The organism is Actinopolymorpha cephalotaxi, assembly GCF_013408535.1.
GTDB classification, from domain to species: domain Bacteria; phylum Actinomycetota; class Actinomycetes; order Propionibacteriales; family Actinopolymorphaceae; genus Actinopolymorpha; species Actinopolymorpha cephalotaxi.
This window is the reverse complement of the sequence record NZ_JACBZA010000001.1, coordinates 5674205-5904890: the sequence shown is the minus strand read 5'-3', so window position 1 is coordinate 5904890 and position 230686 is coordinate 5674205. Positions and strand designations below refer to the sequence as shown.

The window sequence follows — 230686 nt, the reverse complement described above, 5'->3', positions numbered from 1 at the left end:
GGTCGTCGGGGTTCTCCCCGGCGTACCGCAGCAGGGTCGGCAACAGGTCGGCCAGCGGGGTGTCGGTGGGCAGGGCGAGGTCCATCCGGGTGCGCGGGGCGACGACGGTGACGCGGCAGAGCTCCACGCCGCTGTTCGCGTCCACTGTTGATCTCCTCATCGCGCTGGGGCAGCCTGGAGCGGAGGGCCTGGCCGACGCCCGAGTGGGCTGTCCGTGCCGGGTCGTATTGTCTGCCATTGTCCGACACCCACCGACCGCACATCCACCGCACCCGACGGTCCGGCTGAGAGGGGTTGCGCAGTGAGCACGGTGCTCTACCGTCGCCCCGGCCGTCGGCAGCCGCCGGCGATGCCCAAGGGGGAGGTGCTGTTCGAGGCGCCGCCGGAGCTGCCCGAGGCGACGCCCGGCGGGGCGATGCAGAAGATGTTCGGCATCCTGCCCATGCTCGGCGGCGGCGCGGTGATGGCGTTCATGCTGTCCAGCGGCTCCACCGGCAACAACTCCATGCGGCTGCTGATGAGCGGCACGATGGCCGTGTCCATGGTGGGGATGTACGTCAGCCAGCTCGGCAGCGGTGGCAAGAACGGCGAGCGCAAGCACCAGGTCGACGGCAGCCGGCGCGACTATCTCCGCTACCTCGGCCAGCTCCGCAGACGGGTCCGCACCGCCGCCAACCGGCAGCGCGAGGCGCTGGAGTGGCGCTATCCCGAGCCCGACAGCCTGTGGGTGCTGCCGCTGAGCCGGCGGCTGTGGGAACGCCGGCCGGCCGACCGCGACTTCGGGCACGTACGCGTCGCCAAGGGCGTCCAGCGGTTCGTCCTGCAGCTGATCGCGCCGGAGACCAAGCCGGTGGAGGATCTCGAGCCCGTCGCCGCGGGCGCCCTGCGCCGGTTCATCGCCACCTACCGCACCGTTCCCGACGTGCCGGTCGCCGTGTCCCTGCGCGGTTTCGCGCACGTACGCCTGGACGGCGACCCGCAGGCGGTCCGCGGCCTGGCCCGGGCGATGGTCGCGCACCTCGCCGCCTTCCACGCGCCGCACGAGTTCGTCGTCGCGTCCTGCCTGGCGCCGGACCGGCGGGCCGACTGGGACTGGCTCAAGTGGCTGCCGCACGCGTTGCACCCCACCGCCACCGACGGCGCCGGCCAGGTGCGGCTGGTCACCTCGTCGCTGGTCGAGCTCGAACGCCTGCTGGCGCCCGAGCTGGCCAACCGCCCGTTCTTCTCCGCCAACGGCAAGCCGCTCACCGACCAGCCGCACGTGGTCGTCCTGGTCGACGGCGGGCACGCCAGCACCGACTCGCGGTTCCTCAGCGCGCCGGCGCAGGGCGTGACGGTGATCGACCTCACCGGCAACGCCGTCCGCCGGTCCGGCGACGGCGTGATGCGGCTGCGGCTCACCGCCGACCAGGTGTTCCACGTCGCCGCGAGTTCCGACGACGACCTGGACACGGGCGGCAAGGAGAGCCTGCTCGGCCGGCCCGACGAGCTGACCGTGGCCCAGGCCGAGTCGTTCGCCCGCCAGCTCGCCCCGCTGCGGTCGGCGCTGGTCGGGCCGACCGGCGTGGTCGAGGAGCAGGCGGAGGTGGAGGAGGAGAAGCCGCAGTACGAGTTGGAGCTGATGAGCCTGCTCGGCATCCCCGACGCCAACCACCTCGACCCCGACGTCATCTGGCAACCGCGGCCGCGCCACGACCGGTTGCGCATCCCGTTCGGGCTCACCCCCGACGGCCAGCCGGTGGAGCTGGACATCAAGGAGTCCGCCCAGGGCGGTATGGGCCCGCACGGCCTGGTCATCGGCGCCACCGGCTCGGGCAAGAGCGAGGTGCTGCGCACGTTCGTGCTCGGCCTGGCCGTCACGCACTCCCCCGACGCGCTCAACCTCGTCCTCGTCGACTTCAAGGGCGGCGCGACGTTCCTCGGCCTGGACAGCCTGCCGCACGTCTCCGCGGTCATCACCAACCTCGAGGAGGAGCTGATCCTGGTCGACCGGATGCAGGACGCCCTGGCCGGTGAGCTGAACCGCCGCCAGGAGCTGCTCCGGCAGGCCGGCAACTACGGCTCGCTGCGCGACTACGAGGACGACCGCGCCAAGGGCAAGCCGCTGGAGCCGATGCCGTCGCTGTGGATCGTGGTCGACGAGTTCAGCGAGCTGCTGTCGGCGAAGCCGGAGTTCATCGAGCTGTTCGTGATGATCGGCCGGCTCGGCCGCAGCCTCGGTGTCCACCTGCTGCTGGCCTCCCAGCGGCTGGAGGAGGGCAAGCTGCGCGGGCTCGACACCCACCTGTCCTACCGCGTCGGCCTGCGGACCTTCTCCGCCGGTGAGAGCCGGGTCGTGCTCGGCGTCCCCGACGCCTACGAGCTGCCGCGCGAGCCCGGCGGCGGTTACCTCAAGGTCGGTACGGAAGGGCTGGTCCGCTTCAAGGCCGCCTACGTCGGTGGGACGTACGAGCCGTCGGCGCTGGCCGCCGGACCGGGACGCAAGCCGCCGCCGAAGCCGGGCGAGCGGCGCTGGGTGCCGCGGATCACCGCCTACACCACCGACTACGTCGAGCCCGAGATCGTGCAGGTGCCGGTGGATCCGGAGCCGGAGGAGGTGCCGGCCTACCCCCAGCAGGAGCGGCCCGAGGCTCGGGTGCTGATCGACCTGGTGGTCGACCAGTTGAGGTCCATGGGCCGGGCCGCGCACCAGGTGTGGCTGCCTCCGCTGGACACGCCTCCGACGCTCGACTCGCTCCTGCCCGGCCCGCTCACGGTCAGCCCCGACAACGGCCTGACCGTCGACTGGGAGGGCCGTGGGTTGCTGCGCGCCCCGGTCGCGCTGGTGGACAAGCCGTACTACCAGCGCCGGGACCCGATGTGGCTCGACCTGGCCGGGGCGGGCGGGCACGTCGGCATCGTCGGCGGCCCGCAGTCCGGCAAGAGCACGCTGCTGCGCAGCCTGATCGCGTCGTACTCCCTCACCCACCGGCTCGACGAGGTGGCGTTCTACTGCCTGGACTTCGGCGGCGGCACACTGTCGGCCCTGCTCGGGCTGCCGCACGTGGGTGGGGTCGCGACCCGGCTCGACGCGGACGCGATCCGGCGCACCGTCGGCGAGCTGACCACCCTGCTGGAGCAGCGCGAGCGCGCCTTCACCGACGCCGGCATCGACTCGATCGCCACCTACCGCCGGATGCGCCGGTCGGGCCGGATCCAGCCGGACCGGTTCGCCGCCGACGTGTTCCTCGTCGTCGACGGGTGGGGGACGGTCCGGGCCGACCACGAGGCCGTCGAGTCCGCGGTCACCACGCTGGCCGCCCGCGGGCTCGGGTTCGGCATCCACGTGGTCGCCACGGCCAACAAGTGGTCGGAGTTCCGGATGGCGATCAAGGACCTCATCCAGACCCGGCTGGAGCTGAAGGTCGGCGACCCGTACGACTCCGAGATCGACCGCAGGGCCGCTGCCAACGTCCCCGCCAACCGGCCGGGCCGCGGGCTCTCGCCGGAGCAACTGCACTTCCTCGGCGCGCTGCCCCGCATCGACGGGGCGGAGGACGCCGAGGACGTCGCCGAAGGTGTGCACGCGATGGTCGCCGCGATTGCTGACGCCTGGCAGGGGCCGGCGGCGCCGCCGGTGCGGCTGCTGCCGGAGGAGCTTCCGCTGCAGCGCCTGCCGCAGGTGGGTGCCGACCCGCGGCCGGGTGTCCCCATCGGCATCGACGAGGACGAGCTGGCGCCGGTCTACCTCAACCTCGACGAGGAGCCGCACCTGGTGGTGTTCGGGTCCAACGAGTGCGGCAAGTCCAACCTGCTGGAGGTCATCGCCCGCGGCGTCGTCGACCGGCACCCGCCCAACGAGGCGCGGCTGATCATGATCGACTACCGCCGTGCGCTGCTGGACGCGGTGAGCGGTGACCACCTGATCGGGTACGCCGCGTCCTCCGACGCCGCGACATCGCTGCTCAAGGACGTCGGCGCGGCCCTGCGTAAGCGGCTGCCCGGTCCGGACGTCACCCCCGAGCAGCTGCGCAACCGGTCCTGGTGGCAGGGCTCGGACCTCTACCTCATCGTGGACGACTACGAGCTGGTCGCCACCTCCTCCGGCAACCCGCTCGCTCCGATCACCGACCTGGTGAGCCAGGCCCGCGACATCGGCCTGCACGTGATCATCGCCCGTGGCTTCGGCGGCGCCGGCCGGGTGATGTACGACCCGATCGTCCAGCGCATCCGGGACATGGGCAACCCGGGCCTGATCATGTCCGGCAGCAAGGAGGAGGGCCAGCTGTGGGGTGGAGTCCGGGGTGCGCCGCTGCCGCCCGGCCGCGGCACGCTGGTGAGCCGCCGTCTCGGCACCCGGCTGATCCAGACCGCGTACGTCAAGAGCACCACCGACGAGCCGCTCCCCTGACCGGCCCTGCTGGGGGCACGCCCTAGCGGCCGGCGCCGGCGTCCGCGTCCGGGCCGGGGCGCCAGCCGCGAGCCCGCCCCCGCCGGGCCACCGTGACCCCGGCGAGCACGAGCAGCGTGAGGGCGACCGCGCCACCGCCGACGCCGAGCGCGACCGTGCGCGGCGTGGAGTCGGTCGCGGCGAGCGAGGGAAGCGGCGCGATCGCCGGACCGGTCTCCGGCCGCCGGGTGGTTTCAGGCTCGGGGAGCAGCTGCGTCAGCGCCTCGTACGGATTGACCATCCCGTAGCCGTAGCTTCGGTCCGGAAGGTCCAGGCCCGGATGGTCGGCGGTGTCCTCGATCAGCCGCTTGACCTGCACCGGCGTCAGCTTGTGGTGGTACTTCTCCACCAGCAGCGCGGCGAGACCGGTGACGAACGGCGCCGCGAAGCTCGTCCCCTGCTGTCCTCGCTGGTAGTTGCTCACCGGAGCGGTGCTGGTGAGGTTGGTGCCGGGTGCGACGACGGACACCGGGACCGACGTGGTGCTGAAGTCGGCGACCTTGCCCTGCTCGTCGACCGCGCCGACCACGATCAGGCCCTCGTACCCCTTCTCCGCCGCGAACTCCGCCGGCCACTGTTCGGCGTTGCCCTGGTTGCCCCCGGTGTTCCCGGCGGCGGTGACCACCACCACACCCTTGTCCAGGGCGTGGCGGACGGCTCGCCCGAGCGGGTCGTACTCGTTGCCGGTGACGACGGACACGTTGATGACGTCGGCGCCGTTGTCGGCGGCGTACCGGATGCCGTCGGCGAGCGCGGCGGCCGAACCCTGCTCCGGTCCGGGCGCGACCCGTACGGACAGGATGGAGGCGAGTGGTGCCACGCCGCGCAGTCCGGCCCCCGGCATCTCCCGGGCGGCGATGATGCCCGCGACGAGGGTGCCGTGGCCGGTCGGTGCGCAGTCGCGCCACGGCGGGATCGGGGTGTCCTCGTCCTGCACGAAGCTGGCCGCGTGCGGCGCGCGGGAGGACGTGAGCTGGCGGCTGCGGAAGTCGACGCCGGTGTCGACCACGGCGACGGTGACGCCGCGCCCGGTGGCGAAGGGGGTCAGCCGGTCCAGTTGGAGGCGGCTCTGTGCCCAGGGCTGCCCGGCGTCGGCCGCGGGACCGGCGAACTGGTTTCGGCAGTCGTTGTTCTGGTAGCGGCTGGGGTTGACCGGCGCGTTCCCCTCACCGGCGCCGTCTCCGGTGTCCCCCGTATCTCCGGTGTCCCCGGGGTCCTCGCCGGTCCGCGACGTGGCCGGCGGGGTGGGAGACTTCGGCGGCGTCCGGCTCGCGGTGGGGGTGGGCGTGGGGTTCGGCGCGGCGGCCACCGGCGTCGGCGCGGCCGCCGCCGGAACCAGGATGGCGAGGCCCAGTGCCAGCGCGGGTAGGATTCCCGCTGCTCGCATGGTCCGGCCGTTCGCCCACGTCACACTGGGCGAGATTACCGGGCGTCGCCGGGTGTCTCGTTGGAGCCGTCCACAGCCAAACCCGGGTGGTGCCGGGTGGTCCGGCGTGCTGATCTGAGCGCCCGTCCTCCCTGGCCACATCCGGAAAACCACCGCCTGTGACCCCGTGTGCGCTCCCCGGACAACTCCTTGCCATGGCCGGTGAGGGTTTCCGCCCCTGTCGGTGCGGGAAGCAAAGCGTCATGCCTACGCGGGATGGCACGGCACAAAGGTGTGGCGAGCGGAGGTCTAAGGAGAAGGCGTGACAGTGGTATCCGTCGAGAGTTCGACGACCTCCACCGCCTTGGTGCTGCCGTTCGAGGTCGCCAGCGCCCGGACGGCACGGCGGCGACTGGCCGCCGACCTCCGCGGCGCCGGCATCGCGTCCGACGAGGTACACGACGCGGTCCTCGTACTCAGCGAACTCGTCGGCAACGCCCTCCGGCACGCGCGGCCCCTTGCCACCGGAGCGTTGCGGGTGACGTGGAGGCGGCATCCGCACCAGCTCGAGGTGAGTGTCACCGACGGCGGCGGGCCGACCGAGCCCCGCCCGCTGGAGTTGCCGGCGTCCGCCCTGGGCGGCCGCGGTCTCGCGATCGTCGACGACCTTTCCGCGCGGTGGGGTGTACGCCGCGGCGACCGCACCACCACCGTGTACGCCGTGCTCGACATGACGCCCAGCCTCGACATGACGCCCAGCACCGGCCGGGGCTGACCCACAGGTGCGGGTCCGAGGTCGACTCGGCCCAGGTGTCCCACTTCGAATCACGACCCGGAACACCTAGGCTCGTGCCGTGTCCGGTCCCATGTCCACGCAGCCGGCCCGGGTGGCGGTCGTCATCCCCGCACGGGACGAGGCCGCGCGGGTGGCCGCGACCGTCCGCGCCGCCGGGAAGGTTCCCGCTGTCGACCTGGTGGTCGTGGTCGACGACGGCTCCAGGGACGCCACCGCCGTGTGTGCGCAGGAGGCCGGCGCCGTCGTCGTCGGCCATCACCGTCCACGCGGCAAGGCCGCGGCACTGGCCACCGGTGCGCAGGCGGTCTCGGCGATCGAGGCGCGGGAGAACCCTTCCGAACCACGGCACCTGCTCTTCCTGGACGCGGACCTGGCCGAGACTGCCGCCCGGGCGGAGCCGCTGGTCCGCCCGGTGCTGGACGGCACCGCCGACCTCACCATCGCGGTGATGCCGCCGCAGACCGCCGGACCCGGCGGCGGGCACGGCTTCGTCGTCCGGCTCGCGCGGGCCGGCATCGACCGGGCCACCGGATGGCAGGCCAGCCAGCCGTTGTGCGGCCAACGCTGCCTGAGCCGGCCCGCGCTGGACGCCGCCGGCCCGCTGGCCCGCGGGTTCGGGGTCGAGGTGGGGATGACGATCGACCTGCTGCGCAGGGGGTTCCGGGTCGCGGAGGTGCCGGTCGACTTCCAGCACCGGGTGACCGGCGCCGACCTGCGGGGGCAGCTTCACCGCGGCCGGCAGTGGCTGCACGTCGCCGAGGCGCTGGCCCGGCGGGGAGTCGTACCCCTCTCGGCCGTTCCCACGCTTCCGGCGTTCGCGACGACCACCGCCCGCCGCGCCTCGGACGCGCCACCCAGCGGCCCGGAGGCCGATGCCGATGCCGGCCCGGACGCCGGCGCCGATCCTCCCCGTCGTGACCGACGTACGAACTGACGGGGCCGACCGGGCCGACAGTGCCGACCTGGCCGGCGGTGCCGGCCGGGCGGGCCGGCTCGCGGTGCTCGGTCTGGGCGCGAGCGTGGCGCTGTTCACCGTCACCGGACTTCTCGGCCCGTCCGTCGTCGCGCTCACCCTGCCCCAGCGCGCGGCATGGCGGCCGCCGTACTGGTTCGACACGCATCCGCCGCCCTGGCTGGTGGTCACGCTCGCGCTGACCGGCCTGGCCGTGGGCGCCCTCGGGCTGTGCGCCGGTCTGCGGGCGGTCTCCGCCGGATGGAAGCCGAGCCCGCGGCGGCTGGCGGCGCTCGGGATCGCCGGGGTGACCGCGTTGACCCTGGTGCCGCCGATGGCCTCCGGGGACGTCCTGATGTACGCCGCGTACGGCCGGATCGCGGCCCGCGGCGGGGACCCGTACCTCACCGCGCCGGCCGAGTATCTGCTGAGCGCACCCGACCCGGTGGTCGCGGCGACCGAACGGCCGTGGCAGACCGCGACCTCCGTCTACGGCCCGGTGGGCACCTGGCTGCAGCAGGCGGCGGCCTGGCTGGGCGGCGGTTCCACCCAGGCCACGGTCCTCGGCCTGCAGGTCACGAACTCGCTGGCGTTCGTCGCCGTCGGGCTGCTGGCGGTACGGCTGGCCGGGCGGGCGCCGCGGGCCCGCACCCGCGCCGTGCTGTGCGTCCTCGCCAACCCGGTGCTGGCCTGGCTGGTGATCGCGGGCGCGCACAACGACGCCCAGGCGGTGGTGTTCGCGGTGGCCGCGCTGGTGGTGGTCCGCCGCTCGCCGTTCGCGGCCGGGATGCTGGTCGGACTCGGCGGCGCGGTGAAGCTCACCGTCGGGCTGTACGGGCTGGCGCTGCTGTGGGCGCTGCGCCGGTCGCCACGAGCGGCGGCGGCCCTGTGCGCCGGGTCGCTGCTCACGCTCGCCGGGACGTACGTCTTCGCCGGGCCGCACGTGTTCGACCGGGTGCTGGCGGCGCCGAGTTTCGTGTCGTCGGGTACGCCGTGGCGGTTGCTGTTCGGGCCGCTGTACCTGTTCGTGATGCCGATGCCCGCCGCCCGTGCGGTCATCGCCGTCGCCTCCGCGGTGACGACGGTGCTGCTCGCGGCGTTGTTGTGGCGGGCGGTTCCGCCCGCGGTGCGCGGGCCGGTGACGGGAGCGATACGGGGACGGCCGGCGGACTCGGCGGGCGACCCGGCGGCCGATCCGACACCGGAGGCGGTCCGGGTGGCTGCCGTACTCTGCCTGGCCTGGGTGTTCACCACGCAGTACAGCCTGCCGTGGTACGACCTGCTCGCCTGGGCGCCGCTGGCCGGGCTGGCCGCCGGCCGGCTGGACTCGATGGTGCTCGCCCGCACGGCGATGATGGCCGCGGCGTACGTGCCGGGCCGGGTGGTCGACCTGCCGGCCGCGGTCGGCTTCGTGACCGACCGGATCCGCGACACGGTGACGCCGCTGGTGCAGATCGCGATCCTGGTGTGGCTGGTTCGCTGGTGCCTGTCCCACCGCGACCGGCCGCCGGCCGTTGAGGGCGTACTGCCGACCGGTGAGGACGTACGAACGCGGCCCGAGCGCCTGCCTACCTCGGGAGGTGCCGGGTCAGGAACTCCCTGAACGTCAGCATCCCCGGGTGCCGCTCCCGGAGGGCCGCGATGTCGGCCTGGTAGCCCGCCTCGGCGAACCACTCGTACATCCGCGACTCGACCGGCTCCGCCCGCCAGCGCGTGCGGACGCCGGTGACCTCCTCGAACGCCGCCGCGATCTCGGGCAGGGTGAGCGCGTCCCCGGCGAGCTCGAGCTGCCGGCCGAGGTAGACGTCGGGGTGGTCGAACGCGTCGGCGGCGAACCACCCGATGTCGTCGGCCGCGACCAGCTGCAGCGGCCGGTCGGGGCGCAACGGCAGGTTGACGACGCGTTCGCCGTCGGCCACGTCGAAATAGAGCAGGTTGTTCATGAAGTACACCGGGCGGAGGATCGTCGCGGGCAGACCCAGCCGCGCGATGTGGCGTTCGACCTCGGCCTTGGTCTCGAAGTGGTCGACTCCGGTGTGGCGTTCGGCGCCCCCGACCGAGCTGTAGACCAGCTGCGAGACCCCGGTCTGCGCGGCCAGGTCGGCGACCGCCGTGCCCTGGCGTACTTCCGCGGCCAGTTGTTCGGCGCCGATCGCCAGCGGCTGCACGCTGAACACCCCGTGCGCGCCGGTCATCGCCGCCCGCAGGGCGTCGGTGTCGTCGAGGTCGCCGGTCGCCAGCTCGGCGCCCAGGTCGGCGAGGGCGCGGGCCGCGGGCTTGGCCGGGTCGCGGACGTACGCCCGCACCGGCCAGCCGCGGTCGAGCAGGGCCCGTGCGGCGGCTCCGCCCTGGTTGCCGGTCGCTCCGGTGACCAGGATGCTGCGGCTCTCGGGCACGGCGAACTCCTCGGGTGGACGGGGGATCGGCGGACGAAACCAGCCGCGGAAAATTGTCGCACGAATCGCCACCGGCGTTCGGCCTCGGCGCGTCGGTGGAAGTGGGTCTGCCATGACGGCACTCCTGGACACGCCGCCCCTGGCGAGGTGGCACGACCTCGCCCACGACCACGGCGTGGCCTGGACCGAGCTGGTTCTGGTCGCGGTCAACCTGTACGGCATCCGCACCCCGCTCGGCTCCCGGATCCGGTTACTGGTGCGGGTGGCCGGCGAGCGCGAGTCCCGCGTGGTCGTCGTACCCGCCGGCCGCCCGGACTCGCCGTTCGAACTCGTCGAGGACCGGCTGTGCGTCGACGGCCGGACGCTCGCCCGGGTCGAACGCCGCGCCGTGGACGACGCGGTGCCGGGCTACCTGCGCTGCTGGGACGGCCGCCGCTGGCGGGCCGCCACGCTCAACCCGAACGCCCGCAGCCGCTGCACCGGGTGCGCGTTCTGCCCCACGACGCTGGAGGACGCGGTCGATCCCCGGCTGCGGCTGGAGGACGAGATCGCTGCCCTGCTTGCGGGTCTGGCCGCGCAGTTGCCGCCCGGCGGATCTCTGCGCGACCTCGACGAGGTGACCATCTCCACCGGTTGTTTCCACACCGAAGAGGCCGCGCTCACCCACCTGCGGACGGTGCGCCGGGTGCTCACCGAGCACGGTCTGTCGCCCCGGATCGGCCTGCTGACCTCGGTCCTGCGCAGCTCGGAGGCGTTCGCCGAGATCACCGCCGAGATCGGGCCGTTCCTGCTGTTCCTCACCGCCGAGTGCGCGTCGCGCCGGGACGTGCTGCTGAAGGCGAGCAAGGCGAGCTTGACACCGGAGGAGATGCCCGGCCTGCTGGCCCGGGCGCGGGCGGCCGGCCTGCAGACGTCGTTCACCTACGTCGTGGGCCTGGATCCGTACCCGGTGATGCGCGACTTCCTGCGCACGCTGCTCCCGCACTGCACGGTGTTCCCGTCCGTGCAGGTCTACCAGTCGCACACGCCGCTGATGGACCTGCTGCGCGCCGGGGACGCCGGCGACCTGGCGTACTACCTCGACATCCGGCGCGAGATCGAACGCACCGCCGCACCGCGCGGCCTGGTCCCCGAGCGATGGCGGTGCTACCGGCCGCTGTGGTACTCGACGTACGCGGGCCGTGCGCTGACCGGACCGTGCCGATGAGCGGCTCCACCCGGACGGCCGGGACAGCCGGGACGGCCGGGCCCACGCGGATCGCGGTGCGCGGGCAGCGTCACGACCACGCGGGAGCGACGGCGTACGTGCTGGACCGCCGGCTCACCGGGTACGACAGCTACCGCCCGGCGGTGTTGTTGCTCACCGAGTCGCGGCCCGCGGAACCCCCGGCGGGCTCGACGCGGGTGACGTGCCGGGCGGTGCGGGTGCGGGTGCTGACGCTGGACGACGTGACCCTGGTCAGCCCGCTGGGAGCGAGCGGCGCGGCTGCCGGGCCGGGGACACACCCGCGCCCGGACCCGGACTCGTTGCCGGAGTCGTGGGAGGGGACGCTCGTCCTGCCGGAGGGCCGGCGTCAGGTGAACGTCCCGGCCGACCTGGCCGCCGCCCTCGCCGGCGCGGGCATCGACGCCGACGAGGTGGGCGAGGCGCACCTTCGGCACTTGGTGGGGTACGTCAACGAGGCCGGCCCCGGACGGACGCGCGCGGCCCGGGTGAGCGCCGCCGTGACCGCCGTACGCCGTGAGGTCGGCGGCTGACTGCCGACGGCTTACCGACCGGAGCTCCTCAGCGGCAGAACAGCTCGAACGACACCGCCGGCCGACCGCCGAACCGCTCCGCCGCGCTCTGCACGTGGGTGGTGAGGTGCTCCCGGGCGTACTCCACCGGGTCCCGGCCGTCCAGCGCCGAGATGTAGGCGCGGTGTTCGGCGAGCGAGGCCACCGCGCGGTCGAGGGTGGCGGTGACGTCGACGGCGTGCGAGACGTACGGGGAGGAGGCCACCGCGACGTAGCGGACGCCGTCCCACGGCTCGAGTCCCTCGTCGAGGAGTTCGGGGAAGATCCACCGGTTGCCGGCATCGCCCGCGGCGTCCAGCACGGCCCGGCCGACCGCACGGTGGTCGGGGGTGTTCCAGCTGCCCGGCATCCCCCAGCTGTCGTGGTGGTTCAGGGTCACCAGGAGTTCGGGCCGGTGCCGGCGGATCGCCCGGGCGAGGTCGCGGCGCAGCCGCGGACCCTCCTCGATGACGCCGTCGGCGTGGTCGAGGAACTGCACACTGTCGACCCCGACGACCCTGGCGCTGGCGCGCTGCTCGCGTTCGCGGACCTTCTCGGCCTCCGCGGGCGAGAGGTTGTCGATGCCCGCCTCGCCGCGGGTCACCAGCAGGTAGCTGACCTCGTGGCCGGCGGCGGTCCAGCCGGCGATCGCACCGGCCGCGCCGTACTCCAGGTCGTCCGGATGCGCGACGATCGCCAGGCAGCGCTCCCAGTCGGTTGGCATCGGCTCGAAGTCCGGCTGCTCGGTCATGGAGACCCTTTCCTGGTCGGCTGGTGTGGTTCGGCGTCCCAACGTACCCACCCGACCGTGCGCTTCGCCGTCGCACGGATACTGGCCCGGTGACCGAACCCGACCTTCCCGGCGAGGAGTCCGGCCTGCCCGCGCAAGGCGAGGTTGACGAGGCTCCCGATCCGATGGCGGCGGTGCGCTGGTGGCGTACGCACTGGCGCAACCTCGCGTGGATCGGTCAGGCGGAGCGCGACGACGACGAGCCGTGGGCGCTGCCGCTGGTGGTCCGGGTGGAGAAGAAGAGCCTGCCGACCCATGAGGACGCGCTTGCGGCGTCGGCGCTGGCCGTCGTACGGCTGCTGGCCGACCGCGACAGCGCGCCGGGCGGGCCGTGGCACGCCGACCTCGAACGCTGGATGGACGGCCGGATCCGCAAGGTCGTACGCCGGGCACGGGGAATTCGATGGGTCGAGGTGGACCGGATGGCAGGGGTCACCGCGCGGTCCGGCGGCGCGGAGGTGCGCGCGCTGACCCCGCACCCGGTGGCCCGGCCGCCGGTGGAGGTGTCGAAGCTGCAGGTGGAGGGGCTGGACCTGGCGCCCGCCGAGGACGCCGAGGACGCCGAGGCCGGTGAGGCCGAGCAGGGTGGCGAGCAGGCCGGTGGGCCGATGCTGTCGATCGTGCTCGCGCCGGGCGTACGGATGTCGACCGGAAAGGCCTGCGCCCAGGTCGGGCACGCCGCGCACCTCGCGCTCCTCGAACTCGACGAGCAGACCGTCTCCGCCTGGGCTGCCGCGGACTTCCCACTGCGGGTCGTGACGGCGACCCCGGCGCGCTGGCGCCGCATCGTCGACGGCGAGGTGGCCGCAGCGACGGTCCGCGACGCCGGTTACACCGAGGTCGAGCCGGGCACCTGCACCTGCGCCGCCACCTTCGACCGGCCCGACCCAGTTTCCTGACCGAACTACACCAGAAGACGGCGACGTCATACGCCGTCGCTTGGACAGTTGGATGTCTTGACGGCGACTTGGAGTACCGAAACGGACACAGCGGGTTAAAATGGGTGATACTGTCCCCGTCCATGGAAACTCTCGACCCGGATCGGGTAGTGGAACAGTTCGCACCTGTGGTCGAGCCGCTTCATCGAAGTGTGGTGGCCGGAGTCCGCGAAGCGTCGCGAACTCTCGGACGGCTGCGGCTTCTGGGCGCCCAATATGCCTACCTGCACTCTCACCTCGCCAGAGCGATCGCGCACGAGGCTTTCGCGCACGAACCCGAGCACGGCAGGTGGCGACTGGTGGGTTACCACGGCCAGAATGGCGCGTTCTGGCTGTCCGACGACCGGTGGACTGCTCGGGTTCTGCATTCCACCAGCGAGAAAGACGTCCCCAGTGCTGGACCCAACGGTGCGCGCCAAGCCTTCTATACCAATCAGCACCTGTTCCGCATGGAAGCCGATGCTCTGGTGGAGCGCCATGATTTCCTGGTGCTGTGGCGCCGGCATCTCCGAACCGAAGAGGTGCTTCTTCGGCTGGTGCACACGCTGGAGCCGTGGCCGCACGGCACAAAGCCCCGGATCGACCTGAGCATGCCGCTCCTTCCGGATGTGGACGAGTTCAGGGGACTAGTCTTCGTACCCAGGGAAGATCCGGACGCCGGGTCGATCACCCTGCCAGAAGAGGAGCTCCAAGAGGAGACGGATCATGGGGATGACCTTCTTCGCTGAGAGGCTCCGGTCGGCAAGGCTTCTCCTCGGCCTTGACAACTCCGAGCTGTCGGTGGCAGCGAGACTCGATCACTCCGTGGTCACTGCGATCGAACGCGGGCAGTGTCCACTCACGGTTGACAGTGCCGAAGCGGTAGCCCGGGTCACTCAACTTCCGTTGTCGTTCTTTGCCGTACGTTCCGCAGAGGTGCCGCGTGATTCCCTTCGGCTCCCGGAGGACGGAGATCTGTCGGCGAGGATGCGTGACCGGATTCGTCAGTTGTTCGCAGAAGCGCTGAGAGTCACTGAGGTCCTCTTCGAGGAAACGCGTTATTCACTACCTCGCCTGCCGGTTGAAGCCACGTCCGCAGATCGCCTTTCCGGAGACCGGATCGAGAGTGTCGCGGAGCATGTGCGCGCCGCGTTGGGGCTGGGGCCTGACGGGCACGTGCCGTACGTGATGCGGGCGCTCGAACGTCACGGCGTCGCCGTGGCGCCGTTGATCCTGCCCGGATCGACTGACGCGCAGTGCCTTGCGCCCGGTCACTTCGGTGTGTCTTTCTGGTCCGGCTTCGACGGCCCGGCGCTCGTTGGCTTCTTTCCCGGCGCCAGGCCGGACAGGGACAGGTTCACGCTGGCGCACGAACTCGGCCACCTGGTGTTGCACTCACGACGGCACAGCGTCGACGCCGAGTGGGAGGCGAACAGGTTCGCATCGGCATTTCTGATACCCGCTCATCGTGCCGCGGAGATCTTCGGCCCCGATGCAACGCTGATCGACTTCGCGCGAGCAAAGGCGGAGTGGGGTCTGTCCATTCAGGCGCTGATCGTCCGAGCGGCGGAGCTGGGGTTGATCGGCGCGGACCGCGCGGCTTCCTTGTGCGAGGAGCTTCGTGTACGCGGGTGGCGGCATTCCGAGCCCGTCGAGGTTGTCGCGGAGGAACCGGTCCTGTTGTGGCGGATGCTGGTCAACCGGTTTGGGCCATCTCCGTACCGCTCCTCGATGGCAGCAGAAAGACTGGGACTTCCACCGTTCGTCCTGCGTGCACTGGCACCGGAACCTACCCACGCGGCGGCGGTGCCGCCCCCGTCAGGTCAGGTTCACCAGCTGCGTCATCGCTGAGCACGTGGGCCGCGTGGCCGAGCGCCGCGCGCAGGCTGTCCGGGCCGGTGTAGGTGAGTCCCTGCATGCCGAGTGCCTGGGCCGCCTCGACGTTGCCGGGCTGGTCGTCGACGAACAGGCAGCGGGCAGGGTCCTCGCCGACGACCGTGGCGGCGTACTGGAACACCCGCGGGTCGGGTTTCACCACCCCGATCCGGGAGGTGTTGACCACCGCGTCCAGGTGCGGGGCGATCCCGAGCGCGTCGAGGTCGCGTTCCAGCCGGGTGGTCGCGTTGGACACCAGGACGACGGGCACGTGCGTACGCACCGCGACGAGCAGGTCGAGCACCTCCTGGTCGACTCTGCCGACGTGCGCGGACCACCCGTCGACCGCCGCCTGGGCGCGGGTGCGCGACCCGAGGCGTTCGGCGAGGTCGCCGACCACGGCCGCTCGCCACTGTTCGTCGCTGACCTGGCCGGTGATCGCGGGGAGCAGCCGGTCGGGAGCGAACGCGGCCGCCGCCAGCGCGCCGGCGGGCAGGCCGTTGGCGGCTTCGGCGTCGGTGAGCTCGGCGTCCCAGATCCGGAGTACGCCGTCCAGGTCGCACAGGAGCGCGTCGAAGGTCAGGTCCAAGGTCGACTGGTGCACGGCCGCGATGATCCCACGAGGGCGGGTTTCGAAGCACGCCAGCGGACGGCGGGGGAGGTCAGCGGACGGCGGGGGAGGTCAGCGGAAGTCGCGGGACATGGTGGCGATGGTGAGCGGCAGCCGGCTGAACTTCTCCGCCACCACGTTGGTCACGCCCTCCACGCGTTCGAGCCGGCCGCGGATCAGCAGGGCGGGGGAGTCGCGGGCGACCCGGCGGTGGCGGTTCCACACCGCCTGCGGGCAGATGACGTTGACCATGCCGGTCTCGTCCTCGAGGTTGAGGAACGTGACCCCGCCCGCGGTCGCCGGCCGCTGGCGGTGGATGACGACGCCGCCGACCAGCACGCGGCGGCCGTGTTCGGTGGTGCGCAGCCGGGCGGCCGGGATCACGCCGAGTTCGTCGAGCTTGTCGCGTACGTGCCGGGTGGGGTAGTCGTCGGGGGAGATGCCGGTGGCCCACAGGTCGGCCATCACGCGTTCTGCGGGGTTCAGGTCGGGCAGCAGCGGAACCTGTTCGTGCCGCTCCTCCCGTGCCGGCCGTGCGGGCTCGGGGACACCGCCTGCGGGCCGGGGGACCCCGCCACGCGCGGGCTCGGAAACCCTGCCCTGCCTGGGCTTTCCGGCCGAACGGCCGCCGGGCCCGGACGCCGAACCGCTGTCCTGCCTGGCGTACGTGCCACTGGACGGCAGCTGGTCGGGGCGTTCCTGGGCGGCGCTGCCGGCGACCCACAGCGCCTCCCGCCGGGACATCCGGAAACAGCCGAACGCACCCGCCGTCGCCATCGCCTCCATCTGCACCGAGGTCAGCCCGACCCGGCGTACCAGGTCGGCCTGGTCGGCGAACGGCCCGTGCGCGGTGCGCTCGGCGACGATCCGCTCGGCGAGATCGGCGCCGATCGAGCGGATGCCGGCCAGCCCGAGGCGGACGGCATGCCTCCCGTCGCGCCGGTGCCGGGCGTCGTCGAAGGGCGCGTCCGGATCGAACTCCCCGACCGGCGGGTGGAAGGTGTCCACGCACGCGGGATCCCCGGTCGGCCCCGCACCCGGCCCCGCACCTGGTCCCGCGCCCGGCGACTCGGCGGACAGGTTCGGGTCGAGGAGTTCCAGGTCGGCGTGCACCCCGGACAGGTGCAGGTCGGCGCCGCGTACCTCCACCCCGTGCCGGCGCGCGTCGGCCACCAGGCTCTGCGGGGAGTAGAACCCCATCGGCTGGGCCCGCAGCAACGCGGCCAGGAACATCGCGGGGTAGTGCAGCTTGAACCACGAGGACGCGTAGACCAGCAACGCGAAGCTGATCGAGTGGCTCTCGGCGAACCCGAAGTTGGCGAACGCCTCGATCTTCTCGTAGATCATGTCGGCGGTGTCGCCGGTGATCCCGCGCGCGGCCATCCCGGCGTACAACTTCTGGCGTAGTGAGGAGATCTTCTCCAGCCCGCGCTTGGAGCCCATCGCCCGGCGCAGCAGGTCGGCGTCGTCGCCGGTGCAGCCGCCGACCTCCATCGCGATCTGCATCAGCTGTTCCTGGAACAGCGGGACGCCGAGGGTGCGTTCGAGCGCGGGGGCGAGCGTGGGATGCGGTGGCGTCGGCGGCTCCTGGCCGAGCTTGCGCCGGATGTACGGGTGGACGGCGCCGCCCTGGATCGGGCCCGGGCGGATCAGGGCGATCTCGATCACCAGGTCGTAGAAGCGGCGCGGCCGAAGCCTGGGCAGCGTCGCCATCTGCGCCCGGCTCTCCACCTGGAACACCCCTACCGAGTCGGCCCGGCAGAGCATGTCGTAGACGCCCGGCTCCTCCTTGGGAATGGTGGCGAGGGCCCAGTCCTCGCCGAGGTGTTCGCGAACACCCTCCATCGTGTAGTGCAGGACGGCGAGCATGCCGAGGCCGAGCAGGTCGAACTTCACCAGGCCCATCCACGCGCAGTCGTCCTTGTCCCACTGCAGCACGGTGCGGCCGTCCATCCGGCCGTGCTCGATCGGGCAGACCTCGCCCACCGGCCGGTCGGTGAGCACCATGCCGCCGGAGTGGATGCCGAGGTGGCGCGGGAACGTCAGCAGCTGCTCGGCCATCGACACCACCGGGGTGGGGATGTCGCTGTCGACGGTGGCGGTGGTGCCCCACGAGTCGACCTGCTTGGACCAGGCGTCCTGCTGTCCGGTGCTGTGCCCGAGGGCCTTCGCCATGTCGCGGATCGCCATCTTGGGCCGGTAGGTGATGACGTTGGCGACCTGGGCGGCGTTGCGGCGGCCGTACTTCTCGTAGACGTACTGGATGACCTCCTCGCGCCGGTCGGAGTCGAAGTCGACGTCGATGTCGGGCTCCTCCTCCCGGGTCGCGGACAGGAAGCGCTCGAACGGAAGGTCGTAGAAGATGGCGTCCACCGAGGTGATGCCGAGGACGTAACAGACCGCGGAGTTGGCCGCGGATCCCCTTCCCTGGCAGAGGATTCGCCTGCTCCGGGCGAACTCCACGATGTCGTGCACGATGAGGAAGTAGCCGGGGAAGTCCTTCTCCTCGATGACCCGCAGCTCCTTGTCCAGCCGGCGCCGCGTCTCCTCGGCGAACCGTCCGGTGTAGGTGCCGTAGGCGCGTTCGGCCCCCTGACGGACCAGCTCCCGCAGCCAGCTCATCGGCGTGTGCCCTTCAGGCACGTCCTGGCGGGGCAGCCGCGGCTTGGCCCGGCGCAGCGGGAACGCCAGCGTCCGGGCGTACTCCACGGTGCGGGCGACGGCACCGGGATAGCGCGCGAACCGCGCGGCCATCTCCGCACCCGTGCGCAGGTGGGCGCTGCCGGCCGCGGGCAGCCAGCCGTCGATCTCGTCCAGGCTGCGCCGGGAGCGTACGGCGGCCAGCGCGGTGGCCAGCGGCCGGCGTTCGGGCGTGGCGAAGTGGACGTTGTTGGTGGCGACCACCGGAAGCCGGCGGGACCGGGCGAGCTCTGTCAACGCGTCGTTGCGGTCGGAGTCGAGGGGGTAGCCGTGGTCGATCAGCTCGACCGCCACCTGGTCGCGGCCGAACAGCCCGACCAGCCGGTCGAGCTCGCGGCCCGCCTCGGACGTGCCGCCGCGGTCGAGCGCCTGCCGCACGGTGCCCTTGCGGCAGCCGGTGAGGACCAGCCAGTGGTCGCCGGCGCGGGCGGCGAGGTCGTCCAGGTCGTAGACGGGCCGGCCCTTCTCCCCGCCGCGAAGCTGCGCCTCGGTGAGCGCGCCGGCCAGCCGGTGGTAGCCCTCCTCGCCGCGGGCGAGGACGAGGAGGTGGCTGCCCTCGGGGTCGGCGGCGCCGTTCTGCGGCTCGGTGAGGTCGAGGGACAGCTCCGCCCCGAAGATCGTCCCCAGCCGGTAGTCGGCCGCCTCCGCCGCCTCGGCCATCCGGACCACGCCGTACAGGCCGTCGTGGTCGGTGAGCGCGAGCGCCTGCAGGCCGAGCCGCACCGCCTCCTCGACCAGCTCCTCCGGGTGGCTGGCGCCGTCGAGGAAGCTGAAGTTGGAGTGGCAGTGCAGCTCGGCGTACGGGACGACCGGGCCTTCGGGCCGCTTCGGGCGTTCGTCGGGAGGCGGGTCGTAGGGCGGGCGGACGGAGGTCCAGGCCGGGCTGTCGCCGCCGTCCACCTCGGCCGGTGGGCCGCCCGGGCGGCGTCCGGACAGCTTGCGTTCCAGCTCAGACCATGGCATCCGGGGGTTCTTCCACCCCATCAGGAGCCCCCTCCGGGTAGCTCGCCGGGCAGCTCAGTCATAGCTGGCCTCGATCCACCACCGGCCGGCCTCGTGCAGCAGCACGAACGCGCTCCCGTCGGCGCACGCCACCTGGAACCGGGCGTAGCGCCGGGCCGCCTCGGGATCCCACCAGCGCTCGTCGACCGGCCAGGGCCCGGCCCAGCCGACGATGGGCAGCGCGGTCACCGAACCGCCGGGCCGCGCGAGCGTCCGGCACTCGCCCGACATCTCTCCGCGTTCGCCGACGGCGACGCCCCGGCCGGCGGGGTCGAGCACGTCGACCGGCTCGGGGGAGGGGAACACCGTGGACGGGGCCGGAGGCGGTAAGTGCCCCGTCCACGGTGGCACTGTGGGCCGGGCGGGCGTGGGCTCGTCGCCCCACGCCACCCAGGTCACGCGTTCGGTGGCGGCCCGGCCTCCGGACAGGACGGCCGTCACCACCGCGTCGTGGCCGAGCATGCTCTGCACCCGGGTGAAGGTCCGGTGGATGCGTTCGTCGGGCGCCTGGTCGCCCCACAGGCCGTCCTGGTAGGCGCCGGTGGCGGCCACCTCGTCGGGCACCAGCCGGATCCGGACCACTCCGGAGGTCAGCTCCTGGGCGGGTCCACCGGAGTCGGTGCGGGTGCCCTGGAGTTGCCAGCGGACCCGGTCGACCACGTCGGTCGCGCTGAACCAGCGGGGGTGCCGCCACTGCCGGCCGGCGGGTTCGTCGCGTTCGCTCTCGGTCTCCACCCGCAGACAGGTGCACACCAGGTCGCGTTCGGCGAGGCCCGCGACCAGCTGGTCGGCGGCGCCGCGGATCGCGAACGCCACGTGGTCGACCCGGTCGACGGGCGGCTCGAACGCCACCTCGGTGGCCAGCTCGGGCGGCGGCCTGCGGGTGGCGAGACTGCGGGAGTCGCGGCCACCGGCCAGCCGGTGCGCGGCCACGCCGTCGGAGCCGAACCGCCCGAGCACGCTCCGGGCCGGCAGCGCGGCGAACTCGCCGAGCGTGCGGATGCCCAGCCGGTGCAGCAGGTCGACCAGGTCGGGGCGGTCGAGGGTGCTGATCGGCAGGGACGCCAGACAGCGGGCGGACTCACCCGGCGGGAACGTCAGCTCCGGGTCTCCGGCCCGCTCGGCGAGCCGGGCCGCCTGCTCGGCCGCGAACGGTCCGTCGGCGATGCCGATCACGCACTGGAAACCGGCCTGTCGCAGGTGCTCGCGCAACGCCTGGGCGAACGCCTGCTCGCCGCCGAAGTAGCGGCTCGGGCCGCGGGCGGCGAGCGCGCACATGCCCGGGCGGATGATCTCCACGCCGGGAGCGAGCGCCTCCACCGCGGCCACCACCGGCTCGAACGCCCGGGCGTCCACCGCCGGGTCGTACGCCAGCACGGTCAGCTCGGGGCACCGGGACTGGGCCTCGCGGATCCGCAGGCCCCGGCGTACGCCCTGACGGCGAGCAGCCTGGGAGCACGCGAGGACCCGGCCCCGGTCGAGCACGGCCAGCGCGGCGTCGGGTGGACACCCGGCGTCGCGTCCGGCCGCGGTCACCGGCCAGTCGGGGCACCACACCACGAGGGTGCGTACGGCACTCATCCCCCCACCACCCCCAGCTGCCCCGGGTGGGGAGTGAGGCCGCGCGGAGCGCCCGACCGGACCGGAACCATGGGCCTTATTATCGAACACGCGTTCGATCCGTGTCAACCGGATCGAGGTGGCTCGAAGAGCGGGATCTCCCGAAGGCTCGGGCTCCTACTCCTGCCCGGTCGCGCCTTCGTTCGCCGCCCGCATCGCGGCCGCGGTCCTCGCGGGCTCGTACCCCTCCGGGACGCCCTCGACGAAGATCACGTCACCGGGAATGTGGTCGGTGCGCAGGTGGAGGATCTCCCGGTATGCCGGGGAGTCGTACCACCCGTGCGCGTCCGCGAGGCTCGGAAACTCGATCATGACCACGCCGCCGGTCCACGAGCCCTCGATCACCTCGTGCTGGGTCGCGTGCACCAGGAACCGGCCGTTGAACGGGTCGAGAGTGCCCTGGATCCGTTCGATGTACTCCGCGATGTCCGGGTGGTATCCCGCGACCCGCAGGTTGGCGATGGCGTACGTCGTCATGCGTTCTCCCGTGAATGTCTCGGTGGCGCTGTCGAGTCATCCGTGATCATGCCAGCGCCCGCCGACAAGGTCGCCCGCGAGTTTCAGGGTCGGCCGGATCGGCTCGGGTCGGCACGGCGTCACGCCGACAACCGCCGCCCGGTGAGGGAGATCACCTCGCCGGACTGGTCACCGGGCTGGTCGGCCGTGGCGGTGGCGGGCTCGGTCGCCACCGCCACGGCGCCGGCGTGGTCGGGCAACCACAGCCGGGAGGTACGGCGCCGGCCGGCCGTTCCGCGTCCGGTCGCCTGGATGGTGACCTCGCGTGCCGACAGGTGCCCGTGGCCGGCGCCGAGACCGTGCCAGGTGCTCGAGGTGATCGACAGTCCCAGCTCGCTGCCCGGCCAGTCGGAGTCCTGGACGACGAGTACGGCGCCGCGCTCGCGGACCCGGGCGGCCAGTCGGCGGGTCTCCCCGTCGGGCGCCGAGGCGGGCGGGTGGACGACCACCACGTCGAGGACGTCGATCAGCGCCGCGACCACGGCCGGCCACTTCCGGCCGGGGGCGGGCACGAGGACGAGGCGGCCCAGGTCGACGCCCATCCCGATGGCCGCCTCGGCGCCGAACCGGGAGAACCCGACCAGGCCGCACCACGACCCCGCCCTGGAGGCGCCGGCGATCAGGGCCAGGGTGAGCGCGGTGGACCCCGCCACGGTGTAGCTCGCGCCGCGCCGCAGCCCGCCGTCGGGCAGCAGCTCGGCGAACGCCGGCAGGGCGGGCACGGTGGGAACCGCGCGCCCGGCCACCCCCGCGGTCGTCGGCCGGGCGGCAAGCTCGGCCCGAAGCTCGGCGAGCACGGCTGCCCGGTCGGCCGCGGACCGCCTCGGCGCCCGGCTCGCGTCCAGAGCGGATGCCTGTGAAGTCCCGACCACCTCAGCATCATCGAACGCGTGTTCGAGGATGTCAACCTCGCCGCGGGGAGGGGCAGGGGAGGTTCCTCCGATCTCGGCGGGGTGTGGACGGCAGGCTCCCGGCCGGGTCCGCCACGCTCGGACTTAGGGTCGGGTCCATGACTTCGCCCGCCCCCGACGCCGCCGGCCGGACCCCCCGCCCCGATCACGCCACCGAGGCCACCCCGCTCACCGAGGCCGACCCCGGCTACGTCGACCTCGGCTACGCCCGGCTGGACACCGACCGGCTCACCCGTACCGGCGACCCGGAGGTCGTCTACGGCGCCGGGAAGACCCCCGACCAGGTGGTCGACCTGCTGCGCCACCTGCACACCGCGCACCCGGACCGGGCCGCGCTCGCCACCCGGCTGGACGCCACGGCGCTGGACCGGGTGCGCGCCGCGTTCCCCGAGGCCCGGCTGGACGAGGTGGCCGGCACGGCGACCCTCGGCCCACCGCCCACGCCGGTGGGCCTGGTGTGCGTCGTCGCCGCCGGCACGTCCGACGCACGGGTGGCCCGCGAGGCGGTGCACACCGTCGAGGCGTACGGCGCGGGCGTCCGCACCATCACCGACGTCGGGGTCGCGGGAGTGCACCGGTTGCTCGCCGCGAAGGAGGAGTTCGACGACGCCGACTGCCTGATCGTCGTCGCCGGGATGGAGGGCGCGCTGCCGTCCGTCGTCGGCGGGCTGACCGGGGTGCCGTTGGTGGCGGTGCCGACGAGCGTGGGGTACGGCGCGTCGTTCGGCGGCCTCGCGGCGCTGCTCGGGATGCTCAACTCCTGCGCGCCCGGGGTGGTGGTCTGCAACATCGACAACGGCTTCGGCGCGGGCGTGTTCGCGGCCCGGGTGGCCCGGCGGGCGCACGCCGGCCGCACTCCCTCGGAAACACCGAACGGTGAGGCTCCGAACGGCGAGGCTCCGAACGGCGAGGCGACAACGAACGGGGCCGCCCGGTGAGCCGGATCGGCTGGCTGGACTGCGCGTCCGGCGCCAGCGGCGACATGCTGCTCGGCGCGCTGGTCGCCGCGGGCGTACCCCTCGACGTCCTCACCGCCGCCGTCGACGCGGTCGCGCCGGAGACGATCCGGCTCCGCCCGGAGAAGGTCGTCCGCAACGGCCTGGCCGCGACGCTGGTCCATGTCGAGGGCACCGACTCCACCCATCACCGGACCTGGGCCGATGTTCGTACGCTGCTGGACGCCGCCGACCTGCCCGAGCCGGTACGCCGGTCCGCGCACGCGACGTTCGAGCGGCTCGCGCACGCCGAGGCGCGGGTGCACGACACGACACCGGAGGCGATCCACTTCCACGAGGTGGGCGCGCTGGACGCGATCGCCGACGTGGTGGGGGTCTGCGCGGGCCTGGCTCACCTGGGCCTGGACCGGCTGGTCGTGTCACCGGTCGCGGTCGGGTCCGGGTTCGTCCGGGCCGCGCACGGCCGGCTGCCGGTGCCCGTACCCGCCGTGGTGGAGTTGCTGGCCGCGGCGGACGCACCGTCGTACGCCGGGGAGATCGACGGCACTCCCGTCGGCGAACTGTGCACCCCGACCGGCGCGGCGCTGCTGGTCACCCACGCCGAGACGTACGGACCGCAGCCGCCGATGCGGGTGGCCGCGCAGGGCTTCGGCGCCGGCACCCGGGAGACGCCCGGCCGGGCGAACGCCGTCCGGCTCCTGGTCGGCGAGCCCGCCCCCGAGGTGTGGACCGCCGCCGGCGGGTCGGGTGGCAGCACGACCGGCCCCGGCGAGTCGACCCAGCTCGTGGTGGAGTCCAACGTCGACGACCTGGACCCGCGGGTGTGGCCGGCGGTGCTGGCGCGGCTGCTGGACGCCGGTGCGGCCGACGCCTGGCTGACGCCGATCCTGATGAAGAAGGGCCGCCCGGCACACACCCTCGCCGTGCTGGTCGACCCCGACCGGTACGACGCCGTGTGCGAGGTGGTCTTCACCCAGACCTCCGCGATCGGCGTGCGCAGCCACACCGTGCGCAAGCGGCCGCTGGAACGCGAGTTCCGTACCCTCGAACTCCCCGGTGGCACGGTGCGCCTGAAGGTCGCGACGTACGCCGGGAAGGTGGTCAACGCCCAGCCGGAGTACGACGACGTGCTCGCGCTGGCCGAACTCACCGGCCGCCCCGTCAAGACCGTGCTGGCGCAGGCCACCGCCGCCGCGCAGGAACACCTCTGACCGCACCAGCCAAGGAGTACGCGTGACGGACGTCGCGATCCCGGGGTCGAAGTCGCTCACCGCCCGGGCGTTGTTCCTCGCGGCCTGCGCGGACGGCACGTCGGTGCTGCACCGGCCGCTGTGGTCGGACGACACCGAGGCGTTCGCCGCCGGCCTGGCCGCGCTGGGATACGCCGTCGACGTACGCCCGGACCGGTGCACGGTGCGGGGCAGCACGTCCGGCCCGCCCGCCCCCGGCGCGGACGTGTTCTGCCGGGACGCCGGTACGGCCGCACGCTTCCTGCCCACGCTGGGAGCCCTCGGGCACGGCGTGTTCGCGTTCGACGGTTCGGAGCAGTTGCGCCGCCGCCCGCTCGGCCCGCTCGTCGGCGCGCTCGCCGCGCTGGGAGTCGACGTCCGCGCCGAGGAGCGCGAGGGGCACCTCCCGGTCACCGTCCGCGGCGCCGGGCTGAAGGGCGGCGCGCTCACCCTGGACGCCGGGCTGTCGTCGCAGTTCCTGACCGGGCTGCTGCTCGCGGCGCCGCTGATGACCGAGGGCCTCGAGGTCACCGTGACCGACCTGGTGTCGGTGCCGTACGTCGAGATGACGCTGGCGATGATGCGGCGGTTCGGGGTGCAGGCGACCCGCACCGGCGACACGTTCACGGTGCCGCCGGGCCGCTACCGCGCCGGTGACTACCTCGTGGAGCCGGACGCGTCCACGGCGAGCTACTTCCTCGCTGCGGCCGCCCTGACCGGCCGTTCGGTCACCGTTCCAGGGCTCGGCGCGGACGCGCTGCAGGGTGACGTCCGGTTCGCCGAGGTGCTGGGACGGATGGGCGCGGACGTGACGCTGGCCGCGGACTCGGTCACCGTCACCGGACCCGAGCGGCTGTCCGGCGTCACGGTCAACATGCGCGACATCTCCGACACGATGCCGACGCTGGCCGCGATCGCGCCGTTCGCCGACGGGCCGGTGCGGATCGAGGACGTCTACAACACCCGGGTCAAGGAGTGCGACCGGCTGGACGCCTGCGCGACCAACCTGGCCCGGCTCGGTGTCCGGGTGGAGACCGGCCGCGACTGGATCCAGGTGTGGCCGGGCACGCCGCGGGCGGCCGAGATCGACTGCCGCGGCGACCACCGGATCGCGATGAGCTTCTCCGTCACCGGCCTGCGGACGCCGGGGCTGACGCTGGACGATCCGGGGTGTGTGAAGAAGACGTTCCCGGAGTTCCACGAGGTGCTCGCCGATCTGGTCCGCGAGTGGTCTCACGACTCCTGAGCCGATCTGCGGAGTCTGTCGGCACCTGCGCCTAGCCTTGGTCGCGATGTCGCGCCGGGTGTCTCTCGCTGCCGCCGTCGTGTGGGTGCTCGCCGCGTTGTCGGTGGCCGCGACGGCGCTGGTCGGCGCGCCGGATCGGGCGTACGCCGGCCAGGGTGAGCGCGCGGGTCCCGTGCGGCCGGTGGTGCTGGTCGGGATCGGCGGGCTGACCGCCGGTGACGTCTCGCCCGCCCGCACCCCCACGCTGGCCGCGCTGGTCGCCCGGGGCGCACCCGGCGTACTCGTCCCGCGTTCGGTGCGCACCCACACCTGCCCGCTGGACGGCTGGCTCACCGTCTCCGCCGGCGAACGCGCGGCCGGGCCGGCGACCTGCGGTCCGCTGCCGCGGGTGGCGCCGATCCCCGGCGGTGCCGGCACGTACGCCGTGCCCGGCTGGCGGCGGCTGGTCGCGGCACAGGCGGGCACCGGCTACGGCGCCGAGCCCGGCCGGCTGGCCGAACACCTCGCCCGGGCGGGCACCTGCACCACCGCCGTCGGGCCGGGCGCCGCCGTCGCCCTCGCCGACCGGAGCGGCACGGTGGCGCGTTACCTTCCGGCGTTCGACCGTACGGCCGCACCCACCGGCGACTGCCCGCTGACCGTCGTCGACGGGGGCGCTCTTCCCCGCGACGCCGGACGTGCCGCCGCCGTCGCGGCGGCGGACGCGCTGGTCGCGAAGGTGGTCGCGGCCGCCGGCCCGGGCGCGACCGTGCTGGTCGCCGGGCTGTCCGACGAGTCCTCGGGCGGTGGTACGTCGCTGCGGCTGGCCGCCGCTGCCGGGCCGGGGTTCGAGGGGAGCTGGCTCACCAGCGGCGGCACCCGGCGCGAGGCGCTGGTGCAGCTCACCGACCTGACCCCGACCCTCACCGAACTCCTCGGCACCGACACCGACGAGGCCTTCGACGGCGGCCGCTGGCGCACCACCGGCGACCGACCGGCCGGCCGAGTCGCCACTCTGGACCGGCTGCGGGCGTTCGACACGACCGACCGCGTGGTCGGCACCTACGGCTTCTGGTTCTTCACCGTGCTGGTCCTCGCTCAACTGGCGGCGTACGGGCTCGCGCTGCTGGTCGCCGCCCGCACCCGGCGCACGGCGTGGCGCCGGCGCACGGGCCGGCTGGCGTCGGCGGCCGGGCTGGTCTGCGGCGCCGCCCCGATCGCGGCCGTGCTCGCCGGGCTGGTGCCCTGGGCCACCTCGCCGGTCCCGGTGTGGTCGCTCGTCCTCTCCGTCGCCGCGTTCACCGCGGTGCTGGCCACGCTCGCCGGCCGCACACCGTACGACCCGCCCTGGGCGGCGCCGACCACGCTCGCCCTGATCACCGCCGTCGTGCTGGGCGCCGACGTGTTGACCGGCTCCCACCTGCAGGGCGGCAACCTCGTGACGCCCGGCGACCTGCCCTTGGTCGGCGGACGGTACTTCGGCTTCGGCAACGTCGCGTTCGCGATCTTCGCGACCGCGGCCCTGCTCGCCGCCGGCGGCCTGGCCGCCCGTTCGGTGGAACGCCACCATCGCCGCCGCGCCGCGTTCGTCGTGCTGGCGATCGGGTTCGCCGCGGTGGTGCTGGACGGCTGGCCGAGCTGGGGTGCGGACTTCGGCGGGGTGCTCGCGCTGGTGCCGGGGGTGCTGGTGCTCGCCGCGAACGTCGCCGGGATCCGGCTGACCGTACGCCGGGTGGTCCTCGTCGCGGTCGCGACCGTCGCGGCGGTGGGCGCGGTCTCGGTCGCGGACTGGCTGCGGCCGCCGGAGAGCAGGTCGCATCTCGGCACCTTCGTGCAGCGGGTGGCCGAGGGGCAGGGCGGCCCGGTGGTCGCCCGCAAGGCCGAGGCCGCGTTGGCCAGCCTGACCTACGGCGGCCCGCTCGGCTGGCTGACGCTGCTCGTGTACGTCGGCGTCGGCGTGTTCCTCCTGCGCCCGCGCGGGCCCGGCGCTCGGGCGCTCGCCGGCACCTACCTCCGCTGGCCCACGGCGCGGCCGACCCTGCGTGCGGTCTGGCTCACCGGGCTGCTCGGTTTCGCGCTGAACGACTCCGGGGTGGCGGTGCTCGCCGCCGTCCTGATGACCGGCGGACCCCTCGTCGTCGTCGCCCTCGTCCGGTCCTCACCGGACATGTCGCGTGGCCCGTCGCCGCGGCTCCGAGCGCCGGCCGACACCGGAGTCAGCGCGGTCCGGGCGGGCCAGGCTCGGTGAACTCCAACTCGATCATCGGCGAGGTCCGGACGAGCTCGTCGAGGCCGGCCTGCTCGCGGTACCACCCGGTCCGCGGGTCGGTGAACACCCGGCGTCGCGCCTGGTGATCGGTGACCGGCCGGGCGAGCGCCGGCAGGTCCAGGCCGTCGACGTGCACGATGACGTGCGGGTCGGCGAGCACGTTGGCGTACCAGTGCCGAGGCCCCGGCGTCCCGGTGATGACGAACCTTCCGTCCACGTGGAACCACCAGATCTCCACCCGCAGCGGCCGCCCGCTGCGGCGTCCCCTGGTGGTGAGGTCGACGGTCAACCGGTCGGCCAGTTCGGCGTGGTCGGCGTGGTCGGCGTGGTCGGCGTGGTCGGCGTGGTCGGGCATGGCCTGGACCGTACGACCTCAACCCCGGACGAGGTCAACAAGCCGAGCTCAACAAGCCAGAGTCGACAGGTGGGCCCGCGTCTTGGTTCCGGTCACAACGACGAGGTGTCGCTCGTTGGGACGCGTCACTGGGTCGGCTCACCAGGGAGGCGGTCAGGCCTCGGTCTCCGCGCCCCGGGTGGCGAGGGCCGCGGTGAGTGACCGGGCGGCCTGTCCGGCGCGGGCGCCGTACCCCCCACCGAACGCGGCCGCGTGGGTGAGCAGCGGATGGAGCTGGTGCAGGGCAACGCGGTCGCGCCAGCCGTCGGCCAGCGGGAACACCTCGTCGTACGCGGCCACCAGCCGGTCCAGGTGCGGCGTACCGAACAACGCCAGCATCGCCAGGTCGGTCTCCCGGTGCCCGCCGTGCGCGGCCGGGTCGACCAGCCGGGGCACGCCGTCCAGCGCCCAGACGATGTTGCCCGACCACAGGTCGCCGTGGATCCGGGCCGGCGGCTCGGGCGGACCGGCGTGGTCGTCGAGGTGGTCCAGAACCGCGCAGATCGCGTTCGCGTCGTCGGCCTGCAGCCGGCCCCGGTTGAACGCGGTACGGAGGTACGGCTCGACGCGGTTGCGGGCGTAGAACGCGGACCAGGTGCCGGCCGGTTCGTTCGGCTGCGGCAGCGCGCCGATGTAGCCGTCCGCCTGTCCGCCGAACGACGCGGCGCCGCTGCGGTGGGTGCGGGCGAGCGCCTGGCCGAGTTGTTCGGCTGCCTCCGGCGTGGGCCGGCCGGCCTCCAGCCACTCCAGGACGAGGCACTCCTGGCCGACGCCGAGCACGGCCGGGATCGCTGCCGCGTCCTCCCCGGCGGAGGCCAGCCAGTCCAGATGGGCTGCCTCGGTGGGGAAGAAGTCGTCGGGGGCGCCCGGCCGAGCCTTCACGAAGACGCTGCGGCCGTCGCCGAGCCGGGCGCGGGTGGCGACACAGACGTCGCCGCCGGCCACGGGGTTGGTCGCGACGACCGAGGTGCCGAGGAGTTCCTCGACGTGCTGAGCGATGCTTGCCTGCCGAGCCATTGCCCGATAGTAAGACCTGTTGTCTTACTTTGCGTAGGCGGGCGAGTCGGGATCGTGACGATCAGCCGGTGGGCCGCAGGAGCGGGCCGAGTTCCTCGACCAGCCCGGCGGCCGCCTCCTCGACCAGTTCGAGCACCTCGTCGAACGCCTCGCCGCCGGCGGTGTAGGGGTCGGGGATCTCACCCACGTTCGTTCCGAACCAGCCGAACAGCCCCACCCGGTGCCGGTCGGCCGGCCCGGCGAGCCGGCGCAGGCCATCGAGGTTGGCGTCGTCCATGCCGAGCACCAGGTCGCGGCCTTCGAACCAGCCGCGGTCGAACTGCTGGGCCCGGTGGGCGGACACCTCGTCCCGGTCGTACCCCGAGGCGACCAGTACGCGCGCCGAGCGCGGGTCCATCTCCTCGCCGACGTGCCAGCCGCCGAGGCCGGCGCTGTCCACCCGGACCGCGGCGAGCCCGGCTTCGACGAGTTGCCGGCGTACGACCACCGCCGCGATCGGTGACCGGCAGATGTTGCCCAGGCAGACCAGGCTCAGGTGATACGCGGACGGGTCGCGAGGCGGAGGAAGCTGCACGGTCCCAGGATGCCGACCGGCCCGGTCGCCCGTGGGTACGGGGTCGGCCGGGCCGGTCGTGGGATCGGTCGGCGGAGGATCAGCTGTCCTCGTCCTCGTCCCCGTCGCCTTCCTCCGTCGCGTCCGCATCTCCGCGGGGCGGGTCCTCGCCGAGGATCCGGTAGATCTTCGACCGGGCCTCGTGCAGGGTGTCGACGATCCTCGCGAGCTGGTCCTCGTCGGCGACCTGGGCGCCCTGCATCGCGGCGGCGGCCAGGCCCATCCCGGCGTTCCGCAGGTCGTGCCACGGCGAGTCGGCGGGGTCGGCGAACTCCTCCCACGGCGCCTGTCCCCCATGGGTGGCGACGTGCTCGCGGCCGGCGTCGGTCAGGGCGTAGGACCGCTTGCCGGCCGCCTCGGTGGAGCTGACCAGGCCCTCGTCCTCGAGCAACTGCAGGGTGGGGTAGATCGAGCCCGCGCTGGGGCGCCAGGCGCCGCCGCTGCGTTCGGCGAGCTCCCGGATCATCTCGTAGCCGTGCATCGGCCGGCCGGTGTCGGCGAGCAGATGGAGGATTCCGGACCGGACGTCACCGCGACGCGCTCGCGGGCCGCGACCGGGCCCGAACGGTGGACCCCAGCCGCCGCGTCCCCAGCCGCCAGGGCCGCCGGGCCCGCCGGGACCGCCGAACCCGAAGCCCCCGAACCCGCCGGGACCGAACCCTCCCGGGCCGAAGCCGCCGGGGCGTCCTCGTCCGCCGCCACGTCCCCGTCCGCCGCGGCCGCGGCCGCCGCCGCGTCCCTCGTCTGCGTGCGCGCCGAAGAAGTGGCCGCGGAAATGTCCCTCCGGGTCGCCGGGGACGTCGTACTCACCGGCGTCGGCGAACTCGTCGCCCTGGTGTGGGCCGGGCGGCTCGAAGCCGGTGGACCCGAACGGGCCGAACCGTGCATGCCCGAACGGCCCGGGCCGTCCGGATTTTCCGGGCCGTCCAGGTCGCCCGGGCCGCTCCGGGCGTTCGGGCGCGAACTCGCCGGCGCCGAACTTCTCGAAAGGTGGTGTGTGCCGAGTCATGTGATCTCTCCTCAGGTGTGGCGACGTGTCGCCGAACTGTCGTTCCGATGGTTCACGATATATCGCCGATACGACGGCGACAAGTCGTGAGGACAAAGATTCGGGCCGTCAGTTCGTGCGGGGGTGCGCCGAGAACGAGGTACGCCGAGTGGGGTACGCCGAGTGGGGTGCGCCGAGTGGGGTGCGCCGAGTGGGGTGCGCCGAGTGGGGTGCGCCGAGTGGGGTGCGCCGAGTGGGGTACGCCGGGAACGGGGTACGCCGAGTGAGGTGCGCGGGGTTCGGGCCGGAGTCAGGAAGCCTCGACGCGCGGTCGCCGGAAGCCGGGATGTCCGGCCGGCAGCGAACGCCGCAGCACCCACGCGCTCACCGCGACGCACGCCGCGACCAGTGGCCAGGTGAGCGCGGCCCGGGCGGCGGCGAGCGCCAGCACCTCGTCGGCGGCGTACAGCGCGCCGAAGACGCTCACCCGTACGGCGTACTGACCGACCCAGACCCAGGAGGCCAGGCCGTACGCCCGGAGCAGGTCGGCGTCATGGCGCCAGCGTCCGCGCTGCCGGAGTGCGGCGCCCACGACGATGCCGAGCAGCGGCCGGCGAACCACGATGCTGACGATCCAGGCCAGCCCGCTGGCGGCGTTGGTGGCGAGCTGGACCAGGAAGAAGTCGGCGGCCCGGCCGGTGCGGAGGACGACCACGGCGGCGACCGCGACCCCGAGCATCCCGAGCAGGACGGCGCGCGGCCGGGCGCCTCGCGACCACCGGAACGCCGCGACCAGGACCCCGACGGCCAGCGCGGCCGCGACGCCCCATCCCACCGAGTTGCCGGTGAGCAGCCAGCCGGCCACGAACGCGACCGGCGGCAGCGCGGCGTCGACGGAGGCGTCCCAGCCGCCGAGCACCTGGGCCAGCGAGTCCCGTTCGCCCGAATGGTCGCCCGAATGGTCGTCGGAATGGTGTGAGTCGCGCTCGCCGACCTTGTCTGCCCGCACGTCACCAAGCCTGCCTGATCGCGGCAACGACGGAGCCCGCCGGTGGCCCGGTTCGCACCGATCTGATCAGCGAGAACGCCACGACGTCCCGGTCGAGGATCCGGGCGCCGTGTCCCGCCCGGCAGACCCTATGGTGAGGAGCATGACCGACCCGTCGACCGGACCTCGCCTGCGCAAAGCCCTCCGGGGCATCCCGTCGTACAAGCCGGGCCGTCCGGCCGCGGCGGCCACCGACCGGCCGACGTACAAGCTGTCCAGCAACGAGAACCCGTTCCCGCCGCTGCCCGCCCTCACCGAGGCGGCGCACGAGGCCAGCCGGGTGATGAACCGCTACCCCGACCTCACCTGCGGCCGGCTGGTCGGCGCGCTGTCGGACCGGCTCGACGTCCCGCCCGGCCACTTCGCCACGGGTACCGGCTCGGTGGCGCTGCTCTACCACCTGCTCCAGGCGACCTGCGAGCCGGGCGACGAGGTGATGTACGCCTGGCGCTCGTTCGAGGCGTACCCGATCGCGGCGCAGGTCGCCGGCGCCACCCGGATCGAGGTGCCGCTGACCACCGGCGCACGGCACGACCTCACCGCGATGGCCGCCGCGATCACCGACCGGACCCGGGTCGTGATCGTCTGTACGCCGAACAACCCGACCGGCCCGGTGGTCACGCACCAGGAGCTGGCCGAGTTCTGCGCCCGGGTCCCGAGCGACGTGCTGATCGTGGTCGACGAGGCCTACCTGCAGTTCGTCCGCGACCCGGAGGCCGCCGACGGGCTGGCGCTGTACCGCGAGTACCCCAACGTCTGCGTGCTGCGGACGTTCTCCAAGGCGTACTGCCTGGCCAACTTCCGGGTCGGGTACGCGATCGCGCACGACCCGGTCGCCGAGGCGCTGCGGGTGTGTACCCCGCCGTTCGCAGTGTCCAGCGTCGCGGAGGAGGCGGCGCTGGCGGCGCTGGCCTGCGAGAACGAGCTGCTGGAACAGGTCGAGGTGCTGGTCAAGGAGCGCACCCGGGTGGCCGAGGGGCTGCGCGCGCTCGGCTACGACGTACCGGTGACCGAGGCCAACTTCAGCTGGGTCCCGCTCGGGGCCGACACGCAGGCGTTCGCCCGGGCGTGTGAGGAGGGCGGCGTCGTGGTCCGGCCGTTCGGTGACGAGGGGTGCCGGGTGAGCGTCGGCGAACCCGCCGCCAACGACCTCTTCCTGGAGCTCGCCGGACGCTGGGCCGCCAGAGCCCGCTGACCGAGCCGCCCGTCCCGCCCGTTCGTCCTTCCCGTCTGTCCCGCCCGCCGGGTCGCGAGTGTGGGCGCCGCAGGTGGGTAGGCGGAGTTCATGGGTGTCGCGGCGGACCTGTGCGGGCTGATCCGCGACCATGACGGGCCCGCGCTGCGGGTGACCGCACTCGTCCGCGACCGGCGGCACCGGATCCTGCTGCTGCGCCGGCCCGACGGGGCGCCGCGGCCCGGCACGTGGGAGCCCGTCGTCGCCGACGTCCCGGTCGGTACGACCGCCGGGGAAGCCCTCCGCCACGCCGTCACCCGGTCGACCGGCTGGACCGTCCGTGCGGTCGAGCCGATCATCGAGCCCGCCGCGCCGGTCCCGAACGGGTCAGGTCGTACGGGCCGGCCGGTCCGTCGCGAGCTCCGTTTCCTGGTCACCGCGGCCCAGGCTGCGGCTGCCGAGCCCGCGGCGGCGCCCGACCTCACCGGCACCGGCCACGACGCGTTCACCTGGGCCGGACTCGGCGACACCGGATGGCTGCGGTCGCCGGGAACCGTGGCCGACCCCGGCCTGACCGAGACGGTGGTGAAGGCCGCGCGTACCCGGCTGACCCGGAGGCTGCGGCTGGAGCCGATCGGGCCCGAACACGGGACGGACCTGTGGCGCCTGCACGCCAGGCCGGAGGTGGCGGACTGGCTCGGCGGTGCGTGGACGCGGGAGTCCGGCCGCCGGAGCGTACTGCGCCTGCGGGCCGGCTGGGACGCGGCGGGGTTCGGCACGTGGGCCGCCTACGACCGTGACGACGGCGAGCTGGTCGGCCGGGGCGGCATCGCTCCGTACGTCCTCGACGGCCGTTCCACGCACGAGATCGGGTGGACGGTACGCCCGGAGCGGTGGGGCCGCGGCTACGCCACCGAGATGGGTGCGGCCGGCCTGGTGCTCGCGTTCACCGAGCTCGGTGCGCGGGAGGTGGTCGCCTTCACGTTGCCGCACAACGCGCGTTCACGTGCGGTGATGGACCGGTTGGGAATGCGCTTCGCCCGCGAGGTCCCGCACGCCGGGATGCGTCACGTGCTGTATGTCGTACGTCCGGCTGCGGTGAACCTGCCTGGCCAGATGCGGCCAGAAGCCCAACAGGGCTTGGCGGTCTCCCCCGGGCATCTCGGTTTCTCCGGTGCGAGTAGTTGTCCGGACCGATTATCCTGAGGAGGTCTCAGCTTCAGTTCTTGCCGGATCGCCCGTGGAGGGGCGGCGTTCAGGATCCGGCGTCCTTCTTCCGAAACGCACTCGGTGAGGAGTGGCCTGCCCGACAATGCCATCAGATACCTCGGCGACGGCTGTCGCCAACCAGCCCAACCAGCCCGGCACCACCGACAACTCCAGATCCCGGCTCCGTAGCCTCGACTCGCTGTGGCGGTTGCGGACCTACCTCCGGCCCTACGTCGGCCGGCTGATCGTGATGTTCGCCGCGGCACTTCTCGGTGTCGGCGCGAGCCTGGCGATCCCTCTGGTCACCAAGCACATCATCGACGGACCGATCGCAGAACGTGACACCCGCGGTCTGGTCCTCCTGGGCCTGCTGGCGGTCGTACTCGGACTCGTCGAGGCCTTCCTCATCTTCCTTCGTCGCTGGATCCAGTCCGTGGCCGTGCTCGGCCTGGAGACCGAGATCCGCGACGACATCTACGCTCACCTGCAGCGACTGCCGATGAGCTTCCACGGCGGCTGGCAGAGCGGCCAGCTGCTGTCCCGGATCACCACCGACCTGTCGATCATCCGGCGGTTCCTCGGATTCGGCATCATCTTCCTCGTCACCAACGTCGTCCAGCTGGCCGTCGTCACGGTGCTACTGCTGCAGATGTACTGGCCGCTGGGGCTGCTGGTGGCGGCGACCGCGGCGCCGGTCATCGTGCTGTCGGCGCGGTTCCAGAAGCGCTACATCCGGATCTCCCGCGCGGTGCAGGACCAGCAGGGTGACCTCGCCACCGTCGTCGAGGAGGGCGCGGTCGGGATCCGGGTCATCAAGGCGTTCGGCCGCCGGCACCACATGTACGACACCTTCGACGAGCAGGCCCGCCTGGTCTACGACACGTCGATGGACAAGGTGCGGCTGTCGTCGAGGTTCTGGACGTTCCTCGGCTTCGTCCCCAACCTCACTCTCACCTTCGTCCTGCTGTTCGGCGCTCTGGCCGTCGGCAAGGGCGCGTTGACGCTCGGCGACCTGGTGGCGTTCAGCACCCTGGTGCTGCAGCTGGTGTGGCCGATCGCCTCGCTGGGGCAGATCCTCGCCATGGCGCAGGAGGCGATGACCGGCTCCGACCGGGTGATGGAGGTGCTCGACACCGAGCCGGCCATCGAGGGCGGTTCGGAGGAGGCGCCCCGCGCGGCCGGTCACCTGCGGTTCGAGGGCGTGGGCTTCCACTTCCCCGACGAGGACACCCCGGTGCTGCACGACGTGTGGCTCGACGTCGCGCCCGGTGAGACGGTGGCGGTCGTGGGCGCGACCGGTTCCGGCAAGACCACGTTGACGGCGCTGGTGCCCCGCTTGCACGACGTCACCGCGGGCCGGGTGACCATCGACGGGCGCGACGTCCGCGATCTCACCCTCCCGGCACTGCGCTCGATCGTGGCCACCGCGTTCGAGGAGCCCACGCTGTTCTCCATGAGCGTGCGGGAGAATCTCACTCTCGGTCGCACCGACGCGACCGAGGAGGAGGTCCACCAGGCGCTCGAGGTCGCCCAGGCGAGGTTCGTGCACGACCTGCCGTGGGGCCTGGACACCCGGATCGGCGAGCAGGGCCTGTCGCTGTCCGGTGGCCAGCGGCAGCGACTGGCGCTGGCCCGGGCTGTGCTCACCAGGCCGAAGATCCTGGTGCTCGACGACACGCTCTCCGCGCTGGACGTGGAGACCGAGGCGCTGGTGGAGAAGGCGCTGCGGCACGTGCTCGCCGAGGCCACCGGCATCGTGGTCGCCCACCGGGCGTCGACGGTGCTGCTGGCGGACAAGGTTGCCCTGCTGCAGGGCGGCACGGTGACCCACGTCGGCACCCACCAGGAGCTGCTCGCGGACGTGCCCGCCTACCGCGAGCTGCTCGGCCAGGACGCGGATCTCGACGCTGAGGAGGTGTACTCGTGACGACCCAGACCCAGGACACGACGAAGACCTCCGGTGACGAGGCCGACGAGAACGCACAGAACGCACGGAACGCCGCCGACGCCCAGCCGGCGGAGGACTGGCGGGGTGTCGCGGCCGAAGGGCAGGACGACATCGGCGACAAGGCGTCGGTGTTCCTCCGGGAGCGTTCCCGGAAGCTGCTCGGCGACCTGCTGCGCCCTTACCGCAAGCTGATCGCGCTGCTGATCGTGGCGGTGGTCGTCGAGAACGCCGCCCGGCTGGCCATTCCGTACCTCGTGAAGGTCGGTATCGACCGCGGCATCCCGCCGCTGGTCCACAACGAGGGTGCCACCACGCTGGTCACCGTCGTGGTGGCGCTGGTGGTGGCGGCGGTCACCCAGGCCATCACCCGGCAGCTGTTCCTGCAGCTGTCCGGGCGGATCGGCCAGGAGGTGCTGCTGCACCTGCGGCGGCGGATCTTCAACCACTTCCAGAAGCTGTCGCTGTCGTTCCACGAGAAGTACACCTCCGGTCGGGTGATCTCCCGCCTGACCTCCGACATCGAGGCGATCTACGAGCTGCTGCAGTCCGGCTTCGACAGCATGGTGAGCGCGGTGCTCACCCTCGTCGGTACGGCCGTGCTGTTGCTGATCCTCGACGTCAACCTCGGTCTGGTGGCGCTGGTCCCGATCCCGATCCTGCTGTTCTTCACGCAGTGGTTCCGGAAGAAGTCCAGCCTCGCCTACCGCAGGACGCGGGAGACGGTGGCGGTCGTCATCGTGCACTTCGTGGAGTCGATGGGCGGCATCCGCGCGGTGCAGGCGTTCCGTCGTGAGCCGCGCAACCAGCAGATCTTCGAGAAGGTCAACGCCGACTACCGCGACGCCAACATGCAGGGCATGCGACTGATCGCGGTCTTCATGCCGGGCGTGAAGGCGATCGGCAACGTCACGGTGGCGGCGGTGCTGTTGTACGGCGGCTGGCTCGCGTTCCACGACGCGGTGACCGTCGGTGTGCTGGCGGCGTTCCTGCTGTACCTCCGGCAGTTCTACGAGCCGATGCAGGAGATCAGCCAGTTCTACAACACGTTCCAGTCGGCCAGCGCCGCACTGGAGAAGCTGTCCGGTGTGCTGGAGGAGAAGCCGGAGGTGGCCGAGCCCGCCGAGCCGGTCAAGCTCGACAACGCCCGCGGCGAGGTGCACTTCGACCACGTGGAGTTCGGGTACGTCGAGGGCCGGCCGGTGCTGCCGGAGCTGGACCTGCGGATGCCCGCGGGCCAGACGGTCGCGTTGGTGGGTGCGACCGGCGCCGGCAAGACGACGCTGGCGAAGCTGCTGTCCCGCTTCTACGACCCGATCAAGGGAAGCGTACGTCTGGACGGGGTCGACCTGCGCGACCTCGACGAGGCCACGCTCCGCAAGGCCGTGGTCATGGTGACCCAGGAGAACTTCCTGTTCACCGGCTCGGTGGCCGACAACATCAGGTTCGGCCGGCCGAACGCCACGATGAAGGAGGTCGTGGCGGCGGCCCGGGCCATCGGCGCGGACGAGTTCATCGAGGCGCTGCCGGACGCGTACGACACCCAGGTGGGCAAGCGGGGTGGCCGGCTGTCGGCCGGGCAGCGGCAGCTGATCGCGTTCGCCCGGGCGTTCCTCGCCGACCCCGCGGTGCTGATCCTCGACGAGGCGACGTCCAGCCTGGACGTCCCGAGCGAGCGGCTGGTGCAGCGGGCACTGCGGACGATCCTCGCGGACCGTACGGCGCTGATCATCGCCCACCGGCTGTCCACGGTGGAGATCGCCGACCGGGTACTGGTCATGGAGCAGGGCCGGGTGGTCGAGGACGGGTCGCCCAGCCAGCTGATCGAGCAGACCGGGCGGTTCGCCGACCTGCACAACGCGTGGTTGGAGAGCCTGGCCTGAGCAGCTGATCACTCGTGGCCGGCCCCGCTCGGGCCGGCCACGGCGAACGACGAAGGAGCCGTCTCCCTGCGCGGGGAGGCGGCTCTTTCGTCGTCCAGGTCGTCGTCACCTTCGGTGCCCGCGTACGAACCGTGCGCGCTTCCTTGTGGCGCAGGCGTTCCCCCCATGCACGCGACGTGACATCGGGTAGGAGATAGGCAACATTCCGGTTACCGGATTGGCGATCTGACCGCGGGTCCCGGTAGCGTCCACACCCGAACTACTCCGTCAGGGGTGGACCGGCCCGCACAGGTGTCCGACGAGAGGACGCCGCTGGGCGCACTCGCGCCCGTGCTGTCGATCGTCGTGATCGATTCAGGGGGTGCCGGTCGACTGTGACCGTACGAGCGCACGCGACCCGCGTGTGCCAACCAGCGGTTGACGTGGCCCCGAGTGCTTCGCCGTGCCCGGCTGTACAGCCGTGTGTCACGAGGTGCGATCAAAGAGATTGGGAGCTCGTGCACGCAGTACGTGCCGAAAAGATCTACAAGGTCTTCGGGCGTCGTGCAGACGATGCCGTTCCCCTGCTGGAGCAGGGCAAGGAAGCCAAGGACGTGCGCCGTATGGGCGTTACGCCGGCCGTGATCGACGCGTCCTTCGCCGTCGAAGAGGGCGAGATCTTCGTCGTCATGGGGTTGTCCGGCTCGGGCAAGTCCACGTTGATCCGGACGCTCAACGGCCTCCTCACTCCCACCTCCGGCAAGGTCTATCTCGGGGACACCGAGCTGAGCGGCCTTTCTCCCAAGCGGTTGCGCGCGGTCCGGCAGGAGAAGATCAGCATGGTCTTCCAGCACTTCGCGCTCCTGCCGCACCGCACCGTCCTGGAGAACGCCGCCTACGCGCTGGAGATCCGCAAGCTCGGCAAGGCCGAGCGTGTCGACCGAGCCCGCGAGGCGCTTTCCATGGTGGGGCTGGAGGGCTGGGAAGACCACCTGCCGACCCAGTTGTCCGGCGGGATGCGGCAGCGGGTCGGCCTGGCCCGTGCGCTCGCCGCCGGTACCGACATTCTGTTGATGGACGAGGCGTTCAGCGCACTCGACCCGCTGATCCGGCGGGAGATGCAGGAACAGCTGCTGGAACTCCAAGCCCGCTTGGGCAAAACCATCGTCTTCATCACCCACGACCTGAACGAGGCGATGCGTCTCGGCGACCGGATCGCGATGATGCGGGACGGCCGGATCGTGCAGATCGGTACGTCCGAAGAGATCCTGCAGGACCCGGCGAACGACTACGTCGCACAGTTCGTGCAGGACGTCGACCGCTCGCGGGTGCTCACCGCCAGTGCGGTCATGGAGCCGCCGGTGGCGTTGGTGCGGGCCAAGTCCGGTCCCCGCCAGGCGCTGCGGGTGATGCGGGAGAACCAGGTCGGAGCGGCGTTCGTCGTCGACCGTGACCGGCGCCTGATCGGCGCTGTGCGCGACAGTGTTGCGGCGGAGGCGACCCGGACCGGCAAGGAGTCCCTGGAGGGGCTGACCAACGACGAGGACGTGGTGTCGGTCGGGCCGGACGTGATGCTCGCCGACCTGCTGACCCCCTCGTCGGAGGCGCCGGTGCCGCTTGCCGTCGTGGACGACGAACGGCGACTGCTGGGCGTGATCCCCAGGGTGACCCTGCTGGCCGCGCTCGGCAGCGGAACCCACGCGGCCGACGTCGACGGTGTGCAGGTGCATTCGAACGGGACGCAGGCCGTGCCTGACAGCACGCAAGCCCTGGTTGACGGCACGCCGGCCGAATCCGACGGCACGCCGGCCGACTCCGACGGGGCGCAGGCCGTCCCTGACGGCACGCAAGCCGGGATTGACGACAAGCCCGCCGGCAGCACCGGCACGGACACCGAGGAGGTCAGGCCGTGAGTCTGCTCGCCACGTTCTCGATTCCTCGCCTGCCCATCGGCGAGGTCTTCGCCGCCGTCGTCGACTGGCTGGTGAACAACCTCAGTGGGCTGTTCGACGCCATCGGCAGTGCTGTCGGCTTCGTCGTCGACGGGCTCGCGGGGTTCTTCAACGCACCCGTGATCGTCGGCCTGGCCGTCGTCTTCGGCCTGCTCGCCCTTTCCCTGAAGGGCTGGAAGTGGGGCGCGGGCGCCTTCGTGGTCGCGATGGCGCTCGGCTACGCGGCGGCGTTCGGCGGCCTGCCGCCGGCCATCGTGCTCGCGGTCGCGTTCGGCGTACTCGGACTGGCCCTGCGGGGCTGGAAGTTCGGCGTGTTCTCGGTTGTCGCGTTCCTCCTCATCGACAGCATGGGGCTGTGGAAGCCGACCATGGACACGCTGGCGCTGGTCCTGGTCGCGAGCCTGGTCGCGGTGGTGGTCTCCATCCCGGTAGGAATCGCCGCCGGGCAGAACGAGACGGTGAGCCGGATCGTCAAGCCGGTGCTGGACTTCATGCAGACCATGCCGGGGTTCGTCTACCTCATCCCGGCGATCTTCCTGTTCGGCGTCGGGGTTGTACCCGGCGTCGTCGCCACCGTCATCTTCGCGATGGCACCCGGCGTACGCCTGACCGAGTTGGGGATCCGCCAGGTCGACCGTGAGGTCGTCGAGGCCGGTGAGTCGTTCGGCGCACCGCCTGGACGCATCCTCGGCCGGATCCAGATCCCGCTCGCCCTGCCGACGATCATGGCCGGCGTCAACCAGGTCATCATGCTGGCCCTGTCCATGGTCGTGATCTCCGGGCTGGTCGGCGCCGGTGGCCTCGGCGGCAAGGTCTACACCTCAATCTCCACCATCGATCTGGCCGGCGGCTTCGAAGCCGGCTTGGCGGTTGTGGTGCTCGCGGTCTACCTCGACCGGCTGACGGCCTCTTTGACGAGTCGTTCGGCAGTGGTCCGTGCGCAGTCGGCCGCCGGAAACCGATGACGTTCCGGCAGCGCTGACACCGACCATGCGGGGCACTCACGTGCCGTTTGGGCGCGTGACGTGAACTACCTGACGACGAAAGGACTGTAGAACCGTGCGAACTGGAGGACTGTGGCGCCGCCTGGCGGTTGCGCTCGCGGCACTGGTGGCCACCACGCTGGTGGCCGCGGGCTGCGGCACCATCGGCGGTGCGAACAACGCCGCCGGTGGCGACAAGAAGAAGGAGACCACCCAGGAAGGTGGCTCCGGCTCCGGGAACGGCAAGACGATCAAGATCGGCTGGATCCCCTGGGACGAGGACGTCGTCACCACCCACCTTTGGAAGCAGGCCCTGGAGAAGAAGGGCTACAAGGTCGAGATGGTCCAGCTGGACCCGGGACCGCTCTTCGCCGGCCTTGCCAAGGGTGACGTCGACCTGTTCCTGGACACCTGGCTGCCGACGACCCACAAGACGTACTGGGACCGTTACGGGAAGCAGTTGGAGGACGTGGGCGTCTGGTACGACAACGCCACCCTCGGCATCACCGTCCCCAACTACGTCAAGGACGTCAAGACGATCGGGGACCTGAAGGCGAAGTCCGGCGAGTTCGGCGGCAAGATCACCGGCATCGAGGCGGGCGCCGGGCTGACCAGCACGACCGAGAAGAAGGTCATGCCGGCGTACGGCCTGGACAACTTCCAGCTGGCCAAGTCCTCCACGCCGGCGATGTTGGCCGAGCTGCAGAAGGCGATCAAGGCCAAGAAGCCGATCGTGGTGACTCTGTGGAAGCCGCACTGGGCCTACGCCAAGCTGCCCATCCACGACCTCAAGGACCCCAAGGGGACCCTGGGCAAGGGCGAGCAGCTGCACGTGGTCGGGCGTAAGGACTTCGGCAAGGACTTCCCCGAGGTCAAGAAGTGGATGGCCGACTTCAAGATGACCGACAAGCAGCTCGGCACCCTCGAGGACGAGGCCCTGAACAAGAACAAGGGCAACGAGGCCAAGGGTGTGTCCGACTGGTCGAAGAAGAACGCGGACTTCGTGGACGGACTGACGAAGTAGTCGTACCCGCGACGAAGTAGGCGTACCGGGCTTCCGGTAGCTCTCAGCGCCCGGCCCCACCGACGAGGTGGGGCCGGGCGCTGTCATTTGTCAGTCGGTTGCCTGTCGGTTGCCTGTCGGTTATCTGTCAACGACTCGTTGCCCCGGTGCCCGCGGACCAATTCGGGAGCTGTTTGGACAGTTCTGCCCGGGAAAGCTAGAGTTGCCCCGATAAAGGCACCACGAAGTGCTGATAATCTTTCGTGGGCCCGCAGGGTGTGCGCATATTCTTTCGGTTCCATCCGGTCTGCGCTGTCACCAGGTTACTCGCCGCATTTGATGTGGTGAAGGTCACTTTCCTGCGGTGCGCACCGACTTGGAATGATCTCGCCGTACATGCAAATCTGGGTGGCGTCGTGGCGAACCCTGCGCGGTTTCGCCAGCTACATTCCGGTGCTGCGCCGAGCAGTCGTGTCCCATCGCGCCGACTGCCCGCGGTTGTCCGTACATAAGTATCGAGACCTCACACAAAAGCGACACAACGTCAGGTTTCGTGACGCCGGCGGCCCGCGTATTCGGGTCGCGCGCGGTCGGGGGAGATCATTCCGCAGCGGTGCAGAACGATTTGTCCCGATCGAAAGGTTTTGCTCTTGTCTGGGCTGCAGAAATTCTCGCAGAGTGCCCGTCGAAAGATCGTCGTAGGAATTGTGGCCGCGGCTCTCGTGGTGGCCGGAGTCGCCGCGGGTGGACTGGTCCTGGCCAACCGGTCCGAGCCCGCCCCGGCCACCGCGTCCGTGGACAAGCCGATCAAGGCCGCCAAGTCGCCCAAGGCCGCCGCCCGAGGTGCTGACCGGAAGCCGGTACCGACCGCCACTCCGAAGGCCACGCCGACGAAGACCGCGAAGCCGAAGCCGAAGCCGAAGCCCAAGGCGACCAAGAAGGCCGAGAAGAAGGTCGTCAAGAAGGCCGAGAAGAAGGTGGTGAAGAAGACCACCAAGCCGAAGCCGAAGGTGACCAAGAAGGCGAAGACCGTCAAGAAGGCCTCCGGGCCCGTCTGGAAGGTGCTGGAGACGAAGAGCGGACCGGGGACCTTCTTCGGTGACTCCACGGAGTACCAGCCCCTCGCCTGCGGCGGCAACAGCCAGAACATCACCAAGGGTGTGGCGCTGTGGAAGATTCCCTGCGGCACCATGGTGCGGATCACCAGCAAGCAGACCGGCAAGAGCGTGATCGCCCCGGTCGCGGACCGCGGCCCGGCCGGCTGGACCGGCGCGGTGATCGACCTGCTGCCCGACACGTGGGACGCGCTCGGCGTCTCCCGCGGCCAGGGTCGCCAGGAAGTCACCTACGAGGTGCTCAGCAAGAACTAGCCCGTACCGCCCCTGCTTCTGATCCGCTTCGGCGGACTCCGGCAGGTTCACAGCGGTTGGACGCGCTGGTCGCGTCGACGGTCACGTTTCGACGGGCCCTTCCCCGTGCGGGGAAGGGCCCGTCGGCGTCTGAGGTCCGTGTGCGTGCGGCGTGGCCCTCGGTCTCCGCTCAAGCCATCGCGTGGCTTCGCGACGGGAAGTACGAGACCAGCAACGGGCTCACGTGTGCTGAACAACTTCCCGCGTGCGGGTGTCGGCCTGGACTGTACGTATGGGCCTGACAGGCTGGTGAGTCGTCATGCAAGGCGAGATTGACGTCGATTCTTCTTGTAGGTAAGGGGTTTCCCGCGAGCGGGAGCTGATCTTGTGCGGTAGACTCGAACGCATGACCCTCTCCTCAGGTTTGTGTGGGGAGGTTGAGGGTGATTCCGCCGAGGCAGAGGTAGATCATGGCGGTGAGGGAGTCTGGTCCTGGGTGTCCGTAGCCGCGGCGTTGGATGACGCGGATTTTGCTGTTGATGCCTTCTGCTCGTGAGTTGGACAGGCCGAGTTCGACGGCTGCGATGGTTTGTTGGAAGTACTTCTTCAGGCGGGTGGCCAGTTGGCGCATCGCGGGGATGGTGGATCGGAACGCGCGGGTGATCCACCTTCGGAGGTAGCGGCGGGCCTGTTCGGGTGGGATGCGGTAGAGGTCTCGTAGTTGTTCTTTGAGGGTCCAGGCGCGGAAGAGCTGGTAGTTGTGGCGGCGCAGGGCGTTGATGAGGGCGCGGCGGTCGTCGGTGAGGTTTTCAGCGCCTGAGCGCAGCGCTGTCTTCAGCCGTCGCCACGCCCTGGCCGGGGCGTTGACCTGTGCGACGGTGTGCTGCTTGGCCGGGCTGGCCGGGGCGGCTGGCAGTGGTGGGGCGGCGGGGTTGGCCTGGCGGGCTCTGTCGAGGGCTTCGTTGGCCCACTTGATGACGTGGAAGGGGTCCAGGCACACCGCGGCCTGTGGCGCCTTCTGTGCGGCGACGGGCATGTAGATCGGGGAGCCGTCCATGGTGATCGCGGTCAGCTGTTTGCTGCGGTCAGGGCCCAGGGCGGTGAAGAAGCCCTCGAACGCCTTGCGGGTGCGGTCCTTGGTCACCCAGACCACCCGGCCGGTGTCGTGGTCGCAGACGATGGTCAGGTAGTGGTGGCCGCGTTTGTAGGAGATCTCGTCCACCCCGATCCGATACAGCCCGTCCAGCCGGTCGGTGGGCAGATGGTCGGCCACCAGCATTCTCACCGCCCGGTCCACCGCCTCCCACGAGCACCGCAGCAGCCGGGCCACGCTCGTCTTGTCCATGCGCTGGGCCAGCCAGCCGATCACGTCCTGGAAGTCGCGGGTGTGCCGGGCGTTGCGCCGCGCCCAGGGCACGGTCTCGGTGCGGATTCCACACGCCGGGCAGGCGATCCGGGCGATGTCGGCGGCCAGCCACACCTTGGTGGCCCCGAAGTCCAGGTGGCGCCAGCGGCGGCGGGATATGTCATAGCGGGCCCGGGTGGAGAACCCGCACTCACACCGGTAGCGGCGGCCACGCCGGCGGCGAAGGCCAAGAACGAGGCCGTCGGTGGTGAAGTCCACCGAGCACACCGATGCCCCGGGCAAACCCAGAATGCGGTTGAATACCGTGGTGACGCGCACGTGCGTTGCTCCAGACGGTTAAGGATTCGACACCCAGAACCTAAGGGCAACCACGTGCGCGTCTTCTCATGCCCCGCCCCGCGCCACACACCCCAACCCAGCCACACCAACCCCCTCCCGGCCCTGGTTACGAACCCACACCAAGCCGAGGAGAGGGACACATGAGCGACGGCGGTGAGTGCTTCGGCGGCGACCTGGGTGAGGGCCCGGGTCGTCGCCGGGTGCTGCCGGATGGGTTCGCTGATGTGCGGGGTGGTCCGCGGCTTGCGGTGCTGCTCGCGTCGGTGGATCGCGGGGTGTGTAACGGGTTCGAGGTGGAGGAGCGGGCCAGGGCGTGGCGGCGGTTGATCGGCTGGGCGGAGGCCGAGTGCCTGTCGGAGGTGAACGAACTCGCCTACGCCGAACCCGGTATGCCCGACGAGCCGGCGCAGCGCAGTCCCGAGATGGACCCGATGACCCAGGCCGTCCTCGAACCGCTGCTGCGATGGTCGGGCTACCACACCAGCTGGTACCTCGCGCTGGCCCTCACCCTGCCCCGCCTGCCCCGTGTGCGTGTGGCGCTGGCGTCCGGTGGGCTGGAGCTGCCCGACGTGCGGGCGATCGTGGACCGGATCACCGACGCGAAACCCGACCTGTGGGATGCGATCGAGGACGCCATCTTCCCCAAGGTGCTCGAACTGCGGGGCGGGCTGTTGCGGGCCAAGGTCGAAGCCGAGGTCATCAAAGCCGACCCCGAAGCTGCCGGCAAACGGCACCGGGAAGCACGTACGGGGCGGAACGTGGCGATCTGGCCGGCCGTCGACGGTGTTGCCGACCTGGCGATCCGAGGCCTGTCCGCTGACCAGGCCGCGGAGGCGTACGGGTACATCGACGCGATCGCACGTGCCGTGAAGTCCGCCGGCGACCCGCGCAAGCTGAGCCAGCTACGCGCGGACGTCGCCTTCTCCCTGCTCAGCGGCACCGCCGACCTCGTCGACTGCTCCGCCCCAGTCGGCAAGGAGAACCACGCCGACCAGGGCCAGAGCACGCAGGACCGGGCCGCGCAGGACCACGCCGCGCAGGACGAGGCGGTGCAGGACGAGGCTGAGCAGGATGAGTCTGTACCGGACGACTTTGGGCTGCGGCCCGCGGAAGGCGACGCTCCGCAGGAGAAGGTCGAAGGCGAGCAGGTCGAAGACGACCCCTCGGCCGAGGACGGCGTCTCGCCGGAGAGCGAGAACGCGCAGGCGCACAGCGAGAACGACGCCGAGCAGCCGAGGACCGGGAACGAGCGGGCGCGGGGAGGCACCGACCAGGACGAGTTGGGGCGCTGTGCCGTGCACCGGTTCCCCGACCACGATCTGCACGACAGCTGGTGTGAGTGTGGGAACTGTTCTCCGGCACCGGTGGCCAGCTGCACCGTGTGTGGTGCGGCCGCGATGAACGGTGTCCGAGTCCACGACACCGCCGCCCACGAGGCCGCCCGCACCGCCGAGCCGCCGGGACAGCCCGATCCACCCGATCCACTTGATCCACCTGATCCGCGGGGTCGGCCTGATCCGCCGACAGACAATTCCACACCGCCGCCACCGCCGTGGACCTCTTCGCAGCCGAGCTGGGGTCCGATCAAGACGCGCGCCAAGGTGCAGCTGAACATGCCGTTGACCACGCTGATGGGACTGTCCACCCGGCCCGGGGAACTCGGCGGAGTCGGACCGATCATCACCGAGGTGGCTCGCCGGATCGTGGCGAACCATCTCGACAACCCCGAAGCCCGCTTCAGTGTCGGGGTCACCCATCCGGTCACCGGGCGGTTACTGCACCTGCATCCGATCCCGGCGAGGTTTCTGCGCGGGCTGCAGGCCGAGCTGGTGCATGCCCGCGACCAGCGCTGCGTGTGGACCACCTGCAGAAGACCCGCCGCGACCTGCCACCTGGACCACAACACCGAGTACGCCGACGGCGGCGAAACCTCCGTCGACAACATCGCCCCACTGTGCCCACGCCACCACAAGGCGAAAACCGAGAGGGACTGGAAACTGAAGCAGACCGGCCCCGGCGAGCACACCCTGACCGACCCGTTCGGCCGGAAGTACCACAGCGGAGCGCCCTCCCTCACCGACCCGCTCGAACCAGCCGAGCCCGTGCCAGCCACCGCCGGAGCACGGTCGGCCGACGACGACCTGCCACCGTTCTGAGGGGCGAATGCCCGGAACCCCGCCCGGAACGAGACCCGAGGGGACTCAGTCGGCCCGGCTGGCCGATAGTGGCGCCCCGGACCCGACCCGCCGCGCCGGGCTGACAGAGTGGACGAGGAGTGCCTGCCGGTGGCAGGAGATGGTCCGCGGATGCGACGGAGGAGTCCGGTGACACGTGACGGTGCGGAGGCCGGGGCGAAAGTGAACGCGAGTCCCGACGAGCCGGTTGCCGGCCAGAGTCAGGCCGGGCGATCACCCGACGCCTGCTCGGTCCTGTCCGCGACGTACGACGAACCCATCGCGGGCTCGGCCGCGACCGCGACGACCTGGTTGTGCATCGAGCAACCCGGCCCCTACGGCGCGGACGCGCTGGTGGAGAGCCACCTCGACGTCGAACTCGGCGGTGAGCTCGCCGCCCGGGCGAAGGGCACCGGCGTACGCATCCAGCTGATCCGCCGGCCCGGGCGGCACGCCGACGCGCATCCCCCGGACACGTTGCCGGGTGGGCGCCGGGTGTTCGTGGCGCACACCCGGCCCGGCGCGACCTGGCTGCGGTCGGCGGTCGTCGACGATCCCGGATCCCTGCTCGACCTCGACCTCGCGGCGCTGGCGGCGGGGGAGGAGCCGCTCGGCTGGGGCGAACGGGTGCCCGGGCCGGTCCTGCTGGTGTGCAGCAACGGCCGCCGTGACCTGTGCTGCGCGCTCGTCGGCCGTCCGCTGGCCGGTGAGCTCGCCCGGCGCCACGCCGCCGACGTGACCGGCCCGACGGGTGGCACGGTCTGGGAGACCACGCACACCGGCGGCCACCGGTTCGCGCCGACGGCGGTCCTGTTGCCGACCGGCTATCTGTACGGCCGGCTGGACGTCGACTTCGCCGAGCACGTGCTCACCGAGGCCAGGGCGGGCCGGATGGTGACCGAACGCTGCCGCGGCCGCTCCACCTGGTCCGCGCCGGGCCAGGTGGCCGAACTCGCCGTACGCGAGCAGACCGGCGAGGCCGACCCGGACGCCGTACGACCGGATCCGGAGGTGCCCCACGCGACGGGCGCCGGCGCATCGGGGTGGCAGGTACGAGTGGTTGCCGGTGACCGGGCCTGGACCGTCGCCGGCCGGGAGAAGACGCTGACGCCGGACCGAAAGACCAGCTGCGCCAAGGCGCCGTTGACACCCACTGCCCACGTCGTCACCGAGGTCGGCGAGGACGAACCCGCCGGCGTACGTACCGGCTGAGGCGTACGCCCTACGCCGGTCAGGCCTGGCGGGCGTGCGTACCGGCGTTCAGCACCCGGGCTGGGGCGATCGCCGCGGCGAACTGGTCCGCGTGCTCGGCCATCCATGCGTACGACGCGCGGACGTCCTCGACCGCGGCGGCCGCCACCTCGTCACCGGCTCCGGCGGCGTCGGAGGCCGCCAGCCCGCGCAGGCACCGGTCCTGCCACCACAGAATCGTCTCCACCAGGTCGGCCCGGTCCCTCGGCAGCAGTCCGTACGCGTCGGCGATCAGAGCCACCAGCCTCGCCGGACCGGCGGCGCTGGCCCGCCGCGGACCGAGGTCGAGGAACTGCCAGCACACCAGCGCGACGTCGTGCACCCGGCGGCCCGGTCCGGCGTGGTCCCAGCCGACGAACGCGTACGGACGCAGCCCGGCCTCCTCCTCGCGGTAGACCGTGGTGCGCGGCGCCAGGTCGTGGTGGCAGGCGACCTCCTGGTCACCGGCCAGGTGGGTGCCCGCGGTCAGGTCGTGGAACTGCCGGACCAGCTTCGCCACCCTGACCAGGCTGTCCTCCGACCAGACCGGCGGCGGCTGGGCAGGCTCCCACGCGACGTGCCCGTCGAGCCGGCCGAGCACCTCGCGGCCGTCGCGGTCGCGGAGATACCTGGGCGCGCCGGGCCAGCCGTAGTGGCCGAGGTGACGGAGAAGGTCCTGGACGTACGTGGGGCCAGGCGCCGGCGCCGTCCCCGGGTCGGGGTCCTCGACCCGAGCAGCGGCGGCGGCGCGGTGGCGACCAGTTGAACTCTCGGCGACCATCCCGACAGGGTGCCCCGCCCACGTCGTGACGCGCCACCCGGCACGCCCGTCGGCAGCCCTCGTCCCGTTCGCGCGAGGCCGCGGACACGGTCCGAAACGTCCCAATCGTCGGATGAGAGGCGATTGGTCCCCGGAAACCAGGCCTGTCCAGGCCTATCCATACGTACGCCGTAAATCAGGACGAACCCATCCGGGAAACGGTCGTTGCGGCGCCCGGCCCACCGGCGAGGGGGCAAGCTGGGGACATGACCGACGCGTTCGTCTTCGATGCCGTCCGTACGCCCCGGGGCAGGGGGAAGCGGGGTTCCCTGCACAGCGTGAAGCCGGTGACCCTGGCCACGACCGTGCTGACCGCGCTCGCCAACCGCGCCGATCTGGACACCGCGCGGGTGGACGACGTGGTGTTCGGGATCGTCACGCCGGTCGGCGAACAGGGTGCGGACCTCGCCAGGACGGCGGTGCTGGTGGCCGGCTGGGACGTCGGCGTGCCCGGCACCCAGCTCAACCGGTTCTGCGCATCCGGCCTCGAGGCGGTCAACCTGGCCGCGCAGAAGGTCGCGTCGGGGTACGACGACCTGGTGGTCGCCGGCGGTGTGGAATCGATGTCACGGGTGCCGATGGGTTCCGACGGCGGCGCGTGGTTCATCGACCCGGAGACCAACCTGAAGACCGGGTTCGTACCTCAGGGCATCAGTGCCGACCTGCTGGCGACCCTGGAGGGTCTGGACCGCGCCGACGTGGACACGTTCGCGGCGACGTCGCAGCAGCGGGCGACCCTGGCACGGGACAAGAGGTACTTCGAACGTTCGCTGGTTCCGGTCGTCGACGTCAACGACGAGGTGCTGCTGGACCAGGACGAGGCGATCCGGCCGGAGACGACGGTCGACGGACTGGCCGCGCTGCCGGCGAGCTTCGCGAAGATGGGCGCGCTCGGCTTCGACGCGGTGGCGATGGACCGCTACCCCAGCGTCGAACGTATCCGGCACGTGCACACCGCGGGCAACTCCTCCCAGATCGTGGACGGTGCCGCCGCGGTCCTGATCGGCAGCGAACGCGCCGGGCGTGACCTCGGCCTGACCCCGCGTGCCCGGATCGTCAGCGCCGCCGCGGTCGGCACCGACCCCACGCTGATGCTGGTCGGGCCGGGCCCGGCCGCCCGCCGCGCGCTCGACAAGGCCGGGTTGACACCGGCCGACATCGATCTGTACGAGGTGAACGAGGCGTTCGCCGCGGTGGTGCTGCGGTTCATGCGCGAGCTGGACCTGTCGCCGGAGATCGTGAACGTCAACGGCGGCGCGATCGCGCTCGGCCACCCGCTCGGCGCCACCGGGGCGATGCTGGTCGGCAGCCTGCTGGACGAGCTGGAACGCCGGGACCTGCGCCGCGGCCTGGTCACCCTCTGCGTGGGCGGTGGCATGGGTGTCGCCACGGTGATCGAGCGCGTCTGAGCGGTGCCCGAGCCGCTCGCTCAGTCGTACGAATCGGTCTTCTGATCAGTCGTCGAGTACGGCAAGGGTGAGCGCGGCCAGGCGGACCGGGTCGGCGATCACGTCGTACGCGGTGATGGTGTCCTGCTCGATCGTGAACGTCAGAGCCAGCAACAGCCGGCCTTCGCGGGCGACGACGAGGCCGGGTGCGCCGTCGACGAGAACGAGTTCGGCGGCCCGGGCGCGGTCGGCGAAGTGGCGGGTCTCCTCGACGACGGATTCGACGCCGCTGACCAGGGTCGGGGTGCCCGCCGGCAGGGCGGCCGGATCGGCCGTGCGTACGACGCCGGGGGCGAGGACGTGCACCAGCGTGTCCACGTCGCCCACCCGTACGGCGTTCAGGAAGGCCTCGACGACCCGGCGATGCCGGGCAAGGTCGGCGCCGGTGGGTGCGGGAGCGGCAATGCCGGCTGGATCAGCGGGATCGGCAGGATCGGCGGGATCGGCGCGGACCTTGCCGCGTGCCCGGCTGGCGAGCCTCTTCGTCGCGGCCGGGGTCCTGCCCACGACCGGTGCGATCTCCGCGAACGGCACCCCGAACGTGTCGTGCAGGATGAACACCACCCGCTCGGCCGGCGACAGGGATGCCAGCACGACCAGTAGCGCCTGCCCGACCGACTCCGCGAGCATCGCCGACGCCTCCGGATCGGTGCGGGCACGGGCCGCGGTGTCCTGATCGGTGCCGGCCCCGGCGGGATCGGCGGCCTCGGGAAGGTCCAGACCGACGTACTGCTCCCGCCTGGACCTGCGCGAGCGCAGCAGGTCCAGGCAGATCCGCGCCACCACGGTGGTCAGCCAGCCGCCCAGGTTGTCGATGGAGTCGATCCTGCCGTCGTCGGCCGCGTGGACCCGGTTGAGCCGCAACCAGGCTTCCTGCACGGCGTCCTCGGCCTCACCCGCCGAACCAAGCATCCGGTACGCCACCGCCCGCAGGTGGGCGCGGTGCGTCTCGAACTCGGCCGCCAGCGCGTCCCGGTCGCCCCGATCGTCCCGGTCGGTCATGTGTCCCCTTCGCTCGTCGCCTTCCGTCATACCAGTGACGAAACGGCTCCGGCCGAGGTGACAGGCGGTCCGAGGAGAAGAGGGAGCAGACCCATGACGTCCTTGCTGCACGTGGATTCGAGCCCGTCCGAAGAGTCTGTCAGCCGCAGGTTGACAGCGTTGTTCGCCCGGGTCTGGTACGACCTGTACGGCACCGCGGGGTACGTCCGCCGCGACGTGGTGGCCGACCCCGTGCCGCTGGTGGGTCCGGCGTACGTCGCGCTCGGCACCCGGTTGGAGTCGCACGGAGTCATCGCGCGCGCCGACGTGTCCGCCTACGTCGCCGACCAGGGGGAGGAACGCGAGTGGGCGCTGACCCGGCCGCTGGTCGAGGAGGTGCTCGACGCGGACACCATCCTGCTCGGCGTACCCATGCACAACTTCTCCGTACCCGCGGCGCTGAAGGCCTGGATCGACCGGATCACGTTCCCCGGCATGTACGTCGACCCCGACACCGGCGACAGCCTGCTGCGCGGGACGCGGGTGGTGGCGGTGCTGGCGCGGGGAGGCGGGTACGGGCCGGGCACGCCGCGGGCGGCGTACGACTTCCAGGAGCCCTACCTGCGCACGTACTTCGGCGATCTCGGCGTGGCCGAGGAGGACCTGCACGTCGTGTGCGCGGAGTTCACCCGGACCCGCGACATCCCTGCGCTGGCACGGTTCGCCGACCTGACGGACAGTTCCTACGCCGCCGCCGAGGAGGACGTACGCCGGCTCGCCGCCGGGTATCGCCCGGCTGGAGGAGGCGCTACGCTGCGGGCAGCGAGTGACCCCGCGAGGAGCTGAGGAATGCCCGGTCGTTCAAGCGCGCGTTGACGTTCCAGGTCCTGAGTGGCCTGTCATCGCGTGCTGCCCTGGATGTGCGGCACAGCGAGTCCTATCCGCCTGTACCGCCGGCGCGTGCCTGTCGTGCGCCGGGTGGCGGCCTCGTTCTCGGTAACCCGAAGGGGTCCTTGTGTCGTCTACTTCCTCAGCCGTATCCGATTTTGCTCAACCTGTGCCGCCGGGGCGCCGCATCGTCGTGACCGGACAGGCCGGGTCCGGAAAATCCACGCTCTCCCACGCCCTCGCGGCCAGGTCCGGCCTGCCCCTCATTCACCTCGACCTCCAGTTCTGGAAACCCGGCTGGGTCGAACCGTCGGAGGCAGAGTGGCGCGAGAAGCAACGTCGTGTCCTTGCCGGCGACGCGTGGATCGCCGATGGCAACTACACCGAGACGCTCGATCTCCGTCTCGAACGCGCGGACACCGTGGTGGTCCTCGCCACGCCGTGGTGGCGGTGCGCGGGACGAGCGTTCCTGCGTGGGTTCCGGATGCCGGGCCGGCTGCCGGAAGGGTGTGAGTACTCAGCCTGGCAACGGTTGCGCGACGAATGGCGCCTGATCCCGGCCATCTGGCGCGGTCGGCGCACCGAACCCGAAGCCGAGCTGGCGATCATCGCCCGGCACGGGCAACACGTGACCGGAGACGTGCTCAGGTCCAAGCGGGCGATCAGGGAGTTCCTCGACGGATTCGACGCCGGCCACCGCTGACGGCACAGCCCTGCTTCAAAGGGAAGGGAGCAACCACAGATGGACGCGGCAAGGGCTCGGCGTGCGGTGCAAGCAGCGATGTCGACGGCCACATCGCTCGGCCTGACGGTCGACGACGTGGTCGTCCTCAGCGACTCGAACCGGCTCGTCGTCCGGCTGACGCCATGCGACATCGTCGCCCGGGTCACACCCATGACCCATTTCGCCAGCGCAGAGCGAGAGGTCGAACTCGTGAAACAGCTCGCCCGGACCGACAGCGCGGTCGCCGCGCTCGACGCCCGCGTCGAGCCACGCGTCTTCGTGGGTGACGGTTTCAAGATCACCATGTGGACCTACTACGAGCCTGTGCGTTCTCGAGTACTCCCGCCGGCCGACTACGCGCAGGCGCTCGAACGTCTTCATGCCGGCCTGCGGCAACTCGAGGTCACGGCACCGCACTTCACGGATCGCGTCGCGGCTACCCGGCGAGACGTTGCGAGCCGGCACGCCACTCCCGAACTCGCGGATGCGGACCGGGAGCTGCTCGCGAACACACTGCGCGACCTGGGCCGGTCGATCGTGGACCGGCGCGCTCCCGAGCAGCTCCTGCACGGCGAGCCGCACCCGGGGAACGTGCTTGACACGAAGAGCGGGCCACTTTTCGTCGACTTCGAAAACACCGCCGAAGGGCCGGTCGAGTACGACCTCGCGTGGGTGCCCGAGGAGGTCGGCCGGCTCTGTCCACATGCCGACGAGGACCTGGTGGGCGACTGCCGGGGCCTGGTCCTCGCGATCATCGCAACCCACCGGTGGAGCCGCGACGACCAACACCCCAGCGGGAGGCGGTCGGGATTCGCGTTCCTCGACGCTCTGCGGGACGGTCCGCCGTGGCCAGCGCTCGACGATGTCTCCTGGTAGCGGCCCGCCGAACGGATCGCGCTGCACTCGACAGGAAGTCACTCCATGTCAGCACTACGCCAGGTCGTCGCAGGGGTCGTCGGCGTACTGCGCCTGCAGCCGGGCGAGCTCCGCCCGCAGTTCCTCGCGTACGGCGGCGTACGCCGGATCCGCCCACACGTTGTGCAGTTCGGCCGGGTCGCGTTCGAGGTCGAACAGCTCCCACTCCGGCGACATCGTGCGCTCCGACGCGCCGGGCAGGCCGAAGCCGCGGGCGTAGTAGTAGATCAGCTTGTACCGCTGCGTGCGGACGCCGTAGTGCGCCTCGACGTGGTGCGGCTCGTCGTCGTGTTCCCAGTAGCGGTAGTAGATCGAGTCCCGCCAGCCGTCCGGCCGCTCACCGCGCAGGATCGGCCGCAGGCTCTCGCCCTGCATGCGCGGGAGCGGCTCGAGACCGGCGTAGTCGAGGAACGTCTGCGCGAAGTCGATGTTCAGCGCCATCGCGTCCGTCGTCGACCCGGCCGGCACCTCCGGCGGATAGCGCACCAGCAGCGGCATCCGCAGCGACTCGTCGTACATGAAGCGCTTGTCGTACCACCCGTGGTCGCCGAGAAAGAACCCCTGGTCGGAGCTGTACACCACGACCGTGTCGTCGCGCAGACCCTCGTCGTCGAGCACGTCCAGCAGCCGGCCGGTGTTCTCGTCCACCGACACCACGCAGCGCAGGTAGTCCTTGAGGTAGCGCTGGTACGCCCACCGGGTCCGCTCCGGCTCGGTCAGCCCGGGCGGGAACGGCTCCTTCAGGTCACGCTCGTTCAGGTCGCGGCCGATCCGCATCCGCGCCTCGCGGGCCGCGCGCCCATGCCCCGCGTGGTCGTCGAACAACGTGGCCGGCTCGGGCAGGTCCTCGTCGGCGAACAGCTTGGCGTGCGCGGTGTCCGGGTCCCAGCTGCGGTGCGGCGCCTTGTGGTGCAGCAGCAGGCAGAACGGCCGGTCCGGGTCGCGTTCCCGGATCCGTTCGATGGCCAGATCGGTGAGGATCGTGGTGGTGTAGCCGGGCACGGTGCGCCGGCCGTGCTCGGAGATCAGCTCCGGATCCCAGTACGGCCCCTGCCCGTCCAGCACCTCCCAGTGGTCGAAGCCCTGAGGGTCGTGCTCGCCGCCGTGGCCGAGGTGCCACTTGCCGGCCAGCCAGGTCTGGTAGCCGGCGTCGCGCAGCATCGACACGAACGTCGGCTGCGCGGCGTCGAAGTACGTCGTCAGCGTGCGGACGCCGTTGACGTGGCTGTAGGTGCCGGTGAGGATCGACGCCCGGCTCGGCGCGCACAGCGCGTTCGTGCAGTACGTCGCGTCGAACCGCATCCCCTCGTCCGCCAGCCGGTCGAGGTTCGGCGTCTGCAGCAGAGTGTCGTCGTAGGCGGAGATGGCGTGCGCGGCGTGGTCGTCGGTGAGGACCATGACGATGTTGGGGCGGTTCGGCCGTCTGTCAGGGCGCTGGTCGGTCGGCACGCGGTTCCTCCGCTCGCGAACTGTCGGGCGGGCATCGCGGGTCGCCGCTGACCACGCGGCACCGACCTTACGGCCGGTCTCGCGTGGCCCGCGAGGGCGGTGACCCAATCGGACGCCGTCGCGTCCCTACACCTTCCGGGTCTCGACCTTGACCGGCGCGGACGTCTGCACCTCGACCTGGCCGGTGGCGTCCACCGCGACGGCGAGCGAATGCCCGGCGATCCGCAGCCCGCTCACCCTCAGCGGCCACCACTGCGCGAAGTCCGCCGCCGGCGCGACCCGCAACGTCCCGTTGGGTACGTCCGGCTCCAGCCCGAGCGCGGCGGTGAGCATCACCACCGAGGCAGCCGCCGACCACGCCTGCGGCCGGCACGAGGCGGGGTAGGCGAGCACCGGGTCCCCGGCGTGCGCGTCGGTGCCGGCGAAGAGCTCCGGCAGCCGGTACGCGAAGTCCGGCGCGGTCCGCAGCAGCCCGAACGCCAGCGAGGCCGCGACCCGGTGGTGACCGGCCCGGGACAGCCCGAGCAGGCCGATCGCGGTGTCGTGCGGCCAGACCGAGCCGGAGTGGTAGCCGAGCGGGTTGAACCCGGCCGCGTCGGCGCTCATCGTGCGCAGGCCGTAGCCGCTGTCCAGGTCGGACTCGGCCATCCGGGCTGCGACCCGGGAGGACTCCTCCGGGTTGAGCAGGCCGGTGCCGAGCAGGTGGCCGAGGTTGGAGGTGGCGGTGTCGACCGGCCGCTTCGCGCCGTCCAGGGCGATCGCCGGGAAGGAGCCGCGCCGGTCCGACACCCAGAACGTCGTACGGAAGCGTTCGCGCATCGCCTCGGCCCAGTCCCGCAGCCGGTCCGCGCCGGGCCGGCCGAACGCCTCGAGCAGGGCGGCGCCGCCGATGGCCGCCTCGTGGGCGTACGCCTGCGCCTCGCTCAGCGCGATCGACGGGTCGGCGATGGTGCCGTCGGGGAACTGGATGGAGTCGTTGGAGTCCTTCCAGCCCTGGTTGGCCAGGCCGTGCCCGGACTCGTCGATGTACTCCAGGAAGCCGTCACCGTCGGCGTCGGCGTCCCCGGTCAGCCAGCCGAGCGCCGCCTCCAGCGGGTCGAGGAACTCGGCGACCTCCTCGGTCGGCATGCCCCAGCGCCAGGCGTCGTGCAGCAGCGAGATCCACAGCGCGGTGGCGTCGATCGTCCCGAAGTACAGCGGCGGGAGCCCGCCGGGGCCGCCGACGGCGAGGTTGTCCTGGCGTACCTCGTGCAGGATCTTGCCCGGCGCCTCGGCGGTGTCCGGGTCGGTCCGGGTGCCCTGCCGGCGGGCGAGGGTACGCAGCGTGCCGCGGGCGAGGTCGGTGCCGAGCGGCAGGGTGAGCCGGGCCGCCCACAGCGAGTCCCGGCCGAACAACGTGAAGAACCACGGGCTGCCGGCGGCGAGGAACACGTCGTCCGGCGCCATCGGGTCGGCCAGCGCGAGCGCGGCCAGGTCCTCGACACTGCGGTCGACCAGGCGCACCAGGTCGGCCGGGCCGGAGACGTCGACCTCGGACCAGCCGGGTCCGCCGGCCGCGGGCAGGAACGCGCTGGTGGCGGTCACGGCGGCGGTGCCGGTTCCGGCGGTCGCCGCCTCCTCGACGGTGAGCCGCAGCGTGGTCGACCAGCGGGACCGCGCGGGCAGCCGGACCCGCCAGGCGAACACCGCGTGGCCCTCGGCGTCGGTCTCGTACGCGACCGGCGTCAGCTCGTCCGTTCCGGTCTGGGAGTCGGCTTGCCCGCCGTCCGCGGCCACCAGGGTCACCCGCACGTCCCCGCCGTCCCAGGCGCAGGTGCCCGAACCCGCCACCGCCAGCGGCGCCAGGCCCGGCCGGCCGCCGCGCCGCACGTCGTCCATGGCGGCGAGGTCGGACCCGGCCCGCACCCGTACGACGCACTCCACCGCGGTCCGGGCCGCGTTGACCAGCGTCAGGTTCTCCTCGATGCCGTCGGGGTGCGCCCGGCGTTCGCGCTCCACCCGGACCGTCGAGTCGGCCCCGGGGTCGCCCAGGTCGCGGGCCACGCTCACGAACTGCGCCGTGGCCGCGTCCTGCAGCGCGTGCCCGACCGGCGTCGGCTCGACGCCGTTGACGTCGACCAGCAGGGTGGACAGGGCGCGCCGGTCGTGCAGCAGGACGCCCTGGACGCCGCCGGGCCGGATCTGCCCGTCCGGGTCGGACAACGCGACTGCGGGGGCGTGCACGCAGCTGACCAGCTCGTGCAGGAACGGTTGCGGCATCGGCGTCTCCTCACCACGGGGGCGGTCCGTCCGGCGGTCCGGTCCCGACCCCGATCCCGTCCTGATCCCGATCGTTCCGCATTGTTATCGATCTGATCTTGGACGGGGACTGGCGCCCGAACCGGTTGGCGCAGGATTGTGTCCTACGTTCGGTCCGCCAGTGTGGCCGGTCCGACCGTTCGGCTCGTCGGCGGGACCGGCTCCGGCCTCGTGGGCGCGCCGGGCGTACTGACTGAACGCCGCGTCGGGCGGGTAGCGTCTCCAGACAACACCGCGACGAACACCGCTCCAAAAATCCGCCGTCCCCGGAGCGTGGGTGAGGACGTGATGACAGACGCCGTGCGGTACGACCGGGACGCCGGCGGTGTCGTCACGCTGACGTTCGACCAGCCGGGCCAGTCGGCGAACGTCATGAACGCCGACTACATGACGGCGATGGGCGTGGCGGTGGACCGGCTCGAACGCGACCGCGACGCGGGCGAGCTGCGCGGGGTGGTCCTGACCTCCGCCAAGCCGACCTTCTTCGCCGGCGGCGACCTGGAGATGCTGCGGGACGTCGACCGCGGCGATCTCGCGGAGTTCCGCGGCTTCCTGACCAACGTCAAGACGCAGTTGCGCCGGCTCGAACGCCTCGGCCGCCCCGTGGTCGCCGCGATCAACGGGTCCGCGCTCGGCGGCGGCCTGGAGATCGCGCTGGCCTGCCACCACCGGGTCGCGCTGGACGACCCGGCCGTCCGGGTCGGCTTTCCCGAGGTGACGCTGGGGCTGTTGCCCGGAGCCGGCGGCATCGTCCGGTCCGTCCGGCTGCTCGGCCTCACCGCCGCGCTGCCGCTGCTGGTCGAGGGCACCCAGCTCGGCCCGGGCGCGGCCGTCAAGGCGGGGCTGGTCGACGAGCTCGCCGCTACACCGGAGGACCTGCTCACCCGGGCCCGCGCCTGGATCGAGGCCCGGGCCGCCGAGCCCGAGGGGCCGGTCCAGCCCTGGGACCGCAAGGGGTTCCGGGTGCCGGGCCAGCCCGCCGACGCCCAGGGGTACGCCGCGCTGTCGGCCGCTCCGGCGATGCTGACCAGCCGTACGCACGGCGCCTATCCCGCACCCGAACGCATCCTCGCCGCCGCGGTCGAGGGCAGCTTCGTCGACGTCGACACCGCGCTGGAGATCGAGACCCGGTACTTCTGCGACCTGGTGACCGGCCAGGTCGCGAAGAACATGATCGGCACACTGTGGTTCGGCCGGAACGAGGTGGCCCGCGGCGCGTCCAAGCCGCCCGGCTACGAGAAGCGGCCGGTGCGCACGCTCGGCGTGCTGGGCGCGGGGATGATGGGCGCCGGGATCGCCCACGTCAGTGCGTACGCCGGCATCGACGTCGTGCTCGCCGACGTGACCGCCGACCAGGCCCGGGCCGGCCGGGACCGGATCGCCGCGCTGCTGGACGAACGCGTGGCGAAGGGCCGGCTCACGCCCGGCCGCCGGGACGAGGTGCTGTCCCGGATCACCGTCACCGACACCGGGCCCGGCATGGCCGGGCCGTCAGGGCTGGCCGACTGCGACCTGGTGGTGGAGGCGGTGTTCGAGGACCGCGCGGTGAAGAACGCCGTGCACGCAGCCGCCGAACGCGCCGCGCCCCGGGCGTTCCTCGCGTCGAACACCTCGACCCTGCCGATCACCGGCCTGGCCGAGGCGGTCCGGGCACCGGACCGGTTCGTCGGGCTGCACTTCTTCTCACCCGTCCACCGGATGCCGCTGGTGGAGATCATCCGGGGCGTGCAGACCTCGCCGGTGACGCTGGCCGCCGCGTTCGACTTCGTACGCCAGATCGGCAAGCTGCCGATCATCGTCGACGACGGCCGCGGCTTCTTCACCTCCCGGGTGTTCGGCACCTACGTCACCGAGGGCATCGCGATGGTGGTCGAGGGCGTCCCGCCGGCCGTGGTGGAGAACACCGCGAGGACGGCGGGGTTCCCGGTCGGTCCGCTGGCCGTCGCCGACGAGGTGAGCCTCACCCTGCTGGCCCGGGTGCGGGCGCAGGAGGTGGCCGATCTCGCCGCGGAGGGGCGCACGCCCGCACCGCATCCGGCGTACGACGTGATCGACGCGATGGTGGGTGAGCTGAACCGGCCCGGCAAGGGTGGCGGCGCCGGTTTCTACGACTACGGGGGAGACGAGGGGAAGAGGCTGTGGCCGGAGCTGGCGGAGCGGTTCGCCACCGGCCCGGGCGAGGTGCCGGTCGGTGACGTCGCCGACCGGTTGCTGTTCGTCCAGGCGCTGGAGGCGTTGCGCTGTCTGAACGAGGGGGTCGTGCAGACAGCCCGCGACGCCAACGTCGGGACCGTCTTCGGGATCGGCTTCCCGGCCTGGACCGGCGGTGCCGCGCAGTTCGTCTCGGCGTACGGCGGGCCCGCGGTGTTCACGGCGCGTGCCAAGGAGCTGATGGCGCGTTACGGCGACCGGTTCCAGCCACCCCCCATCAAGTGGTGAGACTTGTTTCCCCCCAATCAAGCCTCTCGCCTGGATAATGTCGCCCCCGGACCTCGGTCCCTGTGAGTACCGGAGGGAAACATGCTGGTTCTCACGCTTGATCAGCGCGGCAGCCGCAACGGCGTCGACAAGATCGACGGTTTGCTCGCCCGGCTGCGCGCGAACCCGGCATCCGCGCGGTTCGTCCGCGACTTCGAACGCACGGCGGGGGACGAGGTGCAGGGGTTGCTCAACCATCCCGACGACGCGGTCGACGTCGTGCTCGACGTCGTCCGGGCCGGCGACTGGTGGGCGGGAGTGGGCGTGGGACCGATCCGCGAACCGATCCCGGCGAGCGTGCGCGCGGCCGCCGGGCCGGCGTTCATCAACGCCCGGGAGGCGGTCGAGCGGGCGAAGAACACCCCGTCCCGGCTGGCCGTGGTCGGGCCTGACCCGCGTACGGCCACCGAGGCGGAGTCCCTGCTCGCGCTCCTGTCGGCGGTGGTGCAGCGCCGCACCGGACCCGGCTGGGAGGTGGTCGACCTGATGAAGCAGGGGCTCCCGCAGAAGGACATCGCCACCGACCTCAAGATCAGCCCGCAGGCGGTGAGCCAGCGGCTGCGCACCGCCCTGTGGCAGGAGGAGCGCGGGGCCCGGCCGCTGGCGGCCAGGCTGCTCACCCAGGCCGACCGGACGGACCGCAGCCCGGCGGCCACCTCCGGTCGCGACTGAAAAGTACGTACGAGCACCAGGAAAGGCCACCGGGCACCTGTCACAGTACGCAGAGCGGCTGTCAGAGTACGGAGAGCACCTGCTGACGGAGCACCGGCCGACGGAGCACCTGCCGACGGAGCACCTGCCGAACGGGGACGACGGGGAGGGGACGAGGTGAGTTCCGGATGAACGTGTGGGGCGATCTGGCGCTGGTCGTCCTCGCCCTGCTGGCCGTGGTCGCCGTCGGGTCGTGGGTGCCGACGCTCCACGACCGGGTCGAGCAGCTCCCCTGGTGGCTGGTGGCCTTCGTACCCGCTGGCCTGCTCGGGCTGGCCGGACTGTTCGCGAGCGGGGTGGCCGGCGACCCGTCGCACGAGATCCAGGTGCTCGCCGTCGTGCTGAGCGTCGCGGTGGCGATCTCCGGCGGCGAACCCGTGACCCACGCGATCCTGCGCGGCGCCGGCGAGTCCGGGATCCCCGACATCACCCGGCCGGTGGCGCCGGCGCCACCGGCCGGCGAGGGGCCGGACGGGGGGACGCCCGGCGGTCCGGGAACGACTCCGGGAGCCCAGGCGACGCCCGGGCGGCCCGACGGGGGAGCGCTCGCGGGGACCGGCGCCCGCCCGTCCTCGCCCGGCAGCGACCCCCTGTCCGGCGTGGCCGCCGAGCGGGGCCTGTCCGGCAGCGGCGGACTGCCCGCCGGGGTGCCCGGCGCGGCCCGGAGCATCACCGGGACGGAGACGCCGCGCCGGCCCGGCCGGGTGCGCACCGGCCGTCCCGTACTCCGCGGTGGCGCCTGGATCGGCGTGCTCGAGCGGGCCGCGATCGCGAGCTGCCTGCTGGTGGGGTACGGCGAGGGCGTCGCGGTGGTGCTCGCCGTCAAGGGCCTGGGCCGCTACCCCGACCTGCGCGCCTCCGGCGCCGCCGAGCGGTTCATCATCGGCACGTTCGTCAGCCTGTTGTGGGCCGGCGGGGCCGCGGGCATCGGCCTGCTGCTGCGGGGTTCGGTGCGCTGACCCCGTTTACGTCCCCGGCCGGGCACGGCAGGATCGAGACCATGCGGGCCTACGGCTACTTCGACGCCGACCACGACGCCTTCCGGGAGTCTTTTCGTACGTTCTGTGCCCGGGAGGTCGTGCCCCGCCAGCCCGGCTGGGACAAGGCCGGCCTGGTCGACCGGGACGTCTGGCTGGCCGCCGGGCGGCAGGGGTTCCTGGTGCCCGCCGCCGACGAGGCGTACGGCGGGCTCGGCGTCACCGACCTGCGCTACGAGCAGGTGATGGTCGAGGAGCTCGCCGCGGTGCACGAGTCCGGCTTCGGGCTCGGCCTGCACAACGGCGTCGTCGCGCCGTACCTCCTGCACGCCGCCACCCGCAGCCAGAAGCGCAGGTACCTCACCCGCGCGGTCACCGGCGAGACCGTGCTGGCGATCGCGATCACCGAACCTGAGGCCGGCTCGGACGCCGCCGCCCTGCGCACCCGGGCGGTCGAGGACGGCGACCACTGGGTGCTGGACGGCGCCAAGACGTTCATCTCCAACGGCATCACCGCCGACGTCGTTCTCGTCGCCGCCCGCACCGAACCCGACCGCCGGCACGGCATCGGGCTGTTCCTCGTGGAGAGCGGCACGCCCGGCTTCACCCGGGGCCGCAAGCTCGACAAGCTGGGGTTGCGTACGCAGGACACCGCGGAGCTGTTCTTCGACGGCTGCCGCGTCCCGAAGGAGAACGTGCTCGGCCACCCGGGCGAGGGGTTCGTCCAGCTGACCCGGCAGTTCGCCCAGGAACGCCTGGTGGTCGCGATGAGCGCGGTCGCCAGCGCGGAGGTCGCGCTGCGGGACACGATCGCGTACGTGCGCGAACGCCAGGCGTTCGGCCGGCCGCTGTCGGCGTTCCAGGACACGAGGTTCCGGCTCGCCTCGCTGCGGACCGAGGTGGACGTGGCGCAGGCGTACGTCGACCAGTGCGTGCTCGCCGCCAACGCCGGTGCGCTGGACGCGCCGTCGGCCGCGCAGGCGAAGCTGTTCGCGACCGAGATGCTCGGCCGGGTCGTCGACGACTGTGTGCAGATGCACGGCGGCTACGGCTACATGTGGGAGTACCCCATCTGCCGGGCGTACGCCGACGCGCGGGTGCAGCGCATCTACGCCGGCACCTCCGAGATCATGAAGGACATCATCAGCCGCGCCATGCTCGCGGACCCTTCCGGGGAGTAAGACGCCCCACGCGGGAATGATGGGCGGATGAGTGGCCCGCTGACCGGCGTACGTGTCCTGGAGTTCACCAACCTCGCCCCCGTGCCGTTCGCGGCGACGATGCTGGCCGACCTCGGCGCCGAGGTGGTGCGGGTGGACCGGCACGACTCGGTGACCGGCGCCCCGGCGCGGCCGGGCGACCCGCTGGCGCGTGGGCGGCGGTCGATCGCCCTGGACCTCAAGCACCCGGAGGCGATCGCGGTCGCGCTCCGGCTGGCCGAATCCGCCGACGTGCTGATCGAGGGCTTCCGCCCGGGTGTGTGCGAACGCCTCGGCATCGGACCCGAGGAGTGCCTGGCCGTCAACCCGCGGCTGGTCTACGCCCGGATCAGCGGGTGGGGCCAGGACGGACCGGGTGCGAAGGAGGCCGGGCACGACCTGGACTACCTCGCGGTGTCCGGGGTGCTGGCGCCGATCGGCCCGGCCGGCGCGCCGCCCACCCCGCCGCTGAACTACGTCGCGGACTTCGCCGGCGGCGGCATGCTCGCGGTCGTCGGCATCCTCGCCGCGCTGTGGGAACGCGAACGCTCCGGCCACGGCCAGGTCGTGGACGCGGCGATGGTCGAGGGCGCCGCGCTGCTGTCCGCGCAACTGCACGGGCTGCTCGCCGACGGCATGTGGACCGGGCCGCGCGGCGGCAACCTGCTGGACGGCGGCGCGCCGTTCTACCGCTGCTACCCCTGCGCGGACGGCCGGTTCGTCGCGGTGGCCGCGCTGGAGCCGCGCTTCTACGCAGCACTCCTCGCCGGGCTGGGCCTGGTCGACGAGGACCTGCCCGGGCAGTACGACGAGGCGGGCTGGCCGGTGCTGCACGAGACGTTCGCGGCGGTGCTGGCCACCGGCACCCGGGACGACTGGGCCGAACGCTTCGCCGGCACCGACGCCTGCGTGACCCCGGTGCTCGACCCGGCCGAGGCGCCCCGTCATCCGCAGGCGGTGGCCCGGAGATCGTTCGTGGACGTCGGTGGGCAGGTCCAGCCCGCCCCCGCGCCCCGGCTGTCGCGGACGCCGAGCGGGGTGCCGGGTCCGGCACCCGCCCCGGGCGCCCACACCCGGGAGGTGCTGGCCGGTGCGGGGTTCGGCGAGGCGGAGATCGGCGAGTTGGTCCGCTCCGGCGCGGTCGCGGTCGCCCGGTGACTCTGCGCGACCTGCGCGGCCAACCCCGCCGACCGGCCCCTGACCGGCGCGGATAGTCGTACGCCCGACCATCCGTTCGGACGTCCGACAAACTGTGGGAGCCGAACGACTTCGGTTGCGGCTAACCGTCGGATCCGACATGGTGCGGTCTGGCCGGAAGGGCAGATCCTGGACGGACAACCCAGGCGGGCACGCTTGGGACGACCTGACGCAGCCAGGGTTCGGGTGCGTCGAGCGGGCGCTGTCGGTACGTTAGGTGGCACGGCTGTGCGATCGGTCACAGCCGTGCGTGTCGGACGTTGGTCGCGCCCACCGGTGGCGACGAGTCCGACACGGCTTGAGCTCCGGCCCGGTGGCGGCGACCCCGCCCACCGATGGACTGAAGGAGTGCACGGTGACTGAAGGCACGTTCGGGGCCCCGGCGGGTGAGCCCGACCTCGTGCAGCTGCTCACGCCCGAGGGCGAGCGCTGCGAGCATCCCGACTACGCGTTCGATCTGGACGACGAGGCGGTCAGGGGCTTCTACCGTGACATGGTGCTCACCCGGCGCATCGACGCCGAGGCGATCGCCCTCCAGCGGCAGGGCGAGCTCGGCATCTGGGCGTCGCTGCTCGGCCAGGAGGCCGCGCAGATCGGCTCCGGCCGCGCGGTCCGGCAGCAGGACTTCATCTTCCCGACCTACCGCGAGCACGGCGTCGCGTGGTGTCGCGGCATCGACCCGCTGGCGCTGATCAGCCTCTTCCGCGGCGTCGACAACGGCGGCTGGGACCCGGCCGAGGTCAACTTCCACCTCTACACGATCGTCATCGGCGCGCAGACGCTGCACGCGACCGGTTACGCGATGGGCATGCAGCGCGACGGCTGCGTCGGCACCGGCGACCCCGAGCGGGACGCCGCGGTGCTCGCCTACTTCGGTGACGGGGCCAGCGCCCAGGGCGACGTGAACGAGTCGTTCATCTGGTCCGCGGTGTTCAACACCCCGACCGTCTACTTCCTGCAGAACAACCAGTGGGCCATCTCCGCCCCGCAGGAGAAGCAGTCCCGGATCCCGCTCTACCGCCGGGCCGCGGGCTTCGGCTTCCCCGGCGTACGCGTCGACGGCAACGACGTCCTCGCCTGCTACGCCGTCACCAAGGCGGCGCTGCAGCAGGCCCGCGACGGCGGCGGCCCGACGCTGATCGAGGCCTTCACCTACCGCATGGGCGCGCACACCACCACCGACGACCCGACGCGGTACCGCCTGCAGGACGAGCTGGAGCACTGGAAACTCAAGGACCCGCTGGCCCGGGTCAAGGCGTACCTCACCCGCAACGCCCTGATCGACGACGCGTTCCTCGCCGACCTGGACACCGAGGCCGACGACCTCGCCGCCCACGTCCGCGCCGGCACGCTCTCCATGCCCGAACCCGACCTCGCGGCGACGTTCGACCGGGTGTACGCAGAGATGACCCCCGAGCTACGCGCCCAGCAGGAGTGGTTCCGCGAGTACCACGCGTCCTTCCATCCTTCTGGCGGAGCGGCCGACGGCGGCGCGCCCCACGCGGAGGTGACCCGATGACCGCGCTCACCCTGGCCAAGAGCCTGAACGCCGGCCTGCGCCGCGCCATGGAGGACGACCCGAAGGTCATCATCATGGGCGAGGACATCGGCCGGCTCGGCGGCGTCTTCCGGGTCACCGACGGACTCCAGAAGGACTTCGGCGAGGACCGCGTGATCGACACCCCGCTGGCGGAGTCCGGCATCGTCGGCACCGCCATCGGCCTCGCGCTGCGCGGCTACCGGCCGATCTGCGAGATCCAGTTCGACGGCTTCGTCTACCCGGCGTACGACCAGATCGTCAGCCAGGTCGCCAAGATGCGGGCCCGTTCCCAGGGCCGGCTCCCGATGCCGATCGTGATCCGGATCCCGTTCGGCGGCGGCATCGGCGCGGTCGAGCACCACTCGGAGTCCCCCGAGGCCTACTTCGCCCACACCGCCGGGCTGAAGGTCGTCGCCTGCTCCAATCCCGGCGACGCGTACTGGATGATCCAGCAGTCCGTGGCCAGCGACGACCCGGTGATCTTCCTCGAACCCAAGCGCCGCTACTACGAGAGGGCCGAGGTCGAGACCGAGGCCGGTGAGGCGCCGTACCCGCTGTTCGCGTCCCGGGTCGTGCGCGACGGCACCGACGCGGTGCTGCTGGCGTACGGGCCGATGGTGAAGACCTGCCTGGAAGCCGCGCAGGCCGCCACCGAGGAGGGCCGGAACCTCGCCGTCGTCGACCTGCGCACACTGTCGCCGCTCGACCTGGACCCGGTGTATGAGCTGGTACGCCGGACCGGTCGCGTCGTCACCGTGCACGAGGCGCCGATCACCGGTGGCCTGGGCGCCGAGCTCGCCACCCGGATCACCGAGGAGTGCTTCTACTCCCTGCAGGCACCGGTGCGGCGGGTGGGCGGGTTCGACACGCCGTACCCACCGGCCCGGGCGGAGGAGGACTTCCTGCCCGACCTGGACCGCATCCTCGACGCGGTCGACCGCGTACTCGCCTACTGAGGGCCCGAACGTACGAAGGGAAGGTCCATGACCGAAGCGCGCGAGTTCCGGCTCCCCGACGTGGGCGAGGGTCTGGTCGAGGCCGAGATCGTGTCCTGGCGGGTCAAGCCGGGTGACGAGGTGAAGGTCAACGACGTCGTGGTCGAGATCGAGACCGCGAAGTCGCTGGTCGAGCTCCCGTGCCCGTACGCCGGGACGATCGCCGAACTGCTGGTGCCCGAGGGCCAGGTCGTTCCGGTCGGTACGCCGATCATCCGGGTGGCCGCGCCCGGTGCGGCGGTCGCTCCGGGATCGGCGGCCGCAGGCGCTCCGGCCGCCGAGGCGGCTCCGGCAGCCTCCGCTCCCCAAGCGGCCGAGGCGGCCGTCGCCGGCTCGTTCGACGTCGCCGCCGGGACCCCGGGCGCGACCACCGAGAAGGCCGCGGCCGCCGACGAGCAGAAGACCAGCATGCTCGTCGGGTACGGCCCGCGGACGACCTCCGCCCGTCGCCGCCCGCGTACCACCACGGCGGCTCCCGCTCCGGCGGCCTCTGCTCCCGCTGCTCCCGCCGTTCCCGCGGCCCCTCCCGTACCCGCGACTCCCGCGCCGGCCCCCGCCCCCGCAGCTCCCACCAGCCCCGGTGTGCTCGCCAAGCCGCCGGTCCGCAAGCTCGCCAAGGATCTCGGCGTCGACCTGAACCAGGTGCCGCGCACCGGGCCGAACGGCACCGTCACCCGGGCCGACGTGGAGGCCTTCGCCGCCGGCACGACAGCCGCCGCCCCGGCCGACGTCACCCCGGCCGAGCCCGTCCAGGCCGCCGTGTCCGCGGGCGCCGGCGATACCCGGATCCCGGTCCGCGGCGTACGCAGGGCCACCGCGCAGGCGGTCACCCAGAGCGCGTTCACCGCCCCGCACGTGACCGAGTGGGTCAGCGTGGACGCCACCGCGACGATGGAGCTGCTGGACCGGCTGCGCGCCCGCCGCGACTTCGCCGACGTCCGGCTGTCCCCGCTGGTCGTGGTCGCCAAGGCCTGCCTGCTCGCGCTGCGGCGTACCCCCGAACTCAACGCGACCTGGGACGAGCCGGCCGGTGAGATCGTCCTCAAGCACCACGTCAACCTCGGCATCGCCGCGGCCACGCCGCGCGGGCTGATGGTGCCGCACGTCAAGAACGCCGACCGGATGCCGCTGGTCGACCTGGCCCGGTCGCTGACCGAGCTGACCCAGACCGCCCGGGCCGGTAAGACGCAGCCCGCGGACATGCTGGGTACGACGTTCACGATCACCAACGTCGGCGTGTTCGGCGTCGACGGCGGCACGCCGATCCTGAACCCCGGCGAGTCCGGGATCCTCGCCGTCGGAGCGATCCGCAAGCAGCCGTGGGTCGTCGACGACGAGGTGGTCCCGCGCTGGGTGGCGACGTTGTCGCTGTCGTTCGACCACCGCATCGTCGACGGCGAACAGGGCTCGCGCTTCCTGATGGACGTCGCGAGCGTGCTGGAGGACCCCGCCTCCGCCCTGCTGCTCGCCTGAGCTCGGGCGGAGCCAGCCGGTCAGCGGCGGCCGGGGGTGAGCGTCCGTGCGTACAACACGTTCGCCTCCTGGTCGCGCAGCCGTACGGTCAGCTCCCCGCTGTCCCCGGCGATCTCCACCTCGCCGAAGTGCTGCCAGCCCTCCATCGGCGAGGCGCCCTGGCGCGGTGGTGCGTGCACGTAGACCGCCTCCGGCCCGAACGTCGCGTCCAGCTTGTTCGGCCCGAACGCGCCGGCGTTGAGCGGACCGGACACGAACTCCCAGAACGGCGAGAAGTCGGTGAAGGCCGCCCGGTCCGGCGAGTAGTGGTGCGCGGCCGTGTAGTGGACGTCGGCGGTCAGCCAGACGACGTTCTCGACCCGGTGGCGGCGCAGGGTCGACAGCAGGGTGGCGAGCTCGAGCTCACGTCCCTTCGGCGCGCCCGGGTCGCCCTGGGCGAGGCCCTCCATCGCGGTCACGCCGTCGGGGACGACCAGGCCGAGGGGCAGGTCGTTGGCCACGACCTTCCAGGTGGCGCGGGACTGGAGCAGCCCGTCGGTGAGCCACTGCTGCTGCCGCCAACCGAGTACGCCGCCGTCGGGGACGGTCTCCAGGCCGGGGGTGTTCGGGTCCTTGTGGGTCCGCATGTCCAGCACGAACACGTCCAGCAGCGGCCCGTACGACACCTTCCGGTACACCCGGCCCTCGGGGTCGCGGTGTGACGTCCGGATCGGCATCCACTCGAAGAACGCCCGCCGCGCCCGCGCCGCCAGCACGTCCACCCGCTTCTCGGTGTAGCGGTCGTCGTCCAGGATCTGGCCCGGGTACCAGTTGTTGTGCACCTCGTGGTCGTCCCACTGGTTGACCTGCGGAACCTCCGCGGCGAACGCGCGGACGTTGCGGTCCAGCAGGTTGTACGCCCACTGGCCGCGGTACTCGTCCAGGGTCTGCGCGACCCGGCTCTTCTCCTCCGTCACGACGTTGCGGTAGACCCGGCCGTCGGGGAGCGCGACGGACTCGGTCAGCGGGCCGTCGGCGTAGACGGAGTCTCCGGAGTGCAGGAAGAAGTCCGGGGAGAGGGAGCGCATCCGGTCGAAGATGGGGATGCCGCCGAGGTCGGGGTTGGCGCCGAAGCCCTGCCCCACCATGTCGCCCGACCACACGAACCGCACGTCCCGGCGGTGCCGGGGCGCGGTGACCAGCCGGCCGGACAGGGCCTCGCCGACGACACCGTGCCGGTCGGGATCCTCGAGGTGGACGCGGTAGAAGACCTCCTGGCCGGACGGCAGGCCGTGCAGGTCGACCCGTCCGGTGTGGTTGGTCTGCGCGGTGAGCACGGGTCCGGGCACGGTGACCGTCCGGCGGAAGTCCGGCGTACGGGCGACCTCGACCCACATCCGGGCGGTGCGGTCGGCGCGGGCCCACACCACCGCGCCGTTCGCGGTCGGGTCACCGCTGGCGACGCCGTGGGTCAGGCGCGGCCGGCCCGAGCGGAGCGCGGCCGGTGCCGCGAGCGCGGTTCCGGAGCCGGTGAGCGAGGCGGTGGCGATGCCGGCGGTGGCGAGCCCCGCACGCAACAGCGTGCGGCGCGGCAGCGCGGACGACGGGGTCGGCTGGGACGGCCGGGGAGACGTGGCCGACCGGGAGGCACGAGATGCGGACATGATCGTCTGTGTACGCCCGCGCGGTGACCGGCGGCACAACGGCCGGTGACGTGCCGGTGGCGATCAGCGAACCACCGAAGATTCCGTACGGCCGAGGCCGCCACCACCGTAAGACCGCGGGTACGTTAGGTGATTACCGGACAAACGTACGTGACCGTGACGAGTGGTACATGTCATCATGCGGGGGCAGGCCCTTACCGGGAGGTACTCATCGTGCGTCGACGTCGATATACGTGGCTGGCCGTCCTGGCCACGTTCGTTCTCGTGTCCTGGCAGGCCCAGGCCGCACAGGCGGCCACCACTGTCCCCGACCGATCCCGGCACTGTGCGGTCGGCATGCCGGCCATGCGCGCCGCGCAGGCGGACACCGGTGCCCACCTCGCCAAGCCGAGCAGGGTCTCCTGCTTCGGCTCGTTCGCCGAATCCGTCTCCTACGCAACGGCCGGCCGGGTCCGGCTGGCTCCCGGTGCCCGCTCGGTGAGCACCCGGCAACTGCAGGCCGCGGGAGTCGTGTCCACCGGTTCCTCGTTCGCCGCCCAGCCACTGGTCGGCATCGAGTACGAAGACTCCAACTACGGCGGTGACTCGCTGGTCCTCTACGGCTCCAGCGGCTCCGGCTGCTACTCCGGCACGTGGTACGGCTTCCCGAGCATGTCCAGTCTCGGTTTCGACAACCGCATCTCCGCGGCCCGGACGTACTCCAACTGCCTGGGCCGCCACCACGACGGCACCAGCTACACCGGCAGTTACCGCTACTGCGACGGGAGTTGCTCGACGTTCGGCACGATGAACGACCGGACCTCGTCGATCAAGTTCTTCTGAGCCAACCTCTCTCGGCCCACCGGCCCTCCGTGCCTCTCGGGTACGAAAGCTCGGCGAGGACCGGGAGGTCGACCGGGCCGAGCGGGTCACGCCCGGCCCGGTCGTGGGGGCTCGCCGGCCGCGCCGCCGCCCGGGGGCAGCGCGGCCGGCTCATCTCGTGGCGCTCGGCAGGCCGAGGCGTTCACAGGTGGAGGGAGGTCCCGGGAACACCCCCGCCACGCCCTTGTCGAGTGTGCACGCCACAAGAAGGGGGACGCGGGCCGATCGGCCCGGCGTGACTGCGGTGGAGCCCCGGGTGCCGGCGGAGACGAGGCCGTTTCGCCACGCCTGCCCGCACGCGGCGACCGGGTCGTGGATGGCGACGGTGCCACTGGCCGAGGCGGAGCTTCCCGCCGGCATCTTCCGTGCGACCGCGACCCGGGTGACGTCGACCCGCGACGCGTCGACCTTCGGTGCGGAGTAGCACATCACGCTGCTGGTGTCGCTCGGCGGTTTGAACGCGACGTAGGCGGTGGCCACGCCGCCGGCCAGCACCATCGCGAACGCGCTTCCTCCGACGGCCGCACCCTTCCAGGTGCGCCGCCACCACGGGCGGCCGGTGCCGCTCACCTCGGCGACGAGCGCGGCGCGGAGCGCGTCCCGGCGTTCCCGCGGCATCGTACGCGGGGGCGGGAGGTGGAAGTCGTCGTCAGTCATGGCTGGAGTTCCCCGTTCACGTGGTTCGAGCGGTGCGCCGACAGAGCCCTTCCCTGGGCCCTCCCCGGGGCCCTTCCCGAGGCCCTCCCCTGGGCCGGTCCCTGGCCACTTCCCGGGCTCGAGGTGGGCGCGGGACCCCCCGTTCGTCCCGCGCCCGCCTCCAGCCCGGCAAGCCGGCGTAGGTGTTCGCGGGCGCGGGAGAGCCGGGAGCGCACCGTGCCGACGGGGATTCCGAGGGCGACGGCGGCGTCGGTGTAGCTGAGTCCGGCCCAGACGCACAACGCGAGCACGTCCTGCTCGTCTGGCAGAAGACGGGTGAAGACCTCGAGCACCCGTTGCATGGCGCGTTCGTCGTCGACTCGCGACACCGCGTCGTCGGCGGGGTCGGGAGCGACCACCGCCGGGGGCAGTTTCGCGAGCAGGCGCCGATGACGCCGGAGGCTGCGGTCGCGGTTGCGGACGACGTTGTTGGCCACCGCGAGCAGCCAGGGAAGGATCGACTCTCCGCTGAGCGACACGTCGTGCCGGCGCCGCCAGGCCTCCAGGAACACCACGGAGGCGAGGTCCTCCGCTGCTTCCCACGATCCGGTACGACGGAAGCAGTGGTTGTAGACGGCGTCGATGTGGCGCTCGAAGAGCTCACCGAACGCCGACGGGTCGTCGCCCTTGGCGGCTTTGCGCCAGAGCTCCCCGTCGGGCACGCCGGTGGGCCGGAGTTGATCCACATCCCGTCTATGTCCGGGCCCCGACGGGGGTTCGGGACTTTTTCGGGGAAACTTCTCCGGCATGGCTCGCGCCGGAGCCTAGAGGCCGCGCAGCGAACGCCCGGTCCGGGCGGCGCGGACCAGCAGCGGGCTCGGGCGGTACCGACCGCCGGGGTAGGCGCGGGCGAGCGTGCCGAGAACGTCCGCGACGACCTCCGGTCCCACCAGGTCACCCCAGGCCAGCGGGCCGCGCGGATAGCCGGTGCCCAGCCGCATCGCCACGTCTACGTCGGGCGCGCTCGCCTCCCCGCGGGCCACCAGGTCGACGGCCTCGTTGACCAGCATGCACACCGTGCGGGCGACGATCAGTCCGGGCACGTCGTCGATGACGCTGACCGCGAGGCCGGCCGCCTGGAACAACCCGATCGCCTGGTCCAGGGTGCCGGGCTCGCAGGCGTCTCCGGGAGCCAGGCACACCCGCGTCGCGGTCGCCGCGTCACCCACCCAGTCCAGCGTCACCGCGTCGCCGTCGAAGGTGGCGGGTTCGCCGCTCGTCTCCAGGACCAGGCCGCCGCCGGGGAGTTCGATGCCGTACGCGGACTCACCCGGCTCGAACTCGCCCGGTCCGGAACGCTGGGCGGCCGGTCCGGTGTCGTACCGCTCCATGCTCACCCCGGCCGCGGCGATCCGGTCGAGCAGACCGAAGCAGGCGGTGAACCCGCCGTGGTAGGTCACCTGGTCCGGCGGCGTTCGCGGCTCCGCCGTCCGCGGCCGTGGCTGCTCGGCGTCCCCGCCGTACTCGTACCACCCGCGCCCGGTCTTGCGGCCCAGCCAGCCGGCGTCGACGACCTGCTGCTGGGCGACGAACGGCGCGTAGCGGGGGTCGCCGAACGTCTGCTCCCAGACCGAGCGGCCGACGGCGAGGTTGACGTCGTTGCCCACGAGGTCGGCGAGGGTGAACGGGCCCATCGGGAACCCGGCCGCCTCGGTGAGTACGGCGTCGATGGTGGCGCAGTCGGCCCCGCCCTCCTCCAGCACCTGCATCGCCTCGCCGTAGAACGGCCGGGCCACCCGGTTGGCGACGAACCCCGGCGTCGACGCGCACCGCACCGGTGTCTTGCCCCAGGCGGTGGCGGTCTCGGCGACGGTCCGCGCGACCTCCGGATCGGTGGCCGCTCCCGCGGGCACCTCCACCAGGGCCATCAGCGGGGCGGGGTTGAAGAAGTGCATGCCGGTGACCCGGCCCGGGCGCTGAAGCCCGGCGGCGATCGCGGTCACCGACAGCGTGGAGGTGTTGGTGGCCAGGATCGTGTCGTCGGCGCAGACCCTCTCCAGCGTGCCGAACACCTCGCGTTTGACCGGCAACTGCTCGACCACGGCCTCGACCACCAGGCCGCTCGGCGCGAGGTCGGCCAGCGAGGCGACCGCGGTCAGCCGGGCTCGCGCCGCGTCGGCGTCGGCCGGGTCGAGCCGGCCCTTCTCGACCAGCCGGTCCAGCCGGGACAGGATCTGGGCGACGCCGCGGCCGGCGGCGCCGTCCTGCGCGTCGTACAACCGCACCTCGTGGCCCGCGACCAGGGCGACCTGGGCGATGCCGGCGCCCATCGTCCCGGCGCCGACGACACCGACCGGAGTGGAAACAGGGAGTCCCGCCATGGCTCCCATCCTGGCGTACGTCCGACCGCGGGTGCACTCGTACCGTGGACGACCCGCGGCGCGGCGTGCGCGGGCAGGTCGTCTGCCCGGTTCCTGTCCACAGCCCGCCCCGCGGACCGGTTTTCCACAGCCGTGAGGCGAACGACCGGCACGAGCTCCGTCCCAGGTGCCAAGATCGTTTTCCGGAGGTGCGATGTGAGCGAAGACCTGAACCTCACGACTGCCACCGTCGAACGACTGCTCACCGACACCCGGCAGGCGCTGGAGCGGATGCGCGCGCCGGACGGTCCGTCGCCGTCGGGTCCGGAGGAGCCGCCGCGCGGCATCGGAGAGTCCGCCGACGGGCGGGTGCAAGCCGTCGTCGAGGTGCCCGGGCGGGTCGCCTCCCTGGAGATGGACCCGCGGCTGATGAGAGAGGGCTCCGAAGCCGTCTGCTCGGCGATGGCCGAAGCCGCCAACGCCGCGATGGACAGCCTGCGTTCCTCCGTGCTGAGTGGTTCCGGTGCCGCGACCGTCGACCCGAGCGCGCTGGCCGGTGACCTGGAACGCCTACAGGAAGAGTCGCTCGTCAGCGCGCGCTCGATGCTGGCGAGCCTCCAGGACGCCATGGACCGGATCGGCCGGAGGGGCTGAGCAGGGTGACCAAGGAGTTCGATCGCATCGGCAGGAGGGGCGGAGCAGGGTGAGCAATGAGTTCGACCCAGCGAAGATCCGGTCGGCGGCGAAGGATCTGCTCAAGGCCGCCGACCACCTCGACGACGAGATCGACTCGTTCCTCGACGACACCAAGTCGATCGGGGAGGCGTGTGGAGACGCCGAGCCGATCGGCATGCTGCTCGGCATCAGCTACGCGGCCGCCGAGGAGGTCATCGTCGAGGGCCTCGCCTCGGTGGTCACCGGGTTCGAGATCTTCGCGGGCAAGCTCGAGGCGATGGCCGGCAGTGACGAGCTCACCGAGCTCGGCAACAAGACCACCTTCGACGCCGTGGAGATCTGACGATGGCGCGTGGACTCGACCTCCCCGACTCGCTCGTCACCGTCCTGAGCGAGCTCGGCTACCTCTGGCCGGACGCCGACGAGGTTCGGCTGATGCAACTCGGGCAGGCGTGGGTGAGCCTGCAGTCCAAGCTCGACGGTGTGGTGACCGAGGCCCAGCGCGCCGCGGAGCAGGTGTGGACGCACAACAAGGGCGACGACGTGAACGCCTTCAAGGAGGCGTGGGGAAAGGCCGAGGACGCCCTCGACACCCTGCAGAAGGACGCCACGGGCGTGGTGGTCGTCGGTGCGCTGATCCTGGTCTGTGCCGTCGTCGTCCTGATGCTGAAGATCTGGGTCATCACCCAGCTGGTCCTGCTCGTCATCGCCATCGCCCAGGCCATCGCCACCGCGCCCATCACCTTCGGTGCCTCGCTGCTGGAGATCCCGGTGTTCAAGGAGATCTTCGGCCGGATCATCAACCTCCTGATCAGCCAGGCGCTGGAGGTGCTCCTTGGGTAAGGCCAGAGTGCTCGCCGGGCTGGCGAAGGACGCCAAGGGCAAGATCGCCAAGGGTGCCAAGGAAGTCCTGCCCAGGGTCAAGAACGTCCGGCGGGTGAGAAACCTCGACATCCCGAAGCGGCCCGCGCCCCCGAAGCCCAGTGCGACCAACCCCAGGCTGAAGAACATCATTGATAACATCTGGAAGCACGCCGGGAAGTCCGGCACCGCGGGGGACGGGACCACGTTCGACGCGTTGCGCAACGAGATTCTGACCGGTCGCCCCTCCAACGGGATCTTCCACATGCAGAAGTCGATCGAGAGCATGCGCGGTCTCCAGAAGATCATCGACAGTCCGACCACCTCGGCCGCCGACCGGGCGATCGCCGAGGACCTGCTCCGTCGGTTCGGTGACGCGTTCGGCAAGGGGTGGGGATGATGGCGCAGGACGCCGAGATGCTCGTCGACCAACTCGTGCTGGCCGTGCCCGCCCTGCGGGAGATCTGGTCCGAACATCAGCAGGCGTACGCCGACCAGGCCCCGCACGCGTTCCTGCGCACGCTGGCCTTCCGGGTCGTCACGGGCTACCTGTCCGGCGACCCCGCCAGGGCAGCGCAGGCGCGCCGGGTCGCGGACTACCTCGAGACCCGGTTCGGCGCGGACGCCGACAGCGACGGGTTGATCTCGGCCGCGTTCCTCGCCCACCTACCGGCTCCGGACGGCCGGCAGGCCGGAGCGCTCGACGTGCTCGGCCCGAAGCTGCGGGCCGCCGTGAAGGTCGCCGCCGGGTCCGGAAGGAGCTCGGAGGCCGGGCTCGTCGACCGGCTGGTGCGGGCAGTGCCGGCGCTCGAACCCGTCCTGCGTGATCACCTCGACTTCTACGACGAGCTGCTGCCGCACCTGTTCATGGGCGAGGTCACTCCGCTGGTCGTCGAGTGGGCGGAGCCGGGCGAGCCTGATCAGCAGGCGCGGGCGCGGGCGGTGATCGAGAAGCTGGAGGCGGAGTACGGCCACGACTACCAGGTCGACGAGCTGATCTCCGCGTCGTTCGTGGAGAACCTCCCCCGGGCCGAGGACCCGGGCGGGGACGTGCTGACGCTGCTCGGCCCAAAGCTCCGCGAGGTCCAGCAGCGCATGCACGGGGATAGGTAGCGGGTCCGATCCGACGCCGGAACGAGACCGCGCAATGCGCGCCGGGGAGCCCGCCGAACGCCTACGCTGACGCCGTGGATGCCGACACTCTCGACCAGGCCGTCGCCGCCATCCGTACCCGCGGCTACTACTCCGCGTTCCCCGAATCCCCGAGCCCGCGGATCTACGGAGCCGACGCGGCCGCGGAGGGGCAGCGGGCGTTCGAGGCGTGGCAGGGCCGGACCTTCCCCGTCAGCACGCCGGGCTCCGACGGCGACGTGGCCACCGAGAGGTCGCCGTTCGGCATCCCGCTCGACGTGCGCTATCCGAAGGTCGACGCCGCCGGGCTGGACGATCTGCTCACCGCCGCCCGGGCCGGCATGGCCAGATGGCGGGACGCCGGACCGGACACCCGGGTCGAGGTGACGCTGGAGATCCTGCGGCGGCTGCACCTGCGGGTCTTCGAGCTCGCGAACGCCGTGATGGCCACCACCGGCCAGGCGTTCGTGATGGCCTTCCAGGCCGGCGGGACGCACGCGCTGGACCGGGCCTTGGAGGCGGTGGCGTACGCGCACACGGAGATGACCCGGCACCCGGCGACGATGGTGTGGGAACGCCCGGCCAAGGGCGACCCGGTGCGCGTGGAGAAGACGTTCACGGTGGTTCCGCGCGGGGTCGCCGTGGTGATCGGGTGTACGACGTTCCCGACCTGGAACTCCTACCCCGGCCTGTTCGCCTCCCTGGTCACCGGCAACCCGGTCGTGGTGAAGCCGCACCCGCGGGCCGTGCTCCCGCTGGCCGTCACCGTCCAGGCCTGCCAGGAGGTGCTGGCCGACCGTGGCTTCGACCCGCACCTGGTCACCCTCGCGGCCGAGGCCGAAGGCGCCGGCCTGGCCAGGGACCTCGCCACCCGCCCGGAGGTGCGGATCGTCGACTTCACCGGGTCGGGGGAGTTCGGCGGCTGGCTGGAGTCGCACGCCACCCAGGCGCTCGTGTTCACCGAGAAGTCCGGCGTCAACCCGGTGGTGATCGACTCCACCGACTCCTTCCGGGGCCTCGTCGCCAACCTCGCGTTCACCCTGTCGCTGTACTCCGGGCAGATGTGCACGACCTCGCAGAACATCTACGTGCCGGCCGGCGGGATCGAGACCGACGAGGGGCACAAGAGTTTCGCCGACGTCGGCGCGGGACTGGCCGCGGCGGTCGACAAGTTGCTGGCCGACGAGGCCCGGGCGGTCGAGCTCCTCGGCGCGATCGTCAACGACGACGTGCTCGGCCGGGTGGACCAGGCCGCCGACCTCGGTGAGCTGGTGCTGGAGCCGCGGGCGCTGACCCATCCCACGCACCCGGACGCGGTGGTTCGTACCCCCGCGATCGTGGCGGTCGACGCGGGCACCCCGGAGGGTGCCTGCGACCGGCCGTACGCCCGGGAGTGCTTCGGCCCGGTGACGTTCCTGGTCCGGACGGCCGACACCAGTGAGTCGCTGGAGCTGGTACGCCGCCTCGGCCACGAGCGGGGTGCGATGACGGCGGCGGTCTACTCCACCTCCGAGCCGGTCCTGGACGCCGCCCGGGAGGTCGCGCTGGACGTGGGTGTCGCGTTGTCGGAGAACCTCACCGGCGGGGTGTACGTCAACCAGTCGGCCGCGTTCAGCGACTACCACGGCACCGGCGCCAACCCGGCCGCCAACGCCGCCTACGTCGATGCCGCATACGTGACCGGCCGGTTCCGGATCGTGCAGAGCCGGCGGCCGGCGCCGGCCTGAGGACCACCTCCCGGGAATTGGTCCGGCCGCGCGGCACCGGCATTGGCCAGGCGTGGCCACAGCGGATGGCAGCCCGCCGCCGTAGAGTGAACGCCGTGCCCGGGCACGCTGGCGTGCCGGCGCACGATGTGTACCAGACTCGTGGAGCGGAGCTCGACATGGAAAAGCGGCGGCTCGGACGACTCGAACACCAGAGCAGCGTCCTCATCTACGGCGCGGCCTCTCTGGCCGAGGTGACCCAGGACGTCGCCGACGCGTCCATCCAGGAGGCGCTGGACGCGGGCATCAACCACTTCGACACGGCGGCGAGCTACGGCGATGCCGAGCTGCGGCTGGGCCCGTGGATGCCGCGCATCCGCGACCAGATCTTCCTCGCCACCAAGACCGGTGAGCGGGAGCGCGAGGCGGCGTGGGCGCAGATCAACAGCTCGCTGGAGCGCCTGCAGACCGACCGGCTCGACCTGATCCAGCTGCACGCGGTCGGTGACCGCGAGGAGCTGGACAAGGCGACCGGGACCGGTGGCGCGCTGGAGGCGGCGATCCGGGCGCGGGACGAGGGCCTGGTCTCCCACATCGGGATCACCGGCCACGGCCACGAGGCGCCGGCCACCCACCGCGAGGCGCTGCGCAGGTTCCCGTTCGACACCGTGCTCACCCCGCTCAACTACGCTCTCGGCCGCGACGAGACCTACTACACCGCGTGGCAGGAGCTGGCAGCCGAGACGCAGCGGGTGGACGCCGGCCTGATGATCATCAAGACGGTCGCCCGGCGCACCTGGACCGAGGACGACCACCGCTACACCACGTGGTACGAGCCGCTGGACGACCAGGACAACGTCACCGCCGCGCTGGCGTGGGTGCTGTCCCACCCGCAGATCACCGGCATCGCCACGCCGGGTGAGGTACGCCTGCTCTCCAAGCTCGTCCAGGCCGAGCGGGACCGCTCCGCGCTGGGCGCCGAGCAGATCGCCGGGCAGCTGGACAAGGTCGACGCGTACACCTCGCCGTTCGTGTCGATGCCCATCTGATGCCCATCTGAGCCCATCTGAGGACGTGATCGGGAGCGGGGCGGGTGCCTGGAGCGCCTGCCCCGCTCACCGCGACCGCGGGCGGTGAGCCGGCCCCGGGCACGTCGTGACGGCAGGCGCTAGGACGGGGCCTGGTCGCAGGTGCCGGGGTCGCTGATCTCCAGCTTGCTGACGGCGTCCTGCAGCAGGTCGGTCGTCTTGGTGACGGCATCGTCGGAGCTGCCGTCGGCCGGAGCGTAGGTGACCTTGACCAGCTCGCTCCGGTCGTCGTCGAAGGCCTGCGCGAACCGCCATTCGGTGCCGCCCTGCACGCTCAGCTTGCCGACGACCTGGTTGTCGGTGTCGCGTTGCAGGGTCACGCCGTCGGTGCCGCGTACGACCGCCCGCAGGTCCTCCTGCGACCGCTGCGCCCGTACACCGGTGAAGTACGTCCCGGACACGCTCACCTGGCCACCGCCCTCATCGACGGGAACGGTGTAGGTCGCGCCGTTGGTCGCGTTCTTCTCCGTCCACGACGTCGGCGTCGAGAACGCGAGGGTCGCGCAGGTCACCCGCACGGTGCCGGAGGAGGGCGACTCCTGCTTCCGCGTGGCCGTGGGATCCGCCGTGGGATCCGAGGTCGAGATGGGTGATTCGCCGGGCTGGGGTGTGCGGCTCGGCGGAGCCTTCGGGGGGCGCTCGGCCAGGCTGGCCGGCTGCACCCCGGGTGCGCCGCATCCGGCCACCAGCGCACCGGCGGCGACCAGCACGAACCAACCCGCTCTCCCGGCTCGCGACATCGGCGTCCACCTCTTCCTGTTCGGCTTCACTCGCCGGCACCCGCAGGCCGACCCTTGTCGCACTCGACCGGCTCGGCAAGACCAACGGGCACTGTAGTAGCCCGAACCGGCCGGCCGACGACGCGCGGTCCACGATCTGTGGACAACGACCACACCTGTGGACGGCCGGGACGGGCACGCCGTGGGGGCACGAGATAAGTTCCGCTCATGCGGATACGTGCCCCTGAGCTGGTCGGACGTGGCGGCTGGCTGAACACCGGCGGCCGGCAGTACGAGCTGGCCGACTTCCGGGGCCGCTTCCTGCTGCTGGACTTCTGGACCTTCTGCTGTGTCAACTGCCTGCACGTCCTGGACGAGTTGCGGCCGCTGGAGGAGAAGTACTCCGACGTCCTGGTCGTGGTGGGCGTGCACTCGCCGAAGTTCGCCCACGAGGCGGAGGAGGCGGCCGTCCGGTCCGCGATCGAGCGGTACGCCGTCCGCCACCCCGTTCTCGACGACCCCGACCTGACCACCTGGCAGGCGTACACCGCGCGGGCCTGGCCGACGCTCACCCTGGTGGACCCGGAGGGGTACGTCGTCGCGCAGTACTCCGGCGAGGGCCACGCGCACGCGCTGGACGCCCTGCTGGCCGAGCTCGTACCCGCTCACGACGCCCGGGCGACCCTGCGCCGGGACTCCTCGCCGTACGTCCCGCCGCCCCCGCCGGACACCGCGCTGCGCTTCCCCGCCAAGGCGGTGCCGCTGCCCGACGGCAACCTGCTGGTGGCCGACGCAGGCGCGCACAGCCTGGCCGTGCTCGCGCCGGACCTGGAGACCGTCGTCCACCGGATCGGCACCGGCGACCGCGGGTTCCTCGACGGCGGCCCGCACGAGGCGGCCTTCCGCGAGCCGAACGGCCTGTGCCTCCTCCCGCCCGACGTCGCCGCGTCCGCGGGCTACGACGTGGTGGTCGCCGACACCGCCAACCACGCCCTGCGCGGCGTACGGCTGTCGACCGGTCAGGTGCACACCCTCGCCGGCAACGGCATGCAGTGGATGCGCGGCGACGGGGTGGGCGCGCTGTCCAGTCCCTGGGACGTCGCGTGGTACGCCGGCCAGGTGTGGGTGGCGATGGCGGGGATCCACCAGCTGTGGACGTTCGACCCGGCGAGCCGGGAGGCGCGGCCGGTGGCGGGTACGACCAACGAGGGGCTGGCCGACGGTCCGCTGACCGAGGCGTGGTTCGCCCAGACGTCCGGCCTCGCGGTCTCCGGTGACGGGCGCCGGCTGTGGCTGGCCGACGCCGAGACCTCCGCCCTGCGCTACGTCGAGGACGGCGAGGTGCACACGGTCGTGGGCACCGGGCTGTTCGACTTCGGCCTGCGGGACGGTCCGGCCGGGCAGGCGTTGCTGCAGCACCCGCTCGGGGTGACGATGCTGCCCGACGACTCGGTCGCGGTCCTCGACACCTACAACGGCGCGGTCCGCCGGTACGACCCCGCGGCGAACACCGTGGCCACGCTGCTCGCCGGCCTGGCCGAGCCGAGCGGTGCCGTGGTCGACGGGGACACGCTGGTCGTGGTGGAGTCCGCCGCGCACCGGGTGGCGAGATTCCCGCTCGGCGGGCAGGTGGGGTCCGTACGCGAGTTTGCCCACCAGACCCAGCGCCCGGTGACGACCGTCGCGCCCGGTGCGGTGGAGCTGCTGGTGGAGTTCGAGCCGCCGCCTGGGCAGAAGCTGGACGACACCGCGGGGCCGGCGACCCGGCTGTACGTGTCCGCGACCCCGCCGGCGTTGCTGCGCGAGGGCGAGGGCAGCGGCACCGAACTTTCCCGGCGGCTGGTCCTGGACGCCGCTGTCGGCGACGGCGTGCTGCACGTGGCAGCCACCGCGGCCAGCTGCGACGTGGACGCCGAGCACCCGATGTGCCACATCCACCAGCAGGACTGGGGCGTGCCGGTCCGGCTGGCCGAGGGGGCCGGGGCGACGCTCGCCCTCGTACTCGGAGGCAGCGTCGAGGACTGATCCCGGCGGCGCTCAGGCTTCGGGTGTGGCTGCGGTTGTGGTTGTGGCTGTGGCTTCGGGCGTGGCTTCGGGCCCGGGCGTGCGGGTGGGAGCCGCGCCGGCGAAGCGGGTCAGCTCCTCGAGTACGGACTCGAACAACGGCTCGGGGTCACCGCCGATGTGGGCCAGGTGCCCGAACGTCTCCAGCGAGATCAGGCCGTACACCCGGACCCAGCACTGCAACAGCAGCGAGATCGCGGCCACCGGAATCGAGTCGACGGCGATGCCGGCCGCCCGGGCGCGGGTGAGCACCTCGTCGCGGTAGCCGGTGAGGCTGGTACGCAGCGCCGCGGGCAGCGTCCCGTCGGCGGGTACGTCGAACGCGCGAGCGGCCCACAGCCTCAGCATCGTCTCCTCGAACACCCAGGCGAGGTCGTGGACGGCCTCGATCACCTCGGCCCGCACGCCCCCGTCGGTGTCGTCGTCGGAGCGGAGTGTGAGCTGGTTGAGGTGGTCGGCCGGGTGCGCGAAGAGCAGGGCGAACTCCGCGCGGTGGTCCAGTGACCAGCGACGGAACGCCCGGCAGATGCCGACCGCCTGGTCGAGCGGGTCGGGTCCGAGTGAGGCCCGGTGGTCGCGCAGGGCCGCGCTGACCTCGTGCGCGACCGACGCACAGCCCAGGTCGAGCAGCCCGCCGCGGCCCTGCGGCGCGTAGCGGTAGAGGGCGGGCGCGGTGACTCCCAGCCGGGCGGCGACCGCGGCCATGGTCACCGCCGGCTGTCCCTCGGCGACGGTCAGCGCGCGGACGGCGGCGCCGATGTCGGCGAGGAGCTCTCGCCGGCGCAGCTCCCGGCGGCTCGGCCGGGCGTCCGAGGCAGGGTTCCCAGGGTTCACGGGGTTCACGGGGTTCTCAGGGTCCACGGGGTGAGCGGACGAGGACGGATGGGGACCACTCGCGGATGTGGCCGCTCTCATGTCGTTGGTCACCTCGTCATTCGTTACGATCCATTAGCAAGTTTAGGATCGTCACATTTTCCGCATTCCGGAGGTATCCATGCTCGCACGCTGGGCGGGGCTGGTCGTGCGACGTCGCTGGTGGATTCTCTCGGTGGCGGCAGCCCTCGCGGTGCTCGCCGGAGTCGCGTCGACGACGCTCACCAGCAGGCTCGACCAGGGTGGGTACGACGTGCCCGGCAGCGAGTCCGTCCGCGCGAACGCCGCCGCGGCCAAGGCGCTCGGCGACCACGGCGTGGACGCCCTCGCCGTCTACACGGTGCCCGCGGGCCAGTCGCTGCGCGACCCCGCGACCGTCCGCGCCGTCCAGCGGAAGGTCGCCGGCCTGCCCGCCGCGAAGGTGGCCGGAGCGACCGGCTGGTGGCAGCAGCCGGCGCAGCTGTCCCGCGACGGGCGTACCGCCGCGGTGGGCATCCGGCTGCGGGTCACCGGCCAGGGCGACCAGCTGGCCGACTGGGAGGCCGTGCAGCGGGAGCTCGACGGCAAGGCCGGCGCGACGTACGGCGTGCGGGGCCTGACCGTACGGTTCAGCGGCGCTACGGCGATGGGGGTCGCGGTCAACGCGCAGACCGAGAGTGACCTGAAGCGGGCCGAACTCGTGTCGTTCCCCGTCCTGATGGTCCTGCTCGTGGTGGTCTTCGGCGGCCTGGTCGCGGCCTGCCTGCCGCTGGTCGTGGGCGGGATCGGCATCGTCGGGGCGCTCGGCGTGCTGTGGGTGCTCTCGGCGTTCACCGACGTGTCGGTGTTCGCGATGAACATCGTGACGCTGCTGGGCCTCGGCCTGGCCATCGACTACGGGTTGTTCATGGTCAGCCGGTTCCGGGAGGAGTTGCACACCGGAGCGGGCGCGGCCGCCGGCGGGCGTAGCGGTGACAAGGACGCCGACCGTAACGCCGACCGGGAACGCGTCCGGGCCGCGCTGGCGGTGGCGATGCGCACCTCCGGCCGCACCGTCCTGGTCTCCGGACTCACCGTGGCCGCGGCGTTGTCCGGGCTGCTGGTGTTCCCGCAGGGAATGCTGCGCTCGATCGGGCTGGGCGGGATCGCGGCGGTCGTCGTGGCCGCGCTGACCGCCGTCACCGTGCTGCCCGCCTTGCTCGCCGTCCTGGGCTACCGGGTCGACGCGCTGGCGGTCCCGTGGGGACGGAGGGCCGGCGACCGCCCCCGGCCCACCGGCCGGCACGCGCGGCCGGCGGTCCGGACCGAACGCGGCTGGGGCCGGGTCGGCCGGGCGGTGATGCGGCAGCCCGCGCTGGTGGCGGTGGTCGTGATCGGCGCGCTGCTGCTCGCGGGTACGCCGTTCCTGCGGGCGGAGTACGCCGAGGTGGACGCGTCGGTGCTGCCCAAGGGCAACCCGGTGCGTACGGCCACCGAACAGGTCCGCGACCGGCTGCCGGCCGCGTCCACCGACGCCGCCCAGGTGGTCCTCGTCGGTACCGACGGCCGCGCGCCGGGGCAACAGGCGGTGCGGGAGTTCGCCGCGGACGTCTCGGCGGTCCCCGGCATGGGACAGGTCGCCCCGCTCGGGGGCAAGGGTGACCGGGTGGTGCTCGCCGCGCAGGTCGACGGCGACCCGCAGGGCGAGGCCGCGCAGGCTGCCGTACGCAAGGTGCGCGACCTGGCGCCGCCGGCCGGGGTGGACGAGGTGCTGGTCGGCGGGCCCACCGCGTCGCTGGTCGACACGCTGCAGGCCATCGGCGACCGGCTGCCGTGGATGCTCGCCGTGCTCGCGGGGGCGGTCCTGGTGCTGTTGTTCCTGGCGTTCGGGTCGGTCGTCGTACCCGTGAAGGCGGTCGTCCTCTCGGCGCTGTCGCTCACCGCGTCGTTCGGCGCCGTGGTGTGGATCTTCCAGGACGGCCACCTGATCGGCCTGCTGAACACCGAGGCCGGGCCGATCGACGCGTCCATCCCGGTGCTGATGCTGGCGGTGCTGTTCGGCCTGTCCACCGACTACGAGCTGTTCCTGCTCTCCCGGATCGCCGAGGCCTACCGGGCGGGCGCGTCGGCGAAGGAGGCGGTGGTGATCGGTCTCGGGCGTACCGGCGGGCTGATCAGTGCCGCCGCCCTGCTGCTCGCCGTGGTGGTGGGCGCGTTCGCGCTGAGCGGGCTGAAGTTCATGAAGCTGATCGGCCTCGGGATGCTGATCGCGATCGCCGTGGACGCCACGATCGTACGAGGACTGCTGGTGCCGGCGGTGCTCGCGCTGCTCGGCGGCGCCGCCTGGTGGGCGCCCCGGCCGCTGGCCCGGCTGGCCCACAGGCTGGCGCTGGAGGGTCCCTCGGATCCGGATCCGGATCCGGAACCGGGCGCGGCGGGACGCGGACCGGCGCCGGCCTCACCCGCACCGGGCACCGAGGGTGAGCCGGAAGCCGACCGGGAACCCGCTGGTACATTCTGACCGGATAGGCCCATCCGGTCAGCAGACCCCGACCGCCCGGTCGGCAGGTTGGCGGGCGAAGATCGGGAGCGCAGGCACGTCGGCGGGCAGGGAGTGGGATGGATCGGACCGAGCGGGTGCTGGCCGCGGCCGCCGAGCTGTTCGTGCGGTTCGGGGTGGCCAAGACCACCGTGGACGAGATCGCCCGGGCGGCCGGCATCTCCAAGGGCGCGATCTACCTGGAGTTCCAGAGCAAGGACTCGCTGGTCGAGGCGCTCGTCAAGCACGAGTTGCGGGCCTACCTGCGGGCCGCCGCCGCGCGGGTCGAGGCCGACGAGCAGGGCGGCCGGCTGTCCCGGATCTACCACCACTGCACCGCCGAACTCCTCGACCGGCCCTTCCTCCGCGCGCTCTACACCCGCGACGTCGAGGTGCTGGGCACCCGCCTTCGCCGCGACCCGCCCAGCCCGAGCGGCCCGCGGCTGGCGCTGAGCGAGGCGTTCGTGGAACGGCTGCGCTCGGCCGGCCTGGTCCGTGCCGAGGTCGACCCGGCGGTGCTCGGCCACCTGATGGGCGTGGTCTCGCTCGGCCTGATCATGATCGGCCCGGTCCGCGCCGGGACCGAGACCGGACCCGCGCTGCTCGGCCAGACCCTCGACCTGGTGGCGGACATGTTCGCCGCGACCGTCGACACCCCGCCCGGCGAGGGCGACGTGGCGGCCGGCAAGCAGGCGTTCGTCGACCTGCTGGGACAGATCTACGGCAGCCTGGACGGGGAGAAGGTGACCGCATGACCGCGCCGCTGCTCGTCGTCGACGGGCTCCGTCACGCGTACGGCGCGCACACCGTCCTGGACGCGGTGTCGTTCACGGTGAACGCCGGCACCGCGCTGGCCGTGGTGGGCCGCAACGGCACCGGGAAGAGCACCCTGCTGCGCTGCCTCACCGGTGCCGAGAAGCCCACCGGCGGCACGGTGACGTTCGACGGTACGACGTACGAGGAGACCGCGGCCGACATCCGCCGCGACGTGGCCACCGTCTTCGACGACATCGACTTCTTCCCCGACCTCACCGTCGCCGAGCATCTGGACCTGCTGGCCCGCGCGCACGGCGTACCCGACCCCGAGGAGGTCGTCGAGGACACCCTGCACGAACTCGGGATCGCCGGCACCAACCGGCAGTTCCCCAGCACTCTGTCGTCGGGGCAGCGGCACCGGCTCGCGCTGGCCACGGCGTTCGTCCGGCCACGCCGGCTGCTGGTGCTCGACGAACCCGAGCAGCGGCTGGACGTCGAGGGGCGGCAGTGGCTGGCCGAGAAGCTGCGCTCCGACCTCGCCGCCGGGGTGGCCGTGGTGTTCGCCAGCCACTCACCGGACCTGATCGAGGCGGTCGCCACCGACACGTTGCGCGTCGGCGGCGACGCATGACCGCCCGGGTCGGCGCCCCCGAGCACCGGGTCACCGTGCCGACGCCGCGCGCGCTGCGGCGCGATCTCCGGCAACGTCGCCGAGATCACTCCAACCGCACCCTGGGCCAGGCGCTGGACGACCTCTACCTGTGGCTGTTCGCGGTGCTGATGGTGGGCTCGATGGCCGGCACGACGCTGTCGCGAGCCTGGCTGGAGATCGCCCGCTGTTCCGGGTCAGGCTGTGTGGACGCCCGGCTGGTGTTGCCGCTGCCGCTCGGGGCGGCGGTGCTGGCCCTCGCCGTGCGGACGCTGGTCGCGCTCGGTCCGCTGGTGGCGAGCCGGGCGTCCGGCACGTTCCTGCTGGGTACGCCGGTCGACCGGCGCGGGATGCTGCTCCGGCCGGCGGCCGCGCTGCTGGCGGGCGCGATCGTCGTCGGCGCCGGGCTGGCGACCGTCCTCGTCCTGCTCACCTCCGACCACCCCGTCGCGGCCGGTGCGGGGGCGCTGGCCGGTGCCGGAGTCGGCGTGGCCGCGGTCGCGGGGTCGATCCTCGCCCAGGGCGCGCCGAAGGTACGCCGGGCGCTGGGCATCGGCTGCGACGTGGTGGTGGTCGCCACCCTCGCCTTCGTACCCCTGCTTCTCCTCGACCGGGCGGTGTGGTCGACGACCTGGGCGCGGCCGGGTCCGCTGCTCGCCGTGGCGGTGGTGGCGACGGTCGCGGCCGTCGGGCTGGCGGTCGCCGTCGTCGGCCGGCTCGGCCGGCTGCCGCGTCGGGAACTCGTCGCGGGTGGAGAACTCCTGTCCGGACTGGCCGGCGCGGCGGCCTCCCTGGACACCTCGATGGTCTCCGACCTGCTCGTCGCCCGGCGGTTCCGGCAGCGGGGCGCCGGGCGCACCCTGCGCGGACACGGGACCGGCCTGGTCGGCATCGCCGTACGCGAGGCGCAGCGGTCGTTGCGTTCCCCCCAGCGACTGGCGCTGGCCGTCGGCCTGCTGGCGGTGCCGTACGCCGTCGACCGGATCGGCGTACCCACGCTCACCCCGCTCCTCGCGGTGGTGGTCGGCTATCTCGCGCTCCGCCCGCTCGGCGGCGGCCTGCACGTCATCGCGCGTTCGGCCGGCCTGCGGCGCGCCTTCCCGTTCACCGACCGGCCGCTGCGAATGGCGTTCGCGGCACCCCTGCTGGCGGCGGCAGTCCTGTGGGCGCTGGCCGCGCTGCCCGCCGTCGCCGGGAACTCCATGCTGGTCTTCGGGTTCTCCGCACCGGAACCCGCCGCCGTCACCTGGCTGGCCCTCGCCGCGACGGTCGCCGCCGGCGGGATCCGCTCGGTGACCCGGCAGCGGGTCAGCTACGACGGCCCGCTCATCTCCACCCCCGCCGGGGCGCTCCCGGCGGGCTTCGTCGCGCAGATCTTCCGTGGTCCCGACTTCGCCCTCGTCGGCATCGTGCCGCTGGTCTTCGGGCTGCCGTGGGTGCTCGCCCTCGGCCTGCCGCTGGCGCTGCTGGCGTTCGCGGCGTACCGAGGCTGACCGCGGTACGCCGCGACCTCAGTCCGGCCTCAGGTCCTAACCCACCCAGACGGTCTTGGCGTTGCAGAACTCCTTCGGTCCCGGGGCGCCCAGCTCCCGGCCGTAGCCGGAGTTCTTCACCCCGCCGAACGGCAGCTCGGGGTAGGAGGTGACCATGCCGTTGATCGTCACCATCCCGGCCTCCAGGTCGCGCACGAACGCCGCCTGCTCGTCGCCGTCGCGGGTCCAGGCGTTCGCGCCGAGACCGAACGACGTGACGTTGGCCAGCTCGATCGCCTCGGCCAGCGAGCCGACGCGGTAGAGCCCGGCGACCGGGCCGAACACCTCCTCGGCGTACATCCGCATCGACGGGGTGATGCCGGCGAGCACCGTCGGCGGGTACCACCAGCCGGGGAGGTCGGGGGTGTCGCCGCCGCAGAGCACCTTCGCGCCCTTGCCCACCGCGTCCGCGACCAGTTGCTCGACGTCGTCGCGGCCGGACTCGGTGGCCAGCGGGCCCACGTCGGTGTCCTCGTCCATCGGGTCGCCGACCTTCAGCGCGGCCATCGCGGCGACGAAGCGCTCGGCGAACTCGTCGTAGCAGTCCTCGTGCACGATGAACCGCTTCGCCGCGATGCAGCTCTGGCCGTTGTTCTGGCAGCGCGCGGTGACGGCGACCTTCGCCGCCTGGTCGAGGTCGGCCGAGGGCATCACCACGAACGGGTCGGAGCCGCCGAGCTCCAGCACGGTCTTCTTGACGTGCCGGCCGGCGACCGCCGCGACCGAGCGCCCGGCCGGCTCGCTGCCGGTGAGCGTCGCCGCCTTGATCCGCGGGTCGGTCAGCACCTGCTCGACGTCGGAGGAGCCGATCAGCAGGGTGGCGAAGCTGCCCTCGGGGAAACCGCCGCGGGTGAACAGCGTGTCGAGGTACAACGCGGTGCGCGGGACGTTCGACGCGTGCTTGAGCAGCCCGGAGTTGCCCACCATCAGCGCCGGCGCGGCGAACCGGATCACCTGCCAGAGCGGGAAGTTCCACGGCATCACGGCGAGGATCGGCCCCAGCGGCTGGTAGGTGACGTACGCGCTGGTGGCGCCGACCTTGTCCGGGTGGGCGTACGGCTCGTCGGCCAGCAGTCGCTCGGCGTTGTCGGCGTAGTAGCGCATGCCGTGCACGCACTTGGCCACCTCGGCCTTCGCCGCGACGAGTGTCTTGCCCATCTCGGTGGTCATCGTGGCGGCGACCCGGTCGGTCTCGTGCTCCAGGACGTCGGCGGTCGCCCGCATCCACTCCGCGCGGGTCTCGTACGTCGTCCGCCGCAGCGCCAGGAACGCCTCCTCGGCGCCCGCGAGCCGGCGGTCCACCTCGTCCGGTGACTGGGCGGTGAACTCCTCCAGGGTCTCGCCGGTGGCGGGATTGACGGTGGCGATCGGCATCGGGACTCCTTCGCGGAACGCTGACCTCGCGCTGGTCGCGCTGGGCTCACGCCGGCCGGGGCGGCCGACCTGGTCTCCATCCTGGCGCGCCTTCGGGCCGGACGCCGCACGGCCGGACCCGGCCAGCCGATCTTTACAACGTTGGCCAACGCGCCTAGACACGTCGGAACGGACACATCGGGCATGTCGTACCCCGATGTGGCGTACGTAGCCGTGGTGGTTGCGAATCGCGCGGAAACCGAGGGAGCCCGATCGATGAAGTCGTTCCGGCAATTCCGGCAGGTCCGGCAGGTCCGGCCCGCCCGTCCAGCTCGGGCCCGCCGCGCTCCACGCGCCGCCCTGGCCGGTGTGCTCGGTGGCGCGCTCGCGGCGGTGGCCCTTGCCGCCGCTCCGGCACCTGCGGACGCGAGCCACTCGGCGAACGCGCAGCGGGCGACCTACACCAACGAGGTGACCCGCGGCTACTCGATCGACTTCCCCGATCCGGCGGTGATGCGCGGCAAGGACGGCCAGTGGTACGCATACGCCACCGGCGGCCCGTACGACGAGACCGGCAGGACGGGGTCGTCGTACAAGATCGCCACTTCGCCGGACCTGGTGCACTGGCGCAAGGTGGGCGACGTGTTCCCCGAGGGCCGGCGGCCGACCTGGGCCACGGCGACCACCGGCTTCTGGGCGCCCGACATCCGCTACCTCAACGGGGAGTACCTGCTCTACTTCACCGTCCCCGACACCACCACCAGCACGCAGGGGTTCGACCCCGCGATCGGCGTGGCCACCGCGCCCACCCCGGCCGGGCCGTGGACGCCGTCGGACCAGCCGGTGGTCCCGGCCAAGCCCGTGGGCGGCGGGTACGACACGGTGATCGACCCGGCGATGTTCACCGACAGCACAGGCACGCACTACCTCTACTACGGCGGCTTCGGCACCGGCATCTGGGTGGTGAAGCTGGCCGCGGACGGGCTGCGCACGGTGGGCGAGCCGGTGCACGTCGCGGCGTCGCGCTACGAGGGACCGAACGTGCTCGAACGCGACGGGTGGTACTACCTGTTCGGCTCCTCGGCGAACTGTTGCGCCGGCCCCACCACCGGCTACTCGGTGTTCGCCGGCCGCTCCCGCAGCCCGCTCGGCCCGTTCGTGGACAAGCTGGGCAAGCCGCTGCTGGCCAGCCGGGCCGGCGGCACTCCGGTCATCGCGCCGAACGGCAACAAGTGGATCGGCACCGGTCACCACTCCGCCGCGCTGGACGTGAGCGGGCAGACGTACATGGCCTACCACGCGATCGACCGGAAGGACCCGTGGCTGGACGTCTCGCCCGGTTTCACCATGCGGCCGATGAACCTGGACCGGATGGACTGGATCGACGGCTGGCCGATCGTCCGCGCCGGGCTGGGCGCGTCCGACACTCCGCAGCCCGCGCCGGTGGTGCGCGGTGAGGTGGACGACCGGTTCGAGGACCCGGCGGCGACCGGCTCGGCGTTCACCGTGGCCGGCGGCACGATGAACGTCTCCGGTCCCGACCAGGCCTCCGACTCCGGCCGGTTCGCGCGGCTGTCCGGCGGCACCACCGCGCTGACCCGGCGGACGATCTCCCGTGCCGACGTACGTGTCGAGGCCGACGTGCGGGTGCCGGGCGACGGCGCGAAGGGCGCGGTCGGCGTGGTCGCGCGGGCCACACCCGGCGGGTCCGGGGTACGTGCGGTGCTGGACGCGGGCACCCGGCAGGTACGGATCGAGGCGAGGCTCGGCGGCCAGGTGCGGCGTACGGCGGTGTCCCTGCCGGCCGGGTTCGACACCTCCGCGTGGCACGTTCTCGCCCTGCAGGTCCGAGGGACCACCGCGACCGCCGACGTCACCGACGCCCGGCTCGAGGACCCGTGGGCGACCGTACGACTGGACCTCCCGCACGGCCTGGACCGGCCCGGTCGCGCCGGGCTGGTGGCCGAGAGCTCGGATGGCGCAGGTGCCACCGGCGAGGCGGACAACTTCGCCGCGAACCCCCTCTACACGCCGGTGACCCGCGCGGTGCCGGCGCCGGAGCCGGGACGGGTCGACCCGGCGTACTCCGACGAGTTCGACGGCTCGCTCGGCGACGGCTGGACCTGGCTGCGGCCGGACCCGAAGGCGCAGGTGAGCGGCGACGCGCTGCGCTGGCCGACGCAGACCGGTGACCTGGTCGGCGACGGCAAGCCCGGCCTGTTGCTGCGGTCGGCCATGCCTGACGGCGACTACACCGTGCAGACGAAGCTGACCATCGACCTGGGCGAGGACGTCCAGCGCAACTTCCAGCAGGGCGGCCTGATCGTGTACGCCGGGGACGACGAGTTCCTGCGGCTGGACGTGGTGGCCGTCGGCCCGACCCGGATCGTGGAGTTCGGCAAGGAGACCGTCTTCCAGGGCCGCCGGTCCTGGGGCGGCGGGCTGATCGGGGCGCCGGCCGACACGACGTGGCTGCGGCTGGTGCACACCCGCGACCCGCGTACCGGCGAACACCGCTACCGCGCGGCGTCCAGCACCGACGGCACCCACTGGACGTGGGGACTGACGTGGACGCTGCCGGCGGACGCCGACCCGCGGGTCGGCCTGGCCTCGCAGGCGTCGACACCGGAGACGACCCAGAAGTACGGACCGGCCACCTCGGTGTTCGACTACTTCCGGGTGTCCCACTGAGGTGCGCGGGAGGTCACAGGCCGAGCATCACCGGCGCACTCGGGATGTCGCCGACGATCAGCGCCGCCAGCGGCGTGGCGAGGTCCCGGGGTGAGAACAGGTCGGTTCCGGTGTATTCGGCGATTTCTTCGTGCCGCCACCACCGCATCCCGCTGATGAGCTCGGCGGCGAGGTCGTCGTCGGACAGCGCGCCGCGGGGATCGAAGTGCGAGGTGCGGACGAGGAAGTAGTCGTTGACCAGCCCGTCGTAGCCGTCCGCGGTGCCGGGAGCGTCGACCTCCTGGTGCCAGACGTGGGGCGGGTCGGCGTCGACGACAAGCCCCGTCTCCTCGTGCAACTCCCGGCGCAGTGCCTCCAGCGGCAGTTCGCCGGGCTCGATGCCGCCGCCGGGGGCCGCCCACACGACCGTCGCGCCCGTCGGTACTGCTGGATGCGGGAAGCTGAAGCGGCACAGCAGGACCCGGTCGTCATCGGCCAGGATGACCGCCCGGACGGCACGTCTCACCCTCGCGGCGGCAGGCGTCTCGTTCATCCGCAGATGATCGCGGCGCCGCCGCCCTGGCCGCAAGCCGGTCATGGTCACGTGTGTACGGCGTTCGGCGCGCGTCCTCGAGGTGGGAGCGGTGCCGGATCGGCGCATAGGGTGACGAGAGGGCATGCGTCACAGGCGACGAAGCCACAGCGAAGGAGCCCAGCCAGTGACTGTCACGCGTTTCGGTTTGCAGATCCCACGTTTCACCTACCCCGGCGTGCCCGACTCGGAGTTGTTCGAACGGGTCGCCGACATCGCCACCACCGCGGAGGAGTCCGGCGGCTTCGACTCGGTGTGGGTGATGGACCACTTCTACCAACTGCCCGGACTCGGCGCCGAGGACGAGCCGATGTTCGAGGCGTACAGCCTGCTGTCGGCACTCGCCGCGCGGACCTCCCGGGTGAGGCTCGGCACCATGGTCACCGGCGTGACCTACCGCAACCCCGCCCTGCTCGCCAAGACCGTCACCACGCTGGACGTCATCTCCTCCGGCCGGGCGATCCTCGGTGTCGGCGCTGCGTGGAACGAGAGCGAGCACCACGACTACGGATTCGACTTCCCGCCCACCGGTGAGCGGATGGACCGGCTGGAGGAGGCGCTGCGGATCTGCCGGGCGATGTTCACCGAGTACGCGCCGAGCTTCTCCGGGAAGCACTACCAGATCCACGAGGCGTTCAACGTTCCCCGGCCGGTGACGCCGGGCGGGCCGCCGGTGATGATCGGCGGCGGTGGGGAGAAGCGCACGCTGCGCCTGGTCGCGGAGTACGGCGACGCGTCGAACATCTTCGGGGACCTGGCCACCGTCCGGCACAAGCTCGACGTGCTGGCCCGGCACTGCGCCGACGTCGGCCGCGATCCGGCGGAGATCACCAAGACCAAGCTGTGCACGATGGTGATCGCGCCGACCTCGCAGGAGGCGGACAAGAGAGTCGAGGCGATTCGCGCCGCCACCGGCTTCGGTGAGGAGCAGGTGCGGGCGATGCTCGTCGCCGGTAGTCCCGACCAGGTGCTGGAGCAGGTGCAAGCGCACGTTGACGCCGGGCTGGACGGGTTGCTGTTCAACATGATGGACGCGCACGAGGTAGAGAACGTCCGCCTCGCCGGAGAAACGTTGGCCCGCTTCAGCTTCTGAGGGGGGCCGGAACGTCAGCGGGGGAACGCGAACTCGGGCCGGGCCGACGGTTGGGGGGTAGCCGTCAGCCCGGCCCGAGGTATCTGCGGCGGGCACCTCGCGGTGCGCGCCGGTCAGGCCAGAGTAGGGCGATCAGGCCTGGTCTAGAAGGCTGATTCGGACAGCTCCATCAGATCGTTGTCTGTGGACTCGGCGATCGCCCGCTCGGCGGTGAGTTTTGGCAGCACCTGCGCGCAGAACCATCGTGCGGCCGCGACCTTGCCCTCGTAGAACGCCCGGTCCTCCGGACGCAGCTCGCCGCCGTGCTTGCCGGCGTGTTCGCCGTTCAACCGGGTGAGGGCGACCTCGGCCTTGCGCAGCAGCAGCCAGGCGCACACCAGGTCACCGACGGACAGCAGCAGCCGGGTGGTGTTCTGGCCGATCTTGTAGAGGTTGGCCGGGTCGCCGCCGGGCGCCTGCGGCTGGGAGGCGTGCAGGTGGCCCACCATCGTGGTGAGGATGCCCTGCACGTCCTCGAGTGCCTTGCCGAGCAGGCCGCGTTCGGTGTCGAGTGCGCCGTTGCCCGCGCCGGACTTCACGAACGCCTGGATCTCCCCGGCGAGCCGGCCCCACGCCTGGCCCTGGTCGCGGACGATCTTGCGGAAGAACAGGTCCTGGCCCTGGATCGCGGTCGTGCCCTCGTACAACGTGTCGATCTTGGCATCGCGGACGTACTGCTCGACCGGGTAGTCCTGCAGGAAGCCCGACCCGCCGAACGTCTGCAGCGACTCCGAGCCGAGCAGCGTCCACGCGCGTTCGGAGCCGTAGCCCTTGACCACTGGCAGCAACAGGTCGTTCAGCCCGGCCGCGGCCCGCTCCTCGTCACCGCGCCGCTCGGCGAACTCGCCCGCCTCGACGACGTCCTGCACGGAGGCGGTGTAGAGCAGCAGCGCGCGCATCCCCTCGGCGTACGCCTTCTGGGTGAGCAGCGAGCGGCGTACGTCGGGGTGGTGGGTGATGGTCACCCGGGGCGCGGTCTTGTCCGTCATCCGGGTGAGGTCGGCGCCCTGGACGCGCTCCTTGGCGTACTCCAGCGCGTTCAGGTAGCCCGTCGACAGGGTGGCGATCGCCTTGGTGCCGACCAGCATCCGGGCGTACTCGATCACCAGGAACATCTGCCGGATGCCGTCGTGCACGTCGCCGAGGAGATAGCCGACCGCCGGCTCGCCCTCGCCGAAGGTGAGCTCGCAGGTGGTGGACACCTTCAGGCCCATCTTGTGCTCGACGTTGGTGGCGTGTACGCCGTTGCGCCCGCCGAGCTCGCCGGTCTCCAGGTCGACGTGGAACTTGGGTACGAGGAACAGCGACAGGCCCTTGGTGCCCGGGCCGCCGGCGCCCTCGACGCCCACCGGGCGGGCGAGCACGAAGTGGACGATGTTCTCGGTCAGGTCATGTTCGCCGCTGGTGATGAAGCGCTTCACGCCCTCCAGGTGCCAGGTCCCGTCGGGCTGCTGGGTCGCGCGGGTGCGGCCGGCGCCGACGTCGGAACCCGCGTCCGGCTCGGTGAGCACCATGGTGGCGGCCCATCGGCGTTCGATCATCAGCTGCGCGAGCCGCTGCTGGGCCGGGGTGCCGTTGCGGGAGATGACGCCGGCGAAGCGGGGGCCACTGCAGTACATGAACAGCGCGGGGTTGGCGCCGAGGACGAGTTCCGACACCGCCCAGCGCAGGGACGGCGGGCAGGGCTGGCCGCCGATCTCCGGGGGAATCTCCAGCCGCCACCACTCCGCGTCCATCCAGGCGCGGAAGCTGTCCTTGAGCGACTCGCCCACCCGCACGGTGCGGGCGTCGCGGTCGTAGACCGGCGGGTTGCGGTCACCGTCGACGAACGAGGCGGCCACCTCCTCGCGGGCCAGCCGGTCGACCTCGCCGAGGATGCTGTGCGCGGTGTCGACGTCGATCTCGGCGTACGGGCCGGAGCCGAGCGCCTCGCCGCGGCCGAGCACGTCGAAGAGCGTGAACTCGAGGTCGCGGAGGTTGCTCCTGTAGTGGCTCATCGGACGAGCTCCTTCGGGCGGGGGGCCGGGTGCTACGCACGCAGGCGAGGTCGGCGGGGTTCGGCGGGGCGGTCGCGGACGGGATCGCCCGAGGCCGTTACGGCCGATGCTACCTGCCGGTAACTTCGCTGGCTACCTGTCAGTAACTTCAGTTCGGCCACAGTGCGCCGAGGCGAGCGAAACGCGCAGGCAGGACATGCGGCGTGACGTGGGTCACTCCGCTGTCGAGGTGAGTTCGTCGCGGAAGCGGGCTTGGCCCCCCGGGATTCTTCCGCGGAAGAATCCTCGGCCGCGGCCGTCCCTACTTGGCCGGCTCGGAGTCGAATGCCTGGGCGACGGCGAGGCTGTCCTCGTAGACGTGGTGCCGGGTGACGAGGCCGTCCTCGACCGTGAGGTGCAGGGCGAACCGGGCGCGGTAGGCCCGCCCGGTGGAGCCGGCGGTCTGGCGGATCTCGCCGAGAACCACCGCGTCGTCGCCGTCGACGAGGATGCGCTCGATCTCGGTACCGGCCTGCTCGGGCACGTGGTGCTCGGCGAGCTCACGGAAGTGGGCGGCGGCATCGGCCCGGGTGGAACGATGACGGATCCACGGGGTGGCCCTGCCGTGCTCGGCCTCCGGCCAGCCCACCGACCAGTCGATCCGCTCGGTGTACAGCTCGGCGATGCGTTCGGGATCACCCTCGCCGATGCGGCGCAGCAGCTCCTGGATCACGTCGCGGGTGGTGGTGGTTTCGGCTACGGACACAACTCATCACTCCGATGCTTCGCAGGAACCGGGTCGGTAAGAAGCGCCAGGGCGTCGGCAGGTCAGCCGGGCAGCGCCACCACGGCCTCGACCTCCATCAGGAACTCCGGCCGGAACAGCCCGGCCACCTGGACCAGAGTGCTCGCCGGGTTGGCAAGGTCGCCGAGCGCGGGCCGGACGAACTCGTCGCGCACGTCCCGGATCACCTGGATCCGCTCGACGTCCACGACGTACCAGGTGAAACGTACGACGTCGCTCCATCCGGCGCCCAGCTCGCCCAGCACGAGCTCGAGGTTGCGCATCGCCTGGCGGGTCTGCGCCTCGAGGTCGCCGGGCTCGCCCGCGGCCCGGCCCTCGGCGTCGGCGCCCACCTGGCCGGAGACGAACGCCAACGGTCCCGACGCGGTCACCGCGTGGGCGTAGCCGTTGCCGGGGGCGAGTCCGGCGGCGCCGGTGAGGCGGTCCTGGATGGGCACGAGGATTCCTCCTGCGAGGAGAACGGTGGGCCGGTGTGATCCGGCGTGATCTGGTGCAGCGCGACCCTAGGTGCTACCACCGACACGCGTCACCGAGGTTTCCGGCCGCCGCCCGCGCGGTGCGTAGCGGGTCGCGTACGACCCGGCGCGTGGACCAGTGCCAAGGGGAGCGGGTTACCCTGAGGTCCGTCGTCACCGCCCGCCCTGCCCACCGGTCACGATTGGCTCACCCACCATGCCTCAGATCGGCGTCTTCAGCGGAAGCGCGCACCCCAGACTTGCCGAGGAGATCTGCGCCGAACTCGGCGTCGAGCTGTCCGAGGCCCACATCCAGCGGTTCAGCAACGACTGCCTGCAGGTCCAGTTGCGGGCCAACTGCCGGCAACGCGACATCTACCTCGTGCAGCCTCTGGTTCCTCCGGTGCAGGAGAACCTCATGGAGCTGCTGCTCATGCTGGACGCGGCGCGTGGCGCGTCCGCCGCGCAGATCACCGCGGTGATCCCGCACTACGCCTACGCGCGTTCGGACAAGAAGGACCAGCCCCGCATCTCCATCGGCGGCCGGCTGGTGGCCGACCTGCTGGCCACCGCGGGCGCCAGCCGGGTGCTGACGATGGCGCTGCACGCGCCGCAGGTGCACGGCTTCTTCAACATCCCGGTCGACCACCTCAACGCCATCAACGAGCTCGCCACGCACTTCGCCGGGCGCGACCTGAGCAACACCGTCGTGGTGTCGCCCGACCTCGGCAACGCCAAGTCCGCCACGCAGTTCGCGCGGCTGCTCAACCTTCCGGTCGCCGCGGGCAGCAAGCAGCGGCTCAGCGACGAGCGCGTGGTGATCGACGCGATCGTCGGCGACGTCCAGGGCAAGAACGTCATCGTGCTGGACGACGAGATCGCCACCGCCGGGTCCATCGTCGAACTCCTCGACCGGCTGCGCGAGCAGCACGTGGGCCGCATCGCGCTCGCCTGTACGCACGGGCTGTTCACCGGCAAGGCCGTGCAACGGCTCGCGGTGCAGGACGACGTCGACGAGATCGTCACCACCAACACCGTCCCGCTCGCGCCGGACAACAACCTCCCTCACCTGGCCGTACGCTCGATCGCGCCGTTGTTCGCCGAGGCCATCCGCCGGATCCACCTCGGCGAGTCGGTGAGTAGTCTCTTCGACAGTCGCGCACTGGAGGTGTAGGTGACCGGGCGGGTGTTCCTCGCGGGGGGTGGCGGAGCCGAAGCCTCCAAGCCGCTGGACGAGCAGTTCGCGCACGCGATCGGCGCGGGCCCGCTGGCGTTCTGGCCGGTCGGGGCGGAGCCGGAACGGTTCGCCGGTGCCGAGGAGTGGCTGCGTGACGTCTACGAGCCGTTCGGCGTACGCGACATCTCGACCTGGACCGGTGACACCCCGCCGGCGTTCGCCGGCGTACGCGGCATCTACATCGGCGGCGGCAACACCTACCGCCTGCTCGCACTCGCGCAACGCTTCGGCCTGCTGGACCGGTTGCGGGAGTACGTCGCGGCCGGCGGGCTGGTCTTCGGGCACAGCGCGGGTGCGGCGCTGCTCGGCGCCGACATCAGCACGGTCGCGCACCTGGACCGCAACGACGACAAAGTGGTGGACACCTCCGGGGCCGATCTGGCCGCCGGACACGCGGTGTTCGTGCACCACGCCGACGGCGACCTGCCGCGCGAGGCGGTGTGGACCGCCACCTACCGCAGGCCGGTCCTCGCGCTGACCGCGCACGCCAACGCGATCGTGACCGGGAACGCCGTCACCGCGTTGGGGCCGGAGCCGGTTCTGCTGGTGTCACCGACGGGGCGCCGCAAACTCGCTCCCGGAAGCACCAGTTACGCCGGCAGCCCGGCGTGACGCCCCGCCGCCGGCGGGTGGCGGCCGTCATCGTCCGCGACGACTCCGTACTCATGGTGCGTGAACGCGGACTCGGGCCAACCGGCCGCCACGACGGCTAGGAGTACTGGACGCTCCCTGGTGGCGGTGTGAACCAGGGCGAGGACCCTGTCGCCGCGGTACGCCGCGAGGTGGCCGAGGAGGTCGGTCTGAGCTGCCTCGATGTTCGCTACCTCTACGACTTCCCGTACCCCTCCGGACAGACGTCTGCGTTCGCGGTGACCTGTGCGGAGGGCGAGCCCCGCCTCGGCGTCGACCACGACCTGCCGTGCGACTGCCCGCGGATGGTCGGGCTGGAGTGGGTCCCCCTGCCGGTGTGGTCGGGTGAGACCGGCGACCCGGGCGTGCCCACGCTGCTGATGGCGACGCCGCGTTCGGTCCTGTCGTAGCAGCGGCCGGCCGGTGAGCGGTCGCGGCTGCTGATCAGTCGCCGTCGCCACCACCGTGGGGGGCGGTGTACTGCTCGTCGCCCCAGGCGGCCCGCGAACCCGCGTCGCCGACCCGGACGATCTGCACCGTCGACGCCACCGCGAACCCGCAGGTGACCACGATCAGCGCGATGCTCACGAACCGGGTCCACGCCGGCGCGCCGACCGCGCGGCGTTCGGCGGTCATCGTGCCCGGACCCTCCGCGCGGGCGTTGCGCAGCCGGTAGGTGTCCAGAGCCACCAGCGCGGCGAGCGCGACGAGCAGCGGGAGAACCAGCCAGATCATCGCGTCGGCGAGTTCGGCGTGCTTCTCGATCGCGGCGCTGTGCTCCATCCGCGCCTCCAGGCCCTCGCCCGCCGACGTGGTCATCGGTACGAGGACGGTGGCGACCGCGGCCACGGCGACCGCGACCCAGCCGTACCGCCGGCGCAGGCGTGGGACGAGCGCGACGATCACCGCGACCAGCGCCGCGAGCGGCACCGCCACCACGGTGGCGTGGACGATCAGGACGTGGACGGGGAGTCCGTTCAGGAAGGTGGGCACGGACGAACCTCCTGGCAGTTGCCGCTGGTGTACCTCTCGTACCTCTCGCGCACCTGTGGTGCGCCGGGCCGGCCCGGGTGGCCGCATCTCAGCATGTCCACCCTGATTGGGAGATTTCTTGGAATCCGCCTCGTGGGCACCTGTGCGTTTCCTGGGAAACGCCGGAATTGTCCTGAGCGGGGCGGCCGGGAGACCGGGAGGCAGGCCCGGGCGTCAGGGCTCGACCGGGCCGGTGGGATCCCTCGGGTTCGTGGGGACCGCTGGGATCCCCGGTACGTACCGGGGGAAGGTGAGCCGGAACGCGGCGCCCCCGCCCGGAGCCGCCAGCGCCTCGACCTCGCCGTGGTGCCGGGCGACGATCTCGCCGACCAGCGCCAGCCCGATGCCGAACCTCCGCTGCCGCCCGTCCGCCGAACTGCCCCCGGCCGAGGAGAACCGGTCGAACATCCGTGGCGCCAGGCCCGGATCCAGTCCGGGACCGTCGTCGGCGACCTCCACCACGGCCTGCCGGTCGGTCGCGTGGACCGTCACGGTGACGGTCTGCTCCGCGTGCCGGACCGCGTTGTCGAGCACGGCCGTCAGTGCCCGGCGCAGCGCCACCGGCGCACCGCGTACGACCACCGGGTCGCCGCCGCCCTCGGCCCGCACGGTGACGCCCCGCGCGCCGGCCACCTCGGTGCCGGCCGCCACCACCCCGCCGGCCAGTACCCGCAGGTCGAGCTCCTCCGCTGCCCCCGCGGCGTGCGGGTCGGCGGCGAGCAGGAGGTCCTCGAGGACGGCGGCGAGGTTGTCGCTGTCGCGCACCAGGCTCTCGGCATCGGCCAGCGCGGCCTCGTGGTCGTGTCCGCGCTGCAGGTGCCGGCGCAGCAGTTGCGCCCGGGTGGTGAGCAGGGTGAGCGGCGTACGGAGTTCGTGGCTGGCGTCGGCGACGAACCTGCGCTGCAGGCTGAGGGCGTTGGCCAGCGGCTGGACCGCCCGTACGCCGAGCATGGCGCCCGCCCCGGCGGCCAGCACCAGCCCGAGCCCGCCGACCAGGAGCAGGGAGTACAGCAGGTGCCTGCGGTCGGCGTGCACCGGGCCGAGGTCGAGGACGCCCTGCACGATGGTGTCGCCGCGCCGCATGGTGAAGATCAGGTAGTCCGCGCCGCCGACCTCGCGTTCGTGGGTCTCCGCGACCCCGGTGCGGGCGGTCCGGGCGAGCGCCCGCGGGTCGGCCGCGCCCGCCGGCAGGCCCTCGGTGGCGTCCTGCCCGTGCGGGCCGCGCCTCACCAGCCAGACGTTCGCCGGGGCGTCGGCCACGTCGTCGTCCGCCCGGCTGACCGCGGCGGCCAGCATCGACCTGGTGCCCACCGTCTCGGCGTGCAGGACCACGGCGAGGGTCACGCCCACCAGTACGGTGACGATGGCGGCGACGATCAGGCCGGCCTGGATGCCGAGGCGTACCGCCGTACGCCGCAACATCGCCGACTCGGCGCCGGTCAGCCGCCGGTCCCGGTCCCTGCCCCACGCGGTCACGACGCCCCCTCGCCCAGCCGGTAGCCCCGGCCGCGGACCGTGGTGACGATCGCCCGGCCGAGCTTGCGGCGCAGGTAGTGGACGTAGGTGTCCACGACGACCTCGCCCACGGCGCCGGGGAAGACCCGGGCGAGGAGTTCGGTACGGCTGAACACGTGGCCCGGCCGGGACGCCAGGGTGGCCAGCAGGTCGCACTCGCGCTCGGACAGCTGGGCCCGGCCGACCTCGCGGGTGTCCAGGTTGAGCATCTCGTCCCCGACCGGCAGCAGCCGGGCCTGGTCGAGGTGGCGCCGGCGCAGCGCCCGGAGGCGAGCGAGCAACTCGGCCACGTCGAACGGCTTGGCCAGGTAGTCCTCGGCGCCCGCGTCCAGCCCCTCGACCCGGTCCGCGGGCGTGCCCAGCGCGGACAGGATCAGCGCGGGGGTCGCCACGCCGCTGCTGCGGAGCCGGACCAACAGGTCGAGGCCGTCGATGCCGGGCAGGCCGCGGTCCACGACGATCACGTCGTACTCCCGGCTGAGGGCCCGGTGCAGTCCGCGCTGGCCGTCCGGCGCGAGGTCGACGGCGTACCCCTCCTCGGTGAGGAGACCGGCCAGCATCGCGGCGAGCTCCTGGTCGTCCTCGACCAGGAGCAGCGGCGTGAGCGGGAGGGTGTCGCGGGGGCGCACCCGCCCATCTTGACCCCTCACCCTGTGTACATGCGTGAACGCGGCGGCTGAGCGGGTGCGGAGAGATCCCTCACGCCCGTCCGTCAGCGGCCGTCGGCGCCCGTCGGCGCCCGTCAGGGTCCGTCGTGCCCGTCGGGGTGCTCGGCGATCCTGGGGCCGGCGACGGTGGCCACGAACTGCAGATAGTCGTACGGCACCACCACGGCATCCGGCTCGCCGCGGTTGAACCGGTCCCACAGCTCGGCGAACTCCTCCTCGAACGACCGCGCGTCCTCCTCGCTCATCTGGTCCACCGCCAGCTTCACCGGCCCGAACCACTGCCGGTATCTCCGGAACTGCTCGGCGACCGAGCGTGCGGCCACGTCGACGCACCGAAGCTCCAGCCGTTGCTCGGTGAAGTCCGCGTAGGGGGCGAGGAGCTGGGCCAGCCCGTCGCGGGTGCCCCAGCGCAGCGGCGACGGAGCGTCGGCGGGCGGCGGCGCGTACTTCGCGACCAGGTGGAGCAGGCCGCCGAGCGCGCTGTCCGGGGTCCAGTTGGCCAGGCCGATCCGGCCGCCCGGGCGCAGCACCCGCAACGCCTCTGCCGCGGCCCGCCGCTGGTCGGCGACGAACATCAGCCCGAACGTCGACGTCACCACGTCGAACTCCCCGTCGGCGAACGGCAGCGCCGCGGCGTCCACCTCGACCGTCTCCAGCGGCAGCAGCTCGACGTCGGCGCGGAGCCGGGCGTGGTCGAGGAGTTCGGGTACGACGTCCACACAGGTCACCCGGGCGTCCCGGCGGGCGGCGGCGAGGGCGGTGTTGCCGGTGCCGCCGGCGATGTCGAGCACGCGTTCACCGGGGAGGACGTCCAGGGCCAGCACCAGGTCCTCGCTGACCGGGACCATCCGGTTGGCGATCCGCTGGAACTCACCCGCCGCCCAGGTCGTACGGGCGATCTCGGCCGGGGACGGCGACACGAACCCGGTGCTGCTGGTCCCGCTGGCAGCCTTGGTCACCCTGCCAGGGTGGCAGACCGGGCGCCGGTGGGACGCCGGATAAGCCGAATCTCAGTCGAACAGGTGGCGGTGGTCCTCGCTCCACCGGATCCGGTCCGCGATCTCGGTCAGGTGGCCTGCCGCGACCAGCTCGACCTGGCGTTCGTGCCCCTCCTCGGCCAGTTGCCTAACGAAATCCAGGCCGGCCCGCTGGATCGCGATCACCTCGTTCGCCAGCCCGGTGGTGTCGGACAGGCCGTACTCGGCGGCAAAGATCTCCAGCCGCCGGCGGCGGTCGGGCGGCCCGGGATAGCGGAGCCAGCGCACGCACTCCTCGTCGTCGCGAAACGGTGCGACGTATTCCAGCGCGTACGCCACGTCCTGCATGACCGGCCCCGGTCCGGCGTACTCCCAGTCCAGCAGGCCGACCGGCGTGACGTCGTTCCACACGATGTTCCACGGACCGAAGTCGTTGTGGCAGACGAGCTCGCCCGGCCCGCCGGTGCCGGTGCGGCCGCCGGACCACGCCGGCGGCTGCGCGGGCGACCAGTCGGCGACCGCCTGGTGGTAGTCGCGCAGCAGGCGCGCGGCGGCCCGCAGTCCCTGCTCGTCCACGACCTTCGCCCAGCCGGCCGGACCCGACTCGCCCGCGAGGTAGGTGACGACCTCTGTCGCGGGGGAGCCGGTGCCGGCGGCGGGGAGGACGTCCAGGACGCGCGGGGAGTACGGGAAGCCGACGGCGGCGAGGTGGTTCAGCAGTGCGTGGACCGCGGGGGTCCAGGGCTGGACGGGACGGTGCACCGTGCCGCCCACCCGGACGACGGGCCGGTCGGCACGGTCCTGCAGCACCTCGGTGTCCGGGACCTGCTCGTACTGATCCGGCATGGCGTCCGTCCTCCCGGCGTCGACCGGCGCCGGCGATCTGCGGTCCACCGGGCGCGAGCCGATTCTGCCCTGCCGGGGCTCATAACTCGATCAGCTTTTCGGGGTTCGGCACGGGGCGGAATGGCGAGACTCCCGGCGTACGACCCGTTTAGGGTCGATGACATGCAGACGATCGAGCTGGTGCCGGGCCTGCACATGTTCCCCTTCGAGGTCGGTCAGGTCTATCTGTGGGCGGACGACGACGGGCTCACCCTGATCGACACCGGCGTGGCGGGATCGGCGCCGACCATCGAGGACGGCGTGCACCGGCTCGGCCACGACCGGCGCGACATCAAGAACATCGTTCTCACCCACTTCCACGAGGACCACGTGGGCTCGGCGGCGGAGATCGCGCACTGGAACGGCGCGACCGTGATGGCGCACCAGCTGGACGCGCCGGTCGTCCGGGGTGAGCAGGCGGGTCCGGCGCCGGTGATCACCGACGAGGAACGCCCTTACTACGAACGCGTCGTGCCGAACGTCCCCGCGGCTCGGCCGGTGCGGGTCGACCGGGAGCTCGTCGACGGCGACCGCGTCGACATCGGTGGGGGCGCCGTGGTGATCGGGATGCCCGGGCACACCGACGGCAGCATCGCCCTGCATCTGCCGCGGCACCGGGTGCTGTTCACCGGCGACGCGGTCGCGAGCATCCAGGACGTGCCGATTCTGGGCGTGTTCAACGTCGACCGGGCACAGGCCGTCGCCTCGTTCCAGCGGGTCGTCCAACTGGACGTCGACGTGGCGTGTTTCGGCCACGGCGCCCCGGTGGTGGGCGACGCCACGCTGTTGCTGCGCGCGGCTGCGGGCGTCGTGTCCGCCTGACCCCGGCCCGGGACCTGGCCCGGGACCGGCCCGGGCCAGGTCTGGCCCACCTGTTCGCACGGCGGCGCCCCGCGCCGGCAGCGGGTAGCGTTTCCGACGGTGTGCTTGGTGAGAATGTTCTCCGGCGGTGCGGCGAAAGGGCGAACACATGGTGCGCAAGGCGGTCATCCCGGTCGCGGGGCTGGGAACCCGGCTGTTGCCGTTGACGAAGGCGCTGCCGAAGGAGATGCTGCCGATCCTCGACAAACCCGTTCTGCAGCACACGATCGAGGAGCTCGTCGCCTCGGGCATCGACGACATCATCATCGTCACCTCCGCCCGCAAGGCGTTGATCCAGCAGCACTTCGCGCCGGACGAGGACCTCGACATGCGGTTGCGCGCCGACGGCAAGGACGACCTCGCCGAGGCGCTGGAGGAGCTCGCGTCGCTGGCCCGGATCACGTTCCTCTACCAGCACGGCCCCTACGGCAACGGCACACCGGTGCTGAACGCCGCCCGCATCGTCGGTGACGAGCCCTTCATGGTGTTGTGGGCCGACGACGTGTTCACCTCCGCCGTGCCCCGCGCGCAGCAGTTGGTCGCGGCGTACGAACGCACCCGAGCGCCCGTGCTCGGGTTGATGCCGATGGAGCCGAGTGAGTCCCAGCGCTACGGCGTTCCGGTGGTGGAGGACGACCTGGGTGCGGGGCTGCTGCGCATCTCCGGCATCATCGAGAAACCCTCGCCGGACGCGGCGCCGTCGGCGTTCGCCTCGATCGGCGGGTACGTCGTGACGCCGGGCATCGTGGACGAGCTCGAGCGCCAGCTCAACCGCCACCGGCACAACCCCGACGGCGAGGTCTACCTCTCCCACGCCATCCACGAGCACGCCCGCGAGTACCCCGTCTTCGGTCAGGTCATCGACGGCACCTGGTGGGACACCGGCAACCCGCTCGGCTACCTGCGGGCGCAGTTCGCGGCGGCGCTCGCGCATCCCGACTACGGCCCGGAGCTTCGCAAGCTGGCCGGCGGATCGCAGTAGACTGCGGGGCGAAACACCTTTGACAGGTCCGGCGCGGTGGACGAGCCTGACCGCGTGAAAGAGCCGAGCGAGCCGACGGTCGAGGACCTTCCCGAGCACGTACGCCGCAACCGGCAGTTGTGGGACGCCCGGCACAGCGAGTGGTACGGCGCGAAGGCACGCGAGCAGTGGGCCGCCGAACCACACTGGGGCCTCTGGCGGATTCCGCAACGGGACCTGCCGGTTTTGCCGGACGACCTTGCCGGCAAGGACCTGATCGAGCTGGGATGCGGCACCGCCTACGTCAGTGCGTGGGCGGCTTGGGCCGGCGCGCGTCCCGTCGGCGTGGACAACTCCGAACGCCAGTTGGCGACCGCCAGGGCGATGCAGCGGGAGTTCGGGTGTGAGTTCCCGCTGATCCACGGGAACGCCGAGAAGGTCGACCTTCCCGACGCGAGTTTCGACGTGGCCATCAGCGAGCACGGCGCGATCGGCTGGTGCGATCCGTACCTCTGGATCCCGGAGGCGGCCCGGCTGCTGCGCCCCGGCGGCGAACTCGTCTTCGTCCGCAACTCCACCCTGCTCACCCTCTGCGTACCCGACGAGGGTCCGGCCGGTCCTACCCTGCTGCGCCCGCAGTTCGGCCTGTGCCGGTTGGAGGACGAGTCCGAGGGGGCCGACGGCGCCAGCGGTGGTGGTGGTGGTGTCAACTTCCACTTGGCACACGGGCCGATGGTGCGACTGCTCAGGGAGTCCGGCTTCGTGCTGGAGGACCTGATCGAGGTGCAGGCGCCCGAGAACGCCACAACAGACTACGACTACGTCGACCACGAGTGGGCGCGGAAGTGGCCGAGCGCAGAGGTGTGGAAGGCCCGCCGCGTCGGAACCTGAGCCCCGTCAGGCGAATCAGCCGGAGGAGTCGAAGGTGAGGCTGGCAGCCGCGGACGCCCGTGGGCGCCCGCGGCCGGCAGCTACCACCAAACTCGCCTGCCGCCGACTGGCTTGCCGATCCGGCCGAGGATCAAGAAGATGACCCCGACCACCAGCAGGATGATCCCGATGGTCCACAAGATCGAGATCTTGAGGATCGCGCCGAGGATCAGCAGGATGACGCCGAGAACGATCACGGCATCCCCCTTCCCTCACAGGACCGGGCATCCAGCCAGCTCCCTGACCGGGTGCCGCGATTAGATACGACCATTGTCCTCAGTTCTCGCCGACCGTGCGAGCATCACGCGAGTTCTGCCGGACATTGCGTCCAGACCGATACCAACCTTTCGGGGCACAGGTGCCCAACTCGCGCGTGTCGGCCGGTGGGCACGGCCGGAACGTAACCACGTCCGTGGGCACCAACCGGGCGGAGGCCGGAGGTCGTAGGACGAACCCCGACCAACGACCGATGGCCGGCCGGGCGCCTGAGCTGCCAGGCTCTCCGGCAGGCGGGACCGGGCGGTCCCGCGTCGCCACGAAACAAGGAGTTCGGCATGGATGTCGCGAGCGCGCTCGCCCGGATCGAGGACAGCCTGGTCGACGTTCCGGCAGGTGAGGTGGTGATCGGGTCCGACCTCGGCACCGTGCGGGCCGAGCTCGCCGCGTCCGACCTCGCCGGCGTGGAACCGGCCTGGCTGCTGAAGGAGGTGCCGCGCCGGACGGTAAAAGTGCCGGCGTTCCGCGTCATGCGGACCCTGCTGACGGTCGCGCAGGTACGCGCGCTCGCGCCGGAGACCTCGATCGTGCCCGTGCTCGACGCCGGACCGGACCACCCGGCGACGGTGGGGGCCGAGCAGACGTTCGCGTTGTGCGAGGCGCTGGCTGCGCTTCTCGGTGCCGCGGTGCGACTGCCGACCGAGGAGGAGTGGGTACGCGCCGCCCGTGGCGACGACCTGCGTACGTATCCGTGGGGCGACGACTGGGCGCCGGACCGCGCCAACCTGGTGTACGCCGGCAAGGGAAACACCAGCCCGGTCGGGGAGTTCCCGGCCGGCGCGAGTGCGTTCGGGCTGCTGGACATGGCGGGCAACGCCGACGAGTTGACGAGCACGCTGTACGCGCCGTTCCCGGGCGCGCCCGCCGAGGTTCCGGAGCGGGAGGACTGGGCCTTCTCGCCGTACGTCACCAAGGGCGGGAGCTACCTGCACGCGCGCGACCTGGCCCGCTGCGACCGCCGGCACGGCATCTACGCCAAGGCGAGCCGCTGGGCATCAGGCTGGTGGTCGGCTGAGCACGGAACCTGTCGGTGGCCAGGGCTAACGTCGGCGCATGCGCTTCGCGATCTCGATACCGCAGTATCACCCCGACGGCAGCTTCGACCCGGGCGCGTTCCGTGCCTACCTGACCCGGGCCGAGGAGCTCGGGTTCGACAGCGCCTGGACGCAGGAGCAGGTGCTGGGCACGATGCCGCATCTGGCTCCGATCGAGACCATGACGTACGCCGCGGCCTGCACCGAGCGGCTACGGCTGGGGTGCGCGGTGCTGGTCAGTTCGCTGCACAGCCCGGTCCACCTGGCCAAGAGCATCGGCACCCTCGACCAGCTCAGCCGGGGACGGATCGACGTCGGGCTCGGGATCGGCGGCCGGCAGCGTGCGGTCGCGGCGTTCGGTGTCGATCCCGACACGCTGAACACCCGGTTCACCGAGGGGCTGGAGGTGATGAGGGCGTGCTGGACGCAGCCGCGGGTCACCTTCGCCGGCAGGTTCTGGCAGCTGGAGGATGCCGCGATGGAGCCGAAGCCGTTCCAGAAGCCGCATCCGCCGGTCTGGTTCGGCGGCAGTCATCCCAACGCGCTGCGCCGGGCGGTCCGGCTGGCCGACGCGTTCATGGGCGCGGGGTCGACCACGACCGAGCAGTTCGCCGGCCAGGTGAAGGTGCTGCGGTCCGAGCTCGCCGAGGCCGGCCGGGACGAGCAGGACCTTCCGATCGCCAAGCGCGTCTACATCGCCGTCGACGACGACCTCGAGCGTGGCCGTGCCCGGATCGGTGCGGCGCTGGACCAGCTCTACGGCTACTTCGGTCTGAGCGGGCTGACGGCGCTCGCCGTCTACGGTCCGCCGGAGGAGTGCGTGCGCGGACTGCGGGCGGTGGCCGACGCGGGCGCCGCGACGATCCTGCTCAACCCGATGTACGACGACGCCGAGCAGATGGAACGCCTGGCCGCCGAGGTGATCCCCGCTTTGACGTAGGCCGTGATCTCCGGCCGTGACCGGGCCGGGATCCCGAGCCGGACCCAGCCGGGATCAGCTCGCCGGGGCTCCGTCGGCGAGGGCGGCGAACCTGTCCAGGATGCTCGGCCACTCGGTGAACTTCGAGCGTTCGGCCACGTTGCCGGCGTTCCACCCGCCGTGCTCGAAGCGCATCCGGCAGCCGTTCTCGTGCGGGCTGAACTCCACGGTGATCTCGCTGGGCCGGCCGGACGGCTGCGCCAGGGTCGACGAGTACGCCAGCCGGTGACCCGGCTCCCACACCGTCACCCGGCCCCAGTCGTACTCCTCGCCATCGCGGTGCGACTCGAAGATCCGGCCGCCCACGTGGGGTTCCATCGTCACCGCGGACAGCGTCTCCGCGTTCGCCGTGTAGCTCGGGTGCCACCACGCGGCGATGTCGCCGGTGTAGACCTCGAAGGCGCGTTCGGGCCCGCACCGCAGGACGTACTCGTGCACGATCGGATCGGGTTTCATGCGGGAAGTATCGCCGAGAGGTTGTTTCCCCGAACAACTTTGTTCCCGGCCAGGTTGTTTCCCCTGACCGTAGGCCCGCGGAAGTCGGGGCGATCTGCCCCGCCACTGTGTTCCTTCGAGGAGCAAGGCTCGCGGCATGCGGTGGTTCAGGTCGAGGGCCACGAAGGATGCCGACGCGCCGGCACCGACGGAGCCGCCGGCACCCTCGACCGACGCGGCTCGTTCGAGGCACGTCGGACGGACGGCGCCGGGTACGGGTGCGTCGGCTCCTGACGACCAGAGCGGTCGGTCCCACCGCGCACCCGGGCAACCACGGCAGGTGCCGGGCCGGACCGTTCCGGGGCGCCGCCGACCAGGTGAACCCCGGCAGGTCGCCGAACCCGCCAGGCCCGAACCCGCCAAACCCGAGCCCGCCAAACCCGAGCCCGCCAAACCCGAGCCCGCCAAACCCGAGCCCGCCAAACCCGAGCCCGCCAAACCCGAGCCCGCCAAACCCGAGCCCGCCAAACCCGAGCCCGCCAAACCCGAGCCCGCCAAACCCGAGCCCGCCAAACCCGAGCCCGCCAAACCCGAGCCCGCCCAGGGTGAACGCGCCCGGGAAGAACGCGCCCAGGGCCGTACCGGCGAAAGCCCCGCCGCACGACTGGCCGGCGGCTTTCGCGGACTGCGCTGGTCGCGACGCGCCATCCTGGCCGGCCTGGCCGCGGCGGTGCTGTTGCTCGGAGCCGTCATCGGAGGCGTGACGGCGGTGGTGGTCGGCGGCGGCGGAGGCCAGGGGGGCGAACGTCGCCGGGACGAGCTACAACCCGCGGATCCCCGGCAGTGGGAGCGCGCGGAACATCATCCCGCAGATCATCGCCCAGGTCCGGCGCAGCGTCGTCGAGGTGGACACGGTCGCGGTCGGTGGGCGGACCACCGGGTCGGGGCTGGTCCTCAACCGGAGGGGCATCATCCTCACCAACTTCCACGTCATCTCCCCGGCGTCGCCGGCCGGCCGGATCGTGGTGAAGTTCTCCAACAGCCTGACGGGTCGCAGGTGGGGGCAGGTGAGGAGCCGACCGCCTGTCAACCTGTCCTTGCGTGTCAACCTGTCCTTGCTGTCAATCTGTTCTTGACGGTGCCCCGGCGCCACCGCGCAGCAGGTGCAGCGCCAGCCACCCGATCCAGCCCAGACCCACCACCAGCGTGAGCCGCTGGAAGAGTCCGCCGACGGGTGCGAGCGCGGTCTGCTGGGAGAACCCCGCACTGGAGAGGAAGAACAGGACCCAGAACACCACCGCCGTCGCCACCGAGTACACCGCCAGGCCCCGGCGGCCGGCGCGGGCGAACCGGTAGCCGGCCACGCAGCAGGCCAACGGCAGGCCGAGGAAGACCAGCGCCGAGAACGAGTCATGCAGGTTTCCGGTGATCGTCTGCGGGGCCGGCACCGCAGTGCCGGGCGGGTAGTCGCCCACCGGGTCGGTGGCGAAGATGCCGGCGCCGAGCAGGCCCACCGCGACCGCGCCGAGCAGCAGCGGTACCCAGATTCCCGCGGCGTACGCGCGTCGCAACGCCGGCCGGGACCCGACTGCGAAGGCGAGCAGGAGAAGGCCGGTGAGCAGGAAGTTCGCCCGCTGGGTCCAGCCGTACTCCCCGAGCGCCAGCGAGCTCACCGGGTGTCGCAGCGCGCTGTAACCGGGACGGGTCGCCCCCTCGACGAGGAACGCGACGACGAACACGATCGGTCCGGCGACGCCGCACGCGAGCAGGGCGCGTTCACGACCGGATGCGGACCGCGCCGGCTTCGGGTGCAGCCTCGGTTGTGCCTGGGCCATGCGGCCCATTGTCACCGAACTCCGCGCCGGCGCGGGAAGTTCAGCAGGATTGCCACGTCCGATGCGCGTGTACGCCGACCCGGTCCGGGCTCGACAGCTTCCACAACCAGCCGATCGGGCGCAGCGCGAGCCGCGCTGCCACCCGCTGGGAGGAGAGGTTGTCCGCCGACGTGCTGTAGAACGGCAGCCGGCCCGTACCCCGGATCAGCCGTGCCCAGTGCGCGGTGACCGTGCCGGCAAGTCCGCGGCCCCGTACGTCCGGGTGCGTCCAGACCCCGGCCTCGGCGCCCCGGGAGTCCGCGACCGGGGTGTGCGCGACGGCGAGGACGCGGGTGTCGTGGGTGGCCACCGCCCACGGGCCGAGCCGCCCGGCGAGCAGGTCGGCCCATTCCTCGCCGGTCCAGGTGTCGGGGTTCGCGGCGCGCAGGGCGTCCCTGGCCGCTGCCTCGTCGTCGGACCGCACGATCCGTACGCTCGCCTCGTCGTACGTACGTCCGTCGATGGGCGTCGTCGCCGCGCGTGGAACCAGGTAACTGGGTCCGGACGAGACCACCACGGGCCCGAGCGCGCCGACGATGCGCCGCCGGCAGTACGCGAGAAACTCCGGCGGCCGCCTGGGCTCGGCAGGCTCGCGCACGCCCTCGACCGCGGAGTCCAGCGTCTTGGCCAGGTCGTCGGCAACGTCGTCGGGCACCTCGTCGCCGACCGCCAGCACCTGGCCGTCGCCGGCGACGCCGAAGACCACATGGTGTGCCTGCCGCAGCCGTCCCCGGGCGTCGCGGTCCCAGAGGACGTCCACTTCCGCGGCGAGCAGGTCGACGGATCGGGTAGCCGGCATGGAGGCAGACCCTACCGACGGTGGTGCGGACTCCGACAGTGCTTTCCGTCCGGATGGACAGTCGCGGAGAAGGTGGGTGCCGAACCGGTCGATGACAGTGCGATCGGCACTGGAGTACAGGGCCGATAGCCGGGCCGGTCGGATCCGGCCGCGGCGACGATGAAGGAAAGCCGGTTGCGCTGCGCGGTGGGAATTCTCCGAGCTGTTCGCGGAAGGGGGACAGCGATGTCGACCCGGCCTGTGCCGTCAGGTGCGGCAGTTCGCGGCGGTGTTCGCTGGACGGCTGCGCTCGCGGTTCTCCTTGTGGTCCTGGGTGCCTGCGGAGGTCAGCCACAGGCGGAGAAGTCGCCCGGCGCGTCCCCGATCAAGCTGTCCGTACCCTCTCCTGCCGTCCCGAGCCCGGGACCGGCGGTGATCACGTCCCGTCGCGTAGCCGGCAGTAACACGGTGATCGCCGACTCCCGGGGGATGACGGTGTACTTCCTCAGCGCCCGCGGCGGGCACAAGGCGCCTACGTGCACCGGCCGCTGCAGCGCCATCTGGCACCCGGTGCTGGTGCAGCAGGGCGATGTCGCCCCCACCGTTCCCGGGACGTCGCTGAAGGCCGGTGTGCTGCCCTGGCCGGGAGGGCACGGTCAACTCGCGCTGAGCGGCCGCCGGCTCTACACGTTCACGGGGGACAGCGTTCCGGGCGACGTCAAGGGCGAGGGCTTCATCACCAACCAGGGCGGTACGACGCTCACCTGGCATGTCGTCGTACTGCCCGGAATTCCGCCGCCGCGCACCTTCCCGCTCAACCCGAGCCCGTCGCCCACGCGGTAGGCCAGGACACCGGGCGGCGGCCTTCCCTCCGTGGCCTGCGGCTAGGTCGTGCCGTCGCCGGAGTCTCGGGACAGGAGCTGTTCGAGGTGGTCGAAGCGCGCGTGCAGGGCATGCAGCTCACGTGCGGCCGCGGCCGTCCCTTCCCGCTCGGCGTGTTCGACGGCCTGTGCCACCTGGTGAGCGCGGCGTGAGGCGCTGCCGACGAACCAGGTGGCCAGCGATGCCGTCACGATGCTGAACGCCGCGATCCCGACGATCATCACCACGGTCGCGATGATCCGTCCGGCCAGGGTGACCGGATACAGGTCGCCGTACCCGACGGTCGTCGCGGTCTCGATCGACCACCACAACGCGAGCGGGAACGAGGTGATGTTCGCGCGCGGATTCGACGACTCGGCCGGGACGATGATCGCAGAGCCGAGCAGCAGCACCGCGACGACTCCCACGACCGCCCACACGGACGCCTTCACGTGGATGTGCTGCCAGCGTTCACTGCCCACCAGGCGGCGCAGGAGGTACAGAGGCGAGACGGGCATGGGTCGAACCTAACTCTCACCGCCTCCTCCGATCGCCGGACACACCCTCCCGGCGAAGACCTCCTGGCCCGGGCATGGCCGGCTGCCGACCCTCGTCAAGATCGTGTTGACAGGGTGCAGACGACGTCGCCTCCGGACGGGGTGTCCTGGGAGAGTATGTCGAAGCCCGCATGGATGAGCTCCGCGCGAAATGCCTCCGGCCGCAGGTGGCGGCGGTGCGGGCGGTACCACCTGTCGTCGATCCGCACGGCGCCCACGACCTCGGCGGGCACCTCCTCGTGGCAGACTCCGGTGGCCTCGTCGTATCGGCTGCCCTCGTAGTCGCGTTCCGGTTCGTACATCGCCGTCGAGATCAGATAGTGGCCGCCGGGTGCGAGCCGGGCGCGCACCGCGGCGAACAGGTCGGCCCGGTCCGCGTCGGTGACGATGGACTGAAGGCAGAAGCTGTCCACCACGAGGTCATACCGCCTGGTTGCGGGTACGTGCGCCAGCGCACACATGTCCTGGACGTCGAACGTGATGTCAAGGCCGCGTTGCCGGGCGAACTCGCGGGCCAGTGCGATCGCCCGCGGGATCAGGTCGACGGCCCGCACCCGGAAGCCGAGCGAGGCGAGGAAGCAGGCGGCCGGTCCGGTGCCGCAGCCGTACTCGAGCACGTCCACCTCGTCCGGTGCGGGCAGGTCGAGCCGGGCCAGGGTGCGTTCGAGGAAGCGCCGGTTCGGGAACTCCTCGTAGCGGTTAGGGCGACCGTCCTCGAAGAGGTCGTCCCACTTGGTGAGGCCACGCTGCGCGATCTGCTCGTACGCGGCCTCGTGTTCAGCGTGGTAGTACGTCATCTCGGACCTCTGTGGCTGGCGGCGTTCTCGACGACCGTATCTGGCGGTCGGTGCCCAGTCTTGCGTGCGGAACGGCCGTGAGCACAGCGATTTTCAGCCCGTACGTCCGCCCCGGAACGACCCGGAAACCTGTTGTGGACAGGTCGTCCCGGTGGCACCGTCAGCGCATGTCGGACACGAAGGATCTGGGCACCGAGGAGCAACTGCGACGGGCACTCACGGTGGAGCGCTACCCGCGTTCGTCCACCTACGACCAGCACTGGGTGGTCGACAACCTGATGGGGCCGCATCCGCTGTGGGCGGCGGAGGCGCTGACCCAGGTGATGCCGCTACGCCCCGGCATGCGTGTGCTGGACCTGGGCTGTGGAACGGCGCTCACCTCGATCTTCCTGGCGCGCGAGTTCGACGTCCGGGTGTGGGCGGTGGACCTGTGGGTCGAGCCGACGGAGAACTGGGAACGCATCCAGCAGGCCGGCCTGGCCGACCGTGTGCACCCGATCCACGCCGACGCGCACGCCCTGCCGTTCGCGGACGGCTTCTTCGACGCGATCGTCAGCCTGGACGCCTTTCACTACTTCGGGACCGACGCTCTGTACCTTCCGTACTGCGTGGAGTTCCTGCGGTCTGGTGGCTCGATCGGCTTCGTCGCGCCGGGCCTTCGCCGCGAACCGGACCAGGGCGAGGGGCAGGGTCCGGTTCCGGAGCTGCCGGCGTACCTCGCCGAACGCTGGGGCCCCGACATGTGCACCTGGCTGGGTCCGGCCTGGTGGCGCCGGCACTGGGAGCGGACCGGGCTGGTCGAGGTCGATGTCGCCGACATGGTGCCCGGTGGCTGGGAGGACTGGCTGCGCTGGCTGGATGCCTGCGACCTGGTGGGGCGAGGGCACGAGCCGGACGCGAGGATGCTGCGCGCCGACGGCGGCGACCTGCTCGGCTTCACCCGCGTCGTGGCCCACCGCACGCGGTAGGAGTCCGGCGGGTTCATGGGCGGAGAACGCGCTGTTGCGGGTCCACCCATTCCGGGGGTACGTATTCGGGGTGGCCGTGTGCGCCCATGCGGACTTGCCAGCCTTTGTGGTGGACGGTGACGTGGTGGAAGCGGCACAACAGCACGCCGTTGTTCAGGTCGGTCGGTCCGCCGTGGTCCCAGGCGGTCATGTGATGGGTGATGCAGCGCGGTTCGGGGATCTGGCAGCCGGGGAAGTGGCAGTGGCTCCCGTCGCGGATGGCCAGCGCACGCCGCTGGTGTTCCCTGAAGAACCGGTCGGAGCGGCCGAGGTCGAGCACCTGCCCGTCTCCTGCGAGGACGACGGGGATGAGGTCGGCCTCGCACGCCAGCCGGCGGACGGTGGCGGCGGAGATGGGTTTGCCGTCGGTGCCGAGGTAGCGGGCTGATCCGCCGCCTCCGCACTTGGGGCACCCGTCGTGCGGGTCGATGGCGTCCTTCAGCCCCACCGCACCCTGGTCGGGTTCGGCGTCACGCCCCGGAACCTGCCCGGTATGCGGATCGGGTTCGGTTCCCGAACCCGTTGCGGTACGGGGTTCTGGTTCGGGGTCGGTGTTCGGTTGTGGGTGGTGCGGTTGATCCGGTGTTCGCGGTGGTGGTATCCCGTCGGTGGGTGAGCCGGTACCCGATGGTGGCCTTTTCCCCATACCTGGCTGGGTTTCCCGGGCTCGTTCCTGGCCTGCTGCTTCCTCCGGTGTCGGTTCCCCGTCCGTACGGGCCTGTCTGGCGTTCTTGGCGTTCCGGGTGTTGCCGGTGTCCTTGGTGGTGCCGTACTTGGGGTCGGTGCAGGGACAGGTGCAGGGCCGGGGGCGTACAGGGGTGGCGGTGTTGTCGATGAACCCGGCCCCCACGCCGGTCAGGAGGGTGTCGATCGGGATGGTGACGGTGACCTGGGGTGGTCTGCCGCCGCTGGTCGGGGCGGCACCAGCGAGCCGGGGGATGAGTTCGGCGAACGCGTCTCCTCGTCGCTGGTCGATCGGGCGGGTGTCGGGCTCGGCACCTTTCACCGGCACCGCCAACGGTTCGATGATCTTGCGGAACAGTTCCATCTCCCACGACGGCAGAGTGATGCGCACCGTCTCCGACTGCGGGATGCCGTTGGGCAGGTAGCGAAGGGACCGTTTCTGTTCGGCCTTGCGGTCCTTCTTCGCCAGTTCTTCCCCCTCCAGCCGTTCGGCCTCTTCGGGGGCGATGCGTTCCAGCAGCGACTCGCCCATTCCGCGGAGTTCGTCGGGGTTGGCGAAGGCGGCCTTCTCGATCAGGAACTCCTCCGCCCGGTGCCGCTCATCGGCCCCGACATATTCGGGGAGCTTCTTGATCGCCTCGGCGATCACCTTCGCCTGCTGGGCCGACACCGCCCCCGCGGCCATCGCCTCCAACGTCAGCCGCGCCACCTTGCCCAGGTCACGGGCCAGCCCCACGACCGCGGACGCCTCCCGCTGCGCGAGCCGCTGCGCCGTGCGCAGGTAGACGGTGGCGTTGGGGGAGCCGGTCAGCCTGCCGATGTCACAGGCCTCCGCCAGAGCCACCAGGTCCAGCTCCAGGGCCTCCAGGCGGGCCTTCTTCGCCCGCGCCGCAGCGATCACCGCCCCGATGTCCTCGGGCTTCAGGCCACCCTTCGGGGCCACCCACGCCTCGTCCAGCGGAGCGTCGACCCGGTCGAGCGCAGCCAGGATCCGGCCGACGGCATCACCACCGGTCCAGGCACCCCACTCGCTCGAAGACATGACCCTCTCCTCAGGTTTGTGTGGGGAGGTTGAGGGTGATTCCGCCGAGGCAGAGGTAGATCATGGCGGTGAGGGAGTCTGGTCCTGGGTGTCCGTAGCCGCGGCGTTGGATGACGCGGATTTTGCTGTTGATGCCTTCTGCTCGTGAGTTGGACAGGCCGAGTTCGACGGCTGCGATGGTTTGTTGGAAGTACTTCTTCAGGCGGGTGGCCAGTTGGCGCATCGCGGGGATGGTGGATCGGAACGCGCGGGTGATCCACCTTCGAAGGTAGCGGCGGGCCTGTTCGGGTGGGATGCGGTAGAGGTCTCGTAGTTGTTCTTTGAGGGTCCAGGCGCGGAAGAGCTGGTAGTTGTGGCGGCGCAGGGCGTTGATGAGGGCGCGGCGGTCGTCGGTGAGGTTTTCAGCGCCTGAGCGCAGCGCTGTCTTCAGCCGTCGCCACGCCCTGGCCGGGGCGTTGACCTGTGCGACGGTGTGCTGCTTGGCCGGGCTGGCCGGGGCGGCCGGGCTGGCCGGGTTGGCCGGGGCGGCTGGCAGTGGTGGGACGGCGGGGTTGGCCTGGCGGGCTCTGTCGAGGGCTTCGTTGGCCCACTTGATGACGTGGAAGGGGTCCAGGCACACCGCGGCCTGTGGCGCCTTCTGTGCGGCGACGGGCATGTAGATCGGGGAGCCGTCCATGGTGATCGCGGTCAGCTGTTTGCTGCGGTCAGGGCCCAGGGCGGTGAAGAAGCCCTCGAACGCCTTGCGGGTGCGGTCCTTGGTCACCCAGACCACCCGGCCGGTGTCGTGGTCGCAGACGATGGTCAGGTAGTGGTGGCCGCGTTTGTAGGAGATCTCGTCCACCCCGATCCGATACAGCCCGTCCAGCCGGTCGGTGGGCAGATGGTCGGCCACCAGCATTCTCACCGCCCGGTCCACCGCCTCCCACGAGCACCGCAGCAGCCGGGCCACGCTCGTCTTGTCCATGCGCTGGGCCAGCCAGCCGATCACGTCCTGGAAGTCGCGGGTGTGCCGGGCGTTGCGCCGCGCCCAGGGCACGGTCTCGGTGCGGATTCCACACGCCGGGCAGGCGATCCGGGCGATGTCGGCGGCCAGCCACACCTTGGTGGCCCCGAAGTCCAGGTGGCGCCAGCGGCGGCGGGATATGTCATAGCGGGCCCGGGTGGAGAACCCGCACTCACACCGGTAGCGGCGGCCACGCCGGCGGCGAAGGCCAAGAACGAGGCCGTCGGTGGTGAAGTCCACCGAGCACACCGATGCCCCGGACAAACCCAGAATGCGGTTGAATACCGTGGTGACGCGCACGTGCGTTGCTCCAGACGGTTAAGGATTCGACACCCAGAACCTAAGGGCAACCACGTGCGCGTCTTCTCATGCCCCGCCCCGCGCCACACACCCCAACCCAGCCACACCAACCCCCTCCCGGCCCTGGTTACGAACCCACACCAAGCCGAGGAGAGGGAGACATGATCGAATCGTATCTGGCGCCACCGACAGAGATCGCATTGTCCACAAGGTGTTCGACCCATACTTGTTGCTGGCTAGCACGTTGGAGCCGCACGTCCGGAGAGCTCATCGCGGAGCGAGGTCGAGGACCGTGGGGTGACCGCTCGTAGTCGTCCACGCGGGGTGGGTGAACACCCGGTGAGCCCCGGCGGCGAGTGCGCGGGCCGGTGACGTACGCACCAGTAGAGTGCGGGGCGCCACGGCACCCCGGTCGCGGCGCAGAACGAGGGGACGCATGATGTCTCGGTACGGACGCATCCTGATCAAACTCAGCGGCCAGGCCGTGGCGGGCACGCTCAGCTCCGGGTTCAGTGCGGACGCACTCGACCACCTCGCACGGGAGGTCCTGCGCGCACGTGACCTCGGCCTGCAGGTCGCGATCGTCGTCGGCGGCGGCAACGTCTTTCGCGGGAGCTCGGCCGACGAGTGGGGCATCGACCGCGTGGAGGCCGACAGCATCGGCATGCTGAGCACGCTGATCAACGCGATTCTCCTACGGGGCAAGATCAGTGCTCTGAGCGACCACGACGTACGCGTGATGACCGCGATCCCGATCAACTCCGTCGCCGAGCCGTACATCCGGCTTCGCGCGCTCAACCACCTGGCCAAGGGCAAGATCGTCGTCCTCGCCTGCGGCATCGGCCAGCCCTACGTCACCACCGACTACCCGTCCGTCCAGCGCGCCGCCGAGATCGACGCGGACGCGATCCTGGTGGCCAAGCACGGTGCCGACGGGGTGTACGAGAGCGACCCGAACGTCAACAAGGACGCCCGCCGCTACCGTTCGATCAGCTACGACCGGGTGCTGGCACAGGGCCTGCGGGTGATGGACCAGGCCGCCTTCATCCTCGCCCGCGACCAGAAGCTTCCCCTGCACGTGTTCGACATCGACCGGGCCGGCGTGATGGCCGGGATCTGCCAGGGCGAGGAGCACGGCACCTACATCGCCGGTGACGTCGAAACCGAATGGGCGTAGGCGCTTCGGCGTGAGACGCCAGGCTCAGCCGGCGGTGACAGCGACACCCTTCGTGCGACGCGAGAACCTCTTGCTGGCTTGGTGGTTGAACATTCCATCCCCTTGGTGTGCGACGTGATGTGTGCTCGTACCTGGCCCACCTGGCGCCGGGAGGAGTCCCGCGACGGCTCAGAGCTTCGTGCCCCCAGGCACGGCTCCGGTGGTGTTCCGTCGCCGCAGTACGACCAGGCGCAGGAAGCCGCCCGGTTCGTCCTCCCGTACCGACTCGAGCTCGAACGCCGGCGAGTCGGCGAACTCCTCCCGCAGCGACTCCGGCGTGAACCAGTGCACGTAACCTCTGTCCCCACAGAACGTGTCCAGCGGTTCGAGCGACCGGAACCTCGCCGCCGCCCGCCGGTGCAGGGCGTCGGAAGCCAGCACGTCGTCGGCTTCCTGCTCACTGGGTACGACATAGCTGACGAGCAGTAGTGGCGCGCGTGGCCGAAGGACCCGCCCCACCTCGTCAAGGAACTCTTGACGACCGGAGCGGGAAGGAACGTAACAGTGGACCTTGCCGGCGACGGCCGCGTCGAAACCGCTATCCGGGAAGGGCAACGCCAACTGCTCGACCTGGCGGAAGGTCGCGGTGGAGTGACGTTGCCCGGCGAGATCCCGTGCGGTGGCGACCATGGCCTCGCTGATGTCCACGCCGGTCACGTCGTATCCCTTGTCGGCAAGGTGAAACGCGATGCGCCCGGCTCCGCAGCCGACGTCGAGCACGCGGCCGGAGGCCGGTAGCGCCCGGAACAGAAGCTGCTCGGCCGGGGTCGGCCCGGAGTCGACCTCCTTTCTGTAGTGGGACACCTGCTCGGGGTCTTCCCACCACGCGCGCGCCTGGTCCAGCAGGGTGCGGCGTTCGTTCCACTCCATGCGTTCCGCCTTTCGTCAGCGGGCGATCAGCGGGCGATCAGTAGGCGATGCGGTCTGCTGCCTGCCGGGCGGCGATCCACGCGGCGGCGGTGGCGGCCATCCGGACGGCGTTCAGGCGGTACCACGTGCGCAGCAGCTTTTCGCGTTCGGCCGTCGGCAACGGGCCGGAGGTGAAGAACAACCGGAGATTGAGGCGTACGAGAACGGCTGTCACCGCGGCGCCGGAGACGGAGCAGGAGGCGGCGACAGCAAGCCACCGGCGAGCCTCCGGGCCATCGTCCCAGCCCGCCCACAGTGCGGCGAGCGCGGCGGGGAAGGTCGCGGGTACGGCCGGAACGTAGTAGCGCAACGGACTTCCGGGACCCAGGGGTGAACTCACCCGCGCCCCGTCGACGGCACCGGCCAGCCGGTCCGGAACCCTGACCACGGCTTCGTAGAGATTGCCGAAGAGCCAGTGAGCATGGCCGACCTGGGCGAGCGTGAGCAGTCGCCCGGTGAACCGTCGCCTCCGCATCGACCCATCGTAGAGAACGACCTAGAGTCAGGCCGTGACCATCGAGATCCGCGAGGCGACGCGGGGCGAAACGGCCGAGCTGGCGAAGCTCCGCTGGCGATCCACCTTCGAGCGCCGTCCGGAGCCGGACGGCGGCCTCGACGACTACATCCGCAGCTTCTCGACGTGGTGGGAGCGGCGCGAGGACTACGTGGCGGTGGTGGCGGCCGACGGGCCGGGCCTCGTCGGGGTGGGCTTTCTCGCGCTGGCCGCTCGCGTGCCCGTGCCCGGCGAACTGGACCGGCGTACCGGCGACATCCAGTCGGTCTTCGTCCTGCCGGACCACCGCGGGCGGGGCATCGGTTCGAGCGTCGTACGCGCACTCGTCGAGCACGGGCGGGAGCGAGGCTGCAGCCGGGTCACCGTCCACTCCGGCCGCCGTGCGGTTCCCGTCTACGAACGCGCCGGCTTCCAGCGCGACCCGCAGCTCATGGTGCACCCACTCACCGAAGCGGAGTGACGTTCTTCAGCGGAACGAATCACCGCGGCGGGCGAAGAGCAACGCGCCCTGGGAACTCTGGTCGACGTCGAGCCGCAGTTCGGTGGAGACCGTGAGACCGGCGTCGCGCAGCCAGTCCGTCACCTGCTCCGGGCGTCGCCGGTGGACGTGGACCCTCATCGGATGGCCGCCGTAGCCCTGCGTCTTCAGCGTCGATCCGTCGCCGACGTGGAAGCCGAGCAGCAGCGGGCCGCCGGGGCGCAGCACCCGCCGGAAGTGCCCGAGCACCGTCGGCACCACCTCGTCGGGTACGTGGATCAACGACCAGAACGCCACCAGTCCGGCGACCGAGGAGTCGGCGAGTGGCAGCTCGGTCATCGAGCCCACCTCGAACCGCAGGCCGGGATGGCCGCGGCGGGCCACGTCGACCATCGCCGGTGACAGGTCCAGGCCGAAGGCGTCGAGCCCCAACGAGTGCAGGTGCGCGGTCACGTGTCCCGGCCCGCAGCCCACGTCCGCCACCGGGCCCGGGCCGTCCCCGGCGGCGTGCACGAGTTCGGCGAACACCGCCAGACCCGCTCGCAGGTAGGGCTGTTCGGCCAGGGCGCTCCGCACGAAGTCGGCGTAGCCGACCGCGACGGTGTCGTAGGAGGTGCGGGTGTCCGCCAGCCATTCGTCCGTCCTCACGGTCGGAAACCCTAGTGGCCGGCGCCGACATCGACCGGACTGCTCAGCAGGGTGGGCGATCGGGCGGGGTGGCGTCCTGGTCGAGGGTCACCTGCCGGCCCCGCAGGACCGGGTCACGGACGAGCCGGTCCACCAGCCCGGCCGGCCCGCCGACGCAGGTCCGGTCGTCGTCCCACATCGTCGACACCAGCCAGGAACGGTCCGCGGGGAACATCAGGTTGGGCAACGAGCCCAGCCAGAACGCCCCGGCCTGCTGGTGCCGCCAGGTCGTCGCCTGCTCCGGCCCGGCCTCCACCAGCACGTACCGCCAGCCCGTGTACATGGTCACCTTGGGCGCGTCGGGGAAAACGATGTCGTCGGCACCGGTGTCGAGGTAACCAATCCACCACGGCTGGTCCGGCGACTGCTCACGCAGCAGCGAGACCAGCGCGCGGTCGCGTTCGTACTGCTCCTCGGTCTCCTGGGGCAGCAGCAGGGTGGCGTACGCCGCGAAATCCGGCGGGATGGCCGCGGTGACGGTCCGGCTCACGGAGGTGCCGCGAACGATCCACGTGACGTCGGCACCGGTCCCGATCAGCCATGTGCGTCCGTCCCGTTCTCTGGTGACCACCCGCTCAGGCTAGGCCAACCCTTGGCCTCGTCCGGCCCGTCCAGGTCGCCGCGATCCTGGTAATGGGTTGGCCGATCCGGAACGGAGGGTAGGGGGCACCGCAGAGGGGGTGGCCATGGGGAGCGCGCGGTCCCAGGACTCCAGACCCGCACCGCGTGCGCGGCGGCCCGGTCTCGGGTGGTGTGCAGGAGCGGTGGCCACGGCCGCGATCATGTCGATGGCGGCGGTCGCCGGATGCCAGGGAAACTCACCTTCAACCCGGGACGACCCGACGGCAGCGGTTGTCTCGAGCGCCCCGGCCGCGTACACCCCGACGGTTGGCCCGTCCGTGGTGCTTACCCGGGAGGTCAAAGGTTTCAGCCGGCTGCTCACCGACCACCGGGGGATGACCATCTACACCAACAGCGGACCGGTCAACTCGAAGGTGCCCGGGTGTACGGGTTCGTGCACCTCGGTCTGGCATCCGGTGATCGTCGACGCCAGGGAGCTGACAGGTCCGGGCTCGCTGGGAGTTCGGCTCACCGTCCTGGAACGTCCTGGCGGGCTGCACCAGCTCGCCGTCAACGGGCACCGCGCGTACACGTTCGTCGCCGACAGCGGGCCCGGGCAGGTCGGTGGCGACTCCTTCATCACCGGCGGGGCACAGAACCGGACCTACACCTGGCGGGCGGTACGAGTCGCGGATGCCGCGCCGACCGAGGTCGTCTTCACGCCCAGGTGAACCCACGGATCAGGGGTACGGATGACCAGTTCGACGTCAAGAAGCGGCGGATCGACCTGGGGACTGTTGGTCCTGCTCACCGTCGTCGTGACCATCGCGGTGACCGGTTGCCAGGGCTCGCCCCCAGTCCGGAAGGGAGTGCCGGTGAGTTCTGGGTTTCCGGTGCCGACGTCCAGCGGGGAAGGTCCGCGTCCGTCGTACTCACCGACGGTGGGGCCGACGAGGCTGGGCTCGCGAACGCTTCCGGGCGGTGGGCGGGTGCTGACCGACTCCCGTGGCCTCACGGTCTACGCCACCGACAGCGTTCCCGCCAGCCAGGTCGTGTCCCGTTGCAAGGGCGTCTGCACGAACATCTGGCGCCCGCTGGTGGTCGGGTCGGCGAGCGTCCGGTCGAAGGTCGCCGGGGTGCCGGGGGAAACCTTCGGGACCCTGCCGCTGCCCGGCGGACTGCACCAGCTCACCACCAACGGGCGTCGCGTCTACACGTTCGTGGTCGACAAGCTGCCCGGCCAGACCCGCGGGCAGCACTTCCTGACCGGCACCACGACCGGTGACGTCTACACCTGGTCGGTGATCGTCCTCCCCTCGACCGCTCCGGCGACGATCCCGTTAGAGCGATGAGTACGGAGTCGACATGACGAACAGAACGCGGTATCCGGACAGCCGGCTCACAGCGCGCCCACGCTCGCGACGGCCGCGGGGTGTCGTACGTCTCGCCACAGTCTCCGTCGTGGCCGTGGTGATCGTCGCGGCGCTGGTCGCCGGATGTCAGGGTGACTCACCCACGCGTGGCAAGCCGGCCGCATGGGTGCCGAGCGCCCTGCCCGCGTACACCCCCACCGTCCAGGCCGCGGCGGTGAGAACCCGCGAGGTCAAGGGCTACAGCCGCATCATGACCACCAGCCAGGGCCTGAGCATCTACGTCAACGACGGTCCCGCGAGCCCGGCGAACGCCGTGTGTACGGGTTCGTGCACCTCCGTGTGGCATCCCGTACTCGTGAACCTCGGCGACCTGGTCGACCCGGGCACGCTGGGGGTACGGATCAGCACCATCGACCGCCCCGGCCAGGGGCACCAGCTCGCCGTGAACGGACGCCGCGCCTACACCTTCGTGGCGGACCGGCCCGGGCAGCTTCAGGGCGACCTGTTCATCACCGGCTCGTCCAGCGGGAAGACCTACACCTGGCGTGCCGTACGAGTCCCGAAGGGCGCACCTGCCCAGGTCGTCTTCAAGCCACGGAAGTGACCAGGCCCGCGGGCCCGGCGCGGGTTGCAGCCCTGTCTGCCGAAACCACGAAGGTTCTGCCGAAACCACGAAGGCATGGAGTCAGCTGATGGTGACGAACCGAGCGCGGTACCGGAACGGACGCGGCCCGCACGCGCGTGCGGGCGTCGTCCGGCTGGCCGTGGCGGCGACGGTGGTGGGTGCGCTGCTGGTCACCGGCTGCGGGGGAAACCCGAAGCCCTCCCAGTCCGGCGACCCGGCCGGCTTCGTGCCGAGCGCGCCGCCCGCGTACACCCCGACGGCGGGGCCGTCGGTGCTGCGGAGCCGGGAGATCGCGGGGTTCAGCCGTCTCCTGACCGACCATCGCGGGCTGACCGTCTACACCAACAGCGGGCCGGTGAACTCGAAGGTGGGTGTGTGCACCGGGTCCTGCACCTCGGTGTGGCATCCCGTCGTGGTGCGGACCGGAGACGTGGCGGACCCGGGCACGCTGGGGGTGCGGATCGGCGTCGCGGACCGCGCGGGCGGCCTGCACCAGATCACCGTGAACGGACACCGCGCCTTCACGTTCGTCGACGACAAGCCCGGACAGGCCAGGGGCGACCGGTTCATCACCGGCGGGCCGAAGGGGCAGACCTACACCTGGCGGGCCGTCGTGGTTCCCAAGGACGCACCCACCCAGGTCGTTCTCAAGCCCCGATAGAACCTCCGGTGTGGCGCCCCGCCCGTGCCGTGCGGCAGCGTCAGGCGGCCCGGTCGGCGGCCTCGTCGGGCGCCGGCTGTACGGCGGACAGGGGACGGACGCTGGTGGCGATGAGCACGGCCAGGCCGAGGAGTACGGCCACGACGACCAGCGCACGCAGCACGGTGATCTGGTGCCCCAGGAAGCCGATCGCGGGCGGCCCGGCGAGGAACGCGCAGTAGCCGATCGAGGCGATGACGCTGACCCGGGCAGCGGCCCGCCGCGGGTCGTCCCCGCCGGCACTCATGCCGACCGGGAAGCCGAGCGACGCGCCGAGGCCCCACAGCAGGGCGCCGGCGTAGGCGAGGCCCGGCACGGGCGCGAAGACGAACACGCCCACCCCGACGATGCCGATCAGGGCGATGGTGCGGACCACGCGGACCCGGCCGTACCGGTCCAGCAGCCCGGGGCCGAACCAGCGACCGGCCGTCATGGCGGTGAGGAAGCCGGCGAACGCGAGCGTGCCGAGCGCGGGCGAGACGCCGTGGCCGTCGATCGAGGCGACGCTGATCCAGTCGTTGCCGACGCCCTCGGCGAACGCGAAGGTGAGGACGAAGAGCCCGATGAGCAGGGTGCGCGGCTCCCGCCAGGCGGCCAGCGCACCGCCGCGCGGCGGCTGCCCGGCCTCGTCGTGGTCCTCGTCGGTCCCGTCGTGATCGGGGACGAACCGCCGCGCGAACCACACCACGGGGATCACCACCAGTACGGCGACCGCGGCCAGGTGAACTGCGACCTCCACGTGCAGCGCCACCATGGCGGCGCCGACCAGCGCGCCGGCGACGGTGCCGAGGCTGAACCCTGCGTGGAAGCGGGACATGATCGACCGGTCGAGGTGGCGTTCGACGACCGTGCCCTGGACGTTCATCGCCACGTCCCACGCGCCGTTGGCGAAGCCGAGCAGGAACAACCCGATCACCACCGGTACGACACCGATGAGCGAGCCGAGCGCGGCCGTGGTCAGACCGACGGCGAGCAGGATGGCCATCGCCGTGACGGTGCGGGCCGAACCTATCCGGGTGACGACCGGCCCGGAAAGCGGCAACGCCAGCAGTGAACCCACGGCGATCGCGAGCAGTACCAGGCCGAGCGCGGCCGAGTCGAGTTCGAGGCGGTCGCGTACCTGCGGGATCCGGGAGGCCCAGCTGGCGAACGCGAAACCCGATCCGATGAACGCGGCGTAGGTCGCCGCCGTGGCGGCGCGGACCGTTGCCGGCGTCGTCGGCGTGGCGATGGTGGAGGTCATGACGTCCTTCGGGCCCAGAGGTGAGAAGACAGCAGGCGAGGAACTGCACCGGTCCGCGCCGTACGAGCGTACCTAGGATGTGTACGCTCGTACACATGGGTACTGGCACTGATGCGGACGGGCGCTCGATGCACGAGCGGATGCTGGCCGGCGATCTCTACGTCGCGGACGACCCGGCCATCCTGGAAGCCCAGCTCCAGGCGATGGACCTGATGGACGAGTTCAACGCAACGTCGGCGCGCGACCCCGAGCAGCAACGAAGGCTGCTGGGCAAGCTGCTCGGCGCGTTCGGCGAGGACTCCTACATCAGGGCTCCGCTGCGGGTCGACTACGGCAGCAACATCCGCATCGGCGCCCGGACGTTCGCCAACTTCGGGTTGGTCGCGCTGGACGTCGCGGCGATCACCATCGGCGACGACGTCCAGATCGGTACGAACGTCCAACTGCTCACACCCACCCATCCGGTCGACCCCGAGTTGCGCCGGGCGAAGTGGGAAGCCGCCAAGCCGATCAGCATCGGTGACAACGTGTGGCTGGGCAGCGGGGCGATCGTGCTCGCCGGCGTCGCCATCGGCGCCAACACCGTGGTCGGCGCCGGCGCGGTCGTCACCCGCGACCTGCCCGAGAACGTCGTCGCCGTGGGCAACCCGGCGCGCGTCGTCCGTACGATCGAGCCGGGTGCGGCATGAGCGCCGCCGCCACCTCCGCTGCAGCCACCTCCACAGGTCAGGTCGGCCGGCGCCCCCGGCGGCAGGACCCCGGGCGGCGCGACCGGATCATCGACGCCGCGCTCACCGTCATCGCCGAGCGGGGTGTGGCCGGAACGACGCACCGGGAGATCGCCCGGGTCGCCGACGTGCCCCTGGGATCGATGACCTACCACTTCGGCTCACTCGAGGAGGTGCTCGCCGAGGCGTTCAGCCGGCACGCGGACACCGCCGCCCGCGCCTTCGACGAGCGGCTGGGTGCCGCGGGTGACCGGGACGAGGCGGTGGAAGCCGTCGTGACGCTGATCTGGGAGGACCTGCTCGGCGCCGGCTCGGGCCGAGACCTCGTCCTCGCCGTCGAGCTCTACGGAGCCGCGGCCCGAAACCCCACGCTGAAGGCCGTCACCCAGGCATGGATGGCCCGTAGCCGGAAGGCGCTGGAACTCCACTTCGACCCCACCACCGCCAGGGAGCTCGACGCGTTCATCGAAGGGCTGGTGCTGCACAGCGCCCTGTCGACCGACCCCATGACGAAGCAGCAGATCCGTGGTGCGATCCGCCGGCACCTCGACTGACCACCGGCCCGCAGGAGGACGCGTGGCGCGCGGTGATCAGCAGCTGGCACAGTCGTCGCGGACCACTGGGAGGACGTCGATGACCGAACGAGCCGATCGCGCCTGTCGACAGGCCGTGTTCTGCGGCGACACGAGCGACCTGCTGCCTGCGCTGGAGTCGCTGGTGGGCGACGAGCCGGGCACCGACCTCGCTCGCGGCATGCTGCGGCACTCCCTCGCCCTCGCGGGAGGGGAGCCGGACGCCGAAGAACTCGCCTGCTTCGAGCGAGCCGCGGAGGAGTACCGCCGGCGCGGGGACAGGGCGGGCGAGGGCCGGGCGTTGTTCTGGCAGGGCTGCTACCACCAGGTGCTGGGCAAGGACGGCGAGACCGCGGTGCCCCTGCTGGAACGCGCTGCCACTCTCAGCCGCGACGCCGACGACGACCTGTGGCTGTCGTACTCCCTGCGCCATCTGGCGATCGCCCGGCACCAGGCCGGTGACCTCGACGGCGCGCGGGACCTGCTGGAGCAGTCGACGCGGCTGCGGCGCGCGGTCGGCTTCGAGGAGGGTGTTGCGGCAAACCTGGTGGGACTGGCGTTCGTCGCCGTCGACCGGGGCGACCGGGCCGGCGCGGAACGGATCGCGCGCGAAGCGATCGAAGTCGGTACGGCATCGGGCGCGAGCACCATGGTGACGTTCGCGGAGCAGGCTCTGAACGCCGCGGCCCAGCTGAGGACCTGACCGAAGGCTTCCGGGGCTGTCGGTGGGGTCTGGGAGCCTGCTCGGCATGGACGACGGTGAGCTGGTCGACGTAGGGGACGTGACGCTGTTCGTACGGCAGTTAGGTGAGCGCCGGCCGGGCAAGCCGTCGTTGCTGGTGTTTCATGGCGGGCCGGACGTCGGCCACAGCTATCTGCTGCCCGGGTTCGAACCCCTGGCACGCGACCATCACGTTGTGCTGTTCGACTTTCGCGGCTGTGGACGGAGCAGTCGCGGTCTGCCCGAGGAAGCTCTGCAGCCGGAGTACGTCGTCGAGGACGCTCACCGGCTGATCGACGTCCTCGGATTGGGCCAGGTCGACCTGCTCGGGTTCTCGACCGGCGGGCGGGCCGCGATGCAGTTCGTGGCCGAGCATCCCGGCCAGGTGCGCCGCCTCGTGCTGGCCTCGACCTCCGCCTACACCGCGGCCGACAACGAGCCGTATCTCCAGCACTGGGAGGAATACCAACGGCGTCAGCGTGCCGAGGACGCCCAGCACGGTGCGCTGCGAAACTCCACGGTCTTCGTCTGGGACCTCGACCTGGCGCCCGCCTATCTCAATCTGCTGGAGGGCCTCGACGAGGGCGACTGGAGCTGGGAGGCCTACGTGGCCGGGCGGATGCACCCGTGGCTCACGGTCGATCCCGAGGAGGCTCTGCGGGCATGGGGAAAGCCGATCCTGATCCTGCACGGAGACAAGGACATGGGCTTTCCCGTACAACTCGCCCGACGGCTGCACGCCGCGCTCCCCACCAGTGAGCTGGCGACCATCGACGATGCCGCACACATGTGCCACTTCGAGAAACCCGAGGTCTGGTCCCAGCGCATCCGTACCTTCCTGAACGCCACTGGCCTCGAAGAACGAAGCGCCGCCGGGTGACTCGTACAGATTTCTGGAGACTTTGTACGGTCGGGGTGTCGAGAACTCGGCACCGGCTCCGTCCCAGGTAGACCAGTGGCCACGACAGGCCGCGCGACGAGGAAACGATCAAGGAGAACCACCGTGGCGATTCAGCAGCTGCACCACGTGAGCGTCGTCGTCGAGGACCTCGAGGCCGCCAAGGCGTTCTTCGTGGAACTCGGCATGGAGCTGGAGGGCGAGGCGCCGATCAAGGGACCCTGGGTGGACCGGATCAACGCGCTCGACGGCGTCCGCGTCGACATCGCGATGTTGCGGACCCCGGACGGCCACGGCCGGCTCGAGCTGACGAAGTTCCACCACCCGGAGGTGATCAGTCCGGAGCCTAAGAACGCGCTGGGGAACACGCTGGGCCTGCGCAGCATCATGTTCGCCGTCGACGACGTCGACGCCGCCGTCGCGGGCCTGCGAGCCCACGGCGGGGAGCTCATCGGCGAGGTGGAGCAGTACGAGGACATCTACCGGCTGTGCTACGTCCGTGGCCCTGGGGAGATCATCGTCGCCCTGTCCGAAGAGCTCAGGTAAGCCCCGGCTTTCCTCGAAGGAATCTCGCGACCCGCTGTCGGATCGGGGCCTCGGCGTTCGTGGCAGGGGTGAGGCGGTCGTACTCGCGGCCGCGGCCCGACAGAGGAGCACCCGTGAAGCTCACCGCCCGCCGGATGCACCAGCTCGTGGAGCCGATCCACCTGGTCGCCTACTTCTGCGAGGAGCCGACCGACGCGCTGATGGCGCTCGGTCTCCGTAACTACTGGGACGGCTACTTCGCAGGGAGGGCCGCGCCGCTCGGTCAGGGAGCCCCGGCCGAGGTGGTGCACGCGGTCTTCTACAACTTCGCCGACGGCGAGGTCGCGCGCCATATCCCCCGCGTCTGGACCAAGACCACTCCCGAAGCGGCACTCGCGGCTCGCGAGCAGGGCGCGGTCACGGCGCTGCGGCGGATTCTGGGGGACCTGGCCGACTCGCCGGGGCTGGCTCGGGCCGCCGACCTCGCCACCAAGGCGGCGACCTCGGCGTCGATGGTCGGCCGGCCCCTGTACGCCGGACTCCGGGCGCTTCCCGTCCCCGAGGAACCCGTGGCCCGGCTCTGGCACGCGGCCACGCTGCTCCGCGAGCACCGCGGAGACGGTCACAACGTCGCCCTGGTCGCCGCTGGCATCGGCGGTACGGAGGCGCACGTCCTCGGCGCACTGTCCGAGGGCATCCCCGCCGAGAAGTTCGGCCGGGTCCACCACCTTCCGGCGGCGCAGCTGGCCGCGGTCGTCGACGGCATGCGGGCCCGCGGACTCGTCGACGAATCCGGATGGCTCACCGACGCCGGCCGCGAAACCAAGGAACGGATCGAGGCGCTCACCGACGACCTAGCCGCACCGGCGTACGACATCCTCAAGCCGGAGGAACTCGATCAGTTCGTCGCCGACCTCGGACCCATCTCCGCCGTTCTCGACGCCGCCGGCTCCCGCTAGGTCACTGATCGACCTTCGGCCCCAACGCGTCCCCCTCGGCCACTGCCAACCGCCACGTCGCGTCGGGCTCCGCGTCGACTCGGAGGGTCTGGCGGGAGCCACGACTGCCTATGGCGTAGGTCGCGCGGAGGATAGCGCCGTCGCATGGCTTCGCGTCCGCAGGTTTTCCAGCGGTGAGAGAAACGCGGACCTGTCCGCCACCCGTGCAGAGGAACCTGAGGCTGAAGACGTCCGTGCGAGGACGGAACGACAGCGTGTGGTCCCCGGTGTGGCGGAACGGCTTGACGACGAGCGTGACTCCCGCCGGGATCTCGAGTTCCTGCTCCGGCGATGGCGTCGTTGCCGGCTTCCTCGTCGCGGTCGCGGTCACCGTGGGGGTCTCGGTCGGGTCCCCGCGATCCGCAGAGCCAGAACACCCCGTGCTCGCCAGGGCCAGCGAGGCCGCTGTCAGGGCGGTGAAGTAGCGCCAACTCTTCATCTGTGCTCCCCGTATCGATCAGCGCGGTGGCTTGCATGACTATCAGGCCCGGGCGCCAGTGGGAAGAGAAGACGGGCTCGAGGCGCTCCTCGCCGGGCTCCCGCCGAGGGATCTGGCAAGATCGCCGAGCATGCGTGAGGCGACGTACCCCCGACGGCAGCTCGACCTCGAGGCCTACAGCGCGAGGTCGCAGTCCGCCCCCTGCTTCATCTGTAAGGTCATCGACGGAACGAATCCGCACGAGCATCCGCCGATCTACCGGGACGACACGTCGATCGCCTTCCTGAATCGCTATCCGACGCTTCTCGGTTATGTTCTGGTCGCTCCGATCGAACATCGGGAGAACGCCGTCACCGACTTCTCGACGGAGGAGTACCTCCGGCTGCAGGCGGTCGTGCACCGGGTCGGCGTCGCGGTCTCGGAGGTGCTGCCCACCGAGCGGTTGTACGTACTCAGCCTGGGAAGCAAGCAGGGAAACTCGCACGTGCACTGGCACCTCGCGCCGCTGCCACCTGGTGTGGCGTACGAGGAGCAGCAGTTTCGGGCGCTGATGATGGAGACCCAGGGGTACTTCGACGTACCGGAGGAGGACCAGGCGGCGCTCGCCCGCGCCATCGCGTCCAAGGTTCCACCGGCTGACGTCGGCTCGCTCGGGGTTACGAGGTAGCAGGCCGGGCCGTGGGAGATCTCTCGCATGTTCTGTGGATCGGTGGCCCGGCCGCTGCCGGCAAGACGACGGTGAGCCGTCTGCTGGCGAGGCGCAACGGCTTGCGGTGGTACAGCATGGATGCGCACACGTGGCAGTACAGAAACCGGGCGGCGGCTGCAGGCGTGGAGTTTCCGGACGACGGTCCGGGCGACTTCGATCGCGGGCCGATGGTCAGTGCGGACCTGCTGTCCTTGCCCTGGCCATTGGTCGTGGTCGAGGGTGCGCTCGTCACCCCCGACCTGGCCGGGCCGTCGAGCAACGCGGTGTGGTTGATGCCCTCGCAGGAAGAGCAACGAGCCCGGCTCGAAAGACGAAACCCGGGCGAGGCGCACGATGGATACCTGTGGGGCCGCCAGTTGATCCAGGACCAACTCGTGGCCGCCCCGGGCGCGGCCACGATCGTCGTCGACAACCAGACTGTGGGCCAGACCGTGGCTGCTGTCGAGAACCACTTCGCCGAGCGCATCGCCGCAGGCCCCACAGCGCGGGGTGCGCGTGAACGGCAGCAGTTGCTGCGGTACGCCAACGAGGTCGCCGTCACCCACTCGATGACCGGACTCGCGCGCCGGCACGGCCTACCCGATGCCGGTCGGCTCGTCCGGACGTTCGACTGCGAATGCGCGGCACCGACGTGTGACGCCTTGCTGGATCTGTCCGTGAGTGACGCGGCGACCGTGCTGGCCGGCCCGCCGCCGGCGCTCCTCGCACCTGGACATCCGGTCCGCTGACAGCGCTCGGTCATTCGATCGCGGCAGGCGGCACGTCGACCGCGCAAGTACAACTTGACGGCTGGTCCCGGGATTAGGGTCGGTTCGGTGACCGTACAACCCGAGCCCGCTCACAGACCGCGACGCGTGGGCGATGAGGAACGCCACATGTGCGCGGACCAACTCGCTGCCCACCATGCGAAGGGCAGGCTGAGTGCCGAGGAGTTCGAGGAACGCCTGGGGATCGCGCTGACCGCCCAGACGGCTGGTGAGCTCGGACGGGTCCTCAGCGACCTGCCGTTCCCGGAGACGGCAGCTTCTCACCACGATCTGCATTCGCCGCAGTGGGCGTGGGTCGGAGGCGGCGCCGTTCTGCTCGCGACGTCGGTGATCGTGATCGTGCTCATGTCGAGCACGGCGACATTCGCCGGAGGTGAGGCGGCGCTCCAGGCTGCGACGGCGACCTTGGCCGGCATCATCGCGACGTTGCTCGTACTGCGCGGAGTCTTTGGCCGTTGGCCCGCCTCATCGAACGAACGAGTGCACGGCGAGGACTCCCAGGCATGAACGGCTCTCCGATCAGCGGGCCCTGGGCCACAGTGCCGTAGCGCGGTCACCTCCCGGCAGTTGTGTACCTTGACGGTTACGTAACCGGATGGGTACCTTTGCTTGCGTGGAAGCGCTGGACGCGCTGCACATCGAAGCGGGGCTAGGGGAACGCTGACGGAGGTGCACCAGATGACCAGCACAGGTGGCGGCACTCGCATTCTGGGGAGTCTCGGGACTGCCGACGGCCTTGGCCTCGTACGTATCGAGGATCGCTACGACACCGACATCGACGACCTGTGGTCGGCACTCACCGATCCGGACCGGCTGGCCCGCTGGTACGGCAAGGTCGACGGTGACCTCCGTGCCGGTGGAGAGTTCCAGAGCTATCTCGAAGGCGCGGACCTGCGTGCGGCCGGTCGGGTGAAGGTGTGCGAACCCCCACGGCGGCTGCAGGTGACGACCAGGGAGACCGACGAGTCCTGGCGGAAGGGTGACGGCGGCGTGCCACCTTTCGACCAGACCCTCGAGGCCACGCTGACTGCCGACGGCAACCAGACCATCCTGGTGATCGAGACCTACGGCATGCCGTTGGACAAGGTCGCGTTCTACGGAGCCGGGTGGCAGATCCATGCCGAACACCTGGCCGGCTACCTCGCCGGGCGCGAGGCCGCCGCCGACGACGGTTCGCGCTGGGGCGAACTCGTACCGGCCTATCAAGATCTGGCAGCCGCCATCGGCTAGTGGTGCAGGGATCGCTGGCGGCGGGGCCCGGTCCCCAGCGACTATGGGCGCGTGAGCAATCGAGTGCGGGTCGCCCTGGGCTGGCTGGGTCTCGTCGGCCTCGTCCCGTTGCTGTTCCTCTACGTCGTCAGCGGGCTGGCCGTGCCGTGGTGGGCGGTGGTGGGTTTCGGCCTGGTCTGGTGCCTGCTGCTCCTGGCTGCCGTACGATCGCGCCGCCGCCGACCTCTGCTGACTCTCGCCATGCCCCTACTGGGGTTGGCGCTGTGGTTCGCGGTCCTGTGGCTCGGAGACGTGTTCCTGCACTGGACCGCATGACAGCTCGCTGTGCGCATCGAGACGTCCTTTCCCAGTCAGGCGTCCTACTCGCGCCGGAGCATGGCCGGGCTGAAACCGGCACCAAGTGCGACGACGGACGAGGCCGCGACAAGAACGGCCGCCGCCAACGAGATCGTCATGAGCGTGAGGACCGACTGCCAGGGCGCGTACTCACGGAGCTGGGCGAACGCGAGGTAGCCAGAGCCGGCAAGGAAGCCGAGCCCGCCCGCGAGCGGGAGGCCGATGCCGAGGGGGATCAGCGCCTGGAGCAGCTGGCTTCCCCGGACGAGCCCCGCGGGAGCGCCGAGCACGTGCAGGGAGGCGACCTCGCGGCGGCGTTCCTGCGCCCTGTCGATCGCCGCGATCCCGAACGCCACGAGGCCGGTCAGCACCACGACCCCGGTGACACCCCACAGCATGTGGCGGTAGTTGCTGACTTGCTTGAAGGCCGTGTAGTCGGGTGCCATCACGGAGACGCCCGCCGAGTCGATCGCCGGCAGCGCATCGACAACCCTGTCCGCGTTCTCTTCACCTGCATCGGCGAAGATGACGTAGCTGCGCTCTGCCGGCGGCACCAGGGCGGCAGTCCCCGGAACACTCCTGGGCAGGAAGACAGCCGAGTCCAGATACGGGACGGCGTTTCCATCACCCCCGGACGGGAGGATGTGGGCGGACGGAGCTTGGATCTCGACCTTCGCCGAACCGCTCTCGGGCTGGAGGACAAGAGGTGTACCTGGTGGCGGGAGGGCATCCTGCGCTGGGTCCGCATCGGTGTCCGTGCCGGTCGGGTTGATCCAGGCAATCCTGTCGTCTCGGCATCCGGAGACCGGTTGGAGCCGACTGAGTTCCGCGCAGGTGCCGACGTACACGTTGAAGCAGTAGTCGCCGTCGCACAGGTCCTGGTGGAAGTCGGCCGGTACGACCTTGCGGACCGCGGGCGTGGCAGCCAGCGAGCGCAGTGAGGCGGCAGCGTCTGCGGGGCCCATACCTGTCACGGTGATCACCTGCGTGCCGGTCGCGGCCGCCTGAGAGACCTCGATGTACGCCGGATCCCGCTCCCAGGCGGTGAGGAGACACCGGGCGCCGGTGACGACGAAGACCGCCAGAAGCAGGCCCGCCACCAGGCGGGTGGTCGCCGCCGGCTCCTGCCGCAACCTGCGGCTGGCCACGAGGACGACGGACCTGCGGGTCAGCCGGGCCAGCAGTTCGGCGACAGTACGCACCAGGACGGGCACCACCAGGACCAGGCCCACGGCGGACAGGATCGCTCCCACGAGGAAGAGCTGGAATCCCGACAGGTCCTCAGGCGACGCGAACTCCTCCTGCGGCTTCGTGAACATCCACGACATCAGGGCCGCACCGGCCAGAACAGGCACCACGCGCAACAGGCTCGGCCTTTTCGCCGTAGCGCCTCGTCGAACGGCGAGCGGGCGGGCCGTCACCGCACGCGTGGGAGCGAGCGCGGCCACGACCGCCAGCACCGGCACGCCGATGGCGACGGCGAGGACCTGCGGCACGGTCGGATAGATGTCCGCGGCCGTGAACCGGCGACCGATGGCGAGAAGCTCGCCGGCGAAAGGCCAGACGGCGTAGAACGCGCATCCGCCGAGGAGAAGCCCTCCGACCGCGAGTACGGCAGCCTCGGTCGCGGCGACCATCCGGGTCTGTCCGGGAGAGAGGCCGAGCAACCGCAGGGCGGCCAACCGCCGGTCCCGTACCGAGACGGAAAGCCTTGTGACGGAGGCGAGCAGCAGCAGGACGGGTACGCCGACGGTGGCCGCGATCGCGGAGTAGAGCACCTGGTCCTCGGGACGCAGGCCCCCACCAGAGGAGACCACGCCGACCTGAATCAGGGTGACGGTTGCGAGCAGGACGAGGGAGGCGACGCCGGTCGCCGCGACGACGAGGCTGGCCCGTAGCCGGCCGCTGACTCCGATGCCCCTCGCGAGGCGGAGCCCGAGGACGATCGTCGGCGTCATGCTGCCACCCCCGCGGCGAGACGCCCGTCGCGCATGACGACTTCACGGTCGGCGTGCGCAGCGACCCGGTTGTCGTGGGTCACCAGGATGACGCTGCTGCCGTGCTGGCGGGCGAGCCTGATCAGCGTCGACAGGACGACCTCACCCGACACGCTGTCGAGGGCGCCGGTGGGTTCGTCCGCGAAGATCACTGCCGGCTGGTGGGCCAGCGCCCGTGCCACGGCGGCGCGTTGGGCCTCGCCGCCCGCGACCTCGGCCGCCAACCGGTCGGCAACCCGGTCGATCTCCAGGGTGTCGAGCAGTTCGGCTGCCCGGTCCAGCGCATCCGAACCCGCCCGCAGCAGGCGAAGGGGGAGGAGGACGTTCTCGCGCAGCGTGAGCTCCGGAACGAGGTCGCCGAACTGGAAGACGAAGCCGAACCGCCGGAGCCGGTGTGCACTCCGGGCACGGTCGGACATCGTGTCCAGTCGTTCTCCGTCGAACCACACCTCACCGTCGTCCGGCCGCAGGATTCCTGCCAGGCAGTGCAGGAGCGTCGACTTGCCCGCCCCGGAGGGCCCCATCAAAGCGACGATCTCACCAGGCTGGACGACGATCGACGCGCCGTCCAGAGCCGTGGTGAGGCCGAACGACAGCCGGAGCCCGGAGGCCCCGAGTAGTTCCCGTGACGAGTTCATCTGTTCTCCCCGTTGGTTGTTCTAGGTCGGCGTCGGACCACAGCCTTGACGGGCTACGAGTGCCCCGTTCAGCTCCGGCCCCTCGCCCGCCGGCTCCCACGGCGTTGCTCGAGACGGTGCCCGGTCTCCTCGATCCAGCGCAGGTCGGCGTCGAGGTGAGCGATCTCGTAGTCGACCGCCAGCAGTTGCACGTCGTCCGACTCCGCGCGCGAGGCCGTGAGCTCGCGCATGCGTGCCAGGTGGACCCTGCGCTGTGCGTCGAGAACGTCCGACGGCGAACGCCCCGACAGCAGTGCCAGCGTCGTCTTGACGAACAGCACGCTCTGCGCGAACGAGGTGGCCGGCTCGGGCGTGCGGATCCAGGTGTCGAGTTCGACCACGCCGTCGTCGGTGATCGCATAGCGGCGCCGCTCCGGTCCCTCACCGGACTCGACCCCGACAACTGATGCGAAGCCGTCGCGTTCGAGCCTCGCGAGCGTGGAGTACACCTGACCGAAGGCGAGATTCTTGGTGCGGGCGAAGAGCTCGTCGTAACGCTGCTTCAGGGTGTAGCCGTACGACGGCTCATCCTCGAGCAGTCCGAGCAGCGTCCGAGGGATCGACATGCCGCGGACTATATACCGAGTGAATAGCCAGGTCCATAGGGCTGTTCTTGCGGCTGCGAAGTCGGCGTACGTCAACGCTCGACAGTGGTTCGTACCATTGCGCTGTGCCAGAAGAAGCGCTCACTGGTGGGAACCTCGGCCCTGTTGTCCGTATGGGCGACACGGTGCGCCGGCCTGTCGGCGCCTGGACGCCTGCCGTTCACCAGCTTCTCCGGCATCTCGAAGCTCACGGCTTCGAAGCGGCTCCCCGAGTGATCGGTCTCGACGAGCAGGGCCGGGAGGTACTGACCTTCATCCACGGATCGACCGACAGCTCCGGCGACCCCGACTGGGTCTGGTCGGAGCGCGCACTGGTCGAGGCCGGCCGCCTCATCCGCCGCTACCACGACCTGTGCCGCAGCTTTCGGCCACCCGTCGACGCCGAGTGGCAACTGATGGTGGGAGCACCGGCTGAAGGCGAAGTCATCTGCCACAACGACTTGGCGCCGTTCAACACGGTGTACGACGGCGGAGTGCCCGTCGCCTTCCTCGACTGGGATTTGGCGGCCCCCGGCCCGCCGGTGTGGGACGTCGCCTACGCAGCCTGGCGGTTCGTACCGTTCTACGGCGACTCGGCAGGGCGAGGTTGGCCAACCGACGTCACACACCGCGCTACCCGGCTCCGGCTCCTCTGCGACGCCTACGAACTCACCCCCGACGAGCGTGCCCGTCTGCCGGAGCTGATCGAGCGGCGGATCCGGTGCGCACTGGACACGCTCGAGTCTTGGGGAAGGGCGGGCAAGCCGGGCTGGGCAAGGATGTGGCAGGAGAGGACGCATCGCGACGGAATGCTCGGGGACCTGGCGTACGTCCAACAGCATCGCGGCGTTCTCAACCTGGCCGTTGCGTGACGCAAGATCGCTCTGTCACTCAGCCAGGGGCACGTCTCGGCATTCGGCGGGGCGATCCCCGCTCGATGCGTACTCGGTCGCCCAGCCGATCCGTCAGCGCGCGGGCCACGTCTTCGTCTTCCTGCCGCAGCGTGACGACGAAGCGTGAGTCGGCGGCCAGCCAGGAGGTGAACGGCACCTGCGCCGCCCGCGGATGCCAGGCGCGGTTCCTGACGACCGCCCCCGCTTCGAGCAACTCCGCCGAGGTGTAGGCGCTCGGCTCCACGCGCAAAGGGATGCCACTGACGCCGGGGGCGGCGGACATTCGCTCGGTCAGCCGCTCCATGTCGACGAGCTCGGGGTCGACTACCACGACCACAGTCTGCGTCGCGTGGTCCAGACTCGTCCCGACGTATCCCCGCGACAACGGGCCGGCTTCGTCCTCTTTACTGGACTCTCCGAACTCCTGCGCCACGGCGTCGCCGATCGCCTGGATGCTCGCCTGAGCCTTCTGGGTGGTCCACCATGCTTCGCTCGTCACCCGTCCACTCCTCCTGCGCGGCACCGCCGGCCGGCATGTGCCGCTGCCCGCGGCACAGACCGCATCGTCGTGTTCGATTATCGTCGCGATCTGACTGGGCCGTGGGCCGTGACGTGGCGTCCGACGTCTGGGCCCCTGACAAGTCTGTGGACGTGAACCGGGACCTCCCCCGAGACTGTGCCCATGACGGTGCGCGAAGGCGGTTTCGCCATGCCCGGCGACTCGGATGTGCAGCGTCTGGCGGCGAAGATTGTGCCTGGTGGTTCCGTGATTGAGCTCGGCGGTTTCACGAGCAGAAACCTTCGGCTGGGACCCGTGGATGGCGCGACTGACGGGACCGAGGACTTGGTGCTGCGGATACATCCGAAGTATGTCTCTCGCCGTCGGCTCGTAGCCGTTCAGGAAGTTCGGCGGCAGCTTGCCGACATGGGTCTGGCGGTGCCGAGGCCGCTTCCGCATGCGGGTTCGGCGGCCTTGCGGTGCGCGTTCTCGTGGGCGGAGCTTGAGCCATACATGCCGTACGAGGAGCTGAAACCGACCTGGGACTCCTACCCCTGGATGTTCCAGGCCATGGGCCAACTGCAGCGCGCACTCGTGAATATTGATGCAGTGATACCGCGTCCGGTTCTGCCGTTCTTCGCTGCGCCGAGCACGTTACAGCGCTGGTTGACGCTCACCCGGACTGCTGTGGGAGTCGATTCCCAAGCGATCGGGCTCGTCGACACTCTTCATGACCTCATCAAGACGATGCGTCGCCAGTGGGTTCCGACTGCCGAGCTTCCGGGTCAGATCGTCCACGGTGACATCAATCTGGAGAATGTCGGTAGAGCCCAAGGCGAGGAAACTGTCTACCTCGACTTCGCCTGCGCGGCCAACAGGCCACGCATCCATGACCTGGCCTTCTCCTTCGGGCAGACGGTGTTCACGCACGCCGAAGAGTTGCCGGTAGAGCCGAGCGCAGTCCCCTGGGAGCGAGTGGCAGGCTTTGTCGAAGAATACGAAAATGCTGCCGGATGGAAACTTACCGCCCAGGAAGGGCAAGCCCTGACTCCCTACACGGTTGCGGTGATGCTCTTCTTTCCCGCTGGTGCGTGGCTCGACAAAGATCCAGCCGAGTGGCTTCGCCGGACGCAACCGTTCCAGCAATTCAGCGAGTGGCTTCTCGCCCATCCCGAAGCCTTGTCCGGGTGACTTCGAAGGCTTCTGTCGGCCGCCACGGACTGAGTGCTGTCGCGAGCTTGCTCACGTACAGCGCGGGGCCCTCAGTGCGTCGGCCAGATCACCGCTTGGGCGACGATGACGTCCTGACCGTTGAAGGTGACGGCAGGGCCCTCGTACAGCTGGTAGCCAAGCGCTACTGCTTCGCTCACTCGGCGGCAGAACTTCTCGTCGTCGGGACCGGTCAGCACCCGGTATACCGGCAATCCGTCAGGAGGCGCGTTCACCCGCGAAGTATCCCACTCACCTGAGACGAACGGCTACCACCCGGGACCCGGCCGGTCATGAGAAAACCCCGGGGCTGAAGGGATCATGATCCCTGACTGGGGCTTCTCGCGCGCCAGGTGAACGTTGGCGACGTAGCGCATACTCCGGTCGTGGGCCGTGGTGTCGGATCCGCGGCCCGAACTGTATGGAGAGGAGCACCCCGGGATGGGGAGCGGAGGTCAACGGGCTCCACGCTCGGTCATTCCAGCTTTGGTGGCGGCTGCCCTCTTCGCCGCGCTTGCCATCGTTCTCGGCTATGCAAGGTACGTCCTGGCTACGCATGGCCAGATCGCGGAGGGGGTGGTCCTCGACAGGACGCGTGCTCCCTACTGGGTGGGGAAAGGGAGTGACGGTCCGCGCATCACGGTGCGCTTCACCACCAAGGACGGCCGCCAGGTGGAGGACTGGACCGGCGACTTCGTCGACGACCCTCCCGTAGGAAAGGGCGATCCGATCCGCGTGGTCTACGACCCCGACGACCCATCCATGTTTCAGGACGTTCGGTGGGGTGGCGACTACCTCGGGCCGGCGGTCTTCGGTGGCGGCGCCGTTGTCTCGGCGGCCTTCGCCCTGTGGGATTTGCGCCCGGACCGCACGGCGCGGCACCGATCCCACGGCCGATCTTCGCGGGCGCATGCGGACGCGGACGACTAGGGTCGACGCTTCGTGGGAACCGCTTCGTCCTTCGCCGCCTGGCTCACCGTCATCGGCGTAGTGCTCTCGGCGCGCTGCCGGCACATACCTGGTCTCCACCAGCAGGTGGCGTTCTTCGCAACCAGCCAGGCCGGCCTGCGAGGAGAACGGGGCGGGAACGTCATTCGTTGGCCCGGTGGTCGCCACCGCTGGTGTCGCGGTTGGACGAGATGAGGGCCACGGCGACCCCGATGGTCCAGGCCAGGAGGCCTACGCCCATGCCGACTGCGGCACTGTCCCCACGCCCGGTCCGGCGGCGCCTGCCGTCGCTCCGATCACGCCACCCGCGATGACGGCGACGAGGGCAAGCCCCCATGCATCCCCGCCCTGTCCGATCTCGCCGAGCCGTTGGCGTAAGGAACGTTGGCGGCTACCCACAAGCAGGACCTGAGCGCAGATCACAGTCGCACCGAGCCACATGATCGGGAGGCAGTACCAGGGCACCGCCCGAACCTACCGGCCGCAGCGACAGTGCGCTGTTCATACGCCCGCCGGGCGGCCGGGCGGCCGCGCCGTGTCAGTGGCGCCTTGCGTTACAGCCGTCCGGGGACTTGAGGGATCCGTTCAGCTGATGGGCATCCTTAGCGGCGTCTCCGCGCCCACCGACGAAGTTGGCTAAGGGAGCGCAGCTTGTGGTTCCTGAAGTAGGCCAGCTCCCGATTGTCGGCCATGAGCGCGATGATCGGGGTCCAGCGCGGTCTCCCAGCCTCCGTCCGCCAGCGTATGGCTGGGAAGTCGGTGACCTCCACGATGTGCGATCGGGCGATCGTCCTGGTCCTCAGGAGGCCACGGACCGTCGCAGTGCCTCGATCGCAAAGGACGCCGCTTCGGTAGCCCCGGACGGCCAACAGGAGACCACCGGACGCGCACGCGGTAGCGATGATCAGCCCCAACGGCGTCGACCCGAACTCCACGAACACTCCTACGGCAACGCCGACCACGCACAGGCCCGGCAAGCCATTGGCCAGCCGATTCGCTGCCAACGGGCGGAGGACGAGCGCCATGCCGCGCACGATATCCCTCGGGCACGTACGTACACCGTTCCTGCCGATGACCACCGGATCCGTCTGCCGCCGAAGCGACCGGAGCAGTTCTTGATCATCCAGTCCTCTTGTCGGCAACGAATGGCGGCGGGTCGGGGCAAGTCGAGGGACACGGGATGGCGGTCGATCGCCATGCCGGCGAGCGGTCACTGCTGATCGCGTGCTTTGCGAGTCGCGGCAGCGTTGAAAGCGAGGGCGAAGAGCGAGATCGCTCCGCCGATGACGCCGGCCGGGATCAGTACGTCCGCTGCGGAGGGCCATCGTCCGACCACTCGTGCGTGTCGAGGATTGGCCGGGTCGTAGGCGACGTTCACTCGGTTGCCGCGCCGGTCATCGAACGCGTCGAACACGACCTGCTGGAACTGCTCCGGCGTCCCGCTGCCGGCCGGCGCGAACCGTACCGTCAGCGTCGACCCGTCGGGGGCGTCGTCCTGGACGCGTACGAGGACTCCGACAGCCCGCGCTCCGCTACGTTCTACGGCCTGGGCCCGTACCAGGCCCAGCCATCCGCCGAACCCGGCGAGCACCGCCGTGGCCGCCACGACGGCCCAGACCCGCATTCGATCCTGGGGACGAACCTGGCTGTCCTCGGGTGAGGCGTTGGCATCCGCGCCGCTCCTTCGCCGTGCCCAAGTGAAGGCGACCGGCCAGTACAAGACAGTGACCGGACCAACAATCAAGGGATGGTCGGCCACGGCTTGGACCCCGGCGAGAACTCCGGCCGCGATCAGCCCGACGATCACGCAGACGAAGCCCGGAGCTACCCACATGCGGGTTCGCGGCGGAACGCCCTCGAGCAGTTTCTCGTAGAGCTTTTCGGTCTCGGTCTGGTGCTCGTCGGGTTGGCCGCGACCACCACCACCTCCTCCACCAGCCACAAGCCGATCTTGTCAGTCGGAGTGGAAGGACCGACAGGGTTTAGCCGGTGTCCTGCATCGGGTCGCGGAGCCGGAATTGTCGATGCAGGGGCGAACGTGGCATCAGTGGGCGACGATTCCCAGCAGCAGGCTCAGCGCCGTTGCCACAACGGGTGTCAGGTAGGTCGCGGCGACTGCCTTCGGGTGCGCCTTCCGGATCGGAACTCCGCTGTGTGGGGAGTGGGCGAAGCCCGTTGTCGACCACCGAACAACCTGCCGTGAGGACCGTGATGGCCACTGCGTACATCGCCAGACGCCAGCGCATGCGGTGAGGGTAATGGCGACAGAACGACGCCAACGGAACTGTGGCTTGCGAGGAGGACGGGGAGGGTCACTTGCAAGCGCGCGGTTCCACGTGTCAACTTCTCGGCTATGAGGCACCGCGCTCCCGGTGGAGATTCCCGGATGTTGGCGTGGTTCGTGTTCGCCGGCGAGCGGGTCCTGGACGGGCTAGGCGAGGCGGCGGTCAGGCTTGCTGCGTGTGGCCTGGTCGCGCTTGTGGGCCTTGGCCTCGTAGCGGCTCCAGCGCTCACGGTCGCGGTGGCTGTGCCGGGGCTGCTTCTGGCTGGCTACGGCTGCGTCGAGTGGCTTCGTGCGTCGCGACGGGGCGTGCGGGTTCGGCATCGTCGCCTGGCGACGGCTTCGGTTGTGACGGCTGCCACTGTCGGATGCCTGGCTGTGTACGCGGTCACATACTGCCGATGCTCCCGCTGGTGGTGACGGGTCCGCGCGGCCGGGCGGCTGCGAAGACCGTCGCGGACCTCGGTCTGCCGGGTCTGCACTTTCACGATCTTCGCCACACGGGGAACGTCCTCGCGGCCCAGACGCTGGGGGCGACGCTGCGAGATCTGGTGGCGCGGATGGGCCGCGACAGCATGCGGGCGGCGCTGATCTACCAGCACGTCACCCGTGATGCCGACCGTGCCATCGCGGACGCGATCGCGGCACAGATCGCACGAGACGTCGCGCCGAGGGAGGACAAACGGAGCCGGGGCGATGCGGGCTAATAGCACGGAGATAGCACGCCAGAGCTTCGAGCGGCGGCATGACGAAGGCCCGGGCTTCCCGATCATGGGGTTGGCCTGGCCTTTGTGGTGGAGCGGGTGACGGGAATCGAACCCGCACTGTCAGCTTGGGAAACGTACGTCTACGGGTCCTGTGGACGGTCCCACGCCCGGATGATCGGCCGCGAGTGTCCTGGAGTGACCGCCGGAGACCTCGGCTAATGGCCCGTGGATGGCCCGGCGGGAACCTTGGAACGTCTCCTCGGAGGACGATCATGGCTTACGCTTCGAGCACCGACGTGCGGAGGGCTCATGCTGTTCATGCGGGCGTTCCTGGTGGTGTTCTTTGCCTTGGCTGTGTGGTCTGTGATCGCCCCGCGCTCCCAGTGGCAGCTGCTATCGAGTTGGCAGTATCGACACCCTGAAGCCAACGAGCCGAGCGATGCGTCCCACATGCTTACGCGCGTGGGCGGCGTGGCCGCAATCCTCTTCGGTCTGTTCATGTGGCACCTCGCCGGGAAGGTGACTTGACGGAAGTGCTGGAGGAATCACCGTTGGTAAAGGCGTCGAAACCCTACTTGGAACCGTTTCTGAGATTCGGTCTCGTAGGAACCCCGCCTCGAGTTGCCGACCCAATCATTTCTCAACTTGGATCGAAACAATTCGACCAGCTAACGTCTAGCGCTGCCGCGGAGGTCCTGGAGGGTTTGGCGTACTTGCAGTGGATAAGAGCTGCACTCGTGGCGGGGCCCGTTCTCGGAATACTGGTTGGGCTAACAAGCATCAAAGGTAGATATACCGAGATGCTATGGGCGATTGGTCTGGTCCTGATCATGTGGCTCCCCCTCTATATGATCCTCTTGGGCTTGGTGCGGTTTTTCTTGCTCCATCCGGACCGGATGGCGGCAGCTCGAATTTCGAGCCGGCCAGTGGCTTGGCGTGCAGCCCGCTATTCCCCATCGATCTCGCTTTTACTGGCCGGGGTTTTTGGTGCTCTGTTTCATTAGCGTAAGGGCTCAACGGGCAGCATGATCACGACCTGCGCGGCCCGCGCTCGGGAGGCCTTGGGTCTGGTGCTCCTCGTCGTCAGGTGTTCCAGGTCGCTGGGGTCTTGGTCGACGACCGGCGATGGCCCGGACGATGGCGACTCGGCTGAGGATGTCGACCGCGCGAGCTAATGGCCCGTGACGCGCTCATGGTGGCTGACTGCGAAGGCCCGGGCTTCCCGATCATGAGGTTGGTCTGGGCCTTTGTGGTGGAGCTGGTGACGGGAATCGAACCCGCACTGTCAGCTTGGGAATCGCAGAGATCGAACTGCGTACGTGGTCTGGTGGCGTGGATCGGCGGACTGGAGTGACTGAATGCTTCGGTCCTGGCCCGCCGTAATGGCACGCGGATGGCGCAGGCGAGCGGCTGCGGCCCGTTCACCGCATCCGTACCGACGGACACCGACTTCTACACCGAGCGGCTGGGTGTGCCTACCCGTCTGGAGCGGGCAGCTTGGTCAAAGGCGTGTGAGTTAAGGTCGGGCGCCATGAAGCTACCAGCGGTGGCGGTCTTGGAAGGCGTGGAGCGCTTTGGCCGTGCCGCCGCTGCGCAGGGTCTGGGCGTTGATGGCGTGCATGTGTACCAGGAGGGGCGCGACCCGGTGGAGCGACACTGGGCCGCTGACATCCGCCGCGACGTGTTCTCGGTGTCGAAGACGTTCACCTCGGTCGCTGTCGGTATCGCCGCCGACGAAGGGCTGCTCAAGGTGGACGATCCGGTCCTGCGACACCTGCCGAGCCTCGCCGCCGCGGCCAGTGCCAGCGTCGAGGCGGTCACGATACGCCACCTGCTGACCATGACCTCCGGCCTGGGCTGGCGATGGCCCGACCCGGACGCTGACCATCCGGGCGACCCGGCCGCGGACTTCCTGTCTACGAAACCGGCTGCCACGCCGGGAACGCTGTTCCAATATCGCGGCGGCAGCACCTACGTGCTGAGCAGAATCATCCATGCCTGCTCGGGTATGGACCTGCGCGACTATCTGGTCCCTCGACTCTTCACACCGCTGGGGATCGCCAACCCGCAATGGCACCGGTGTCCTCTTGGTTACTCCCTCGGGGCCGTCGGGCTGTTCCTGCGAACGGCCGAACTCGCCCGTCTCGGGCAGACCCTGCTGGACGGAGGCCGCTACCAGGGCCGCCAGCTCGTCTCCGCCGAGTACGTGGCCGCGCTCACGACCGACACGACCAGCACCGACGGACACCTGGCCACCTGCGGGACCGAACCTCATCCACAGAACGCCACCTACGGCCGCCACGTCTGGCTTTGCGACCGCGACGGTGCCTGGCGAATGGACGGGATCTACGGACAGTTCTGCGTGGTGTTTCCCCACCACGCCGCATGCATCACGGTCACTTCGCACTACCAGGGGGCGACCACCGACATCCTGGACACGATCTGGTCAGAAATCGTTCCGACGCTCTACCGCCACTAGCGGAGGGCCGGCGGGCTTTGGCCGGTGTCCTGCATCGGGTCGGGAGACCAGGGGGCCGTAAGCTTCCGCGGCTCCGCGATCTCATGAACCGAATGGGGCACGACTCGATGCGGGCGGCGCTGATCTACCAGCACCGGACGAGGGGAGCGGATGAGGCGATCGCGGCTGCCGTCGACGCGCGGGTGCGGGCCGCTCGGGTGTGTCTGACCAACCTGGGTGGAGACAGTGACGACGGCTCCGGAACCAGCCTCACCGGCGCGGGCTAATGGCACGTGGATGGCACACGGACCGCTTCTGGTAGCAGAGGCTGTAGATGTGGGAAAGCCCGAGGCGGAGGGATCATGGTCCCTGACCTGGGGCTTTGTCGTGGTTGGTGCTGTGGAGCGGGTGACGGGAATCGAACCCGCACTGTCAGCTTGGGAAGCTGATGTTCTGCCATTGAACTACACCCGCAGCGCGCCGCCGGTGAGGCGGCACCCGCCGCCACGAAGGCGACGAGCGCTCAGAATACTACCCATCCCCGGCGTGCCGCCGACGGCATGTCCTCCCGCCGATCCGGGGTTCGGTAGGTTGCCTGCGTGCTGCTCTCCGACCGCGACATCCGCATCGAGCTCGACAAGGGCCGGGTGGTCCTCGACCCGTTCGAGCCCGAGTTCGTCCAGCCGTCCAGTGTGGACGTACGCATGGACCGCTACTTCCGGGTGTTCGAGAACCACCGATACCCCCACATCGACCCGGCCGAGGAGCAGCCCGACCTGACCCGCCAGGTCGAGTGCGAGAAGGGCGAGGCGTTCATCCTGCACCCGGGCGAGTTCGTGCTGGCCTCGACGTACGAAGTGATCACGCTGCCCGACGACGTCGCCGCCCGGCTGGAGGGCAAGTCCAGCCTCGGCCGGCTCGGCCTGCTCACGCACTCCACGGCGGGCTGGATCGACCCCGGCTTCTCCGGGCACGTGACGCTCGAGCTGTCCAACGTCGCCACGCTGCCGATCAAGCTCTGGCCCGGGATGAAGATCGGCCAGCTGTGTTTCTTCCGGCTCAGCTCGCCGGCGGAGCAGCCCTACGGCTCCGAGCGCTACGGCTCCCGATACCAGGACCAGCGCGGCCCGACTCCGTCCAGGTCGTACCGGAATTTCCACCGCGCCGACATCTGAGCCTGGCGGACGGCCCGCCAGCTAGGGCTTCTGTCCCCTACTCCGGCGGTCCTCGCGGACACATTCTGCGAGAAAGGGACCGTCCGCCGTCCTGCGGCCGGGGGTGCATCCCGGGCTGCCGACGTGCCGCCTGGGAGGACTCGGGTCCGGGGCCGCCGAAGCCGGAGGTTGCGATGCCCGGCGCCACCCGCGCGAAGACCAAGCGCCCCACCAAGGCACAGCTGGCAACGGCACTGGACCGGATGCTGCCGGCGGCCCGGATGGTCGAGATCGACACGGTGGACCTCGCACTTTCCCCCGAGGACGCCTGGGAAGTGATCCGGCACGGCGACCTCTTCGCCCACTCCCGGCTGGTCCGGGCACTTTCCTCGCTGCGCCGGATGCCCGAACGCCTGGGAACGCCGATGCGGGAACCCGGCGTCCAGGTGCTCTCCGAGGACAGTCCGCACGAGATGGTCGTCGGCGCGATCGGCAGGGTGTGGCGGGCACGGGTCGCGCTGGTCGAGGTGCCGTCGGCGAAGGCGTTCATGGAGTTCGACCAGCCCGGCTTCGTCAAGGCGGCGTGGGCGCTGCGGCTGGTGCCGCTGGGTGAGCACGCGACCCGGGTGACGTTGGAGGTACGGGCGGACGCGACCGACCCGGCCACCTGGCGGCGGTTCCGGCGGTACCTGCGGGTCTTCGGCCCCGGGTCACGGCTGCTGCGCCGGCGGATGATGGCGGGCCTCGGCCGGGCGCACGGCCCGGCGGAGGAGGCAGGTACGGAGGCGATGGTCGGCGCCGAGCTGGGCACCGACGCCGAGCTGGGCACCGACGAGCTGCGCGACGAGGCCGGAGGTCGTACGGCAGAGGGTCGTACGGCAGAAGACCGTACGGCGCGCGAACTCGCGGAGGCCGGCGGCGGACGGCGCGGACTGAGCGCCGCCGTGGGCGCGGCGAGCGCGGCGGCCGGCACGGCGGCGGGCGGACTTGCCCGCCGGCTGACCAGGCAACACCAACACCCCGCGAAGCCCCGGCGGGCCCCCGACGCCGCCCGCGCCCTGCCCGGCGACGAGCTCATCCCCGACGCCGACGGCCAGCTGACCCAGGAGGTGACCATCGACGCCCGCCCGACGACGATCTGGCCGTGGCTGATGCAGATGGGCACCGGCCGGGCCGGCTTCTACAGCCTCGACCTCCTCGGCAACGCCGGCCGGCGCAGCGCCCGGGAGCTGCACCCGGAGTTTCAGGACCTGCGGGTCGGCGACCTGATCCCGGCGACACCGGACGGCGGGGCGGGGTTCGACGTACTCGTCCTGCACCCTGCCCGGGTCCTCGTGCTCGGCGGCCTCGTCGACCGGCTGAGCAACACGCAGTTGCCGTTCGCCGCCACGAGACCGGAACGCTTCTGGCAGGCGACCTGGGCGTTCGTCCTCGAACCCCTCGACGACGACACCACCCGGCTGACCGCGCGGCTGCGGATGGCGTTCGGCGCACGCGGGCAGCTGCACACCCGCTGGATCAGCCCGCTGCACCACCTGGCCCAGAACCACCAGCTGCGCCGGCTCGCCGCCCGCGCGGAAGGACGCCTGCCCCGCGACGACTGGCGCGACGTCACCGCCGGCCTGGGCGCCGCGACCCGGATGGCGGCCGGCGTGGCGACGCCGTTCCTGCGCGGGCGCCGGCGTACCTGGGGGCTCGACGACGACCCGGCGGCCAGGCGCGACCGGACCTACCCCGGCGACCACCTGATCCCGGAGCCGCGATGGGGCTTCACCCACGCGATCGAGATCAACGCGCCGGTGGAACGCGTGTGGCCGTGGGTGCAGCAGATCGGCGCCGACCGGGCCGGCTTCTACAGCTACCAGTGGCTGGAGAACCTCGTCGGCTGCCGGATCCGCAACGCCGAGACGCTGCACGCGGAGTGGACCGCGGAGGAGGGCGGCGAACTCCTCGTCCATCCCCAGGTGGCGCCGCTGCGGCTGGTGACGGTCTCACCGGGCCGGTCGTTTGTGGCGTACGTGGACGACGAGACCGCGCGCGCGGAGGGCCGGCCGTGGGCGCGGGCCACCTGGCTGTTCGCCGTCGAACCGCTGAACGCGCGGCGGACGAGGTTCCTCAGCAGGTTCCGTGCGGACTCCTCCGAGGACCTGCTCACCCGGCTGACGTTCGGGCCGAGTCTGCTGGAGCCGATCAGCGTCGTGATGGACCGGGCGATGTTGTACGGGGTGAAGCAGCGGGCCGAGCGGCAGCCCGGCCCGCTCGTGCCGCGGCCCCGCCCCGCCGACGGCTGACGGGTCGTACTGCAGACCGTTTGTCCAGCCCGATCCTGGCCGCGGTCGCCGGCCAGAGGTGGCGGCGCCGCCCGATCTGGGCCACAGTGGCACCGTGTTGCAGCCGGAAACTGACACCCAGTCCACGCCGCTGGTCGGCCACGCCGCGCCGCCCCACCTGCAGGTGATGTCGTTCAACCTGCGCAACGCCGTCGGCGACGGAACCGACCCGTGGCCCGAACGCCGGGCCGCCAACCGTGCCCTCCTCCGGGCCGAGCTGCCGACGGTGATCGGCACCCAGGAAGGCCTCTACCAGCAGCTACGCGAGGTGGCCGGGGCGTTGCCCGCCGAGTACGATTGGATCGGCACCGGGCGGGAGGGCGGCAGTCGCGGCGAGTTCATGGCCGTGTTCTTCGACGCCTCCCGGCTCGAACCCCGTGAGTTCGACCACTTCTGGCTCTCCGACCAGCCCAACCTGGTGGGTTCGTCGTCCTGGGGCAACCAGGTGGTCCGGATGGCGACCTGGGTGCGCTTTCGCGACCGGTCGACGGGCGTGACGTTCGTGGTTCTCAACACCCACCTCGACCACGCCGTGGACGAGGCGCAGCGCCGCGGCGCCGAACTCGTCGCCGAGCGGCTGGGCGAGTTCGACGCCGACCTGCCGGTGCTGGTGACCGGCGACTTCAACGTCGCGGCCGAGGCATCCGAGCCGTACGCCACCCTGGTCGGGAAGGCCGGACTGGTGGACACCTGGACCGCCGCCGACGAGCGTCTCTCACCGCCGTACGCGACGTTCCACGGCTACCAGCCGCCGGAGGTGGGTGGCGACCGCATCGACTGGATCCTCACCCGTCCTGGCGTGCGGGTCCCGGTCGCGGCGGTCAACACCTTCACCCTCGACGGCCGGTGGGCCTCCGACCACTGGCCGGTCCAGGCCCTGGTCGAGCTTCCGCGCGCCTGATCCGCAGGACACGCCCTAACCGGACGGGCGGGCCAGGCGTTGCGCCGGCAACGTCATCCGGCGCTGCGTGCGGGGGTGTCCCATCGGCTCCAACCGGTCGGCGAGCCCGCGTAGGACCCGGGCGAACCACGGGCGAATCGTGGGACTGCCCGCGGTGCGGAGGGGCGTCGTCTTGTGGTGCCTGTCGGCGAGGGCGCGGAGTTCGGCCTGGCGCTGCTGTGCGAGTTCGTACGTCGGGAAGGTGCTCATGGTGCGCGCTCCGTTTCGGGGGATGTGCGGCTTCGAGGGGAGTGCCGGCGCGGGTGGCGGCGGGCACTGCGCCGGCTGAACGGATCAGGTGAGGGGTAGTGCCGGGCGCTGCGCCGTGGCCGGAGCGATGCGGTCGGCCAGCCGGTGCAGCAGGCCGGCCACCTCGCGCCGCGCCGGGCCGGGGGTGGTGCCCCCGGCCGTGCGCAGGCGAGCCGCGAGCTGGTCGGTACGGCGTTCGGCGAGGACGGCTTCGGTGCGCTGCCGGGCGACGTGGTGGAGGTAGTGGTCGTTCATGGTGCGCCTCTCGCGGCGGAGTCGGTGAATCTTCGGAAGTTGCTGGTCAGGAAGCGGGTGGCGCGGCTCAGCGGGCGCGGACGATCGAGACGTCCCCGCTGAGGGTCCGGGCGCGGAGCTCGACGGACTCGTCACCCTCGCCGGGCTCGCCGGCGTCGTCGAGGGCGGAGTGCACGTCACCGGACAGCGAGGACACGTCCAGCCAGGCGGCCACTCCGGCGACGATGCCGACGGTGACGTCTCCGGAAGCGGTTTCCACCGAGACCTGGCCACGGCGGACGCTGGGCAGCGAGACATCGCCGGACGCGGACCGGGCCTCGACCGAGCCGCCCGCGACGGCGACCGTCGTGTCGCCGGACGCGGTGTGCACGCGGACGTTCCCGCCGACCGGGCCGAGGTCGAGGTCGCCGGAGGCGCTGGCCACCTGCAGGTCACCACCGACCTCGCCAAGGGTGACGTCGCCGGACGCGCTCTGCACCTTCGCGGCGCCGTCCACCCGCCGGCAGGTGACGTCCCCGCTCGCGGTCTGGATCTCCAGCTCGCCGACCTCCTGGAGTTCGACGTCGCCGGAGGCGGTGGTGAGGTTGACGTCCCCCAGCCGGCCGACCGCCCGCAGGTCCGCGGATGCCTTGGTGCCCCGCAGGTGCGAGCCGGTCGGCAGGGCGACGCGTACGTAGAGGGCGCCGGAGCGGCCGAGCCGGCCGTACTCGTTGCCGTCGGGCGACTCGACCACGACCGAGCCGTCGCGCTGCTCCACGAGCGTGTGTTGCGCCGCCTCGGTGTCGGCGGGCTTGTTCGAGTTGTACGGGCGGACCTCGACCTCGGTGTCGGCGCGGTCGGAGGCCTCGATGAGGATCTCGCCGGACTGGACGCGCAGTCGCAGGTTGACGGGCTCAGGGGTGGCGAAAGTAGGCATGCTGGCTCCTGGGAGTGAGCTGGTGAGTGAAGGAGATGTGCTGGGCACCCGCATCTCGGGCGCCGCGCGGCTCAGGGCTGTGGGGGTTGGGTGGCCCTGAGCCGCGGTGGTTCGTCGGTCGGCCGGCCGGGCCGGCGCTAGCGCACCCAGCCGGTGACGCGCTTGCCGACGCGCGGACCGGACCGGCCGCGCGAGCCGCGGGGCCCTCCGCCCGGGGAGCTGTCGGTGAGGGCCGAGCTCACCGCGCGGACCAGCCAGGTGTTGACCGAGACGCCCTCGCGGGCGGCAGCCTCCTCGGCCCGGGTCTTCAGCGACTCGGGCAGTCGCAGGGTGACCCGGGAGGTGCCCTGCTCGGTCTCGCCGGGCGGGGGCGGCGGCGGAGGCGACGGCGGTCCCGCCGGCTCCTCCTCCGGAAGGTGTGCACTCGGGGGCGGGGTGACGACGAACTCCGGCTCGCGGCCGCGCAGGCGCACCTCGACCGAGCCCGGTGCGAGCTCGCGGGTGACCTCCTCGGCGGCGGTGGAGAGCGCGTCCATCAGAGCGAGCCGTACGGCAGCGTCCAGCGCGGCCGTCAGGCGCTCCGCGGCGATCCGGGCTTCCTGCCCGGCAACCTCCGCGGCGACCGAGAGGTCGCGGCGGATGCTGTCGACGTACGGTGCGAGTTCCATGACGTCATCATGGCGTCATGTGCGACGCCATGTCAAGCGTCGATATCGTCAGGATGACGTCATCCGGCGCTATCGCGACGTCACGCCCTCGCCGTCCGCGTCTCCGTCCGCCTGGCTCCCGTCGCCGTCACTGTCCGCCGCCCGCGGGGCGAGGGTGCCGCGCCGGACCGACTCCAGCAGCAGCTGGGCGACGTCGATCACCTCGACCTCGTCCCGGGCCGCGCCCTCGGACTGCTTCTGGGTCAGTCCGTCGGAGAGCATCGTCTTGCAGAACGGGCAGCCGGTGGCGATCTGGTCCGCGCCGGTGGCCACCGCCTCCTCGGTGCGGTTGAGGTTGATCCGGGAGCCGATCCGCTCCTCCATCCACATCCGGCCCCCGCCGGCACCGCAGCAGAACGATTCCTTGCCGCTGCGGGGCATCTCGCGTACCTCGACCCCGGGCAGTGCGCCGAGCAGCTCCCGCGGCGGCTCGTAGACCTGGTTGTGCCGGCCGAGGTAACAGGGGTCGTGGTAGGTGATCGGCCGGCCCGCCGAGCCGTTGCCGGTCGGGCCGTCACCGGGCTCCGCCGCGACGGGCGTCAGCTTCTTCTCCCGCACCAGCCGGTTGAGCAGCTGGGTGTGGTGCACCACCTCGAGCTCCAGGCCGAGCTGGCGGTATTCGTTCTTGATGGTGTTGAAGCAGTGCGCGCAGGTGACCACCGCCTTGGTGGCGCCGGCCTCCTTCAGCGTCTCGACGTTCTGCTGGGCGAGCATCTGGTAGACGAACTCGTTGCCCGCGCGCCGGGCGGGGTCGCCACTGCAGGTCTCCGCCTGGCCGAGCACGGCGAACGACACCCCGGCGATGTTCAGCAGTTCGGCGACGGCTCGGGTGGTCCGCTTCGCGCGGTCGTCGTAGGCGCCGGCGCACCCGACCCAGAAGAGGTACTCCACTTCGCCCAGGCTGTCCACGTCACCGCCGAGCACGGGCACCTCGAACGGCAGGTCCTTCGCCCAGTCCAGTCGCGCGGAGGGGTTCATGTTCCACGGATTGCCCTTGTTTTCCAGGCCCCTGAACAGTTGGTTGAGCTCGCTCGGGAACTCCGACTCGACCAGCACCTGGTTGCGGCGCAGGTCCAGCACGTGGTCGACGTGCTCGATGTCAACCGGGCATTGCTCCACGCAGGCACCACAGGTGGTGCAGCCCCACAGCACGTCCGGGTCGATCAGCGCGGTCGCCGAACCGTCGCCGGCCACGCCGTAACCCGTGATCCCGTGGCCGGACGGGCCGTGACCGGTGGCGGCGTCACCGGTCGCGCCGTCGGCGCTCGCGGTGGTCGGGCCGACCAGCGGCCGTTCGCCCTCGGCGCGTACGGCGTCGGGCAGGGAGGCGCGTGCCTCCTCACCGGCCTGGAGATAGGGAGCCTTCGCGTACGCGTGGTCGCGCAACGTCGTCACCAGCAACTTCGGTGACAGCGGCTTGCCGGTGTTCCAGGCCGGGCACTGCGACTGGCAGCGGCCGCACTCGGTGCAGGTCGTGAAGTCGAGCAGGCCCTTCCAGGTGAACTCCTCGACCGCGCCGACACCGAAGATGTCGTCCTCGCCGGGGTCCTCGAAGTCGATCGGCTCACCCCGCGAACGCATCGGCGGCAGCGGGCCGAGCGCCGTGCCGCCGTCCGCCTCGCGCTTGAACCAGACGTTGAAGAACGCGGTGAAACGGTGCCACGCCACGCCCATGGTGGCGTTCAGCGCGATGACCAGGAACCACGCCATCGACACCACGATCTTGGCCGTCGCCACCGCCAGGATCGCGGTGCCCAGCGCGCCCGCGCTCATGCCGGTGAAGCCTGCGACCAGCGGCGTGCTGATCGGGTAGTGGATGCTCCATCCGCGCTGACCGGCCAGTGCGCCCTCCAGACCGCGCAGCACCAGGATGCACACCGCGATCGCGACGATCGTCCACTCGACGTAGTAGGCCTGCCAGAACGTCGATCCGGCGAACCTGCTGCCCCGGCCGAGCCGCCGGGGGTGCTTGACCTGACGAATCACCATCAGCGTGAGGATCGCCACGAGGGTGAGGAACGCGATGAGTTCGGACCCGGCCTCGTAGGGCCACCAGTGCCCGACCACCGGCAGCGCCCACGCGGGCCCGGCGTAGATCTGGCCGTAGGCGGTGACCAGGGTGAAGAAGAGCGCGCCGAAGCCGACGAACACGAACCAGTGCGCCACCCCGACCAGGCGCCATTTCGCCAGCCTGGAGTGGCCGATCGTCTCCCGCAGCAGGGTCAGCCAGCGCTGACCGGGCCGGTCGGTACGGCCGGGCGCGGGCTGGCCGAGCCGGATCACCCCGACCATCGAGGCGGCGGTGCGCGCGACCAGCGCGACCGCGACCAGGGTGATCACGGTGGAGATGACGATCGCTGCGACACGCATTCGCGGCGCCCTTCTCGGAACGGCCTGCTCGGAAACGGCTGTGGTGGTTCGAGGGTAGGAGGTCGGACCGACACGACGGGTGCCCGGTCCGTTTCGCCTGACCGATCGTCACGACTGGTCCACCGGGGCGGGTGGCGCCGGACCGGCCGGGGTAGTTTCATTGGCTGGTCGCGACCGAGGGTGAACATTTCCGCGTTCAGCCACTGTCGGTGCACGCGGCTAGGGTGGGGTGGGTTTTTCGGCGCGCGGTCGTGACAGGCCGGAGTCACTACGACACCAGGCGACCAATGTGTGCTCGTCGACCGAGGAGGGCCGACGTGATCGAGTTCGAATCCGTGACCAAGCGTTACCCCGACGGAACCGTCGCGGTCGACCAGGTGGACCTTCGGGCTCCGTCCGGTGAGATCACGGTGCTCGTCGGGCCCTCCGGATGCGGGAAGACGACCTCCCTGCGGATGATCAACCGCATGGTGGAGCCGACGTCGGGCCGCATCCTGATCGACGGCAAGGACACCGGCACGACGAATCCCGCGCAGCTTCGCCGCGGCATCGGTTACGTCATCCAGCACGCCGGCCTGTTTCCCCACCGCACGGTGGTCGACAACGTGGCGACCGTTCCGTTGCTGCTGGGGTGGAACAGAAAGAAGGCGCGCGCACACGCTGCGGAGCTGATCGAACGCGTCGGTCTGGACGCCCATCTGGGCGACCGTTATCCCGCGCAGCTGTCCGGCGGGCAGCAGCAGCGGGTGGGTGTGGCGCGGGCGCTGGCCGCCGATCCTCCGGTGATGCTGATGGACGAGCCGTTCAGTGCCGTCGACCCGGTCGTACGTGAGAGCCTGCAGGAGGAGTTCCTGCGCCTGCAGGACGAACTCGACAAGACGATCGTGTTCGTCACGCACGACATCGACGAGGCGATCAAGCTGGGAGACCGGGTGGCGGTTTTCCGTACCGGCGGGCGACTCGCGCAGTTCGCCGAGCCGAAGCGTCTCCTGGAGCACCCGGCCGACGAGTTCGTCGCGGGCTTCGTCGGCAAGGACCGCGGCTACCGCGCCCTGTCGTTCACCCCGGCCGACGGCATCTCCCTCGACGACGAGCCGACCGTCCGGCTGGGCGCCCCGATCGCCGACGCCCGGAAGGCGGCCGTCGACGGCTGGGTGCTGGTCGTCGACGACGAGCGCCGTCCGCAAGGCTGGCTTGACGCACAGAACTCCCCGCAGGACGCGGTGGACAGCGACCACCTCAACCGCGCCGGCACGGTGGCGTCGGCGGAGGGCTCCCTGCGCGGGGTGCTCGACGCCGCGCTCTCCTCGCCCACCGGACGCGGCGTGGTCGCCGACCCGGCCGGCCGGCTGCTCGGCACCATCACCGCGGGCCCCGTGCTCGCCCGGCTCGACCAGCCGACCGCCGGCCGGGGCGCGCCCGATCAGTCCCCCGAGCCGGAGGTCGCAAACCCGTGATCTCCTGGCTTCGCGACAACGCCGGCACCGTCGCGTCGTACTTCCTGCAGCACGTCTGGCTGGCGACGCTGCCGCTGGTGATCGCCCTGGTGCTGGCGATCCCGCTCGGCTGGGTGGCCAGGCGTTATGGCTGGCTGCACACGCCGATGATCGGCCTCACCGGCCTGCTCTACACCATTCCGTCGCTGGCGCTGTTCGTCGTGCTGCCGCTCATCCTGGGTACTCAGATCCTCGACCCGATCAACGTCGTGGTGGCGTTGACGATCTACTCGCTGGCGCTGCTGGTCCGCACCGTGGCCGACGGCCTCGGCTCGGTTCCGGGCGACGTCGAGCAGGCGGCGACCGCGATGGGCTACACCGGTTTCCGCAGGTTCTTCGCCGTCGACCTGCCGGTGGCGGTGCCGGTCATCGCCGCGGGCATGCGGGTCGCCGCGGTGTCCAACGTCAGCCTGGTCGCGGTGTCGGCGCTGCTCGGCGTACCCCAGCTCGGCCTGCTGTTCACCGACGGGCTCAACCGCGACTACTTCCCGCCGCTGGTCGCCGGCATCGTGCTGTGCGTCCTGCTCGCCCTGGCGCTGGACGGGCTGATCCTGGTGCTGACCCGGCTGCTGGCCCCGTGGCAGCGCATCGCGAGGGGGACATCGTGATCTCGTCGGTGATCGGCTGGTTCGGCAATCCGGACAACTGGACCGGGGACGGCGGCATCCCGGTCCGGCTGCTCCAGCATCTGGAGTACTCCCTGGCGGCCCTGCTGATCGCGGCGCTGATCGGCATCCCCCTCGGCCTCTACATCGGGCACACCGGGCGCGGCGCGTTCCTCGTCGCGGGCCTCGCCAACTCCCTGCGCGCGCTGCCCTCGCTGGGCCTGCTCGTGGTGATGGCGCTGCTGCTGGGGTCCCGGATCCACGGCGACCTGGTCTACGTCATCCCGAGCATCCTCGTCCTGGTCGTGCTCGCCGTCCCACCGATCCTGGCCAGTACGTACTCCGGGGTGCAGGGCGTCGACCCGGCCGCCCGCGACGCGGCGTACGGCATGGGCATGACCGGCATGAGCGTGCTCACCAAGGTCGAGGCGCCGTGCGCACTGCCGCTCATCCTGTCCGGCGTACGCAGCGCCATGCTGCAGATCATCGCCACCGCCACCATCGCCGCGATCACCTCACTCGGCGGCCTCGGCCGGTTCATCGTGGACGGCCAGGCGGTCCGCGACTACGCCCAGATGGTCGGCGGCTCGATCCTGGTCGCCGCGCTGGCGATCGTGGTCGAGGCGGTGCTGGCGCTGGTGCAGCGGCTGGTGGTCCCCGCCGGCCTCACCAGCAGGGCACAGCGACGGGCGTCGGCGGTCTCCGCCGAACGCACCGAGCCGGAGCCGGACGCCGAGGTCGGCCGCGAAGAACTCGCCGGAGTCCGCTGACAGACCCCTACGCCTGACACGCCCCGGAACTCCGGCGCGACCAGGCCGTGCACCACCGTCACCCACCAAGGAGATACCCGTCATGAAGTTCGCAAAGATCGCCGCCGCGGCGACGGTCGCGTTGCTCGCCCTCGCCGGGTGCGGTGGCGGCGGCAACCCGATGACCGAGAACACCAAGGCTCCCGCGACCAAGGCGCCGGCCGACACGATCGTGGTCGGCTCCGCCGACTTCCCCGAGAGCACGCTGATCGGTGAGATCTACGCCGGCGCGTTGCGGGCCAAGGGAGTCAAGGTCACCACGAAGTTCGGCATCGGCGCCCGCGAGATCTACCTCAAGGCGCTCGAGGACGGGTCGATCGACCTGATCCCCGAGTACACCGGAAACCTCCTGCAGGCGTTCGACGAGAAGACGAAGGCCTCCACCTCCGCCGACGTGTACGCCGAGCTGAAGAAGGCCACACCGAGCAAGCTCACCGTGCTCGAACAGGCCACTGCGGAGGACAAGGACGCGGTGGCGGTGACCAAGGAGACCGCCGCGAAGTACAAGCTGAAGAAGCTCAGCGACCTCAAGCCGGTCGCCGGCAAGCTCGTGCTCGGCGGCCCGCCGGAGTGGAAGACCCGCGAGCGTTCCGGCGTCCCCGCGCTGGAGAAGGTGTACGGCCTGAAGTTCAAGGGCGACTTCAAGTCGCTCAAGGGGACCCTGCTCCCGCAGGCGCTGGCCAACGGCCAGGTCGACGCGGCCAACATGTTCACCACCGACCCGGTGGTGCAGAAGAACGGCTTCATCCTGCTCGAGGACGACAAGGCCCTCTTCCCGGCGCAGAACGTCGTACCGCTGATCAACAAGTCCAAGGCGTCGCCGAAGGTCGAGGAGGCGCTGAACGGCGTCTCGGCCAAGCTCGACACCAAGACGCTCCTCGCCCTGAACACCCAGGTCGTCGTGGACAAGAAGGACGCGTCCGCGGTGGCCAAGGAGTGGCTCACCAAGAACGGCCTCGTCTGAGCCCCACCCAGGGCTGAGCCACCCAGGCTGAGCCACCCAGGCTGGGCCAAGGGTTCGTACGGGAGAAACCGGTGGGCGCCGGCTTCGGGAGACCGGAGCGGGTGCCCACCGGTTTCGTGTCTCCACCGCCTGCCGATCGTCCACATTCCGAGTTCGGTGTCCGCTGATCGAGACGGCCGTTCGGCGAACGCGACGAATGCGGCTTATCGTGGCCGCCATGCGTAACCCGGCCGGCCAGCTCTGCCTGGCCCTGTTCGCCACCGAGCTCGTCCTCGTCGACGACGAGCTCTGCCGCTGAACCCTCGCTCGCATCGCGCGAGCGGCGCCGAAATCCTGAACTTCCCCTCAGCAGAGAGTGCGCCCATGTCCAGCGGCACCACCTCCCCCTCCACATCCGCGTCCACCGGCACCGGAGTCCTGTCCAGGACCGCCTCCGGGCCGGCGCGCTTCCTGACCGGCGCCACGTCCGCGCCCACCCCGCAGGCCGCACCACTCGGCCGCGTCTCCCGGGTGCCGCTGGTGATCGCCACCCTCGCCACGATCGCGCTGGCCGCCTACGTCTGGGTGTCGTACGGCGCGAAACCCGGGGTGCTGCTCCTGCTCGGCGCCGGGCTCGGTGTCGCGCTGTTCCACTCCAGGTTCGGCTTCACCTCCGCGTGGCGGCAGCTGGTCGCGGTTGGCAACGGCGCGGGCCTGCGTGCGCACGCGCTGCTGCTCGGCACCACCGCGACGTTGTTCGCGCTGGTCATCGGCACTGGTACCGGCCTGTTCGGCAGCGTTCCCGCACCGAGTGCCGGCCCGCTGGGCGTCGGCCTGCTGGTCGGCTCGTTCCTCTTCGGTGCCGGCATGCAGATCGGCGGCGCCTGCGCGTCCGGGACGTTGTTCGCGGTCGGCTCCGGCCAGTCCACGATCGTGCTCACCCTCGGCGGCTTCATCGTCGGCTCGGTCCTCTACGCCTGGGCCTACCCGGTCGTCGACACTCTGCCGGCCCTCCCGCCGTACGTCCTCGCCGACCACGTCGGCTGGCTGGGGTCGTGGGCGATCACGATCCTCGCGCTGCTCGTGGTCGTCGCGGTGACGCGTGTGGTGCAGGCCCGCCGGGTGCCGCCGCCGGTCGCACCGGTGCCGACCAGTCGCGGCGTACTGCGGGCGGTTCGCGGCTCGTGGCCGCTGTGGGTCGGCGCGGTCGTCCTCGCGGTGCTCGGCGCCGCCGTCCTGGTGGTGTCCGGCGGTGCCTGGGGCGTGACCAGCGCGTTCACCCTGTGGGGTTCGAAGGCGCTGCAGGCGGTCGGTTTCCACCCGGAGACCTGGGCGTACTGGCAGGAACCCAAGCAGGCGCAGTCGCTCGCCGGCCCGATCCTCACTGACAAGACGAGCTTGACAGACATCGGCATCATGCTCGGCGCCGCGGTGGCCGCGGCCGCCGGTGGCGCGTGGACGCTGCACCGCCGCATCCCGGCGGGTACGGCGATCGCCGCCGTGCTCGGCGGAATCCTGATGGGCGTGGGTGCCCGGCTGGCCGGCGGCTGCAACATCGGCGCGTACCTCGCCGGTATCGCGTCCGGCAGCCTGCACGGGTGGGTGTGGGGGCTGTGCGCGCTCGCCGGTACGTGGGTCGGCCTGCGCGGCCGCGCCGCGTTCGGGCTCGCCAACCCGCGCCGCGACGACAGCGTCTGCTGACGTACGCCGGCGACGGTCTTCGTACCGCCAGGGGCTGACGGCAGCCATCGACCACCGGCAGCCACTGGCCACCGGAAGTGGATGGCTGCCGGTGGCCAGTGGTTGGCGGTGGTCGGTGGTTGACGGCACCGGCTGACCTGCCGGTGCTGCCGTCGTCGCCGTCGAATGTTCACCGCACCGCTGCGTGCACGTGCTATCACGTAAGGGATTCCCGCCAACGCTGGCACAGCGGCCTCGCGCGCAGTGGAATTGGTGCATGGTCGACTTCGCCCAGGCCGACACCGTCCAGGTCGGCACCGGCCCGCTCACCGAGGCCGACGTCGTCGCGGTGGCGCGGTACGCCGCACGGGTGATTCTCGCCCCCGAGGCGCTGACCGCGCTGGCCGCCGGGCGGGCGGCGGTGGAGCGGCTCGGCTCGTCGACCTCGCCGGCGTACGGCATATCCACCGGTTTCGGTGCACTCGCCACCCGGCACATCCCGCGGGAGTCCCGGGCCAGGTTGCAGCGCAGTCTGATCCGTTCCCACGCCGCCGGATCTGGTCCGGAGACGGAGACCGAGGTCGTCCGGGCGATGATGTTGCTGCGCCTTTCCACCCTCGCCACCGGCCGGACCGGCGTACGGCCGGAGACGGCGGAGGCGTTGCAGGCGCTGCTGAACGCCGGGATCACGCCGGTTGTCCCGGAGTACGGCAGTCTCGGATGCTCCGGTGATCTGGCCCCGCTGGCACACGTGGCGCTGGCCCTCACCGGAGAGGGCGAGGTCCGTACCGCAGTCGGCTCCGGGCTGGAGGCGGCCGGCATGGTGCAACCCGCCGCCCAGGCCCTCGCGGCGGCCGGCATCGCCCCGGTCGTGCTGGCCGAGAAGGAGGGCCTCGCCCTCATCAACGGCACCGACGGCATGCTCGGGATGCTCGTCCTCGCCTGCCACGACCTGGACCGGCTGATCCAGACCGCGGACCTCACCGCCGCGATGAGTGTGGAGGCGCTGCTCGGCACCGACCGGGTGTTCGCGCCGGAACTCCAGGCGTTGCGTCCGCATCCGGGCCCGACCGCGGCGGCCGCCCACATGCGGGCGCTGCTGGCCGGGTCCGCGATCGTGGCGAGTCACGCCGGCCCCGCCGACACCCGCGTCCAGGACGCGTACTCCCTGCGATGTGCCCCACAGGTCAACGGCGCGGCGCGGGACACGCTGGCGCACGCGCGGACGGTGGCGGAGTACGAGCTCGCCGCGGCGATCGACAACCCGGTGGTGCTGCGGGACGGGCGGGTGGAGTCCAACGGAAACTTCCACGGCGCGCCGCTCGCGTACGTGCTCGACTTCCTCGCGATCGTCGCCGCCGACGTGGCGAGCATGTCCGAACGCCGGACCGACCGGTTCCTCGACGTCGCCCGCAACCACGGCCTGCCGGCGTTCCTCGCCGACGACCCGGGCCTGGACTCCGGCCACATGATCGCGCAGTACACCGCGGCGGCGATCGTCAGCGAGCTGAAGCGGCTCGCCGTGCCGGCCAGCGTGGACTCCATCCCGTCCTCGGCGATGCAGGAGGACCACGTGTCGATGGGCTGGTCGGCGGGGCGCAAGCTGCGGTTGTCGGTGGACGGTCTCACCCGGGTGCTGGCGATCGAGTTGCTGACCGCCGCGCGGGGACTGGACCTGCGGGTGCCGCTGGCGCCGGCACCGGCGACCGCGGCGGCGCTGCGCGAGCTGCGGCTGCGGGTCTTCGGCCCCGGACCGGACCGGCAGCTGTCCCGGGAGATCGACGCCGCGGTGGCCGTGGTCACCGACGGGCTGGCCCTGGCCGCCGCCGACACGGTGCTCGAGCGCGGCGCACTGGCGGAGGGCGGCGGTCCGGACGAGGCTGGTGGGGGCGGCGGCGACCAGCCGCACCGACCACGGCCAGGAGGTGCCGGATGACCCACCCGCCGGTCGACTCGCACTCGGGCGACTCACACGCCAGCGGCCCGCGCACGGTGACGGCGCCGCGCGGCACCACGCTGCACGCCCGCGGCTGGCCGCAGGAGGCGGCGCTGCGGATGCTGCAGAACAACCTCGACCCGGAGGTGGCCGAGCATCCGCAGGACCTCGTTGTGTACGGCGGAAGTGGCCGGGCCGCCCGCGACTGGGCGAGCTTCGACGCTCTCGTCCGTACTCTCACCACGCTCGCCGACGACGAGACGATGCTGGTGCAGTCGGGCCGGCCGGTCGGGGTGCTGCGTACCGACGAGTGGGCGCCGCGGGTGCTGATCGCCAACTCCCACCTGGTGCCGGACTGGGCGACGTGGGAGGAGTTCCGCCGGCTGGAGGCGCTCGGCCTCACGATGTACGGCCAGATGACCGCCGGCTCGTGGATCTACATCGGTACGCAGGGCATTCTGCAGGGCACGTACGAGACGTTCGCCGCGGTCGCGGCCCGGCTCGCCGAACGCGGCGTCACCGCTCCGGACGCGGCCGGCTCGCTGGCCGGGACGCTCACCGTCACCGCCGGTCTCGGCGGGATGGGCGGTGCCCAGCCGCTCGCGGTGACCATGAACGGCGGCGTGGTGATCTGCGTGGAGTGCGACGACAGCCGGATCCGACGCCGGCTCGACCACCGCTACCTCGACGTCCGCGCGGACTCCCTCGACCACGCGCTCCGGCTGGCCGAGGAGGCGGTGCGGGCGCGGCGGCCGCTCTCGGTCGGGGTGCTCGGCAACGCCGCCGAGGTGGTGCCCGCGCTGCTGGCCCGCAGCGCCCCGGTCGACGTGGTGACCGACCAGACCTCCGCGCACGACCCGTTGATGTACCTCCCGCTCGGGGTGGGCTTCGACGACTGGGCCGCTGAGCGCGCGCGTGACCCCGCGGGGCTGGTGGAGCGCGCACGGGAGTCGATGGCCCGCCACGTCGAGGCGATGGTGGGCTTCCTGGACGCCGGCGCGGAGGTGTTCGACTACGGCAACTCCATCCGCGACGAGGCCCGCAAGGGCGGGTTGACACGGGCGTTCGCCTTCCCCGGTTTCGTTCCGGCGTACATCCGGCCGCTGTTCTGCGAGGGCAAGGGACCGTTTCGCTGGGTGGCGCTGTCCGGCGACCCGGCCGACATCGCGCGTACGGACAGGGCGGTGCTCGAGCTGTTCCCGGACAACGAGCCGCTGGCCCGGTGGATCCGGTTGGCCGGTGAACGCGTCCACTTCCAGGGACTGCCCGCGCGGATCTGCTGGCTCGGCTACGGCGAACGCGACCGCGCCGGGCTGCGGTTCAACGAACTGGTCGCGTCGGGAGAGGTCTCGGCGCCGATCGTGATCGGCCGCGACCACCTCGACGCCGGCTCGGTCGCCTCCCCCTACCGCGAGACCGAGGCGATGGCCGACGGCTCGGACGCGATCGCCGACTGGCCGCTGCTGAACGCGATGGTGAACGTCGCCTCCGGCGCCGCCTGGGTCTCCCTGCACCACGGCGGCGGCGTCGGGATCGGCCGGTCGATCCACGCCGGCCAGGTCACCGTCGCCGACGGGACGCCCCTCGCCGCCCGTAAGCTCGCCCGGGTGCTGGGAAACGACCCGGCCACCGGTGTCATCCGGCACGTCGACGCGGGGTACGAACGAGCCGAGGAGACCGCGCGCCGGCTCGGCGTCCGCACACCCATGCGGGAAGGGCCGGCGGAAGGTTCGGCGGAAGCGTCGGCGGAAGGTTCGGTGGAAGGATCCGTGCAGGCATGACAGCGGCCGGGAGTGGCTCGTTCGGGAACGACTTCGAGCAGCTGTGGAAGGCCCTCGCCCCGATCGGCCGGGACGACCGGACCGGCGGGTACCGCCGCTACTCGTGGACGCCGGCGCACCAGGAGTGCGAGCGGTGGTTCCGCGACGAGGCCGGCCGCCGTGACCTCACCGTGGAGGCCGACGGCAACGGCAACCTGGTCGCGTGGTGGCGGCCGGATCCCGCGCGGGTGACCGGCGGCGTCGTCACCGGCAGCCACCTCGACTCCGTACCCGACGGCGGCGCGTACGACGGGCCGCTCGGCGTGGTCTCGGCGTTCGCCGCGCTGGACGCGATCCGGGCCGGTGGCGCTGCTGCCGGGGCCGGGGCGAGCGCGCCGACCCGGCCGCTGGGCATCGCGGTGTTCGCCGAGGAGGAGGGCGCGCGGTTCGGCGTGCCCTGCCTGGGCTCGCGGCTGCTGACCGGAGCGCTGGAGCCGGACCGGGCGCGTGGCCTGCGAGACGCCGACGGCGTACCGCTCACCGACGCGATGGAGCGGGCCGGTGTGCCCGTCGACCTCGGGCCCGCACCCGGCCTGCTGCGCGCGCCGTCGGCGTTCGTCGAGCTGCACGTCGAGCAGGGCAGGGCCCTCGCCGACCTGGGCGCGCCCGTCGCCGTCGCGAGGGACATCTGGCCGCACGGCCGCTGGCGGTTCGAGTTCGGCGGGCGGGCCGATCATGCCGGGACGACCGCGATGGCCGACCGGCACGACCCGATGCTGACGTACGCCATGACCGCGCTCGCCGCCAACAAGCGGGCCCGGCTCACCAACGCCCGGACGACGTTCGGCCGGGTGCGGGTCGAGCCGAACGCCACCAACGCCGTGCCTTCCCTCGTCCGCGCCTGGCTGGACGCCCGCGCCGCCGACGAGGCGAGCCTGGACGCCCTGGTGGAGGAGATCCGCCGCCAGGCCGGCGACCGCGCCCAGCGCGACGGCACCCGGCTGGAGGTGCACCCGGAGTCGTGGACGCCGCGGGTGGAGTTCGACGTACGCCTGCGCGACCGGGTGGCCGCCCGGCTCGGTTCACCGCCGGTGCTGTCCACCCAGGCCGGGCACGACGCGGGCATCCTCGCCGCCGCCGGGATCCCGGCCGCGATGCTGTTCGTCCGCAACCCCACCGGCGTCTCGCACGCGCCGGAGGAGTACGCCGAACCCGCCGACTGCCTCGCCGGCGTGGACGCGCTGGCCGCGGTCCTCACCGACCTGCTGGCCGGATAGCCGAACCGGGCGCACGCCATGAACCCGGAGCCGACCGCGTACTGGTGCGCCCTCGCCTGGCTGCCGCCCGGCCGGGTCGAGGCCGGCGTGCTGGTCGAGGTGGCCGGGACGCGCATCGAGGCCGTCCGCACGAACGTCCCGCGGCCGCCCGCCTCCGCCGTACAGCTGCCCGGCCTCACCATCCCCGGCCTGGCCGACGTGCACTCGCACGCGTTCCACCGTGTGCTCCGCGGGCGAACCCAGGACCCGCCCGGCGGCGACGGTGGCAACAGCGGCGCGGGCACCGGCACGTTCTGGACCTGGCGGGACCGGATGTACGAGGTCGCAGAGCGACTGGATCCCGACAGCTACTACGACCTCGCCGTCGCGGTGTACGCCGAGCTGGCCCTGGCCGGGGTCACCTGCGTCGGTGAGTTCCACTACCTGCACCACGGGCCGGGCGGGCGCCGCTACGACGACCCGAACGCGATGGCCGACATGCTGGTCGCCGCGGCCCGGACCGCCGGCATCCGGATCTGCCTGCTCGACGCGTGCTACCTCACCGGCGGGATCGGCGCGCCGCTGACCGGTGTGCAGGAACGCTTCGGCGACGGGGACGCCGAACGATGGGCCGGACGCGTGGACGCCCTGCACGAGAGGTACGCCGGCGCCGACGACGTGACGATCGGGGCCGCGGTGCACTCGGTCCGTGCCGTACCCGCCGAGCAGTTGCCGACCGTGGCCGCGTGGGCGCACGCCCGGGCCGCGCCACTGCACGTCCACGTCGCCGAGCAACCCCGCGAGAACACCGACTGCGTCGCGGCGTACGGCATGGATCCGGTACGCCTGCTGTTCGAGCGCGGCGTCCTCGGCCCCCGGACCACGGCGGTGCACGCCACGCACCTGGACGATGGCGGCGTCGGGCTGCTCGCCGAGACCGGGACGACCGTGTGCCTGTGTCCCACGACCGAACGCGACCTCGCCGACGGACTCGGCCCCGCGGGCGCGCTGGCCCGGGCCGGCGCCACCCTCGTCCTGGGCAGCGACAGCCACGCGGTGGTCGACCTGTTCGCCGAGGCCCGCGCGCTGGAGTGGGGTGAGCGGCTCGCCACCGGCCGCCGCGGCCACTGGCCGGCGTCCGCCCTGCTCACCGCGTGCACCGAGGCGGGCCACCGCGCGCTCGGCTTCCCGGACACCGGGGTGATCGAGGCCGGTGCCCGGGCCGACCTGGTGAGTGTCCGGCTGGACTCGGTGCGTACCGCCGGGACCGACCCGGCCCACGCCGCGCAGACGGTGGTGTTCGCCGCCACGGCTGCCGACGTCCACGCGGTGGTCGGCGGCGGCGTGCAGGTGGTGGCCGGCGGCCGGCACCGACGGGTGGACGACGTCGCCGGCCGGCTGGACGCCGCCATCCGCGCCGCCCTGGCGTGAGACCGGGAGTTCGCCCGCCCGTTGATCACACGCGGTGCCCGCGCTGCTACAGTGCGTGGGTGTTCGTACGCTCTCGTCGGCATTTCGACCCGATGGCGGGGTTTTTTCCACAGATCCTCCGCTTCCTCCCGCCCGATCTGCCTTACGCTCCGGTCAGTTCTCTCTTCCCAGACGACACCCTCGGGGGGTCCCACGTGAGATCGCGTCGCCTGGTCGGCGGTCTTGCAGCCCTCGCCACCGCTGTCAGCGGTTCGGCGCTGGTTGCCATGGCCGTGCCGGCCAGCGCGGGCTCGAGTACGAGTCCCGCGTTCGCTCGCACCACCACCCCGGACGCAGTCGTGTCGCAGCGCGGCAACGACGGGTCCGTACGCGTCATCGAACCCAAGGGCGGCACCATTGCCCGCCCCAGGGGCGTGGCCGCCGACGCCAAGCCGGAGACGGCCGCGAAGGCGCACCTGTCCACCTACGCCAAGGCGTTCGGCGTCAGCAGCTCGCAGCTGACGGCGGCCTCGTCGACGAAGCTCGCCAACGGCTCCGCGGTCCGCTTCGACCGATCCGTCGACGGCGTCCCGGTGTTCGCCGGCCAGCTGGTCGTCGCACTGGACCAGTCCAACAACCTGCAGTTCATCGCGGGCGAGACCGGTGGCAAGCCCACCCGTTCGTTCCCGAGCGTCGGAAAGCTCCAGGCGAACAAGTTCGCCGGTGTTGCCAGGAAGGTCGTCGCGACCCGGGAGAAGCTCGGCTCGACCGCGGGCCTGAAGGTCCGGTCCGAGGGGCGTAACTGGTACGACGGCTCCATCCTCGGCGTGCCCGGGGCCAAGGGCGTCCAGCCGGTCTACACCTACGTCGTCGGCGACGCCCGGCGCGCCCTGCAGTACCGCGTCCTCGTCGACGCCTCCACCGGCAAGGCCGCACTGGCCTACTCGCTCACCGAGCGCGCGCTCAACCGCGTGGTCTGCGACGCCAAGCGCCGGGTCGACGCGGACACCACGTGCGACGGCGACGCCAACCCCTACGCGCGGGTGGAGGGCCAGGGCCCGTCCGGCGTGGCCGACGTCAACAAGGTCTACGACTTCTTCAAGGACACCTCGGTCCGCTACGCGAGCTACGTCAACCTCGACCTGACGAAGCTCATCGGCATCGACTACGGCGACGGCAAGGGCAAGGCGCTGCGGGCCACGGTGCGCGTCTGCACCTCCGACCCCAACGGCTGCCCGTTCGCCAACGCCTACTGGGACGGCCAGCAGATGGTCTTCGGCGAGGGCGTGACCACCGACGACGTGACGGGGCACGAACTGACCCACGGCGTCACCGAGCGCACCGCCGCCCTGGCGTACCTCTACCAGTCCGGTGCGATCAACGAGGGCCTGTCGGATGCGTGGGGTGAGATCGTCGACCTCACCAACGGAAGCGCCGACGACACCGCGGCCAACCGCTGGAAGATCGCAGAGGGCTCGTCCCTGGGCGTGATCCGGGACATGAAGAACCCCAACGCCTACGACCAGCCGGACAAGATGACCTCCGGCATGTGGTACGACGACGTCAACTTCGAGGACAACGGCGGCGTCCACTACAACAGCGGGGTCTTCAACAAGTCGGTCTACCTGCTCGCCGACGGCGCGTCCTTCAACGGCTACACCGTCCGTGGCCTGGGCCTGGCGAAGACCGCGAAGGTCCTCTGGACGACCCAGAACCTCCTCGCCCCGGGCGCGGACTACAAGGACGTCTTCTACACCATGCCGCTGGCCTGCCGGAAGAACATCGGCCAGGTGGGCACCTACATCACCGAGGACGACTGCCAGCAGGTCGACAAGGCGGTTCGGGCCACCGAGATGTACAAGGACCCGGTGCGCGGCAGCGCCAAGAACGTCGACTACTGCGCCAACGGCACGTCGCCCAAGGCCAGCTACACCGAGGGCTTCGAGTCCAAGAGCGGTGGCTGGACGTTCCAGGGCAACTGGGTGCTCTCCAGCGAGGTCGGCATGCCCTACGCCACCGTCGGCAAGGACTCCGCCACCTCGTGGACCAATGCGGGCGACAACGTTGCGCTGACTCAGAAGGCGGGCGTGAAGATCCCGGCGGGTTCGTACCTTCGCTTCGACCACTCCTACCTGATCGAGAACGGCGACGGAGCGAGGATCGAGTACAACTCGGGCTCGGGTTGGCACGGGATGGCGGCTCTGCCCAACGTCAACGGTGAGGACACCCCGGCCGCTCAGTTCGGCGGCCTGAAGAGCTTCGCGGGTACGTCCAACGGCTTCGGCGGAACGCGGTACGACCTGTCCAGCCTGTCGGGCAGGACGGTGCAGTTCCGCTTCCACTCCAAGGTGGGGACGGACACCTCCTACTGGTGGGTCGACAACCTGAAGATCTACACCTGCGGCTGATCCGCGGCGCACCTGTCGCGTAGCCGAGGGAACGACGGCCTCGGTACCAACCGGAAACGGTTGGTACCGAGGCCGTTTCGTACCCGCCGCTTCGTACTCCCCGAACGCGTCGAGTGACGCGATCTAGCGCACGGTGACCGGGTCGTCATGTCCGGTTTCTGGTATCTCGGGGGGACCTGGGATTTACGGGATCTTGGGTATCCAAATCGTCCGATTTGCCACTAGGCTCCTCGGGCACTGTCTGCGCGGCGATCTTCGGCGCGCGAGGTCACGTCACGCTCCGGACCAATGGGGGTTACTTGTGAAGTACCGACGCACAGTCGGCGGCATCGCCGCCCTGGCGACGGTCGTCAGTGGGAGCGCTCTGGCGCTCGCCGCACCGTCATATGCCGGCACGATGTCCGGCCCGAGCTTCTTGCCCAAGAAGGCGGACAGCTCGATCAAGGTTCTAGAGGGGTCCGACGGCGACGTCACCGGCATCGCGGCCAAGGGGTCGGCGATCAAGCTGCCGAAGGGGACGTCCGCGTCTCCGAAGGCCGCGGCCAAGGCACACCTGCAGAACTTCGCGGGCAAGCTCGGTGTCGACGCCGCCCAGATGAAGACCGTCAGGTCGCAGAAGGTCGACGGCGGCAACGTCGTGCGGATGCAGCAGGAGATCAACGGCATCCCCGTCGTCGCCGGTGAGCTGGTCGCGTCTCTCGACAAGCAGAACAACCTCGAGGCGCTGCTCGGCAAGACCGCCAAGGGTTCGGTGCAGGCGCCGAAGAAGCTGTTCAGCGCCGGCGCGAGCCGGGTCGTGGCGCGCGAGTATGTCGCCAAGAAGGCGGAAGTGTCCGCCGCCAAGCTCGAGGTCAAGAGCGAGGGCCGCTGGATCTACAACCCCTCGCTGCTGGATGCGCCCGGTGCGCCGGTCAACCGCGAGACGCTGAAGTTCCAGGTCAACACCCCCGACCACGCCGTCGACTACACCGTCTTCGTCGACAGCGGCTTCCACACCGTCGCGCTGGCCGTCAGCAACAACCACGCGGCGCTCAAGCGCGACATCTGCGACCTGAACAACAAGGACGCCGGTGACCTGGACGGCGCCAAGTGCGACGGGTCCACCAACAAGTACACCCGCCGCGAGGGTGGTGCGAAGTCCGGCATCGCCGACGTCGACAAGGTCTACGACAACCTCGGCGTGGTCTCCAAGTGGTACGCCTCCTACGCCGGCCTGGACGTTTCCACGTTCATCGGCGGCGACAGCGGCACGCTGAGGGCCTCCACCCGTACCTGCCTCTCCCAGCTGCAGCCGGGCTGCCCCCTGGCCAACGCGTTCTGGAGCGACGGCATCGGTCAGATGGTCTACGGCGAGGGCGTGACCGGCCTCGACGTGACCGGCCACGAGCTGACCCACGGCGTGACCTCGAACACCTCCGCGCTCTTCTACGCCTACCAGTCGGGCGCGATCAACGAGTCGGTCTCCGACACGATGGGCGAGCTGATCGACCTGGCCGCCAACCCCGGCAAGGCCGGCAGCGACCAGGGCTGGCTGATCGGTGAGGACGAGCACCCGGCGTCGCCGGACCTGCCCGCGCCGCTGCGCAGCCTGAAGGACCCGACCAAGTACGACCAGCCTGACCGGCTGACCTCCTCGCTGTGGACCGCCGACCAGCAGTACCGCGACAGCGGCGGTGTGCACACCAACAGCGGGCCGGGCAACAAGACCGCCTACCTGCTGACGCAGGGCGACACCTTCAACGGCTACACCATCCGTGGTATCGGCCTGGCGAAGGCGTTCAAGATCTACTGGACCGCCGAAAACCTGATGACCTCGGGTACGGACTACAAGGATCTGTTCAACGTCCTGCCGCTGTCCTGCCGTAAGAACATCGGCAAGACGGGCACCTACATCACCGAGGACGACTGCGCCCAGGTCGACAAGGCCGTCCGCGCGACCGAGCTCTACAAGGACCCGGCCAACGCCGCCCCGGTTGCCACGCCGTACTGCACCACCGGCAACGTGAAGTCGTCCTACGTCCAGACCTTCGACGCCACCCCGTCGGACTGGTCGATGGCCGGTGGCGCCGGCCTGACGAAGTCGGCCTACGACTTCGACTATGTCAACACCGGCAAGGACGCGCTCGCGCTGTTCACCCAGCCGGCGAGCGGGCCCTACCCCGCGGTCACGACCAGCACGGCGATGTCCGCCAAGAAGACGATCCCGGCCGGTAGCTGGCTGCGGATCGACTACGCCACGCTGTTCGGCCTGTACCAGCCGTCCGCTGGTGCCACCGCCAAGCTGGAGTACGACGACGGCAGTGGGTGGAAGAACGCCAACAACCTGCCCGGCTCCGTCAACGGTGGCCCGTGGACCCAGCACGACTCCCACGGCTGGGCCTCGGCGAAGTACAACCTGCTGACCCTCACCGGAAAGAACGTCCGGTTCCGGATCACGGTCAGCGGTGTCGCGGGCGACGGCGACGCGTCGATCATGACGGTGGACAACTTCAAGATCTACACCTGCGCATGACCGACCTCGGGTGGCCGAGCCAGGTGAGCCGCCGCGTCGGCGGAGCAGCCTGCAGGAGTAGCCACTCGTAGTCACCACGGTACGAAACCGAGAGGGCCCCGAGATCACCACCGGTGATCTCGGGGCCCTCTCGCATGCCCGCCCGCTGCCGCCGCGACGGCGACCGCGGGCCGGGGTTCGAGTCGGGCGCCGGCGGGCAGGCGTCCCGGCAGTCGCCCTGAGCTGCGGCCTCGCCGCCCCGGCCTACCCGGAGGAGACCCTGAGGCGACCCTGAACTTGAGCCGACCTGACTCACCTCTGTTGACTGAAGCGCGCTAGGTCGGCACTATTGAGCCGGTTGCACTCAAGGCTGACAGGTCGGATCCCGGCCGTCCGCCCGCGGGGGTGACACCAGCACGATCACGCAGGCGCATCGCACACACGACACCAGATCCATCCGCACGGCGTCCGCCGGCGGCTCTCAACTCGGAGGCTTGTGGTTATGTCTCGTTCGGTCGGTATCGATCTTGGTACGACGAATTCTGTGGTGGCGGTTCTTGAGGGTGGGGAGCCGACGGTTGTGACGAATGCGGAGGGTGCGCGGACGACTCCGTCGGTGGTGGCGTTTGCGAAGAATGGTGAGGTGTTGGTGGGGGAGGTGGCGAAGCGGCAGGCGGTGACGAATGTTGATCGGACGATTCGTTCGGTGAAGCGTCATATGGGGTCGGATTGGTCGGCGTCTGTGGATGGGAAGCCGTTTACGGCGCAGCAGATTTCTGCGTTTGTGTTGCAGAAGTTGAAGCGTGATGCGGAGGCGTATCTGGGGGAGTCGGTGACGGATGCGGTGATTACCGTGCCGGCGTATTTTTCGGATGCGCAGCGTCAGGCGACGAAGGAGGCTGGTGAGATTGCTGGGCTGAATGTTCAGCGGATCATCAATGAGCCGACGGCGGCTGCGTTGGCGTATGGGTTGGACAAGGGGTCGGATCAGACGATTCTGGTGTTCGATCTGGGTGGTGGCACGTTTGATGTGTCGTTGTTGGAGATTGGTGAGGGTGTGTTCGAGGTGAAGGCGACCTCGGGTGACAATCTTTTGGGTGGGGATGACTGGGATTCGAAGATCGTGGACTGGCTGGTGGGTCAGTTCAAGAACAAGCATGGTGTGGATCTTGGGGCGGACAAGATCGCGAAGCAGCGGCTGACGGAGGCTGCGGAGAAGGCGAAGATCGAGTTGTCGTCGGCGTCGGAGACGTCGATCAATCTGCCGTATGTGACGTTGGGTGAGTCGGGTCCGTTGCATTTGGATGAGAAGTTGACTCGTGCTGAGTTCCAGCGGTTGACGGGGGATTTGTTGGAGCGGTGTCGTCGTCCGTTCCAGCAGGTGTTGCGGGATGGCGGGGTCGAGGTGGCGAAGATCGATCACGTGATTCTTGTGGGTGGGTCCACGCGGATGCCTGCGGTGGCTGAGTTGGTGCGGGAGTTGACGGGTGGTAAGGAGCCTCACAAGGGTGTGAATCCTGATGAGGTGGTGGCGATTGGTGCGTCGTTGCAGTCGGGTGTGTTGCGGGGTGAGGTGAAGGATGTCCTGTTGTTGGATGTCACTCCCCTGTCCCTCGGCATCGCCACCAAGGGCGGCGTGTTCACCAAGATCATCGAGCGCAACACCACCATTCCCACGAAGCGTTCCGAAGTCTTCACGACTGCCGAGGACAACCAGCCCTCGGTGATGATCGAGGTGTTCCAGGGCGAACGCGAAATGGCCCGGGACAACAAGTCGCTCGGCAACTTCGAGCTCACCGGCCTGCCGCCCGCTCCCCGGAACGTCCCGCAGATCGAGGTGGCGTTCGACATCGACGCGAACGGCATCGTGCACGTGTCGGCGAAGGACCTGGGCACGGGTCGTGAGCAGAAGATGACGGTCACCGGTGGATCGGCGTTGCCGAAGGACGACATCGACCGGATGGTCCGGGACGCGGAGCAGTACGCCGAGGAGGACCGCAGCCGCCGTGAGGCCGCGGAGCTTCGCAACCAGGCCGACAGCCTCGTCTACCAGACGGAGAAGTTCGTCGCGGACAACCCCGACAGCGTTCCGGCCGAGGTCAAGTCGGAGGTCGAGCAGGACACCGCGGCCTTGAAGAAGGCCCTCGAAGGTGAGGACGCCGACGCGCTGAAGGCGGCCTTCGACAAGCTGTCGGAGTCGCGCACCAAGATGGGTTCGGCGATCTACGCCAACGCCCAGCAGTCCCAGGGCGCCCCGGCCGGCGAGGCCGGCGACGCCACCGGCAGCGGTGACGGCTCCGCCGCCGCGGACGACGACGTGGTCGACGCCGAGATCGTCGACGACGACAAGCCCGCCGGTGCCGCGGGCGACGAGGGACAGGGCGGTCAGAAGTGAGCCAGGCCGAGGAACACGAAGGACCCGTGGTCCACGACCGGCGGCGCATCGACCCGCGCACCGGGCAGATCCGGGAGGAGGCGCGCGCGACCGCGCCTTCGCCCGGCGCCGGCGAAGCGGCCGAACCCGACGCGGGGGCCACTGCCACGACCGGTGAGCCTGGCGGTGCCGAGGAGGCCTCCGCGGCGTCCGCCGCGGAGGTGGAGGCGCTCAAGCTGGCCGTCGCCGAACGCACCAACGACCTCAAGCGGCTCCAGGCGGAGTACGTCAACTACAAGCGGCGGGTCGACCGCGACCGGCAGGCCAACCAGGAACACGCCGTCGGCAGCGTGCTGACCGAACTCCTCCCGGTCCTCGACGACATCGGCCGGGCCCGTGAGCACGAGGAGTTGTCCGGCGGGTTCAAGGCGGTGTCCGAGGCGCTGGAAACCTCGTTGTCCAAGCTCGGGCTGGTGAAGTTCGGCGAGGCCGGCGACGAGTTCGATCCGCGGGTGCACGACGCGCTCATGCACGCGTACTCCGACGACGTGTCGGGGCCGACGTGCTCGGCCATCCTCCAGCCGGGCTACCGGCTGGGCGAGCGGGTGCTGCGGCCGGCCCGGGTCGCGGTCACCGAACCCACCGTCGGGCTGCCGCCGGAGCAGGCGGCGCAGAGCGCCGACGCCGAGCCGGCCGCCGGGGCGGACGAAGGTGCCACGGCGGGCGCCGATGACCAGCCGCCGACCGACAACGGCTGAGCAAGGGGGAGGTGGGGAGCACCATGGGCACCAAGGAATGGCTCGAGAAGGACTTCTACAAGGTGCTCGGCGTCTCCAAGGATGCGAAGCCCGAGGAGATCAAAAAGTCCTACCGCAAGCTCGCCCGGGCCAACCACCCCGACGCCAACCGGGGTGACGCCAAGGCGGAGGAGCGGTTCAAGGAGGTTTCCGAGGCCTACTCCGTCCTCTCCGACCCGGCCAAGCGCAAGGAGTACGACGAGGCTCGGTCGCTGTTCGGTGGAGGCGGGTTCCGCTTCCCCGGCGGCGGCGGAGGAGCCGGCGGCCAGGCCGGCGGCGGTTTTCCGTTCGACCTCGGCGACATCTTCACCCAGCAGCAGGGCGGCAACCGCGGGGGCGGCGGTCTGGGCGACATCCTCGGTGGCATCTTCACCGGCGGGCGCACCCGGACCCCGCCGGGCACCCGCCCGCGCCGGGGCGCCGACGTGGAGACCGAGGTCACCATCGGCTTCCGGGACGCGGTCGACGGTGTGACGGTCCCGCTCCGGATGACCAGCGACGCGCCGTGCCCGGCGTGTTCGGGCACCGGCGCGAAGGCCGGCACGATGCCGCGGGTGTGCCCGGACTGCGAGGGCGTCGGGATGCGGGCCACCTCCCAGGGCGGCCGGCTGGCGATGACCGAGCCGTGCCGCTCCTGCCGGGGCCGCGGCCTGGTGGTCGACAACCCGTGCCCCACCTGCCACGGTTCGGGCCGGGCGGAGTCGGCCCGCACGATGCAGGTGCGCATCCCGGCCGGGGTGTACGACAACCAGCGCATCCGCCTGCGCGCCAAGGGCGCCGCGGGCGAGCGGGGCGGACCGGCCGGCGACCTGTACGTCACCGTGCACGTACAGGCGGACGAGCGGTTCGGCCGCAAGGGCGAGCACCTCACCGTCACCGTGCCGATCTCGTTCCCCGAGGCGGCGCTCGGTGGTGAGGTGAAGGTGCCCACGCTCGCCGGCCCGCTGGTCACCCTGAAGGTCCCGCCGGGCACACCCAACGGCCGTACGTTCCGCGTACGCGGCAAGGGAGCGGCCCGCCGGGACGGCACCAAGGGCGACCTGCTGGTCACCGTGGAGGTGGTCGTTCCGGACCATCTCGACGACAAGGCCCGGGAAGCCCTCGACGCCTACCGCCGGGCGACCGGAAGCGACGCGGCGCGCGGTGAGTACGACGGGAAGGAAGGCGTCCGATGACGGGTACCCGTGCCGGCGCGCCGGACGGCTCACGCCGCTCCCGGCCGGCCTTCGACGTGTCGATGGACGCCGAGACGCCGGTGTACGTCATCAGCGTCGCGGCCGAGCTCACCGGCCTGCACCCGCAGACCCTTCGCACCTACGACCGGCTCGGCCTGGTTCGGCCGGGCCGGTCGGGGGGCGGGGGCCGGCGCTACTCCCTCCGTGACATCGAGACCCTGCGGCACGTCATCGAGCTCACCGCCGCAGGCATCGGCCTGGAGGGCGTGCGCCGGATTCTCGAGCTGGAGTCCGTCGTCGAGGCGCTCGGCGGTCGGGTGCAGGAGCTGGAAGGCGCTCTCGAGGACGCCCGGCTGATGTTCGAACGCGCCGCCGAGCAGGCGGCCTTCCTCCCCGAGCTGCTGCCCCGCCCGAGCCAGGCCGTCGTGGTCTGGAAGGGCCGGACTCGGCGCCGGCGACAGCCCTGATCTCGCGGACCACCATGACCCAGGGCCCGGCACGATCACGAAGTTGAGTGGAATGGACTCAACTTCGTGATGGTTCAGCCAGCAGAAGACCGATGACGACGGGGGCCTGCACCGCAGACACCCAGACACCCAGACACGGGACATCCAGACAGGGAACACCCAGACCGGGGACACGGAAACCATGGATGCACAGAAACTGACGACCAAGAGCCAGGACGCGCTCTCGGCCGCGATCCGCCGGGCCGCCAACGGCGGCAACCCGGCCGTGGAGCCCGTCCACCTGCTCAGCGCGCTCGTCGCCGAGCCGGAAGGCACCGCGGCGGGCCTCCTCGAGGCGGTCGGCGCCGACCGCCGGACGGTGGAGAAGTCCGCCGACGCCGCGGCCGAGCGGCTGCCGGCGGCGAGCGGGTCGACCGTCCAGGCGCCGGGACTGTCCCGTCCGCTCTACCAGGTGATGCAGGTCGCCCAGGACCAGGCGACCGAGCTCGGTGACGAGTACGTCTCCACCGAGCACCTCCTGGTCGGGCTCGCGACCGTGGGCGGGCCCGCCAAGGACGTCCTGACCCGGGCCGGCGCCAATGCCGAGGCCCTGCTGGCGGCGTTCGCCCAGGTCCGTGGCTCCGCGCGGGTGACCACGCCGGACCCCGAGGGCACCTACAAGGCGCTGGCGAAGTACTCCGTAGACCTCACCGAAAGCGCCCGCGAGGGCAAGCTCGACCCGGTGATCGGCCGGGACTCCGAGGTGCGCCGGGTGGTCCAGGTGCTGTCCCGGCGTACCAAGAACAACCCCGTGCTGATCGGCGAGCCCGGCGTCGGCAAGACCGCCGTCGTGGAGGGGCTCGCCCAGCGCATCGTCGCCGGTGACGTTCCCGAGTCGCTGAAGGGCCGCCGGTTGGTGGCGCTCGACCTGGGTTCGATGGTGGCCGGCGCGAAGTACCGCGGTGAGTTCGAGGAACGCCTGAAGGCCGTACTCAACGAGATCAAGGAGAGCAACGGCCAGGTCATCACGTTCATCGACGAACTCCACACCGTCGTCGGCGCGGGTGCCTCCGGCGACAGCTCGATGGACGCGGGCAACATGCTCAAGCCGATGCTGGCCCGCGGCGAGCTGCGGATGATCGGCGCGACGACGCTGGACGAGTACCGCCAGCGGATCGAGAAGGACCCCGCCCTCGAACGCCGGTTCCAGCAGGTGTTCGTCGGCGAGCCGTCCGTCGAGGACACCATCGCGATCCTGCGCGGCCTGCGCGAGCGGTACGAGGCGCACCACAAGGTGCAGATCGCCGACGCCGCCCTGGTCGCCGCGGCAACCCTGTCCAACCGGTACATCACCGGGCGCAAGCTGCCGGACAAGGCGATCGACCTGGTGGACGAGTCGGCCAGCCGGCTCCGGATGGAGATCGACTCCAGCCCGGTGGAGATCGACGAGCTGCGCCGGCAGGTCGACCGGATGCGGATGGAGGAGCTGGCCCTGTCCAAGGAGGACGACGCCGCCAGCCAGGAGCGCCTGGCCACGCTGCGCGCCGAGCTCGCCGACCGCGAGGAGACGCTGCGCGGGCTGGAGGCCCGGTGGGACAAGGAGAAGTCCGGCCTCAACCACGTGGGCGAGGTCAAGCAGCGGCTGGACGACCTGCGGGTGCAGTCCGAGCGCGCCCAGCGCGAGGGCGACCTGGAGACCGCGGCGCGCATCCTCTACGGCGAGATCCCCCAGCTGGAGAAGGAGCTGCGGGAGGCCAGTGAGGCGCCGGTCGAGGTCACCGACACCGTGCCGATGGTGCGCGACGAGGTCGGTCCCGACGAGGTGGCCGAGGTGGTGTCCGCCTGGACCGGCATCCCCACCGGCCGGCTGCTGGAGGGCGAGACCGGCAAGCTGCTGCGGATGGAGGACGAACTCGGGCACCGGCTGATCGGGCAGCGCCGAGCCGTGGCCGCGGTGTCGGACGCCGTACGCCGTGCCCGGGCCGGCGTGTCCGACCCGGACCGGCCGACCGGATCGTTCCTGTTCCTCGGGCCGACCGGCGTCGGCAAGACCGAGCTGGCCAAGGCGCTGGCGGAGTTCCTCTTCGACGACGAGCGCGCGATGGTGCGGATCGACATGAGCGAGTACGCGGAGAAGCACTCGGTGGCCCGCCTGGTCGGCGCGCCGCCCGGTTACGTCGGCTACGAGGAGGGCGGTCAGCTGACCGAGGCCGTCCGCCGCCGCCCGTACTCCGTGATCCTGCTGGACGAGGTGGAGAAGGCCCACCCGGAGGTCTTCGACGTACTCCTGCAGGTGCTCGACGACGGCCGGCTGACCGACGGGCAGGGCCGCACGGTCGACTTCCGCAACGTGATCCTGATCCTCACCAGCAACCTGGGTTCGCAGTACCTCGCCGACCCGGCGCTGGCGGAGGAGAAGAAGCGCGACCTGGTGATGAACGTCGTCCGCACGTCGTTCAAGCCGGAGTTCCTCAACCGCCTGGACGAGGTGGTGCTGTTCGACCCGCTGGGCTCGGAGGAGCTCACCCGGATCGTCGAGCTCCAGATCGCCGCCCTCGCCCGGAGGCTGGGTGACCGGCGGATCCGGCTCGAGGTCACCGACGGTGCGAAGGAGTGGCTGGCGCTGACCGGCTACGACCCGGTGTACGGCGCCCGCCCGCTCCGACGGCTGGTGCAGTCGGCGATCGGCGACGGCCTGGCCCGCAAGTTGCTCGCCGGTGAGGTCCGCGACGGCAACCGCGTCCTCGTCGACGTCAACGACGCCAACGACTCCCTGGAGATCGAGCTGGCACCACCCGAACCCGCCCGGGTCGCCTGACCCGGCCCGCCCCCGACGGGGGCACCGACCACTGTCCGCTCGACGTCGACTCGACGTCCTTCCTGATCTCCATCTCGATCTCCATTCGATCCGGCCGGCCGGCCGGGTTCCCCTCTTCATCGGTGACAACACCCGGTGCGGCGCCCTCCACGGGCGCCGCACCCCAATCTCGCTCGGAGGCTTGTGGTTATGTCTCGTTCGGTCGGTATCGATCTTGGTACGACGAATTCTGTGGTGGCGGTTCTTGAGGGTGGGGAGCCGACGGTTGTGACGAATGCGGAGGGTGCGCGGACGACTCCGTCGGTGGTGGCGTTTGCGAAGAATGGTGAGGTGTTGGTGGGGGAGGTGGCGAAGCGGCAGGCGGTGACGAATGTTGATCGGACGATTCGTTCGGTGAAGCGTCATATGGGGTCGGATTGGTCGGCGTCTGTGGATGGGAAGCCGTTTACGGCGCAGCAGATTTCTGCGTTTGTGTTGCAGAAGTTGAAGCGTGATGCGGAGGCGTATCTGGGGGAGTCGGTGACGGATGCGGTGATTACCGTGCCGGCGTATTTTTCGGATGCGCAGCGTCAGGCGACGAAGGAGGCTGGTGAGATTGCTGGGCTGAATGTTCAGCGGATCATCAATGAGCCGACGGCGGCTGCGTTGGCGTATGGGTTGGACAAGGGGTCGGATCAGACGATTCTGGTGTTCGATCTGGGTGGTGGCACGTTTGATGTGTCGTTGTTGGAGATTGGTGAGGGTGTGTTCGAGGTGAAGGCGACCTCGGGTGACAACCTTCTGGGTGGGGATGACTGGGATTCGAAGATCGTGGACTGGCTGGTGGGTCAGTTCAAGAACAAGCATGGTGTGGATCTTGGGGCGGACAAGATCGCGAAGCAGCGGCTGACGGAGGCTGCGGAGAAGGCGAAGATCGAGTTGTCGTCGGCGTCGGAGACGTCGATCAATCTGCCGTATGTGACGTTGGGTGAGTCGGGTCCGTTGCATTTGGACGAGAAGTTGACTCGTGCTGAGTTCCAGCGGTTGACGGGGGATTTGTTGGAGCGGTGTCGTCGTCCGTTCCAGCAGGTGTTGCGGGATGGCGGGGTCGAGGTGGCGAAGATCGATCACGTGATTCTGGTGGGTGGTTCGACGCGGATGCCTGCGGTGGCTGAGTTGGTGCGGGAGTTGACGGGTGGTAAGGAGCCTCACAAGGGTGTGAATCCTGATGAGGTGGTGGCGATTGGTGCGTCGTTGCAGTCGGGTGTGTTGCGGGGTGAGGTGAAGGATGTCCTGTTGTTGGATGTCACTCCCCTGTCCCTCGGCATCGCGTCCGGCCGGCTGTCGGGCCAGGGCGGCATCTTCACCAAGATCATCGAGCGCAACACCACGATCCCGACCACCAAGTCGGAGGTCTTCTCCACCGCGGCCGACGGGCAGCCGTCCGTCCTGATCGAGGTGTTCCAGGGCGAGCGGGCCATGGCGGCCGACAACAAGTCCCTCGGCAACTTCGAGCTCACCGGGATCGCACCGGCGCCGCGCGGCGTGCCCAAGATCGAGGTCTCCTTCGACATCGACGCGAACGGCATCGTGCACGTGTCGGCGAAGGACCTGGGCACGGGTCGTGAGCAGAAGATGACGGTCACGGGTGGGTCGGCTCTCCCCAAGGACGACATCGAGCGGATGGTGCGGGACGCGGAGCAGTACGCCGAGGAGGACCGTCTCCGGCGTGAGGCAGCGGAGTTGCGCAACCAGGCGGACTCGCTGATCTACCAGACGGAGAAGTTCGTCGCGGACAACCCCGACAGCGTTCCGGCCGAGGTGAAGTCGGAGGTCGAGCAGGACGTCTCGGCGCTGAAGAAGGCCCTCGAGGGTGAGGACACGGACGCGGTGAAGGCGGCGTTCGACAAGCTGTCGGAGTCGCGCACCAAGATCGGTTCGGCGATCTACGCCAACGCCGAGCAGGCGCAGGGTGCCCCGACCGGCGAGGCGGCCGACCACACCGACGGACCCGACGGCACCGGCGCGACAGGGGACGCTCCCACCGGCGGTGGGGACGACGTCGTGGAGGGCGAGGTCGTCGACGACGACAAGCGTGGCGAGCAGAAGTAGCCGGCAGTAGGCCGCGGCCGGTGTAGGTGAACCGGTCGGCATGCTCCGGACGGGACCAGCGCCCCGGTCGGCGGCGACAGGTGAAGTGCGACCTGTCGCCGCTGGTCGGGGTGTTCCTGTCCGGCCTGCCGGGCGTCTGCCCCGCGCCCGTCGGGACCCCTCTGCGGGGTCCGGTGCTCGGGTGCCGGCGCATGGTCGACCCCCAAGTTGACCACCACAAGACGACCATGTAACTTCTACGAGTCGCCGGAGAGCGGGACGCCGAAAGGCGGCCGGAACGGCGGCCACTTCGCAGGGACATACCGGACGTCACACAGCTGTGTGGCGGACGTAGGATCCAGGCGAGCCGGTCACGAAGAGCCCGATTTGCCGGGCGGCGACGAGATCGGTAAGGTTTACCGGGTCGCTGAGAGAGCGGGACACCGAAAGGTGGCCGGACCAGCGACCACCCCAAAGAGATCAACGCAGGAGCGCTTCGGCGTTCTGAGTGGATCTTGAGGGTGCCCCGAACAGCCGAGTTGACACGGATGGTCGGAGCAAGTAACGTAGAGGAGTTGCCCTGGAGCCGGGCTGAGAAGTTGGGTTCTGGTGTGTGTCTGATCCTTGAGAACTCAACAGCGTGCCGAAAGTCGATGCAGTGTTTTTTGCCCCGTTGGCAGAATGCTGTGCGGGCCTGAGGGCTTTTTGTCTGAGGGTTTGTGTGGTGTTTTGTCGCGGATTCCTTTGGTGACAGGCGACCTTCGGGTTGTTTGTTTGCTGGGGTGGCTTTTTGTTGGTTTTCAACGGAGAGTTTGATCCTGGCTCAGGACGAACGCTGGCGGCGTGCTTAACACATGCAAGTCGAGCGGAAAGGCCCTTCGGGGTACTCGAGCGGCGAACGGGTGAGTAACACGTGAGCAACCTGCCTTCAGCTCTGGGATAAGCCTGGGAAACTGGGTCTAATACCGGATATGACTCTTGCCTGCATGGGTGGGGGTGGAAAGATTTATTGGCTGAAGATGGGCTCGCGGCCTATCAGCTTGTTGGTGGGGTGATGGCCTACCAAGGCTTTTACGGGTAGCCGGCCTGAGAGGGCGACCGGCCACACTGGGACTGAGACACGGCCCAGACTCCTACGGGAGGCAGCAGTGGGGAATATTGCACAATGGGCGGAAGCCTGATGCAGCAACGCCGCGTGAGGGATGACGGCCTTCGGGTTGTAAACCTCTTTCAGCGGGGACGAAGCGCAAGTGACGGTACCCGCAGAAGAAGCGCCGGCCAACTACGTGCCAGCAGCCGCGGTAACACGTAGGGCGCGAGCGTTGTCCGGAATTATTGGGCGTAAAGGGCTCGTAGGCGGTTTGTTGCGTCGAAAGTGAAAATCCGGGGCTTAACTCCGGACTTGCTTTCGATACGGGCAGACTAGAGGTAGGCAGGGGAGAGTGGAATTCCTGGTGTAGCGGTGGAATGCGCAGATATCAGGAGGAACACCGGTGGCGAAGGCGGCTCTCTGGGCCTTACCTGACGCTGAGGAGCGAAAGCGTGGGGAGCGAACAGGATTAGATACCCTGGTAGTCCACGCCGTAAACGTTGGGCGCTAGGTGTGGGGGACTTCCACGTCCTCCGTGCCGCAGCTAACGCATTAAGCGCCCCGCCTGGGGAGTACGGCCGCAAGGCTAAAACTCAAAGGAATTGACGGGGGCCCGCACAAGCGGCGGAGCATGTTGCTTAATTCGATGCAACGCGAAGAACCTTACCTGGGTTTGACATGCAGAGAAATCTCGTAGAGATACGGGGTCCGTAAGGGCTCTGCACAGGTGGTGCATGGCTGTCGTCAGCTCGTGTCGTGAGATGTTGGGTTAAGTCCCGCAACGAGCGCAACCCTCGTCCTATGTTGCCAGCGGGTAATGCCGGGAACTCATAGGAGACTGCCGGGGTCAACTCGGAGGAAGGTGGGGATGAGGTCAAGTCATCATGCCCCTTATGTCCAGGGCTGCAAACATGCTACAATGGTCGGTACAATGGGCTGCGAAATCGTAAGGTGGAGCGAATCCCTAAAAGCCGGCCTCAGTTCGGATCGGGGTCTGCAACTCGACCCCGTGAAGTTGGAGTCGCTAGTAATCGCGGATCAGCAACGCCGCGGTGAATACGTTCCCGGGCCTTGTACACACCGCCCGTCAAGTCATGAAAGTCGGCAATACCCGAAGCCGGTGACCTAACCCCTTGTGGGATGGAGCCGTCGAAGGTGGGGCTGGCGATTAGGACTAAGTCGTAACAAGGTAGCCGTACCGGAAGGTGCGGCTGGATCACCTCCTTTCTAAGGAGCTTTTCTGGCGGCTGCTCTTCGGGGTGGTTGTCCAGGGCGCCGTTGTCCGGCCGAGTGTGTCGGAGCGGTGAGCTCATTTAGTGGAGCATCGGCTAGTGGGTGTTTACCCACGGTTTTCACGTGGCCTAGTACTGCGTCTTCGCCTGTTTGGTGGAGATGTGTGGAGCGGGGCGTGGGCTGTGGGTGGCGCTGAGGCACGTTGTTGGGTCCTGAGGGATCAGGCCATGGCCGGCGGTTTTTCCGCCGGGTTGTGTGGTCGGGTTTCTTTGGTTGTCGGGCCGTTCCTTCACCGGACGGCCGCCCGGGTTTCGCCGGCGGGATGTTTCTCGTTCGGGGTTGTTTCGGGTGGTGCGCGGTGGTTGTGGGGTGGTTTCCGTTCGTTTCTTGAGAACTGCATAGTGGACGCGAGCATCTTTGTTTTGCCGAGAACTGTGTGTCTGTTTGTTGTGACAAGTTAGTAAGGGCACTCGGTGGATGCCTTGGCACCAGAAGCCGATGAAGGACGTAGGAGCCTGCGAAAAGCCCCGGGGAGTTGGCAACCGAGCTGTGATCCGGGGGTGTCCGAATGGGGAAACCCGGCTGGAGTCATGTCCAGTCACCGGCGCCTGAACACATAGGGCGTTCGGAGGGAACGCGGGGAAGTGAAACATCTCAGTACCCGCAGGAAGAGAAAACAATTGTGATTCCGTGAGTAGCGGCGAGCGAAAGCGGAAGAGGCTAAACCGTGTAGGTGTGATAGCTGGCAGGTGTTGCCTATGCGGGGTTGTGGGACCGTCTTGTCGGAGCTGCTGATCTGGCGAGGAGTTATAAACCGCTGCGGAAGTCGAAGGGTCTGGAAAGTCCCGGCATAGCAGGTGATACCCCTGTAGACGTAACGTGGTGGCTCCTGGACGTGTTCCCAAGTAGCACGGGACCCGTGAAATCCTGTGTGAATCTGGCGGGACCACCCGCCAAGCCTAAATACTTTCTGGTGACCGATAGTGCACTAGTACCGTGAGGGAAAGGTGAAAAGTACCCCGGGAGGGGAGTGAAATAGTTCCTGAAACCGGGTGCCTACAATCCGTCGGAGCATTCCCTTTGTGGGGTGTGACGGCGTGCCTTTTGAAGAATGAGCCTGCGAGTTAGTGGTGCGTGGCGAGGTTAACCCGTGTGGGGAAGCCGTAGCGAAAGCGAGTCCGAACAGGGCGTTTGAGTCGCGTGCTCTAGACCCGAAGCGGAGTGATCTACCCATGGGCAGGGTGAAGCGCGGGTAAGACCGCGTGGAGGCCCGAACCCACCGGCGTTGAAAAGCCGGGGGATGACCTGTGGGTAGGGGTGAAAGGCCAATCAAACTCCGTGATAGCTGGTTCTCCCCGAAATGCATTTAGGTGCAGCGTCGCGTGTTTCCTACCGGAGGTAGAGCACTGGATGGTCTAGGGGGCCGACAAGCTTACCGAAATCAGCCAAACTCCGAATGCCGGTAGGTGAGAGCGCGGCAGTGAGACTGTGGGGGATAAGCTTCATAGTCGAGAGGGAAACAGCCCAGATCACCAGCTAAGGCCCCTAAGCGTTCGCTAAGTGGAAAAGGATGTGGAGTCGCAGAGACAACCAGGAGGTTGGCTTAGAAGCAGCCACCCTTGAAAGAGTGCGTAATAGCTCACTGGTCAAGTGATTCTGCGCCGACAATGTAGCGGGGCTCAAGCGAACCGCCGAAGCTGTGGCATTCACGTATTGTTCGGCCCTTACCTTTCGGGGTGGGGTCCAGACGTGTGGATGGGTAGGGGAGCGTCGTGTGGCGTGTGAAGCGGCGGGGTGACCCAGTCGTGGATGCTACACGAGTGAGAATGCAGGCATGAGTAGCGAAAGAGGAGTGAGAAACTCCTCCGCCGAATGACCAAGGGTTCCAGGGCCAGGCTAATCCGCCCTGGGTAAGTCGGGACCTAAGGCGAGGCCGACAGGCGTAGTCGATGGACAACGGGTTGATATTCCCGTACCGGCTTTGTCGCGCCCATGCTGAGCCCGGTGATGCTAAGCGCCCGAGTCTGGTTCGACCTTTCGGGGTTGTTCTGGGTGAGCGCGTGAACCGATCCGGTAGTAGGCAAGCGATGGGGTGACGCAGGAGGGTAGCTCTACGCGGCGATGGTAGGCGAAAGCTGATCCGCGGGCAAAGGCGTAGGACGAGGCGTTGGTAAATCCGCGTCTCATGATGTCTGAGACCTGATGCCGAGCCGATTGAGGCGAAGTGAGTGATCCCATGCTGCCGAGAAAAACCTCTAGTGAGTGACAAGGCCGCCCGTACCCCAAACCGACACAGGTGGTCAGGTAGAGAATACCAAGGCGATCGGGCGAACCGTGGTTAAGGAACTCGGCAAAATGCCCCCGTAACTTCGGGAGAAGGGGGACCGGATCCGTGAGGGGACTTGCTCCCTGCAGCGGTGAAGGTCGCAGAGACCAGGCCCAAGCGACTGTTTACTAAAAACACAGGTCCGTGCGAAGTCGCAAGACGATGTATACGGACTGACGCCTGCCCGGTGCTGGAACGTTAAGGGGACCGGTTAGACCTCACGGTCGAAGCTGAGAACTTAAGCGCCAGTAAACGGCGGTGGTAACTATAACCATCCTAAGGTAGCGAAATTCCTTGTCGGGTAAGTTCCGACCTGCACGAATGGCGTAACGACTTGGGCGCTGTCTCAACCACGGACCCGGCGAAATTGCACTACGAGTAAAGATGCTCGTTACGCGCAGCAGGACGGAAAGACCCCGGGACCTTTACTACAGCTTGGTATTGGTGGTCGGTTCGGTTTGTGTAGGATAGGTGGGAGACTGTGAAGCCTGGACGCCAGTTCGGGTGGAGTCAACGTTGAAATACCACTCTGATCGTATTGGCTGTCTAACCTCGGTCCGTTATCCGGATCAGGGACAGTGCCTGGTGGGTAGTTTAACTGGGGCGGTTGCCTCCCAAAATGTAACGGAGGCGCCCAAAGGTTCCCTCAGCCTGGTTGGCAATCAGGTGGCGAGTGCAAGTGCACAAGGGAGCTTGACTGTGAGACCGACAGGTCGAGCAGGGACGAAAGTCGGGACTAGTGATCTTACGGTGGCACGTGGAAGCGCCGTGACTCAACGGATAAAAGGTACCCCGGGGATAACAGGCTGATCTTGCCCAAGAGTCCATATCGACGGCATGGTTTGGCACCTCGATGTCGGCTCGTCGCATCCTGGGGCCGGAGCAGGTCCCAAGGGTTGGGCTGTTCGCCCATTAAAGCGGTACGCGAGCTGGGTTTAGAACGTCGTGAGACAGTTCGGTCCCTATCCGCTGTGCGCGCAGGAGACTTGAGAAGGGCTGTCCCTAGTACGAGAGGACCGGGACGGACGAACCTCTGGTGTGCCAGTTGTTCTGCCAAGAGCACGGCTGGTTGGCTACGTTCGGAAGTGATAACCGCTGAAGGCATCTAAGCGGGAAGCACGCTTCAAGATGAGGTCTCCCACCGGGTTAACCGGGTAAGGCCCCCAGAAGACGACTGGGTTGATAGGCCAGATGTGGAAGCGAGGACTAAAGACTCGTGAAGCTGACTGGTACTAATAGGCCGAGGGCTTGTCACACACCACACCTTTCGCGGGTGTGAGCACCACACACGTGACCTGCGAAACAAAGACTGTGCGTCCACTATGCGGTTCTGAAGAAACGAACCACCCACCCCGCCACACAACACCGGCCAAGTAGGTCGGGGAGTTTGTGTGGGCCCGGCAGTTGTGGTTGCTGGTTCACATCTTCACAGCGTTACGGCGGTCATGGCGAAGGGGAAACACCCGGTCCCATTCCGAACCCGGAAGTTAAGCTCTTCAGCGCCGATGGTACTGCAGGAGGGATCCTGTGGGAGAGTAGGACGCCGCCGGACATACATTGGTTGAGGGCCACCCCACACGGGGTGGCCCTCAGTCATTTCCGGACCTTTTTGCCGCCTTTCACGGTCGCCCGTTCACCTCGCCAGATGTGGCCGTCATTGGTGCTTCCCTTGCCCTCGGCCGGGTCGGCGCACCATGATCCACTTCACCGTGGGTCGACGTAGGGCAGCTTGGCCTGGCCATGCACCAGGCGGTGTGCCGAACCCGAACACCCGCGGGATTGTCCGCGGCAACGGGGCCGGCAGCTGCCCGGCAGACGGCGAGGTCGACGATGGGGAGATCCACAGCGAGGTTCGGCCGGACTGCCGGGGTGGCACTGGCAGTCGGACTCCTCGGCGCGGCGATGGCGCCCGGCGCGGTGAGCGCGGCAAGTACGACGGCGACCCGCGTGACGCCGGCAAGTACGGCCGCTACCCGCGTGACGGCGACGGGTACGCCGGCGACGGGTACGACGGGTGCGGGTACGCCGGCGACCGCGAGGACGGGACGCGCGAGTTCGGCCCCGTCCGCCGGCGTGGGCCAGCCCTACGCGCCCAACTGGTTCCCGGAGGAGCTGCTCGCCTGGAGCCCGTCCAGCGATCCGGACGCTGCGTACAACCGCAGCACTACTCCCCTGGCCGGTCGGGTCACGGACCGTTTGACGACCGCCAACCCACTGGCGAGGCCCCGCCGGGTGATGGCGCTCTCGGTGTTCGCCAACACCGACGGCAACCCGTCCCAGGGGTCGGCCGACTTCGACTACTACACCTCCGACTTCTGGCAGTACCTCGACACGTTGGTGTTCTGGGGCGGATCCGCCGGCGAGGGCCTGATCCTCGCGCCTAATCCGACCGTGGTCGACGCGGCCCACCGCAACGGCGTACCGGTCCTCGGCACCGTCTTCCTCCCGCCCACCGTGTACGGCGGAAAGCTGGAATGGGTACGCCAGCTCCTCACCCGCGACGCCGCCGGCCATTTCCCCGCCGCGGCCAAGCTGGCGGAGGCGGCCGACTACTACGGTTTCGACGGCTGGTTCGTCAACCAGGAGACCGAGGGGGCGGACCCCGCGCTGGCCGCGGACATGCGCGACTTCCTGGTCGAGCTCAAAGCGCAGGGCCAGCAGGTGCTGTGGTACGACTCGATGGTCGAGTCCGGCGAGGTGGACTGGCAGGACGCGCTCACCGACGCCAATGACGGCTTCTTCGCCGTCTCGGACCTGATGTTCCTCAACTACGGCTGGAACGCGGACCGGCTGGCCTCCTCGGCCGCACACGCGAAGGCGATGGGCCGCGATCCGGCCGACCTGCACGCCGGTGTGGACGTGGGCTGGCGGCAGTTCGCGGTGCAGAGCTACTTCGACACGCTGTTCCCCGACGGCGGCAACGGATCCGGTGTTTCCCTCGCGTTGTACCGGCCCGACTTCACCCTCACCGGCACCGACGACAGGTCGCAGTACGCCGAGCGGGACGCCCGCTTCTGGGTCGGCGCGGACGACGACCCGAGCACCTCCGGCGCAGACGCCGACGGCTGGCGAGGAGTGTCGACCAAGGTCGCCGAGCACGCGGTGGTGACCCACACGCCGTTCGTCACCAGGTTCGGCGACGGCCGCGGCCGGCTCTGGGCGTACGACGGGAAGGTGTGGCAGCGCGGCGACTGGAACAACCTCAGCGCCCAGGACGTCCTGCCGACCTGGCGCTGGATCGTTCGGGGGGCACCGCTGACCGTCGACCTGGACCACGGCCAGGCCTGGCGGGGAGGCTCGTCCCTGCACATCCGCGGTGACCTCACCGAACCCACCACCATCCCGCTGTACGCGACGCGGCTGACGGTCGGCCGGGACACCAGGCTCCGGGTGACGGCGACGGGTGACGCGAGCTGGGACGCCGTTCTCCGGTTCGCCGACCAGCCGGGCCGCGATGTCGTCGTACCGCTCGGGGACACCGGGACCCGGTGGCGCACCCACACCGCGGCGCTGGGACGGTTCGGCGGCCGGGCGCTCGTCAGCGTGGGCCTGCGCCTGCGCGGCGCGCAGCCGGACCTGGACGTCCACGTCGGCGAGTTCGCACTGCTCGGCCACGGGTCCCGGCCTCCGGCCGCGCCGGTGAACGTCGAGGCCGAACGCTCCGGTGACGGCGTGCGCGTGCACTGGGTCTCCCGGGCCGGTGAGGGTACGCGCTACGAGGTCGAGGCGGTGACCGCCCGCGGGGACCGCACCTGGCTGGGCGCCACCACCGGGTCGGCGTTCTACGCGGCGAAGCTGCCCGCGGACACGGCCCGGGTCGAGGTGGTGCCGGTCGGGGCCGACGGCCGTCGCGCGGCCGCCGGATCGGGCCGGCTCTGACCGTCCACGTCGGAGTGTGCGGGCGCGGATCGGACCGGCTCTGACTGCTTCGGCATCGGATTGCGGGCGACCGGGCGCGGAGGGGACGCCCGGTCGCCCGGCGGCGGGACTCCGGCGCGGGCGGGTGGCCGTTCCGGGGCCCGACGTCAGACGTGGTCGGCGACGGCCGGCCGTTCGTCCGGTTCGTTCGGTTCGTTCGGGTCGGCCTCGGCCGGCCACCGGTAGACGGAGTGTGCGATCGCTAGCCGCCGGGCGCGGTACGCCGGGGAGGAGCCCGGCAGCACGTGCTCGACCGGGTGTTCGCCGCGTAGTTCGGCCGGGTCCAGCCGGTCGGTGACGATCGGCCGTACGGTCAGCGGCCGCGTGGGTCCGGGGACCGGCAGCCGGCCCAGAGCCCGGCGTACCGCCGAGGTTCCGGCCGGTCCGAGCGCGCGCATCACACCCGCCCGGGCTTCCAGGTCGAACGTCCGTAACCGTTCGGTGCGGCCCGGCCGGTGGCCGGTGAAGCCGCCGAGGTCGCGCAACCGTTCCGCCGTGGCCAGGTCACCGGTCGGCGTCGGCAGCCGCGCGCACGCGAGAGCCAGCTCGGCCCGCCGGGACGGCTCCAGCAGCAGCGCACACGCCTCGGCGACCGCGGCCGCGGTGTCATCGGCCGCGAGTACGGCCAATCCCGCCCGGGCCACCGCCGCGGACCGGGCCTGCTGGTCGTCGGTGGCGGTGGCGGCGTTCGGCACCAGAACGGTCGGCACCCCGGCCGGCAGCAACTCGTGTACCGCGTTGTAGCCGGCCGCGCTCACCGCCGCGTCGAACGCCGCGAGGTGACGGGCCAGCGGGTAGACGCCCACCAGTTCGTGCACCCGGGCCGCCTCCGCAGGCGGCAGCCCGGACCGCGCCAGTGGTGCCCGGGTCACCGCCACCTGCCACTCGGGACGGTCGAGGAAGGTCCGGATCGCGGCCAGTGCGGGAGTGACCGCGTCGTTGATCGAGCCGGCGCCGAGGGTGACCAGGGCGGTCGGCCGGTCCGGGTCGAGACCGAGCGCGGCCGCCGCCTCCGGTCGCGGCAGTGGCCGGCTCCGGGGCCAGACGCTGATCGGCGGCACCCGGACGGCGTTCCGGCGCCCGGCGGTGGCGCCGTGGTCGGCCTCGGCGGCCAGGTCGCCGGGCTCGACGACCAGGTCGAAGAACGGTTCGGCGGCCAGCGCCCGCCGGTTGGCGCCAGGCCGCCACATTCCGCGGCGTACCCAGACGAACGCGACGTCCGGGTGCGCGGCCCGGGCCCGGAGCAGCCCGAGGTAGGGCGCCACCCCGTCGAAGACGAACGTGTCGGCGCCCGTCTCGGCCAGCAGCGCGCCGACGCGCGCGGCGAGGTACCCGTGCCAGGACAGGTGCGGCATCCAGTTCCGGTGGTGGCTCGGGCAGTACTCCGCCCGCAGTCCGTGCCGGGTCACCACATGCACGGCCTGGGACAGGGAGAAGACGAGCGGTTCGGCGTCCACCGTGTCCTGGAGCGCGAGCGCGACGGCGGCCTGCCGGGCCAGGTGCCCCATGCCGGTGCCGTTGCTGGTGGCCAGGACGATCCGGCGCGCCGGGGCGGCGTCGCTCATCCGGGGGTGTCGGCCGCGCCCGCCACGCTCGCCGGAGCCGAGCGGTCGGTCAGCCAGGAGGAGACGATCGCGGCGATGCGCGGCCCGGCCTGCCCGTCCCACAGTGGCGGCACCGGCCACGACGACGGGCGCCCGCGGTCGGCGATCTGGGCCAGCTCGGCCGGCAGGGTGTCCGCGCGTACCAGCCGGTTGGTGCCGTGGGTGATGGTCGCCGGGCGTTCGGTGGATGGGCGAAGAGTGAGGCAGGGTACGCCGAGCACGGTGGTCTCCTCCTGCACGCCGCCGGAGTCGGTGAGGACCGCCTCGGCGCCGCGGACGAGCGACATGAACTCGACGTACCCCAGCGGGTCCACGACCCGGATGTCCGGGTGGTCGGCGAAGCCGAGCTCGAGCAGCCGGGTCCGGCCGCGCGGGTGCAGCGGGACCAGGATCGGCATCAGGTCGGCGCACTTGTGCATCGCCTGCACCAGCGTGCGGGCCTGCGCATCGCTGTCGACGTTGCCGGGACGGTGCAGGGTGGCCACGGCGTACCGGCCGGTCAGCCCGTGCGCCTCCTGGGCGGGCCCGGGCTCGAACCGGTCCAGGTGGGTGAGCAGCGTGTCGATCATCGGGTTGCCGACCAGGTGGATCCGGTCGTCCGGCACGCCCTCGCGGGCCAGGTGGCCGATCGCCTCCGGGCTGGTGACGAACGCGAGCTCGGACAGCGCGTCGGTGACCTTGCGGTTGACCTCCTCCGGCATGGTCGGGTCGAAGCTGCGCAGCCCGGCCTCCACGTGTGCCAGTGGTACGCCGATCTTCGCGCAGACCAGCGCCGCCGCCACGGTGGAGTTGACGTCGCCGTACACCACGACGAGCTCGGGTGGCTCGCCGGTGAACAGCTTCTCCAGCGCGACCATCACCGCGGCCGTCTGGCTCGCGTGCGAACCCGAGCCGACGCCGAGGTTGACGTCCGGGCGGGGCAGGTCCAGCTCCTGGAAGAAGATCTCCGACATCCGGTCGTCGTAGTGCTGCCCGGTGTGCACCAGCCGCTGCTCGACTCCGAGCCGGGCGAGCGCGGCCAGGACCGGGGCGGCCTTGGGAAAGTTCGGACGGGCGCCGGTGATGTGCACGACGGTCACGGTGTTCCTCCTTGGACGTGTTCTGGGTCCTGCCCCTGGACGTGTCCGGGGATGTGCTCCGGGACGAGGTGCTCGGCGAGATGCTCCGGGGCCGGTGTGGGGTCGAGCCATCCGCGCACGGCGGCGGCGAAGGCGGCCGACACCCGGGCGGGGGCAAGCCGGGCGGCTGCCGCGGCGGCGCTCGCCCGGGCCTGAGGCGTGGTGAGCACCCGCCCAGCCTCGGCGAGCGCTTCGAGCAGGCCGTCGACGCTGCCGGCCGCGGTGCTTGCGGCGGTCCTTCCGTCGTACCGCAGCGTGTGGTTCGCCTCCAGCCGTAGCCCGGGTGCCGCGTCGTCACGGACCACCGCGGGCAGCCCGAACGTGAGCGCGAGCGCGCGGGCGCCGGAGTTCAGCGAACGGCGGTACGGAAGCACCGCGATGTCGGCCGCTCGCAGGTAGACCTGCATCTCCTCCACCGGGATCTTCCAGAGTGAGGCGTGCGCGGTGGGGTGCGCCAGCAGCCGGTCCCGGAACGCCAGCGTCTCCGGGTCGGAGCCGGCCGGCCCGGCGACGAGCAGGGCGTACCGCCCGGGTTCGCGTTCACACAAGAGGTCGAACGCGTCGAGGAGTTCGGTGATCCCCTTGTACGGCTGGACCCGGCCGAGCAGCAGGAAGACGGTGGTGCCGTCCGGCAGCCCGAGTTCGGCCCGGGCCTGCGCGCGTGGCATCCACGACGGGTAGGCGTCCTGGTAGCACGGATGCGGGATCGACAGCTCCTTGTGCGCGGGGATGTCGAACCACGGCGCGACCAGCTCGCGGGTGCGTGGGCTCATCACGTGCACGCGCTCGGCCAGGGAGACCACGCCCTGCCGTAGCTCGGCGTCCAGGTCGGGGTAGCGGGTCTCGTGCGGAAGGATGTTGTGCACCGTCCACAGCAGCCGTGCGCCGGTGTCGCACAGCTGTGCCAGGCCGTCGAGGAACTCCTTCACCCGGTCGCGGGCGTCGGCCTCGTCGCGTGCCTTCGCGAGTACGACGTTCAGCCAGTGCAGGTGGACCACGAAGTCCACGCCCGCGCCCGCGACCATGGAGGCGACCTGCCGGGTGGTGCCGAGGTCGTACGTCGGCAGCGGTGTGAGCCCGGCGGGGCGCAGCCGGGAGTAGAGCATGTCCTGGAAGGGGTTTCCGCGTGCGACCGGGAAGTATCCGAACAGCGCGCCGTCGGGCCGGGTCCAGTCGTGCCCGGCCAGCGCGCGGGCCGCGTCGTCGACGGCCAGGGCGGGTTCGTGCCCGAGGCGCCGGGTGATCAGCACGCCGATCCCTCCTCCGCGGTGCGTCCCGGGCGCGCCTGTGGGCCCCATCGATCCGGGCGGCGGGGCCGCAGCAGGTCGGCGTACGCCTGGGCGAAGGCGCCGGCCACCGCGTCCCAGGAACGCTCGGTGGCGACCCACTTCGCGGCGTTGTCAACCAGCAATTGACGGGTGGGTACGTCGTCCATCAGTTCCGCGGCCGCGGCCGCCAGAGCGCCCGCCTGGCCGGCCCGGAACGTCAGCCCACGTTGGCCTTCCGCACCTTCGGGCGTGCTGCCCACGATCTCGGTCAGCGCCGGCAGGTCGGCGACCAGGACCGGAACCCGCATCGCCATCGCCTCGAACGGCTTCATCGGCGAGACCATCCGGGCGGCGCGCTCGTCCACCCGTGGCACCACGAACAGGTCGATCTGGGCGTAGTGCCCGGCCACCTCGTCGAAGGGGACGTTGCCGGTGAAGACCACGTGCTCGGCCACGTCGAGGCGCCGGGCCAGGTCCTCCAGCGCGCCGCGCCGGCCGCCGTCGCCGACCAGCAGCCCGGTCACCGCGCGTCCCCGCGCCCGCAGCCGGGCCACCGCCTCGATCAGCACCTCCTGTCCCTCCCGCGGGTGGGACAGGTTGCTCACGTAGCCGAGGGTGAACGTGTCCGTCAACCCCAGCTTGCGGCGCAGGGCGGGGTCGCGCGGGCGGGGTGCGAACCGGTCGAGGTCGACGCCGTTGGGCACCACCCGCACCTTGTCCGCCGGGATGCCGTGGCGTTCGACGATCTCGTCCCGCATCGGCGACGACAGCGTGAGGATGAGGTCGGCCTCGCGCATCATCGCGGTCTCGGTGGCGAACCGGCGGCGGGGATACTCCGCGGTCTCGGCGAGGCCGGCGTCGGAGGTCCAGGTCGTCTCGAAGAAGCTGCGCACCTCGTACAGCCAGGGGAGGCCGGCCCAGCGGGCGACCGCGCCGGCGGCCAGCGCGGTCTCGTATCCCCGGTGGCCGGACGAGACGTGCAGCAGGGCGGGGCGTTCGCGGGCGACGACCCCGGCGAGGGCGGCGGCGGCCAGGCTGGCGTACTCGTCGTGCCCGAGGTCGCGCAGGCGGCGGCCGGCGTTCGGCAGCAGATGGTGGTACGTCACTCCCTCGACCACGCTGCGGTCCGGTGCGCCGGTCGCGTTCGACCCGTCGGTCGCGTCCAGCGTGCCGGGGAAGCCGGGCTCGGTGACCCCCACGACGTCCCACCCCTCCCGGGCGAGAGCACGCAGCGACTCGTGGGACCTGGTGCAGAACCCGTTGTGCAGATAGGGCCTGGACTCCTTGGCGACGTAGAGCACCCGGCCCGGGTGGGCGTCGTACTCCCGCGGAGCGGGTGCGGTGACCACCGGCCGCCAGCGCGGGTCGGTCTCGGTGGCCCGGCCGACCGCCCTGCGGGCCTCCCGCCAGTGCGCGGGCAGCTGGGTGCGCTCGGCCCGGGCGACCGCGTAGGACCCGGCCTCGGTGACCGCGCCCCGCTTCGTCGCCACCCGGAGCCCCAGGTCGAGTGCCGCCTCGTCGCGCGGGTCGCGCCGCAGCACCGCCTCGACGCGGGCCGCGGCCTCGGCGTACTCCCCGGCACCGAGGCTCGCCCGGGCAGCGCTCAGGCCGGTCCGGGCCACGATCGCGGTCTGCCGGCCGAGCACGGCCCGTTGGAGTTCACGCAGCCGCCGGCGGGCCCGCGGAGAGAGGCGCTGCCGGGCGAGCGCGCGCCCGCGCCGGGCCAGATCGTCCGCGAAACTCAACCTCCGCCCTCCCAGGCTCGTACGCGGTGCCGCGTCGTCGGTGTTCCCGTCGGTGTGTGCAGCTTCGGGGTGTCCAGCTTCGGGGTGTCCAGCTTCGGGCCGGTCGCGCTCGGTGAGCGAAGGCCCGGATTGCCCAGCTTGCCAAACAATGCGGAGCGCGGGCGGCGAACGGCGAGATCGGCGGAATCCGACGCCGAATGTCACCGTACGTGAAGGCGGCGAGGCTGCACCGGGACTCTCGGACGGGGCGGGCACGGGCCCGGCTTTACCTGACTGTTCGACGTCGGTGCTCGGCATCGGTGGTGAGGGTCCCTATGCTCCGGTCGTGGCTGACGACACACCTCTCGGCGTCCAGCAGGCGCGGCCGGCACCCGGGGAAGGCCCGGAAGGCTCCCCGGCGGCGGCCGCAGTGGGCAGCGTAGTTGTGCTGTGCGACCCGAACTGGCCCGCTGAGCCGGGCGTGTGCTGTTGGCGCGCGAACGTTCACACCGCCTTCACCGAACTCGGCCTGGACGTTCACCAGGTCGCCTGGTCGCCGCCGCCACCGGACGTCGTGGAGCCGACGACGGCACCCGCCGCGCGGATGCCCGGCACTGCCGGGGTGGCGGTGCGGTTCGTCGGCCGGGCCGCGCGCGCCGGTGCGTACGCCGTCGCCCGGCGGACCCACACGGCGGCCAGGCGGGTGGGCCACGAGTTCGGCGTGCACGTGGCCCGGCGGCGCGCGGGTATGGCCGCGCCGGTGGAGCCGGTGCCCACGCGGACCTCCGGTGCCCCCGACCCCCAGCTCGCCGCGCTGGCCGGCGCCCGGCTGGTGCTCGCCGAGTCCGCCGCGGCGGCGCTGGCCGCGGTCGACTCCGGCGTACCCGGCGCCGTCGTCTGGCTGTTCGCCGTCCCGCCCGAACGCGCCGCGCCGGGTGAGCCGGTGACCTGGGCCGGGAAGGTACGGGAGGCCGCTCCGCTGGTCGGCGGGCTGGTCGCGGACAGCCTGGACGCCGCGGGCGTGCTGGAGCGGGTGGCCGGCCCGGTGCGGACGATCGTCTTCCCGCCGCTGGCCGCCGACCGGCCCTGCCCGACCTGCGGCGGCCGGGGTGGTCAGGGTGGTCGGGGTGGCCTGGGCGCTCGGGGCGGGACTCGTCGCGGCGGTCGTACGGACGTACATCCCGAGGACGTTCCCGGTCACCTCGCGCTGTGGCGGCGGCTGCTGGACGAGACCGCGGACGGTGCGGCTCCCGGGCCGACGGCGTACTCCTATCCGGTCGCCCGGCTGCGCGGCGACGGCGGCCCCTGGACACCGCCCGAGCTGGACCGCTGGGGCGGCGAGCCGTGGCCGCGGACCGGAGAGCCGCAGGCGGAGTGGACCGCCGCCGCCCAGGACGACGGCGCCCGCCGGCTGCTCGCGCTGCTGCCGCCGCTCGCGGAGCCCGAGCCGTCCGCCGGCCCAGCCGGCTCAGTGGCCACAGCCGGCTCGGCCGGCGGGACCGTGCGCGTCCGGGTCTTCGGGCACGACATGAAGTTCATGCGCGGCCTGGCCACCCGGCTCGGGCAGCGGCCCGACCTGGAGGTGGCCGTCGACGAGTGGCGTACGCCCGGCGCGCGCAACGACGGCATCACCGAGAACCTCGCCCGTTCCGGTCAGCTGCTGGTGGCCGAATGGGCCCGGCCGAACGCGGTCTGGCTGTCCAGGACGAAGCGCCCCGACCAGCGGCTGGTCGTACGCCTGCACCGGTTCGAGATCGAGAGCGACTATCCCGCGAAGATCGAGCTCGACGCCGTGGACGCGGTGGTCTACATCGCGCCGCACATGCGTCGGCGGATCCGGACCGAGCTCGGCTGGCCGGACGAGAAGCTGCTCTACATCCCGAACTACGTCGACCTCGCCGCGCTGGACCGGCCGAAGTACGCCGAGGCGCGGTTCACCCTCGGCATGGTCGGGATCACGCCCGGCCTGAAGCGGTTCGACCTGGCCCTGGACCTGCTCGCCGCGCTGCGGCGGAAAGACCCGAGGTTCCACCTGCTGGTGCGGAGCAGGATGGGCTGGGCGCACAAGCCGTCGTGGGAGCGCCCGAAGGAACGCCGCGACACCCAGCGCAGCCTGGAACGGGTGGAGAAGGATCCGCTGCTGCGCGGCGCGGTGATGTTCGACGCCTTCGGCCAGGACATGCCCGCGTGGTACCGCAAGGTGGGCCACATCCTGTCGCTGTCGGACGTGGAGGGTTCGCACGCCGCGCTGGCGGAGGGCATGGGCTCGGGCGCGGTGCCGGTGATCCGGGCCTGGGAAGGTGCTGCCGAGGCGTACGGCCAGGACGCCCTGTGCGGTTCCCTGGACGAGGCGGTGGCGCGGGTGCTGGAGACCTCCGACCAGGCGACCTGGGAGGAGCGGTCGGCCTGGGCCAGGGCGGAGGTCGCCCGCAGGTTCGACCCCGGCCAGGTGGTGGCCGCGTGGGCGGACCTGGCCCACGACCGGGTGGACCGGGCGCGGGCGAGGTTCGCGGCGTACGCCGACGTCGGCGCCTGACGGTCCTTCCCTTGGTACGACCAAACGGCACCCGGTAGTAGCGGAGCCGCAGCCGGTCAGCTCTCGGCCGCCGCACCCGGTAGTAGCGGAGCCGCAGCCGCTCAGCTCTCGGCGGCCGCACCCGGTAGTAGCGGAGCCGCAGCCGCTCAGCGGTCGGCCGCCCAGGCGGTGTCGGGGTCGGGCACCGGGATCGAGGCGACCAGCAGCCGGGAGTACTCGTGCCGGGGGTTGTCGATCACCTCCCGGGTGTCGCCGCGTTCGACGATCGAGCCCCGGTAGAGGATGCAGATCTCGTCGCCGACCTGGTAGGCCGTGGACAGGTCGTGGGTGATGTAGAGGAACGAGATGCCGCGCTCGTCCCGCAGCCGCAGCATGATGTCCAGGATCAGCGCCCGCAACGACGCGTCCACCATCGACACCGGCTCGTCGGCGACGATCAGCCGGGGCTGGATGAGGTACGCCCGGGCCATCATCAGCCGCTGCCGCTGGCCGCCGGACAGTTGGTGCGGGTGCTTGTCCAGCACCTCGTCCCCGCGCATCCCCACCACCCGCAGGGCGTCCTCGACGAGGTCGCGGGCCTGCGCCTTCGACGTCGCCAGCCGGAAGTGCCGTACGGCCAGGTCGAACACGTGGCGTACGCGGTAGAAGGGGTTGTAGACGCCGAACGGGTCCTGGAAGATCGCCTGCACCTCGCGCCGGTAGGTGAGGAACCCCTCCTTGTCCAGGGTGGAGACGTCCCGGCCCCGGTGCAGCACCTGGCCCGACGTCAACGTGGTGAAGCCCAGGATGGCGTCGGACAGAGTCGTCTTGCCGCTGCCGCTCTCCCCGGCGACGGTGGTGATGCCGGCCGGCGTCTCGTGCAGTGTCAACGACACGTTGTCGAGGGCGGTGGTCCGGTCCTCGCCCTTGCCGTACACCTTCACCGCCGACCGGACCTCCAGCAGCGGCGGCTCGTTCCGCGCGGAGCTTGTCGTCTGGTCAGCCATCGACCGTCACCTCCAGGTCGGACGTGGCCACCAGGTGGCCGGGGGCGACCTCGACCATCGCCGGCGTCGGCCGCCGGGTGCGCAGGTCGGGTGCGCGGACGTCGCGGACCACCAGTGCCCGGCGTTCCCGGATGGACGGGATGGAGGCGATCAGGTGCCGGGTGTACGCGTGCCGGGGGTCGCGCAGGATGTCGCGTACGGAGCCGATCTCGACGATGTTCCCCGCGTACATCACCGCGATCCGGTCCACCAGCTGGGCCTGCAACGCCATGTCGTGCCCGATCAGGATCATCGAGCTGTTCAGCCGCTTCTTCACGTCCAGCAGCGTCTGGGCGACCGCCTTCTGCACCACGACGTCGAGCGCGCTGGTGGGTTCGTCGGCGATGATCACCGCCGGGTCCAGGGCGATCGCCATCGCGATGCAGACCCGCTGCTTCATCCCGCCGGACAGCTCGTGCGGGTAGAGGTCGACCACGCGGCCGGGCAGGTTGACCAGCGACAGCAGCCGGACGATGCGTTCGCGCAGCGCCTTTCGTGGCTGCCGGCCCTCGTGCGTCTCGATCGCGTCGCCGAGCTGGCGGTGTACGCGGAGCACGGGGTTCAGGGAGTTCATCGACCCCTGCGGGATGAGGGCGATGTCGCGCCACCGGCGGGCCCGCAGCTCCGCCTCCGACATCGCCAGCAGGTCGGCGTCGCCCAGCCGGACCGAGCCGCCCACCACCCGGCCGGGCGGCGTGGTCAGCCGCAGGATCGCCATCGCGACGGTCGACTTCCCCGAGCCGGACTCACCGACCAGCCCGAGCGTCTCCCCGCGGCCGAGGGCGAACGACACGCCGTTCGCGGCCACCACGTCCCCTCCGGCTGTGCGGTAGTGCACCCGCAGGTCCGTCACCGACAGCACGGGCCCCCCGGCGCTCGTCTCCGGGCTCGCGTCCGGGCTCATGCCTTCGCTCCCCGCAGCCGCGGGTTGGCCACCTCGTCCAGGCCGATCGCCAGCAGGAACAGCCCGATGAAGATCACCATCAGCACCAGGGTCGGGAAGCCCCACCACCACCACATGCCGCGCAGGATCGCCGACCCGCTGATCGCGTTGGACACGGTCATGCCGAGCGTCGGGATGCGCTGCGGCCCGAGGCCGAGCGCCTCCAGCCCGACCGCGGCCAGGATGCCGCCGGAGGTCGCGCCGATGAAGCTGGCCGCGAGATAGGGCAGCAGGTTCGGCATCATCTCCCCGAACATGATGTGCCGCGTCGGAAGCGCGGTGAGCCGGGCCATCCGGACGTACCCCTGTTCGCGCATCGACAGCACCTGCGCCCGGATCAGCCGGGTCGGCCCGGCCCAGGCGAACAGCGCCACGATCAGCGCCATCGTGGTGACGTCCATCTGCCGTACGTACGCCGAGATCACCACCAGGATCGCCAGCGTCGGGATGGTGAGCGCGGTGTCGGACAGCGTTCGGATCACCGTGTCCACGACCCCGCCGCGATAGCCGGCGGCGAACCCCAGCACGGTGCCGACCAGCATGCTGGTCACGCCCACGACCAGGCCGACCTGCAACGTGGTCGGGCCGCCCACCACCAGCAGGGCGAGCATGTCCCGGCCGCTGTTCTCGGTGCCCAGCGGATGCGCGAACGAGCCGCCCGGCAGCCAGAACGGCGGCAGGTTGAGCGGCGAGCTGGCCGCCCTGGCGAGGGTGGTGTCCCACAGCAGCCGACCGGCCAGCGTGAGGATCAGCACGCCCACGACCATGCCGGCGCCGGCGAGCAACTTGCGGTTGCGCCACGGCGACGTCGGTCGCCGGCCGGCCGGGTCGGTCGCCTCGGTGGGCTGGTCCGCCCGTTCCTGGATCTGGGTGACGGCGGTCGGGTCCATGGCCGGCCGTCACCTCCTCTCGTAGGAGATGCGCGGATCGAGCAGCGGGTAGACCAGGTCGATGATCAGCACCGCGGTGACCGTGGTGAGGATCAGGATGAACACGATCCCCTGCATCACGGTGTAGTCGGTGGTGGAGATCGCCTGGTAGAGCAGCGCGCCCATGCCGGGATAGCCGAAGAGGTACTCCACCAGCACGGTGCCGCCGACGATCCCGCCGATGCCGAGCACGAGCGCGGTGACCTGGGGCAGGATCGCGTTGCGGATCTCGTACCGGAAGAGGATGTCCAGCGGCCGCAGCCCCTTCGCGCGGGCCAGCGTGAGGTAGTCCTCCCCGGCGACGGTGACCATCATCCCGCGCATGCCGAGCGCCCAGAACCCCATGCTGGCAAGGACGATCGACAACGCCGGCAGGGTGCCGTGCTGCACCACGCTGTTCACGAACGCCAGGCTTAACCCGGGCGTCAGGTCGCCGCGGTAGCCGCCGGAGATCGGGAACAGCCGCAGGGTGAAGACGAACACGTAGATCAGGACGATCCCGAGGATGTAGAACGGGATCGCGGTGAACGTCAGCGACACCGGCAGGAACACCCGCAGCAGTGAGGGCGTACCCCGCCACGCCATCAGCGCACCGATCACGCTCCCGGCGAGGAACGACAGCGCCGTCGCGATGACCAGCAGGCCGACGGTCCACGGCAGGGCCCGCCCGATCATCGTGCCCACCTCCGCCGGGAACTGCGCCAGCGAGTAGCCGAAGTCGAACGTCGCCATGCTCTTGAGGTAGTGGAGGTACTGCACCGGCAGTGGATCGTCCAGGCCGAACCTCGCCCGCCAGGCGGCGACCAGCCTGCCGCTGCCCTCGACGTAGCCCGCCTGCGAGGTGATCCGGGTGATCATCGCCTGCACCGGGTCGCCCGGCGCCAGCCGCGGGATGAAGAACATCAGCGTCGCGCTCGCCCAGATGGTGAACAGGAACATCCCCACCCGGCGGACGACGTACCCCACGCTCAGTCCGCGCACGATCGGCTCCTCACGCCTTCACCGGGCGCAGGTGGTGGATGATCTGGTGCGCGTTCGCCCAGTCCAGCGTGGGCTGGAGGTAGTCGTTCTTCTTGGTCGCCCAGCCGGTCCAGTACGTCGTGTCGAACGCGTACAGCTTGCGGGCGTGCGCGATCGGCAGGAACGGCAGGTCACGCAGCCATGCCCGGGCGGCCTCGAGGAACGGCTTGTCCAGGCCGGGGTCGTCCAGCGGGAGGTTCGCCATCTGGTCGACGGCCTTCGTGTAGTCGGCGTTCTTCCAGCGGACCGCGTTGGAGGAGGAGGCCTTGCCGACCGGCACGACCGCCTTCGCCGAGAACAGCTGCATCGAGAACCACGGCTCGGTGACCGAGCCGCACGCGCTCCAGTCGCTGGCGGCCTCGAACTTCCCGTTGCCGAGGTTGTCGCCCCACGTGCCGATGGCGAGCTTGCGGACGGTCGCGTTGATGCCGGCCCGCTGCAACTGCTCCCCGATCACCTCGGCGTACCGCCAGATCTCGATGAAGTCGGTCGGTGCGTCGATCTGCAGCCGGAGCTCCTTGCCGCCCTTCTGGTAGTAGTCGCCCTTCCTGGTGTAGCCCTTCGCAGCGAGGATGCTCTTCGTCTTGTCCAGGTCGTGCCTGCCGATCGGGAACTCCTCGAACAGCCCCGCCTCCTCGATCTTGTCCACCCACCGCTGCATCGGCGGGTAGTTGGGGAAGAAGAACCGTGCCGGCGTGGTCGTGCCCTCGTAGGCGATCTTCACGATCTCGTCCCGGTCGAGGGCGTGGTTGAGCGCCCAGCGCATCTGCGGGTCGTTCCACGGTTCGGCGGCGTTGTTGACCGACAGCAGCCGGGTGCACGGGTCCGGCCAGGCGTACGGCTTGTCCGGCAGCCAGGAGATCACCTTCGGGTTGCGGGCCTTCAGGCTCTCGAACGCGCCGGCGGTGAGGTCGGCCACCGAGTCGAGCTGGTGGTCGGCGGCCCGGGCGACCCGGATGTCCTCGGTCTCGTTCACCACCCACTGCAGGCGTTCCGGCTTGGGCAGCGGCAGGAAGCCACCCTTGGCGCCCCACCAGTCGGCGCGGCGTTCGTAGGTGAACCTCGTCGGGCTCGCCGAGGTCAGGCGGTACGGGCCGGTGAACACCGGCGACGCCTTCTTGTCGTAGTTCTTGAACGTCGTCGGGTCCTTGCCCCGCCACACGTGCTCGGGCACGATCACCAGGCCGCTGTGGATCTTCACCGAGAAGTAGTCCAGCTGGAACCTCGGGTTCGGCTTGTTCAACGTGAAACGCACCGTCAGCGGGTCGACCTTCTCGACCGACTTCACCCACTCCTGGATCGCGGCCGCGTTGTTCAGCTCCGCGCTGCCCTTCCGCAGGAGTTCGATGGTGAACACCACGTCGTCGGCGTCGTAGGCCTCCCCGTCGGACCACTTGATGCCGTCACGAAGCTTCAGCGTCCAGACGGTGCTGGTGTCGTTCGGCTCGAACGACAGGCCCAGCCACGGCTCCGTCTTTCCCGACTCGTAGTCGAGGATGAACAACGGCTCGGCCATCGCCTGGTGGAAGCCGGCGTTGTTGCTGAACCCGGGTACGAACGGGTTCCACAGGTCCGGGCTCTGCACCCGGCCGCCGTGGTAGTCGAACACGACCGTACGGGCCCGGGCGCTGCTGCCGCCACCGCCACCGCCCGCACCGCCGCCGCCCCCGCCACCGGCCCCTCCTCCGCCGCCGGCACCCTCGCCCTCGCAGGCCGCCAGTAGTGCGGGCAGCCCGCCGGCCGCCGCCCCGGCGAGGACGGTGCGGCGCAGGAACGCCCGCCGGGAGGACGAACCGGCGTGCCCAGAGTGCTCAGGGTGCTCGGCGTGCCCCGGGTGCCCCGGGTGCCCCGGGTGCTCGGCGTGTCCTGCGTGTCCTGCGTGCTCTGCGTGTTCGAAGAGGCCGGCATGGTCCGGTCCTGTGGTGGGGTGCTGGGTCATCGCGGCGCCGGCCTTCCTCGTCGGGTGTCGGCCGGTGAGCCAGCCGTCACCGCCGGTTCTTCGCCGGAAAGACTGGGTGGCGCGAAGATCGCGGGTCAAGGGTGGGCAACCACCCTGGCCAGTCCGAGCCCGGTTTCGGCCCACAGCGGCCACACGTGGTCCGCCCCGGCGCGCGATTTCGGCGCCCGGATCGGGTGTCGGCGGGGCGGCCGCAGGATGAACGCGGCCGAGCCGTGAGATGGACAGATCTCACTGATCGGGTTTGAACGGTGACGGAAACGGTAACTTTTCCCTAACTCTCCCCGGCTCGGCGTCGTTTCGCGGCTTCGGCGGGGTACCCCCAACCTAGGGTGCGGAGCGTGCGTGACCTCGCTGTCGTTGGTCTTGGATACGTCGGTCTTCCCTTGGTCCGTGAGGCCTGCCGGGCGGGACTTCGAGTCGTCGGACTCGATGTCTCCCCCCGTGTGGTCGCGGGCCTGGCGGCCGGGCGTTCCCACATCGACGACCTCTCCGATGCCGACCTGACCGCCATGCTGGCCGCCGGGCTGACCGTGACCACCGACGCCGAGGAGGCGCTGGCAGCGGCGGACACGGTGGTGATCTGTGTGCCGACCCCGCTCGACGACGACGGCGGGCCCGACCTGGCCGCGGTCAAGTCGGCCGCGGCCACGGTGGCCGACCACCTGCGGCCGGGGATGCTGGTCGTCCTGGAGTCGACCACCTACCCCGGCACCACCGACGAGGTGGTGCGGCCGATCCTGGAGAAGTCCGGGCTGACCGCCGGGGTGCAGTTCGCGCTGGCGTTCTCCCCCGAACGCATCGACCCAGGCAACCCCACCTACGGCCTGCGCAACACCCCGAAGGTGGTCGGCGGCCACACCGTCCACTGCACCGAACGCGCGGTCGACTTCTACGGCCGGATCTGTGACCAGGTGGTGCGGGCCAAGGGCACCCGCGAGGCCGAGATGGCCAAGCTGCTGGAGAACACCTACCGCCACGTCAACATCGCCCTGGTCAACGAGATGGCGATCTTCTGCCATGAGCTCGGCATCGACCTGCGCGACGCGATCGAGGCGGCCGCCACCAAACCGTTCGGGTTCCAGGCGTTCCACCCCGGCCCCGGCGTGGGCGGGCACTGCATCCCGATCGACCCCAACTACCTGTCGTACAAGGTCAAACGGCTCGGCTACCCGTTCCGGTTCGTCGAACTCGCCCAGGAGATCAACCAGCGGATGCCGTCCTACGTCGCCCAGCGGGTCCAGGACCTCGTCAACGACGCCGGCCGGTCCGTGCGCGGGTCCACCGTGCTGATCCTCGGGGTCACCTACAAACCCAACATCGCCGACCAGCGGGAGTCACCCTCACGCCCGGTCGCCCGCCGGCTGCGCCGGATGGGCACCAACCTCGTCTTCCACGACCCCTACGTCACCGAGTGGGAGGTCGACGGGGAGCCCGTACCCCGGGTCGACGACCTCGACCACGCCCTGGCCACCGCCGACCTCGCCCTGCTCCTGCAGGACCACTCCGTCTACGACGCGCAGACCCTGTCCCGCGCACGGCTGCTGTTCGACACCCGCGGCCGGGTCCGCGACGGGACGGCCGAGGTGTTGTGATGCCCGGCCTGCGCGTGCTCGTGTGCACGGTCGTGCACCATCCGCAGGACGCGCGCATTCTTCACCGGCAGATCCGGGCCATGCTGGACGCCGGATACACCGTGACCTACGCCGCGCCCTTCTCGGCGTACGCCACCACGGCCTGGCCGGAGCTGACGGCGATCGACCTGCCCCGGGCGCTCGGCCGGCACCGCTCCGACGCGCTCCGCGCCGCCCGCCACGTCCTGCGCACCCACGGGGCGGACGCCGACGTGGTGCTGCTGCACGACCCCGAGCTGCTGCTCGTCCTGCCCGGGCTCGACCTGCCCGGCGCCGTGGTGTGGGACGTGCACGAGGACACCGCCGCGGCCCTGGTGGCCAAGAGCTGGCTGCCCGGCCCCGTGCGCCCGATGGCCCGTGCGGGCGTGCGGATGGTCGAGGACTGGGCCGAACGCAACCTCCGGCTGATCCTCGCCGAACCGGGCTACCGCAGCCGGTTCCGGCGGATCCACCCGGTGGTGCCCAACACCACCTACGTACCCGAGTCCGCGGCGCCGACCGGTGCGAACCGGGTCGTCTACGTCGGGCACCTGTCGGTCGCCCGCGGCGTCGACGTGATGCTCGACGCCGCGCGGCTGCTGGCCGGCAGCGGCCTGGACGTCGACGTGGTGGGCCACGCCGACTCCTACTCCCGCCGGGCGCTGGTCCGCGCCCAGCAGGAGGGGTTCCTCCGCTGGCACGGCTACGTCCCCAACGACAGGGCGCTGGCCCTGGTCGACGGAGCCCTGTGCGGCCTGTCGCTGCTGCGCGACCTGCCCAACTACCGGCACTCGATGCCCACCAAGGTGCTGGAGTACATGGCGCACGGCGTCCCCGTGGTCTCCACCCCGCTGCCGGCGGCGGTGTCCCTGACCCAGGTGAACAAATGCGGGCTGCTGGTCCCCTTCGACGACGCCGAGGCCACTGTGTCGGCCATCCTCCGGCTGCGCGACGACGCGGAGTTGCGGGCCTCGATGGGCAAGCGCGGGCACGCGGTGGCGCGTACCGGCTACCACTGGCCGCAGACCGCCCGGGAGTTCCTGATGCGGCTGGAGGCCTGGGCGGACGCGGCCCGGCCGCACCAGTGCATCACCCTCGGCACGCTCTGAGCTCCGATCCGCTCCGCCTTCACAGCAGGGCCTTGATGATCCCCAGCAACGAGGCGAACCGCAGCAGCCGGCCGACGAAGCCGACCACCACGAACAACGTGATCGGCACCCGGAGCTGCCCGGCCACCACCGAGACCACGGCGAACGGCGGGAACCCGAGCGCGGCCGAGACCAGCAGCAGCACGCCCGCCAGCCACGGGCGGCCACCGATCCGGCGCTGCCAGGTGAGGAACGTCTGCTGCCACTTCGGCGACTCGGTCTTCTTGCGCACCCAGCTCCACCGCAGCGAGTTGCGGCCGATCATGAAGTACGCCACCTTGCCCACCATCTGCCCGCCCGCCGCCGCGGCGGCGACCAGCCAGATGGACTGGCCGGTGAACGTCGCGGCCACCGCGCCGACGTACGCCTCGGCGTTGATCAAGGGGATCAGCGCGGACGCGATGCAGTAGCAGAACGTCGCGGCGAGCAGGCCCATCAGGCAGCTCGTTTCGCCCGGCCGTCGCTCGGCTCACCGGCGTCACTCAGGTCGCTCGGTGCCTCGTCCGCCCGCGGAAGCGGCAGGCCGAGCCGGTTGAGCCGGACCAGCGACCAGATCTTGACCGCGAGCAGGCACAGTGCCACCGCGGTGCACAGGGGTACGGAGTGGGTGACCACCATCAGCAGCGCCACCGCCGAGGAGTTGGCGGCCTTGCCCGGCTTGGACCAGTTGGCCAGCCAGATCGGCCGGTCGACCAGGTAGAAGTAGTTGGGGCTGCGCAGTGGCCAGGCCAGGAACGCCAGTGACACGAACGTGTCCACGACCGCGAACTCGAGCAGGAAGACACCCACCGGCAGCGCCATCGCCGGCTCCAGCCAGACCAGGCCGACGTAGAAGGTGCCCGCACACAGCCGGTCGCTCACGATGTCGAACACCGCGCCGATCCGGGTCTCGGTGTCGGTCAGCCGGGCCAGGGCGCCGTCGGCCATGTCGCCCACCCAGTAGACCGCCAGCGCGACCAGCAGCAGGGTCAGCGACCGGTCGTACGCGGCGTACAGCCCGAGGCCCACCGAAACAACGGTGCGGACGAAGGTGACGACGGTGGCGCCGGTCAGCAGGCGTTCGGCCTCGGGGCGTTGCCAGCCGCGCTCCGGGCGGGCCGAGGTGGTCATGGTCGCCATCAGTCCCACCCCCTGCGGCACAGCCCGCGACGTCGTAGGGCCACACCATAACGGGTGATCGACAACGAACCGCGCGTGCCGGACCTACGGGACCGAGGGGAGGTCAGTCCGCCTCCAGTGCCTCGACGGTTCGGCGTGCGGCCTGCCCGTCGCCGTAGGGGGTGCCGCGTTCCCCGGCCGGGGCCGGCCGGGCGGCCAGTTCCTTGACCTGGGTGAGGTTCGGGTCGAGGACGTTCCAGCCGCCGGCCAGCGTCTCGGTCCACTCGGTCTCGGTACGCAGGGTCGTGCAGGGGACGCCGAGCAGGAACGCCTCCTTCTGCAGGCCGCCGGAGTCGGTGACCACGCCCCGTGAGCCGAGGACGGCCCGCACCATGTCGGGGTAGGTGAGCGGCGGAAGGACCCTCAGGGACGGCCGCGCCAGGTCGATGCCGAACTCCTCGCAGCGGGCGACCAGGCGGGGATGGGCGAGCAGGGCGACCGGAAAGTCCAGCCCGGCCAGCGCGTCGACCACGGCGGCGAGCCGGTCCGGGTCGTCGGTGTTGTCGGCGCGGTGCACGGTCGCCACCAGGTAGCCGGCGGGGTGGCCATGGAGATCGGCGCCGAGGGCGTCGCCGAGTTCCGCGGGCAGGGGAGTGCCGGCCACCGCGTCGCGTACGCCGAAGCACACGTCGGTCATCACGTCGCCGACCAGGACCGAGCGGCCGGCCAGCCCCTCGTCGGCCAGGTGGCCCATGGCCGTGCCGGTCGGCGCGAGCAACAGGTCGGCGGCGTGGTCGGTGAGGACGCGGTTGTGCTCCTCGGGCATCCGCCGGTTGAACGACCGCAGGCCCGCCTCCAGGTGCGCGACCCGCAGGTGCTGCTTCACCGCCGACAGCGTGCCGGCCAGGGTGGAGTTGGTGTCGCCGTACACCAGCACCCAGTCCGGCCGCCGCTCGGCCAGCACCGGATCGAGTGCGGTCAGCATCGCGCCCGTCTGGGCGCCGTGGGTGCCCGAGCCCACGCCGAGGTGGACGTCCGGCGCGGGTATCGCGAGGTCGGTGAAGAACACCTCCGACATCCGGCTGTCGTAGTGCTGGCCGGTGTGCACGATCACGTGCCGGTGGCCGGTCGCGGCGAAGGCGGCGGCGACCGGGGCGAGCTTGACGAACTGCGGGCGGGCGCCCACGACGCTCAGCACCGTCAGCCGCCGCCCCGAGTGCCCGGGCTGCTCGGGCTGCTCGGGGTTCTCCGACCGCCCTGGCTGTCCTGGCTGCTGTGGCTGTTCGAATCGTGTGGTCACTGGGGCTCCTCGTGGTGTGAGCCGGCTCCTCGAGGAGACGCCGGGCGACATGACCGGAACGTTAGCGGCGTGTCACACTCCGTACCAGACTTCGCGGCAGGTTACCCTGGCCAGCGACCCGCCGGAGACCCTCGGATCCCTTCCCAGGAAGACGTGTTGCCCGTGAAGATCACCGTTGTCGGCCTGGGCAAGATCGGCTTGCCCCTGGCCGTCCAGTTCGCCGGTAAGGGCCACAGTGTCACCGGCGTGGACACCAATCCGCGCGTCGTGGAGTCGGTCAACGCCGGCATCGAGCCCTTTCCCGGCGAGGCGGAGCTGGACGTACGCCTGAAGCAGGCGGTGGCCGACGGCGCGCTGACGGCCACCTCCGACTACTCCCGGGCCGTTCCGCAGGCGGAGTACGTCGTCGTGGTGGTGCCGCTGTTCGTCGACGACGAGGGCGTTCCCGACTTCGGCTGGATGGACTCCGCCACCACCGCGATCGCGGCCCACCTGCGGGCCGGCACGACCGTGATCTACGAGACGACCCTGCCAGTGGGCACCTGCCGCAGCCGCTGGAAACCCGCGCTGGAGCAGGGATCGGCGCTCACCGAGGGCACCGACTTCTGGGTGGTCTTCTCACCCGAACGCGTCCTCACCGGTCGGGTTTTCGCGGATCTGCGGAAATATCCGAAGCTGATCGGCGGGCTCGACCCGGTAGGCGCCGATCGGGCACGGGCGTTCTACGACGCGGTCCTCGACTTCGACCCGCGCAACGACCTTCCACGGCCCAACGGCGTGTGGGACCTGGGGTCGGCCGAGGCCGCCGAGCTCGCGAAGCTCGCCGAGACGACCTACCGCGATGTCAACATCGGGTTGGCAAACCAGTTCGCGCGGTTCGCCGAGGCCAACGGCATCGACGCGCTCGCCGTGATCGACGCGGCCAACTCCCAGCCCTACAGCCACATTCACCGTCCGGGCATCGCCGTCGGCGGGCACTGCATCCCGGTCTACCCACGCCTGTATCTCTGGAACGACCCGGGAGCGACCGTGGTGCGGGCCGCCCGCGAGGCCAACGCCGCGATGCCGGCGTACGCCGTGGAGGTGCTGGCGCAGACCTACGGCGACCTGTCCGGTGCCCGCGTGGTGGTGCTCGGCGCCGCCTACCGGGGCGGGGTCAAGGAGACCGCGTTCTCGGGCGTGTTCGCCACCGTCGCCGCCCTGCGCCGCAGGGGCGCCCGGGCGGTGGTGCACGACCCGCTGTACGACGACGACGAACTGGCCGCGCTCGGCTTCACCCCGTACCACCTCGGCACGCCCGTCGACGCGGCGATCCTGCAGGCCGACCACCCGGACTACCGCGCGGTCGGGCCGGCCGACCTGCCCGGAGTGCGTGCCCTGGTCGACGGGCGCGCGGTCACCGACGAGAGCCGCTGGGCCGGGGTGCCCCGCCGGGTGATCGGCGTCGCGCCGGCGGGTGACCCGGGCGAGTCCGCCGACCGGAGCTGACCACTCGACGTCGAGTGCGGTCGGCTCCGGTCGGGCCGACGCGGGTGGTCAGCGCGGCCAGCGCTGGTTGGCGAAGGTCTTCAGGTCCGCGAGCGATCCGTTGAAGTAGTTCTTGTCGATCGGCGTCTCGGTGTACTGCCAGAAGGTGTGGCCCTTCTGCCAGCCGCCCGGCATGGGGCCGGGCTCGGGGTTGTAGCTCGCGATCCACAGCGGGTTGCGGCCGAACGCCGTGCTGTTGCCGACGCACTGCTGCCACCAGGAGCCGTTGGTGTAGATCACCGGGAGCCGGCCGGTCAGCCGCTTGTACTCGTTGCTGAAGTCGCGGACGAACGTGACGATCTGGCCAGGCGACAGGTCGTAGCAGGTCGACACCCCGACCGCCTCACCGAACTCGATGTCGAGCTCGCCGGGCAGGGTCTTGCCGTCGGGCTTCCAGTCTCCGCCGTTGGCGACGAAGAACCGGGCCTGCTCGGCGCCGCTGGACTGGTCGGGCCGGCCGAAGTGGTAGGTGCCGTGCAGCATGCCGACCTTCGCCGACCCGTTGAACTGCTGGTCGAAGAACGGGTTCTTGTAGGTCGTGCCCTCGGTGGCCTTGACGTAGGCGAACTTGAAGCCCTGGTCCCGGTAGTACGGCCAGTCCACGTTGCCCTGGTGGCTGGCCACGTCGATGCCGGGAGCGCCGCGGGTCAGCCCGCGCGGCTCCCACCTGGTCTCCGACGCCTTCGCCGTGGTCTTCTTCGGCGCCTTCCTCGCGACCTGCGCCTTCTTCGCCGCGGCGGCCTTCTTCGCGGCTGCAGCCTTCTTCGCGGCGGCGGCCTCGGCTCTGCGGAGTTCGGCGACCCTGCGTTCCGCGGCCTTCTTCACCGCCGCCGCCCGCGCGACATGGCGTACCGCCGCGGCGTGCTGTCGGGAGGCGACCCGCAGGGCGTTCACCGCCTGCTTGAGGTCGGTCACCTCAACCGTGCCGGTGACGACTCCGTCGGGTGACGGCGGCGGGAGTGGCCGGGCGCCCTGCTGTCGCGCGGCGACGGCCTCGGCGCCGGGCCGGTAGCGGGCCAGATAGTCCGGACCGCCGAACGCCTGCGGCGACATCCGCAGCCCCGGGATACCGGCCAGGTCGCCGTCGGTCCGTACCCCGGCCGCACCTGCCGGGCCGGCCGGGCCGGCCGGGCCGGCCGCTCCGATGGACGTGCCGGCGTACGAGGGGGTGGCGACGCCGAGGGTGAGCGCGGCGGCGCCGACCAGGGTGACGGCGCTCCGGGTGAGGGACGAACGGCGCGAGCGGGGACGGGGCCGCTCGGTGGGATGGCTGCGCGCGGATGCGGAAAGCCGCACTGAAAACTCCTTCGTTCGGGTGCGCGTCGTTTCGCACGGGCCACCCGTTCGAGGAGAGATCTCTTACGAATTCCTCGGATTCGCTGCACACCGGACAGCGGTGTCGATGCCGTTGATGTGCGGACATGTCGGAGGCCGTGCTCGTTCGTGACGGCTTTCGGCCCCCGTGGCCGTGCTGCATTGTGCGCGATTTTGATGAGAGCTTTCAAATGCTCGTCCCGGCATGCGGAAGCGCAAGGCGGGAGCAAAGAGGAATGTCGTGACGATCTCGCCGTCCGGCAGGCGTCGACGGCTATTCAGGAACTGATCTTCGAATTCCGTGGCGGTCGATCTCCGACGGCGAAAGCCCAAGCAGGTAAACGATCTTCGCGCGCATGGCCGAGCTCGCGGCCGAGCACCCGGGCCGAGCCGTTATCGCCGCGTTTGTCGCACACAACAGGTTTGTCGTGGACAGCATTCGGAGATCTCTTCTGGGCATCGACGGTCACGTCTCCGGGTATCTCCTGCGACGTGAGAACGCCCACAGATCTTCGCATCGGCGAGTCAGCGCGGTGGTCTCGCGAACGGCCCGGACAAATGTCCGAAACATTGTCCTGTCCGTACCGACCGGTATCCGTTCGTATCGCTTCCTCGTCCGTTTCCTTCGCTACCGAAAAAGGCGGCGGACGCCTGTCGTGCGGCGGTCACCGGAAAAGGCGCGGTGGTTTGTCGCCGATGGGAGTGCTGTGAGAAACCAGGTGGCACGAGGGATCAAGCGGGCCTTCGACATCGGGGCGGCCCTCGCGGGGCTGGGTGTCCTCTCGCCGCTGGTCCTCGCCATCTGGGTGGTGGTCCGCTGGCGGCTCGGCTCGCCGGTGCTCTTCCGCCAGCAGCGCACCGGTATGCACGGCAGGTCGTTCTCGGTCCTGAAGTTCCGCACGATGACCGACCGCCGCGACCGTTTCGGCGACCTGCTCCCCGACCACCGGCGGCTCACCCGGCTGGGCCGGCTGCTGCGCGCGCTGAGCCTGGACGAGATCCCGCAGCTGGTCAACGTCCTGCGTGGCGACATGAGCATCGTCGGCCCGCGACCGCTGCTGCGGAAGTACGACCTCTGGTACACCGCGCACGAACGCCGCAGATTCGACGTCCGTCCCGGCATCACCGGGCTGGCCCAGATCGCCGGCCGCAACACCGTCAGCTGGAGCGCCCGGCTCAGCCTGGACGTGGAGTACGTCGAGCGGTGCTCGCTGTGGTTGGACCTGCGGATCGTCCTGGCGACCGTGAAGATCGTGTTCACCCGTGAGGGCGTCGTCGTCGACTCCCGCGCGTTGATGTCGGACCTGGACGAGGAACGCGGCGAGGCGCTGACCGACGAACTCGTCCTGGACGCGAAGGCCCGCCGGCTGCTGCGTGCCGGCTGATCTTCGGCCGGCGGCTCAGCGCGCGTGCGGCCGGGCCGGAACGCCGACCACGACGGTCCGTGCGGCCACGTCCCTGGTGACCACCGCTCCCGCGCCGACGAAGGCGCCCGCGCCGACGGTCAGGCCCTGCCGCACGAACGCGTTCGAGCCCACCGTCGCGCCGGTGGCGAGATGCACCGAACCGGCTACGTTGGCGCCGGGCAGGACCGTGGTGACGTCGGACAGCCGGCAGTCGTGGCCGAGAGTGGTGTTGTAGCTGATCTGTACGTGCCGGCCGAGGACGCACGAGGACGAGACGTACGCCATGGCGAGGACGACGCTGCCGGCGCCGAGGACCGTCTCCGGGCCGATCACCGCTCGGGGGTGCACGATCGTACGGGGGGTCAGCCCGCGGCCCTCGAGTCCGGCCGACAGCCGGGCCCGCGCGTCGGGGTCGGAGATCGCCACCACGAAGTCGTCGTCGACCTCGTCCGGGTGGACGACCGGCAGGCCGCGGGTCTTCTCACCCGCGAGCGCGTGGTCACAGAACATCACCGGCTCGGTACTGTCACCGGCGGCGAGTACCGCGTCGTAGGTCTCCCGGCCGAAGCCGCCCGCCCCGACGATGAACAGCGTCATCTCGCGTCCCTCCCGAGCTCATGCGTACTCCCCGTCAGTTACCGTCGGGCCGGCCTGCCGCTCGGGTGTCCAGGAGCCCCTCGATGTCCAGGATCCGGTGATGCGAGTGGGTTCTCGCAGGGGTGCAGGTAGCATCGCTGCGTTCGCCCAACGTTCCCGACCGATTCCCGACCGATTCCGAATTTGCTGCCCGCGGTGGTCCGCCGGAGGACCCACCTCGACGACCACCTGGTGGTGTTATGCCCCTCGACTACCGCTTGTCCCACCTGCAGGCCCTCGAGTCCGAATCCATTCACATCATTCGTGAGGTGGCCGCCGAGTTCGAGCGGCCGGCGCTGCTGTTCTCCGGCGGCAAGGACTCCTGCGTGATGTTGCGGCTGGCCCAGAAGGCGTTCTGGCCGGCCCGCGTCCCGTTCGCGCTGCTGCACGTCGACACCGGGCACAACTTCACCGAGGTGATCGAGTTCCGCGACCGGCTGGTCGCCGAACTCGGTGTACGCCTGGTGGTCGGCTCGGTCCAGGAGGCCATCGACGAGGGCCGGATGACCGAGCGCCCCGGCCAGAGCCGCAACCCGCTGCAGACCCAGGTCCTGCTGGAGACGGTCGAGAAGCACAACTTCGACGCGCTCATGGGCGGAGCGCGCCGCGACGAGGAGAAGGCCCGGGCGAAGGAACGCGTCTTCTCCTTCCGTGACGAGTTCGGCCAGTGGGACCCCAAGAACCAGCGCCCCGAGCTCTGGAACCTCTACAACGGCCGGATCCACCCCGGTGAGTCGATCCGTGCGTTCCCGCTGTCCAACTGGACCGAGCTCGACATCTGGCAGTACATCTCCGACGACCACGTAGAGATCCCGTCCATCTACTTCGCGCACCGGCGCAAGGTGTTCGAGCGCGACGGGATGCTGCTCTCGGAGTCGGTACACCTGGCCCGGCGGGAGGGCGAGGAGTTGCACGAGGCGACGGTGCGGTACCGCACGGTCGGCGACATCTCCTGCACCGGCGCGGTGGAGTCCACCGCCGCGACCGTGGAGGAGATCATCACCGAGGTGGCCACCAGCCGGATCACCGAGCGCGGCGCGACCCGCGCCGACGACCGGGTGAGCGAGGCCTCGATGGAAGACCGCAAGCGGGAAGGTTATTTCTAGTGGATCTCCTGCGCTTCGCCACGGCGGGCAGCGTCGACGACGGCAAGAGCACCCTGATCGGGCGCCTGCTCTACGACTCCAAGGCGATCTTCGAGGACCAGTTGGAGTCCGTCGAACGCACCAGCCGCGACCGGGGGTTCGAATACACCAACCTCGCGCTGCTGACCGACGGCCTGCGCGCCGAGCGCGAGCAGGGCATCACCATCGACGTGGCGTACCGCTACTTCGCCACCCCCAACCGCAAGTTCATCATCGCCGACACCCCCGGGCACATCCAGTACACCCGCAACATGGTGACCGGCGCCTCCAACGCCGACCTCGCCCTGGTGCTGGTCGACGCGCGCCACGGTCTGGTCGAGCAGACCCGCCGGCATGCGTTCCTGGTCTCGCTGCTGCGGGTGCCGCACCTGGTCGTCTGCGTCAACAAGATGGACCTGGTCGACTACGACCAGGAGGTGTACGAACGCATCCGGCAGGAGTTCCTGGGCTTCGCCACCAAGCTGACGACCCCCGACCTGCAGGTGATCCCGATCTCCGCGCTCGCCGGTGACAACGTCGTCGAGCGGTCGACCAACATGCCGTGGTACGACGGCCCGTCGCTGCTGCACCACCTGGAGAACATCCACGTCGCCAGCGACCGCAACCTCCAGGACCCCAGGCTTCCGGTGCAGTACGTCATCCGCCCGCACTCCGACGACTACCACGACTACCGCGGGTACGCCGGTCAGGTCGTCGGCGGGGTGCTCAAGCCGGGCGACGAGGTGATGGTGCTCCCGTCCGGGATGACCTCGCGGATCAAGCGCATCGACACCGCCGACGGCCCGGTCGAGGAGGCGTTCTCGCCGATGTCGGTGACGGTGCTGCTCGAGGACGATCTCGACGTCTCCCGCGGCGACCTGATCTGCCGTCCGCACAACAAGCCCACGGTCGCGCAGAACCTCAGCGCCATGGTCAGCTGGATGACCGACGCGCCGCTGAAACCCGGGCAGCGGATCTACGTCAAGCACACCACCCGCACCGCGCGGGCGATCGTCAAGAAGCTGCACTACCGGCTCGACGTCAACAGCCTTCACCGCGACGAGAGCGCCGGCCAGCTCGGCCTGAACGAGATCGGGCGGGTCGACCTGCGGGTGGCCCAGCCGCTGTTCGTCGACGACTACGCCCGCAACCGGCAGACGGGCGGCTTCGTCCTCGTCGACGAGGCCACCAACGTCACCGTCGGCGCCGGCATGGTGATGAACGCCGACTAGGCGTTCAGGACTTGGGGCGGGGTTCGGGTCGGTTCGAGCCGGATTCCTCCGCCGGGATTCTTCCGCGGAAGAATCCCGGGCTCTCGCGATCGCGTGCCGCTCCCCGGCCCGGGGCTGGGCCGGAGCGGATTCTTCCGCGGAAGAATCCGCGTGCCCCTGCGACGTGGTTGGTGTTCCGGTGAAGCGTGAAAGGTGCGGGTGGCCAGAGCCCCCGTCGGTCTTCACGCTTCCGGTGCGGGCCGGCGGGTCCGCGCGAAGCGTGAAGGCTCGCGGTGGTCACAGCCACCGTCGGTCTCCACGCTTCGGTACGAGCCCGAGCCCGAGCCCGAGCCCGAGCCCGAGCTGGCGTCGCGGTTCGGACACCCATTCGACTCCGTGAGCATCCCCGGTCGCTGTTGACAGATCCGCGTGCCGAGCGATTCGCCCGCCTACGTCGGGCGGGTGGATCGGCGGATTCTTCCGCGGAAGAATCCGGTGCTCTGGCGGTGGCCACCCCCAGAGCACGAGCCCGTGGCGGCCAGGATTCTTCCGCGGAAGAATCCGATCGCCGACCTAGCCGACCTGGCCGACCTTGTCCCGGGCCTGGGCGAACGCCGAAGCGGCGTGCTCGAGGTCCTCACGGGTGTGCGCGGCAGAGACCTGTGTACGGATCCGGGCCGTCCCGTGCGGCACGACGGGGTAGGAGAACGCCGTGACGTACACGCCGAGGTCCAGCAGCGCCGCGGCCATCCGGCCCGCGAGCACCGCGTCCCCGAACATCACCGGAATGATCGGGTGCTCGCCCGGTAGCACGTCGAAGCCCTCGTCCTCCAGCCGCTGCCGGAAGAACGCGGTGTTGTCCCGCAGCCGCTGCCGCAGCTCGTCGGAGGAGTCCAGCAGGTCGAACACCGCGATCGAGGCGGCCGCGATCGCCGGGGCCAGGGAGTTGGAGAAGAGGTACGGCCGGGACCGCTGCCGCAACAGCTCGACGATCTCGCCCCGGGCGCTGGTGTAGCCGCCGCTGGCCCCGCCGAGCGCCTTGCCCAGCGTGCCGGTGAGGATGTCCACCCGGTCGGCCACGCCGTGCAGTTCGGGCGTACCCCGGCCGTGCTCGCCGACGAAGCCGACCGCGTGGGAGTCGTCCACCATCACCAGCGCGCCGTAGGTGTCGGCGAGGTCGCAGATCTCGCGCAGCGGGGCGAGGTAGCCGTCCATGGAGAAGACGCCGTCGGTCGCGATCATCTTGAAGCGCGCGTCCGAGGCGTCCTTCAGCTGCGCCTCGAGGTCGGCCATGTCGCGGTTGCGGTAGCGGAACCGGCGCGCCTTGCACAGGCGTACGCCGTCGATGATGGACGCGTGGTTGAGCGCGTCGGAGATGATCGCGTCCTCGGGGCCCAACAGGGTCTCGAACAGCCCGGCGTTGGCGTCGAAGCAGGAGCTGTAGAGGATCGTGTCGTCGGTGCCGAGGAACGCCGAGATCCTGGCCTCCAGCCGCTTGTGCAGCTCCTGGGTGCCGCAGATGAACCGCACCGACGCCATCCCGAAGCCCCACTCGTCCAGCCCGGCCTTCGCCGCGGCGATGAGGTCGGGGTGGTCGGCCAGGCCGAGGTAGTTGTTGGCGCACAGGTTGAGCACGCGCTGCCCGCCGGCGACGCCGACGTTGGCGTTCTGCGGTGTGGTGAGCGGGCGCTCGTCCTTGGCGAGCCCGGCCGCCCGGATCTCGTCGAGCTGGGCCAGCAGGTGGTCGCGCATCGTGTCGGCCATGTCAGCCAAGTCCGTCCTTCCGGGGTCAGCTCCCCGCCGATGGGTCCTGTCTCCAGTCGAGGATCACCTTGCCGCAGTTGCCCTCGCGCAGGGTGGCGAAGGCCTGGTCGTACTCGGTGACCGGGAACCGGTGGGTCACCACCGGCGAGATGTCCAGGCCCTCCTCGACCAGCACCGACATCGCGTACCACGTCTCGTACATCTGCCGGCCGTAGATGCCCTGGATGGTCAGCATGGAGAGTACGACCCGGCTCCAGTCGATGCTGATCGGCCCGGACGCCAGGCCGAGAACCGCGATCCGGCCGCCGTGCGACATCGAGTCGACCATCGCCGGCAGCGCGCTCGGGTGCCCGGACATCTCCAGCCCGACGTCGAAGCCCTCCTTCATGCCGAGGTCGGCCTGGACCTGCGGGAGGGTGGTGCGGGAGATGTCGACGGCCGCGGTGACGCCCACCTTGCGGGCGAGTTCGAGGCGGTACGGGTTGACGTCGGTGATCACCACTTTGCGGGCGCCGGCGTGCCGGACGACGGCGGCCGCCATCAGCCCGATCGGGCCGGCGCCGGTGATCAGGACGTCCTCGTTGACCACCGGGAACGCCAGCGCGGTGTGCACGGCGTTGCCGAACGGATCGAAGATCGTGGCCACGTCGAGGTCGATGTCGCCCGGGTGTTTCCACAGGTTGCCGGCCGGCAGGGTGAGCCGGTCGGCGAACGCGCCGGCCCGGCTGATCCCCACCCCCTGGGTGTGCGCGCACAGGTGCCGGCGGCCGGCCATGCAGTTGCGGCAGCGACCGCACACCAGGTGACCCTCGCCGCTCACCAGGTCACCGACCGCCACCCGGTCCACGCCGGCGCCGACCTCGATCACCCGGCCGACGAACTCGTGGCCGACCACCAGCGGGACGGGCACGTGGGTTCGGGCCCAATCGTCCCAGTTCATGATGTGCAGGTCGGTGCCGCAGATCCCGGTCTGGAGTATCTGCACGAGCGCCTCACCGGGACCCGGCTCGGGTTCGGGGACCTCCTCCAGCCACAGTCCGGGCTCGGCCTTGGCCTTCACGAGCGCGCGCATTGCTTGTCTCCGCTGCTGGTGTGTCGTCCCGGTGTCGTCCCGGTGTGGTGGCCGGGGCCGGGTGGTGCGCTGTCGGGCCGCGGTCGGGGTCGCCGGCCGGGCCCACCGGTCAGGGCCGCCGCCCGACCAGGGCGATCAGTTGGTCCTGAATGTCGTCGGAGGCGGTACGGACCGGCGGCGCGAGCATACTGCTGCCCTCCCACTGGGGCACCCGCACCGAGGCGTACTCCCAGACGTGCCGCACCGAGCGGGGGTCCAGCCGGTCGTCCAGGCCGGCGCCCCGGGCCAGGTCCCAGGCGTGCACCACGAGGTCGGTCAGCATCTGCTCGGCGTACTCCTCCACCGAGGTGTCGCCGAACGACAGGTGAACGGTGTCGTCGTCCTTTGCCGCCTCCCACGCGGCCAGCGAGGCGGTGACGGCGGTGTCCCAGGCGGCGACCGGGTTCTCGCCCAGCACGTCCCCGTCGTAACGGTCGCCCACCTGCTCGACGGTCTCGCCGCGCAGCAGGTGCGGTGCCCACAGGTGTTCGCCGACGAGGTGGTTGACCAGGTCGCGAACCGACCATTCGGTGCAGGGGGTGGGCGCGGTCCAGCCGTCGGGGGGTACGCCGTGCACGCGGGCGCCGAACTCCCTGGCGGCCGCGGGGATCAGGGTCCGTGCGGAACCTTGTGTCATCGTCATCTGAATGACCTCCCGGTGACGCTGGCGAGTCGGGCGGCTACCTGCTAGCGTTCGAACATGCTTTCGAATGCCTCTCGCGTGGCGCCGGGCGGACTCGACGAGATCGACGCGGTAGCCCTCGGCCAGGCCGGCCTGCAGGCGCTGGCGCTCGCCGGCACGGCAATCCTCGCACGCTATGTGACCACCGAAAGTCACGCTGACGGAATGACCGAACTCGAGGGTGTGGTCCCACACCCGCAGTGGGCCATCCTGATGCGGGCGATCAGCGCCTTCTCCGAGCCGGCGCGGGGCGACGGCGCGGCCCGCGGGGAGTTCGGGGAGCCCGATCCGGGCGACCGGCAGGCGGCGGCGCTCGCCGCCATGTGCCGGCGCGCCCGGACCACCATGACCAGGGAGCACCAGATGGCGCCCCGTCGCAACCAGGGTCTGTCCTGATGCGGGTTCACTCGCCGTGCGTGCCGCCGTCGGTGCTGGTGGACCCGGTCCACCCGGCCGGGTGCACGCCGCCGGGGATCGGTGCGTCGAGGTCGTACGGCTGCCGGCTGTACACGAACGTCGCGATGTCCAGGTGGGTCACCCGGCCGTCGGGGCCACGGCCCACCCGCAGCGTCTCCCCGGCGTAGTAGCCGTCCAGCCCGGTCCAGGTGCCGTCGGCGTTCGGCCGGAACCGCGACGCGCGGCCGCCCTCGCCGAGGGGACGTAGGTCGAGCATCCCGTCCCGCCCGGCGCGCAGTGCCGAAGCCATCGGGCCCCAGTACCACGGCCCCACCAGTTCCAGCGTCCCCTCGGGCAGGTCCGGCACCGGCGTCCACTCCGGTGTCAGCCGGGGCTCGCGCGCCTCCACCACGTCGATCAGGTCCGACACCAGGCCGAGCGGCCGCAGCCCCGAGGTCGTGTTGCCCAGGCAGACACCGCCGAGATTCTGCTCGACGTCGACGTACAACCCGGCGAGAAAGCCCGGCATCGAGCCGCCGTGGCCGACCAGGGTGCGCTCACCCACCCGCAGCACCTGCCAGCCCAGCCCGTATCCCGCCGTCCAGGTGGGTGCCTGCTCCACCGCGTGCGGCTCGCGCATCTCCGCGAGCGTGTCCGGGCTGAGCACGCCGCCGGTGTCCCCGGCCACGAACGCCGCCCACCGGGCCAGGTCCGCGACCGTCGACCACAGCTGCCCGGCCGGTGCCATCGCGCCCGCGTCCTCGTCGGGTTCGGGGAGTACGACGTCGGCCCACGGGTGCACGGCGAACCCGGAGGCGTGCGGCTGCAGCGGTGCGTACGTCGTACGCCGAAGCTCCAGCGGCTCCAGCACCTCGGTCCGCAGCGCCTCCCACCACGAGCAGCCACGATGCCGGGCCACCACCTCGCCGAGCACGCCGAAGCCCAGGTTGGAGTAGTGGAAGCGGCGGCCGGCCCGGTTCCTGGCCGTCCCGGCGTTCAGCGTCTCCACGAGGCCGGGCCACTCCGCTCCCGGCGTGCGCTCCCACCAGGGCCCGTTCGTCTCCGCCTGCAGGCCGGACACGTGCGCGAGCAGTTGCGCCAGCGTGCGGTCGCCGAACGGCGTACCCGGCACGTGCCGGTCGAGCGGGTCGGCGAAGTCCAGCCGGCCCTCGTCGCGCAGCCTGGCCACCAGCACCGCGGTGAACGTCTTGCTGATCGACCCGATCCGCGACTGCGTGCCGGCGTCCGGGCGGGCACCGCCGACCCGGCCGCGGCCGCCGCTCCAGGCGAGCACCCCGTCCCGCATCACCCCGGCGGTGAGGGCGGGAATCCGGCCGGTGGACTGCTCCAGGGCGACCCGCCGCAGCAGCTCCGCTCCGGTCTCCGGCCGTACGGGCTCGGCGTCGGACGGGACGGACTCGACATCTCGGCGCTCTGGCATCCGCCCAGGTTATGGCGGCCGGACGTACGCCCCGCGCGGGCCGCCCGGGACGCGTGGTTAGACTCGGACCGTGCCGGGCGGCGACGGACTGCTCTCATTCGACCTTCATCCCGACGACAAGACCCCCAAAGATGCCTGTGGCGTCTTCGGAGTCTGGGCGCCCGGGGAGGAGGTCGCGAAGCTTACCTATTTCGGGCTCTACGCCCTGCAGCACCGCGGCCAGGAATCAGCGGGCATCGCGGTCAGCAACGGGCGCCAGGTGCTCGTCTACAAGGACATGGGCCTGGTCTCCCAGGTGTTCGACGAGGCGATCCTCGAGTCGCTGGTCGGGCACCTCGCGGTCGGCCACTGCCGCTACTCCACGACCGGGGCGAGCGTGTGGGCCAACGCCCAGCCGACGTTCCGATCGACGAGTGCGGGCGGGCTGGCCCTGGCCCACAACGGAAACCTCACCAACTCGGCCGACCTGGTCGAACTCGCCGCGAAACGGGCGGCCGAGGCCGACCTCGCCGAGTCGCCGGGTGACCGGGGCTCGACCAACGACACCGGCCTGATCACCCGGCTGCTGGCCACCTATCCCGACCGGCCGCTGCTGGACGCGGCCCAGGCGGTGTGTGCGGAGCTGCGGGGCGCCTTCTCGCTGGTGTTCATGGACGAGGACACGCTGTACGCCGCCCGCGACCCGCAGGGCATCCGCCCGCTGGTGATCGGCAGGCTGGGCGCCGGCTGGGTGGTCGCGAGCGAGAACGCCGCGCTGGACATCGTGGGGGCCGAGTTCGTCCGCGAGGTGGAGCCGGGCGAGGTGGTCGCCCTGGACGGCGACGGCGTACGCAGCCGCCGGTTCGCCGCCGCGGAGCCCAAGGGCTGCCTGTTCGAGTTCGTCTACCTCTCCCGCCCCGACACCAGGATCTCCGGGCGTTCGGTGCACGAGACCCGGGTCGAGGTCGGGCGCCGGCTGGCGCGGGACTTCCCCGTCGAGGCCGACCTGGTGATCCCGGTGCCGGAGTCGGCGACGCCGGGCGCCATCGGGTACGCCGAGGAGTCCGGCATCCCGTACGGCCACGGCCTGGTCAAGAACAGCTACGTCGGCCGCACCTTCATCCAGCCCAGCCAGACGCTGCGCCAACTCGGCATCCGGCTCAAGTACAACCCGCTGCGCGAGGTGATCGAGGGCAGGCGCCTGGTGATGGTGGACGACTCGATCGTGCGCGGCAACACCCAGCGGGCGCTGGTCAAGATGCTCCGTGACGCGGGTGCTGCCGAGGTGCACGTCCGGATCGCCAGCCCCCCGGTGAAGTGGCCCTGCTTCTACGGCATCGACTTCGCCTCCCCCAAGGAGCTGATCGCGGCCGAGCAGACCGTGGACGAGATCTGCGCCTCGATCGGCGCGGACTCCATCGGCTTCATCTCGCTGGAGTCGCTGACCGAGGCGAGCAGCGTGCCCGCCGACCGGTTGTGCCGGGCCTGCTTCGACGGCAACTACCCGGTGCCGATCCACGAGGCCGCCAGCCGGCACGGCAAGTTCCAGCTCGAGGTCGTGGGCCCGGCCGCGGGTAACTGACCCGCCGGCCGTACCCCCACTTCCACGTTTCGTCCGTGAGCCGCATCCGAGGAAAGGACACCGGACAGTGACCCAGTCCGCCGAACCCACCAGCGGGCAGACGCCGGGGGCTTCCTACGCCGCGGCCGGTGTCGACATCGAGGCCGGTGACCGGGCCGTCAGCCTGATGCGCACCTGGGTGGAGAAGACCCGGCGGCCGGAGGTCGTCGGCGGGGTCGGCGGCTTCGCCGGGCTGTTCGACGCCTCGGCCCTGCGCGGCTACCGGCGCCCGCTGCTGGCGACCTCCACCGACGGAGTGGGTACGAAGGTCGCGATCGCCCAGGCTTTGGACAAGCACGACACGATCGGCTTCGACCTGGTGGGGATGCTGGTCGACGACCTGGTGGTGTGCGGCGCCGAGCCGCTGTTCCTGACCGACTACATCGCCTGCGGCAAGGTCGTACCCGAACGCATCGCGGCCATCGTCAAGGGCATCGCCGAGGCCTGCGTGCACGCCGGCTGTGCCCTGGTGGGCGGGGAGACCGCCGAGCACCCCGGGCTGCTGTCGCCGGGAGAGTACGACGTGGCCGGCGCGACCACCGGAGTGGTGGAGGCCGACGAACTGCTCGGCCCGGACCGGGTGCGCGCCGGCGACGTGGTGGTGGCGATGGCCTCGTCCGGACTGCACTCCAACGGCTACTCGCTGGTCCGGCACGTACTCGCCGCGACCGGCCGCGATCTGACCGAGCACGTGGACGACCTCGGCCGCACGCTCGGGGAGGAACTGCTGGAGCCGACCCGCGTCTACGCCAAGGACTGCCTGGCGCTCAACCGCGAGGTCGACGTGCACGCGATGTCGCACATAACCGGCGGCGGGCTGGCGGCGAACGTCGCCCGGGTGCTGCCGGCGGACGTGGATGTCGAGATCGACCGGTCGACGTGGACACCGCCGCGGATCTGCACCCTGGTCGGTGAGTGGGGCCAGGTCGAGCAGCCCGAACTCGAGCGGACGCTCAACATGGGTGTGGGCATGGTCGCCCTGGTGAACGCGAACGACGCCGATGCCGCGGTCGGCGTACTTGCCAACCGCGGCATCCACGCGTGGATCGCCGGGAATGTGCTCGCAGGCGAGGGTTCAGCGCATCTCACGGGCAGCCACGGAAGAAGCTGACCGCGATGAGGTCGGCCGTGGTCAGCGGCGACGTGCGATGCGATAGTCCTCGTCGGCCCCGTCTTCGTCAGGCTCGTCGGGGTCGTCCTGCCCGCCACGAACGTTGCCGTTCGCTTCCTCACGACTCGACAGCTCTCGCTGTAGCGCTTCGAGGTCGGTGTCGTGGGTGCGGTACTTCAGCTCCCGGGCGACCTTCGTCTGCTTGGCCTTCGCACGGCCGCGCCCCATGGGTCGACCCCCTCGCACAACATAAACCGGGGCAACACGTCATAGACGTGTGCCCTCGGGCTCACGGTCTCATCTGCTCGTGGGTCAACGGTACCGGCATGTGCCCGGATCGTGCACCTGGGGTGGGTCCGGATCATCCCGCGACGCCCGGCGACGGCCCGGCGGGCGGCTGCCCGAACCAGGAGAATCCGTACGTCGTGCCCGGCCACGGCCGGCAGGACGCCGCCCCCGTGTTGCCCCGGTACCGCCCGCGTTCCGGCCCCGAGCAGGGCCGGAACAGGCCCTGAAACGGTTCTGAGCGGCTCGTCAGCGGCTCGTCAGCGGCTCCGTGAGCGCGAACAACGGTCGGAACGGCCGGCTCGGTCGCCGGCCCGGCGGCGTGAGACGGACGTCCGGACGAATCGTGGCGGACCCCGAGCACGGCTGTCCGGTTTCGGCACCGCCGGGCACCCGTGCGGAGCCGTGGTCGAGCCGTCACAGCGTCTTCGCGGGGGCTGTCGTGGAGCCTTCGCGGGGCTGCCACGGAGACCTACGGGGGACGGAGTCCGGGATCGGGCACACCCGTCCGGCCGCCGGAATCGCACCGGACCCTCCCGGCATGGTGCGATAGACGTGGACCGGCGATCAGCGTGGCCGTACGGCCGGCGAAGCCGATGACCCCCTTGACACCGGACGGGACGGACGACCAGCGGATGACCCAGCGCAGGGTGCTGCTCACCGGAGCGGCAGGCAACGTGTCCCGGCTCCTGCTACCCGGCCTCGCCGGCTACTCGCTCCGGCTGACCGACCGGGCGGACCGGGCCAACTCCATCCCGGCCGACCCCATCCCGGCCGACTCCGCCGGCTCCGCCGGCTCGGTGGAGGTCCGGCCCGGCGACCTGGCCGATCCGGACTTCGTGGCCGAGGTGGTCGCCGGCATGGACACCGTCGTGCACCTGGCCGCCGACCCCAGCCCGCAGGCGTCCTGGGCGGACCTGCGCGGCCCGAACTTCGACGTGGTGGCGTCCGTCCTGGAGGCGGCGCTGGCGGCCGGGGTGCGCCGGGTGGTGCTGGCCAGTTCGGTGCACGCGATGGGCGCCTACGTCCGGCGGGGAGAGGTGCCGATCGATCCGGCCTGGCCGCCGTCGCCGTGCTGCCTGTACGGCACGAGCAAGGCGTTCACGGAGGCGATCGGGCGTACGTACGCCTATCGCACCGAGCTGTCGGTGGTGTGCCTGCGGTTCGGTGGCGTCCAGCCCCGGCCGGGCTCGGTCGGCGGGCTGCCGTCCTGGATCGGGCCGGAGGACCTGCGGGCACTGGTGGTCGGCGCGGTCGAGGCCGACGCGGCGAAGGTGCCGTTCGGCGTCTACCACGGGATCTCCGCCAACACCCGCCACGAGTGGGACACCGGCAACGCCACGGCCGACCTCGGCTACACGCCGACCATGGACTCCGAGGCGTTCGCCGGCTCGGTGAGCCCCGACGAGGAACGCGGCCTGTGCGCCGTCGGCCCGCTGCCCTAGCCTTCCGAACCTCCAGCCGTCAGAACCTCCAGCCTTCCGAACCCAAGCCGTCCGAACCCCCAGCGACACTTCGCACCACCAGATCCCCGTGAGGCCCGTACCCGACACATCGGCGTCTCGGCGTTACGTCCTCGCGGTTCCGCCGGCCGGCGACCTTCGATCGCCGGCCACCTCTCGTAGGAGGAAACGTGAGCGAGCAGGGAAAGATCCGCGTCCTCGTCTGGTCCGAGCACACCGCGCCCAGGGAGTGGTACCCGCACGACATCAACGGCGCGGTCGCCGACGGCCTGCGCCAGGACAAGGACCAGGGGTTCCAGGTGAGCACGGCCGAGCTCGTCGACCCCGGCCAGGGCGTGCCCGAGGAGGTGCTCGCGCAGACCGACGTACTCGCGTGGTGGGGGCACATGCTGCACCGCAACGTCAGCGACGAGACCGTCGACCGGATCGAACGGCACGTCAAGGAACGCGGGATGGGCTTCCTCGCGCTGCACTCCTCGCACATGGCCAAGCCGTTCACCCGGCTGATCGGTGACGACGGCCGGATCGGCGGCGTGAAGCACGACGCGGGCCCGGAGTCGATCAAGGTGCTGGCTCCGGAGCACCCGATCGCCGCCGGCGTGAGCGACTTCGCCATCGAGGAAGAGGAGATGTACGACGAGGAGTTCGGCTGCGGCAAGCCGGACACGGTGGTGTTCCACTCGACGTTCCCCGGCGGGCACGAGTTCCGGTCCGGGTGTGCGTACACGGTCGGCAACGGGCGGGTGTTCTACTTCCGGCCGGGCCACGAGGAGAACCCCACGTACTACCGGGACGACGTACGCCACATCATCCGCAACGCCGCCCGCTGGGTGGCCGGCCGGTCCTGACGCCGGGAACACAGAACGACAGAAACACCACGACCGCGGGTCCGGCCAGGTGCCGGGCCCGCGGTCGTGTCAGGCGTGCGCAGGTGAGCGCCCCGGCGGCCGCTCAGCGCCGGTCAGCCGCTCGGTGCGTTCAGCCACAACGGCCGGCCGCGGCCCGCGTCGGCCATCCGGCGTTCGGCCAGCCGGTCGGCGGCGACCACGGGGGGTACGCCTTCGGCGTCGGCCGCCTGCAGGACCTCGCGGGTGGTGTCCAGGATCCGCGCGGCACGGGCCCTGGCCCGCTCGAAGTCGAACCCGTGCAGCTCGTCGGCCACCTGGATCAGGCCGCCCGCGTTGACGAGGTAGTCGGGCGCGTACAGGATGCCGCGGTCCTGCAGCAGCTTCTCGATGCCGGGGTGGGCGAGCTGGTTGTTGGCGCCGCCGCAGACGACGCCGGCCCGCAGCCGGGGCACGGTGGTGTCGTCCAGCGCGCCGCCCAGCGCACAGGGTGAGTAGACGTCCAGGTCGGCCTCGACCAGCGCCATCGTGTCGGTCACCACGTCGACCTCGGGATGCTTTTGGCGTACCCGCTGCACGGCCGCCTCGCTGACGTCGGTGATCACGGCCTCGCCTCCGTCGGCGAGCACGTGGTCGACCAGGTGCCGGCCGACCTTGCCGACGCCGGAGACGCCCACGCGGCGGCCGCGCAGGGTCGGCGTACCCCATCGGTGTTCGGCGCAGGCGCGCATGGCCTGGAAGACGCCGAACGCGGTGAGGACGGAGGAGTCGCCGGCGCCGCCCTGCTCGACGGTGCGGCCGGTGACGTGGCGGGACTCCCGGGCGATCACGTCCATGTCGGGCGAATAGGTGCCCACGTCGCAGGCGGTGATGTACCGGCCGCCGAGGGACTCCACGAACCGGCCGTACGCCCGCAGGAGGGGCTCGGTCTTGTCCCGGTCGGGGTCTCCGATGATCACGGCCTTCCCGCCGCCGAGGGCGAGTCCGGCCAGGGCGGCCTTGTAGGCCATCGCGGTGGACAGGTTGAGGGCGTCGGCCACGGCCGCGTCCTCGCTGGGGTACGGGTGGAACCTGGTGCCGCCGAGGGCCGGCCCGAGAGCCGTGGAGGAGATCGCGATGATCGCCTGCAGCCCGCTCGTCTCGTCGGCGCAGAAGACCAGTTGCTCGTGGCCGGGATGTCGGCCGAAAAACTCCGTCACGTTGGTGACTCCTCGCTGAGCGTGCCCGCAGGGGGTGGGGCGGGCGTCCGGCTCCACCTTAGAGCGATAACGACTGCTCAGGATCTCACTGGACAGGTGCCGCGAACCAACGGAGAGGTGCACGATGGGAGCATGCGGACTTCGGTCGTCACGCCGTACTGCTGCTACCTGCGGGTTTATGAGCCGCTGCCCGCCTTCCCGGCCGGCGAGCGGACATCGTGGGAAGCCCAGGTGCGGGTGCCCGAACGTCCGGAAACGTCATCTTTGGCCGTGACCGAGCAACGGGAGTCGCTCGCCGCGTTGTTACCAATGCTGCCACCTGGTGCCGTGTCGCGGGCGCGTCGCGCTTATGCCATGGAGGTGGAGGGCAACCTCCTGCTGTGTCCGGACGAATCCGCCCTTCGGGTCCGCCA

At 71.0% G+C, this 230686-nt stretch carries 199 protein-coding genes, 1 tRNA gene, 3 rRNA genes and 2 pseudogenes (2 of these 205 cut by a window edge); 121 read left to right on the top strand and 84 right to left on the bottom strand.

Features of this window, described 5'->3' with window-relative positions; genetic code table 11:
* Positions 1–145, bottom strand: partial view of a type VII secretion integral membrane protein EccD gene (gene eccD / locus FHR37_RS26285; RefSeq protein ID WP_175542545.1) — the 5' end (the start) only. It extends 1250 nt beyond the left edge of the window; 145 of the gene's 1395 nt are visible here — the first part of the coding sequence; it begins with the start codon at positions 143–145; the stop codon falls past the left edge of the window.
* Positions 146–301: 156 nt separating this feature from the next.
* Here eccD and eccCa point away from each other — a divergent pair, with 156 nt between their 5' ends.
* The gene (gene eccCa, locus FHR37_RS26280) at positions 302–4390 is read left to right on the top strand and encodes a type VII secretion protein EccCa (RefSeq protein ID WP_092883858.1); all 4089 of its coding nucleotides are present in this window, start codon (positions 302–304) and stop codon (positions 4388–4390) included.
* 22 nt (positions 4391–4412) lie between these two features.
* Here the strand turns inward: eccCa and FHR37_RS26275 are convergent, their stop codons facing one another.
* Positions 4413–5816 carry a S8 family serine peptidase gene (locus FHR37_RS26275; RefSeq protein ID WP_175542544.1) on the bottom strand — a complete coding sequence of 468 codons (1404 nt, stop codon included), beginning with the start codon at positions 5814–5816 and terminating at the stop codon, positions 4413–4415.
* A gap of 301 nt (positions 5817–6117) precedes the next feature.
* On the opposite strand from FHR37_RS26275, the gene FHR37_RS26270 reads away from it, so the two are divergent.
* From FHR37_RS26270 to mptB, 3 genes are all read left to right on the top strand, one after another.
* Positions 6118–6570 carry an ATP-binding protein gene (locus FHR37_RS26270; RefSeq protein WP_092883856.1) on the top strand — a complete coding sequence of 151 codons (453 nt, stop codon included), beginning with the start codon at positions 6118–6120 and terminating at the stop codon, positions 6568–6570.
* Positions 6571–6649: 79 nt separating this feature from the next.
* Positions 6650–7525: a glycosyltransferase gene (locus FHR37_RS26265; protein WP_237768834.1), complete on the top strand. Its 876-nt coding sequence runs from the start codon at positions 6650–6652 to the stop codon at positions 7523–7525.
* The gene (gene mptB, locus FHR37_RS26260; protein WP_139238983.1) at positions 7506–9146 is read left to right on the top strand and encodes a polyprenol phosphomannose-dependent alpha 1,6 mannosyltransferase MptB; all 1641 of its coding nucleotides are present in this window, start codon (positions 7506–7508) and stop codon (positions 9144–9146) included. Before FHR37_RS26265 ends, mptB begins: the two co-directional genes overlap by 20 nt.
* On the opposite strand, the gene FHR37_RS26255 is transcribed toward mptB, so the two are convergent.
* Positions 9112–9939 carry an NmrA/HSCARG family protein gene (locus FHR37_RS26255; protein WP_092883853.1) on the bottom strand — a complete coding sequence of 276 codons (828 nt, stop codon included), beginning with the start codon at positions 9937–9939 and terminating at the stop codon, positions 9112–9114. The genes mptB and FHR37_RS26255 overlap by 35 nt on opposite strands.
* Positions 9940–10051: 112 nt before the next feature.
* Here FHR37_RS26255 and FHR37_RS26250 point away from each other — a divergent pair, with 112 nt between their 5' ends.
* The gene (locus tag FHR37_RS26250) at positions 10052–11146 is read left to right on the top strand and encodes a hypothetical protein (protein WP_092883852.1); all 1095 of its coding nucleotides are present in this window, start codon (positions 10052–10054) and stop codon (positions 11144–11146) included.
* Complete coding sequence (locus tag FHR37_RS26245; protein WP_139238982.1) at positions 11143–11697, top strand: hypothetical protein; 555 nt, start codon at positions 11143–11145, stop codon at positions 11695–11697. Before FHR37_RS26250 ends, FHR37_RS26245 begins: the two co-directional genes overlap by 4 nt.
* 28 nt (positions 11698–11725) lie before the next feature.
* On the opposite strand, the gene FHR37_RS26240 is transcribed toward FHR37_RS26245, so the two are convergent.
* Entirely contained in the window at positions 11726–12466 is a 741-nt protein-coding gene (locus FHR37_RS26240) for a PIG-L deacetylase family protein (protein ID WP_092883850.1), read from the bottom strand.
* 89 nt (positions 12467–12555) lie between these two features.
* Between FHR37_RS26240 and FHR37_RS33320 the strand changes: the two genes are divergently transcribed.
* The 3 genes from FHR37_RS33320 to FHR37_RS26225 all read left to right on the top strand — a co-directional run bounded on the left by FHR37_RS33320 (position 12556) and on the right by FHR37_RS26225 (position 15273).
* On the top strand, positions 12556–13404 hold the full coding sequence (locus FHR37_RS33320) for an aminoacyl-tRNA hydrolase (protein WP_202818121.1): 849 nt from the start codon (positions 12556–12558) through the stop codon (positions 13402–13404).
* Positions 13405–13526: 122 nt separating this feature from the next.
* Positions 13527–14171: a hypothetical protein gene (locus tag FHR37_RS26230; protein ID WP_139238981.1), complete on the top strand. Its 645-nt coding sequence runs from the start codon at positions 13527–13529 to the stop codon at positions 14169–14171.
* Positions 14149–15273 carry an XRE family transcriptional regulator gene (locus FHR37_RS26225; protein ID WP_092883847.1) on the top strand — a complete coding sequence of 375 codons (1125 nt, stop codon included), beginning with the start codon at positions 14149–14151 and terminating at the stop codon, positions 15271–15273. Before FHR37_RS26230 ends, FHR37_RS26225 begins: the two co-directional genes overlap by 23 nt.
* On the opposite strand, the gene FHR37_RS26220 is transcribed toward FHR37_RS26225, so the two are convergent.
* The 5 genes from FHR37_RS26220 to FHR37_RS26200 all read right to left on the bottom strand — a co-directional run bounded on the left by FHR37_RS26220 (position 15212) and on the right by FHR37_RS26200 (position 22617).
* The gene (locus FHR37_RS26220; RefSeq protein ID WP_202818120.1) at positions 15212–15901 is read right to left on the bottom strand and encodes an HAD family hydrolase; all 690 of its coding nucleotides are present in this window, start codon (positions 15899–15901) and stop codon (positions 15212–15214) included. The genes FHR37_RS26225 and FHR37_RS26220 overlap by 62 nt on opposite strands.
* Before the next feature lie 78 nt (positions 15902–15979).
* The gene (locus tag FHR37_RS26215) at positions 15980–19591 is read right to left on the bottom strand and encodes an error-prone DNA polymerase (RefSeq protein WP_092883846.1); all 3612 of its coding nucleotides are present in this window, start codon (positions 19589–19591) and stop codon (positions 15980–15982) included.
* A gap of 33 nt (positions 19592–19624) precedes the next feature.
* Positions 19625–21190: a DNA polymerase Y family protein gene (locus FHR37_RS26210; RefSeq protein WP_092883845.1), complete on the bottom strand. Its 1566-nt coding sequence runs from the start codon at positions 21188–21190 to the stop codon at positions 19625–19627.
* A gap of 156 nt (positions 21191–21346) precedes the next feature.
* Positions 21347–21706, bottom strand: coding sequence for a DUF1330 domain-containing protein (locus FHR37_RS26205; RefSeq protein WP_092883844.1), 360 nt, complete (start codon positions 21704–21706; stop codon positions 21347–21349).
* 119 nt (positions 21707–21825) lie between these two features.
* Positions 21826–22617, bottom strand: coding sequence for a hypothetical protein (locus tag FHR37_RS26200; RefSeq protein WP_175542543.1), 792 nt, complete (start codon positions 22615–22617; stop codon positions 21826–21828).
* A 137-nt stretch (positions 22618–22754) separates the two neighbouring features.
* On the opposite strand from FHR37_RS26200, the gene larB reads away from it, so the two are divergent.
* The 4 genes from larB to FHR37_RS26180 are packed head-to-tail and all read left to right on the top strand — an operon-like array spanning position 22755 to position 28314.
* The gene (gene larB, locus FHR37_RS26195) at positions 22755–23594 is read left to right on the top strand and encodes a nickel pincer cofactor biosynthesis protein LarB (RefSeq protein WP_092883843.1); all 840 of its coding nucleotides are present in this window, start codon (positions 22755–22757) and stop codon (positions 23592–23594) included.
* A complete protein-coding gene (gene larC, locus FHR37_RS26190; protein ID WP_092883842.1) occupies positions 23591–24823 on the top strand; it encodes a nickel pincer cofactor biosynthesis protein LarC in 1233 nt (410 codons plus the stop codon). The genes larB and larC overlap by 4 nt, the downstream gene beginning before the upstream one ends.
* A gap of 22 nt (positions 24824–24845) precedes the next feature.
* The gene (aroA, locus tag FHR37_RS26185; RefSeq protein ID WP_092883841.1) at positions 24846–26087 is read left to right on the top strand and encodes a 3-phosphoshikimate 1-carboxyvinyltransferase; all 1242 of its coding nucleotides are present in this window, start codon (positions 24846–24848) and stop codon (positions 26085–26087) included.
* A gap of 46 nt (positions 26088–26133) precedes the next feature.
* A complete protein-coding gene (locus tag FHR37_RS26180; RefSeq protein WP_139238980.1) occupies positions 26134–28314 on the top strand; it encodes a hypothetical protein in 2181 nt (726 codons plus the stop codon).
* Here FHR37_RS26180 and FHR37_RS26175 read toward each other — a convergent pair.
* From FHR37_RS26175 to FHR37_RS26155, 5 genes are all read right to left on the bottom strand, one after another.
* Complete coding sequence (locus tag FHR37_RS26175) at positions 28283–28690, bottom strand: nitroreductase family deazaflavin-dependent oxidoreductase (protein ID WP_092883839.1); 408 nt, start codon at positions 28688–28690, stop codon at positions 28283–28285. The genes FHR37_RS26180 and FHR37_RS26175 overlap by 32 nt on opposite strands.
* 153 nt (positions 28691–28843) lie before the next feature.
* A complete protein-coding gene (locus tag FHR37_RS26170) occupies positions 28844–29746 on the bottom strand; it encodes a fructosamine kinase family protein (RefSeq protein ID WP_092883838.1) in 903 nt (300 codons plus the stop codon).
* 61 nt (positions 29747–29807) lie between these two features.
* A complete protein-coding gene (locus FHR37_RS26165; RefSeq protein ID WP_237768833.1) occupies positions 29808–30320 on the bottom strand; it encodes a low molecular weight protein-tyrosine-phosphatase in 513 nt (170 codons plus the stop codon).
* Between the two features lie 79 nt (positions 30321–30399).
* Positions 30400–31368, bottom strand: coding sequence for a PadR family transcriptional regulator (locus FHR37_RS26160; RefSeq protein WP_092883836.1), 969 nt, complete (start codon positions 31366–31368; stop codon positions 30400–30402).
* A gap of 289 nt (positions 31369–31657) precedes the next feature.
* Complete coding sequence (locus FHR37_RS26155; RefSeq protein WP_202818119.1) at positions 31658–32356, bottom strand: DUF3159 domain-containing protein; 699 nt, start codon at positions 32354–32356, stop codon at positions 31658–31660.
* 142 nt (positions 32357–32498) lie between these two features.
* Here FHR37_RS26155 and FHR37_RS26150 point away from each other — a divergent pair, with 142 nt between their 5' ends.
* The 4 genes from FHR37_RS26150 to FHR37_RS26135 all read left to right on the top strand — a co-directional run bounded on the left by FHR37_RS26150 (position 32499) and on the right by FHR37_RS26135 (position 38606).
* Positions 32499–33590 carry a histidinol-phosphate transaminase gene (locus tag FHR37_RS26150; protein WP_092883835.1) on the top strand — a complete coding sequence of 364 codons (1092 nt, stop codon included), beginning with the start codon at positions 32499–32501 and terminating at the stop codon, positions 33588–33590.
* A 90-nt stretch (positions 33591–33680) separates the two neighbouring features.
* Positions 33681–34775 carry a GNAT family N-acetyltransferase gene (locus tag FHR37_RS26145; RefSeq protein WP_092883834.1) on the top strand — a complete coding sequence of 365 codons (1095 nt, stop codon included), beginning with the start codon at positions 33681–33683 and terminating at the stop codon, positions 34773–34775.
* Positions 34776–34881: 106 nt separating this feature from the next.
* Entirely contained in the window at positions 34882–36705 is a 1824-nt protein-coding gene (locus FHR37_RS26140; RefSeq protein ID WP_092883833.1) for an ABC transporter ATP-binding protein, read from the top strand.
* Positions 36702–38606, top strand: coding sequence for an ABC transporter ATP-binding protein (locus FHR37_RS26135; protein WP_175542542.1), 1905 nt, complete (start codon positions 36702–36704; stop codon positions 38604–38606). Before FHR37_RS26140 ends, FHR37_RS26135 begins: the two co-directional genes overlap by 4 nt.
* An 8-nt stretch (positions 38607–38614) precedes the next feature.
* On the opposite strand, the gene FHR37_RS26130 is transcribed toward FHR37_RS26135, so the two are convergent.
* Positions 38615–38773, bottom strand: a complete 159-nt coding sequence (locus FHR37_RS26130; RefSeq protein WP_175542541.1) for a hypothetical protein — start codon at positions 38771–38773, stop codon at positions 38615–38617.
* Between the two features lie 330 nt (positions 38774–39103).
* Here FHR37_RS26130 and FHR37_RS26125 point away from each other — a divergent pair, with 330 nt between their 5' ends.
* From FHR37_RS26125 to FHR37_RS26110, 4 genes are all read left to right on the top strand, one after another.
* On the top strand, positions 39104–40498 hold the full coding sequence (locus FHR37_RS26125; RefSeq protein WP_092883832.1) for a quaternary amine ABC transporter ATP-binding protein: 1395 nt from the start codon (positions 39104–39106) through the stop codon (positions 40496–40498).
* Positions 40495–41502, top strand: coding sequence for an ABC transporter permease (locus FHR37_RS26120; protein ID WP_092883831.1), 1008 nt, complete (start codon positions 40495–40497; stop codon positions 41500–41502). The genes FHR37_RS26125 and FHR37_RS26120 overlap by 4 nt, the downstream gene beginning before the upstream one ends.
* A gap of 94 nt (positions 41503–41596) precedes the next feature.
* Positions 41597–42544, top strand: coding sequence for a glycine betaine ABC transporter substrate-binding protein (locus tag FHR37_RS26115; RefSeq protein WP_202818118.1), 948 nt, complete (start codon positions 41597–41599; stop codon positions 42542–42544).
* Between the two features lie 686 nt (positions 42545–43230).
* Complete coding sequence (locus FHR37_RS26110) at positions 43231–43893, top strand: septal ring lytic transglycosylase RlpA family protein (protein ID WP_092883830.1); 663 nt, start codon at positions 43231–43233, stop codon at positions 43891–43893.
* A 397-nt stretch (positions 43894–44290) separates the two neighbouring features.
* Here the strand turns inward: FHR37_RS26110 and FHR37_RS26105 are convergent, their stop codons facing one another.
* On the bottom strand, positions 44291–45496 hold the full coding sequence (locus FHR37_RS26105; RefSeq protein ID WP_202884564.1) for an ISL3 family transposase: 1206 nt from the start codon (positions 45494–45496) through the stop codon (positions 44291–44293).
* Positions 45497–45717: 221 nt separating this feature from the next.
* On the opposite strand from FHR37_RS26105, the gene FHR37_RS26100 reads away from it, so the two are divergent.
* Together FHR37_RS26100 and FHR37_RS26095 are read left to right on the top strand one after the other, a co-directional pair.
* Positions 45718–47733, top strand: coding sequence for an HNH endonuclease signature motif containing protein (locus tag FHR37_RS26100; protein ID WP_238344818.1), 2016 nt, complete (start codon positions 45718–45720; stop codon positions 47731–47733).
* Positions 47734–47901: 168 nt separating this feature from the next.
* A complete protein-coding gene (locus FHR37_RS26095; RefSeq protein ID WP_237769120.1) occupies positions 47902–48963 on the top strand; it encodes a sucrase ferredoxin in 1062 nt (353 codons plus the stop codon).
* A 19-nt stretch (positions 48964–48982) separates the two neighbouring features.
* Here FHR37_RS26095 and FHR37_RS26090 read toward each other — a convergent pair whose 3' ends face one another.
* Complete coding sequence (locus FHR37_RS26090) at positions 48983–49762, bottom strand: trifolitoxin immunity protein (protein ID WP_175542827.1); 780 nt, start codon at positions 49760–49762, stop codon at positions 48983–48985.
* Between the two features lie 245 nt (positions 49763–50007).
* Between FHR37_RS26090 and FHR37_RS26085 the strand changes: the two genes are divergently transcribed.
* Positions 50008–51210, top strand: a complete 1203-nt coding sequence (locus FHR37_RS26085) for an acetyl-CoA C-acetyltransferase (RefSeq protein WP_092889933.1) — start codon at positions 50008–50010, stop codon at positions 51208–51210.
* 45 nt (positions 51211–51255) lie between these two features.
* Here FHR37_RS26085 and FHR37_RS26080 read toward each other — a convergent pair whose 3' ends face one another.
* The gene (locus FHR37_RS26080; protein ID WP_092889931.1) at positions 51256–52251 is read right to left on the bottom strand and encodes a sigma-70 family RNA polymerase sigma factor; all 996 of its coding nucleotides are present in this window, start codon (positions 52249–52251) and stop codon (positions 51256–51258) included.
* A 93-nt stretch (positions 52252–52344) separates the two neighbouring features.
* Here FHR37_RS26080 and FHR37_RS26075 point away from each other — a divergent pair, with 93 nt between their 5' ends.
* The 3 genes from FHR37_RS26075 (at position 52345) to FHR37_RS26065 (ending at position 54718) form a co-directional block, all read left to right on the top strand.
* Positions 52345–53076, top strand: a complete 732-nt coding sequence (locus FHR37_RS26075) for an FMN-dependent NADH-azoreductase (RefSeq protein WP_092889928.1) — start codon at positions 52345–52347, stop codon at positions 53074–53076.
* Between the two features lie 235 nt (positions 53077–53311).
* Positions 53312–53821, top strand: a complete 510-nt coding sequence (locus tag FHR37_RS26070; RefSeq protein WP_139239228.1) for a P-loop NTPase family protein — start codon at positions 53312–53314, stop codon at positions 53819–53821.
* A 78-nt stretch (positions 53822–53899) separates the two neighbouring features.
* Positions 53900–54718: an aminoglycoside phosphotransferase family protein gene (locus FHR37_RS26065; RefSeq protein WP_237769119.1), complete on the top strand. Its 819-nt coding sequence runs from the start codon at positions 53900–53902 to the stop codon at positions 54716–54718.
* A 54-nt stretch (positions 54719–54772) separates the two neighbouring features.
* Here the strand turns inward: FHR37_RS26065 and FHR37_RS26060 are convergent, their stop codons facing one another.
* Both FHR37_RS26060 and FHR37_RS26055 read right to left on the bottom strand, forming a co-directional pair.
* A complete protein-coding gene (locus FHR37_RS26060) occupies positions 54773–56206 on the bottom strand; it encodes a sulfatase family protein (protein WP_237769118.1) in 1434 nt (477 codons plus the stop codon).
* Positions 56207–56332: 126 nt separating this feature from the next.
* Entirely contained in the window at positions 56333–58465 is a 2133-nt protein-coding gene (locus FHR37_RS26055; protein ID WP_092889919.1) for an amylo-alpha-1,6-glucosidase, read from the bottom strand.
* Between the two features lie 327 nt (positions 58466–58792).
* Here FHR37_RS26055 and FHR37_RS26050 point away from each other — a divergent pair, with 327 nt between their 5' ends.
* From FHR37_RS26050 to FHR37_RS26015, 8 genes are all read left to right on the top strand, one after another.
* Entirely contained in the window at positions 58793–60943 is a 2151-nt protein-coding gene (locus FHR37_RS26050; RefSeq protein WP_092889943.1) for a 3-hydroxyacyl-CoA dehydrogenase NAD-binding domain-containing protein, read from the top strand.
* 81 nt (positions 60944–61024) lie between these two features.
* Positions 61025–61654 (top strand): hypothetical protein, encoded by a 630-nt coding sequence (locus FHR37_RS26045; protein ID WP_092889915.1) that lies wholly within the window; start codon positions 61025–61027, stop codon positions 61652–61654.
* Positions 61655–61821: 167 nt separating this feature from the next.
* Complete coding sequence (locus tag FHR37_RS31055; protein WP_202818399.1) at positions 61822–62652, top strand: hypothetical protein; 831 nt, start codon at positions 61822–61824, stop codon at positions 62650–62652.
* Between the two features lie 41 nt (positions 62653–62693).
* Positions 62694–63851, top strand: coding sequence for an acyl-CoA dehydrogenase family protein (locus FHR37_RS26035; protein ID WP_092889912.1), 1158 nt, complete (start codon positions 62694–62696; stop codon positions 63849–63851).
* Between the two features lie 27 nt (positions 63852–63878).
* Positions 63879–65027, top strand: coding sequence for a CaiB/BaiF CoA transferase family protein (locus FHR37_RS26030; RefSeq protein ID WP_092889909.1), 1149 nt, complete (start codon positions 63879–63881; stop codon positions 65025–65027).
* A 394-nt stretch (positions 65028–65421) separates the two neighbouring features.
* Entirely contained in the window at positions 65422–66585 is a 1164-nt protein-coding gene (gene pdhA / locus FHR37_RS26025; RefSeq protein ID WP_237769117.1) for a pyruvate dehydrogenase (acetyl-transferring) E1 component subunit alpha, read from the top strand.
* A complete protein-coding gene (locus tag FHR37_RS26020) occupies positions 66582–67562 on the top strand; it encodes an alpha-ketoacid dehydrogenase subunit beta (RefSeq protein WP_092889903.1) in 981 nt (326 codons plus the stop codon). The genes pdhA and FHR37_RS26020 overlap by 4 nt, the downstream gene beginning before the upstream one ends.
* A 27-nt stretch (positions 67563–67589) precedes the next feature.
* A complete protein-coding gene (locus FHR37_RS26015; protein ID WP_092889900.1) occupies positions 67590–69074 on the top strand; it encodes a dihydrolipoamide acetyltransferase family protein in 1485 nt (494 codons plus the stop codon).
* A gap of 20 nt (positions 69075–69094) precedes the next feature.
* Here the strand turns inward: FHR37_RS26015 and FHR37_RS26010 are convergent, their stop codons facing one another.
* Positions 69095–70717, bottom strand: a complete 1623-nt coding sequence (locus FHR37_RS26010; RefSeq protein WP_092889897.1) for an alkaline phosphatase D family protein — start codon at positions 70715–70717, stop codon at positions 69095–69097.
* A gap of 213 nt (positions 70718–70930) precedes the next feature.
* Here FHR37_RS26010 and FHR37_RS26005 point away from each other — a divergent pair, with 213 nt between their 5' ends.
* Positions 70931–71539 (top strand): hypothetical protein, encoded by a 609-nt coding sequence (locus FHR37_RS26005; protein WP_139239227.1) that lies wholly within the window; start codon positions 70931–70933, stop codon positions 71537–71539.
* A 150-nt stretch (positions 71540–71689) separates the two neighbouring features.
* Here FHR37_RS26005 and FHR37_RS26000 read toward each other — a convergent pair whose 3' ends face one another.
* From FHR37_RS26000 to FHR37_RS25990, 3 genes are all read right to left on the bottom strand, one after another.
* Entirely contained in the window at positions 71690–72235 is a 546-nt protein-coding gene (locus FHR37_RS26000) for a hypothetical protein (RefSeq protein ID WP_092889891.1), read from the bottom strand.
* The gene (locus FHR37_RS25995; protein ID WP_237769116.1) at positions 72232–72960 is read right to left on the bottom strand and encodes an RNA polymerase sigma factor; all 729 of its coding nucleotides are present in this window, start codon (positions 72958–72960) and stop codon (positions 72232–72234) included. The genes FHR37_RS26000 and FHR37_RS25995 overlap by 4 nt, the downstream gene beginning before the upstream one ends.
* A 78-nt stretch (positions 72961–73038) precedes the next feature.
* Entirely contained in the window at positions 73039–74595 is a 1557-nt protein-coding gene (locus FHR37_RS25990) for a 3-hydroxyacyl-CoA dehydrogenase (RefSeq protein ID WP_237769115.1), read from the bottom strand.
* Positions 74596–74790: 195 nt separating this feature from the next.
* Here FHR37_RS25990 and FHR37_RS25985 point away from each other — a divergent pair, with 195 nt between their 5' ends.
* The 7 genes from FHR37_RS25985 to FHR37_RS25955 all read left to right on the top strand — a co-directional run bounded on the left by FHR37_RS25985 (position 74791) and on the right by FHR37_RS25955 (position 79996).
* A complete protein-coding gene (locus FHR37_RS25985; protein WP_092889885.1) occupies positions 74791–75228 on the top strand; it encodes a hypothetical protein in 438 nt (145 codons plus the stop codon).
* Between the two features lie 49 nt (positions 75229–75277).
* The gene (locus tag FHR37_RS25980) at positions 75278–75592 is read left to right on the top strand and encodes a hypothetical protein (RefSeq protein WP_092889882.1); all 315 of its coding nucleotides are present in this window, start codon (positions 75278–75280) and stop codon (positions 75590–75592) included.
* Between the two features lie 2 nt (positions 75593–75594).
* Positions 75595–76092, top strand: coding sequence for a WXG100-like domain-containing protein (locus FHR37_RS25975; RefSeq protein ID WP_092889879.1), 498 nt, complete (start codon positions 75595–75597; stop codon positions 76090–76092).
* Entirely contained in the window at positions 76085–76510 is a 426-nt protein-coding gene (locus FHR37_RS25970; RefSeq protein WP_139239226.1) for a hypothetical protein, read from the top strand. Before FHR37_RS25975 ends, FHR37_RS25970 begins: the two co-directional genes overlap by 8 nt.
* Positions 76507–77223, top strand: a complete 717-nt coding sequence (locus FHR37_RS25965; RefSeq protein ID WP_139239225.1) for a DUF7674 family protein — start codon at positions 76507–76509, stop codon at positions 77221–77223. The genes FHR37_RS25970 and FHR37_RS25965 overlap by 4 nt, the downstream gene beginning before the upstream one ends.
* 74 nt (positions 77224–77297) lie before the next feature.
* On the top strand, positions 77298–78968 hold the full coding sequence (gene paaN, locus FHR37_RS25960; RefSeq protein ID WP_092889870.1) for a phenylacetic acid degradation protein PaaN: 1671 nt from the start codon (positions 77298–77300) through the stop codon (positions 78966–78968).
* Positions 78969–79063: 95 nt separating this feature from the next.
* Positions 79064–79996, top strand: a complete 933-nt coding sequence (locus tag FHR37_RS25955) for an aldo/keto reductase (RefSeq protein ID WP_330831772.1) — start codon at positions 79064–79066, stop codon at positions 79994–79996.
* A 119-nt stretch (positions 79997–80115) separates the two neighbouring features.
* On the opposite strand, the gene FHR37_RS25950 is transcribed toward FHR37_RS25955, so the two are convergent.
* Complete coding sequence (locus FHR37_RS25950) at positions 80116–80775, bottom strand: hypothetical protein (RefSeq protein ID WP_139239224.1); 660 nt, start codon at positions 80773–80775, stop codon at positions 80116–80118.
* A 207-nt stretch (positions 80776–80982) separates the two neighbouring features.
* Here FHR37_RS25950 and FHR37_RS25945 point away from each other — a divergent pair, with 207 nt between their 5' ends.
* Complete coding sequence (locus FHR37_RS25945; RefSeq protein ID WP_092889861.1) at positions 80983–82779, top strand: NHL domain-containing thioredoxin family protein; 1797 nt, start codon at positions 80983–80985, stop codon at positions 82777–82779.
* A 12-nt stretch (positions 82780–82791) separates the two neighbouring features.
* On the opposite strand, the gene FHR37_RS25940 is transcribed toward FHR37_RS25945, so the two are convergent.
* Positions 82792–83652 (bottom strand): TetR/AcrR family transcriptional regulator, encoded by an 861-nt coding sequence (locus FHR37_RS25940; RefSeq protein ID WP_175542825.1) that lies wholly within the window; start codon positions 83650–83652, stop codon positions 82792–82794.
* A 160-nt stretch (positions 83653–83812) separates the two neighbouring features.
* On the opposite strand from FHR37_RS25940, the gene FHR37_RS25935 reads away from it, so the two are divergent.
* From FHR37_RS25935 to FHR37_RS25920, 4 genes are all read left to right on the top strand, one after another.
* Complete coding sequence (locus FHR37_RS25935) at positions 83813–86170, top strand: MMPL family transporter (protein WP_092889855.1); 2358 nt, start codon at positions 83813–83815, stop codon at positions 86168–86170.
* 98 nt (positions 86171–86268) lie between these two features.
* Positions 86269–86943 (top strand): TetR/AcrR family transcriptional regulator, encoded by a 675-nt coding sequence (locus FHR37_RS25930; protein WP_092889852.1) that lies wholly within the window; start codon positions 86269–86271, stop codon positions 86941–86943.
* Positions 86940–87575, top strand: coding sequence for an ABC transporter ATP-binding protein (locus FHR37_RS25925; RefSeq protein ID WP_092889849.1), 636 nt, complete (start codon positions 86940–86942; stop codon positions 87573–87575). The genes FHR37_RS25930 and FHR37_RS25925 overlap by 4 nt, the downstream gene beginning before the upstream one ends.
* Entirely contained in the window at positions 87572–89086 is a 1515-nt protein-coding gene (locus FHR37_RS25920) for a DUF6297 family protein (RefSeq protein ID WP_092889846.1), read from the top strand. Before FHR37_RS25925 ends, FHR37_RS25920 begins: the two co-directional genes overlap by 4 nt.
* Before the next feature lie 36 nt (positions 89087–89122).
* On the opposite strand, the gene FHR37_RS25915 is transcribed toward FHR37_RS25920, so the two are convergent.
* On the bottom strand, positions 89123–90499 hold the full coding sequence (locus FHR37_RS25915) for an NADP-dependent succinic semialdehyde dehydrogenase (protein WP_092889843.1): 1377 nt from the start codon (positions 90497–90499) through the stop codon (positions 89123–89125).
* A gap of 255 nt (positions 90500–90754) precedes the next feature.
* Between FHR37_RS25915 and FHR37_RS25910 the strand changes: the two genes are divergently transcribed.
* On the top strand, positions 90755–93169 hold the full coding sequence (locus tag FHR37_RS25910) for a family 43 glycosylhydrolase (protein ID WP_092889840.1): 2415 nt from the start codon (positions 90755–90757) through the stop codon (positions 93167–93169).
* 13 nt (positions 93170–93182) lie between these two features.
* Here FHR37_RS25910 and FHR37_RS25905 read toward each other — a convergent pair whose 3' ends face one another.
* Positions 93183–93701 carry an NUDIX hydrolase gene (locus FHR37_RS25905; protein ID WP_092889837.1) on the bottom strand — a complete coding sequence of 173 codons (519 nt, stop codon included), beginning with the start codon at positions 93699–93701 and terminating at the stop codon, positions 93183–93185.
* Positions 93702–93867: 166 nt separating this feature from the next.
* Here FHR37_RS25905 and FHR37_RS25900 point away from each other — a divergent pair, with 166 nt between their 5' ends.
* On the top strand, positions 93868–94833 hold the full coding sequence (locus FHR37_RS25900) for an LLM class F420-dependent oxidoreductase (protein ID WP_092889834.1): 966 nt from the start codon (positions 93868–93870) through the stop codon (positions 94831–94833).
* A 143-nt stretch (positions 94834–94976) separates the two neighbouring features.
* Here the strand turns inward: FHR37_RS25900 and FHR37_RS25895 are convergent, their stop codons facing one another.
* From FHR37_RS25895 to FHR37_RS25885, 3 genes are all read right to left on the bottom strand, one after another.
* Positions 94977–96869, bottom strand: a complete 1893-nt coding sequence (locus tag FHR37_RS25895; RefSeq protein WP_092889831.1) for an acyl-CoA dehydrogenase — start codon at positions 96867–96869, stop codon at positions 94977–94979.
* A gap of 301 nt (positions 96870–97170) precedes the next feature.
* Positions 97171–97614, bottom strand: a complete 444-nt coding sequence (locus tag FHR37_RS25890; protein ID WP_092889828.1) for a nuclear transport factor 2 family protein — start codon at positions 97612–97614, stop codon at positions 97171–97173.
* Positions 97615–97676: 62 nt separating this feature from the next.
* A complete protein-coding gene (locus tag FHR37_RS25885; RefSeq protein ID WP_092889825.1) occupies positions 97677–98090 on the bottom strand; it encodes a RidA family protein in 414 nt (137 codons plus the stop codon).
* Between the two features lie 235 nt (positions 98091–98325).
* On the opposite strand from FHR37_RS25885, the gene FHR37_RS25880 reads away from it, so the two are divergent.
* The 3 genes and pseudogenes from FHR37_RS25880 to FHR37_RS25870 form a co-directional block, all read left to right on the top strand.
* Complete coding sequence (locus FHR37_RS25880; RefSeq protein WP_092889822.1) at positions 98326–99282, top strand: ribose-phosphate diphosphokinase; 957 nt, start codon at positions 98326–98328, stop codon at positions 99280–99282.
* A complete protein-coding gene (locus FHR37_RS32085; RefSeq protein WP_092889819.1) occupies positions 99283–99957 on the top strand; it encodes a Type 1 glutamine amidotransferase-like domain-containing protein in 675 nt (224 codons plus the stop codon). It abuts the gene before it with no gap.
* A gap of 116 nt (positions 99958–100073) precedes the next feature.
* Positions 100074–100385, top strand: a pseudogene (locus FHR37_RS25870) (NUDIX hydrolase); the annotation flags it as partial.
* 34 nt (positions 100386–100419) lie between these two features.
* On the opposite strand, the gene FHR37_RS25865 reads toward FHR37_RS25870, so the two are convergent.
* From FHR37_RS25865 to FHR37_RS25845, 5 genes are all read right to left on the bottom strand, one after another.
* Positions 100420–100968: a DUF2231 domain-containing protein gene (locus FHR37_RS25865; protein WP_092889816.1), complete on the bottom strand. Its 549-nt coding sequence runs from the start codon at positions 100966–100968 to the stop codon at positions 100420–100422.
* 213 nt (positions 100969–101181) lie between these two features.
* Positions 101182–102483, bottom strand: a complete 1302-nt coding sequence (locus FHR37_RS33315; protein WP_092889813.1) for a sensor histidine kinase — start codon at positions 102481–102483, stop codon at positions 101182–101184.
* Positions 102480–103151, bottom strand: a complete 672-nt coding sequence (locus tag FHR37_RS25855; RefSeq protein WP_237769114.1) for a response regulator transcription factor — start codon at positions 103149–103151, stop codon at positions 102480–102482. Before FHR37_RS25855 ends, FHR37_RS33315 begins: the two co-directional genes overlap by 4 nt.
* A 113-nt stretch (positions 103152–103264) precedes the next feature.
* Positions 103265–104149: a class I SAM-dependent methyltransferase gene (locus FHR37_RS25850; RefSeq protein WP_092889810.1), complete on the bottom strand. Its 885-nt coding sequence runs from the start codon at positions 104147–104149 to the stop codon at positions 103265–103267.
* A 51-nt stretch (positions 104150–104200) separates the two neighbouring features.
* The gene (locus tag FHR37_RS25845; protein ID WP_092889807.1) at positions 104201–105013 is read right to left on the bottom strand and encodes an aminoglycoside phosphotransferase family protein; all 813 of its coding nucleotides are present in this window, start codon (positions 105011–105013) and stop codon (positions 104201–104203) included.
* Positions 105014–105175: 162 nt separating this feature from the next.
* Here FHR37_RS25845 and FHR37_RS25840 point away from each other — a divergent pair, with 162 nt between their 5' ends.
* From FHR37_RS25840 to FHR37_RS25830, 3 genes are all read left to right on the top strand, one after another.
* Positions 105176–105874: an MBL fold metallo-hydrolase gene (locus FHR37_RS25840; RefSeq protein ID WP_092889804.1), complete on the top strand. Its 699-nt coding sequence runs from the start codon at positions 105176–105178 to the stop codon at positions 105872–105874.
* A gap of 148 nt (positions 105875–106022) precedes the next feature.
* Positions 106023–106895 (top strand): UTP--glucose-1-phosphate uridylyltransferase, encoded by an 873-nt coding sequence (locus FHR37_RS25835; RefSeq protein ID WP_092889801.1) that lies wholly within the window; start codon positions 106023–106025, stop codon positions 106893–106895.
* Between the two features lie 54 nt (positions 106896–106949).
* On the top strand, positions 106950–107765 hold the full coding sequence (locus FHR37_RS25830) for a class I SAM-dependent methyltransferase (RefSeq protein ID WP_092889939.1): 816 nt from the start codon (positions 106950–106952) through the stop codon (positions 107763–107765).
* Between the two features lie 80 nt (positions 107766–107845).
* On the opposite strand, the gene FHR37_RS25825 is transcribed toward FHR37_RS25830, so the two are convergent.
* Positions 107846–108001, bottom strand: coding sequence for a DUF6131 family protein (locus tag FHR37_RS25825; RefSeq protein ID WP_092889798.1), 156 nt, complete (start codon positions 107999–108001; stop codon positions 107846–107848).
* 357 nt (positions 108002–108358) lie between these two features.
* Here FHR37_RS25825 and FHR37_RS33530 point away from each other — a divergent pair.
* Positions 108359–109048 (top strand): annotated as a pseudogene (locus FHR37_RS33530) (formylglycine-generating enzyme family protein); the annotation flags it as partial.
* Between the two features lie 85 nt (positions 109049–109133).
* Positions 109134–110054: an LLM class flavin-dependent oxidoreductase gene (locus tag FHR37_RS25815; protein WP_092889795.1), complete on the top strand. Its 921-nt coding sequence runs from the start codon at positions 109134–109136 to the stop codon at positions 110052–110054.
* Positions 110055–110108: 54 nt separating this feature from the next.
* On the opposite strand, the gene FHR37_RS25810 is transcribed toward FHR37_RS25815, so the two are convergent.
* The 4 genes from FHR37_RS25810 to FHR37_RS25795 all read right to left on the bottom strand — a co-directional run bounded on the left by FHR37_RS25810 (position 110109) and on the right by FHR37_RS25795 (position 113201).
* Positions 110109–110549: an SRPBCC domain-containing protein gene (locus FHR37_RS25810; protein WP_175542824.1), complete on the bottom strand. Its 441-nt coding sequence runs from the start codon at positions 110547–110549 to the stop codon at positions 110109–110111.
* A gap of 799 nt (positions 110550–111348) precedes the next feature.
* Positions 111349–111636, bottom strand: coding sequence for a hypothetical protein (locus FHR37_RS25805; RefSeq protein WP_139239221.1), 288 nt, complete (start codon positions 111634–111636; stop codon positions 111349–111351).
* A gap of 13 nt (positions 111637–111649) precedes the next feature.
* Positions 111650–112363, bottom strand: coding sequence for a DUF998 domain-containing protein (locus FHR37_RS25800; RefSeq protein ID WP_092889786.1), 714 nt, complete (start codon positions 112361–112363; stop codon positions 111650–111652).
* 40 nt (positions 112364–112403) lie between these two features.
* Entirely contained in the window at positions 112404–113201 is a 798-nt protein-coding gene (locus FHR37_RS25795) for a GNAT family N-acetyltransferase (protein ID WP_092889783.1), read from the bottom strand.
* Between the two features lie 447 nt (positions 113202–113648).
* Between FHR37_RS25795 and FHR37_RS25790 the strand changes: the two genes are divergently transcribed.
* Positions 113649–114023 (top strand): COG4315 family predicted lipoprotein, encoded by a 375-nt coding sequence (locus FHR37_RS25790; RefSeq protein ID WP_092889780.1) that lies wholly within the window; start codon positions 113649–113651, stop codon positions 114021–114023.
* A 41-nt stretch (positions 114024–114064) separates the two neighbouring features.
* On the opposite strand, the gene FHR37_RS33310 is transcribed toward FHR37_RS25790, so the two are convergent.
* Positions 114065–114559, bottom strand: coding sequence for a potassium channel family protein (locus tag FHR37_RS33310; RefSeq protein ID WP_092889777.1), 495 nt, complete (start codon positions 114557–114559; stop codon positions 114065–114067).
* Positions 114560–114654: 95 nt separating this feature from the next.
* Positions 114655–115395 carry a class I SAM-dependent DNA methyltransferase gene (locus FHR37_RS25780; RefSeq protein WP_092889773.1) on the bottom strand — a complete coding sequence of 247 codons (741 nt, stop codon included), beginning with the start codon at positions 115393–115395 and terminating at the stop codon, positions 114655–114657.
* Positions 115396–115562: 167 nt separating this feature from the next.
* Between FHR37_RS25780 and FHR37_RS25775 the strand changes: the two genes are divergently transcribed.
* Positions 115563–116363, top strand: a complete 801-nt coding sequence (locus FHR37_RS25775) for an SAM-dependent methyltransferase (protein ID WP_092889770.1) — start codon at positions 115563–115565, stop codon at positions 116361–116363.
* Positions 116364–116376: 13 nt separating this feature from the next.
* On the opposite strand, the gene FHR37_RS25770 is transcribed toward FHR37_RS25775, so the two are convergent.
* The 3 genes from FHR37_RS25770 to FHR37_RS25760 form a co-directional block, all read right to left on the bottom strand.
* Positions 116377–118128 carry an HNH endonuclease signature motif containing protein gene (locus FHR37_RS25770; protein WP_179771030.1) on the bottom strand — a complete coding sequence of 584 codons (1752 nt, stop codon included), beginning with the start codon at positions 118126–118128 and terminating at the stop codon, positions 116377–116379.
* Positions 118129–118138: 10 nt separating this feature from the next.
* On the bottom strand, positions 118139–119431 hold the full coding sequence (locus FHR37_RS25765; RefSeq protein ID WP_179770970.1) for an ISL3 family transposase: 1293 nt from the start codon (positions 119429–119431) through the stop codon (positions 118139–118141).
* Between the two features lie 267 nt (positions 119432–119698).
* Positions 119699–119869, bottom strand: coding sequence for a hypothetical protein (locus FHR37_RS25760; RefSeq protein ID WP_175542846.1), 171 nt, complete (start codon positions 119867–119869; stop codon positions 119699–119701).
* On the opposite strand from FHR37_RS25760, the gene pyrH reads away from it, so the two are divergent.
* Complete coding sequence (pyrH, locus tag FHR37_RS25755; protein WP_237769134.1) at positions 119868–120608, top strand: UMP kinase; 741 nt, start codon at positions 119868–119870, stop codon at positions 120606–120608. The genes FHR37_RS25760 and pyrH overlap by 2 nt on opposite strands.
* A 168-nt stretch (positions 120609–120776) precedes the next feature.
* Here pyrH and FHR37_RS25750 read toward each other — a convergent pair whose 3' ends face one another.
* Together FHR37_RS25750 and FHR37_RS25745 are read right to left on the bottom strand one after the other, a co-directional pair.
* Positions 120777–121517, bottom strand: a complete 741-nt coding sequence (locus FHR37_RS25750; protein WP_092890339.1) for a class I SAM-dependent methyltransferase — start codon at positions 121515–121517, stop codon at positions 120777–120779.
* Between the two features lie 37 nt (positions 121518–121554).
* Positions 121555–122031: a DUF1772 domain-containing protein gene (locus FHR37_RS25745; RefSeq protein ID WP_092890336.1), complete on the bottom strand. Its 477-nt coding sequence runs from the start codon at positions 122029–122031 to the stop codon at positions 121555–121557.
* A 34-nt stretch (positions 122032–122065) separates the two neighbouring features.
* Between FHR37_RS25745 and FHR37_RS25740 the strand changes: the two genes are divergently transcribed.
* Positions 122066–122530: a GNAT family N-acetyltransferase gene (locus FHR37_RS25740; RefSeq protein WP_092890333.1), complete on the top strand. Its 465-nt coding sequence runs from the start codon at positions 122066–122068 to the stop codon at positions 122528–122530.
* 6 nt (positions 122531–122536) lie between these two features.
* On the opposite strand, the gene FHR37_RS25735 is transcribed toward FHR37_RS25740, so the two are convergent.
* Both FHR37_RS25735 and FHR37_RS25730 read right to left on the bottom strand, forming a co-directional pair.
* Positions 122537–123196 (bottom strand): class I SAM-dependent methyltransferase, encoded by a 660-nt coding sequence (locus FHR37_RS25735; RefSeq protein ID WP_092890330.1) that lies wholly within the window; start codon positions 123194–123196, stop codon positions 122537–122539.
* Between the two features lie 43 nt (positions 123197–123239).
* Positions 123240–123806, bottom strand: a complete 567-nt coding sequence (locus FHR37_RS25730; RefSeq protein WP_175542845.1) for a hypothetical protein — start codon at positions 123804–123806, stop codon at positions 123240–123242.
* A 328-nt stretch (positions 123807–124134) separates the two neighbouring features.
* Between FHR37_RS25730 and FHR37_RS25725 the strand changes: the two genes are divergently transcribed.
* The 4 genes from FHR37_RS25725 (at position 124135) to FHR37_RS25710 (ending at position 126455) form a co-directional block, all read left to right on the top strand.
* The gene (locus FHR37_RS25725; protein ID WP_139239253.1) at positions 124135–124527 is read left to right on the top strand and encodes a COG4315 family predicted lipoprotein; all 393 of its coding nucleotides are present in this window, start codon (positions 124135–124137) and stop codon (positions 124525–124527) included.
* Between the two features lie 144 nt (positions 124528–124671).
* On the top strand, positions 124672–125148 hold the full coding sequence (locus FHR37_RS25720) for a COG4315 family predicted lipoprotein (RefSeq protein WP_139239252.1): 477 nt from the start codon (positions 124672–124674) through the stop codon (positions 125146–125148).
* A 109-nt stretch (positions 125149–125257) separates the two neighbouring features.
* Positions 125258–125773: a COG4315 family predicted lipoprotein gene (locus FHR37_RS25715; protein WP_092890321.1), complete on the top strand. Its 516-nt coding sequence runs from the start codon at positions 125258–125260 to the stop codon at positions 125771–125773.
* An 88-nt stretch (positions 125774–125861) separates the two neighbouring features.
* The gene (locus FHR37_RS25710) at positions 125862–126455 is read left to right on the top strand and encodes a COG4315 family predicted lipoprotein (RefSeq protein WP_092890317.1); all 594 of its coding nucleotides are present in this window, start codon (positions 125862–125864) and stop codon (positions 126453–126455) included.
* A 40-nt stretch (positions 126456–126495) separates the two neighbouring features.
* Here the strand turns inward: FHR37_RS25710 and FHR37_RS25705 are convergent, their stop codons facing one another.
* A complete protein-coding gene (locus FHR37_RS25705) occupies positions 126496–127737 on the bottom strand; it encodes an MFS transporter (RefSeq protein WP_092890314.1) in 1242 nt (413 codons plus the stop codon).
* Positions 127738–127832: 95 nt separating this feature from the next.
* Here FHR37_RS25705 and FHR37_RS25700 point away from each other — a divergent pair, with 95 nt between their 5' ends.
* The 6 genes from FHR37_RS25700 to FHR37_RS25675 all read left to right on the top strand — a co-directional run bounded on the left by FHR37_RS25700 (position 127833) and on the right by FHR37_RS25675 (position 132140).
* Complete coding sequence (locus FHR37_RS25700; RefSeq protein WP_092890311.1) at positions 127833–128426, top strand: sugar O-acetyltransferase; 594 nt, start codon at positions 127833–127835, stop codon at positions 128424–128426.
* Positions 128423–129019: a TetR/AcrR family transcriptional regulator gene (locus FHR37_RS25695; protein ID WP_092890308.1), complete on the top strand. Its 597-nt coding sequence runs from the start codon at positions 128423–128425 to the stop codon at positions 129017–129019. The genes FHR37_RS25700 and FHR37_RS25695 overlap by 4 nt, the downstream gene beginning before the upstream one ends.
* Positions 129020–129098: 79 nt before the next feature.
* Positions 129099–129740, top strand: a complete 642-nt coding sequence (locus FHR37_RS25690) for a tetratricopeptide repeat protein (RefSeq protein WP_139239251.1) — start codon at positions 129099–129101, stop codon at positions 129738–129740.
* A gap of 46 nt (positions 129741–129786) precedes the next feature.
* The gene (locus FHR37_RS25685; protein ID WP_092890302.1) at positions 129787–130638 is read left to right on the top strand and encodes an alpha/beta fold hydrolase; all 852 of its coding nucleotides are present in this window, start codon (positions 129787–129789) and stop codon (positions 130636–130638) included.
* Positions 130639–130761: 123 nt separating this feature from the next.
* Complete coding sequence (locus FHR37_RS25680; RefSeq protein ID WP_092890299.1) at positions 130762–131202, top strand: VOC family protein; 441 nt, start codon at positions 130762–130764, stop codon at positions 131200–131202.
* Positions 131203–131315: 113 nt separating this feature from the next.
* Positions 131316–132140: an SCO6745 family protein gene (locus tag FHR37_RS25675; protein ID WP_202818410.1), complete on the top strand. Its 825-nt coding sequence runs from the start codon at positions 131316–131318 to the stop codon at positions 132138–132140.
* A gap of 1 nt (position 132141) precedes the next feature.
* On the opposite strand, the gene FHR37_RS25670 is transcribed toward FHR37_RS25675, so the two are convergent.
* Positions 132142–132618, bottom strand: coding sequence for a hypothetical protein (locus tag FHR37_RS25670; protein WP_092890296.1), 477 nt, complete (start codon positions 132616–132618; stop codon positions 132142–132144).
* Positions 132619–132748: 130 nt separating this feature from the next.
* Here FHR37_RS25670 and FHR37_RS25665 point away from each other — a divergent pair, with 130 nt between their 5' ends.
* The 5 genes from FHR37_RS25665 (at position 132749) to FHR37_RS25645 (ending at position 135639) form a co-directional block, all read left to right on the top strand.
* Positions 132749–133285: an HIT family protein gene (locus tag FHR37_RS25665; protein ID WP_092890293.1), complete on the top strand. Its 537-nt coding sequence runs from the start codon at positions 132749–132751 to the stop codon at positions 133283–133285.
* 116 nt (positions 133286–133401) lie between these two features.
* The gene (locus FHR37_RS25660; protein WP_139239250.1) at positions 133402–134055 is read left to right on the top strand and encodes a hypothetical protein; all 654 of its coding nucleotides are present in this window, start codon (positions 133402–133404) and stop codon (positions 134053–134055) included.
* A gap of 87 nt (positions 134056–134142) precedes the next feature.
* Positions 134143–134601, top strand: coding sequence for a DUF1707 SHOCT-like domain-containing protein (locus FHR37_RS25655; protein ID WP_330831771.1), 459 nt, complete (start codon positions 134143–134145; stop codon positions 134599–134601).
* A 171-nt stretch (positions 134602–134772) separates the two neighbouring features.
* On the top strand, positions 134773–135324 hold the full coding sequence (locus FHR37_RS25650) for an SRPBCC domain-containing protein (protein WP_092890351.1): 552 nt from the start codon (positions 134773–134775) through the stop codon (positions 135322–135324).
* A gap of 51 nt (positions 135325–135375) precedes the next feature.
* Entirely contained in the window at positions 135376–135639 is a 264-nt protein-coding gene (locus FHR37_RS25645; protein ID WP_237769133.1) for a DUF4407 domain-containing protein, read from the top strand.
* A 44-nt stretch (positions 135640–135683) separates the two neighbouring features.
* Here FHR37_RS25645 and FHR37_RS25640 read toward each other — a convergent pair whose 3' ends face one another.
* The 3 genes from FHR37_RS25640 to FHR37_RS25630 form a co-directional block, all read right to left on the bottom strand.
* Positions 135684–137618 carry an FtsX-like permease family protein gene (locus FHR37_RS25640; protein WP_092890282.1) on the bottom strand — a complete coding sequence of 645 codons (1935 nt, stop codon included), beginning with the start codon at positions 137616–137618 and terminating at the stop codon, positions 135684–135686.
* Positions 137615–138295 carry an ABC transporter ATP-binding protein gene (locus FHR37_RS25635; protein WP_092890279.1) on the bottom strand — a complete coding sequence of 227 codons (681 nt, stop codon included), beginning with the start codon at positions 138293–138295 and terminating at the stop codon, positions 137615–137617. The genes FHR37_RS25640 and FHR37_RS25635 overlap by 4 nt, the downstream gene beginning before the upstream one ends.
* 68 nt (positions 138296–138363) lie before the next feature.
* Complete coding sequence (locus FHR37_RS25630) at positions 138364–138900, bottom strand: PadR family transcriptional regulator (protein ID WP_092890276.1); 537 nt, start codon at positions 138898–138900, stop codon at positions 138364–138366.
* Positions 138901–139151: 251 nt separating this feature from the next.
* On the opposite strand from FHR37_RS25630, the gene FHR37_RS25625 reads away from it, so the two are divergent.
* Complete coding sequence (locus FHR37_RS25625) at positions 139152–139790, top strand: phosphotransferase (protein WP_175542844.1); 639 nt, start codon at positions 139152–139154, stop codon at positions 139788–139790.
* Between the two features lie 19 nt (positions 139791–139809).
* Here FHR37_RS25625 and FHR37_RS25620 read toward each other — a convergent pair whose 3' ends face one another.
* Complete coding sequence (locus FHR37_RS25620) at positions 139810–140310, bottom strand: hypothetical protein (RefSeq protein ID WP_092890270.1); 501 nt, start codon at positions 140308–140310, stop codon at positions 139810–139812.
* Positions 140311–140493: 183 nt separating this feature from the next.
* Between FHR37_RS25620 and FHR37_RS25615 the strand changes: the two genes are divergently transcribed.
* Positions 140494–141501, top strand: a complete 1008-nt coding sequence (locus FHR37_RS25615; protein WP_092890267.1) for a phosphotransferase — start codon at positions 140494–140496, stop codon at positions 141499–141501.
* Positions 141502–141572: 71 nt separating this feature from the next.
* On the opposite strand, the gene FHR37_RS25610 is transcribed toward FHR37_RS25615, so the two are convergent.
* Positions 141573–141755, bottom strand: coding sequence for a DUF1737 domain-containing protein (locus FHR37_RS25610; protein WP_092890264.1), 183 nt, complete (start codon positions 141753–141755; stop codon positions 141573–141575).
* A 253-nt stretch (positions 141756–142008) separates the two neighbouring features.
* On the opposite strand from FHR37_RS25610, the gene FHR37_RS25605 reads away from it, so the two are divergent.
* A complete protein-coding gene (locus FHR37_RS25605; RefSeq protein ID WP_175542843.1) occupies positions 142009–142449 on the top strand; it encodes a DUF3592 domain-containing protein in 441 nt (146 codons plus the stop codon).
* Between the two features lie 1228 nt (positions 142450–143677).
* On the opposite strand, the gene FHR37_RS33305 is transcribed toward FHR37_RS25605, so the two are convergent.
* Positions 143678–144409, bottom strand: a complete 732-nt coding sequence (locus FHR37_RS33305) for a DUF3592 domain-containing protein (RefSeq protein WP_092890255.1) — start codon at positions 144407–144409, stop codon at positions 143678–143680.
* Positions 144410–145149: 740 nt separating this feature from the next.
* Here FHR37_RS33305 and FHR37_RS25595 point away from each other — a divergent pair.
* The 4 genes from FHR37_RS25595 (at position 145150) to FHR37_RS25580 (ending at position 148200) form a co-directional block, all read left to right on the top strand.
* Positions 145150–145455 carry a site-specific integrase gene (locus FHR37_RS25595; RefSeq protein ID WP_175542842.1) on the top strand — a complete coding sequence of 102 codons (306 nt, stop codon included), beginning with the start codon at positions 145150–145152 and terminating at the stop codon, positions 145453–145455.
* A gap of 309 nt (positions 145456–145764) precedes the next feature.
* Positions 145765–145983, top strand: a complete 219-nt coding sequence (locus FHR37_RS25590; RefSeq protein ID WP_092890252.1) for a DUF6199 family natural product biosynthesis protein — start codon at positions 145765–145767, stop codon at positions 145981–145983.
* Positions 145984–146848: 865 nt separating this feature from the next.
* Positions 146849–147934: a serine hydrolase domain-containing protein gene (locus FHR37_RS25585; protein WP_092890246.1), complete on the top strand. Its 1086-nt coding sequence runs from the start codon at positions 146849–146851 to the stop codon at positions 147932–147934.
* 92 nt (positions 147935–148026) lie between these two features.
* The gene (locus FHR37_RS25580; protein WP_175542840.1) at positions 148027–148200 is read left to right on the top strand and encodes a hypothetical protein; all 174 of its coding nucleotides are present in this window, start codon (positions 148027–148029) and stop codon (positions 148198–148200) included.
* A 113-nt stretch (positions 148201–148313) separates the two neighbouring features.
* Here FHR37_RS25580 and FHR37_RS25575 read toward each other — a convergent pair.
* Positions 148314–148387 (bottom strand) — tRNA-Gly (locus FHR37_RS25575).
* A 125-nt stretch (positions 148388–148512) separates the two neighbouring features.
* On the opposite strand from FHR37_RS25575, the gene dcd reads away from it, so the two are divergent.
* The 3 genes from dcd to FHR37_RS25560 all read left to right on the top strand — a co-directional run bounded on the left by dcd (position 148513) and on the right by FHR37_RS25560 (position 152298).
* Complete coding sequence (dcd, locus tag FHR37_RS25570; RefSeq protein WP_092890243.1) at positions 148513–149088, top strand: dCTP deaminase; 576 nt, start codon at positions 148513–148515, stop codon at positions 149086–149088.
* 173 nt (positions 149089–149261) lie between these two features.
* The gene (locus tag FHR37_RS25565; RefSeq protein WP_092890241.1) at positions 149262–151358 is read left to right on the top strand and encodes an SRPBCC family protein; all 2097 of its coding nucleotides are present in this window, start codon (positions 149262–149264) and stop codon (positions 151356–151358) included.
* 94 nt (positions 151359–151452) lie between these two features.
* The gene (locus FHR37_RS25560; protein WP_237769132.1) at positions 151453–152298 is read left to right on the top strand and encodes an endonuclease/exonuclease/phosphatase family protein; all 846 of its coding nucleotides are present in this window, start codon (positions 151453–151455) and stop codon (positions 152296–152298) included.
* Positions 152299–152313: 15 nt separating this feature from the next.
* Here FHR37_RS25560 and FHR37_RS25555 read toward each other — a convergent pair whose 3' ends face one another.
* From FHR37_RS25555 to FHR37_RS25535, 5 genes are all read right to left on the bottom strand, one after another.
* The gene (locus FHR37_RS25555) at positions 152314–152547 is read right to left on the bottom strand and encodes a hypothetical protein (RefSeq protein ID WP_092890238.1); all 234 of its coding nucleotides are present in this window, start codon (positions 152545–152547) and stop codon (positions 152314–152316) included.
* 84 nt (positions 152548–152631) lie between these two features.
* Positions 152632–152841, bottom strand: coding sequence for a hypothetical protein (locus tag FHR37_RS25550; protein ID WP_092890235.1), 210 nt, complete (start codon positions 152839–152841; stop codon positions 152632–152634).
* Between the two features lie 67 nt (positions 152842–152908).
* Positions 152909–153757, bottom strand: a complete 849-nt coding sequence (locus FHR37_RS25545; RefSeq protein ID WP_092890233.1) for a DUF4097 family beta strand repeat-containing protein — start codon at positions 153755–153757, stop codon at positions 152909–152911.
* Between the two features lie 137 nt (positions 153758–153894).
* Positions 153895–154425 (bottom strand): toxin-antitoxin system HicB family antitoxin, encoded by a 531-nt coding sequence (locus FHR37_RS25540; RefSeq protein ID WP_092890230.1) that lies wholly within the window; start codon positions 154423–154425, stop codon positions 153895–153897.
* 69 nt (positions 154426–154494) lie between these two features.
* Positions 154495–156834, bottom strand: a complete 2340-nt coding sequence (locus tag FHR37_RS25535; protein ID WP_092890226.1) for a 4Fe-4S dicluster domain-containing protein — start codon at positions 156832–156834, stop codon at positions 154495–154497.
* A 317-nt stretch (positions 156835–157151) separates the two neighbouring features.
* On the opposite strand from FHR37_RS25535, the gene FHR37_RS25530 reads away from it, so the two are divergent.
* The 21 genes from FHR37_RS25530 to FHR37_RS25430 all read left to right on the top strand — a co-directional run bounded on the left by FHR37_RS25530 (position 157152) and on the right by FHR37_RS25430 (position 191836).
* On the top strand, positions 157152–158291 hold the full coding sequence (locus FHR37_RS25530; protein ID WP_092890223.1) for an ABC transporter ATP-binding protein: 1140 nt from the start codon (positions 157152–157154) through the stop codon (positions 158289–158291).
* On the top strand, positions 158288–158938 hold the full coding sequence (locus tag FHR37_RS25525; RefSeq protein ID WP_330831770.1) for an ABC transporter permease: 651 nt from the start codon (positions 158288–158290) through the stop codon (positions 158936–158938). Before FHR37_RS25530 ends, FHR37_RS25525 begins: the two co-directional genes overlap by 4 nt.
* Positions 158908–159705 (top strand): ABC transporter permease, encoded by a 798-nt coding sequence (locus tag FHR37_RS25520; RefSeq protein WP_378079541.1) that lies wholly within the window; start codon positions 158908–158910, stop codon positions 159703–159705. Before FHR37_RS25525 ends, FHR37_RS25520 begins: the two co-directional genes overlap by 31 nt.
* An 82-nt stretch (positions 159706–159787) precedes the next feature.
* On the top strand, positions 159788–160708 hold the full coding sequence (locus FHR37_RS25515; protein WP_092890220.1) for an ABC transporter substrate-binding protein: 921 nt from the start codon (positions 159788–159790) through the stop codon (positions 160706–160708).
* Positions 160709–161071: 363 nt separating this feature from the next.
* Positions 161072–162388, top strand: a complete 1317-nt coding sequence (locus tag FHR37_RS25510) for a YeeE/YedE family protein (protein ID WP_092890217.1) — start codon at positions 161072–161074, stop codon at positions 162386–162388.
* A 256-nt stretch (positions 162389–162644) separates the two neighbouring features.
* Positions 162645–164303: a histidine ammonia-lyase gene (gene hutH / locus FHR37_RS25505; RefSeq protein WP_092890214.1), complete on the top strand. Its 1659-nt coding sequence runs from the start codon at positions 162645–162647 to the stop codon at positions 164301–164303.
* Positions 164300–166084, top strand: a complete 1785-nt coding sequence (gene hutU, locus FHR37_RS25500) for a urocanate hydratase (protein ID WP_092890211.1) — start codon at positions 164300–164302, stop codon at positions 166082–166084. Before hutH ends, hutU begins: the two co-directional genes overlap by 4 nt.
* The gene (locus FHR37_RS25495; protein ID WP_092890208.1) at positions 166081–167340 is read left to right on the top strand and encodes an allantoate amidohydrolase; all 1260 of its coding nucleotides are present in this window, start codon (positions 166081–166083) and stop codon (positions 167338–167340) included. Before hutU ends, FHR37_RS25495 begins: the two co-directional genes overlap by 4 nt.
* Positions 167341–167358: 18 nt before the next feature.
* Positions 167359–168750, top strand: coding sequence for a formimidoylglutamate deiminase (locus tag FHR37_RS25490; protein WP_092890205.1), 1392 nt, complete (start codon positions 167359–167361; stop codon positions 168748–168750).
* A gap of 194 nt (positions 168751–168944) precedes the next feature.
* A complete protein-coding gene (locus tag FHR37_RS25485) occupies positions 168945–171137 on the top strand; it encodes a M4 family metallopeptidase (protein ID WP_175542839.1) in 2193 nt (730 codons plus the stop codon).
* 301 nt (positions 171138–171438) lie between these two features.
* Positions 171439–173649 (top strand): M4 family metallopeptidase, encoded by a 2211-nt coding sequence (locus tag FHR37_RS25480; RefSeq protein ID WP_092890199.1) that lies wholly within the window; start codon positions 171439–171441, stop codon positions 173647–173649.
* A gap of 481 nt (positions 173650–174130) precedes the next feature.
* Entirely contained in the window at positions 174131–176023 is a 1893-nt protein-coding gene (gene dnaK, locus FHR37_RS25475; protein ID WP_179771028.1) for a molecular chaperone DnaK, read from the top strand.
* Positions 176020–176760: a nucleotide exchange factor GrpE gene (gene grpE / locus FHR37_RS25470; protein WP_092890821.1), complete on the top strand. Its 741-nt coding sequence runs from the start codon at positions 176020–176022 to the stop codon at positions 176758–176760. Before dnaK (FHR37_RS25475) ends, grpE begins: the two co-directional genes overlap by 4 nt.
* Before the next feature lie 23 nt (positions 176761–176783).
* Positions 176784–177974 (top strand): molecular chaperone DnaJ, encoded by a 1191-nt coding sequence (gene dnaJ / locus FHR37_RS25465; protein ID WP_092890818.1) that lies wholly within the window; start codon positions 176784–176786, stop codon positions 177972–177974.
* Positions 177971–178441 carry a heat shock protein transcriptional repressor HspR gene (locus FHR37_RS25460; protein WP_092890815.1) on the top strand — a complete coding sequence of 157 codons (471 nt, stop codon included), beginning with the start codon at positions 177971–177973 and terminating at the stop codon, positions 178439–178441. Before dnaJ ends, FHR37_RS25460 begins: the two co-directional genes overlap by 4 nt.
* Before the next feature lie 181 nt (positions 178442–178622).
* Positions 178623–181238 carry an ATP-dependent chaperone ClpB gene (clpB, locus tag FHR37_RS25455; protein WP_179771027.1) on the top strand — a complete coding sequence of 872 codons (2616 nt, stop codon included), beginning with the start codon at positions 178623–178625 and terminating at the stop codon, positions 181236–181238.
* A 189-nt stretch (positions 181239–181427) separates the two neighbouring features.
* Entirely contained in the window at positions 181428–183329 is a 1902-nt protein-coding gene (dnaK, locus tag FHR37_RS25450; RefSeq protein WP_179771026.1) for a molecular chaperone DnaK, read from the top strand.
* A gap of 779 nt (positions 183330–184108) precedes the next feature.
* Positions 184109–185625 (top strand): 16S ribosomal RNA (locus FHR37_RS25445).
* Positions 185626–186081: 456 nt separating this feature from the next.
* Positions 186082–189213 (top strand): 23S ribosomal RNA (locus FHR37_RS25440).
* 179 nt (positions 189214–189392) lie between these two features.
* Positions 189393–189509 (top strand): 5S ribosomal RNA (gene rrf, locus FHR37_RS25435).
* Together the 16S, 23S and 5S rRNA genes form the textbook arrangement of a ribosomal RNA operon.
* A gap of 317 nt (positions 189510–189826) precedes the next feature.
* Positions 189827–191836 (top strand): endo-beta-N-acetylglucosaminidase, encoded by a 2010-nt coding sequence (locus tag FHR37_RS25430; protein WP_330831769.1) that lies wholly within the window; start codon positions 189827–189829, stop codon positions 191834–191836.
* Positions 191837–191982: 146 nt separating this feature from the next.
* Here the strand turns inward: FHR37_RS25430 and FHR37_RS25425 are convergent, their stop codons facing one another.
* Genes FHR37_RS25425 through FHR37_RS25410 form a run of 4 tightly spaced genes read right to left on the bottom strand, consistent with a single transcriptional unit; the run spans position 191983 to position 197610 of the window.
* Positions 191983–193440 carry a glycosyltransferase gene (locus tag FHR37_RS25425; protein ID WP_092885864.1) on the bottom strand — a complete coding sequence of 486 codons (1458 nt, stop codon included), beginning with the start codon at positions 193438–193440 and terminating at the stop codon, positions 191983–191985.
* Positions 193437–194558, bottom strand: a complete 1122-nt coding sequence (gene wecB, locus FHR37_RS25420; RefSeq protein ID WP_202818243.1) for a non-hydrolyzing UDP-N-acetylglucosamine 2-epimerase — start codon at positions 194556–194558, stop codon at positions 193437–193439. The genes FHR37_RS25425 and wecB (FHR37_RS25420) overlap by 4 nt, the downstream gene beginning before the upstream one ends.
* Entirely contained in the window at positions 194555–195847 is a 1293-nt protein-coding gene (locus tag FHR37_RS25415; protein WP_175542655.1) for a glycosyltransferase, read from the bottom strand. The genes wecB (FHR37_RS25420) and FHR37_RS25415 overlap by 4 nt, the downstream gene beginning before the upstream one ends.
* Positions 195841–197610 (bottom strand): glycosyltransferase family 4 protein, encoded by a 1770-nt coding sequence (locus FHR37_RS25410; protein ID WP_092885858.1) that lies wholly within the window; start codon positions 197608–197610, stop codon positions 195841–195843. The genes FHR37_RS25415 and FHR37_RS25410 overlap by 7 nt, the downstream gene beginning before the upstream one ends.
* Before the next feature lie 325 nt (positions 197611–197935).
* Here FHR37_RS25410 and FHR37_RS25405 point away from each other — a divergent pair, with 325 nt between their 5' ends.
* Positions 197936–200125, top strand: a complete 2190-nt coding sequence (locus FHR37_RS25405) for a glycosyltransferase family protein (RefSeq protein ID WP_139239080.1) — start codon at positions 197936–197938, stop codon at positions 200123–200125.
* Between the two features lie 146 nt (positions 200126–200271).
* Here the strand turns inward: FHR37_RS25405 and FHR37_RS25400 are convergent, their stop codons facing one another.
* The 5 genes from FHR37_RS25400 to FHR37_RS25380 are packed head-to-tail and all read right to left on the bottom strand — an operon-like array spanning position 200272 to position 205981.
* A complete protein-coding gene (locus FHR37_RS25400; protein ID WP_092885854.1) occupies positions 200272–201111 on the bottom strand; it encodes an ABC transporter ATP-binding protein in 840 nt (279 codons plus the stop codon).
* Positions 201104–202054, bottom strand: coding sequence for an ABC transporter ATP-binding protein (locus tag FHR37_RS25395; RefSeq protein WP_092885852.1), 951 nt, complete (start codon positions 202052–202054; stop codon positions 201104–201106). Before FHR37_RS25395 ends, FHR37_RS25400 begins: the two co-directional genes overlap by 8 nt.
* Positions 202051–202983, bottom strand: a complete 933-nt coding sequence (locus FHR37_RS25390) for an ABC transporter permease (RefSeq protein ID WP_092885850.1) — start codon at positions 202981–202983, stop codon at positions 202051–202053. Before FHR37_RS25390 ends, FHR37_RS25395 begins: the two co-directional genes overlap by 4 nt.
* Positions 202984–202992: 9 nt before the next feature.
* The gene (locus tag FHR37_RS25385; protein WP_092885848.1) at positions 202993–204003 is read right to left on the bottom strand and encodes an ABC transporter permease; all 1011 of its coding nucleotides are present in this window, start codon (positions 204001–204003) and stop codon (positions 202993–202995) included.
* 10 nt (positions 204004–204013) lie between these two features.
* Positions 204014–205981, bottom strand: coding sequence for an ABC transporter substrate-binding protein (locus FHR37_RS25380; protein WP_092885846.1), 1968 nt, complete (start codon positions 205979–205981; stop codon positions 204014–204016).
* Positions 205982–206331: 350 nt separating this feature from the next.
* On the opposite strand from FHR37_RS25380, the gene FHR37_RS25375 reads away from it, so the two are divergent.
* Both FHR37_RS25375 and FHR37_RS25370 read left to right on the top strand, forming a co-directional pair.
* Positions 206332–207594 carry a nucleotide sugar dehydrogenase gene (locus FHR37_RS25375; protein WP_092885845.1) on the top strand — a complete coding sequence of 421 codons (1263 nt, stop codon included), beginning with the start codon at positions 206332–206334 and terminating at the stop codon, positions 207592–207594.
* A complete protein-coding gene (locus tag FHR37_RS25370; protein WP_092885843.1) occupies positions 207594–208721 on the top strand; it encodes a glycosyltransferase family 4 protein in 1128 nt (375 codons plus the stop codon). The genes FHR37_RS25375 and FHR37_RS25370 overlap by 1 nt, the downstream gene beginning before the upstream one ends.
* 19 nt (positions 208722–208740) lie before the next feature.
* Here the strand turns inward: FHR37_RS25370 and FHR37_RS25365 are convergent, their stop codons facing one another.
* From FHR37_RS25365 to wecB (FHR37_RS25355), 3 genes are all read right to left on the bottom strand, one after another.
* A complete protein-coding gene (locus FHR37_RS25365) occupies positions 208741–209196 on the bottom strand; it encodes a VTT domain-containing protein (protein ID WP_092885841.1) in 456 nt (151 codons plus the stop codon).
* Complete coding sequence (locus tag FHR37_RS25360; RefSeq protein ID WP_202818241.1) at positions 209196–209879, bottom strand: CDP-alcohol phosphatidyltransferase family protein; 684 nt, start codon at positions 209877–209879, stop codon at positions 209196–209198. Before FHR37_RS25360 ends, FHR37_RS25365 begins: the two co-directional genes overlap by 1 nt.
* Positions 209880–209982: 103 nt before the next feature.
* Complete coding sequence (wecB, locus tag FHR37_RS25355; RefSeq protein ID WP_092885931.1) at positions 209983–211062, bottom strand: non-hydrolyzing UDP-N-acetylglucosamine 2-epimerase; 1080 nt, start codon at positions 211060–211062, stop codon at positions 209983–209985.
* 258 nt (positions 211063–211320) lie between these two features.
* Here wecB (FHR37_RS25355) and FHR37_RS25350 point away from each other — a divergent pair, with 258 nt between their 5' ends.
* Positions 211321–212646 (top strand): nucleotide sugar dehydrogenase, encoded by a 1326-nt coding sequence (locus FHR37_RS25350; RefSeq protein ID WP_092885839.1) that lies wholly within the window; start codon positions 211321–211323, stop codon positions 212644–212646.
* A 48-nt stretch (positions 212647–212694) separates the two neighbouring features.
* Here the strand turns inward: FHR37_RS25350 and FHR37_RS25345 are convergent, their stop codons facing one another.
* A complete protein-coding gene (locus FHR37_RS25345; protein ID WP_237768955.1) occupies positions 212695–213981 on the bottom strand; it encodes a GH25 family lysozyme in 1287 nt (428 codons plus the stop codon).
* A gap of 725 nt (positions 213982–214706) precedes the next feature.
* Here FHR37_RS25345 and FHR37_RS32730 point away from each other — a divergent pair.
* Positions 214707–215384 carry a sugar transferase gene (locus FHR37_RS32730; protein ID WP_092885837.1) on the top strand — a complete coding sequence of 226 codons (678 nt, stop codon included), beginning with the start codon at positions 214707–214709 and terminating at the stop codon, positions 215382–215384.
* A gap of 15 nt (positions 215385–215399) precedes the next feature.
* Here the strand turns inward: FHR37_RS32730 and FHR37_RS25335 are convergent, their stop codons facing one another.
* A complete protein-coding gene (locus FHR37_RS25335) occupies positions 215400–216002 on the bottom strand; it encodes a NeuD/PglB/VioB family sugar acetyltransferase (protein WP_092885835.1) in 603 nt (200 codons plus the stop codon).
* Positions 216003–216241: 239 nt separating this feature from the next.
* Between FHR37_RS25335 and cysD the strand changes: the two genes are divergently transcribed.
* Together cysD and cysN are read left to right on the top strand one after the other, a co-directional pair.
* Positions 216242–217147 (top strand): sulfate adenylyltransferase subunit CysD, encoded by a 906-nt coding sequence (cysD, locus tag FHR37_RS25330; RefSeq protein ID WP_092885833.1) that lies wholly within the window; start codon positions 216242–216244, stop codon positions 217145–217147.
* Complete coding sequence (cysN, locus tag FHR37_RS25325; protein ID WP_092885831.1) at positions 217147–218397, top strand: sulfate adenylyltransferase subunit CysN; 1251 nt, start codon at positions 217147–217149, stop codon at positions 218395–218397. The genes cysD and cysN overlap by 1 nt, the downstream gene beginning before the upstream one ends.
* A gap of 552 nt (positions 218398–218949) precedes the next feature.
* On the opposite strand, the gene FHR37_RS25320 is transcribed toward cysN, so the two are convergent.
* From FHR37_RS25320 to FHR37_RS25310, 3 genes are all read right to left on the bottom strand, one after another.
* Positions 218950–220128, bottom strand: a complete 1179-nt coding sequence (locus FHR37_RS25320) for a glycine C-acetyltransferase (RefSeq protein WP_202818248.1) — start codon at positions 220126–220128, stop codon at positions 218950–218952.
* Between the two features lie 37 nt (positions 220129–220165).
* Positions 220166–221212 carry an L-threonine 3-dehydrogenase gene (tdh, locus tag FHR37_RS25315; RefSeq protein ID WP_092885827.1) on the bottom strand — a complete coding sequence of 349 codons (1047 nt, stop codon included), beginning with the start codon at positions 221210–221212 and terminating at the stop codon, positions 220166–220168.
* A gap of 109 nt (positions 221213–221321) precedes the next feature.
* Complete coding sequence (locus tag FHR37_RS25310; protein ID WP_092885825.1) at positions 221322–221894, bottom strand: TIGR03086 family metal-binding protein; 573 nt, start codon at positions 221892–221894, stop codon at positions 221322–221324.
* A gap of 57 nt (positions 221895–221951) precedes the next feature.
* Between FHR37_RS25310 and FHR37_RS25305 the strand changes: the two genes are divergently transcribed.
* Entirely contained in the window at positions 221952–222329 is a 378-nt protein-coding gene (locus tag FHR37_RS25305; protein WP_139239079.1) for a hypothetical protein, read from the top strand.
* Between the two features lie 7 nt (positions 222330–222336).
* Here the strand turns inward: FHR37_RS25305 and FHR37_RS25300 are convergent, their stop codons facing one another.
* Positions 222337–223770, bottom strand: coding sequence for a serine hydrolase domain-containing protein (locus FHR37_RS25300; RefSeq protein ID WP_092885821.1), 1434 nt, complete (start codon positions 223768–223770; stop codon positions 222337–222339).
* A gap of 70 nt (positions 223771–223840) precedes the next feature.
* Between FHR37_RS25300 and purF the strand changes: the two genes are divergently transcribed.
* Together purF and purM are read left to right on the top strand one after the other, a co-directional pair.
* The gene (gene purF, locus FHR37_RS25295) at positions 223841–225331 is read left to right on the top strand and encodes an amidophosphoribosyltransferase (protein WP_092885819.1); all 1491 of its coding nucleotides are present in this window, start codon (positions 223841–223843) and stop codon (positions 225329–225331) included.
* Positions 225332–225398: 67 nt separating this feature from the next.
* The gene (gene purM, locus FHR37_RS25290) at positions 225399–226481 is read left to right on the top strand and encodes a phosphoribosylformylglycinamidine cyclo-ligase (protein WP_092885817.1); all 1083 of its coding nucleotides are present in this window, start codon (positions 225399–225401) and stop codon (positions 226479–226481) included.
* A 21-nt stretch (positions 226482–226502) separates the two neighbouring features.
* Here the strand turns inward: purM and FHR37_RS25285 are convergent, their stop codons facing one another.
* Positions 226503–226709 carry a DUF3073 domain-containing protein gene (locus FHR37_RS25285; RefSeq protein WP_092651680.1) on the bottom strand — a complete coding sequence of 69 codons (207 nt, stop codon included), beginning with the start codon at positions 226707–226709 and terminating at the stop codon, positions 226503–226505.
* 653 nt (positions 226710–227362) lie between these two features.
* Between FHR37_RS25285 and FHR37_RS25280 the strand changes: the two genes are divergently transcribed.
* Together FHR37_RS25280 and FHR37_RS25275 are read left to right on the top strand one after the other, a co-directional pair.
* Entirely contained in the window at positions 227363–228211 is an 849-nt protein-coding gene (locus FHR37_RS25280) for an NAD-dependent epimerase/dehydratase family protein (protein ID WP_139239078.1), read from the top strand.
* 188 nt (positions 228212–228399) lie between these two features.
* The gene (locus FHR37_RS25275; protein ID WP_092885813.1) at positions 228400–229077 is read left to right on the top strand and encodes a ThuA domain-containing protein; all 678 of its coding nucleotides are present in this window, start codon (positions 228400–228402) and stop codon (positions 229075–229077) included.
* A gap of 113 nt (positions 229078–229190) precedes the next feature.
* Here FHR37_RS25275 and FHR37_RS25270 read toward each other — a convergent pair whose 3' ends face one another.
* Entirely contained in the window at positions 229191–230273 is a 1083-nt protein-coding gene (locus tag FHR37_RS25270) for a Glu/Leu/Phe/Val dehydrogenase family protein (protein WP_092885811.1), read from the bottom strand.
* Positions 230274–230405: 132 nt separating this feature from the next.
* Here FHR37_RS25270 and FHR37_RS25265 point away from each other — a divergent pair, with 132 nt between their 5' ends.
* Positions 230406–230686: the 5' portion of a hypothetical protein gene (locus tag FHR37_RS25265; RefSeq protein WP_092885809.1), read on the top strand. The gene runs 550 nt beyond the window's last position; the window shows 281 of its 831 coding nt (coding positions 1–281); its start codon is at positions 230406–230408; its stop codon lies beyond the right edge, outside the window.

Excerpts from the sequence above, each read along its gene's own strand:
- FHR37_RS26100 (WP_238344818.1), top strand. The coding sequence starts at position 45,718 with ATGAGCGACGGCGGTGAGTGCTTCGGCGGCGACCTGGGTGAGGGCCCG.
- FHR37_RS25585 (WP_092890246.1), top strand. The coding sequence starts at position 146,849 with ATGGCGCAGGCGAGCGGCTGCGGCCCGTTCACCGCATCCGTACCGACG.
- FHR37_RS25650 (WP_092890351.1), top strand. The coding sequence starts at position 134,773 with ATGACCAGCACAGGTGGCGGCACTCGCATTCTGGGGAGTCTCGGGACT.
- FHR37_RS33310 (WP_092889777.1), bottom strand. The coding sequence starts at position 114,559 with ATGCCCGTCTCGCCTCTGTACCTCCTGCGCCGCCTGGTGGGCAGTGAA.
- FHR37_RS25545 (WP_092890233.1), bottom strand. The coding sequence starts at position 153,757 with ATGCCTACTTTCGCCACCCCTGAGCCCGTCAACCTGCGACTGCGCGTC.
- FHR37_RS26275 (WP_175542544.1), bottom strand. The coding sequence starts at position 5,816 with ATGCGAGCAGCGGGAATCCTACCCGCGCTGGCACTGGGCCTCGCCATC.
- FHR37_RS25915 (WP_092889843.1), bottom strand. The coding sequence starts at position 90,499 with ATGCCGATCGCCACCGTCAATCCCGCCACCGGCGAGACCCTGGAGGAG.
- FHR37_RS25460 (WP_092890815.1), top strand. The coding sequence starts at position 177,971 with ATGACGGGTACCCGTGCCGGCGCGCCGGACGGCTCACGCCGCTCCCGG.
- FHR37_RS25425 (WP_092885864.1), bottom strand. The coding sequence starts at position 193,440 with ATGAGCGACGCCGCCCCGGCGCGCCGGATCGTCCTGGCCACCAGCAAC.
- FHR37_RS25780 (WP_092889773.1), bottom strand. The coding sequence starts at position 115,395 with ATGACGTACTACCACGCTGAACACGAGGCCGCGTACGAGCAGATCGCG.
- FHR37_RS26035 (WP_092889912.1), top strand. The coding sequence starts at position 62,694 with ATGCGGGCCTACGGCTACTTCGACGCCGACCACGACGCCTTCCGGGAG.
- FHR37_RS25665 (WP_092890293.1), top strand. The coding sequence starts at position 132,749 with ATGCGTGAGGCGACGTACCCCCGACGGCAGCTCGACCTCGAGGCCTAC.
- FHR37_RS25365 (WP_092885841.1), bottom strand. The coding sequence starts at position 209,196 with ATGGGCCTGCTCGCCGCGACGTTCTGCTACTGCATCGCGTCCGCGCTG.
- FHR37_RS25775 (WP_092889770.1), top strand. The coding sequence starts at position 115,563 with ATGTCGGACACGAAGGATCTGGGCACCGAGGAGCAACTGCGACGGGCA.
- FHR37_RS26020 (WP_092889903.1), top strand. The coding sequence starts at position 66,582 with ATGACCGCGCTCACCCTGGCCAAGAGCCTGAACGCCGGCCTGCGCCGC.
- FHR37_RS26150 (WP_092883835.1), top strand. The coding sequence starts at position 32,499 with ATGACCGACCCGTCGACCGGACCTCGCCTGCGCAAAGCCCTCCGGGGC.
- FHR37_RS25990 (WP_237769115.1), bottom strand. The coding sequence starts at position 74,595 with ATGGCGGGACTCCCTGTTTCCACTCCGGTCGGTGTCGTCGGCGCCGGG.
- dnaK (WP_179771026.1), top strand. The coding sequence starts at position 181,428 with ATGTCTCGTTCGGTCGGTATCGATCTTGGTACGACGAATTCTGTGGTG.
- FHR37_RS25770 (WP_179771030.1), bottom strand. The coding sequence starts at position 118,128 with ATGTCTTCGAGCGAGTGGGGTGCCTGGACCGGTGGTGATGCCGTCGGC.
- FHR37_RS25550 (WP_092890235.1), bottom strand. The coding sequence starts at position 152,841 with ATGAACGACCACTACCTCCACCACGTCGCCCGGCAGCGCACCGAAGCC.
- FHR37_RS25685 (WP_092890302.1), top strand. The coding sequence starts at position 129,787 with ATGGACGACGGTGAGCTGGTCGACGTAGGGGACGTGACGCTGTTCGTA.
- FHR37_RS26180 (WP_139238980.1), top strand. The coding sequence starts at position 26,134 with ATGTCGCGCCGGGTGTCTCTCGCTGCCGCCGTCGTGTGGGTGCTCGCC.
- FHR37_RS25285 (WP_092651680.1), bottom strand. The coding sequence starts at position 226,709 with ATGGGGCGCGGCCGTGCGAAGGCCAAGCAGACGAAGGTCGCCCGGGAG.
- FHR37_RS25750 (WP_092890339.1), bottom strand. The coding sequence starts at position 121,517 with ATGGAGTGGAACGAACGCCGCACCCTGCTGGACCAGGCGCGCGCGTGG.
- FHR37_RS26170 (WP_092883838.1), bottom strand. The coding sequence starts at position 29,746 with ATGGCTCGGCAGGCAAGCATCGCTCAGCACGTCGAGGAACTCCTCGGC.
- FHR37_RS25310 (WP_092885825.1), bottom strand. The coding sequence starts at position 221,894 with ATGACGATGACACAAGGTTCCGCACGGACCCTGATCCCCGCGGCCGCC.
- FHR37_RS26000 (WP_092889891.1), bottom strand. The coding sequence starts at position 72,235 with ATGACTGACGACGACTTCCACCTCCCGCCCCCGCGTACGATGCCGCGG.
- FHR37_RS26075 (WP_092889928.1), top strand. The coding sequence starts at position 52,345 with ATGACGTCCTTGCTGCACGTGGATTCGAGCCCGTCCGAAGAGTCTGTC.
- FHR37_RS25745 (WP_092890336.1), bottom strand. The coding sequence starts at position 122,031 with ATGCGGAGGCGACGGTTCACCGGGCGACTGCTCACGCTCGCCCAGGTC.
- FHR37_RS25705 (WP_092890314.1), bottom strand. The coding sequence starts at position 127,737 with ATGACCTCCACCATCGCCACGCCGACGACGCCGGCAACGGTCCGCGCC.
- FHR37_RS25380 (WP_092885846.1), bottom strand. The coding sequence starts at position 205,981 with ATGACCCAGCACCCCACCACAGGACCGGACCATGCCGGCCTCTTCGAA.
- FHR37_RS25510 (WP_092890217.1), top strand. The coding sequence starts at position 161,072 with ATGTCCAGCGGCACCACCTCCCCCTCCACATCCGCGTCCACCGGCACC.
- FHR37_RS25635 (WP_092890279.1), bottom strand. The coding sequence starts at position 138,295 with ATGAACTCGTCACGGGAACTACTCGGGGCCTCCGGGCTCCGGCTGTCG.
- FHR37_RS26010 (WP_092889897.1), bottom strand. The coding sequence starts at position 70,717 with ATGTCCGCATCTCGTGCCTCCCGGTCGGCCACGTCTCCCCGGCCGTCC.
- FHR37_RS25360 (WP_202818241.1), bottom strand. The coding sequence starts at position 209,879 with ATGGCGACCATGACCACCTCGGCCCGCCCGGAGCGCGGCTGGCAACGC.
- FHR37_RS25670 (WP_092890296.1), bottom strand. The coding sequence starts at position 132,618 with ATGAAGAGTTGGCGCTACTTCACCGCCCTGACAGCGGCCTCGCTGGCC.
- hutH (WP_092890214.1), top strand. The coding sequence starts at position 162,645 with ATGGTCGACTTCGCCCAGGCCGACACCGTCCAGGTCGGCACCGGCCCG.
- FHR37_RS25390 (WP_092885850.1), bottom strand. The coding sequence starts at position 202,983 with ATGGACCCGACCGCCGTCACCCAGATCCAGGAACGGGCGGACCAGCCC.
- FHR37_RS26140 (WP_092883833.1), top strand. The coding sequence starts at position 34,882 with ATGCCATCAGATACCTCGGCGACGGCTGTCGCCAACCAGCCCAACCAG.
- FHR37_RS25800 (WP_092889786.1), bottom strand. The coding sequence starts at position 112,363 with ATGGCCCAGGCACAACCGAGGCTGCACCCGAAGCCGGCGCGGTCCGCA.
- FHR37_RS25965 (WP_139239225.1), top strand. The coding sequence starts at position 76,507 with ATGATGGCGCAGGACGCCGAGATGCTCGTCGACCAACTCGTGCTGGCC.
- FHR37_RS25880 (WP_092889822.1), top strand. The coding sequence starts at position 98,326 with ATGCCTCAGATCGGCGTCTTCAGCGGAAGCGCGCACCCCAGACTTGCC.
- cysD (WP_092885833.1), top strand. The coding sequence starts at position 216,242 with ATGCCCCTCGACTACCGCTTGTCCCACCTGCAGGCCCTCGAGTCCGAA.
- FHR37_RS25700 (WP_092890311.1), top strand. The coding sequence starts at position 127,833 with ATGGGTACTGGCACTGATGCGGACGGGCGCTCGATGCACGAGCGGATG.
- FHR37_RS26080 (WP_092889931.1), bottom strand. The coding sequence starts at position 52,251 with ATGACCGACCGGGACGATCGGGGCGACCGGGACGCGCTGGCGGCCGAG.
- FHR37_RS25580 (WP_175542840.1), top strand. The coding sequence starts at position 148,027 with ATGGGGCACGACTCGATGCGGGCGGCGCTGATCTACCAGCACCGGACG.
- FHR37_RS25845 (WP_092889807.1), bottom strand. The coding sequence starts at position 105,013 with ATGCCGGATCAGTACGAGCAGGTCCCGGACACCGAGGTGCTGCAGGAC.
- FHR37_RS26085 (WP_092889933.1), top strand. The coding sequence starts at position 50,008 with ATGACCGACGCGTTCGTCTTCGATGCCGTCCGTACGCCCCGGGGCAGG.
- FHR37_RS26225 (WP_092883847.1), top strand. The coding sequence starts at position 14,149 with ATGGGGATGACCTTCTTCGCTGAGAGGCTCCGGTCGGCAAGGCTTCTC.
- FHR37_RS25490 (WP_092890205.1), top strand. The coding sequence starts at position 167,359 with ATGAACCCGGAGCCGACCGCGTACTGGTGCGCCCTCGCCTGGCTGCCG.
- FHR37_RS25660 (WP_139239250.1), top strand. The coding sequence starts at position 133,402 with ATGGATGCGCACACGTGGCAGTACAGAAACCGGGCGGCGGCTGCAGGC.
- FHR37_RS25760 (WP_175542846.1), bottom strand. The coding sequence starts at position 119,869 with ATGCGTCCCCTCGTTCTGCGCCGCGACCGGGGTGCCGTGGCGCCCCGC.
- FHR37_RS25630 (WP_092890276.1), bottom strand. The coding sequence starts at position 138,900 with ATGTCGATCCCTCGGACGCTGCTCGGACTGCTCGAGGATGAGCCGTCG.
- tdh (WP_092885827.1), bottom strand. The coding sequence starts at position 221,212 with ATGCGCGCGCTCGTGAAGGCCAAGGCCGAGCCCGGACTGTGGCTGGAG.
- FHR37_RS25905 (WP_092889837.1), bottom strand. The coding sequence starts at position 93,701 with ATGAACGAGACGCCTGCCGCCGCGAGGGTGAGACGTGCCGTCCGGGCG.
- FHR37_RS25300 (WP_092885821.1), bottom strand. The coding sequence starts at position 223,770 with ATGCCAGAGCGCCGAGATGTCGAGTCCGTCCCGTCCGACGCCGAGCCC.
- FHR37_RS26205 (WP_092883844.1), bottom strand. The coding sequence starts at position 21,706 with ATGACGACGTACGCCATCGCCAACCTGCGGGTCGCGGGATACCACCCG.
- FHR37_RS25930 (WP_092889852.1), top strand. The coding sequence starts at position 86,269 with ATGGATCGGACCGAGCGGGTGCTGGCCGCGGCCGCCGAGCTGTTCGTG.
- FHR37_RS26055 (WP_092889919.1), bottom strand. The coding sequence starts at position 58,465 with ATGCCGCAACCGTTCCTGCACGAGCTGGTCAGCTGCGTGCACGCCCCC.
- clpB (WP_179771027.1), top strand. The coding sequence starts at position 178,623 with ATGGATGCACAGAAACTGACGACCAAGAGCCAGGACGCGCTCTCGGCC.
- FHR37_RS25555 (WP_092890238.1), bottom strand. The coding sequence starts at position 152,547 with ATGAGCACCTTCCCGACGTACGAACTCGCACAGCAGCGCCAGGCCGAA.
- FHR37_RS25690 (WP_139239251.1), top strand. The coding sequence starts at position 129,099 with ATGACCGAACGAGCCGATCGCGCCTGTCGACAGGCCGTGTTCTGCGGC.
- FHR37_RS25910 (WP_092889840.1), top strand. The coding sequence starts at position 90,755 with ATGAAGTCGTTCCGGCAATTCCGGCAGGTCCGGCAGGTCCGGCCCGCC.
- hutU (WP_092890211.1), top strand. The coding sequence starts at position 164,300 with ATGACCCACCCGCCGGTCGACTCGCACTCGGGCGACTCACACGCCAGC.
- FHR37_RS26245 (WP_139238982.1), top strand. The coding sequence starts at position 11,143 with ATGAGCGGCTCCACCCGGACGGCCGGGACAGCCGGGACGGCCGGGCCC.
- FHR37_RS25370 (WP_092885843.1), top strand. The coding sequence starts at position 207,594 with ATGCCCGGCCTGCGCGTGCTCGTGTGCACGGTCGTGCACCATCCGCAG.
- larB (WP_092883843.1), top strand. The coding sequence starts at position 22,755 with ATGACTTCGCCCGCCCCCGACGCCGCCGGCCGGACCCCCCGCCCCGAT.
- FHR37_RS25400 (WP_092885854.1), bottom strand. The coding sequence starts at position 201,111 with ATGGCTGACCAGACGACAAGCTCCGCGCGGAACGAGCCGCCGCTGCTG.
- FHR37_RS25920 (WP_092889846.1), top strand. The coding sequence starts at position 87,572 with ATGACCGCCCGGGTCGGCGCCCCCGAGCACCGGGTCACCGTGCCGACG.
- FHR37_RS25795 (WP_092889783.1), bottom strand. The coding sequence starts at position 113,201 with ATGCCGGCTACCCGATCCGTCGACCTGCTCGCCGCGGAAGTGGACGTC.
- FHR37_RS26230 (WP_139238981.1), top strand. The coding sequence starts at position 13,527 with ATGGAAACTCTCGACCCGGATCGGGTAGTGGAACAGTTCGCACCTGTG.
- FHR37_RS26215 (WP_092883846.1), bottom strand. The coding sequence starts at position 19,591 with ATGGGGTGGAAGAACCCCCGGATGCCATGGTCTGAGCTGGAACGCAAG.
- FHR37_RS26240 (WP_092883850.1), bottom strand. The coding sequence starts at position 12,466 with ATGACCGAGCAGCCGGACTTCGAGCCGATGCCAACCGACTGGGAGCGC.
- FHR37_RS25975 (WP_092889879.1), top strand. The coding sequence starts at position 75,595 with ATGGCGCGTGGACTCGACCTCCCCGACTCGCTCGTCACCGTCCTGAGC.
- FHR37_RS25540 (WP_092890230.1), bottom strand. The coding sequence starts at position 154,425 with ATGGAACTCGCACCGTACGTCGACAGCATCCGCCGCGACCTCTCGGTC.
- FHR37_RS26160 (WP_092883836.1), bottom strand. The coding sequence starts at position 31,368 with ATGACTCGGCACACACCACCTTTCGAGAAGTTCGGCGCCGGCGAGTTC.
- FHR37_RS31055 (WP_202818399.1), top strand. The coding sequence starts at position 61,822 with ATGAACGTGTGGGGCGATCTGGCGCTGGTCGTCCTCGCCCTGCTGGCC.
- FHR37_RS25595 (WP_175542842.1), top strand. The coding sequence starts at position 145,150 with ATGCTCCCGCTGGTGGTGACGGGTCCGCGCGGCCGGGCGGCTGCGAAG.
- FHR37_RS26175 (WP_092883839.1), bottom strand. The coding sequence starts at position 28,690 with ATGCCCGACCACGCCGACCACGCCGACCACGCCGACCACGCCGACCAC.
- FHR37_RS25615 (WP_092890267.1), top strand. The coding sequence starts at position 140,494 with ATGACGGTGCGCGAAGGCGGTTTCGCCATGCCCGGCGACTCGGATGTG.
- FHR37_RS25810 (WP_175542824.1), bottom strand. The coding sequence starts at position 110,549 with ATGAAACCCGATCCGATCGTGCACGAGTACGTCCTGCGGTGCGGGCCC.
- FHR37_RS26090 (WP_175542827.1), bottom strand. The coding sequence starts at position 49,762 with ATGGTCGCCGAGAGTTCAACTGGTCGCCACCGCGCCGCCGCCGCTGCT.
- FHR37_RS26250 (WP_092883852.1), top strand. The coding sequence starts at position 10,052 with ATGACGGCACTCCTGGACACGCCGCCCCTGGCGAGGTGGCACGACCTC.
- FHR37_RS25495 (WP_092890208.1), top strand. The coding sequence starts at position 166,081 with ATGACAGCGGCCGGGAGTGGCTCGTTCGGGAACGACTTCGAGCAGCTG.
- FHR37_RS25280 (WP_139239078.1), top strand. The coding sequence starts at position 227,363 with ATGACCCCCTTGACACCGGACGGGACGGACGACCAGCGGATGACCCAG.
- FHR37_RS26210 (WP_092883845.1), bottom strand. The coding sequence starts at position 21,190 with ATGAGTGCCGTACGCACCCTCGTGGTGTGGTGCCCCGACTGGCCGGTG.
- FHR37_RS26045 (WP_092889915.1), top strand. The coding sequence starts at position 61,025 with ATGCTGGTTCTCACGCTTGATCAGCGCGGCAGCCGCAACGGCGTCGAC.
- FHR37_RS26145 (WP_092883834.1), top strand. The coding sequence starts at position 33,681 with ATGGGTGTCGCGGCGGACCTGTGCGGGCTGATCCGCGACCATGACGGG.
- pyrH (WP_237769134.1), top strand. The coding sequence starts at position 119,868 with ATGATGTCTCGGTACGGACGCATCCTGATCAAACTCAGCGGCCAGGCC.
- FHR37_RS25535 (WP_092890226.1), bottom strand. The coding sequence starts at position 156,834 with ATGCGTGTCGCAGCGATCGTCATCTCCACCGTGATCACCCTGGTCGCG.
- FHR37_RS25815 (WP_092889795.1), top strand. The coding sequence starts at position 109,134 with ATGCGCTTCGCGATCTCGATACCGCAGTATCACCCCGACGGCAGCTTC.
- dnaK (WP_179771028.1), top strand. The coding sequence starts at position 174,131 with ATGTCTCGTTCGGTCGGTATCGATCTTGGTACGACGAATTCTGTGGTG.
- FHR37_RS26130 (WP_175542541.1), bottom strand. The coding sequence starts at position 38,773 with ATGGGGGGAACGCCTGCGCCACAAGGAAGCGCGCACGGTTCGTACGCG.
- FHR37_RS25925 (WP_092889849.1), top strand. The coding sequence starts at position 86,940 with ATGACCGCGCCGCTGCTCGTCGTCGACGGGCTCCGTCACGCGTACGGC.
- FHR37_RS25565 (WP_092890241.1), top strand. The coding sequence starts at position 149,262 with ATGCCCGGCGCCACCCGCGCGAAGACCAAGCGCCCCACCAAGGCACAG.
- dnaJ (WP_092890818.1), top strand. The coding sequence starts at position 176,784 with ATGGGCACCAAGGAATGGCTCGAGAAGGACTTCTACAAGGTGCTCGGC.
- FHR37_RS25640 (WP_092890282.1), bottom strand. The coding sequence starts at position 137,618 with ATGACGCCGACGATCGTCCTCGGGCTCCGCCTCGCGAGGGGCATCGGA.
- FHR37_RS25335 (WP_092885835.1), bottom strand. The coding sequence starts at position 216,002 with ATGACGCTGTTCATCGTCGGGGCGGGCGGCTTCGGCCGGGAGACCTAC.
- FHR37_RS26015 (WP_092889900.1), top strand. The coding sequence starts at position 67,590 with ATGACCGAAGCGCGCGAGTTCCGGCTCCCCGACGTGGGCGAGGGTCTG.
- FHR37_RS25895 (WP_092889831.1), bottom strand. The coding sequence starts at position 96,869 with ATGAGCCACTACAGGAGCAACCTCCGCGACCTCGAGTTCACGCTCTTC.
- FHR37_RS25710 (WP_092890317.1), top strand. The coding sequence starts at position 125,862 with ATGGTGACGAACCGAGCGCGGTACCGGAACGGACGCGGCCCGCACGCG.
- FHR37_RS26030 (WP_092889909.1), top strand. The coding sequence starts at position 63,879 with ATGAGTGGCCCGCTGACCGGCGTACGTGTCCTGGAGTTCACCAACCTC.
- FHR37_RS25320 (WP_202818248.1), bottom strand. The coding sequence starts at position 220,128 with ATGCGCGACCACCTGCTGGCCCAGCTCGACGAGATCCGGGCGGCCGGG.
- FHR37_RS26050 (WP_092889943.1), top strand. The coding sequence starts at position 58,793 with ATGACAGACGCCGTGCGGTACGACCGGGACGCCGGCGGTGTCGTCACG.
- FHR37_RS26065 (WP_237769119.1), top strand. The coding sequence starts at position 53,900 with ATGTCGACGGCCACATCGCTCGGCCTGACGGTCGACGACGTGGTCGTC.
- FHR37_RS25590 (WP_092890252.1), top strand. The coding sequence starts at position 145,765 with ATGCTGTTCATGCGGGCGTTCCTGGTGGTGTTCTTTGCCTTGGCTGTG.
- FHR37_RS25515 (WP_092890220.1), top strand. The coding sequence starts at position 159,788 with ATGAAGTTCGCAAAGATCGCCGCCGCGGCGACGGTCGCGTTGCTCGCC.
- FHR37_RS25935 (WP_092889855.1), top strand. The coding sequence starts at position 83,813 with ATGCTCGCACGCTGGGCGGGGCTGGTCGTGCGACGTCGCTGGTGGATT.
- FHR37_RS25305 (WP_139239079.1), top strand. The coding sequence starts at position 221,952 with ATGCTTTCGAATGCCTCTCGCGTGGCGCCGGGCGGACTCGACGAGATC.
- FHR37_RS25395 (WP_092885852.1), bottom strand. The coding sequence starts at position 202,054 with ATGAGCCCGGACGCGAGCCCGGAGACGAGCGCCGGGGGGCCCGTGCTG.
- FHR37_RS25695 (WP_092890308.1), top strand. The coding sequence starts at position 128,423 with ATGAGCGCCGCCGCCACCTCCGCTGCAGCCACCTCCACAGGTCAGGTC.
- FHR37_RS25835 (WP_092889801.1), top strand. The coding sequence starts at position 106,023 with ATGGTGCGCAAGGCGGTCATCCCGGTCGCGGGGCTGGGAACCCGGCTG.
- FHR37_RS25840 (WP_092889804.1), top strand. The coding sequence starts at position 105,176 with ATGCAGACGATCGAGCTGGTGCCGGGCCTGCACATGTTCCCCTTCGAG.
- FHR37_RS25945 (WP_092889861.1), top strand. The coding sequence starts at position 80,983 with ATGCGGATACGTGCCCCTGAGCTGGTCGGACGTGGCGGCTGGCTGAAC.
- FHR37_RS25950 (WP_139239224.1), bottom strand. The coding sequence starts at position 80,775 with ATGTCGCGAGCCGGGAGAGCGGGTTGGTTCGTGCTGGTCGCCGCCGGT.